Source organism: Paenibacillus wulumuqiensis, assembly GCF_000971965.1.
Taxonomy (GTDB): Bacteria; Bacillota; Bacilli; order Paenibacillales; family Paenibacillaceae; genus Saccharibacillus; species Saccharibacillus wulumuqiensis.
Genome location: NZ_KQ040793.1, coordinates 105634 through 336319, shown reverse-complemented (window position 1 = coordinate 336319; position 230686 = coordinate 105634). Strand labels below are relative to the sequence as shown.

The 230686-nt window shown below is 49.5% G+C and carries 192 protein-coding genes, 6 tRNA genes, 1 pseudogene and 1 riboswitch; of the genes and pseudogenes, 145 read left to right on the top strand and 54 right to left on the bottom strand.

The features are described from left to right. The first annotated feature begins 2 nt into the window (after nucleotides 1–2). From WH45_RS04455 to bioB, 10 genes are all read left to right on the top strand, one after another. Nucleotides 3–1028 (top strand): substrate-binding domain-containing protein, encoded by a 1026-nt coding sequence (locus WH45_RS04455; RefSeq protein ID WP_046213191.1) that lies wholly within the window; start codon nucleotides 3–5, stop codon nucleotides 1026–1028. Further along, nucleotides 1018–2988, top strand: coding sequence for a cache domain-containing sensor histidine kinase (locus tag WH45_RS04450; RefSeq protein ID WP_052723612.1), 1971 nt, complete (start codon nucleotides 1018–1020; stop codon nucleotides 2986–2988). The genes WH45_RS04455 and WH45_RS04450 overlap by 11 nt, the downstream gene beginning before the upstream one ends. Continuing rightward, the gene (locus WH45_RS04445; RefSeq protein ID WP_046213190.1) at nucleotides 2988–4220 is read left to right on the top strand and encodes a response regulator; all 1233 of its coding nucleotides are present in this window, start codon (nucleotides 2988–2990) and stop codon (nucleotides 4218–4220) included. Before WH45_RS04450 ends, WH45_RS04445 begins: the two co-directional genes overlap by 1 nt. A gap of 370 nt (nucleotides 4221–4590) precedes the next feature. Next, nucleotides 4591–7521, top strand: coding sequence for a Na+/H+ antiporter subunit A (locus tag WH45_RS04440; RefSeq protein WP_046213189.1), 2931 nt, complete (start codon nucleotides 4591–4593; stop codon nucleotides 7519–7521). Between the two features lies 1 nt (nucleotide 7522). Further along, the gene (locus tag WH45_RS04435; RefSeq protein ID WP_046213188.1) at nucleotides 7523–7861 is read left to right on the top strand and encodes a Na(+)/H(+) antiporter subunit C; all 339 of its coding nucleotides are present in this window, start codon (nucleotides 7523–7525) and stop codon (nucleotides 7859–7861) included. Next, nucleotides 7851–9440, top strand: a complete 1590-nt coding sequence (locus WH45_RS04430; RefSeq protein WP_046213187.1) for a Na+/H+ antiporter subunit D — start codon at nucleotides 7851–7853, stop codon at nucleotides 9438–9440. Before WH45_RS04435 ends, WH45_RS04430 begins: the two co-directional genes overlap by 11 nt. Further along, nucleotides 9441–9917, top strand: coding sequence for a Na+/H+ antiporter subunit E (locus tag WH45_RS04425; protein ID WP_046213186.1), 477 nt, complete (start codon nucleotides 9441–9443; stop codon nucleotides 9915–9917). After that, nucleotides 9917–10231 (top strand): Na(+)/H(+) antiporter subunit F1, encoded by a 315-nt coding sequence (locus WH45_RS04420; protein WP_046213185.1) that lies wholly within the window; start codon nucleotides 9917–9919, stop codon nucleotides 10229–10231. The genes WH45_RS04425 and WH45_RS04420 overlap by 1 nt, the downstream gene beginning before the upstream one ends. Beyond that, the gene (mnhG, locus tag WH45_RS04415; RefSeq protein ID WP_046213184.1) at nucleotides 10203–10598 is read left to right on the top strand and encodes a monovalent cation/H(+) antiporter subunit G; all 396 of its coding nucleotides are present in this window, start codon (nucleotides 10203–10205) and stop codon (nucleotides 10596–10598) included. Before WH45_RS04420 ends, mnhG begins: the two co-directional genes overlap by 29 nt. 332 nt (nucleotides 10599–10930) lie before the next feature. After that, a complete protein-coding gene (gene bioB, locus WH45_RS04410) occupies nucleotides 10931–11932 on the top strand; it encodes a biotin synthase BioB (RefSeq protein WP_200897657.1) in 1002 nt (333 codons plus the stop codon). Nucleotides 11933–12094: 162 nt separating this feature from the next. Here the strand turns inward: bioB and WH45_RS04405 are convergent, their stop codons facing one another. Beyond that, nucleotides 12095–12490: a carboxymuconolactone decarboxylase family protein gene (locus WH45_RS04405; protein WP_046213183.1), complete on the bottom strand. Its 396-nt coding sequence runs from the start codon at nucleotides 12488–12490 to the stop codon at nucleotides 12095–12097. 195 nt (nucleotides 12491–12685) lie between these two features. Between WH45_RS04405 and WH45_RS04400 the strand changes: the two genes are divergently transcribed. From WH45_RS04400 to WH45_RS04355, 10 genes are all read left to right on the top strand, one after another. After that, complete coding sequence (locus WH45_RS04400; protein ID WP_046213182.1) at nucleotides 12686–13078, top strand: MerR family transcriptional regulator; 393 nt, start codon at nucleotides 12686–12688, stop codon at nucleotides 13076–13078. A 105-nt stretch (nucleotides 13079–13183) separates the two neighbouring features. Beyond that, nucleotides 13184–14104, top strand: coding sequence for a cysteine synthase A (cysK, locus tag WH45_RS04395; protein WP_046213181.1), 921 nt, complete (start codon nucleotides 13184–13186; stop codon nucleotides 14102–14104). Between the two features lie 152 nt (nucleotides 14105–14256). Beyond that, entirely contained in the window at nucleotides 14257–15240 is a 984-nt protein-coding gene (locus WH45_RS04390) for an aldo/keto reductase (protein ID WP_046213180.1), read from the top strand. 368 nt (nucleotides 15241–15608) lie between these two features. Then, nucleotides 15609–16709 carry a multiple monosaccharide ABC transporter substrate-binding protein gene (chvE, locus tag WH45_RS04385; protein WP_046213179.1) on the top strand — a complete coding sequence of 367 codons (1101 nt, stop codon included), beginning with the start codon at nucleotides 15609–15611 and terminating at the stop codon, nucleotides 16707–16709. Nucleotides 16710–17093: 384 nt separating this feature from the next. Then, entirely contained in the window at nucleotides 17094–18629 is a 1536-nt protein-coding gene (mmsA, locus tag WH45_RS04380) for a multiple monosaccharide ABC transporter ATP-binding protein (RefSeq protein WP_046213178.1), read from the top strand. Between the two features lie 117 nt (nucleotides 18630–18746). After that, nucleotides 18747–19961, top strand: coding sequence for a multiple monosaccharide ABC transporter permease (gene mmsB / locus WH45_RS04375; RefSeq protein ID WP_200897656.1), 1215 nt, complete (start codon nucleotides 18747–18749; stop codon nucleotides 19959–19961). Between the two features lie 402 nt (nucleotides 19962–20363). Further along, the gene (locus WH45_RS04370) at nucleotides 20364–20576 is read left to right on the top strand and encodes a hypothetical protein (protein WP_046213177.1); all 213 of its coding nucleotides are present in this window, start codon (nucleotides 20364–20366) and stop codon (nucleotides 20574–20576) included. A gap of 518 nt (nucleotides 20577–21094) precedes the next feature. Continuing rightward, nucleotides 21095–22003: an ABC transporter permease gene (locus tag WH45_RS04365; protein ID WP_235338290.1), complete on the top strand. Its 909-nt coding sequence runs from the start codon at nucleotides 21095–21097 to the stop codon at nucleotides 22001–22003. A gap of 682 nt (nucleotides 22004–22685) precedes the next feature. Then, entirely contained in the window at nucleotides 22686–23573 is an 888-nt protein-coding gene (locus tag WH45_RS04360) for a carbohydrate ABC transporter permease (protein ID WP_046213175.1), read from the top strand. Between the two features lie 37 nt (nucleotides 23574–23610). After that, nucleotides 23611–25275: an extracellular solute-binding protein gene (locus tag WH45_RS04355; RefSeq protein ID WP_046213174.1), complete on the top strand. Its 1665-nt coding sequence runs from the start codon at nucleotides 23611–23613 to the stop codon at nucleotides 25273–25275. 118 nt (nucleotides 25276–25393) lie between these two features. Here WH45_RS04355 and WH45_RS04350 read toward each other — a convergent pair whose 3' ends face one another. Together WH45_RS04350 and WH45_RS04345 are read right to left on the bottom strand one after the other, a co-directional pair. Beyond that, the gene (locus WH45_RS04350; protein ID WP_046213173.1) at nucleotides 25394–26434 is read right to left on the bottom strand and encodes a ketopantoate reductase family protein; all 1041 of its coding nucleotides are present in this window, start codon (nucleotides 26432–26434) and stop codon (nucleotides 25394–25396) included. Nucleotides 26435–26447: 13 nt separating this feature from the next. Then, the gene (locus tag WH45_RS04345; protein ID WP_082096538.1) at nucleotides 26448–27194 is read right to left on the bottom strand and encodes an acetoacetate decarboxylase; all 747 of its coding nucleotides are present in this window, start codon (nucleotides 27192–27194) and stop codon (nucleotides 26448–26450) included. Between the two features lie 152 nt (nucleotides 27195–27346). On the opposite strand from WH45_RS04345, the gene WH45_RS04340 reads away from it, so the two are divergent. From WH45_RS04340 to WH45_RS04320, 5 genes are all read left to right on the top strand, one after another. After that, on the top strand, nucleotides 27347–28246 hold the full coding sequence (locus WH45_RS04340) for a LysR family transcriptional regulator (protein ID WP_046213171.1): 900 nt from the start codon (nucleotides 27347–27349) through the stop codon (nucleotides 28244–28246). Nucleotides 28247–28329: 83 nt separating this feature from the next. Further along, a complete protein-coding gene (locus WH45_RS04335; RefSeq protein WP_046213170.1) occupies nucleotides 28330–30219 on the top strand; it encodes a cache domain-containing sensor histidine kinase in 1890 nt (629 codons plus the stop codon). A 1-nt stretch (nucleotide 30220) separates the two neighbouring features. Continuing rightward, nucleotides 30221–31789, top strand: coding sequence for a response regulator (locus WH45_RS04330; protein ID WP_046213169.1), 1569 nt, complete (start codon nucleotides 30221–30223; stop codon nucleotides 31787–31789). 176 nt (nucleotides 31790–31965) lie between these two features. Beyond that, entirely contained in the window at nucleotides 31966–34839 is a 2874-nt protein-coding gene (locus WH45_RS04325; protein ID WP_046213168.1) for a CHASE3 domain-containing protein, read from the top strand. A gap of 339 nt (nucleotides 34840–35178) precedes the next feature. Beyond that, complete coding sequence (locus WH45_RS04320; RefSeq protein WP_046213167.1) at nucleotides 35179–36189, top strand: hypothetical protein; 1011 nt, start codon at nucleotides 35179–35181, stop codon at nucleotides 36187–36189. A 128-nt stretch (nucleotides 36190–36317) separates the two neighbouring features. Here the strand turns inward: WH45_RS04320 and WH45_RS04315 are convergent, their stop codons facing one another. From WH45_RS04315 to pruA, 6 genes are all read right to left on the bottom strand, one after another. Beyond that, complete coding sequence (locus WH45_RS04315) at nucleotides 36318–38117, bottom strand: ABC transporter ATP-binding protein (RefSeq protein ID WP_046213166.1); 1800 nt, start codon at nucleotides 38115–38117, stop codon at nucleotides 36318–36320. Further along, entirely contained in the window at nucleotides 38114–39853 is a 1740-nt protein-coding gene (locus WH45_RS04310; protein WP_046213165.1) for an ABC transporter ATP-binding protein, read from the bottom strand. The genes WH45_RS04315 and WH45_RS04310 overlap by 4 nt, the downstream gene beginning before the upstream one ends. A gap of 314 nt (nucleotides 39854–40167) precedes the next feature. Continuing rightward, on the bottom strand, nucleotides 40168–41316 hold the full coding sequence (locus WH45_RS22740) for a GNAT family N-acetyltransferase (RefSeq protein ID WP_052723611.1): 1149 nt from the start codon (nucleotides 41314–41316) through the stop codon (nucleotides 40168–40170). Between the two features lie 280 nt (nucleotides 41317–41596). Next, nucleotides 41597–43753, bottom strand: coding sequence for a molybdopterin oxidoreductase family protein (locus WH45_RS04300; protein ID WP_046213164.1), 2157 nt, complete (start codon nucleotides 43751–43753; stop codon nucleotides 41597–41599). Continuing rightward, nucleotides 43707–45875 (bottom strand): FAD-dependent oxidoreductase, encoded by a 2169-nt coding sequence (locus WH45_RS04295; RefSeq protein ID WP_046213163.1) that lies wholly within the window; start codon nucleotides 45873–45875, stop codon nucleotides 43707–43709. The genes WH45_RS04300 and WH45_RS04295 overlap by 47 nt, the downstream gene beginning before the upstream one ends. A gap of 1131 nt (nucleotides 45876–47006) precedes the next feature. Then, entirely contained in the window at nucleotides 47007–48575 is a 1569-nt protein-coding gene (gene pruA, locus WH45_RS04290) for an L-glutamate gamma-semialdehyde dehydrogenase (protein WP_082096536.1), read from the bottom strand. A 408-nt stretch (nucleotides 48576–48983) separates the two neighbouring features. On the opposite strand from pruA, the gene WH45_RS04285 reads away from it, so the two are divergent. Next, a complete protein-coding gene (locus WH45_RS04285) occupies nucleotides 48984–50738 on the top strand; it encodes a sigma-54 interaction domain-containing protein (RefSeq protein ID WP_046213162.1) in 1755 nt (584 codons plus the stop codon). A gap of 109 nt (nucleotides 50739–50847) precedes the next feature. Here the strand turns inward: WH45_RS04285 and WH45_RS04280 are convergent, their stop codons facing one another. Further along, nucleotides 50848–51762: a proline dehydrogenase family protein gene (locus WH45_RS04280; protein ID WP_046213161.1), complete on the bottom strand. Its 915-nt coding sequence runs from the start codon at nucleotides 51760–51762 to the stop codon at nucleotides 50848–50850. A 636-nt stretch (nucleotides 51763–52398) separates the two neighbouring features. On the opposite strand from WH45_RS04280, the gene WH45_RS04275 reads away from it, so the two are divergent. After that, complete coding sequence (locus WH45_RS04275) at nucleotides 52399–53622, top strand: nitrate/nitrite transporter (protein WP_046213160.1); 1224 nt, start codon at nucleotides 52399–52401, stop codon at nucleotides 53620–53622. A gap of 216 nt (nucleotides 53623–53838) precedes the next feature. Here the strand turns inward: WH45_RS04275 and WH45_RS04270 are convergent, their stop codons facing one another. Then, nucleotides 53839–55386 carry a methyl-accepting chemotaxis protein gene (locus tag WH45_RS04270; RefSeq protein WP_046213159.1) on the bottom strand — a complete coding sequence of 516 codons (1548 nt, stop codon included), beginning with the start codon at nucleotides 55384–55386 and terminating at the stop codon, nucleotides 53839–53841. Nucleotides 55387–55714: 328 nt separating this feature from the next. Between WH45_RS04270 and WH45_RS04265 the strand changes: the two genes are divergently transcribed. From WH45_RS04265 to WH45_RS04240, 6 genes are all read left to right on the top strand, one after another. Further along, nucleotides 55715–56950, top strand: a complete 1236-nt coding sequence (locus WH45_RS04265) for an aminopeptidase (RefSeq protein WP_046213158.1) — start codon at nucleotides 55715–55717, stop codon at nucleotides 56948–56950. A 376-nt stretch (nucleotides 56951–57326) separates the two neighbouring features. Beyond that, the gene (locus WH45_RS04260) at nucleotides 57327–59636 is read left to right on the top strand and encodes a glycoside hydrolase family 3 N-terminal domain-containing protein (RefSeq protein ID WP_046213157.1); all 2310 of its coding nucleotides are present in this window, start codon (nucleotides 57327–57329) and stop codon (nucleotides 59634–59636) included. 201 nt (nucleotides 59637–59837) lie between these two features. Next, on the top strand, nucleotides 59838–63536 hold the full coding sequence (locus WH45_RS04255) for an alpha-mannosidase (protein WP_046213156.1): 3699 nt from the start codon (nucleotides 59838–59840) through the stop codon (nucleotides 63534–63536). Beyond that, nucleotides 63533–64897, top strand: coding sequence for a glycoside hydrolase family 125 protein (locus tag WH45_RS04250; RefSeq protein WP_046213155.1), 1365 nt, complete (start codon nucleotides 63533–63535; stop codon nucleotides 64895–64897). Before WH45_RS04255 ends, WH45_RS04250 begins: the two co-directional genes overlap by 4 nt. After that, nucleotides 64890–66308: an alpha-L-fucosidase gene (locus WH45_RS04245; protein ID WP_046213154.1), complete on the top strand. Its 1419-nt coding sequence runs from the start codon at nucleotides 64890–64892 to the stop codon at nucleotides 66306–66308. The genes WH45_RS04250 and WH45_RS04245 overlap by 8 nt, the downstream gene beginning before the upstream one ends. Before the next feature lie 99 nt (nucleotides 66309–66407). Continuing rightward, nucleotides 66408–66836 carry a DivIVA domain-containing protein gene (locus WH45_RS04240; protein ID WP_046213153.1) on the top strand — a complete coding sequence of 143 codons (429 nt, stop codon included), beginning with the start codon at nucleotides 66408–66410 and terminating at the stop codon, nucleotides 66834–66836. A gap of 287 nt (nucleotides 66837–67123) precedes the next feature. On the opposite strand, the gene WH45_RS04235 is transcribed toward WH45_RS04240, so the two are convergent. The 3 genes from WH45_RS04235 to WH45_RS04225 all read right to left on the bottom strand — a co-directional run bounded on the left by WH45_RS04235 (nucleotide 67124) and on the right by WH45_RS04225 (nucleotide 72763). Next, nucleotides 67124–68011, bottom strand: a complete 888-nt coding sequence (locus WH45_RS04235; RefSeq protein ID WP_046213152.1) for a TetR/AcrR family transcriptional regulator — start codon at nucleotides 68009–68011, stop codon at nucleotides 67124–67126. Nucleotides 68012–68157: 146 nt separating this feature from the next. Continuing rightward, nucleotides 68158–71280, bottom strand: coding sequence for an efflux RND transporter permease subunit (locus WH45_RS04230; RefSeq protein WP_046213151.1), 3123 nt, complete (start codon nucleotides 71278–71280; stop codon nucleotides 68158–68160). Continuing rightward, nucleotides 71273–72763: an efflux RND transporter periplasmic adaptor subunit gene (locus WH45_RS04225; RefSeq protein WP_046213150.1), complete on the bottom strand. Its 1491-nt coding sequence runs from the start codon at nucleotides 72761–72763 to the stop codon at nucleotides 71273–71275. Before WH45_RS04225 ends, WH45_RS04230 begins: the two co-directional genes overlap by 8 nt. Nucleotides 72764–73087: 324 nt before the next feature. Here WH45_RS04225 and WH45_RS23540 point away from each other — a divergent pair, with 324 nt between their 5' ends. Continuing rightward, on the top strand, nucleotides 73088–73246 hold the full coding sequence (locus WH45_RS23540; protein WP_156075147.1) for a hypothetical protein: 159 nt from the start codon (nucleotides 73088–73090) through the stop codon (nucleotides 73244–73246). A 317-nt stretch (nucleotides 73247–73563) separates the two neighbouring features. Then, nucleotides 73564–74841, top strand: coding sequence for a TolC family protein (locus tag WH45_RS04220; protein ID WP_046213149.1), 1278 nt, complete (start codon nucleotides 73564–73566; stop codon nucleotides 74839–74841). Nucleotides 74842–75032: 191 nt separating this feature from the next. On the opposite strand, the gene WH45_RS04215 is transcribed toward WH45_RS04220, so the two are convergent. Both WH45_RS04215 and WH45_RS04210 read right to left on the bottom strand, forming a co-directional pair. Further along, nucleotides 75033–76295, bottom strand: coding sequence for an MFS transporter (locus WH45_RS04215; protein ID WP_046213148.1), 1263 nt, complete (start codon nucleotides 76293–76295; stop codon nucleotides 75033–75035). 386 nt (nucleotides 76296–76681) lie between these two features. After that, nucleotides 76682–77647, bottom strand: a complete 966-nt coding sequence (locus tag WH45_RS04210; RefSeq protein ID WP_046213147.1) for a S8 family peptidase — start codon at nucleotides 77645–77647, stop codon at nucleotides 76682–76684. A gap of 721 nt (nucleotides 77648–78368) precedes the next feature. On the opposite strand from WH45_RS04210, the gene WH45_RS04205 reads away from it, so the two are divergent. From WH45_RS04205 to WH45_RS04185, 5 genes are all read left to right on the top strand, one after another. After that, a complete protein-coding gene (locus WH45_RS04205; RefSeq protein ID WP_046213146.1) occupies nucleotides 78369–79055 on the top strand; it encodes a GntR family transcriptional regulator in 687 nt (228 codons plus the stop codon). A gap of 76 nt (nucleotides 79056–79131) precedes the next feature. Further along, a complete protein-coding gene (locus WH45_RS04200; RefSeq protein ID WP_046213145.1) occupies nucleotides 79132–79875 on the top strand; it encodes an ABC transporter ATP-binding protein in 744 nt (247 codons plus the stop codon). Next, nucleotides 79872–80762 carry an ABC transporter permease gene (locus WH45_RS04195; protein WP_046213144.1) on the top strand — a complete coding sequence of 297 codons (891 nt, stop codon included), beginning with the start codon at nucleotides 79872–79874 and terminating at the stop codon, nucleotides 80760–80762. Before WH45_RS04200 ends, WH45_RS04195 begins: the two co-directional genes overlap by 4 nt. 101 nt (nucleotides 80763–80863) lie before the next feature. Further along, on the top strand, nucleotides 80864–81940 hold the full coding sequence (locus tag WH45_RS04190) for an ABC transporter substrate-binding protein (RefSeq protein WP_046213143.1): 1077 nt from the start codon (nucleotides 80864–80866) through the stop codon (nucleotides 81938–81940). A 23-nt stretch (nucleotides 81941–81963) separates the two neighbouring features. Then, nucleotides 81964–83364: an allantoinase gene (locus tag WH45_RS04185; RefSeq protein WP_046213142.1), complete on the top strand. Its 1401-nt coding sequence runs from the start codon at nucleotides 81964–81966 to the stop codon at nucleotides 83362–83364. 307 nt (nucleotides 83365–83671) lie between these two features. On the opposite strand, the gene queF is transcribed toward WH45_RS04185, so the two are convergent. From queF to WH45_RS24195, 5 genes are all read right to left on the bottom strand, one after another. Beyond that, complete coding sequence (gene queF / locus WH45_RS04180; protein WP_017812795.1) at nucleotides 83672–84169, bottom strand: preQ(1) synthase; 498 nt, start codon at nucleotides 84167–84169, stop codon at nucleotides 83672–83674. A gap of 353 nt (nucleotides 84170–84522) precedes the next feature. Next, nucleotides 84523–85452: a 7-carboxy-7-deazaguanine synthase QueE gene (gene queE / locus WH45_RS04175; RefSeq protein ID WP_152663477.1), complete on the bottom strand. Its 930-nt coding sequence runs from the start codon at nucleotides 85450–85452 to the stop codon at nucleotides 84523–84525. Then, nucleotides 85449–85937 carry a 6-carboxytetrahydropterin synthase QueD gene (queD, locus tag WH45_RS04170; RefSeq protein WP_046213141.1) on the bottom strand — a complete coding sequence of 163 codons (489 nt, stop codon included), beginning with the start codon at nucleotides 85935–85937 and terminating at the stop codon, nucleotides 85449–85451. The genes queE and queD overlap by 4 nt, the downstream gene beginning before the upstream one ends. Next, nucleotides 85934–86668, bottom strand: a complete 735-nt coding sequence (gene queC, locus WH45_RS04165; protein WP_046213140.1) for a 7-cyano-7-deazaguanine synthase QueC — start codon at nucleotides 86666–86668, stop codon at nucleotides 85934–85936. The genes queD and queC overlap by 4 nt, the downstream gene beginning before the upstream one ends. A gap of 400 nt (nucleotides 86669–87068) precedes the next feature. Further along, nucleotides 87069–87112, bottom strand: a riboswitch (PreQ1 riboswitch). Nucleotides 87113–87311: 199 nt separating this feature from the next. Further along, entirely contained in the window at nucleotides 87312–87425 is a 114-nt protein-coding gene (locus WH45_RS24195) for a DUF4253 domain-containing protein (RefSeq protein ID WP_407668012.1), read from the bottom strand. A gap of 270 nt (nucleotides 87426–87695) precedes the next feature. Between WH45_RS24195 and WH45_RS04160 the strand changes: the two genes are divergently transcribed. From WH45_RS04160 to budA, 5 genes are all read left to right on the top strand, one after another. After that, nucleotides 87696–88517, top strand: coding sequence for an imm11 family protein (locus WH45_RS04160; RefSeq protein ID WP_046213139.1), 822 nt, complete (start codon nucleotides 87696–87698; stop codon nucleotides 88515–88517). A 470-nt stretch (nucleotides 88518–88987) separates the two neighbouring features. Beyond that, on the top strand, nucleotides 88988–89311 hold the full coding sequence (locus tag WH45_RS04155) for a hypothetical protein (RefSeq protein ID WP_046213138.1): 324 nt from the start codon (nucleotides 88988–88990) through the stop codon (nucleotides 89309–89311). A 722-nt stretch (nucleotides 89312–90033) separates the two neighbouring features. Further along, nucleotides 90034–90624, top strand: a complete 591-nt coding sequence (locus WH45_RS04150; protein ID WP_046213137.1) for a hypothetical protein — start codon at nucleotides 90034–90036, stop codon at nucleotides 90622–90624. A gap of 571 nt (nucleotides 90625–91195) precedes the next feature. Beyond that, nucleotides 91196–92872 (top strand): acetolactate synthase AlsS, encoded by a 1677-nt coding sequence (gene alsS / locus WH45_RS04145; protein WP_046213309.1) that lies wholly within the window; start codon nucleotides 91196–91198, stop codon nucleotides 92870–92872. Between the two features lie 63 nt (nucleotides 92873–92935). Then, nucleotides 92936–93652 (top strand): acetolactate decarboxylase, encoded by a 717-nt coding sequence (gene budA / locus WH45_RS04140; protein WP_046213136.1) that lies wholly within the window; start codon nucleotides 92936–92938, stop codon nucleotides 93650–93652. A 258-nt stretch (nucleotides 93653–93910) separates the two neighbouring features. Here the strand turns inward: budA and WH45_RS04135 are convergent, their stop codons facing one another. Together WH45_RS04135 and WH45_RS04130 are read right to left on the bottom strand one after the other, a co-directional pair. Further along, a complete protein-coding gene (locus tag WH45_RS04135; protein ID WP_046213308.1) occupies nucleotides 93911–94612 on the bottom strand; it encodes an AIM24 family protein in 702 nt (233 codons plus the stop codon). 59 nt (nucleotides 94613–94671) lie between these two features. Then, nucleotides 94672–95085: an MreC domain-containing protein gene (locus WH45_RS04130; RefSeq protein WP_046213135.1), complete on the bottom strand. Its 414-nt coding sequence runs from the start codon at nucleotides 95083–95085 to the stop codon at nucleotides 94672–94674. 419 nt (nucleotides 95086–95504) lie between these two features. Between WH45_RS04130 and WH45_RS23715 the strand changes: the two genes are divergently transcribed. After that, nucleotides 95505–95666: a hypothetical protein gene (locus WH45_RS23715; protein WP_200897655.1), complete on the top strand. Its 162-nt coding sequence runs from the start codon at nucleotides 95505–95507 to the stop codon at nucleotides 95664–95666. A gap of 294 nt (nucleotides 95667–95960) precedes the next feature. Further along, nucleotides 95961–96800, top strand: a complete 840-nt coding sequence (locus WH45_RS04125) for an EcsC family protein (protein WP_046213134.1) — start codon at nucleotides 95961–95963, stop codon at nucleotides 96798–96800. 150 nt (nucleotides 96801–96950) lie between these two features. On the opposite strand, the gene WH45_RS04120 is transcribed toward WH45_RS04125, so the two are convergent. Next, the gene (locus WH45_RS04120; RefSeq protein ID WP_046213133.1) at nucleotides 96951–97460 is read right to left on the bottom strand and encodes a hypothetical protein; all 510 of its coding nucleotides are present in this window, start codon (nucleotides 97458–97460) and stop codon (nucleotides 96951–96953) included. A 265-nt stretch (nucleotides 97461–97725) separates the two neighbouring features. Here WH45_RS04120 and WH45_RS04115 point away from each other — a divergent pair, with 265 nt between their 5' ends. Beyond that, on the top strand, nucleotides 97726–98439 hold the full coding sequence (locus WH45_RS04115) for a metal-dependent hydrolase (protein WP_046213132.1): 714 nt from the start codon (nucleotides 97726–97728) through the stop codon (nucleotides 98437–98439). A gap of 164 nt (nucleotides 98440–98603) precedes the next feature. Here WH45_RS04115 and WH45_RS04110 read toward each other — a convergent pair whose 3' ends face one another. Next, nucleotides 98604–99017, bottom strand: a complete 414-nt coding sequence (locus WH45_RS04110) for an ImmA/IrrE family metallo-endopeptidase (RefSeq protein WP_046213131.1) — start codon at nucleotides 99015–99017, stop codon at nucleotides 98604–98606. Between the two features lie 107 nt (nucleotides 99018–99124). After that, nucleotides 99125–99565 (bottom strand): helix-turn-helix domain-containing protein, encoded by a 441-nt coding sequence (locus WH45_RS04105; protein WP_046213130.1) that lies wholly within the window; start codon nucleotides 99563–99565, stop codon nucleotides 99125–99127. 460 nt (nucleotides 99566–100025) lie between these two features. Here WH45_RS04105 and WH45_RS04100 point away from each other — a divergent pair, with 460 nt between their 5' ends. From WH45_RS04100 to WH45_RS03995, 23 genes and pseudogenes are all read left to right on the top strand, one after another. Then, nucleotides 100026–100532, top strand: a complete 507-nt coding sequence (locus tag WH45_RS04100) for an ArpU family phage packaging/lysis transcriptional regulator (protein ID WP_046213129.1) — start codon at nucleotides 100026–100028, stop codon at nucleotides 100530–100532. A 228-nt stretch (nucleotides 100533–100760) separates the two neighbouring features. Beyond that, nucleotides 100761–101237 carry a hypothetical protein gene (locus WH45_RS04095; protein WP_046213128.1) on the top strand — a complete coding sequence of 159 codons (477 nt, stop codon included), beginning with the start codon at nucleotides 100761–100763 and terminating at the stop codon, nucleotides 101235–101237. Nucleotides 101238–101277: 40 nt separating this feature from the next. Then, nucleotides 101278–101526 carry a hypothetical protein gene (locus WH45_RS04090; protein ID WP_046213127.1) on the top strand — a complete coding sequence of 83 codons (249 nt, stop codon included), beginning with the start codon at nucleotides 101278–101280 and terminating at the stop codon, nucleotides 101524–101526. 301 nt (nucleotides 101527–101827) lie between these two features. Next, nucleotides 101828–102304, top strand: coding sequence for a hypothetical protein (locus WH45_RS04085; protein WP_046213126.1), 477 nt, complete (start codon nucleotides 101828–101830; stop codon nucleotides 102302–102304). Nucleotides 102305–102791: 487 nt separating this feature from the next. Beyond that, nucleotides 102792–103214, top strand: coding sequence for a phage tail terminator family protein (locus WH45_RS04080; protein WP_046213125.1), 423 nt, complete (start codon nucleotides 102792–102794; stop codon nucleotides 103212–103214). A gap of 54 nt (nucleotides 103215–103268) precedes the next feature. Next, on the top strand, nucleotides 103269–103442 hold the full coding sequence (locus WH45_RS23710) for a YqzN/YkzM domain-containing protein (protein WP_200897654.1): 174 nt from the start codon (nucleotides 103269–103271) through the stop codon (nucleotides 103440–103442). Continuing rightward, nucleotides 103443–104759 (top strand): phage tail sheath family protein, encoded by a 1317-nt coding sequence (locus WH45_RS04075; protein WP_046213124.1) that lies wholly within the window; start codon nucleotides 103443–103445, stop codon nucleotides 104757–104759. 1 nt (nucleotide 104760) lies between these two features. Beyond that, the gene (locus WH45_RS04070) at nucleotides 104761–105222 is read left to right on the top strand and encodes a phage tail tube protein (RefSeq protein WP_046213123.1); all 462 of its coding nucleotides are present in this window, start codon (nucleotides 104761–104763) and stop codon (nucleotides 105220–105222) included. A 186-nt stretch (nucleotides 105223–105408) separates the two neighbouring features. Further along, on the top strand, nucleotides 105409–105831 hold the full coding sequence (locus tag WH45_RS04065; protein ID WP_046213122.1) for a phage tail assembly chaperone: 423 nt from the start codon (nucleotides 105409–105411) through the stop codon (nucleotides 105829–105831). Nucleotides 105832–106026: 195 nt separating this feature from the next. Continuing rightward, entirely contained in the window at nucleotides 106027–108261 is a 2235-nt protein-coding gene (locus WH45_RS04060; protein WP_046213121.1) for a phage tail tape measure protein, read from the top strand. A 1-nt stretch (nucleotide 108262) separates the two neighbouring features. Further along, nucleotides 108263–109018 (top strand): LysM peptidoglycan-binding domain-containing protein, encoded by a 756-nt coding sequence (locus tag WH45_RS04055; protein WP_046213120.1) that lies wholly within the window; start codon nucleotides 108263–108265, stop codon nucleotides 109016–109018. Then, a complete protein-coding gene (locus WH45_RS04050; protein WP_046213119.1) occupies nucleotides 109015–109980 on the top strand; it encodes an XkdQ/YqbQ family protein in 966 nt (321 codons plus the stop codon). The genes WH45_RS04055 and WH45_RS04050 overlap by 4 nt, the downstream gene beginning before the upstream one ends. A 2-nt stretch (nucleotides 109981–109982) precedes the next feature. Then, complete coding sequence (locus WH45_RS04045) at nucleotides 109983–110270, top strand: DUF2577 domain-containing protein (protein WP_046213118.1); 288 nt, start codon at nucleotides 109983–109985, stop codon at nucleotides 110268–110270. After that, the gene (locus WH45_RS04040; protein ID WP_046213117.1) at nucleotides 110267–110677 is read left to right on the top strand and encodes a DUF2634 domain-containing protein; all 411 of its coding nucleotides are present in this window, start codon (nucleotides 110267–110269) and stop codon (nucleotides 110675–110677) included. The genes WH45_RS04045 and WH45_RS04040 overlap by 4 nt, the downstream gene beginning before the upstream one ends. Before the next feature lie 4 nt (nucleotides 110678–110681). Further along, the gene (locus WH45_RS04035; protein ID WP_046213116.1) at nucleotides 110682–111761 is read left to right on the top strand and encodes a baseplate J/gp47 family protein; all 1080 of its coding nucleotides are present in this window, start codon (nucleotides 110682–110684) and stop codon (nucleotides 111759–111761) included. After that, nucleotides 111754–112341 carry a putative phage tail protein gene (locus WH45_RS04030; RefSeq protein WP_046213115.1) on the top strand — a complete coding sequence of 196 codons (588 nt, stop codon included), beginning with the start codon at nucleotides 111754–111756 and terminating at the stop codon, nucleotides 112339–112341. The genes WH45_RS04035 and WH45_RS04030 overlap by 8 nt, the downstream gene beginning before the upstream one ends. Beyond that, nucleotides 112338–112619: a hypothetical protein gene (locus WH45_RS04025; protein WP_046213114.1), complete on the top strand. Its 282-nt coding sequence runs from the start codon at nucleotides 112338–112340 to the stop codon at nucleotides 112617–112619. The genes WH45_RS04030 and WH45_RS04025 overlap by 4 nt, the downstream gene beginning before the upstream one ends. Before the next feature lie 2 nt (nucleotides 112620–112621). Continuing rightward, the gene (locus tag WH45_RS04020) at nucleotides 112622–114796 is read left to right on the top strand and encodes a hypothetical protein (protein ID WP_046213113.1); all 2175 of its coding nucleotides are present in this window, start codon (nucleotides 112622–112624) and stop codon (nucleotides 114794–114796) included. Nucleotides 114797–114810: 14 nt separating this feature from the next. Beyond that, complete coding sequence (locus tag WH45_RS04015; protein WP_046213112.1) at nucleotides 114811–115134, top strand: hypothetical protein; 324 nt, start codon at nucleotides 114811–114813, stop codon at nucleotides 115132–115134. Nucleotides 115135–115327: 193 nt separating this feature from the next. After that, nucleotides 115328–115480 carry a CD1375 family protein gene (locus WH45_RS23535; RefSeq protein ID WP_156075146.1) on the top strand — a complete coding sequence of 51 codons (153 nt, stop codon included), beginning with the start codon at nucleotides 115328–115330 and terminating at the stop codon, nucleotides 115478–115480. A 25-nt stretch (nucleotides 115481–115505) separates the two neighbouring features. Next, nucleotides 115506–115904, top strand: a pseudogene (locus WH45_RS04005) (phage holin family protein); the annotation flags it as partial. A gap of 118 nt (nucleotides 115905–116022) precedes the next feature. Beyond that, nucleotides 116023–116976, top strand: coding sequence for a glycoside hydrolase family 25 protein (locus WH45_RS04000; protein ID WP_046213109.1), 954 nt, complete (start codon nucleotides 116023–116025; stop codon nucleotides 116974–116976). A 22-nt stretch (nucleotides 116977–116998) separates the two neighbouring features. Next, nucleotides 116999–117277 (top strand): holin, encoded by a 279-nt coding sequence (locus WH45_RS03995; protein WP_046213108.1) that lies wholly within the window; start codon nucleotides 116999–117001, stop codon nucleotides 117275–117277. A 358-nt stretch (nucleotides 117278–117635) separates the two neighbouring features. Here WH45_RS03995 and WH45_RS03990 read toward each other — a convergent pair whose 3' ends face one another. Then, nucleotides 117636–119513 carry a 5'-nucleotidase C-terminal domain-containing protein gene (locus WH45_RS03990; protein ID WP_082096529.1) on the bottom strand — a complete coding sequence of 626 codons (1878 nt, stop codon included), beginning with the start codon at nucleotides 119511–119513 and terminating at the stop codon, nucleotides 117636–117638. A gap of 462 nt (nucleotides 119514–119975) precedes the next feature. Between WH45_RS03990 and WH45_RS03985 the strand changes: the two genes are divergently transcribed. From WH45_RS03985 to WH45_RS03965, 5 genes are all read left to right on the top strand, one after another. Then, on the top strand, nucleotides 119976–121616 hold the full coding sequence (locus WH45_RS03985; RefSeq protein WP_046213107.1) for an ABC transporter substrate-binding protein: 1641 nt from the start codon (nucleotides 119976–119978) through the stop codon (nucleotides 121614–121616). Nucleotides 121617–121721: 105 nt separating this feature from the next. Further along, a complete protein-coding gene (locus WH45_RS03980; RefSeq protein ID WP_046213106.1) occupies nucleotides 121722–122726 on the top strand; it encodes an ABC transporter permease in 1005 nt (334 codons plus the stop codon). Nucleotides 122727–122737: 11 nt separating this feature from the next. Next, nucleotides 122738–123634 carry a nickel transporter permease gene (gene nikC / locus WH45_RS03975; RefSeq protein ID WP_046213105.1) on the top strand — a complete coding sequence of 299 codons (897 nt, stop codon included), beginning with the start codon at nucleotides 122738–122740 and terminating at the stop codon, nucleotides 123632–123634. 236 nt (nucleotides 123635–123870) lie between these two features. Further along, complete coding sequence (locus tag WH45_RS03970) at nucleotides 123871–125289, top strand: deoxyguanosinetriphosphate triphosphohydrolase family protein (RefSeq protein ID WP_046213104.1); 1419 nt, start codon at nucleotides 123871–123873, stop codon at nucleotides 125287–125289. Between the two features lie 214 nt (nucleotides 125290–125503). Continuing rightward, the gene (locus tag WH45_RS03965; protein ID WP_046213103.1) at nucleotides 125504–126442 is read left to right on the top strand and encodes an MsnO8 family LLM class oxidoreductase; all 939 of its coding nucleotides are present in this window, start codon (nucleotides 125504–125506) and stop codon (nucleotides 126440–126442) included. 177 nt (nucleotides 126443–126619) lie between these two features. Here the strand turns inward: WH45_RS03965 and WH45_RS03960 are convergent, their stop codons facing one another. Then, nucleotides 126620–127573, bottom strand: coding sequence for a D-2-hydroxyacid dehydrogenase (locus WH45_RS03960; protein WP_046213102.1), 954 nt, complete (start codon nucleotides 127571–127573; stop codon nucleotides 126620–126622). Nucleotides 127574–127886: 313 nt separating this feature from the next. Between WH45_RS03960 and thpR the strand changes: the two genes are divergently transcribed. From thpR to tsaD, 11 genes are all read left to right on the top strand, one after another. Further along, nucleotides 127887–128459, top strand: coding sequence for an RNA 2',3'-cyclic phosphodiesterase (thpR, locus tag WH45_RS03955; protein WP_052723610.1), 573 nt, complete (start codon nucleotides 127887–127889; stop codon nucleotides 128457–128459). Between the two features lie 300 nt (nucleotides 128460–128759). Further along, nucleotides 128760–129575 (top strand): cell wall hydrolase, encoded by an 816-nt coding sequence (locus WH45_RS03950; protein ID WP_046213101.1) that lies wholly within the window; start codon nucleotides 128760–128762, stop codon nucleotides 129573–129575. Between the two features lie 112 nt (nucleotides 129576–129687). Continuing rightward, nucleotides 129688–130374, top strand: a complete 687-nt coding sequence (locus WH45_RS03945; protein ID WP_046213100.1) for a metal-dependent hydrolase — start codon at nucleotides 129688–129690, stop codon at nucleotides 130372–130374. Between the two features lie 655 nt (nucleotides 130375–131029). Continuing rightward, nucleotides 131030–135631 carry a glutamate synthase large subunit gene (gltB, locus tag WH45_RS03940; RefSeq protein ID WP_046213099.1) on the top strand — a complete coding sequence of 1534 codons (4602 nt, stop codon included), beginning with the start codon at nucleotides 131030–131032 and terminating at the stop codon, nucleotides 135629–135631. Between the two features lie 498 nt (nucleotides 135632–136129). Next, a complete protein-coding gene (locus tag WH45_RS03930; RefSeq protein WP_046213305.1) occupies nucleotides 136130–137101 on the top strand; it encodes an ABC transporter ATP-binding protein in 972 nt (323 codons plus the stop codon). After that, nucleotides 137094–137870: an ABC transporter permease gene (locus tag WH45_RS03925; RefSeq protein WP_046213097.1), complete on the top strand. Its 777-nt coding sequence runs from the start codon at nucleotides 137094–137096 to the stop codon at nucleotides 137868–137870. The genes WH45_RS03930 and WH45_RS03925 overlap by 8 nt, the downstream gene beginning before the upstream one ends. Nucleotides 137871–138191: 321 nt before the next feature. Continuing rightward, nucleotides 138192–139622 (top strand): cardiolipin synthase, encoded by a 1431-nt coding sequence (gene cls, locus WH45_RS03920; protein ID WP_046213096.1) that lies wholly within the window; start codon nucleotides 138192–138194, stop codon nucleotides 139620–139622. Between the two features lie 213 nt (nucleotides 139623–139835). Further along, nucleotides 139836–140330, top strand: coding sequence for a tRNA (adenosine(37)-N6)-threonylcarbamoyltransferase complex ATPase subunit type 1 TsaE (gene tsaE, locus WH45_RS03915; RefSeq protein ID WP_046213095.1), 495 nt, complete (start codon nucleotides 139836–139838; stop codon nucleotides 140328–140330). Continuing rightward, nucleotides 140330–141169, top strand: coding sequence for a tRNA (adenosine(37)-N6)-threonylcarbamoyltransferase complex dimerization subunit type 1 TsaB (tsaB, locus tag WH45_RS03910; RefSeq protein ID WP_046213094.1), 840 nt, complete (start codon nucleotides 140330–140332; stop codon nucleotides 141167–141169). The genes tsaE and tsaB overlap by 1 nt, the downstream gene beginning before the upstream one ends. Nucleotides 141170–141234: 65 nt before the next feature. Further along, the gene (gene rimI / locus WH45_RS03905; protein WP_046213093.1) at nucleotides 141235–141705 is read left to right on the top strand and encodes a ribosomal protein S18-alanine N-acetyltransferase; all 471 of its coding nucleotides are present in this window, start codon (nucleotides 141235–141237) and stop codon (nucleotides 141703–141705) included. Further along, the gene (gene tsaD, locus WH45_RS03900; protein WP_046213092.1) at nucleotides 141702–142763 is read left to right on the top strand and encodes a tRNA (adenosine(37)-N6)-threonylcarbamoyltransferase complex transferase subunit TsaD; all 1062 of its coding nucleotides are present in this window, start codon (nucleotides 141702–141704) and stop codon (nucleotides 142761–142763) included. Before rimI ends, tsaD begins: the two co-directional genes overlap by 4 nt. 497 nt (nucleotides 142764–143260) lie before the next feature. Here tsaD and WH45_RS03895 read toward each other — a convergent pair whose 3' ends face one another. Beyond that, a complete protein-coding gene (locus tag WH45_RS03895) occupies nucleotides 143261–145198 on the bottom strand; it encodes an ABC-F family ATP-binding cassette domain-containing protein (RefSeq protein WP_046213091.1) in 1938 nt (645 codons plus the stop codon). Between the two features lie 439 nt (nucleotides 145199–145637). Here WH45_RS03895 and WH45_RS03890 point away from each other — a divergent pair, with 439 nt between their 5' ends. The 8 genes from WH45_RS03890 to groL all read left to right on the top strand — a co-directional run bounded on the left by WH45_RS03890 (nucleotide 145638) and on the right by groL (nucleotide 152557). Beyond that, entirely contained in the window at nucleotides 145638–146267 is a 630-nt protein-coding gene (locus WH45_RS03890; protein ID WP_046213090.1) for a 5-formyltetrahydrofolate cyclo-ligase, read from the top strand. Between the two features lie 16 nt (nucleotides 146268–146283). Beyond that, entirely contained in the window at nucleotides 146284–146823 is a 540-nt protein-coding gene (moaC, locus tag WH45_RS03885) for a cyclic pyranopterin monophosphate synthase MoaC (protein WP_046213089.1), read from the top strand. Between the two features lie 45 nt (nucleotides 146824–146868). Next, nucleotides 146869–147366 carry a MogA/MoaB family molybdenum cofactor biosynthesis protein gene (locus WH45_RS03880; protein ID WP_046213088.1) on the top strand — a complete coding sequence of 166 codons (498 nt, stop codon included), beginning with the start codon at nucleotides 146869–146871 and terminating at the stop codon, nucleotides 147364–147366. 247 nt (nucleotides 147367–147613) lie between these two features. Continuing rightward, on the top strand, nucleotides 147614–147847 hold the full coding sequence (gene tatA, locus WH45_RS03875) for a twin-arginine translocase TatA/TatE family subunit (RefSeq protein WP_046213087.1): 234 nt from the start codon (nucleotides 147614–147616) through the stop codon (nucleotides 147845–147847). 213 nt (nucleotides 147848–148060) lie between these two features. Beyond that, nucleotides 148061–148816, top strand: a complete 756-nt coding sequence (gene tatC / locus WH45_RS03870) for a twin-arginine translocase subunit TatC (RefSeq protein ID WP_046213086.1) — start codon at nucleotides 148061–148063, stop codon at nucleotides 148814–148816. A 217-nt stretch (nucleotides 148817–149033) separates the two neighbouring features. Continuing rightward, on the top strand, nucleotides 149034–150233 hold the full coding sequence (locus WH45_RS03865) for a hypothetical protein (RefSeq protein ID WP_046213085.1): 1200 nt from the start codon (nucleotides 149034–149036) through the stop codon (nucleotides 150231–150233). A gap of 252 nt (nucleotides 150234–150485) precedes the next feature. Beyond that, entirely contained in the window at nucleotides 150486–150767 is a 282-nt protein-coding gene (gene groES / locus WH45_RS03860) for a co-chaperone GroES (protein WP_017812864.1), read from the top strand. A gap of 161 nt (nucleotides 150768–150928) precedes the next feature. Then, nucleotides 150929–152557, top strand: a complete 1629-nt coding sequence (gene groL / locus WH45_RS03855; protein ID WP_046213084.1) for a chaperonin GroEL — start codon at nucleotides 150929–150931, stop codon at nucleotides 152555–152557. Between the two features lie 134 nt (nucleotides 152558–152691). Here the strand turns inward: groL and WH45_RS03850 are convergent, their stop codons facing one another. Together WH45_RS03850 and WH45_RS03845 are read right to left on the bottom strand one after the other, a co-directional pair. Then, on the bottom strand, nucleotides 152692–153468 hold the full coding sequence (locus tag WH45_RS03850; RefSeq protein WP_046213083.1) for a sporulation protein: 777 nt from the start codon (nucleotides 153466–153468) through the stop codon (nucleotides 152692–152694). Nucleotides 153469–153676: 208 nt separating this feature from the next. Next, nucleotides 153677–155440 carry a S8 family peptidase gene (locus WH45_RS03845; RefSeq protein WP_082096526.1) on the bottom strand — a complete coding sequence of 588 codons (1764 nt, stop codon included), beginning with the start codon at nucleotides 155438–155440 and terminating at the stop codon, nucleotides 153677–153679. 157 nt (nucleotides 155441–155597) lie between these two features. Between WH45_RS03845 and WH45_RS03840 the strand changes: the two genes are divergently transcribed. Then, nucleotides 155598–156062 carry a NucA/NucB deoxyribonuclease domain-containing protein gene (locus tag WH45_RS03840; protein ID WP_046213082.1) on the top strand — a complete coding sequence of 155 codons (465 nt, stop codon included), beginning with the start codon at nucleotides 155598–155600 and terminating at the stop codon, nucleotides 156060–156062. 51 nt (nucleotides 156063–156113) lie between these two features. After that, nucleotides 156114–156278 carry a hypothetical protein gene (locus WH45_RS23530; RefSeq protein ID WP_156075145.1) on the top strand — a complete coding sequence of 55 codons (165 nt, stop codon included), beginning with the start codon at nucleotides 156114–156116 and terminating at the stop codon, nucleotides 156276–156278. Between the two features lie 194 nt (nucleotides 156279–156472). Here the strand turns inward: WH45_RS23530 and WH45_RS24190 are convergent, their stop codons facing one another. The 3 genes from WH45_RS24190 to WH45_RS03825 form a co-directional block, all read right to left on the bottom strand. Then, nucleotides 156473–157405, bottom strand: coding sequence for a glycine betaine ABC transporter substrate-binding protein (locus WH45_RS24190; RefSeq protein ID WP_046213081.1), 933 nt, complete (start codon nucleotides 157403–157405; stop codon nucleotides 156473–156475). A 71-nt stretch (nucleotides 157406–157476) separates the two neighbouring features. After that, nucleotides 157477–158313 (bottom strand): ABC transporter permease, encoded by an 837-nt coding sequence (locus tag WH45_RS24185; protein WP_046213080.1) that lies wholly within the window; start codon nucleotides 158311–158313, stop codon nucleotides 157477–157479. Further along, complete coding sequence (locus WH45_RS03825; RefSeq protein WP_046213079.1) at nucleotides 158306–159508, bottom strand: quaternary amine ABC transporter ATP-binding protein; 1203 nt, start codon at nucleotides 159506–159508, stop codon at nucleotides 158306–158308. The genes WH45_RS24185 and WH45_RS03825 overlap by 8 nt, the downstream gene beginning before the upstream one ends. 507 nt (nucleotides 159509–160015) lie before the next feature. Between WH45_RS03825 and WH45_RS03820 the strand changes: the two genes are divergently transcribed. From WH45_RS03820 to WH45_RS03810, 3 genes are all read left to right on the top strand, one after another. After that, nucleotides 160016–160567 carry a GbsR/MarR family transcriptional regulator gene (locus WH45_RS03820; protein WP_046213078.1) on the top strand — a complete coding sequence of 184 codons (552 nt, stop codon included), beginning with the start codon at nucleotides 160016–160018 and terminating at the stop codon, nucleotides 160565–160567. A 354-nt stretch (nucleotides 160568–160921) separates the two neighbouring features. Then, entirely contained in the window at nucleotides 160922–164146 is a 3225-nt protein-coding gene (locus WH45_RS03815) for a S8 family serine peptidase (protein WP_324292916.1), read from the top strand. 257 nt (nucleotides 164147–164403) lie between these two features. Next, the gene (locus tag WH45_RS03810) at nucleotides 164404–167670 is read left to right on the top strand and encodes a S8 family serine peptidase (protein WP_046213077.1); all 3267 of its coding nucleotides are present in this window, start codon (nucleotides 164404–164406) and stop codon (nucleotides 167668–167670) included. 234 nt (nucleotides 167671–167904) lie between these two features. Here the strand turns inward: WH45_RS03810 and WH45_RS03805 are convergent, their stop codons facing one another. From WH45_RS03805 to WH45_RS03795, 3 genes are all read right to left on the bottom strand, one after another. After that, nucleotides 167905–168429: a hypothetical protein gene (locus WH45_RS03805; RefSeq protein ID WP_046213076.1), complete on the bottom strand. Its 525-nt coding sequence runs from the start codon at nucleotides 168427–168429 to the stop codon at nucleotides 167905–167907. A gap of 268 nt (nucleotides 168430–168697) precedes the next feature. Continuing rightward, nucleotides 168698–169003 carry a hypothetical protein gene (locus WH45_RS03800; protein WP_235338275.1) on the bottom strand — a complete coding sequence of 102 codons (306 nt, stop codon included), beginning with the start codon at nucleotides 169001–169003 and terminating at the stop codon, nucleotides 168698–168700. 11 nt (nucleotides 169004–169014) lie between these two features. Then, nucleotides 169015–170502, bottom strand: a complete 1488-nt coding sequence (locus WH45_RS03795) for an alpha-N-arabinofuranosidase (RefSeq protein WP_046213074.1) — start codon at nucleotides 170500–170502, stop codon at nucleotides 169015–169017. 171 nt (nucleotides 170503–170673) lie between these two features. Between WH45_RS03795 and WH45_RS03790 the strand changes: the two genes are divergently transcribed. Next, nucleotides 170674–171624 carry an ArsR/SmtB family transcription factor gene (locus tag WH45_RS03790; protein ID WP_046213073.1) on the top strand — a complete coding sequence of 317 codons (951 nt, stop codon included), beginning with the start codon at nucleotides 170674–170676 and terminating at the stop codon, nucleotides 171622–171624. A gap of 78 nt (nucleotides 171625–171702) precedes the next feature. On the opposite strand, the gene WH45_RS03785 is transcribed toward WH45_RS03790, so the two are convergent. From WH45_RS03785 to arfA, 5 genes are all read right to left on the bottom strand, one after another. Beyond that, nucleotides 171703–173052 carry an arabinan endo-1,5-alpha-L-arabinosidase gene (locus WH45_RS03785; RefSeq protein ID WP_046213072.1) on the bottom strand — a complete coding sequence of 450 codons (1350 nt, stop codon included), beginning with the start codon at nucleotides 173050–173052 and terminating at the stop codon, nucleotides 171703–171705. Further along, nucleotides 173049–173891, bottom strand: coding sequence for a carbohydrate ABC transporter permease (locus WH45_RS03780; RefSeq protein ID WP_046213071.1), 843 nt, complete (start codon nucleotides 173889–173891; stop codon nucleotides 173049–173051). Before WH45_RS03780 ends, WH45_RS03785 begins: the two co-directional genes overlap by 4 nt. 28 nt (nucleotides 173892–173919) lie before the next feature. Further along, nucleotides 173920–174813 carry a carbohydrate ABC transporter permease gene (locus WH45_RS03775; RefSeq protein ID WP_046213302.1) on the bottom strand — a complete coding sequence of 298 codons (894 nt, stop codon included), beginning with the start codon at nucleotides 174811–174813 and terminating at the stop codon, nucleotides 173920–173922. Nucleotides 174814–175037: 224 nt separating this feature from the next. Then, nucleotides 175038–176393, bottom strand: a complete 1356-nt coding sequence (locus tag WH45_RS03770) for an ABC transporter substrate-binding protein (RefSeq protein WP_046213070.1) — start codon at nucleotides 176391–176393, stop codon at nucleotides 175038–175040. Nucleotides 176394–176496: 103 nt separating this feature from the next. Next, on the bottom strand, nucleotides 176497–177984 hold the full coding sequence (gene arfA, locus WH45_RS03765) for an arabinosylfuranosidase ArfA (RefSeq protein WP_046213301.1): 1488 nt from the start codon (nucleotides 177982–177984) through the stop codon (nucleotides 176497–176499). 815 nt (nucleotides 177985–178799) lie between these two features. On the opposite strand from arfA, the gene fur reads away from it, so the two are divergent. The 5 genes from fur to WH45_RS03740 all read left to right on the top strand — a co-directional run bounded on the left by fur (nucleotide 178800) and on the right by WH45_RS03740 (nucleotide 184290). Then, complete coding sequence (gene fur / locus WH45_RS03760; RefSeq protein ID WP_046213069.1) at nucleotides 178800–179291, top strand: ferric iron uptake transcriptional regulator; 492 nt, start codon at nucleotides 178800–178802, stop codon at nucleotides 179289–179291. Between the two features lie 566 nt (nucleotides 179292–179857). Next, nucleotides 179858–181042: an alanine racemase gene (alr, locus tag WH45_RS03755; protein WP_046213068.1), complete on the top strand. Its 1185-nt coding sequence runs from the start codon at nucleotides 179858–179860 to the stop codon at nucleotides 181040–181042. Between the two features lie 226 nt (nucleotides 181043–181268). Next, nucleotides 181269–181550, top strand: a complete 282-nt coding sequence (locus WH45_RS03750; RefSeq protein WP_026136141.1) for a CopG family ribbon-helix-helix protein — start codon at nucleotides 181269–181271, stop codon at nucleotides 181548–181550. Nucleotides 181551–181553: 3 nt separating this feature from the next. Then, on the top strand, nucleotides 181554–181904 hold the full coding sequence (locus WH45_RS03745) for a type II toxin-antitoxin system PemK/MazF family toxin (protein ID WP_017812889.1): 351 nt from the start codon (nucleotides 181554–181556) through the stop codon (nucleotides 181902–181904). 160 nt (nucleotides 181905–182064) lie between these two features. Then, nucleotides 182065–184290 (top strand): Tex family protein, encoded by a 2226-nt coding sequence (locus WH45_RS03740; protein WP_046213067.1) that lies wholly within the window; start codon nucleotides 182065–182067, stop codon nucleotides 184288–184290. A gap of 205 nt (nucleotides 184291–184495) precedes the next feature. On the opposite strand, the gene WH45_RS03735 is transcribed toward WH45_RS03740, so the two are convergent. Continuing rightward, nucleotides 184496–184861, bottom strand: coding sequence for a hypothetical protein (locus tag WH45_RS03735; protein ID WP_046213066.1), 366 nt, complete (start codon nucleotides 184859–184861; stop codon nucleotides 184496–184498). A gap of 219 nt (nucleotides 184862–185080) precedes the next feature. Between WH45_RS03735 and WH45_RS03730 the strand changes: the two genes are divergently transcribed. The 3 genes from WH45_RS03730 to WH45_RS03720 all read left to right on the top strand — a co-directional run bounded on the left by WH45_RS03730 (nucleotide 185081) and on the right by WH45_RS03720 (nucleotide 185764). Continuing rightward, nucleotides 185081–185566, top strand: a complete 486-nt coding sequence (locus WH45_RS03730) for a SprT family protein (protein WP_046213065.1) — start codon at nucleotides 185081–185083, stop codon at nucleotides 185564–185566. Between the two features lie 24 nt (nucleotides 185567–185590). Further along, a tRNA-Asn gene (locus WH45_RS03725) sits at nucleotides 185591–185666 on the top strand. Nucleotides 185667–185672: 6 nt separating this feature from the next. Then, a tRNA-Ser gene (locus WH45_RS03720) sits at nucleotides 185673–185764 on the top strand. 212 nt (nucleotides 185765–185976) lie between these two features. Here the strand turns inward: WH45_RS03720 and WH45_RS03715 are convergent. Both WH45_RS03715 and WH45_RS03710 read right to left on the bottom strand, forming a co-directional pair. Next, nucleotides 185977–186852, bottom strand: a complete 876-nt coding sequence (locus tag WH45_RS03715; protein ID WP_052723609.1) for a Cof-type HAD-IIB family hydrolase — start codon at nucleotides 186850–186852, stop codon at nucleotides 185977–185979. After that, on the bottom strand, nucleotides 186849–187634 hold the full coding sequence (locus tag WH45_RS03710; protein ID WP_046213064.1) for a DeoR/GlpR family DNA-binding transcription regulator: 786 nt from the start codon (nucleotides 187632–187634) through the stop codon (nucleotides 186849–186851). Before WH45_RS03710 ends, WH45_RS03715 begins: the two co-directional genes overlap by 4 nt. A 242-nt stretch (nucleotides 187635–187876) precedes the next feature. On the opposite strand from WH45_RS03710, the gene WH45_RS03705 reads away from it, so the two are divergent. The 3 genes from WH45_RS03705 (at nucleotide 187877) to WH45_RS03695 (ending at nucleotide 188140) form a co-directional block, all read left to right on the top strand. After that, nucleotides 187877–187948 (top strand) — tRNA-Glu (locus WH45_RS03705). Nucleotides 187949–187965: 17 nt separating this feature from the next. Continuing rightward, a tRNA-Lys gene (locus WH45_RS03700) sits at nucleotides 187966–188038 on the top strand. Nucleotides 188039–188057: 19 nt separating this feature from the next. Then, a tRNA-Leu gene (locus WH45_RS03695) sits at nucleotides 188058–188140 on the top strand. 413 nt (nucleotides 188141–188553) lie between these two features. Here the strand turns inward: WH45_RS03695 and WH45_RS03690 are convergent. Then, complete coding sequence (locus tag WH45_RS03690; RefSeq protein WP_046213063.1) at nucleotides 188554–188757, bottom strand: helix-turn-helix domain-containing protein; 204 nt, start codon at nucleotides 188755–188757, stop codon at nucleotides 188554–188556. 202 nt (nucleotides 188758–188959) lie between these two features. Here WH45_RS03690 and WH45_RS03685 point away from each other — a divergent pair, with 202 nt between their 5' ends. Next, on the top strand, nucleotides 188960–189328 hold the full coding sequence (locus tag WH45_RS03685; RefSeq protein WP_046213062.1) for a helix-turn-helix domain-containing protein: 369 nt from the start codon (nucleotides 188960–188962) through the stop codon (nucleotides 189326–189328). A 233-nt stretch (nucleotides 189329–189561) separates the two neighbouring features. On the opposite strand, the gene WH45_RS03680 is transcribed toward WH45_RS03685, so the two are convergent. Next, a complete protein-coding gene (locus WH45_RS03680; RefSeq protein WP_046213061.1) occupies nucleotides 189562–190212 on the bottom strand; it encodes an urease accessory protein UreF in 651 nt (216 codons plus the stop codon). Between the two features lie 330 nt (nucleotides 190213–190542). After that, complete coding sequence (locus WH45_RS24070) at nucleotides 190543–190665, bottom strand: hypothetical protein (protein ID WP_268748562.1); 123 nt, start codon at nucleotides 190663–190665, stop codon at nucleotides 190543–190545. Between the two features lie 226 nt (nucleotides 190666–190891). Here WH45_RS24070 and WH45_RS03675 point away from each other — a divergent pair. Next, nucleotides 190892–190974: transfer RNA gene (locus WH45_RS03675), tRNA-Leu, on the top strand. A 272-nt stretch (nucleotides 190975–191246) separates the two neighbouring features. Here WH45_RS03675 and WH45_RS03670 read toward each other — a convergent pair. Then, nucleotides 191247–191726: a glutathione peroxidase gene (locus tag WH45_RS03670; RefSeq protein WP_046213060.1), complete on the bottom strand. Its 480-nt coding sequence runs from the start codon at nucleotides 191724–191726 to the stop codon at nucleotides 191247–191249. Between the two features lie 169 nt (nucleotides 191727–191895). Between WH45_RS03670 and WH45_RS03665 the strand changes: the two genes are divergently transcribed. The 3 genes from WH45_RS03665 to WH45_RS03655 all read left to right on the top strand — a co-directional run bounded on the left by WH45_RS03665 (nucleotide 191896) and on the right by WH45_RS03655 (nucleotide 193653). Continuing rightward, nucleotides 191896–192315, top strand: a complete 420-nt coding sequence (locus WH45_RS03665; RefSeq protein ID WP_152663484.1) for an organic hydroperoxide resistance protein — start codon at nucleotides 191896–191898, stop codon at nucleotides 192313–192315. A 447-nt stretch (nucleotides 192316–192762) separates the two neighbouring features. Continuing rightward, nucleotides 192763–193041, top strand: coding sequence for a hypothetical protein (locus WH45_RS03660; protein WP_046213299.1), 279 nt, complete (start codon nucleotides 192763–192765; stop codon nucleotides 193039–193041). A gap of 132 nt (nucleotides 193042–193173) precedes the next feature. Continuing rightward, nucleotides 193174–193653 (top strand): thiol-disulfide oxidoreductase DCC family protein, encoded by a 480-nt coding sequence (locus WH45_RS03655; protein WP_235338274.1) that lies wholly within the window; start codon nucleotides 193174–193176, stop codon nucleotides 193651–193653. Nucleotides 193654–193868: 215 nt separating this feature from the next. Here the strand turns inward: WH45_RS03655 and WH45_RS03650 are convergent, their stop codons facing one another. Beyond that, on the bottom strand, nucleotides 193869–195113 hold the full coding sequence (locus WH45_RS03650; protein WP_046213058.1) for a hypothetical protein: 1245 nt from the start codon (nucleotides 195111–195113) through the stop codon (nucleotides 193869–193871). 320 nt (nucleotides 195114–195433) lie between these two features. On the opposite strand from WH45_RS03650, the gene WH45_RS03645 reads away from it, so the two are divergent. Genes WH45_RS03645 through WH45_RS03600 form a run of 10 tightly spaced genes read left to right on the top strand, consistent with a single transcriptional unit; the run spans nucleotide 195434 to nucleotide 206541 of the window. Then, nucleotides 195434–196579, top strand: a complete 1146-nt coding sequence (locus tag WH45_RS03645) for a CpaE/TadZ family protein (protein WP_046213057.1) — start codon at nucleotides 195434–195436, stop codon at nucleotides 196577–196579. After that, the gene (locus WH45_RS03640) at nucleotides 196576–197841 is read left to right on the top strand and encodes a CpaF family protein (RefSeq protein ID WP_046213056.1); all 1266 of its coding nucleotides are present in this window, start codon (nucleotides 196576–196578) and stop codon (nucleotides 197839–197841) included. Before WH45_RS03645 ends, WH45_RS03640 begins: the two co-directional genes overlap by 4 nt. Before the next feature lie 20 nt (nucleotides 197842–197861). After that, nucleotides 197862–198734, top strand: coding sequence for a type II secretion system F family protein (locus WH45_RS03635; RefSeq protein ID WP_082096523.1), 873 nt, complete (start codon nucleotides 197862–197864; stop codon nucleotides 198732–198734). 36 nt (nucleotides 198735–198770) lie between these two features. After that, a complete protein-coding gene (locus tag WH45_RS03630; protein ID WP_046213055.1) occupies nucleotides 198771–199661 on the top strand; it encodes a type II secretion system F family protein in 891 nt (296 codons plus the stop codon). Nucleotides 199662–199672: 11 nt separating this feature from the next. Next, entirely contained in the window at nucleotides 199673–199870 is a 198-nt protein-coding gene (locus tag WH45_RS03625; protein WP_052723608.1) for a Flp1 family type IVb pilin, read from the top strand. Further along, the gene (locus tag WH45_RS03620; RefSeq protein ID WP_235338273.1) at nucleotides 199851–200540 is read left to right on the top strand and encodes a TadE/TadG family type IV pilus assembly protein; all 690 of its coding nucleotides are present in this window, start codon (nucleotides 199851–199853) and stop codon (nucleotides 200538–200540) included. The genes WH45_RS03625 and WH45_RS03620 overlap by 20 nt, the downstream gene beginning before the upstream one ends. A 35-nt stretch (nucleotides 200541–200575) precedes the next feature. Continuing rightward, entirely contained in the window at nucleotides 200576–202885 is a 2310-nt protein-coding gene (locus WH45_RS03615) for a hypothetical protein (RefSeq protein WP_046213054.1), read from the top strand. Then, nucleotides 202854–203984: a TadE/TadG family type IV pilus assembly protein gene (locus tag WH45_RS03610; protein WP_052723607.1), complete on the top strand. Its 1131-nt coding sequence runs from the start codon at nucleotides 202854–202856 to the stop codon at nucleotides 203982–203984. The genes WH45_RS03615 and WH45_RS03610 overlap by 32 nt, the downstream gene beginning before the upstream one ends. A gap of 44 nt (nucleotides 203985–204028) precedes the next feature. Continuing rightward, a complete protein-coding gene (locus WH45_RS03605; protein WP_052723606.1) occupies nucleotides 204029–204538 on the top strand; it encodes an A24 family peptidase in 510 nt (169 codons plus the stop codon). A 35-nt stretch (nucleotides 204539–204573) separates the two neighbouring features. After that, the gene (locus WH45_RS03600; protein WP_046213053.1) at nucleotides 204574–206541 is read left to right on the top strand and encodes a DUF6382 domain-containing protein; all 1968 of its coding nucleotides are present in this window, start codon (nucleotides 204574–204576) and stop codon (nucleotides 206539–206541) included. 223 nt (nucleotides 206542–206764) lie between these two features. On the opposite strand, the gene WH45_RS03595 is transcribed toward WH45_RS03600, so the two are convergent. Beyond that, nucleotides 206765–207688 (bottom strand): TIGR01777 family oxidoreductase, encoded by a 924-nt coding sequence (locus WH45_RS03595; RefSeq protein WP_046213052.1) that lies wholly within the window; start codon nucleotides 207686–207688, stop codon nucleotides 206765–206767. Between the two features lie 366 nt (nucleotides 207689–208054). On the opposite strand from WH45_RS03595, the gene WH45_RS03590 reads away from it, so the two are divergent. Continuing rightward, nucleotides 208055–209173 (top strand): deoxyribonuclease IV, encoded by a 1119-nt coding sequence (locus WH45_RS03590; protein ID WP_046213051.1) that lies wholly within the window; start codon nucleotides 208055–208057, stop codon nucleotides 209171–209173. A gap of 661 nt (nucleotides 209174–209834) precedes the next feature. Further along, a complete protein-coding gene (gene purU / locus WH45_RS03585) occupies nucleotides 209835–210731 on the top strand; it encodes a formyltetrahydrofolate deformylase (protein ID WP_046213050.1) in 897 nt (298 codons plus the stop codon). Nucleotides 210732–210982: 251 nt separating this feature from the next. On the opposite strand, the gene WH45_RS03580 is transcribed toward purU, so the two are convergent. Beyond that, nucleotides 210983–211423 (bottom strand): hypothetical protein, encoded by a 441-nt coding sequence (locus WH45_RS03580; RefSeq protein WP_046213049.1) that lies wholly within the window; start codon nucleotides 211421–211423, stop codon nucleotides 210983–210985. Between the two features lie 231 nt (nucleotides 211424–211654). Here WH45_RS03580 and tkt point away from each other — a divergent pair, with 231 nt between their 5' ends. Continuing rightward, nucleotides 211655–213712 (top strand): transketolase, encoded by a 2058-nt coding sequence (tkt, locus tag WH45_RS03575; protein ID WP_046213048.1) that lies wholly within the window; start codon nucleotides 211655–211657, stop codon nucleotides 213710–213712. Nucleotides 213713–213850: 138 nt separating this feature from the next. Then, entirely contained in the window at nucleotides 213851–214162 is a 312-nt protein-coding gene (gene ppnP / locus WH45_RS03570) for a pyrimidine/purine nucleoside phosphorylase (protein WP_046213047.1), read from the top strand. A gap of 313 nt (nucleotides 214163–214475) precedes the next feature. Here the strand turns inward: ppnP and WH45_RS03565 are convergent, their stop codons facing one another. Further along, the gene (locus tag WH45_RS03565) at nucleotides 214476–215372 is read right to left on the bottom strand and encodes an NAD(P)-dependent oxidoreductase (RefSeq protein WP_046213046.1); all 897 of its coding nucleotides are present in this window, start codon (nucleotides 215370–215372) and stop codon (nucleotides 214476–214478) included. 337 nt (nucleotides 215373–215709) lie between these two features. Here WH45_RS03565 and WH45_RS03560 point away from each other — a divergent pair, with 337 nt between their 5' ends. The 3 genes from WH45_RS03560 (at nucleotide 215710) to WH45_RS03550 (ending at nucleotide 218690) form a co-directional block, all read left to right on the top strand. Further along, nucleotides 215710–217065, top strand: coding sequence for a glucose-6-phosphate isomerase (locus tag WH45_RS03560; RefSeq protein ID WP_046213045.1), 1356 nt, complete (start codon nucleotides 215710–215712; stop codon nucleotides 217063–217065). Between the two features lie 279 nt (nucleotides 217066–217344). Next, nucleotides 217345–217995, top strand: coding sequence for a YigZ family protein (locus tag WH45_RS03555; protein WP_046213044.1), 651 nt, complete (start codon nucleotides 217345–217347; stop codon nucleotides 217993–217995). A 113-nt stretch (nucleotides 217996–218108) separates the two neighbouring features. Next, nucleotides 218109–218690, top strand: a complete 582-nt coding sequence (locus tag WH45_RS03550) for a TetR/AcrR family transcriptional regulator (RefSeq protein ID WP_046213043.1) — start codon at nucleotides 218109–218111, stop codon at nucleotides 218688–218690. 243 nt (nucleotides 218691–218933) lie between these two features. Here WH45_RS03550 and WH45_RS03545 read toward each other — a convergent pair whose 3' ends face one another. Next, nucleotides 218934–219335 (bottom strand): secondary thiamine-phosphate synthase enzyme YjbQ, encoded by a 402-nt coding sequence (locus WH45_RS03545; RefSeq protein ID WP_046213042.1) that lies wholly within the window; start codon nucleotides 219333–219335, stop codon nucleotides 218934–218936. A 438-nt stretch (nucleotides 219336–219773) separates the two neighbouring features. On the opposite strand from WH45_RS03545, the gene cysT reads away from it, so the two are divergent. From cysT to WH45_RS03490, 11 genes are all read left to right on the top strand, one after another. Then, entirely contained in the window at nucleotides 219774–220592 is an 819-nt protein-coding gene (gene cysT / locus WH45_RS03540) for a sulfate ABC transporter permease subunit CysT (protein ID WP_046213041.1), read from the top strand. Beyond that, nucleotides 220589–221386 carry a sulfate ABC transporter permease subunit gene (locus tag WH45_RS03535; protein ID WP_046213040.1) on the top strand — a complete coding sequence of 266 codons (798 nt, stop codon included), beginning with the start codon at nucleotides 220589–220591 and terminating at the stop codon, nucleotides 221384–221386. Before cysT ends, WH45_RS03535 begins: the two co-directional genes overlap by 4 nt. A gap of 1 nt (nucleotide 221387) precedes the next feature. Beyond that, complete coding sequence (locus WH45_RS03530) at nucleotides 221388–222452, top strand: sulfate/molybdate ABC transporter ATP-binding protein (RefSeq protein ID WP_046213039.1); 1065 nt, start codon at nucleotides 221388–221390, stop codon at nucleotides 222450–222452. 93 nt (nucleotides 222453–222545) lie between these two features. Continuing rightward, nucleotides 222546–223613: a sulfate ABC transporter substrate-binding protein gene (locus tag WH45_RS03525; RefSeq protein ID WP_046213038.1), complete on the top strand. Its 1068-nt coding sequence runs from the start codon at nucleotides 222546–222548 to the stop codon at nucleotides 223611–223613. Nucleotides 223614–223940: 327 nt separating this feature from the next. Next, nucleotides 223941–224756: an MBL fold metallo-hydrolase gene (locus WH45_RS03520; RefSeq protein WP_046213037.1), complete on the top strand. Its 816-nt coding sequence runs from the start codon at nucleotides 223941–223943 to the stop codon at nucleotides 224754–224756. A 218-nt stretch (nucleotides 224757–224974) separates the two neighbouring features. After that, nucleotides 224975–225703: an amino acid ABC transporter ATP-binding protein gene (locus WH45_RS03515; RefSeq protein ID WP_046213036.1), complete on the top strand. Its 729-nt coding sequence runs from the start codon at nucleotides 224975–224977 to the stop codon at nucleotides 225701–225703. Nucleotides 225704–225763: 60 nt separating this feature from the next. Next, nucleotides 225764–226603 carry a glutamate ABC transporter substrate-binding protein gene (locus tag WH45_RS03510; RefSeq protein ID WP_407668011.1) on the top strand — a complete coding sequence of 280 codons (840 nt, stop codon included), beginning with the start codon at nucleotides 225764–225766 and terminating at the stop codon, nucleotides 226601–226603. A gap of 290 nt (nucleotides 226604–226893) precedes the next feature. Further along, the gene (locus WH45_RS03505) at nucleotides 226894–227547 is read left to right on the top strand and encodes an amino acid ABC transporter permease (protein WP_046213034.1); all 654 of its coding nucleotides are present in this window, start codon (nucleotides 226894–226896) and stop codon (nucleotides 227545–227547) included. A gap of 33 nt (nucleotides 227548–227580) precedes the next feature. Continuing rightward, nucleotides 227581–228246 (top strand): amino acid ABC transporter permease, encoded by a 666-nt coding sequence (locus WH45_RS03500; RefSeq protein WP_046213033.1) that lies wholly within the window; start codon nucleotides 227581–227583, stop codon nucleotides 228244–228246. Between the two features lie 123 nt (nucleotides 228247–228369). Then, a complete protein-coding gene (locus WH45_RS03495) occupies nucleotides 228370–229761 on the top strand; it encodes an ATP-binding protein (RefSeq protein ID WP_082096520.1) in 1392 nt (463 codons plus the stop codon). 1 nt (nucleotide 229762) lies between these two features. Continuing rightward, a complete protein-coding gene (locus WH45_RS03490) occupies nucleotides 229763–230680 on the top strand; it encodes a response regulator (protein ID WP_046213031.1) in 918 nt (305 codons plus the stop codon). Nucleotides 230681–230686: the final 6 nt, after the last annotated feature.

The window sequence follows — 230686 nt, the reverse complement described above, 5'->3', positions numbered from 1 at the left end:
TTATGCGCAAAATGTTAGGGGTATATGCTGTGCTGGTCGTGGCCCTGATCATCTACATTGTACAGTATCAGGTGCAGGAGACTTCATCGGCCTGGAATGAGCAGGGGATGAAGGGGGATATTAACGAGAAATATGTCATGATCACCTTCCAGTCCGGAATTGAATACTGGAAGAGCGGTCTTAAAGGATTCGAAGATGCTGCAGGCGCGCTGGATGTGTCGGTCGAATACCAGGGTTCCACCCGGTATGATGCACGCGAGCAGGCGATGATCGTGGAACAGGCGATTGCCAAAAAGCCTGCCGGTATCGCTATCTCTGCCATTGATTCCCCGCTGCTCGTACAGGCGGTAGGGAAAGCGGTGGATGCGGGCATCCCGGTTGTCATGTTCGATGCAGAGGCGCCGGGCAGCAAGTCGTATTCCTTTCTCGCGACAGATAACCATAATGCTGGCGTGATCGCCGCCGAGCAGATGGCCGAGCGTACCGGCGGCAGCGGACAGATTGCCATCATTACACTGGGCAACCAGCAGAATCACAAGGACCGCAGCGGTGGATTTGAACAGGCAATCCGCGAAAAGTATCCGCAGATGAGCGTGATTGCTGTGAAGAATGATAATGGTGATGCCGTGCTGGCCGAGCAGCTGACAGCCGATCTGCTGCGCAAATATCCGCAGTTAAAAGGCATTTTCATTACCGAAGCGACCGGTGCCTATGGCGTCGGCTCGGCTGTCGAGAAGCAGATGCAGTCCGCTGCCACTGGCGCCAAGAAACACAAACCGGTCATTATCAGTTTTGATACAAACAAGGAAACGCTGGATATGATCCGCTCCGGCACCATTGACGCGACCATTGCTCAGGGGACATGGAATATGGGCTACTGGTCGCTGCAGTATCTGTTCCATCTGCATCATGGACTGACCGTACCCTCTCCATCACTGAGTGGAATCGTCTCGCCGGTGCCGGTGCGTGTGGATACCGGCGTCTCTGTGGTGACCCGTGAGAATGTAGAGGATTATTATGCGAAATAAGGACAATCCGGGCCGGCTGCGCAGCTGGATGCAGCAGGACTGGCGCAGATGGCATCCGGAGAATCTGCCGCTGCGCGATCAGCTGATTGCCCTGTTCCTGCTCGTTGGTATTCTGCCGTCGATTCTGCTGGGCATTATGGTGAACTGGACATCGGACCGGATCATTGAGCGTCAGGTGACGGACAATACATTCCAGCTGATCAGCAAGGTGAATCAGACGATCGATACGTATATGGAGCATATGCAGAGCATTACCTACCTGATCAGCTTTGATTCCAAGGTGAATTCATTTATAAATGGCGGCATGGATGCTCGGCGTACAGAGGAGGCATCTCTACCGAAAAGCAAAACGGCAGCAGCTTCCTCCGATCTTGGAAGTGAGCTGGCTGCCGCTGATAATGGACCGCTATCCGGTACGTCGGTCTATCAGATCCGCCAGTTTCTGCAGGGCTTTACCACCGTATACCCGGAAATTGCCGGGATTCTGATCGTGAACAGCAGCGGCGATTATATCAGCAATGAAATGTATGCCCGTTATCCGCGGAACCTCACACAGGAACAGTGGTACAAGCAGGCGGTGGAGCATAAAGGTATTTTCACCATTATAGGTCATCCTTCCGGACGCAATGTCACGAGTCATACCAATTACCGGGACAACGATGTGGTGTCGGTTGTCCGTTCCCTGAATGATCCGGCCACTGGACAGGTCAAAGGCGTCGTCCTGATCGACCTCAAGCTGCGTGTTATCGCACAGGCGGCCAAGGACGTCACGCTGGGCAAGACAGGTTATCTGATGGTGACCGATTCCGGCGGACGGATGATTTATGCGCCGGAAGGACCTTTTCAGCAGGCTGTACCGGCCCGGCTGGCGACGTCGCTGGCAGCCGGACAGCAGAATGTATTTACCGAAGAGATTCAGGGACAGCAGCTGCAGTTCGTATACACCACATCCAGTTATACCGGCTGGAAAACGGTCGGTGTATTCCGCTTCAGCGAATCGGTCGCCGAATCAAGGGCGATCCGCTTTTACGTGGTCATCTTCCTGTTCTTTGTCTGTATACTGGGCGTTACCGCTTCGTATGGACTGTCACGCTCCATTTCACGGCCGATCTACCGGCTGTCTTCCCTGATGCAAAAGGCCGAAGCCGGAGACATGACTGCCCGCTATATGAGCCGTCGTCAGGATGAGGTGGGGATGCTCGGCCGCAGCTTCAACCGGATGATTAACGAAATCCGTAATCTGATTCGGCTGAACAAGCAGCAGGAGCAGCAGAAAAGGGAAGCCGAGCTGCGCAGTCTGCAGGCGCATATCCGGCCGCATTTTCTGTATAATACGCTGGATACGATCCAGTGGATGGCCCGCAAAAAAGGAGCGGAAGATATATCCGGTATGATCGATTCCCTGTCCAAGCTGTTCCGTATCGGACTGAGCCGGGGCAGTGACATTATTACCCTGTCCGAAGAAGAACAGCATATTCGCAGTTATCTGCTGATTCAGAAAACCCGCTACCGGGACCGGCTGAACTATGAGATGGATGTCGATGAGTCGATTCGTAATGTATATGTGATCAAGCTGCTGCTGCAGCCGATCGTCGAGAATGCCATCTATCACGGCATCAAGGCAAGGCGGGGTCCGGGCATGATCCGGATACGGGCGGAGCAGCGTGAGGACAAGCTGATCTACACGGTGGAAGACGATGGAGCCGGTATTACGGAAGAACGACTGCTCTGGCTGAGAGCGCAACTGGAACAGCCGCTGGAAGTACTCGGCACCCAGGGACCGGAGCCGGCAGGCAGCTATGGACTATTGAATATTCAGGCCCGCATCCATCTGGCCTATGGAACACGTTATGGACTGACGATGGATCACCGGGAAGGCGGGGGCATGATTGTACAGGTCACCCAGCCGCTGCTATGGCAGTTCCCGACATCCCTAATTCGCCAAGGAGATGAAGAATAATGAGTGCATTGCTGAATGTAATGATTGCCGATGATGAGCCGATTATCCGCGAAGGCATACGGGATGCGGTAGATTGGGACAGTCTGGGCATGATTGTGGCGGCGGAGGCGGAAGATGGCGAGGAAGCGCTGGAGATTGCACTGCAGCAGGATATTCACATTTTGCTGGTCGATATGAATATGCCGTTCATGAACGGCATTGCGCTGATGAAACGGCTGCGGGAGGAACGTCCGGGCTGCCGGTTTGTGATTATTACCGGTCATGATGAGTTCAGCTATGCCCAGGAAGCGATCCGGCTAGGGGTCAAGGATTATATTCTCAAGCCGGTTGATCCGGTGCATCTGCAGGAAGTGCTGAATCATATCCGGACCGAACTGAACGGTGATCAGCAGCAGGAGGAATATCTCAAGCTGGCGACCGACCAGATTCAGCGGAATATTCCGCTGCTGCGAGAGCAGTTCTGTCTGGAATGGCTGCATGGACGGCTGCGCGAGGAAGAGATCCGGCGTCAGCAGGAATTCCTCGGTCTGCCGTCTGTCCACCCGGCGGCGCTGACGCTGATTCGCTGGTCGGGACAGGCCGAAGGACGCCCGCTGCTCAAGGAACAGGATCGGCAGCTGCTGCTGTTTGCGATTGGCAATATTGCTGCAGAGCTGCTGTCCGATATTCCGCTGGTGATCTGCCGGGAAGATTCGGGCACGATTATACTCTGCCTCTGGGAGGTGCCGGCAGCCCATAGGGAAGAGCAGATTATCGCTGCAGTTCGTGACCATATCGGTCTGCATGTGCAGGTCTATATGCAGCCGGTCATCGATGAGGAATACAGGGAGGGTATGGAGTGGTCGCAGCAGCTGTATGCTACCTACCGCCAGCTAAGACAGGAACTCAAGGGACAGACCGGCTTGTCCCCGCTCGTACGGCGGGCACGGGGCTATATCCTGCAGCATTATGCCGATCCACAGCTGACCCTGGAGCAGTTGGCCGAAGCGCTGCAGGTATCACCGACCTATCTCAGCCGGGTCATGAAAAAGGAGCTGGGACAGTCCTTTATCCATGTGCTGGTGCAGGCGCGTATGCAGCGGGCCGCACAGCTGCTGCAGGAAAGTGATCGTCCGATTCTGGAGGTGGCGGAGGAAGTCGGATATGAATCCCAGCATTATTTCAGTACTGCGTTCAAAAAAGTGATGGGTGTCTCGCCGAACCGATACCGTCGTGACTCGTCTTCTGATTGAAAAGTGCTGTTTCACTTGCTGCCGGTCTGCAGGTATAGTATAATAGAACAGGTCTTGCAGCTGATGCTCGGCTGCATGCTGTTATATCGCAAGATGCATAACATTCCCTTTTATAATTTAATACTATGGAAATACCGGAGGAGCCTGTCATTGCAGGCTCCTCTTTGTCTTTTTTTGGACATTGAGGTTTAGATTACCGGTAATTCGCACAGGCCTGTTTATGGGTATTAGTATGAAGACGAAGGTCTGCAAGCTCTGCAAAGGGCGGCAGAGTCTGGCGCTCTATGGATAGGAGGAATGCTTGTCTCGCGGTAGTCGTACGGCGAAACAGGCTGATATATACATTATATAGTTGGGGGTGCTTACAAGAGTGTACTTACTGCATGCTGCTATTCTGGCTCCATTTGTGCTGGCTGCACTGGTGCCGGCGATTCGCAAAGGTACCAAACAAATACACACCGGCTGGATTGTGCTGATACTGCCGATACTGCTGTTTCTGAATTTTCTGCGTTATCTTCCGGTGGTGCGTACGGATGTGACACAGACGATCTCGCTGCCGTGGATTCCTTCGCTGGGAATTGACTTTACGGTCTATTTGGATGGGCTGGGCTTGTTATTTGCCCTGCTGATTACGGGCATTGGTGCGCTGGTCGTGCTGTATTCCATCTTTTATCTGGACCCGGAGCAGGAAGCGATTCACCGGTTCTATCTGTATCTGCTGCTGTTTATGGGAGCGATGCTGGGAATTGTACTGTCGGATAATATGATCGTGCTCTATACGTTCTGGGAATTGACGAGTATATCGTCGTTCCTGCTGATTGCGTTCTGGTATGAACGTGACCGTTCGCGCTATGGGGCACTCAAGTCGATGCTGATTACGGTATTTGGCGGCTTTGCGATGCTGGCCGGCTTTGTCGTGCTGCATGGCATGACCGGTACGTGGAGTATTCGTGAGACGATTGCGATGCTCGATCATGTACAGGGACAACCACTGTTTTTGCTAGCGATGATTTTGATTTTGCTGGGTGCTTTTACCAAGTCGGCCCAGTTTCCATTTCATATCTGGCTGCCGGATGCGATGGAGGCACCGACCCCGGTCAGTGCCTATCTGCACTCGGCAACCATGGTCAAAGCGGGTATCTATCTGGTGGCCCGCTTCAGTCCGGTATTTGCCGGTCAGGCGGAATGGTTCTGGATCATCTCGCTGGTCGGTATTATTACGATGTGTTATGGATCGATTCTGGCGGTCAAGCAGACCGATCTCAAGGCGCTGCTCGCGTATTCGACCATTTCACAGCTTGGTCTGATCATGTCGCTGTTTGGCGCAGGTTCGGCAGCAGTGTACTACGGGTATGGTGAAGAATCGCTGCTGTATACGGCGGCGACAACGGCGGCCATTTTCCATCTGATCAACCATGCGACCTTCAAGGGTGCACTGTTTATGGTAGCCGGGATCGTGGACCATGAGACAGGGACGCGGGATATCCGGCGTCTCGGCGGTCTGATCTCGCTGATGCCGATTACCTTTACCGTTGCATGTATCAGCGGATTCTCTATGGCGGGTGTACCGCCATTTAACGGTTATCTGAGTAAGGAAATGTTCCTGGAAGCGATGGTGGAACTGACCCATCTGCATATCTTTGATCTGGGTACATGGGGAGTACTGTTCCCGATACTGGCCTTTCTGGGAAGCGTGTTTACCTTTGTGTACAGCATGATTCTGATTTTCAAAACATTCCGCGGACCGCTGCAAAAGGAAAAGCTCGGTGTGACGCCGCATGAAGCGCCAACCGGTATGCTTATTGCCCCGGTCATTCTGGCGGTGTGCGTCGTACTGCTCGGGCTGTTCCCGAATGTATTGTCCTACAGCATTATCGAGCCGGCGATGCGTTCGGTACTGCCTTCGCTGGTGGCTCCGGGTGAGCACTTTGAAGTGCATATCGCGTTCTGGCACGGATTCACCCCGGCCCTGTTCATGACGCTCGGCGTCATTGGACTGGGGACGGTATTGTATCTGCTGCTGGGCCGCTGGAAAGGAATCTATGGGATGTATCCGGACAAGCTGACCTGGAATCATGTGTACGACAGCCTGCTGCGCTATGGGGAAAAAGTAGCCCATGCGCTGACAGATGCCTATATGAACCGGTCGGCCCGCAATTATCTGGTCTACATTTTCGGATTCATGGTTATCGTGCTTGGGGTGGCGCTATGGCGCGCGGATGTATTATCCCTGCTAACTACCGATACAGCGCCGATCAATATGTATGAGATTGTATTGATCGCCATGCTGGTGATTTCGGCAGTGGCTGTGCCTTTTGCCCGCCAGCGGCTGATCGCTGTCATTATGACCGGAGCGGTCGGTTATCTGGTAACGCTGTTCTTCGTCCTGTTCCGTGCGCCGGATCTGGCGCTGACCCAGATGATTATCGAGACGGTATCGGTCGTATTGTTCCTGCTGTGCTTCTACCATATGCCGGAGCTGCGGCGCGAAGTGAACACACGCAGGTACCGCTCGCTGAATATTGTCATCTCGGTCGGTGTCGGTGTGGTCGTGACCCTGATTGCACTCAGTGCGAGCGGAAGCAGCAGCTTTGAGAGCATTGCCGATTATTTTGTGAAAAACAGTCATGATCTGGGCGGCGGCGATAACGTGGTTAACGTCATTCTGGTGGACTTCCGCGGATTCGATACACTGCTGGAAATTACGGTGCTCGGCATTGCCTCGCTGGGGATCTACTCGATGATCCAGCTGCAGCTGCAGGGCAAGGATGCCGGCTCACGAATTCTTTATCTGCACCGGAAAGTGACCCTTGCGCCGAAAGTGCCGATTGGCCGTACGCGCAAGGAGACGCCAACCGTCGCCAAAAACATGAAGCAGTTCAAGAGCAATGATGTCATTCTGGAGACGAGCACCAAGGTGATCGTGTTTATTATTCTGACGTTTGCGTTGTATCTGTTCTTTGCCGGACATAACAATCCGGGCGGGGGGTTCGTCGGTGGTCTGATGGCGGCATCGGCGCTGGTGCTGCTGGCACTGGCCTTTAACGCCGAGACGGTGAGACGGGTACTGCCGCTCGATTACCGCGATATTATGGCAGCCGGGCTGTCCGTGGCTTATCTGACAGCGATGGGGTCCTTTGTATTTGGTGCACCTTTCCTCAGTCAAGCGTTTGGTTATTTCGAGATTCCGTTCCTCGGGAAGACGGAACTGGCAACGGCGCTGATCTTTGACCTGGGCGTGTTCCTGACGGTACTTGGAGTAACGATGACGATTATTTTACAGATAGGAGAGGATCGCTGATATGGAAATATGGATGTCTGTCGCTATCGGCATACTGTTCGCCGTAGCTGTGTATCTCATTCTGTCCCGCAGTCTGCTGCGCATTATTCTTGGTACATCGATTCTGACGCACGGGGTGCATCTGCTGCTGTTGACCATGTCGCGGCTGAAGACCGGTGCGCCGCCGCTGCTCGGCGAAGAGTCGGGTACCTATGTGGATCCGCTGCCGCAGGCGCTGATTCTGACCTCCATCGTAATCAACTTTGGAGTAACTGCTTTTTTCTTTGTACTGGCGTATCGTTCCTATATACGTCTGAAGACGGACGATATGGAGGAGGTGAAGCGCAAAGGTGGCCAATAACCTGTTAATTTTCCCACTGCTGATTCCACTGTTGGCAGCAGTGATACAAATATTTTGCCGGAACCACATGGCTGTGCAGCGTCTGGTCGGAGCCATTGCGGTGCTGGCCAATGTCGGTATCGCCGTCTGGCTGGTCGCAACCGTGCAGATGCACGGCATTCAGCTGCTGCCGATGGGCGGCTGGGCGGCACCTTACGGGATCGTATTTGTTGCCGATATGTTCGCTGCGCTGCTCATCCTGACGACTGCGATTCTCGGCGCGGTTTGTCTGTTTTATGCCTTTGCCAGTATAGGAGAGGAGCGGGAAAAGTATCACTTTTATCCGTTCTTTCAATTTCTGCTGGTCGGCGTGTATGGCTCGTTCCTGACAGGTGATCTGTTCAACCTGTTTGTCTGCTTTGAAGTCATGCTGATCTCCTCGTATGCGCTGATTGTATTGGGAGGAACGCGCATACAGCTGCGGGAGACACTTAAATACATTCTAATCAATATCATCTCATCTTCGTTTTTTGTCGCTTCGCTGGCGTATCTGTACGGAGCGACCGGGACGCTGAATATGGCGCATCTGTCGCAGCGGATTGCCGAAGTCGGGCAGACCGGCATTTTGAGCGTCATCGCCTTTTTATTCCTGATTGTGTTCAGCCTTAAGGCCGGCATGTTCCTGTTCTTCTGGCTGCCGGGTTCCTATGCGGCGCCACCCTCAGTCATTACGGCGATCTTTGCCGGACTGCTGACCAAGGTTGGACTGTACGCGATTCTGCGTACCTTTACGCTGATCTTCTATCATGATACCGGGTTCCTCTATACGCTGATTGGCTGGATGGGCATCGCGACGATGATCCTCGGCGTGATCGGAGCGGTAGCCTACCGGGATGTAAACAAAATTCTGGTCTACAATGTGGTCGCCGGTGTGGGACTGATCGGATTCGGACTGGCAGCTGCCAATACGGCGGGTATCGAAGGCGCGATCTTCTACATGCTGCATGATATGATCCTCAAGGCGCTGCTGTTCCTGCTCGCCGGCATCATGATCGGAGCAGCCGGTACGTCCAAACTGACCCAGATGAGCGGACTGATCAAGCGGATTCCGGCTACCGGCTGGATGCTGTTCGTCGCCGGACTTGCGCTGGCGGGTGTGCCGCCGCTGAGCGGATTCGCCGGCAAGCTGCTCATTGTGCAGGGCGGGCTGGAGCGTGGCTGGTACGTAATGACACTGATCAGTCTGGCAGCCAGTCTGCTGATGCTGTACTCGGTTATGCGCATTTTCATGCTGGGCTTCTGGGGTAAGGATCGCCCGCTGGCCGATGAACGCAAAGAGCTGTCGGATGATATTTACCATGAATGGGCGTCGGAGGAAGGCCATCCCGATTTCCTGCCGGATGACCGGTCTGAACTGCTTGATTACCGCTGGTCGGCATTCCGTCCGAAGCGTCTGGTCGGTGCAGCCTCGGTACTGTTTGTTCTGGTGATCCTGATCGGTCTGGGTTCCGGGTGGGTGCATACGTATGTAGCGGAAGCCGCTTATGTGCTGCAGAATCCGTCCGTGTATATTCAGGCTGTGTTGGGAGGCGGTGAATAGATGGCTTTTCAAATTATACTGAATCTGCTAATCGCCTTCGTCTGGATGTCGCTGAATACGACATGGGATGCGCTGAATTTTGTAATCGGGTATATTATCGGGCTGCTGCTCATCTTCGCCTTCAAGCGGTTTTTCCCGCATGACTTTTACGGTCATAAATTATGGGCGGTATTCAAGCTGATTCTGCTGTTCTTCTCGGAACTGATCAAGTCCAGCGTCGTCGTGCTGCGTCATATCGTCTCGCCGCGGCTGAATATTAATCCGGGCATTCTGACGCATCGTACCGATCTGACATCCGATTGGGAGCTGACGCTGCTGTCTACACTGGTCACACTTACCCCGGGAACGGTACTGATCGAGGTCTCCCGGGAGCAGCATTTGGTCTATATCCATGCGATCGATATCCAGGACGAGGACAAGATGTCCGAAGATATCCGTAACACATTTGAAAAAGCGATCAAGGAGGTGACGCGATAATGCTGCAAATCTCACTGTTTATCGCGCTGATCCTCCTGTCGATTGCAGTTGTAGGCTGCATGTACCGTGTGCTGCGCGGTCCGTCGATGGCAGACCGGATTACCGCACTGGATACGGTCGGCATCAATATTATTGCGATCATTATCGTGCTGTCGATGATGCTGGACACGCAGGCATATCTGGAAGTAATGCTGCTGGTCGGTATTCTGGCATTTATCGGTACGGTTGCTTTTGCCAAATATATTGAGAGAGGGGTGGTGATTGAGCATGAAGGAGAAGACAGAGATGATCTCGATGATTCAGACGATCGGTGAGCCGGTAATTGCGATACTGGTGCTGATCGGCGCGGTGTTGAGTGTATTGAGCGCTTTCGGCATTATCCGTTTCCCGGATGTATATCTGCGGGCGCATGCGGCTACGAAGAGTGCGACATTGGGCGTGCTGTGTGTGCTGCTTGGTGGATTCCTGTTCTTCTGGATCTTCGATGGGTATCCGAGTATGCGAATCCTGTTGGGTATCTTGTTCGTGTTCATCACCGCTCCGGTCGCCGGTCATCTGAATGCCCGTGCAGCTTACCGGACAGGTGTGCCGCTCTGGAAGCTGGCCAAGGATGAGCTGAAGCCGGCACTTAAGAAAAAGGGGATCGACCGGGAAAAGGCGGAGAAGGAACCGCTGAATTAGAAGCAGTGCTGCTTGTGGCTTTGTAGATAAGGAAAACGGAAAACAGGCTTTTGTAAGAATGGCAATATAAGCAGTATTAACAGCATCAACAAAGCATAGTGGCAAAGGGGAAATGAAGTTCTCCGGCTGCTATGCTTTTTTGTGTTGTTGTGCTTCTTACTATTTTGCTGTTTGAAGGGTAATCATTCGCTGGATGAGGGAGCTTTTGCAGCAGAACAGCTTTATTTTCCGGAAAATAAGCGGGATTGGAATAGGCGGAAAAGTTCTGCTATAATCCAATTGTTAACCAAAATAATGTTAATAGGTTAACAATAAAACAGCGAAGGTGACTCATGATCAATCAAATGTCTGCTCTACAATGGAATGAATTGGCAGCACAAGCCGTACATAGACAGCCCATCTCTCATGAACAGGCCATGCAGGTGCTGCTGGCAAAAGACAGTCAGCTGCTGCCGCTGCTGCATGCTGCCTATGAGGTACGCCATCATTTTTATGGGAACAAGGTCAAGCTCAATATGATCATCAATGCCAAAAGCGGACTATGCCCGGAAGACTGCGGATACTGTTCGCAATCGATCGTCTCCACCGCCCCTGTCAGCAAGTACAGCCTGCTGGACAAAGAGACGCTGCTGGCCGGTGCGCGGGAAGCGATGAACCGTCAGGCGGGAACCTACTGTATCGTCGCTTCCGGCAGAGGACCGTCCCGCCGCGAACTGGATCAGGTGGTTGAAGCTGTCCGGGAAATCCGGGAGACGATGCCGCTCAAGATCTGCGCCTGCCTCGGGCTGCTGAAGGAAGACCAGGCCCGCCGGTTGGCGGAAGCGGGTGTCCACCGGTATAATCACAATCTCAATACGAGCAGTGAACACTATGCCTCCATTACGACGACTCACACGTACGAACAGCGGATCAATACGATCGAGCAGGTCAAGAGCAGCGGCATGTCGCCCTGCTCCGGTGTCATTATCGGTATGGGCGAGACCGACGAGCAGATTGTGGAAATGGCCTATGCGCTGCATGAGCTGGACGCAGACTCTATTCCGGTCAATTTCCTCAATCCGATCCCTGGTACGCCGCTTGCCGGACAACAGCGGACAAGTGCACGCAAGGCGCTGAAAGTACTGGCGCTGCTGCGGTTCATTTGCCCGGACAAGGAGATCCGGGTGGCTGGCGGCCGTGAGCTGAATCTGCGCACGCTTCAGCCATTGGCGTTGTACGCTGCCAATTCGATCTTTGTCGGTGACTATCTGACGACGCCAGGACAGGAGGCTGCACTGGATTACCAGATGATAGAGGATCTTGGTTTTGAAATCGAGCATAATGCCCTGACCTAACGGACATTGGCGCAAGTGTCAGGGGATGTGGAAATAGCCTCCTGTCTACTTCGGAGCAGCTGGTATGTACAAGCTGCGCTGTGGTAGGCTAGGAGGCTGTTATTTGTATGTTGATCTTCCTGTATCCTTTTCCGATTGTTCTGGAGGTTCCTCTACGAGTTTTTACAACCCTTCCACCTGCAGACCTCTCTCCTCAAAAATTCGCTTGGCAACAAACACAGCATTCAGCACGCGGGGGAATCCGGTATACGGCACGCAGTGCATGATCGCTTCGACGATCTCCAGTGGAGTCAGTCCCACATTCAGCGAAGCGTTAATATGCACATTCAGTTGCGGCTCGCAGCCTCCCTGTGTCGTCAGGGAAGAAAGCGTGATTAGCTGCCGCTGCCGGGCGTCCAATCCGGGACGTGTATAGATATCCCCAAAAGCAAATTCAATAATATACCTGCCCAGATCCGGTGCAATCTGCTCCAGCGATTGTATTACCCGCTCACCCGCATGACCGTCTATCTCTCCAAGTCTAACCCAGCCTTTTTCATAACGTGTTGCAGTATCCATTCGTATTTCCTCCTCGATATAGGTATGAGCACTGTCCTGTGTGGCATACAGCTGATCCGATCTGCTGCGTCTATCAACGGCCAGGATCAGCTTAGCGCTTAGAGCGCGCTCAAAGGCAAGACTTATTTTGGACAGGCAGAGCGTTGAGGTGAATCCGGTGTATTCGGAGATAGATAGAATGATATAATAACCTCTATGGAAAATACGTATACCATTCAGCAAATTGCCGTTATGACAGGACTAAGCCCACATACTTTGAGATATTATGAACGGATCGGACTGCTGCATCCGATCAGCCGGGATTCGATCGGATACCGTTATTACACCGACAGGGATATTGCATGGATCGAATTCCTGATGCGCCTTCGCCAGACCGGGATGCCGATCAGCGAAATGAAGCAGTTCTCCGATCTGCGCAGCCAGGGCGACCATACCGCCGGACAGCGCCGTGAGCTGCTGGAGCAGCACCGCATCCATATCCGCGAGCAGATGAGCAGGCTGGAGCAGGATCTGCATCATATGGATGAGAAGATCGAATACTATGAGTCGTTGGAAGCGAAGCAAAAGCAATTACCAACGATTCCATAACAGAACAGTATATGTGAGATCACAGAAGATACATGGAAAATAACAGAACAATACAGGGGAAAATCATACTGCGAATACCATACAGCACACCGGGAGGACAGAATAATGAGTGGAAAAGTAGTCAATCATATCAGCGAACTGGTTGGAGATACACCGGTCGTCCGGCTGCATCGGCTGATAGAACCCGACAGCGCTGCAGTCTATGTGAAGCTGGAATATTTTAACCCCAGCGGCAGCGTCAAAGATCGTGCAGCACTGAACCTGATCGTGCAGGCCGAACAGGATGGTCACCTGCAGCCCGGCAGTACAATTATCGAGCCGACGAGCGGCAATACCGGCATCGGTCTGGCGATGAACGCCGCCGCAAGAGGATACAGTGCAATCATGGTCATGCCGGACAATATGTCACAGGAACGGATCAGCATTCTGCAGGCCTACGGCGCCCAGGTAGTACTCACGCCGGCTGCCGAGAAAATGCCGGGAGCTATCCGCAAAGCCGAACAGCTGCTGACGGAAATCCCGCGCAGCTACATGCCGCGTCAGTTCGACAACCCGGCGAATGCCGATGCGCACCGCCGGACGACGGCACTGGAGATTCTGGAACAGATGGAAGGAAAGTTGGATACGTTTGTCGCTTCATCCGGAACCGGTGGTACGATCACTGGCACGGGCGAGACGCTGAAGCAGCATCTGCCGGATCTGCGCATTCTGGTTGTCGAACCGAAGGGCTCCCCGGTACTGTCCGGCGGCCAGCCCGGCTCGCACAAGCTGGTCGGTACGAGTCCGGGATTCATTCCCTCCATCCTGAACACATCGATCTATGACGAGATTGTGCAGGTGGCCGATGAGGACGCCATTTCCACGATGCGCCAGCTCGCCGCAGTGGAAGGCATACTGGTCGGTCCTTCTTCCGCGGCCACGGTCTGGACAGCGATGCAGGAAGCGAAGCGGCTGGGTTCCGGTCACAAAGTACTCTGTATCGCACCGGATAACGGTGAACGTTATCTGAGCATGAACCTGCTGTAACCGGCTGCATGAATCACCAAATCCGCAGCTAACTGATTCATCAATCAACAGATAAATGAACAGCAATGGAATAAAGATAGCGCATACATGCTTTTGTCTGCTACAATATTGCCGCTGGAAAATAATACGGCATCACGAGGGAGGCAACATCTATGAACAAACGTCCGCTTGGCAAAACAGGACTGCAGGTCAGTGAAGTCAGCTTTGGTACATGGGCTATCGGGGGATCATGGGGACAGACCGATGAATCGGAATCTCTGCGTGCGCTGGACAAGGCAATGGATGAAGGTGTGAACTTTTTTGATACTGCCGATGTATACGGCGATGGCAAAAGTGAACGATTGCTGGCCCGCGCTACCAAAGGCAAAGAAGACCAGATCCATATCGCTACCAAGTTCTGCCGCCAGGGAGATATCTCCGATCCGCGTACCTATTCGGAGCAGCAGGTCCGCCAGTGGTGCGAAGACAGCCTTCGCCGGCTGGAACGCGATACGATCGATCTGTATCAGATCCACTGCGCGCCATTCGAGATTCTGAAGCAGGGCGCCGTCTTCGAGGTGCTGGACAAGCTGCAGCAGGAAGGCAAGATTCGTGCTTATGGAGTAAGTGTGGAGACGGTGGAAGAAGGATTGTTCTGTCTGGAACAGTCCGGCGTACAGGCGCTGCAGATTATTTTCAACATCTTCCGTCAAAAGCCGATCGCCGAGCTGCTGCCGCGTGCCGCCGAGCGCGGTGTCGGACTGCTCGTTCGTCTGCCTCTCGCCAGCGGTCTTCTGACCGGCAAATTCTCCGCAGATACCCAGTTCGAAGCGGAAGATCATCGCAACTTCAACCAGAACGGTGAAGCGTTCAACGTAGGCGAGACATTCGCCGGACTGCCTTTCCGTAAAGGAGTGGAGCTGGCCTCCCAGCTGGACTGGATCGCCGAAGGTCGCGGCAATATGACTCGTGCTGCCCTGCGCTGGCTGCTTGATTTCCCGGAGATCACCGCTGTTATTCCGGGTTTCAAAAATGTACGCCAGGTGGAAGACAATCTCGGCGTGCTGTCTGCCAAGCCATTCAGCCCGGAAGAACATGAGCGTCTGCGGAAGTTCTATGATGAGCAGATTCATGAGCATATTCGCGGGGCGTATTAATTTCATTGGTGATGATTGTCCTGTAATCATACCGTATAGATGATAAAGAAAAGCAGGCGGGCTCTCAGGAGTCCGTCTTTTTGCGGTACCGTACGATGCTGTTCTACACAGGAGATGGTTCTCAAATACATGTCATGTTTCTCAAGTACATGAGACTCTTCTTTAGTCCATACTTTTGCTACCGTCGGCTGCAAATTTATATTTTTCAGCATAACCATTTTCAAAACTAAGTCGGATTTTTATAAAAAAGGTCGCATAAGTGAAAAGACGACGACCTCCCGGCAGTGCTATTATGCTTAAAGAAAGCGTTATCAATACAATTTTAACCAAATCATATTCATCGTAATGGACAGAAAGGAGCGTCTGTAATGAAACGGGGAATTATGCTGATATTGGTCACCCTGATGGTATTTACCCTGAGTGCCTGCAACCTGGCAGAGAGCAGCAGCGGCAGCAGTGACAAAGGTTATGTCGGTATTGCGATGCCGACCAAATCCTCTGCACGCTGGGTCGCGGACGGACAAAATATGGTGAAGCTGTTCCAGGCCAAAGGATACAAGACGGATTTGCAATATGCGGAGGACGTCGTCGAGAACCAGATTTCACAGATTGAGAACATGATCACCAAGGGCGTCGATGTAATCGTTATTGCGGCGATTGACGGCAATACGCTGACCGACGTCATCGGCAAGGCACATGCTGAGGGTATAGAGGTCATCTCGTATGACCGACTGATCATGAACACGGCAAATTTAAGCTATTATGCGACCTTCGATAACTTTAAGGTCGGCGTACTGCAGGCTTCCTACATTGAGGAGAAGCTTGGCCTGAAAAAAGGTAAAGGCCCGTTCAACATTGAACTGTTCGGCGGCTCGCCGGATGATAACAACGCCTACTTCTTCTTCAACGGAGCAATGTCGGTGCTGCAGCCTTACATAGACTCCGGCAAACTGGTCGTCCAGAGCAAGCAGACCACCATGGCCCAGATCGCCACCCTGCGCTGGGACGGATCACTCGCCCAGGCCCGGATGGATAACTTGCTGAGCGCTTACTACGGCAGCGAGAAACTCGACGCCGTCCTGTCCCCATATGACGGCATCAGCATCGGGATTATCTCATCCCTCAAAGGCGTAGGCTACGGCTCTGCCGACAAACCGCTGCCCGTCATCACCGGACAGGATGCCGAACTCGCTTCGATCAAGTCCATCGTATCCGGCGAACAGACCCAGACCGTATTCAAGGACACCCGCAAACTGGCCGAGAAAACCGTCGGCATGGTCGACAGCATTCTCAAAGGCGAAAAAGCTGAAGTCAACGATACCAAGTCCTACAACAACAACGTCATGGTCGTTCCCGCTTACCTGCTGGACCCCGTATCTGTCGACAAAGCCAACGTCAAAAAAGAAATCATCGAGGGCGGCTACTACACCGAACAAGAAGTCTACGGCGACGAAGCCCCACCCCAGTAACTTGAAGACATGAGAACCGTCGCACACACTCACATGATTTTCAAACCATCATGAACCAATAAATCTTTATTTTACAAATACCAATCCTATAATCTTATAAATTTCCAATTCCTAATCCTGAGATCACTAAATCTCTAATCTCTAAATTTCAAAGGTTTTAAATCTTTAAAATTACCCAGCGCAGAACTCCAGGTGGATGCATTTGCACGGAGCGGAGGGAAGGGAATTGGGGAAAAGGACGACATTTAAGCCTGGATATCCACCGCTTTATCCCACTTGAGGATATCCAGGCTTAACCGGAGTCCGTTCCCCAATCCCTTCCCGCAGCGTTCCCTGCAACAGCACCCACCCCACAGTTCAAGCCACACAAGGGAGCTGTTCCAATTGTCCGATATCATTCTGGAGATGAAAGGCATTACCAAAACATTTCCCGGCGTCAAAGCCCTGGAAAACGTCAACCTCAAAGTACGCAAAGGCGAAATCCACGCCCTGTGCGGCGAAAACGGTGCAGGCAAATCCACGCTGATGAAAGTGCTCAGCGGCGTATACGGCCACGGTACCTACGAAGGCGATATTATTTTCGAAGGCAAGACCTGTGAGTTCAAAGACATCAAGGACAGCGAGGAGCTGGGGATCGTCATTATCCACCAGGAGCTCGCATTGATCCCGTACCTATCGATTGCCGAAAATATTTTCCTCGGCAATGAGCGGCAAAAGGGCGGCATTATCGACTGGAATGAGACCCTCCAGCGCACCCAGGGACTGCTCGACAAAGTGGGTCTCAGTGAATCCCCGAATACGCTCGTGACAAATATCGGGGTCGGCAAGCAGCAGCTGGTCGAGATCGCCAAAGCCTTTTCCAAACGGGTCAAGCTGCTCATCCTTGATGAGCCGACCGCAGCACTGAACGAAGATGACAGCGAGAATCTGCTGGAGCTGATGCTGGGCTTCAAGAGCCAGGGCATCTCCTGCATCATCATTTCTCACAAACTGAACGAAATTGCCAAAGTCGCCGATTCCGTCACCATCCTGCGGGACGGGCAGACGATCGAGACGCTCGACATGCACAAGGATGCAGTCACCGAAGACCGCATTATCAGCGGCATGGTTGGTCGCGATCTGACACACCGCTATCCGGAACGTCAGCCGAAGATCGGTGAAGTGACGCTGGAAGTCAAAGACTGGAACGTCTACCACGAACATCATGCCGACCGCAAAATGATCGACAACGTCAACCTGAATCTGCGGAGAGGCGAGATTGTCGGTATTGCCGGTCTGATGGGTTCCGGTCGTACGGAGCTGGCGATGAGTATCTTCGGCAAATCCTATGGCAAAAATATCAGTGGTACCCTGATCAAGGACGGCAAGGAAATCCGCAACAACGACGTCACCCAGGCGATCAAAAACGGCTTTGCCTATGTGACCGAGGATCGCAAAAACTACGGTCTAATCCTGCTGGACGATATCAAGCGCAATATCTCGCTCACCGGTCTGGAGAAGCTGACCAAATCCACTGTCGTGAATGAACATGAAGAGGTGCTGGTAGCGGAAGACATGCGCAATCAGATGAAGATCAAGACACCGAATATTCTGCAGAAAACGAGCAATCTGAGCGGCGGTAACCAGCAGAAGGTCGTACTGGGCAAATGGATCTTCTCCGGTCCGGATATTCTCATTCTGGATGAACCGACCCGAGGGATCGACGTGGGCGCCAAATACGAGATCTATACGATCATCAACCGACTCGCAGACGAAGGAAAAAGCATTCTGGTCATCTCTTCCGAACTGCCCGAGATCCTCGGCATCTGTGACCGCATCTACGTCATGAACGCCGGCCAGATCACCGGCGAAGTCGAACGCGCCGAAGCTACTCAGGAGAAACTGATGACTTACATGACCAAACACAAAGCCAAGGTATAACTGCTAATCATTAATTACCGTTACCAAATAAGGGTGCAATCTGCTTCATCCCGAACTCCCCGCACGCAGCACGGAGCAGATCCGCCCACCAATCCATTTGAAAGGGGCTAACCCAGCATGTCCAGCATAACCAAGCCGGTAAAAGGCAGCGATAAAGACAAAGGCAGCGTGTTCAGCAGGCTGTTCAAAGGAAACATCCGTCAGTACGGTATGATCATTGCACTCGTATTCATCATGCTGCTTTTCGAAATTTTAACAGGAGGTCTGCTGCTCAAGCCGATCAACATCACCAACCTGATCTTGCAAAACAGTTACATACTGGTGCTGGCCATCGGTATGGTGCTGGTCATCATCACCGGACATATTGATCTGTCGGTCGGTTCCATTGCCGCTTTTGTCGGCGCGATCTCCGCGATCTTTATGGTCAACTGGCAGATGAACCCGGTACTCGCCGTGATTCTGTCCATCGTGATCGGCGGACTAATCGGTGCATGGCAGGGCTTCTGGGTGGCGTATGTGCGGATTCCCGCCTTTATCGTTACGCTCGCCGGGATGCTGCTGTTCCGCGGTCTGACGATGGTCGTGCTGGAAGGGCAGTCCATCTCGCCATTCCCGAACGGCTTCCAGAAGATCAGCTCCGGCTTTGTGCCTGACTTTACTAATGCGGCTACCAATATCGTCGCAATTATCGCCGGTATTGCACTGTCCGTACTGTACATTGTGACCGAGCTGCGCAACCGTGCTTCCCAGCGCAAATACAACTTTGCAACAGGTTCACAAGGATTGTTCATTGCCAAATTGATCGCTGTTGTCGCGATCATCAACTTGTTTACATTCGTACTGGCAAGCTATGCAGGGATTCCGACGATTCTCGTCCTGCTGTTCCTGCTGATTATCATCTATTCCTTTGTCATGAATAAAACCGTGATGGGCCGCCATGTGTATGCGATCGGTGGTAACGAGAAAGCAGCCGGACTGTCCGGTGTCAAAACGAAAAAAGTGACGTTCTGGGTATTCGTCAACATGGGCGTACTCGCAGCCATCTCCGGTCTGATCTTCGCCGCGCGTCTGAATGCAGCAACGCCAAGAGCGGGTACCAACTTTGAGCTGGATGCCATCGCAGCCTGCTTTATCGGCGGCGCATCCGCTTCCGGCGGGATCGGAACCGTATTCGGAGCGATCATCGGCGGTCTCGTTATGGGCGTACTGAATAACGGTATGTCTCTGGTCGGTCTCGGTATTGACTGGCAGCAAGGTATCAAAGGTTTGGTACTGCTGCTCGCGGTAGCATTCGATATTTACAACAAAAACAAAGGCAACACTGCATCCTGATCAGGCATTACGGATGTACTGCCGAATGCAGAGTAGTGGAGAGAGTAACTGATTTGAACCGGAATTGAAAAGGAACCAGAGGAATAAATATAGAGCAGTACGGGTGAATATAAAGTAAACCTGCTCCTGTAAATCGAAAAAGAACTTCAGTCGCTGAATAAGCTTAGTATGATCCCCTCAGGTAGACAGTGAAAAAAGATCTCATAATACAATGAGATCAACACTGAAGACCGGAGGGGATTTTTTATGGCCAAAAAAGGACAGAGATTTAACTGATTTGCTAAATCTTATACGATTTTTAAAACTATAAGTCAAGCAATACGCGTTCATTTTATCTTTATTGCTTACTGTAGTACTGTATTATAAAATGAACTTTGCTTTACAATGAAAGGAGTATGAGGTATGTCTGAAAATATAGTATCTTCTGATTCCATGTACATTGGAACATCATTTTTATCCTATTTGCCCTTTATTCAATGGATTGTCTACTTTATTATGCTTGTTATAGGTTTTATTTTTTTATTGAAGATCAGTCATAGATTGGTTAAATATCTTGATTTGTTAATTGAAGAAAAGAAGGCCAATAAAAATGATCCTACTATACAAAGGCATTGACCTTCATAGGATATTTGATGAAAGAACCGTTATGTTCCTTAAAGAAATTTGTATGATCCCCTCAAGTAGCCAGTGAAAAAAGATCTCATAATACAATGAGATCAACACTGAAGACCGGAGGGGATTTTTTTATGGCCAAACTAAGCTCGTCACTGCCACGATTGAAAAGCCGGGCCAAAAGACAGGGTGCTGCATTCAGACCAAGGATTTCAATACACGACAAAAAGTTATGCTTATTTCCTGCAGGCCCAAGAACTGACAGGCAGTAACTTCAGATGAGGCAACTGTTTTCACAACGCCTATGTAGAGTCATTTTTTATATTATTTACATACCACCCGAAAAATGAGACACCCAATACGAAATATGGAACCTTATAACCTCTTCATCATCTCGGTATAATTAAACCCATAAATGTAATCGCTTACATAATTTTGGGAGGAGAGGATCTATTATGGAGACAGAGGTGAAGACCGGCTCGGATGCCAAGCGCAAGACAGGCACCTCCACATCCGGGAGAATGCGCAGATGGTTTCGCCGTCTCTACACCCAGCGGCATTTGCAGGTGATGGCACTGCTCGGCGTCGTCTGGATGCTCGTATTCAACTATATCCCGATGTACGGCATCATTATCGCGTTCAAGGAATTTAATATCGTCGAAAGTATCGCAGATGCGCCTTGGGTGGGGCTGGAACATTTCCGTGCCTTTATGGAAGATGAGAATCTGCCCGATGTCATTCGCAATACACTCGGCATCAGCCTGATCAAGCTGTTTATCGGATTCCCGCTGCCCATCCTGTTCGCGCTGTTCCTGAACGAACTGCGCTCGGTCCGGTTCAAAAAGTCCGTGCAGACGATCTCGTATCTGCCGCACTTTCTGTCCTGGGTCATCCTGGGCGGCATCCTGACCACCTGGCTGGCAGATGTCGGTGTGATCAACAATGTGCTGCTGGCACTGAATCTGATCGACCAGCCGATCTCCTATCTGGCCGAGCCGCAGTACTTCTGGGCGATCGTCATCATCTCGGACATCTGGAAAGAACTCGGCTGGTCCGCGATCATCTACCTGGCCGCAATGTCGAGCGTATCACCGGAAATGTACGAAGCCGCCACCATCGACGGCGCCGGACGTTTTCAGAAAATGTGGTACATCACCCTGCCGGGTATCCAGAGCACGATCGCCATCCTGTTCATCCTGGCTGTCAGCGGCGTGCTGAATTCCAACTTTGACCAGATTCTCGTCCTGCGTAACTCGCTGAACGAGAGCGCCAGCAACGTTATCGACATTTACGTCTACCAGACGGGTCTGCTGTCCGGACGTTTCTCCTATTCCACAGCGATCGGATTGATCAAGTCCATCATTGCGCTGATTCTGCTGGTGATTGCAAATCAGGTGACCAAGCGGCTCAATAATACTTCGTTGTTCTGAGTCGTATGTTGGGAATGAGCGGATCAGTTGTAAATGTTGGCTGTGGAGGTTGATGTTGTGCAGAGCAGTGGTGCTCCCGAGGGCAAGCGCTTCGAAATTGGATTTGTCTTCTGCCCTCCGTTAAGATCAGATATCCCTGAATTCCGCTTACGCGGAGGATATCCGATCTTAAATGAGACCGCTTCGCTGCTGAATACAAATTCCAATTCCTCTGCTCCCTGCGTGGAGAGAATGATTGGGTAGTCAGGCTCCAATTTAAAACCTGTTCAACCATGAATGGATGATATGTCTACTAAATGAAGTATTAATCAAGCTCCCAACTGCAATTAGAGCCAATTCAGCATAACCAATATTGTCATAAGAGCCACCCATCAATCCCTGTAACTCCACCTGTTTCCAAATGTACCACCCCCAAAAAAGCTTGCAGAAGCCTTTGCGGAGTGGATGCGGGAGAGGCGAGGGTGGGGTGAGGCACGGAGCGGAGGGAAGGGAATTGGGGAAAAGGGCGATATTTAAGCCTGGATATCCACCGCTTTATCCCAATTCAGGATATCCAGGCTTAACCGGAGCCCGTTCCCCAATCCCTTCCCGCAGCGCTCCCCCTCACTCCAGCCAACCGCCACTCCCCATCCACCCCGCAACAGCACCGAAAGCATCCCCTCAAAGAAAGGAGTAAGTGACGATGTTAAATGCAGCCCGCCGTACACGCGGCGAAGCGATATTCGATACCTGTAACATGATTTTGATGCTGGCGATCTGCTTTTTGACCCTGTATCCCATCTGGTATGTGCTGATCAATGCGCTCAATGAAGGCACCGATGCAATGCGGGGAGGGATTTACTGGTGGCCGCGCGTATTCAGCCTGGAGAGTTTCCGGGCGGTATTCCAGAGTGAGGGCATCATGCAGGCGATGTGGATCACGGTCGCCAAGACGCTGATCGGCACGCTTATCCATGTGTTCTTTACCGCCATGGTTGCCTATGCGCTGTCCCGGCGCGGATTGATTGGCGGCAAGGTGTATATCTGGATCGGTACGGTCACGCTGTTTTTCAGCGGCGGACTGATTCCGACGTTCCTGCTGATGAAGGATCTCAATCTGCTGGATAACTTTCTGGTCTATATTATTCCGGCGATGTTCAGCTTTTTTGACCTCATTATCTTTATGACGTTCTTCCGCGAGATTCCGGAAGGGCTGGAGGAGGCGGCCCGGATCGACGGGGCCAATGATTGGGCGATTTTCCTCAAGGTTGTCCTGCCTGTCTCGATGCCGGTAATCGCCACGATCGCGCTGTTCCATGGGGTATACCAGTGGAATGATTACTTCACCGGCATGATCTACATGAACGACACGACCCTGCAGCCGATCCAGACGTATCTGTACCGCGTCGTCGCAGAATCCAGCTCCAACCAGATGCTGGCGGCAGTCCCGGGCGGCATCAACCGGTCGGTGACTTCGCAGTCGATCAAACTGGCGACGATGGTCGTCACGACACTGCCGATCGTATTCGTCTATCCGTTCCTGCAGAAATATTTTGTCAAAGGCATGATGATCGGCTCGATCAAAGGCTGATTTACAAAAATTGCACGAAGAGAGAGGGGTAACAGATATGAATATCAAAGCACGCAGATGGTACAAACCGGCGCTGGCGATCGTAACAGCCAGCCTGCTCACACTGACAACGGCCTGCTCATATTTTGGCGGCAGCAAAGGGGCGAGCGACAATGCCAACCCGGTACCGGTGCAGCAGGCTTCAGCCAATGAACCGGGCTGGAAAGCCGATACGTCTCCGATTACCTTTGACTGGTATATGAACTTCTCCTGGTACACCGGCAGCGATTGGGGCAAAGACCCGACGAGCCAGTACATTACCAAAAAGACCGGCGTCAGCCTGAACTTTATCGTTCCGGCGGGCAATGAGAACGAGAAGCTCAATACGATGATCGCGTCCGGCAAGCTGCCCGATTTTATTACACTCGGCTGGAGTGAGGATGCAGTCAAAAAGATGATCGAGGGCAAACTCGTGCTGCCGCTGAATGAGCTCGCCAAAGAGTATGATCCTTATTTCTTCAAAGTAACCGATCCGGCCAAGCTGGCCTGGTATACCCAGCCGGACGGCAATGTATACGGTTATCCGAATGCGTCTTCTTCGCCGGCGGACTTTGCCAAGTATGGCGAGAACTATGTATCCAATCAGGTATTCGTCGTGCGCAAGGATATGTATGAAGCCCTGGGCAAGCCGGATATGCGCACTCCGGAAGGGTTCCTGAATGCACTGAAAATGGCCAGGGAGAAATTCCCGCAGGTGAACGGCCAGCCGCTGATTCCGCTCGGACTGCATGAATTTACCGAGAACGGCAACTACTCGCTGGAAAGTTATCTGCAAAACTTCCTGGCCCTCCCGATGGAAAAGGACGGCAAGCTGTATGACCGGACGACCGATCCGGAATATGTACGCTGGCTGAAGACGCTGCGCCAGGCCAACCAGGAGGGTCTGCTGGCCAAGGATATCTTTATCGATAAGCGGGCACAAATGGAAGAGAAAATCGCACAGGGACGCTACTTTGCGATGCTGTACCAGCGTAGCGACTTTAACACCCAGCAGAATGCGCTGTATGCGAGTGATCCGGACTCTGTCTATATTGCGGTCGATGGACCTTCCAATGCACAGCTGGATCAGCCGGTACTGAGCGGTCCGGTCATCTCCGGCTGGACGCTGACTCTGATCTCTAAGGACGTCAAGGACAAGGCACGTGCGATCCGTTTCCTCGAATATATGATCAGTGAAGAAGGACAAAAGGACATGTATATGGGTGAAGAAGGCGTAACGTACGATATGGTGGACGGCAAGCCGCAGTTCAAACCGGAAGCGCTCAAGACGCTCAATACTGACCGTTCCGCCTTTGATACCAAGTACGGTGCTTCCCACAAGTACTGGATGCAGATGAATACGAATATTACGGACCAGTGGAAGCCGGAAAGTGTCGAGCCGTTCAAGCAGATGGAAGACTGGACCAAAGGCAAAACGGTCAGCCGCTCCGAATTTGACCAGCTGAATCCGACAGGCAATTCACCGGAAGGCATTATCAACACCAAGATCACCCAGCTGTGGGGCAAAACACTGCCGCAGCTGCTGCTGGCATCCTCGGATGCCGAGTTCGACCAGATTTTTCAGGATTACCTGAGCAAGCGTGAAGAGTACGGCCTGGCCAAAGTACAGGCATACCAGCAGGCCGAATACGAGAAAAATCTGACCAAGCTCAAAGCACAGTAATACGATCTCAATCAAAAGACCGCCGAAGGAGCCAGAATCTCAGCTTCGGCGGTCTTTGTTATGGGTGCATCTATCGTGATCAAGCAGGTTCCCTGTATATCACCGGTTTACATTACAATTACATCAGGTGCCGGGTTTGCAGCAATTTTGCAAATGCCTTGATATTGGTATCAAAATCAGGCACGGTTTGCGCGGCTTCCGCAGACTCCACCAGATGCACGACCATATCATTAAATGGGGTAGCAATGCCTTTGTCAGCGGCCATGTTGGGAACAACGCCGTTGATGTACCGGATTTCGGTTTTGCGTTTCTTTTCCAGATCCTGCAGCATGCTTGCTTTGAGCAGTCGGGACGGTTCCATGACCATTCGCAGCGTACGGATGAGGTCCGGAATATCACTTTCCGAGTGCAGTTCCAGCGAGGCAATATCGAATTCGCTCATTTTGGAAAATTCGATGCCATTGGCATGACCGACCTTGATCGTCTCATCGGCGATATGAACAGCACTGGTAATGCCGATCTCGTTATCCAGAATATCTCCGTATTCTCCATTCAATGCGGCGGACAGACCGCTGAATGCGTTGTTGATCAGCAGTTTGGACCATTTGGTGCCAACCAGATTGTCAGAGACATGGGTTCCGCCGACCCATTCCAATACGGATTGGATCTGCCGGATTCTGTCTGTGATCTCCCCATTCAGTTCACCAATCTGAAAAGCATACTTTTTGAACTGGGTATATTCGGTGGTCAGTCGGGATACACCCGGTTCCATAAAAGTAGCTCCGAATTCAACCGAACCGGCAATAACACGATGCTCGCCAACAATCGCAGCGACATTTTGCTCGGGAATACCATTCTGCAGCGAACAGACGACGCTATCTTCTGTCAGAAACGGCAGCAGCTCCCGCAGTACCGAGTCGTTATACAATTGCTTGGTCAGCAGCAGTACCAGATCGTATTTTCCCGATTTGTTCTGCGGAAGGATCGCTTTGACGGTAGAGGAGAACTCCGTGGTGCCGACCACTCTGGCACCTTTTGCGTTCAGCGCATCCACATGAGCTTCATACGTATCGATTAATTCCACATCCATGCCGCCAGCGCTCAGATAAGCGCCGACGATCGTTCCGAGGGAGCCCGCTCCCAAAACAGCGATTCTCATTATAAAGACCTCCTTATTGTTCTTCCAGATAGTTATGGACAGGCTCTGCGGCATTCAGCGTCAGATCGGTAAGAATATGGGATGCCGAGACGACTTCCAATACAGGCAGATCGGCCAGAGGCGCGAGAGCATGTTCGAACAGCTGCAGTCGTGCCGGACCGCCCCAGGCTCCTTTGACGTTAATATCCGTAATCTGCGTGCGTACCAGATCACAGATTCGCAATTGACCGGAATAATCGGTTGCTATTTTCACCATAAAGGTAGGACGGCAAATTTCATTTTTGGCTGTTTCCTTGTCGATCTCCCAGTGCTTGAAGCCCATTGTCGCATTGGCTACACGCAGGCTGCCGTAGTCCAGTGTCCCAACGAGTGTATCCGAATCGATATACAGCTTGGGCGCGCCCAGCTTTTTGGGATAGGCAGTCAGTTCGCGTCCGCTGGCAATCGCCGGGAAGTTGTCTACATACATCGAATGTACATAATCGCCTTCTTCACCGTTAAACTGAACAGGGATGACCTGGCCTGCCTCTGTATAAGCGCCCAGACCCGACACATCCGGCATCCACATAATTTCGAATTTGACCAGCGGCTCACCGATTTCCAGCGGCTCCGGTACTGCAGCGCGCAGTGCTACAGCATCGGTACGGTAAATGATATTCAGATATTCACGATTAACAAATTGGTAAGGCGGAAGAGCATAAGCGGGTGCAGTTAATGGAGTACTCAGATTTTTGGCAATATTATTAATATCGATCTTCATAATAATGAACGCTTCCTTTCACCCATTTATTTTCAGCAGCAGTATGGCTGCTTGTTTTTCTTATATCCTTATTTTATATCTATATTTGCATATAATCTAATACATAATATAGTATAAATACATTTACTATGATAAATAAGGAGACTGCTTATATGGAGCTGCTTCAGCTCAAATACTTTCAGACCGTGGCCTATACCGAGCATATGACTCAGGCGGCCAGACAGCTCAATATTGCCCAGCCTTCTCTCAGCCTGACGATCAAAAGACTGGAAGATGAACTGGGCACGCAGCTATTTATACGCAAGGGTAGAAATATCCAACTGAGCCCTGCCGGACACATTCTCCTGAAGCATGTTAACCGGATTTTCACGGAGCTGGAAAATGCACAGCGGGAGATCCAGTCCGAGGAGCAGCTGGTTTCCCGGACGATCCGTATCTCCATTTCCAATCCGCGGTTTCTGTCCAGGCTGATCACCGAATATATCAACCAGTACCCCGACTCCAAAGTGCATCAGGGAATCAAAATGAAAAGCGAAGTCCTCTCCAGTCTGAAAAAAGGGGAGATCGATCTGGGTATCGCCGGTCATCCTGCCGAAGATGAGGAAATCGAGAGCTGTCTGCTCATTAATGAAGATATTGTGCTGGTACTGCCTTCCAACCATAAGTATGCGGGCAGATCCGAACTTTCTTTGACGGAAGTCGCCGATGAGCCTTTTATTTCGCTTGCGGACAACAGGGAATACAGCGAATTTATTCATCATATTTGTGAACAGGCCGGGTTTGTGCCAAACAGCATTTTTGAGGTCGATTCCTACCTGCTTACAGAGATTATCCAGGTCAATCAGGGGGTGAGTCTGCTGCCTGTATCTGTCTGCAGACAGCTGAATCTGGATTATATCAGGATCGCCGGATTTTCCCCTACGTATTCGGTCAGCCTGTTCTGGGTAAAAGGCAAGCTGCTGCCTGCTTCGGTGGGTAATTTCCGGGACTTCATTATCCAGTACTACCGGGATCACCATGACATGTTCAAACTTCATGGAGAATCTTCATAATTCCTTACTCTTTTTACAATATATTGAGTTACAATATAACTATAATGTAAGCGCTTATATTGCAAAGGAAGGAAGCTGCGGGCTTGAATCGATTGCAGAGTGGGATACGGGAGCTGTTCAGGCGTCTTAATGAAATATCGCTGCAGAGCAGGCTGATTATCGCCTATATCGTTGTTATTTTGCTGCCCACGGCAGGTATCTCCTATTATTCCTATCAGCAGATCAACACGACCTATATACAGGATACGCGGCTCAAAAGCATCGACATCCTGCAAAATGAAAAGCAGACCATTCAGACGCAGATCGAGACGATGGAACGGGCCGCACAGCTGGCGGTATCAGACAAGTCGGTCATTCAGTATCTGACCGAGGATGAAGACACACCTACAGCGGAACTGCTCGAATTTAATACCAATTCCTATGCCCGGCTCGCCCAGATCCAGATCAATAATCCATCGATCCTGCATCTGCGGCTGTACAGCAACAGTCCGAACACGTACGAGATCTGGCCGATTATCCTGCATGAGGAACGGACCGCCGATGCTCCATGGTATGGTATGGCCAGAGGCCTCGGTGACCGGGAAGCCTGGTATATGCAGCGCAGTGATCTGTCACAAAGTGGAACAGATAACAGTCGTGCATTGGAACCGGACCCGCCCAAGCTGTCTCTGCTGCGTGAGCTGGAACTGCCCAAAGGGCATCATGCCGGCATGATCCAGGTGGATATGCGGTTGTCCGATCTGGCGCCGCTGACCTTTGGCCAGAGTCAGGAGGACAGTTCGCGGATGCTGCTGCTGGATGCAGGCGGAGGGAATGTCTCTTCCTATACGGAACAGAATCTGCACACCCGGCTGGCGGATCGTCTGCTCACCAGCGCTGGCGATTCGGAGCGTCTCACTGCCGGTGAACTGTCCGCCCAGTACCGGGCAGATGGGCAGTCCTATCTGCTCACGAGCATCCCGGTAGAGCGGCTCGGTGCCCGGCTCGTGCATGTAACCTCGCTGGAGAAGATGCTGCAGGATACCGGACGGGCGCGAAATTTGATTATTCTGGCAACGGTAGGATTCATCGTACTCGTCTCGCTGATTACGTATGTGGCCAACTCGCTGATTCTCAAAAATCTGCGCAAGTTGACCCAGGCGATGAAGCAGATGCGCCGAGGAGAATTCCCACCGGTCGTCCAGGTGGATGGCGGCGGGGAGATCGGTGAGCTGGCCTATCATTTTAACCGGATGAACGGAACGATCAATGAATTGATCGCCCAGGCTGTCCGCAAGCAAGCATTGATGAAGGAAGCGGAACTGCGGACGCTGTACAGCCAGATTGATGCCCACTTTCTGTACAATACGCTGGAAAATATCAAAATGCTGGCCGAGATCGAGGATCAGCGGCAGATCTCGGATGCGCTCACTTCGCTCGGCGGCATGATGCGCTATAACTTCAAGTGGACCGGCGAATATGTGAAGCTGGAGGAAGAGCTGCGCCATATCCGCAATTATATAGATGTAATGAATATCCGCTACGAGGAACCGGTCGAGCTGGAAATGGATATTGCACCGCCTGATCTGGAGCTGATACTGCTCAAGATGTCCCTGCAGCCGCTAGTGGAGAATGCCTTCAAGCATGCCTGGGAGGAATCGGCACCGGTTCGTCATCTGCTGATCCGATCAGCCGAGCGGGAGGATGGGGTCATGACGATCACGGTACAGGACAATGGGGGAGGCATTCCGGAGCCGGCATTGGAGCAATTGCGCGCACGTATTCGCGAGGCCGGTATCCGGCAGGAAGAGCTTCATGATGAACCGGCAGGATATGCACCGGGCACGACAGGTATCGGTCTGCAAAATGTGGAGCGGCGGATACGATTATTTTATGGAGAACAATATGGAATACAGATCCACAGTAAAGTCGGACTGGGCACACAGGTGGAACTGATTATCCCCAAACGGATTCAGGCAGGAGGAGGTAGCTGACATGAGACAGTTGTTGATCGTGGATGACGAGAAGAATATCCGACAGGGGCTGCAGGTGATGATTGAACGCGAATTCCCCGGCCAGTATAAGATGCATGGTGTCCGTAACGGTCAGGAAGCGCTGGAGCGGCTGCAGGCACAGCCGGCGGATATCCTGATTACGGATATTCGTATGCCGGTACTGGATGGAATCGGCATGCTGGAAAAGCTGCGCGCCATGAGAACGCCCACCGTGCAGCCCTATGTGATTGTACTGAGCGGTTATGATGATTTTGAATATGCCAAGGCGGCGATCCGCTATCAGGTGCGCGAATATCTGCTCAAGCCGATCCGCCGGGAAGATCTGTTCGAAGCGCTGCAGCGGATTGGCGTGGAACTGCAGCAGCAGGATCTGGTCGGCCGCCAGCTGGAAGAGGCTGCCCGGTACCGACAGCGGCAGCAGGAAGAGCAGTTGTGTGCTCTGCTGTATGAGTATCCTGCCGGAAGCAGATCATCCGCTGAATCCGCTGCAGCTGCGCATATGCTGCCAGCGGATTATCATGTCTGCGTATTTCAGTACAGGGATATCCATGGACAGCCGGTCAGCCGTCAGGAGCTGCAGCTGCTGCTGGAGCGGCTGGCTGCACAGCCCTTTTGTGCTGTAGTGGAACTGCATGACCGGGAGGAACGGCTGGTCTGGATCGTGCCGGAGCAGGAGCAGATGCTGCTGCAGTCACTGGCTGAAGCGGCTGCCCGCAGAGAGGTGCCCGGATTGCAGTTTGGCGTGAGTACGGAGGGGCAGGGTATCGATCAGCTGGCACATTTTTACCGTGAAGCCTGTACAGCGCTGGAGCAGGGCTTTTTCCATCCCGGACTATACTTGCTGAACTACGAACCTGCCGAGACCGATGCGATTCGGCAGGAACTGCCGGAGGAGCAGATCCGTCTGCTGGGCAACATCCTCGGCACAGGGCGTACCCGGGAGATCAGCAGCAGGCTGCAGGAGATTTTCCATGGGGATGATCTGTCCGGACTGACCGTTCGCTATGTAGAGGAAGTCTCCCGGCTGATCAACGAGTCGATTATGGATGAGGTATTTCGTCATTACGGAGAACCTTCTATCGAAATTATACGGCTGTACCAGCGCACATGCAGTCTGCAGCATTATCGGTATTTCCGGGAATATTACCGGGATTTGGAGAGTCTGCTCATTTGCCTGGATGATTATATCGGCCAGCTTCGGCTCGTGCACAGTGAACATCGCCAGCTGCGGGAAGCGGTGGAGTTTATTCAGGCCCATTATGACCGGCCGCTGAATATGGCGATGGTCAGCAATCATGTGTCGCTGAATTATTCGTATTTCAGTGAAGCGTTCAAAGCGTATACCGGGGAAAACTTTGTACTGTATCTCAAAAAGGTACGCATCGGCAGAGCCAAAGAACTGCTGGCAAATAGCCCCTGGAAGCTGTCGGATATTAGCGAAATGGTCGGTTTTGAGAACAATCGACATTTTTCCCGCGTATTCCGTGAGCTGGAAGGGATCTCTCCGCAGGACTATAGGGCCAAAATGCAGCTGCGCTCTACAATATAACAAGGATTGGCCGACATAGTAATCACACCTTATTATGCAATATATGGAAAATAAAATACTTATCGATTATCCGTTTGCAATATAAATTATTTGAAGTAAAATAGTTGGGTAACCAACAAAATCACCTCTGTATATGGCAGAGTGAGAAATATTCAAAATATACTGGAGGCGTTCTTGTGCTTAGAAGCGCAAAGTGGAGTATACGCACCAAGATTGTAGCCGGTTATATTGTCATTATCCTGTGTCTCGGTCTTGTATTAACGATGATGTCCAGCCGGATGAGCCAGCTGGAAGCAGAGAATCGTTACATCAATGATCATGATCTGGAAGTGCATAATCTGACGAATGCGTTGGAAAAGCATGTACTGGATATGGAGACCGGACAGCGTGGATACGCACTGACCGGTGATGACAATTATCTGGTACCCTATAATGATGCTGCCATGCAGTGGGAATCGGATTATAACAAGCTATATTCACTGGTAGCGGACAACTCTCTGCAGCAGAGTAATCTGGATACCATCAAGGCAGGTATTCAGAAATGGATTAATGAAGCCGGTAACAAGGTCATTGATCTCAAACGTGAAGGAAACAATGCCGGAGTCAACGCCTTTTTTGCCAGTGATCCCGGTAAGCAGCAGATCGACCAGCTGCGAACGGAGTTGGATGCATTCCGTGCCAGCGAAAAAGCGCTAACCGCTGCACGGATTGAAGCGACGGCGGTGAGCAATGAACGACTGCTGAATATTATGCTGCTGCTGTGGGCTGCATTGGCTGCCATATCGATTGCGACGGCTGTTCTGATCTCCAACCGGATCGTGAGAACGATCAAGGATGTAACGGAGACGGTTCGTGATATTGCAGCAGGCGGCAATCTCAACAAGCGTGTCGAGATCAAGACGGCTGACGAGGTCGGTGACCTGGGAGAAGCAGCCAACGGTCTGCTGGATCATGTACAGCATGAGAACTGGGTCAAAGACCAGATTGCTACCGCAGCCACCAAGTTCCAGGAGTCGACCGATATTCATGTGCTGTCTTCGGTGCTGCTGACCAAAATGAACAAATGGTTTAACGCACCATACGGTGTAGTGTATGTCGATCAGGGCAAGGAAGACTGGAACAAAACCGCTTCCTTTGCAGCAGAGAGCCATGATGTGGAGATCGCACAGGAGCGTATCCGCAAAGGAGAAGGACTCGCCGGCCAGTGTATTACCGAGCGGCGTGTGCTGGAACTGCATCCTTTGCCTGCCGGTTATACCAAAATCGTCAGTTCCGGGCTCGGCAGTACCGAGCTGCAGGCGATGATTGCGGCTCCGATTATTTTTGAAGGTAAAGTGATCGCGGTAGCGGAATTTGCGCTGATGAAGCCGTTTACCCGTGAAGAACATTTGCTGCTGCAGCAGCTGATTGACATTTTTGCTGTCACTCTCAATTCGGTCAAAATGCGGATGGAAGTGGAACAGCTGTACAGAGAATCCCAATCGCTCAACCACGAACTGCAGGTACAGTCGGAGGAGCTCCAGGCGCAATCCGAAGAACTGCAGGCACAGACCGAAGAGCTGCAAATGCAGGCGGAAGAGCAGCAAATACTCAACGAACGTCTCGAACAGGGCAAGCTGGCTGCGGAAAGTACAGCGATCGAGCTGGACAAATACGCCCAGCAGCTCCAGGTCAGCTCGCGCTACAAATCAGAATTCCTGGCGAATATGTCGCATGAACTGCGTACTCCGCTGAACAGTATGCTGATCCTGTCCCAGATTCTGTCGGAGAACAGCAGCAATACGCTGACAGCCAAGGAGCAGGAATATGCTTCGATCATTCACTCATCCGGCAGGGATCTGCTGAATCTGATCAATGATATTCTCGACCTGTCCAAAGTGGAAGCCGGCAAAATGCAGATTGAGATCAATCCGATCAGCATCAGCTCCATGGCGGAACAGATGGAGCGCAGCTTCAAGGAGACGGCATCCCTGCGAGATCTGTATTTCAAAGTACAGGTAGAAGACAATGTGCCGGATATCATCTACTCGGACGAGCTGCGTATTCAGCAGGTGCTGCGTAATCTGCTGTCCAACGCATTCAAGTTCACCCAGACCGGCGGCGTGACCATGACGATTGAAAAGGTCGGACGGGTGCAGACTGCCGAATATCAGAGCAGTCAGCCAATGATTGCATTCAGCGTGAGTGATACCGGTATCGGTATTTCTCCCGAAAATCGGCAGGTCATTTTCGAAGCCTTCCGTCAGGCCGACGGCGCAACTGCCCGCAAGTATGGCGGTACAGGTCTCGGGCTGTCGATCTCTTCCCAGCTTGCTCATCTGCTCGGCGGGGAGATTAATGTGGAGAGCAAGCTGAATGAAGGCAGTACATTTACATTCTATATCCCATGTGCAGTAACAGATCCACATACGGAAAATGCCATGTTTGACCTGAATGAGCCGCTGCACCTGAACCGGACGGTATTTATGGAAGAAGGCAATGTGGTCTCGGCCGATTCCTATGAGAATTATACATTTACGTATGAATCGGATCGACTGGAAGCAGAGCTTGTTGAAGAGGAAATGGTGCTCGCCGAGCGTCCCACCACCTTGGAATCCGTACAGGATCTGCTGACACCTCAGCAGCCCGCGGTACCGGAAACACAGGAGATTCTGACCGGCAAAAAGATTCTGATCGTCGATGATGATATCCGCAATGTATATGCACTGACCAGCATGCTGGAGCGCTATAACATGAATATCGTCATTTCCCAGAACGGACGGGATGCACTGGAAATCCTGCATATGGATCAGCATATCGACTTGATCCTGATGGATATTATGATGCCGGAAATGGACGGTTACGAGACGATGAAGACGGTCCGCAATCTGTACGGGTATGCGGATGTACCTATTATCGTACTGACAGCCAAGGCAATGAAGGAAGACCGCGAGAAGAGCATTCAGGCGGGAGCGACCGATTATATGAGCAAGCCGCTGCAGATGCAGGAAGTACTCCAGCGGGTCCGCTACTGGCTTCACCAGACGAGTGTACGGTTCACTTCACGCTAAGAATACAAGACAGGCAACCTGTTATAACTGCTTTATTCCAAACGAAGTCTGCATGATCTTATGATCCGCAGACTTCGTTTTTTTGTAGACTTTTATTAAAAATTCGTGCTAAATATATAAAATGACTTAGTTAGTTATTAAAAAAATGAATTATCATCCGATAATAGCTTTATAGGTCTAAATACCCTATAAAATATAGATAGAGTAGTAATAATAGACTATTCTGTGGAAGCGGATAGTACGGACCGGGCTCTTCAGGATCGAAACAGGGGTTGCGTGACTGGAATGAGTAGAGAGGGGAACCGTTTCCGACCAATTATCACGAAAGGAAGAAGAGGTATGAATATTAGCTCAGCCGTTAATTATCCATCTTCCGGCACATCATCTTATTATCCCAAAAGCACGACCATTCCTGACCCGCAGACGGATGCTGCGAACGAAGCAGCATACGACCCGCAAGTGCAAGCCGAGAAGGCTAAAGAACAAAGAGCCAGGGATCGTAAGATTGAGGATCAGAAGAACCAGGATAGACAGGCCGAAGAGCAAAAGCTAGAAAAACAGGAACGCTACAAGAAAGAAGATCGGGCCAAAGAGATTAGAAAAGAAGATACCGACAAGTTCCTGCAGACTCAGCAAAAGCAAAACCTGGAAACCAGCGAGATTGCTGCCGATATGATCGCACAAAGCAGCTATCTGCAAATGAGTATTCAAACCAATCTGCCGATCACCAAAGACAACTATGAAGCTGCTGTCAAAAACCTGGTCTCCCGCGGATTTCAGGTGAGTGCAGATGAAGACAAGCTGATGATCTCTTCCAAAGTGCATCAGCTCAGAATGGAGATCAGCAAGGAGTCGTATGAGCAGTATGTGAAAACCATCTATGCTCAGGTAACAGAAGTACAGTCGGATAACAGACGTACTGCAGATGTCTCGTCATCCTCCGCTTCACCACAGCCTGCAGGTGGCAGCACACCAATGCCCGTACCGTCCGGAAGCTCGGCAGCCAATGGTACATCAACAGGTTCGGGCAGTCCTTCACCAGCAGCCCAGCCGGAATCCGGCAGTGCCGCAGCAGAGCCGGATTCCGTGACACCAGCTCCGCAGCAGCCGGTAAGTGATCCTGATCCACAGCCTGCAGATTACACAGCGGATCAGCAGGATACTGCTCCAGCTCCATCCGACTCATCAACCACTTCGACAACAGCACCATCTTCAACAGAGTCCACTTCGGGAACAGGTACAGCCAGCGATCCTGCCCCGGCGAGTACAGGCAATGAGGTGACCAATACAGGTTCTTCAACAGGGACAACCAGCACTGGTAATCCTGCATTGATACCGGGACTCATATAATCACAGTCAATATTCGCTACCCAGCCTCATGATGTCCCAGTCGGACAGCATGAGGCTTTTATCATCTGGAGTTGCTTTGATCTTCAGCACGGCACGGCAATTAAATCAATTATTCGTATCTATCTTTATCACGCTTCCGCAATATCATGTCCTGCCTGTCTGGCATGGCGGTAGAGTTCGGCATAGATGCCGCCATGGGCAAGGAGTTTGGCATGGGTACCCTGCTCAATAATCTCTCCATGCTCCATCACCAGGATGCGGTCAGCATGCATAATCGTCGACAAGCGGTGAGCGATTACTATCGTCGTACGTCCTTCGGATACAGTCTGCAGTGCCTGCTGGACGAGCTGCTCGGTATGGGAATCCAGATTGGCGGTCGCTTCATCCAGAATCAGCACTCTCGGCTTGAAGACGACGATCCGGGCAAAGGAGATCAGCTGCCGTTCCCCGGCCGATAATCCGCTGCCCCGCTCGGACAACCGGGTATCATACTGCTGCGGCAGCTTCATAATCATTTCGTGCGCACCGACAAAGCGGCAGGCTTCGATCACCTGCTCACGGCTGACATCATCCTGGAACAGCCGCACATTATCGATAATCGAGCCGGAGAACAGGAACGGTTCCTGCTGGATCAGTCCGACGATCCGGTGCAGCTGCTGCTGCGGGATATGGCGCAGATCCTGATCGTCGATCGTAATCGATCCACTCTGGACGTCGTAGAATCGGTTGAGCAGCGCGATCAGCGTACTTTTACCGGCACCGGTCGTACCGACGACACCAATCATTTCACCCGGACGAATATGCAGATCCAGATCCGGCAGAATGGTCTGTCCTTCGGTATAACCGAATGTAATATGGTTAAAGTCGACCTTGCCTTTGACCTGCTCAGGTACGATAACTGCTGTCTGTTCAGGCTGTGGATCACGGATCTCCGGCTGAATGCGCAGGATGCGCCAGATACGGTCCATCGATACCATGGTGGACTGGAATGTATTCCACTGCATGGTGATCTGGTTGATCGGCTGGAAGAACTGGCGGATATAACTGATAAAAGCGTACAGCACACCGACTTCAATCTGCTTGTTGAATACGGCGACACCACCGAGCCAGACCATCAGCACAAGCGCAATATTACCGAGTACGTCAAAGGTGCGGTTGAACAATACATTGGACTTGAGCTGCTGCACATTGGCCTGCCAGTAGTCGCTGTTGAACTCGGTGAACCGGCGGGTCTGTTCCTTTTCCTGATGGAAGATCTGGATCAGTCCCATACCTGACAGATTCTCGGCGGTAAAAGCGACCAGGCGGGACAAGCGGCTGCGGGCGTACTGATACACTTCGCGCAGCCGCTTGCGAAACAGGATCGCGAGCGTAGCGATCACCGGCAATGTCAGCATGGAGTACCAGGCCAGCGTCGTGTCGAGCCGGAACATGAAATAAATAATAAACACCAGCATCATGCCGTCACGGATCAGGCTGAGCAGCACCTGGGTGAAAAACTGGCTGATCGTCTCCGTATCACTGGATACATTGGTGACGAGCCCGCCGCTGCTCGAACGGTCGAAGAAGCTCATCGACAGTTTGGATATATGACCGAACAGGTCTTTACGAATACTGGCGACAATATGCTGTCCGGCATACTGAAGCAGATTGCTCTGAATGTAGGTGAAGATCAGGCTGATCACAGCCAGCCCCAGATAGATCAGGGCCATGCCGGTCAGAAAGGGCAGTCCGCTCTCACCGACAGCAATATGCTCATCGATCACGATGCTGACCAGATACGGCTGCACCAGATCGGCAGCAATAGCGAGTATGGTGGCAAAGAAAATGCCGACAAATGTCAGTCGGTGCGGCCGGGCATACCGCAGAATTGCCCGTAATGCTTCGTAGCGGGAGGAATCCGGCGAACCGGAAGGTAATTTGCTCATGAATGCAGACCTTCTTCCTGTAACTGATACATGGAGGCGTAGATGCCCTGTTCGTTCAGCAGCTGGCGGTGGGTGCCCTGCTGCACGATGCGGCCTTCATCCATCACGACGATCCAGTCGGCCTGCTTGACCGCACTGATCCGGTGCGCGATGATAATGGTCGTGCGGTTCTGCCGCTCCTGAACCAGATTCTCCAGAATACCGGCTTCAGTAACCGCATCGACAGCGCTCATGCTGTCATCCAGAATGAGGATCGGTCCGGTCTTGGCGAGTCCGCGTGCCAGACTCGTCCGCTGGCGCTGTCCGCCGGAGAGCGTAATGCCGCGCTCCCCCAGCCGGGTCTCGAACTGTTCCGGGAAGCGGGTAATCGGCTCGTAGATCATCGCCTGACGGGCGTGATTTTCCACCTTTTCCAGCGGGATATCCCGGTCGCTGAAGGCGATGTTGTCACGGATCGTTGTGCTGAACAGGAACCCGTCCTGCGGCACATAGGCGATCCGGGAGCGCAGGCTGTTGATGGAGATGCGGCGTACATCCGTGCCGCCGAGCAGAATCGTACCTGGCGGCGGATCATAGATGCGCAGCAGCAGCTTGACGAGTGTGGTCTTGCCGCTGCCGGTCTTGCCGACGATCCCGACCGTCTGTCCGCTGGCAATGTGCATATTCAGATCGGATAATGCAGGGCGTTCATTGCCCGGATAGGTGAAAGTCAGATTGTGCAGTTCCAGATCCGGTGAGGCCGCCAGAGGCAGCGCATGTTCATCGTCCTGAATATCCGGCTGCTGTCCGAGCAGATGATTGACCCGATCCAGAGAGGCGCTGGATCGCTGCATCATATTGATCACGTTACCAATCTGCTGCAGCGGCCCGGACATGATGCGCAGATAGAGCGTCAATGCGATAAAGTTACCGATTGTAATGCTGCCCTGAATCGCCAGATAACCACCATACATGAGCGAGATCACCAGCGATAATGCTCCGAGAAACGGCACAGCCGCCTGGAAAAGGGAAGACATGCGCACCAGGTGCAGCTGGTTGTCCCGAATCTGGTCGACCGTGCTGCCAAACCGCTGTCTTGCCGTCGGTTCAATTGCGAATGTCTTGGTCACGCGAATGCCGCGCAGCTGTTCCTCTGCCGACTCGGTCATAACGGCCAGCGATTCCTGTACGCTCATCGACCGTTTACGAATACGGGGTCCGAAATACACGACCAGAAACGGAATCGCGACCATCGGCACAATGCTGACCAGAATCAGATAAAGTGGAATATGACTGAGCAGCATCATAACGAGGCAGGAGAGGAACAGGAAGACCGCATTGGTCGTGGTGGTTACTCCGTTGGAGATCGATTCACGCACCGAGGTAACATCATTGGTCATCGAGCTGAGCAGCTTGCCGGTACCCTGACGGGAAAAGTAATGCTCACTCAGCGTGGCGAACTTGCGGAACAGACTCTGCCGCATCGCAAATTCGAATTTCCGGCCGAGCCGCATCACCGTGAACTGCCCTGCTCCGAACAGCAGATTGTAGGCAATCCCGATCCCTGCCAGAATAAGGCTGTAGCGGACAATCATCTCATACTGGATATTGCCGGCGAGCAGCGCATCCGTAAATTGCCCTAGCACCCGGGGTAGTGCAGCCTGTGAAATATTGGACAGGATGATCAGCACCACCGCCATCAAGTAATAGTGCCAGTGTTCACGTACATAATCCGTAAGTATACTTCGATCCTTCATAGGCTTCCTTCTTTCTGCGAGCTTATCCAGTTACCTTTCTCTATTCATTTAAACCAAAAAGGGCTTGGGGATTGCAGTTTTGCCCTATTGTGGGGATATGTAAAAAAGACAGAGAAGCTTGCTGGCGTCATCCACTGCGAAAAGGAATAGGGACGCTTCCTCCGGTTAAGCATAGAGATCCTGAATAACCGCTTGCAGTGGTCGATCTCCATGTTTAACAGTCGTTGACTGTCCCTATTCCCTTTTCTTCGCTCTGTGGATAATCATCCTGCGGTACATGGTGCATTCTTTTTTAATGAGGTGGGATGTTCGTGTTATATAAAATACAGTCCGTACATATAAGGCAGAGGGACGGCGGGGCTTGGGATGTTCTGGTTTTGCAATAATGATGAAGATGGATCGAACAGCAGGGAGCACAGTTCCGCATCTCCATTGACCGGGTAGGTGCCCTGCGGCGTATGGAAGGTGTACTGGTTATTGGATTCAACCGAGAATCGCACCGGCGCATCCGGAGCCAGATCATCGAGCAGTTCGGTCTGGGAGATCAGGGCGCTGCCGCTGGCGAGCATGACGGTTCCACCGTTCTGGATGATGGACAGGATTGCGCCGGATTCTTTTGCAGCCTGGATCAGGGATGTTTCCTGCCAGGGAATGGGGGCAGTCAGGGATGCAAGGGCATAGACTGATGCGGCATCCTGCCAGAGTGCCATGACCGCATCGTGTGGACCCGCCCATTCCAGTGCCTGTCCGCTGCGTTCTGGTATGGAATCACCCAGCTCCGTAGAATGAGATGGTTCCTCAGGAAGGGAGAAGATGCTGACAGCCTCGATGCCCCTCTGTCCGGGGACGGTGGCTACACGGATATGCAGATGCTGTCCGCGAATATGAGCCATCGGTGCAGCTTCGATCATCTGCTGCAGTTCGGCCAGACTCATCTGTACATACGCCGGTCTGGATTGCAGCAGCGCATGAACGGCAAAAATATCTTCTGCCCGCATATCACGCATTTCCCAGGAAGAGGGGCCCCAGGAAGAGAGAGTGTTCGAAGACATGGCCGCTTGATGGATCTGACCAAAAAACTGGCTGCCTGCACGCGTATACAGCGACCGGTCACCGGAAATAAACATCAGTGAAGCGCCCGATTCAGTCGCATGCTGACGGCAGCGCTCCAGCAGCTGCCCGGCCAACCGCTGACCACGATAATCGGGATGGGTGCATACCGCTCCGATCGAGAAAGCCGATAGAATCTGCTGTCCGCTCCGAATCTTCACCGGAACCAGTCCCATAAAGGATACGAGCCGATTCTGCTCGGTAAACGCGCCGTAGGAATGGCTGATGCCCGGATGGAACAGGGTAGGAAATGACGTCTCCATATGCCGATACTCCTGCTCGCAGAAAATATCATTGGCCAGCTCGGCAGCCTGCGCCAATTCATGGGTATGTACTCTTCTAATCTGTATCATCGTGTGACCTCCTGATTATCGGTAGTAAGGAATGACATGCCAGCTTATGACAGTTAAATATTAAAGCGCTATAATTCCAGCATACCTCAGATGAAGCAGGAATACGATGGAGTCAGTGAAGTTTGAACATAGAGTTTACAAAACACAACCTATACAAGATAAAATACAAGATAAAAAACACAAAAAAGATAGAACAAAACACAAAAAATCATCCTGTTCTCTTCATGCCGGAGAAGAACAGGATGATTTTGCCGTTCAAGTAATTAGGTGCGCTCGCAACTCAGCACTGCATAGACTGATACTGCCGCTGTGCAGCACCGACATGTACAGGCCGGATCGTCACGGCGGTTAATTTGAAACCGGGCATTTTGCAGTAAGGGTCCAGCTCGGGAGGGGTTGCTTCATTGACATTCTGGGTACCGCCCCAGTGCATCGGCACGAACAGTGTATCCGGGCGAATATTCTCGCTGATCCGGCAGCGTACGAAAAAGCGGCCATGTGCAGACTGTATCTCGGTCCATTCGCCATCCTGCAGATGATGTTGGCGGGCGGTCAGCGGGTGGACTTCGACGAAGTTCTCCAGCTCACGGGCAGCCAGTGCAGCGCTGCGCCGGGTCTGTACGCCGGTCAAATAATGAGCCAGCACCCGGCCGTTGGTCAGGATCAGCGGATATACCGGTGAAGGCTGTTCTCGTACCGCATGATGGGGAGTCGCGGTAAAGCTGGCTCTGCCGTCCGCATGGGCGAATTGCTCGGTGAACATCATGGGTACGCCCTGGTGCTCCGGCGAAGGACAGGGCCAGTAGATCCCTTCTTCCCGGCGCAGCCGCTCATAGGTGATCCCGTAATAATCCGCGAGTCCGCCGCGGCTCGCTATCCGCAGTTCCTCGAAGATCTCCTCGGCTGTCTGAAAAAGAAAGTGCCGCCCCCGTCCCAGCCTGTCAGCCAGATCGCACAAAATACGCCAGTCATCTCGTGCTTCGCCAGGTGCAGGGAGTGCCGCTTCACGCAGCAGTACCCGGCCTTCCAGATTGGTGAGTGTACCGGTGTTTTCCAGATACGAAGTTACCGGCAGTACCACATCGGCCATCCGGGCGGTTTCCGACAGGAACATGTCCGCTACGATCAGCATATTCAGTCCTTCCAGTGCAGACCGGACGAGTGGAATATTCGGGTTGGACACGACCGGATTGGAGCCCATGACGAATAGTGTGCGGATATCCCGGCAGGCAGCCAGTTCCATCATTTCGTAGGCAGATACGCCTTTGCCGGGGATATCGGCCGGATCTACCTGCCAGACCGAAGCGATATATTCACGATCCGCAGCATTCTCGATCGAACGGTAGCCAGGCAGCTGGTCGGCTTTTTGTCCGTGTTCCCGTCCGCCCTGACCGTTGCCCTGACCGGTGACTGCACCATAGCCGCAGCCGGGACGACCGATTTTGCCGGTAGCCAGCACCAGATTGATCAGATACCTCACCGCGAGATGACCATCGGTGTGCTGCTCTACCCCGCGGGCGGTAAAGATAATGCCGGTCTCGGCAAGTCCATACCAGCTGGCCGCCTGCCGGATCTGTTCGGCGGGGATACCGCATAACTGTGCGACATCTTCCGTCTCGATACCATCCAGCAGGGTGGTGAGATCTTCATATCCGCCGGTACGCTGCTGGATGAATTCCTCATCGATCCAGCCTTCCTGTACGAGGATCTTCAGCATCGCCAGCGCCAGCATCGCATCGGTTCCCGGACGAATCTGCAGATGAAGATCGGCGATCGCTGCTGTCGATGTTCGCCGGGGATCGATAACGATGATTTTGGCTCCATTTGCCCGGGCTTGGTTAAAATAAGGCAGCAGCGTCGGCTGGCACTCGGCAATATTCGTTCCCGCCAGAATAATGCAGCGGGCGAGCGGGATATCTTCGAGCCGGCAGGTCATTCCGCGATCCAGGCCGAACACTTTGCTGCCTGCCGAAGCGGCTGCCGACATGCAAAAGCGTCCATTATAGTCGATATACCGCGTTCCCAGCCCGATACGGGCGAATTTGCCGAGCAGATAGGCAGTTTCGTTCGTTAGCGAACCGCCGCCGTATACGCCGATAGAATCTGCACCCTGCTGCCTGATTGCGGTTTGGAAATGGCTGCCGATTCGCTCCATGGCTTCTTCCCAGGTTGCTCTGACGAGCGCACCATTACGGCGGACCAGCGGGAACATCAGCCGTTCCCGGTTCATCGCATGCTGATGGGCATTCATGCCTTTGACACAGATCCGGCCCTGAGAGGCAGCATTGGGCACACCTTCAGCCTGCCAGCTGCTGTAGCGGCTTGCGCTGTGCATCTCGGCAGATGGGGGAGCGGGCATTATACCGGATTCTGTGCGATGCAGCGAGATCTTACACTGTACGCTGCAAAATGGACACTGTGTCTGCATCATGTTCATGTCTGGTTTCCCCTTCCTGTACCGGTTCACCGGTCTGCTCGTAATAGCGGCTCAGCACCTGTTCACGGATGGTCAGCAGGCTTGTGCGCTCCAGCCACTGCCAGACCGGTTCGCCGTAATAGGCCTGTTCATGGTATTGGCTGATGCAGAGCGATAATAGCTGGATCGCATCCTGCAGGGAATCGGTCTGGGCGATGAGCTGTGCCCTGCGCAAAGAGCCGGTGGAGCTGCCGCCAGCATGGATCTCCCAGCCTGCCGGAGAGCCGCATACCACCAGATCGTGCAGCAGCAGACCGGCCGGGCTGTTCGCATCAACCGAAGCAGCGATATGCAAAGGAACGGCCGGGATCATCTTCTGCCATCTTCTGTACAGCTGCTCCAGCAGATAACCGGCATCCGGCTGCTGTTCCAGCAGTAGAGGATCGGCATGAATCAGCAGTGCAGCATAGGATGCTGGCAAAAAGATCGACCCGGCAGTCTGCAACGGATCATGAGTATTTAGATAATACTGAAGCGCCGGCTGGCACAATGGACAGCCATCCGAATTGACCCAATCCAGCTGCTGCATCACTTCGGCAGCTGTCTGCCAGCGATGCTCACGAATTAGATCACGCAGCAGGTCATGAGTGAGGGACGTGCAGCCGCAGATGGAAGGCATCTCTGCCGCTGCAGGTACATGTGAAGCAGTAGAGGGAGCCGCCGATGCTGTCATCCCCGCGGCATGACAGCGAACGAGCGCTTCTACAGTAGGACGACAGCCGCCGCAGGAACCGGAGGCACGGGTATGTTCCCTGACCTGATCTGCCGTCTCCAAATGCAGCGCGGTCATGGTGTCCAGAATGGTGCATTTGGTGACCGCATTGCAGGCACATACGACCGACTCCGGGGAGAGGGCGATCGCTGCGGCATCTGCCGGATTATCATTGGTCTGCGAATGGGCGCTGCTGTCTGCCAGCCACTGCTCAGCCGGCTGCCCGCGGCGTACCATCTCGACGAGAGCTGTTCCTTCGGCTGTCTCGCCGTACAGCACGGCGCCGCTGATTTTTCCTTGAGTAGCCAGGATTCTCCGGTACGTTTTTTGCACGCCATCGTACTGCTGTACGATATTTTCCGCTTCCGCAGCTTGAACATCGCCGACCGAGAAGACATGCACTCCGGAGATTTTTAGCTGGGAATAGGGAATGGAGCCACGGTAACCGGTTGTCGGTTGTTCACACAGATGTGCAGCCAGCACCTGAGCCTGTTCGTACAGAGGGGCGACCAGACCGTAGGAGATGCCGCGATGTTCCGCACATTCACCGACCGCATAGATCCCCGGCAGGCTGGTCTGCATATGGTCATCCACCTGAATGGCGCGGCCGGTGCGAATCCCCGCTTGTTCCGCCAGCCGGATATTGGGGCGAATCCCGACCGCCATCACGATCAGATCGGCAGCCAATCGTTCTCCATTATCAAAACGCAGTCCCTGCGCACGGACGGTCCCTGTAATTTTGAGTGTATTGCGGTTCAGATGGAAGATCATGCCCTGCTGCTCCAGTTCCTTTTGCAGCATGCCTGCCGACAGTGCATCCAGCTGGCGGTTCATCAGATAGGAGGCATTGTGCACCACATGTGCTTCCATACCGAGATGCAGCAGTCCACGCGCCGCTTCCAGCCCGAGCAGTCCGCCGCCGATGACCGCTGCCCGGCTGTACTGGCTGGCATACTCGGTCATCCGCTGACAATCCTCGATGCTGCGAAAGGAAATCACCCCCTTCTTTTCCGAACCGGGCAGCGGAGGGAGGTAAGGCACCGACCCGGTTGCCAGAATCAACACATCATATTGTGCCTGCATCCCGGAAGCCGTGTAGACCGTACGCCGATCCGGATCAATCCGTACCACCTGCTCCCCGGTATGCAGCCGAATTCCATTCTCCTCATACCAGTCCAGCGAATGCAGTACAATATCCTCAAACCGGCTCTCTCCCTGCAGTACTTTGGATAACAGAATCCGGTTATAATTCGGCCGCGGCTCATCTCCAAATACCGTAATCTGAAAATGTCCTGCCCGCCGCTTCACCATCTCCTCTACACAACGCATCCCCGCCATCCCATTCCCAATAACAACCAACCGTGAGGGCATACGATTTCCTCCTTTTATCCATCCTGATATCTGTCTCTGTTTTAAATGAATCCACCCAATATCCGATACATCGAAATTCACATCAAATCATTTTTACGCGCATGTAATTTCTTTACAGAGCAATAGTTTTTTATTATGAAGTATTTTTACGGAGCGTCACTTTACCTGACACTATATAAAGCAGTAACGTTTAATACAGCACAGTCGATCCAACAGGCATAAGAAGTAAAAGAGGATCACAAAGCAAAATCATTTTTCCATAACTAAACAGAAAAAGCCCTTTTCTGCTGACTTATCAACAGGAAAAGGGCATCATTGCCACCAATTCAGATCACACGTCTTTGTGTGAAAGTTATAAAGTAACAGTAAAGGATTCTGAAATGTATGTCAATATAATTGACGTATAATAAGAGAGGAGAATTATTTACTGATTATGAGTTAATTATTATAACATAAGATTGAGTTATATCACTGGTTAAATAGGATTGTTGCTAATTATTACGATTGATTTTAATTATCTTTATCCAAGCAAAACTATTTACCGGCAGCATATTGAAAACAAACGCTGCAAGATTTGTATTTATAAAAAAGTTATTCCAGTTGGAAGCATGAGCAATCGCATTACTAGGATAGGGTACATTGAAGTACACAAAGAAAACTGCATTTCATGGCAAGAGTACTTGAATTAAGGACTGAATAAACGACCATTTGGCACGAAGGCACGCATATAAAGCGAGTAGAGTACGCGAGCAGACTACAAAGATGCCCAAGCACAGAACGCAAGAAAGGAAATAAGAGCAAAGGACGACCTTTAAGCGTGGAGATCTTCATTTCCTCCTAATAATAAAAGATCTCCACGCTTAACCGGAGGACGTGCTCTTATTCCTTTCTGGAGTGGTTGATGCCAGCCGGACTCCAGACTCAGACTCTGCTATACTACGCTCTCCAAAGCGTTCTTACAAACGAAGCAGCATTATACACATACACGATTTAATATGCAGCGAAAAGCCCCCGTATCCATTCATACAGAGGCTTCCACCAGAAGCATATTCTCAATAACATCTCTCCAGCACTATAACGCTTACAATACGTACAACTTCAGTCCACTGTAACTCCAACACAGCTCAACCCTTACAGCTTGCGCGAAGTCAATTTCGCCTGAGTGAACAGCAGCAGATAATCATGTCCCCCAGCCTTGGAATCCGTCCCCGACATGTTAAATCCGCCAAACGGCTGTGCCCCCACAAGCGCCCCGGTACATTTGCGATTCACATATAGATTGCCGCAGTGCATCGTCTCCAGCGCTTCGCTGATTCGCTCTTCATTGGTGGAGAAGAACGCCCCGGTCAGTCCGAATTCCGTATCATTGTAGATCTCGATCGCTTCCTTGTAATCTTTGGCCGGACAGAGAGCGAGAACCGGACCGAAGATCTCTTCCTGCATAATGCGCGCTTTGCGGTCGACATCCGCGAACACGGTCGGCTGGATATAGTAGCCGTTGCCTTCGGCCTTACTGCCGCCTGCGACCAGACGACCTTCGGTTTTGCCGATTTCGATATAATCCAGAATCTTGTCATAGGAACCCTGGTCGATGACGGGTCCGGATGGATAGTTCTGCTCCGGCAGACCAATGGACAGGCGTCCGGTCAGCTCGGTCACTTTTTCTACGATCTGCGGATAGATGGATTCCACGATCACGGCACGGGAGCCGGCCGAACATTTCTGGCCCTGGAAGCCAAAGGCCGAAGCGACGATCGCCTGGGCAGCCGCGTCCACATCTGCCGTCTCATCGACTACGATGCCGTCCTTGCCGCCCATTTCAGCGACCAGACGCTTCATCCAGATCTGGCCTTCCGCTGTATCGGCAGCGAGGCGGCTGATGCGCAGTCCGACTTCCTTGGAACCGGTAAAGCTGATAAAACGGGTCTTTGGATGGCTGGTCAGATAATCGCCAATCTCGGACCCACTGCCCGGCACAAAGTTGATCACACCTGCTGGCAGTCCGATCTCTTCCATAAGAGCGACAAACTTGTGCGCGATTACCGGTGTGGTGGAGGCCGGCTTGAGTAATACCGTATTACCGGATACGACTGCAGCTGTGGTCATACCGACACAGATCGCAAGTGGAAAGTTCCACGGCGGGATCACGATGCCGACGCCGAGCGGAATATAGGTGAGACGGTTGTCTTCACCGGGAATCGGTGTCAGAGGCTGGGTCTCATTGATCTGATCGAGACGCAGCATCTCACGGGCGTAGAATTCCATAAAGTCGATCGCTTCCGCTGTATCAGCATCTGCCTCGGCATAATTTTTACCGGCTTCCAGCACCATCAGGGCTGAGAATTCATGCTTGCGTTCCCGCATCAGAGCAGCGGCTTTGAACAGATAATCGGCGCGGATACGGGCGGGAACCTTTTTCCATGTCTCAAAGGTCTGCAGGGCGACTTGCATCGCCTGTTCGGCCAGTTCCTGGTTGGCTTTGCTCATGTAGCCGATAACTTCATCCGTATTGGCAGGGTTGATGGAACAAATTTTGTCTTCAGTTACAATCTTCTGATCTCCAATATGCAGCGGAAGGGTCTGACCGAGTTCGGCTCTGACACGGGCAATCGCTTTCTCCATCGCTTCGCGGTTGTCCGGCTGGTTGAAATCAACAAAAGGCTCATTGGCAAAAGGGCGGATATTCGTCATTTTACTCATTAATAGATCTCCTCTCATAATGGAAACAGAAATGGAAGCATGAATGGTAAAGTTATACATTTATTTGAATTATACACTTTTAAATAATTTTGTGTACAATTTGAACAAAATTATTTATTTAAATGTTTAATAATGAACAAATCGACTATGAGAATAAGTCAATGATTATGAATTTAATAATTCTATTAAATCCAATAAATACTGTTTATCCCTGGTTATCTACTATGCGAGTACTGCAGAGATTACATCGATCTGCTGTCTGGAATGCCTCTTGTTTAAAATTCATTTTGGAGTGAATCAATTTGCTTGTTAATTTACTGGCAGGGAATAGGAAATCGGTAAGACGGTTGTCAGTAGAGGGGCGGACATGTTAAATTGTTACTAAATTACATGGAGTGAGAGATTATTATGTTCAATAATGAACAATTACAAATAAACGAAAATATAACTAAACTGCTGGCTCGGGAAGATGCCCAAAAGATCGCACAATTGCTGCATCAGGGTCAGGCAGTGTATATATCGCATCAACAGCAGGCTTATCTGTTTACCGATGAAGATCTGCCGTTCTGGCAGCAGGCAGCGGACGAGATTGAGCAGTCTCTGAATCGTTATGCCCCTTCACCTGTCGTCAAAAAGGAAGCTGTTGATCCAGCCGGAACATGGGTGGATCAATTGCCATCGTCGCTCAGCCGCCCGGTTGTGTTTGTTCAGCCGGATGGAACTCCTGCAGGGTTTCTCAGTCCAGGCGAGCTGCTGAGACAGCTGCACCGCCAGAAAAGCAAAGCCGAGATGTATCTGAACGGACTGCTCGATACCGTGACCGATGCGGTAACAGCCGTCGATCAGGATGGGACCGTTATTTGCTGGAATGAGACAGCCGCACAGATATACGGCATTCCGCATGAGCGCATTATGGGGCAGACGATCGGCGAGCATTTTGATCCGGAATCGATCATGCTGCTGCGCGTGCTGGATGAAGGACGCAAAGTCCGCAACATGTACCACAAATCCTCCGAAGGCACCCATGTGCTGATCAATGCTTCTCCGGTGCTTGATCCGGCAGGCCGTGTCGTAGGCGGGCTGGCTTCGGAGCAGGATATTACCCATCTGGTCAAATTGAACAAGGAGCTGTCCCATGCCCAGGCCAGCATCCTCGATACGATGCCCCGCCGCAGTGATCCATTCACTCTCATGGATGGACAGAGTCACAGCATCAGCAAAGTCGTCCGTATCGGCAAAAAGATCGCCGAGCTGAACACGCCGGCACTGTTGTACGGCGAAGCGGGTTCCGGTAAGGAGCAGCTCGCCCGGGCGATTCATCTGGCTGGCGCTCATGCGGAGTCGCCATTTCTGTCCCTCAACTGTGGCGCGGTGCCACCCGGTATGCTGGATAGTGAATTGTTCGGATTTATCGGCGGTACGTATTCCGGTCAGGATATTCAGGAAGCCGGCAAGCTGGAGCAGGTCGGAGACGGCACCCTGTTCCTCAACGAGATTGACAAGCTGCCGCCGGATATGCAGAACAAGCTGTACCGCGCGATCAAGATGCGTTCGTTCCGCCGGTATGGAGGGCAGGAGGATATCCCGCTGCATGCGCGCATAATCGCTGCCACGCGGACCGCACTGGATCAGCGGGTGGCGGATCAGCAGTTCAGCTCCGAGCTCTATTACGCGTTGGGTGTCGTGACGATTACGGTTCCTCCGCTGCGTGAGCGAAGAGAAGATCTGTCGATCCTGGTGCATATGTATCTGCGCGAATTTGCGGTGCATTACCAGAAGCCCGTGCCGCGTGTAGCACCGGAAGTGATGCTGGCCTTTGCCCGTTATGACTGGCCGGGCAATATTGCCGAGCTGCGAGCGGTCATCGAGCGCTGCGTCATTCTGAGTGAAGGCGATTCCCTGCTGCTGGAGCATCTGCCGGAGCATTTGCAGGGCGATCAGCCGCCGATATTCAGTCGGGAAAAGGAAGATACTATGATTGCTGCCACTGCTGCCGAACCTGCTGCTTCTCCGGGTCTCAAAGCCCGTGTCACCGAGGAAGAGGAAAAGCAGCGCATTGAAGAAGCAATGCGCAAAGCCGCAGGCAACAAAAGTATCGCCGCCCGGATGCTGGGCATCTCCAGAGGCACGTTGTACAACAAAATGACCAAGCACCAGCTGTAAAAGGCTGCCATCAACCGCAATGGGCTGCGCATGCGCAGTCAGCTGTGAACATGGCAAACATCAGGCTTGTCTGAAGGGCGTTATCGCTCACAGGCAAGCCTGTTTGGCGTTAGCGGAACAGATTTTTGAGCACAAACCATACATTGGCCGGGCGCTCGGCCAGGCGGCGCATATTGTAGCCAAACCAGTCCCGTCCATAAGGCACATATACCCGGACTTTGTAGCCGTCCTGTACGAGCCGCTTCTGCAGATCCTCGCAGATGCCGTACAGCATCTGGAACTCGAACTGACTGAGCGGAATATCCTGACGGACCACTTCTTCGCGTACATAACGGACGATTGCCTCATCATGGGTAGCGATGGCGGTATAGTTGCCGTTGGCCAGATGCTGGCTGATAATTTTGCGGTAATTGCTGTCGACATCTTCCTTGGCTGGAAATGCGACGGATGAAGGTTCCTTGTACGCGCCTTTGACCACCCGCAGGTTGGCACGGTATTCATTCAAATCCTCGATATCCTGGCTCGTGCGGTACAGATACGCCTGGAGCACAATGCCTACATTATCAAACTGCTTACGCAGTTCACGGTAGATATCAATCGACATCTGACAGTGGGCATAATCCTCCATATCGATGCGGACAAAGTTGCCGTAGCTGTGGGCGCGCTCCAGAATGGTCGTCATATTGTCGATACAGAGCTGGCGATCGATATCAAGTCCGAGTGAAGTCATTTTGAGAGACAGATTGGACTGCACCCCGCTGCGAGAGATGGCATCCAGCGTCTGCAGACACATCTCGGTCGACTCCATCGCTTCTTCGCGGGTAGAGATAAATTCGCCGAGATGATCCAGTGTTGCCAGCCGGCCATCCTGATTGAGTTTGCGCACCGCCTGCACCGCTTCCTCAATCGTGACCCCGGCGACAAAACGTCTCGCGCCAAAGCGCAAACCATACTTTTTAGCCATTTTATTGGCGGAAGGATTCTTGGCCAGTGACTGAAACAAATTGCGAAGCACGGTCTCCATGCTACCCCTCTTTTCATGAGAACTGGTTGAATATGTCATTATTCTAATCAATGCAGCATGGAATGTATATACAAAACGTATATTTTTGTACAAAGTATTTTTAAAATTAGTTAATATTCATGTAAAGTGTTCAATAATGAACAATTAAAGAACCGGAGAAGGGAATAAAGAGAATGATATAGAGAGGAAAAGAGCGATGGCGACAGGAGCAGCAGCGGGAACAACTGCGGTCTTTGGCAAAGTATGGTTTTTACTTGCAAAAGTGATCAATTTGGAGAGAGACATCCAACGATGAATAGTAGACCGTTTGCTGTTATTTAGTCCAGATATGCCTTTGTCGATCCGAATACTCACTATAATTAATGTTATATAAAATTACATATTGATTTATTTTGATCAAAATTTGTTAATTTAATTGACATACAGGAAATATATTCTTATAATTTGAAACAAATTCACTATCCGGTGATCCATAAGTTTACATACCCAAGCACAATGCTGTGCTGAATGCAGGCAATGAAGCCGCAATTTTGTTCTTTGATCCAAAGGACGAGTTGCGGCTTTTTGTATGGACTTATGAAAAAGAGAGTGATCCCGGGTATCACAACCATTACTGAATATAGAGGAGCGAGAGCTATGGAGAGCAAAAGTTTCTGGCAGAGCGGGCATAAGCCTACGTTATTTGGTTCTTTTTTGTACTTTGATATCAGCTTTATGATCTGGGGATTGATCGGGCCGCTCAGTGTGGTCATCGCCCAGGACTATCCGATGGACCCTGTGCAAAAGGCGCAGCTGGTCGCTCTGCCGGTATTGGGCGGATCGATTCTGCGGTTGCTGCTTGGTTTTCTGTCTGATTATATCGGTCCCAAGCTGACTGCTCAGCTGGGTATGATCGTTACACTGGTGCCGCTCTATCTGGGCTGGCAGTGGGTGCAGTCGCTGGATCAGCTGTATGTGGTCGCCCTGCTGCTTGGTATTGCCGGTGCGTCCTTTGCTGCAGCACTGCCGCTGGCGAGCCAGTGGTATCCCAAGGAACACCAGGGACTGGCAATGGGCATCGCTGGCGCCGGCAACAGTGGTACGGTGCTGGCGACATTGTTTGCCAACCGTCTGGCCCAGTCTTTTGGCAGCTGGGAAGTCGTGTTTGGTATCGCCATGATCCCGATTGTGATCGTATTTATCTACTTTAGTATTTTCGCCAAAAATAGTCCTGAGCGTCCGGCACCGAAAAAGCTGTCCCAGTACGCCTCGGTACTGAGCCAGCGGGATGCATGGGTGTTCTGTGCCTTTTATTGTGTGACCTTTGGCGGTTTTGTCGGTCTGGCCAACTATTTGACCATTTTCTTCAATACCCAGTATGGACTGTCAGCGGTACATGCGGCTGATATTACGACGATCTGTGTTATTGCCGGCAGCTTTTTCCGTCCGGTCGGCGGTTATCTGGCGGACAAGATCGGCGGCACCCGGATGCTGATGTATCTGTATACCGGTGCCGGAGCGATGCTGCTGTGTGTTTCTTTCCTGCCGCCACTGCCGGTCGTGGTCGTACTGCTGTTTGCCGGCATGATGTGCCTGGGAGCGGGCAATGGATCGGTATTCCAGCTTGTGCCGCAGCGTTTTGGCAATGAGATCGGTCTGGTAACGGGAATCGTCGGTGCTGCCGGTGGGCTGGGCGGTTATGCACTGCCGCTTATTCTCGGTAATCTGTACCAGTCGGCAGGATCGTATACACCGGGCTTTATTGTCCTGGGAATTATCGCATTCTGTTCACTCGTGCTGCTCGTGGTGATGCAGACCCGGTGGCGGGGCAGCTGGCTGCGCAGTGCAGCCCTTGGTGAATCGGCACGTCAGGCGGGATAATGATGCAATGATATGAATGATTTGCAGGATGGAGGCGGAGAACTATCGTATTTGTCACAGTCTGAATACAGGTCATGATTCTAATGCGAAAAAGGCTGATGTTTCTTCTCAAATGAAGAAACATCAGCCTTTTAGGTATTGTGGATAATCGAGATATCGCTGCTTCAGGTTGAGGCAAAGTTGTCTGATGGGGCAATTAAAGCTTTTATTATCCTGTTACTTTTTGGAAGAGCCTTTGTTGCTGAAATTCCGTACCAGTTCATTCAACTGATCACCCATCTGGTGAAGCTGTTGTGCGGCATCGTTAACCGAGTGGCTGTGCTGCAGCTGTTCTTCAATCGTCGCGCCTACCGATTGCTGGCTGATAACGGCCTCTTCGATCATCCGGGTAACATAGTGGGTCGCTTCGTTAACCGTCCGGGTATGCTGATTCAGTTCCGTAGTACGTGAAGTGATATTGCTGACATGTTGGCCGGTGATTTCGGCAGATTCCAAAATCTGATCAAATGTTACAGAAGTCTGGTGGGTATCAGCCAGGGTCTCCTGCATTTTTGACGTACCCCGTTCGGAGGTTTGCAGAGCAGCTCCGGTAGAGCGAGTGAATTGATGAATGATGGAAGACATCATTTTCAGGGCGTCGGCTGTTTCGATAGAGAGCTTTTTCACCTGCTGGGCGACGACACCAAAGCTCTGTCCATGTTCACCGGCACGTGCTGCTTCAATAGAGGCATTCAGGGCCAGCAGATTGGTCTCTTCAGCGAGATGGGCAATAATCTCGATAAAGCGCGAGATTTCATTGGCATGATCGTTAATATTGTGGATACCGGCAGCCATTTCGTTGACATCCTGCTGCAATGCTTCGATCCGGGCAGTGATTTGAGTGAGCGATTCGCGGCCGTTTTTGGCTTTGCCGATCGACATCAGGGAGGCGTCATGCAGCTGTTCCAGAGAACCGGTAATCTCATGAATAACGGCTGTAATCTGATCGAGCTTTTGTTCACTTCCTTTTTGGGAAGGCAGCAGTTCTGTAGTAGCTCGTTGACTGATCGTTTGAACAGAAGTGGCGATCTCTTCGGATAGTGCCACCAGAGACTGCGAGTTTCTTTGCAGGGAAGAAGAAGATTCTTCCATATATTGTCCGCTCTGCTGCAGCTGGATGACAGCAGTCTCGTTCAGGGCTTCCGACTGCTGTTTCTCGGCTTCCAGTGCTTGCGTGGAGCGCTGTTTGGCAATGATGAGCAGTATGGCTGCGCCGCTCGTAAGCAGCAGGAAGACCGCATGGATAAGCAGCAGGGAGAAAGAGTACTCATGCTGACCGCAGATCAGCACCGGGAATAGAAAGAATCCAGCCAGATGATGTACGGCAAAAATAACAGTTGTGAGCAGTACCAGTGCCAGTGAATCATAAAAAACGACAAATGCAACTACCATAAATACAGAGAAATGATATTCCACCAGCCCATCTCCAGCTGCGATCAGCGCGATACTGCCCAGAGTAAGAATCAGTGTATTCATTATAGGTAGATAGGAATGCTGGGAATTGCGACTAAATAAAAGAAGGGAGCTGATGAGCAGCAGCAGAGGAACAGCCAGCAGGATATAGCGGACAACATCCACTGAGGAGCTAGTGGCAGCTGACTGTGTATGAGCCGCTGTCATCAGGTCAGGAATAAGATGAGTATATTTATGAAGAGCAAATACAATAAATGATAAAGCGACAGTAACCAGGCATAACATATTCATAACTTTGTTTTTTTCATACATCGGCTAATAACTCCCCTTTACGTGGTGAAAATAAAATTCATTGCCAGATGGATTGCTCAGATGGTGTAGACTGTGGCATTAAGGAGTATAATGAGTAAGATTGGTATTATCCAGTGGTCAATTGTAAAGAATAAATGTTTGATTTTTTGGAACGCTTACAGCTTAGTTTCTTAAGTTTTTACTGTTAATGTATTTGTCGGAATTCGTCAGAGCTTAGTTTATAGCGTTTCAAGAAAATACAAACTTTATTTGTGCTAAATTTAATTTTATATAACAGAGTTAAAACTGCCACTGAATTACATACGTTATGACAAAGGAGCTGAGCATAATGAATTCATTTACAACCATGCTGCAAAAGTATGCTGAACTGGTCATTCAGGTAGGCGTGAACATCCAGCCGGGCCAGGTGCTGATTGTCAATGCACCTCTGGAGACGGCGGAACTGACAAGATTGATCGTAGCCAAAGCCTACGATGCCGGTGCCAAATATGTAATCGTCGACTGGGATGATGAGCAGGTGACCCGTATCCGTTATGAGCATGCGGCCGATGATACATTTGACTATTATCCACAGTGGCATGCCGAGATGATGGAAAAGTTTGCCGAAGAGGGTGGAGCGATTCTGCGCATCAAGGTGCCCAATCCGGAGCTGTTTAACGGCATTGATTCGTGGAAAGTATCCGCTTCTGTCAAAGCGACCGCTATCGCCAATGAGAAGTACAGCGTCTACACGCGCAACAGCCGCATCAGCTGGTCGCTGATCAAGGCGCCAACCGCTGCCTGGGCAAACAAAGTATATGCCGATCTGCCGGAAGAAGAGCGTATCCCGGCAATGTGGGAAGCGATCTTCATGATGAACCGGGTGACAGTGGATAATGATCCGGTCGCTGCATGGCGTGAGCATATTGAACATTTACGCCAGGGCAAAAATCTGCTCAATGGCAAAAAGTACAAAAGCCTGCATTACCGCGCGCCGGGAACCGATCTGCATGTGCAGCTGCCGGAAGGTCATATCTGGCGCAGCGGCGGCGGGGAGAACGAAGCGGGTACCTATTTTGTCGCCAATATGCCAACCGAGGAAGTATACTCGATGCCCCACCGTACCGGCGTCAATGGTACCGTGACGAGCACGATGCCGCTCAATCTGAACGGTCGTCTGGTTGATGGCATTACGCTGACTTTCCAGGATGGCAAAGTGGTGGAATATGATGCGGAATCCGGGCGTGAGTATCTGACCGACCTGCTGGCTACCGATGAAGGAGCTTCTTATCTCGGCGAGATTGCACTCGTTCCGCATGATTCACCAATTTCCAGACTGAACCGTATTTTCTACAACACCGGTATTGATGAGAATGCATCCTGTCACTTTGCATTGGGCAGCGCCTATCCGACCAATATCGAAAACGGTACCCAGCTGAGCAAGGAAGAGCTGGTACAACGCGGCGCCAATGTCAGCCTGACGCACGTGGACTTTATGGTTGGCTCGGCAGAGCTGGATATTGACGGCGAACTGCCGGACGGCACGATTGAGCCGGTGTTCCGTCAGGGCAACTGGGCGTTCTGAACATTTGCAGATGTTTGATCTATGGATTTCTTCATAAGGCTTCACGACAAGGCGGGATTATCGTATCCCGTCTTTTTTGCCGTGCACGGATTCATCTTTTCGTCAGATCGGTAAATGTGGCAACGATCAGCATCTAACAGGGGATCTGAGAGACTGCTGTTCGATTTGCAAAGAAAGGATGAGGATTGAAATAATTTTTATGGTATAAAGTAAAACTTTTAATCATTTTTAGACAGGTATCCCTTCATCAAAGCAGAAGTACTAACACAACACCATTGCCAAACCTCCGATAAATTAGACATTCTTTGCTAAAAGCCGACACGACCAGTTCACTTCAGTCATGATCTCAACCAACGAGTAAAGGGTGATTACCATCATGATCTACAAAGACGCTTCCTATCCGCTGCAGGAGAGGGTACAGGATTTGTTGTCACGAATGACCAGGGAAGAAAAGGTAGGGCAGCTGGTGCAGATATTCGGCTGGCAGACCTTCGACCGGAATGAAGACGGTACGATTACGCTGACCGAGCCATTCCGGCAGCAGATTGCCGAAGGCCGTGTAGGTGCGCTGTATGCGGCGCTGCGGGCAGACCCTTGGACCGAAGTCACACTGGAGACGGGATTGTCTCCGCGTGAAGGAGCAGCCGCGCTGAATGAGATTCAAAAATATGTCCTCGAACACTCCCGGCTCGGCATTCCTCTGATGTTTGGCGAGGAATGCTCGCATGGACATATGGCGATCGGCGCTACTGTTTATCCGGTGCCGCTGCTGGCGGCGAGTACGTGGAATACGGAGCTGTATGAAGCGATGTGCCATGCGGTCGCGATCGAGACGCGCAGCCAGGGCGGAGTGGCTACCTATTCGCCGGTGCTGGATATCGTACGCGATCCGCGCTGGGGACGGACCGAGGAGACATATGGCGAAGATCCGTATCTGGCGGGAGAGCTGGCGGCGGCTGCCGTGCGAGGCCTGCAGGGCCGGGGGCTGGATGCGCCGGACAGTGTGATCGCTACGCTCAAGCATTTTGCAGGCTATGGGGCTTCGGAGGGCGGACGCAATGCAGCGCCTGTACATATGGGAATGAAGGAACTGCACGAGATCGATCTGGTGCCGTTCCGCAAAGCGGTGGAGGCGGGAGCGGTATCCGTCATGACGGCTTATAACGAAATCGACGGTGTGCCCTGCACATCGAGTGAATATTTGCTGGAAGACGTGCTGCGCAAACAATGGGGCTTCAAAGGCTTCGTAATCACGGATGCCAGCGCGATGAATATGCTCGTGCACGGCTACAATATCGTCGAGAACGGCGAGCAGGCGACCGCTCTGGCACTCAGGGCAGGCATCGATCTGGAGATGTCCGGTGCCATGTTCAGCCGGTATCTGGATTCGGCACTGGAGCAGGGAATAGCCGATGAAGCTCATCTGGATCAGGCGGTTCGCCGTCTGCTGGAGATCAAGTTCCGGCTCGGACTGTTCGATCATCCGTATGTGGACCCGGACCGGGCTGCTCGTCTGATTCATTCGGAGGAGCATATCCAGTTGGCCCGTGAGGTTGCCCGTCAGGGCATTATTTTACTGAAAAATAAAGAGAATGCGCTTCCACTTCATCCTGCCTCATCCGGCAAAGTCGCCGTGATCGGTCCCAATGCCAATACGCCGTACAACCAGCTGGGAGATTATACTTCCCCGCAGCCGGACGGCAAAGTGATTACCGTGCTGAAAGGCATCCGTCAGCATCTGGCCGCCCGGGGAATGGAGGAGCAGCTGCTGTATGCACCCGGCTGCCGGGTCAGAGACGAATCGCGGGAAGGCTTTGACTATGCGCTGGAAGTGGCCGGGCAGGCAGAGACGGTCATCCTCGTACTCGGTGGATCAAGTGCACGGGACTTTGGCGAGGGAACGGTCGATCTGCGTACCGGTCAGTCGCTGGTTCATGATTCCGGCGGAGCGAGCGAGATGGAGAGCGGGGAAGGCATTGACCGGGTCGATCTGCATCTGACCGGTGTACAGCTGGAGCTGTGTCAGGCTATTCATGCACTCGGCAGGAAGCTGGTCGTTATTTACATCAATGGCCGTCCGGTCGCCGAGCCATGGATCGATGAACATGCGGATGCCATTATCGAAGCCTGGTATCCGGGTCAGGAGGGTGGCCATGCGCTGGCCGAGATTCTGTACGGCGACGTGAATCCTTCGGGACGTCTGACCATCTCCGTGCCCCGTCATGTCGGCCAGCTGCCGGTCTACTATAACGGCAAGCGGACACGGGGCAAGCGCTATCTGGAAATGGACCTGCAGCCCGCCTATCCGTTTGGTTACGGGCTGAGCTATACGACCTTTACCTATGGTGATCCGGTAGTGACGCCGCAGACGATCCGGGCAGATGAATCGGCACAGGTCACGGTGAGCATCACCAACACCGGCAGCCGGGCAGGCTGGGAAGTGGCTCAGCTGTATCTTACCGATCTGGTATCTTCGGTGACCCGCCCGGAAAAGGAACTCAAAGGCTTCCGCAAAATATGGCTGGAGCCGGGTGAGAGCGGCACGGTTACCTTTACCCTGACGCCGGAACATCTGGAACTTGTAACCGCCCGGCTGGATCGTGTGGTCGAACCCGGCGAATTCTCCCTGCAGCTCGGCAGCAGCTCGGTAGAGGGTCTTACCGCTGTACTGACAGTCACGCCGTGAACAAGGTAATCCGGCTCGGAAGATCACCAAGTCGGAAAGCCCAAAAATCGAATGCCGGAAAGGGCTGTCCGTTTTCCCGTCTGCTGCTCCTGTCACTGTATCCACTGTCTGCCAATATGGACGCATCCCCTTATATAAAAGTCTATCGCTCAAGGATATGCACACTACCCAAGCAGTTTTGCTCAAGGAGGCCTATTCACTATGCATCGAATGGAACGATTTGTGAAGCATCTTGCCGGACGACAATGGCTGGAACAGATAGACCTGATGGACTGGACGATCGAAGAAGTGCGCTACATTACCGCCGGACGCTATGAGACGCTGTCGCCCCGCCGTCAGAGCGACATGACGCTGCAGGGCAAGCATGGCATTACCTATCTGCTGGAAGCGAAGGCTGCTCTGCCGGCGTCCTGGTCGGAACACCCGGCCGGGCTGCTGTTCAGCGCTGGCGGAGGGGAAGGACTGCTTCGCATTAATGGAGAGTTCTACCACGGACTGGACCGGAACCATTCCTTTGTGCCGCTGCGTCCGGAGCATACCGGACAGACGATCCAGCTGGAGATTGAATTGTATGATCCAATTCCCGAACCTCATGATCCACTGAATGGACAGCCGGAAAAGGTACTGCCATTGACCGGATTTACCGCAAGTCTGGTCAGCGTCAATGCCGGTCTGCGCAGCCTGGGATACAGCCTGCGTCTGCTGCTGGATGCGGTTCGCCGCCTGCCGGAGGGAGAAATGCGCCGCATGCGCATTCAGGAAGCGCTGGAACAGTGCATGAACGCAGCCTACGAACTGCCGGAAGATTCCTGGCAAATGGAAGAGCCATGGCTGCAGCTGGAAGAGCTGCTGCGTGAACAGGTCGGTCCGTACGCTTCCACTGAGGAACAGAGTGGGCGCATGATCATGGTCGGCCAGTCGCATATCGATATCGCCTGGCTGTGGCCGATCCGCGAGACAGTGCGCAAGACGAGCCGTACGTTCTCGACGATGTGTACGCTGCTGGAGCAGTATCCGGAATTCATTTATACCCAGAGCCAGCCGCAGCTGTTTGCCTATGTGAGGGATCATTATCCCGACCTGTATGCCAAAGTAAAAGCCTATATCGCCGAAGGACGCTGGGAGCTGGTCGGCGGCATGTGGGTGGAGCCGGATCTGAACATCCCGAGCGGCGAATCGCTGGCCCGGCAGCTGCTGTATGGACAGCGCTTTTACCGGGAGGAGTTCGGGGTGACGTCGACGATCGAGTGGCTGCCGGATACGTTCGGCTACGCGGCATCCCTGCCCCAGCTGCTGCGGCAGGCGGGCATTGATTATTTTATGACGACCAAGCTGAACTGGAATGATACGAACATTTTCCCGTACGATCTGTTCCAGTGGGTCGGCATTGATGGGACACCCGTGCTGTCCTATCTCAATCATGGGGTCAATGAATCGACAAGTGTCAAAGATATCGACGAACACTGGCAATCCTACCGGCAAAAAGACATCCATCCCGAGCAGATGCTGCTGTACGGTCACGGAGATGGAGGCGGCGGCGTCACCCTCGATATGGTGGAGTACGTGCAGCACTCGGAGATGATGATCGGTCAGCCGCAGACTGCATTCGGAACAGCCAGGGAATTTTTTGAACATACTATGGAAAAAGCAGACGAGCTGCCGGTCTGGCACGGCGATCTGTATCTGGAGCTGCACCGCGGTACCTACACGACCCAGGCATGGAACAAACGTTATAACCGCAAGGCGGAAGCATTATACCGGGAAGCGGAAATCTGGGAGCGGCTCGCAGCGATACAGCTTAACCGTTCCAGCCTGCCTGCGCAGCAGAGCGATGCAGACAGGGAGAACAGGGAAGAAACAATCCCGGCTCCATCCCTGTCCCGGCCTATGGATTCTTTGTCCGGTCAGGATGCAGATCCATCCGGTACAGCCCATTCTCCGGCCGATTATTCGGTCAGTCCATTGATCTGGAACAACAGCCGTGAGTCGACAGGAGCGGTCATTACTACCGAACGGTTCAGGCAGGGCTGGATCGGCATTATGCTCAATCAGTTCCATGATATTGTGCCCGGTTCGGCAATTACCGAGGTATACGATACGTCGGATGTGGAATACGAGGAGATTCTGCGGATCGGTCAGGGTGCGCTGGATCAGGCGCTGGATGTATGGATGGATGCGCTGGATCTGTCCGGCGAAGGTACTGCGTGTGTGGTGTTCAACAGTCTGGGCTGGGAACGCGGCGAATGGCTGGAGATCGAGGGAGGCAGCGAGCTGCAGGGAATAGCCGTATATGATCAGGACAGCCAGCAGCTGCGCAGTGATATCGTACCGCTGGAAATGACAGAGCCGCCAGCAGAGACTGCTGCACCGCCGCTGCGGTTCACTGCTGCCCGTAAGCGCCTGCCCGGTCTCGTTCCGCTCACAGCTCCGTCTGGAGCGAATGGACAGTCGTCCGGGTCCAGCTATCCAGCAGATGGAGAGTCGGCAGAACGCCAACCATCCCGTAGGCCGGAAAAGGAACAAGGAACCGAAGCTGCCTATCTGCTTCGCGTATACGTTCCGTCCATTCCCGCCTTCGGCTGCCGGGTGCTCCAGCTTCGTCCGCAGCAGGGTGACATGGCGGAACCATCGGCAGCAAGCATGAATGTCGCAGGCGAATATGAGCATGAAGATGATGTGAGCCATCCGGCAGATATCGTGCTTGGCGGAGCCGTACCGCCGGTCTGGGAGACTCCGTTATACCGGATTGGCTTCAATGAGCGGGGCGAGATTCATTCCCTGTATGATCGGCGGCACCAGCGGGAGCTGATTCAAGCAGGGCATACCGGCAATGCTTTTGGCTATTATCATGATCGTCCGACGCTGTGGGATGCGTGGGATATTGATCCGCTGTTCGCCCGGCAGCCAGCCGGCAAGGCGCAGCTGTTATTTTCCAGAGTCATTATGCACGGCCATACCGGGGATATTCTGCGATTCGGCTGGCAGATCGGACAGTCGGAGATTACCCAGGATATATATCTGTATAATGATCACCCGCGCATTGACTTCAAGACCCGGGTACAGTGGCAGGAAAGTCATAAGCTGCTCAAAGTGAATTTCCCGGTCGATCTGGTAGCATCCTCCGCCACCTATGAGATTCCATTTGGCGCACTGGAGCGGACGATGAACAGCAATACATCGTGGGAACAGGCCCAGTTCGAAGTATGCGGGCACCGCTGGGCGGATATCTCCGAGGGCGACTATGGGGTCAGCCTGCTGAATGATTGCAAATACGGCTATGATATCAAAAATGGACATATGCGTCTCTCCCTGCTACGTGCACCCAAGTGGCCGGATGAGCAGGCGGATCAGGGCAATCATGAATTTACGTATTCCCTGCTGCCGCACGATGGCAATTGGCGGCAGGCCCATATCATGCGTGCGGCCATGGAGCTTAACCAGCCCGCACCTTACCGATTTGCCGATGATCATGCGGCAAAGGCAAAAGGTCTTGAGCCGGCAGGAGGTTCACTGCTGAATTATGAAGGTGGTCATATTATTCTGGAGACGATCAAGCTAGCCGAGGATGGAGACGGTACCATTATGCGGCTCTACGAATCCTCCGGCAGCCGCGGCACAGCGCAGATCAGTTGGCCTGTGTTAAATGGAAAAAGTGAAACAAACCAAGCCGTTAACGACGTTTATTCCCGGCCAGGCAGCAGTCCTGGAGCAGGTGAACATGGTAGTGCCGAACATCAAAATATCATCCCAGCGGAATTATCTTCCGGTGATCAGGTCGTGCTGACCAATCTGCTGGAAGATGAGCTGGAGAGCATCCCTGTCACCGATGGTCGTATCACATTGTCCTTCCGTCCCTACGAAATTAAAACGCTGAAATGGAAGCGAGGTACCCTGTTATGAAACATGAACTGGAAACTCTGAAAATGTCCGCGTTTGAACTGCCGCCTGCTGTCCGTGAAGTGCTGGCCGAGGCAGAGCAGCGGCTGCGTCATCGTCCACGGCTGGCCCGGCAGTTCCGTAACTGCTTTCCCAATACGCTGGAGACGACGACCAAGCTGCTGGATGATGGGACGACTTTTGTCATTACCGGTGATATTCCGGCGCTCTGGCTGCGCGATTCGGTGGAGCAGCTGATGCATTATGTGCCGCTCTGTGCCGAAGATGAGCAGCTGCAGCGCATCATCAGCGGATTGATCCGCCGTCATATGCTGTACCTGTCAATTGATCCGTATGCCAATGCTTTTAACGAGACGGCCAATGACTGGCACTGGGACCCGGCGGACGAGACGGATATGGGACCATGGGTATGGGAGCGCAAGTTTGAGCTGGATTCGCTTTGTTTTACCGTCCGGCTGGCTTATCATTACTGGAAAACGAGCGGCAGCACCGATATTTTTGATGCCGGATTCAAGCAGGGGCTGCGCAGCATCTATGAGCTGTGGCGGACCGAACAGCGGCATATGGAGGAGTCGCCGTACCGGTTCACCCGGCGGAACTGTCCACCGATTGATACGATCCGCAATCAGGGGCTCGGGATGCCGGTCAGCTATACCGGTATGATCTGGTCGGGATTCCGTCCGAGCGATGATGCCTGCGAGCTGCATTATAATATCCCGTCCAATATGTTTGCCGTTGTCTGTCTGCAGCAGATGCAGGAGATGGTGCGGGTAGTCTACCGCGATCTGGCTTTCTGTGAGGAACTGGCCCGAATGGAGGAAGAGGTGCAGCATGGGATTGAATTGTACGGAATTTATCGTCATCCGGTGTATGGACCGATCTATGCATATGAGACGGATGGCTATGGCAACCATTGTCTGATGGACGATGCGGGGACACCGAGCCTGCTATCGATGCCTTATCTCGGGTATTGTGCAGTGGATGATCCGATGTATTTGCGCACCCGGCGCTTTATTCTCAGTACAGAGAACCCGTTTTATTTCTCGGGGCAGGCAGCCAGCGGTATGGGCAGTCCGCATACCCCGCCGGATTATGTCTGGCCGATGGGATTATCCATGCAGGGCCTGACGGCGAGTACGGATGAGGAGATGCTGGCGATGATCGATATGCTGGAAGCGACTGATGCAGGGACCGGTTATATGCACGAGGGCTTCCATGCCGATGATCCGGCGATATTTACAAGACCATGGTTCGCCTGGTCCAACAGTCTGTTCTCCCGGCTCGTCTATACAGCGATGCAAAAAGGTCTGCTGGATGAGCCTGTCTCTTCATCGCCTCAGATAGGAGGTGCAGCCCATGAATGATCCATCCGTTAACCCACAGCAGCCTGAGGAAACGGCAGCAGAGATCGAGAGCGGTGTGCATAACTACAGCAGTGAAGACAGCTGGGTGCAGCCGGACAATCCGTATCTGCTGGAACGGTTGGAATGGTTCAGGGACCAGAAGCTGGGGCTGATGATGCACTGGGGACCATATTCCCAGCTGGGCATCGTCGAATCATGGGCACTCAGCGATGATGATGCAGACTGGTCCAGAGAAGGCATCGACTGGCAGCCGGATGTGGAGAAGCTGAAACGGGAATATTTTGACCTGAACAAGACATTCAATCCGCTCCGCTTCCAACCGGAGGAATGGGCCGATCTGGCACTGGAAGGCGGGTTCCGCTATCTGAACTTTACGACCAAGCATCATGACGGATTCTGCATGTGGAATACCGGTACAACCGACTACCGGATTACCGGGCCGGATACGCCGTTTCATCGTCATCGGTATGCGGATATTGTAGGGCATCTGTTTGAGGCTTTCCGGGAAAGGGGGCTTGCGATCTCGGCCTACTTTTCCAAAGCGGACTGGCATACTCCCTATTACTGGGCCAAAGGCATGGAGCGCGGCAGCACCTGGCGCGGTCCCAGCTACGATCCGCATGAGTATCCGGGACTGTGGGAACAATTTGTTCAATTCACCCATGAGCAGATGATGGAGCTGCTGACCCGGTATGGACGGATCGATGTGCTGTGGCTGGATGCCGGCTGGGTCCGACCGGGCAAAGGTGGACAGGATATCCGGCTGGAGGAAGTCGTCGAACGGGCCAGAAAAACGCAGCCCTGGCTGCTGGCGGCCGACCGTACTGTAGGAGGACCGTATGAGAATATCGTAACGCCCGAACAGACCGTCCCGGCCGAGCCGATGTCGATTCCATGGGAAAGCTGTGTGACGATGGGAACTTCCTTTTCATTCCGGTATGAAGATAAGTACAAATCTGTGCGCGAACTGGTGCATCTGCTGCTGGAGATTGTATCCAAGGGCGGCAATCTGGCACTCAATGTCGGCCCCCAGCCGGACGGACGCTTGCCGGAGGGCGCGATTGAGCGAATCCGGGGACTGGGTGCATGGCTGAATGTATACGGCGAAGCGATATACGAGACCCGCAGCATAGCGCCTGCTTTTACCGGGGAATGGGCATTCACTGCCAAGCTGGCAGAGGGAGTCATCTATGCAGCCTACCTGTACCCTGAGGAGACAGGGGAGGTCCCGGCGACTCTGCACATTCCCTATGACGGGGACATTGTCAGTCTGGATCTGCTCGGGGAGACGGTCGTGCAAGGGCTTTCCTTTACCGATTATCCGGACGGAATCAATGCGGTGCTGCCAGACGAAGCCCGGGCAGGCGGCATGACGCCGATTGCCCACGTGTTCCGGCTGGTGCTCCGCTGAGATTGTTTTGCGGACTTTATTTTCCCTAACCTGTTCTTTATGGTACATTTATAGACAGATAAAGTACTTGTGCGAACAGGGATGAGGGGAATGATAAACATGGCTGTAGATGAGAATTATCAGCGCAAGCTGGAGGATCAGAAGCGGTTATTCAAGCAGCTGGGGATCAAGTTTGATGCTTTGACGATTCATGAAAAGGATTTTACGACCAAGATGAGAGGATACTCACAGGAAGAAGTGGATTTCTTTCTGGACGATGTCATCCTCGACTATGAGCGCTTTTACAAGATCATTACGGATCTGCTCGATAAATACAATGAGCTTCAGCGCCGTCAAACGTATGAAAAAGAGCGTGTTATGGCAGAGAAGGAACGCATCCATGAAGAAAAGGAACGCGCCTTTGCCAGAGCCCAGGCCCTGGAGAATGGTGTGGATAAGAGCGTGGTAACCGAAGCGATCCTCAGTCTGGAACGCACGATTGCCCAGATGCGTGCCCGTCTGCAGGAAGATCGTTCGGATAAATACTGAATATCGGTGCAAGGCAGCAGTTCCACTGCGGATAGCGTGGAGCTGCACATAAGCTCCTGATCTGCAGGTGTCGATATTGCTGCTGTGCGCAGTATATCAGTATATTCCCAAAAAAAGCTGTATTCCTCTAAGGGAATACAGCTTTTTGGCGTATCACATCGGATTCCGTGTGATATAGAAAACGGACAGGTGAACGGTGTTTCAGTGCGGACGGCGGGCGGTCTATCGTACGATGAGGCGAGCCGCCGACAGAGTTTGCCTGTTTGCTTTGTGCCGATTACTGGCGATCAGACAGCCAGTATTTTTTTCAATCTTGCGCAGTCTTCTGCAAATACAGGCTGCTGCTCCAGAAACTGCAGCATTGCCTTGATCAGGCCGGAGCGGAGACGTTCAGCGGTAATCTCCTGTTCCAGAGTGGATAATACCTGCCAGGTTTCTTCCTTTTCCTCATCCGGCAGATGAAGATGATGCAGACTGCGCTTGAGGCTGAGCAGCAGTTCGTGAATCATGATTCCTTTGAAAACCGGGCTGTCCTGGATGTCCTGCTGTCCGATCTGCATTTCCTGGCAGTTCCAGATCGGCTTGTATCCATGATCGAACATACTCGCAGCCATCCAGTCGACCATTCTCGCCAGATAGCCGGAGAGTTCGGATTGATCGAGATTCGATTTGACACCGATAACCGGCAGAAACATATACTGCATAAGCAGTCCGCGAATCAGGAAAATAATATCGTACACATAAGGTTTGACCTTGTCGCCGTAAATATCCACGAGACAGTCGGTGCTCCATTGATTCAGCCGAAATTCCAATCTCAGGCATTCTTCGAGCAGCTTTTCATTTTGCAGGATGCTTTTATCATGCACGGACATCATGACCGAGTGGATTTTGCTTTCGAGGGTGCTTTCCATATGCACCTGAATAAAGCTGGCAATTTTCTGCAGCGGCTCGACCTCTGCAGAAGCATAAAAACGGAAAATATGTTCTTCCACAATCTGCGAATGTGCTTTTACCGTCGCGATCAGTACATCTTCCTTGCTTTGAAAAAACTTGTAAAAAGAAGCTTTGGCCATTCCGCTTTCTTTGGCGATTTCGTCAACAGATGTTGCCGTATATCCTTTTTCGGAAAAAAGTCGAACCGCTGCCTCGATAATATCTTCTTCTTTGCTTTTCAAGGGCGCTTCTCCTTCCACATATAATAAGCCAATAAAATACAGAAAACGGACCCTTGCTGTAGAGTCCGTTTTCGATCCGGAAGGAGCCGGCTTACACGTCCGGCTCCTTCCGTTTACTATGTTGGGATGATACCCGTCAATCGGAATTATACTTTGGGTGCAGCGTTAAGCTTTTCTCTCCGTCTTTGTTTGCGTTCCATTTTGCGTGCCTGGCGCTTGTCCTTGGAACGAGCGACAACCATATAGAGAGATGGAACAACGAACAGAGTCAGAATGGTCGAGAAGATCAGACCGAAAATAATGACAACTCCGAGCGGGCGGAACAGCAGCTCGCCAACTGTTGCGATTGGAATCATACCGACAATCGCTGTCAGGGAAGTCAGCAGGATCGGACGGAAACGGGCGGAGGCCGCCTGGATAATCGCTTCCTTCAGTTCCATGCCTTCATGTCTGGCATCCTCGATAAACTCGATCAGTACGATACCGTTCCGGACGACGATACCCGCGAGGGCAATAATCCCCATGACCGACATAAAGCCGATTGGTGTACGTGTCAGGAACAAGCCGAGAATACCACCGGCTGCTGCCAGATACACCGTCGTCATGATGATGAGCGGAATCGACAGGGAGTAGAACTGAATTACGATCAGAATAAAGATCAGGAAGACAGCAACAACGAACAGTTTACCCAGGTCACCAAATGTATCTGCCTGGTTGGACGTTTCACCGCCAATTTCCCATGTGTAACCTTCAGGGAAATTCAGCTGCTGCAGCTTCGGCTGGATCTCCTGCATAACTTCGGTAGCTGTACGTCCGTTGACGTCAGCTTCGATCGTGTTGACACGCTGTAGATCATAACGGTCGATCTGCTGGATGGAGAATGTTGGTTTCATGCTGACGATCTGGGACAGCGGAATCTGTACGCCTGCCGAGTTGGTAATGTTTACCTGCTGCAGCAGTGTGGTCGGGCTGACGGATTGCGAGCCCTTCATGTACACTTTCATATCCACCAGATCTTCGCCATTGTCAAAGTCCCCAACACTCATCCCGCTGCCCATCATCAGGAGGGTCTGGGTCAGATTGCCGTAGGTTACTTTGTAACGGTCCATCGCCTGTTTGTTTACGACAAAATCAAGCGCGTAGTTATCAATACCCATCGTATCGCTAATACCATAAGTACCTGGTGTGTTACCGATAATCTGTTTGATCTGATCCGTCAGACTACGGATCTCTTCCAGATCATCTCCGAGAATACGGATGGATACCGGCTTACCGACGGATACCCCGAGATCGGTTCCGCTTACGGAAGTCTGGATGCCCGGATAATCCTTTTTGAGCGTATCTGCCCACTCGTCGGTCGTCTGGCTGATGTTCATGCCATGCTTACCGGTAATGAGAATCTGCCCGGCATTGGCACTGCCGCCGCCAAGTCCGCTCAAGTTGGTGAACAGCTGGGGAGCGGCGCCGCCGGAAGCATACGCCATGTTTTCAACTTCAGGCTGCTTTTTGAGCCATGCAGCCATGCTCTGGACGATCCGGTCCGTTTCTTGCAGCGATGTACCGGAAGGCAGATTCACATTGATGGTAATCTGCGGATCTTCGGATGTCGGGAACAGCTCTACAGGAGTGAAAGCTGCAAGTCCATAAGCAAATGTACTGACGACCAGACCAATCAGACCGATCAGCAGTGGACGTTTTAATACTTTTGGCATCAGACGGTGTGCGTAGCCATTGCTGACCGCCTGAATCTGACGACCGAGCAGACCGGCAGGCTTGTCGATGTGACGCTTGCCGCGTTCGATCTGACGTTCTTCATACCACTGGCGGAAGATCGGGATGATCGTCAGGGACATGATCATTGACGCCAGCATACAGAGAGAGATGACGGTCGGAATCGGACGAATAAAGGCACCCATATCACCCTGCAGCACCATCAGCGGCAGGAAGGCCGAGATTGTTGCCAGTGTAGCGGTAATAATGGAAATGGCCACTTCCTTGGTTCCTTTGATCGAGGCATCCGTCGGATTCTCTCCGAGCGTAGACAGCCTTCGTTCAATATTGTCATTGACGACGACCGCGTCATCGACCAGAATCCCCAGTACGATGATCAGACCGACAATCGTAATCTGGTTCAGTGTAATGCCGAGCCCCGGCAGGAAGATCAGGCCGAGCGCAATCGAGACCGGAATGGCAAGGGCCACAAATCCGGCGGTGAGCAGGTTCATACCGAGCGTACAGATCAGGATAACCGCTGCGATAGCGATCAGCATTTCCTTGATCAATCCACCAAAGATCCGCTCCACTTCGTCATTCTGTGCAAACAGGGAGACGATTTTGACATTGGCCGGCAGTGTCTTTTTAAGAGAATTCATTTTCTCGGTCAGACGTTCGTTCATTGTTGGTACGTCAGAACCAGTCTGGCTGCTGATATCCAGTGAAATGGAAGGAACACCGTTGTAATAACTTAAGTAGGATTCCGTTTGCTTGAGCAGCTGTACATCGGCTACATCTTTGAGGTAGACCGGTATGCCTGCTTCAGTCTGGAAGACTACAATATCCTTTAATGTATTGTAGTCGGTTGCCTTATCAACCGTCAGCTGATAAGAGCGATTCTCATAAGTAATATTACCTGTAGGTACACGGTTGTTCTCGGACTGGATTGCCTGTCGTATCGTTTCCCAGGAGATATTGTACTGCTGCAGCTTGGCCATATCGAGATCGATACGTACCTGCTGATCCGGAATCCCCTGGATCTCAACGCTGGTGATACCAGGTACGGACCGGAGCTGGTCACGCCATGTATTCATCAGATCGCTAAGACCATAGATGTCTTCTTTGGTTTTGCCGTAAATAGCAAAGGACTGGACAAAAGTGGATGTCAGGTTATCATTAACGACCGGTGTATCGGCATCGGTCGGCAGTTCCGCCTGCGCATCTTCGACTTTGCGGCGCAGTTCATTCCATGTATCCTTGGCATTTGCATCATCCTCGGCCTGAACGGTAATCGTCGAGATTCCGTTTCCCGAGGTGGAGGAGATCGTTTTGAGATTGGTAACCTCTTTGATCTTCTGCTCCAATACCTCCGTAACGGTCTGTTCCATCAATTCCGGTGTTGCACCAGCGTATGTAGTGGTAACAAGAGCCGTTTTGACAACGATATCCGGCATGAGCTGCTTTGGCATCTGGGCCAGCTGCGTGACACCGAACAGGATCAGCATAACGAAGAAGAGAAGGGTGATTTTACGCTTGCGGACAAAGTAATTAATCATTAGCTTTGGCCCCGCTGTTCGCATTGTTGGCAGCAGGAGCAGCAGCCTGGTTGTCCTGTGCTTTGCCCACTGTCAGATCATCTCCATCAAAGAGACGGTCTGCACCGCGGGTAACGACTTTATCGCCTACTTTCAACCCGCCGACGATTTCGTAGCGGTTATTGTAGAGATTGCCGAGTTTGACGGTCGTTTTGACAGCTTTGCCGTTGACTTCCTTGAATACATACGGATCACTGCCGGAGCTGATTACCGCTTCCACCGGCAGCAGGAGTCCCTGTTTGGAGGAAGCCTGGCGGGAAGCACTTACGACCTGACCGGGTTTCCAGTCCGAATTCGGATTGCTGATCGCAACTTCCACATTGATGGAACCGGTACTTTCGTTGGTCTGCGGATACAGTTTGGACACCTTGCCGGTACGGACTTCATCGTACAGACTGATGCTTACTTCCTGTCCGACTTTCCACTGTGCAATCTCGCTATCCGGAATCGGCAGCAGCACTTTGAGACGATTCATTTCACCGATGGTGAATACTTCCGTACCTGCACTCACCGTCTGGCCTTCGGAAAGCTGCTTGGTTAGAATAACACCGGAAGCAGGAGCTTTCAGATTCGCACGGGACAGTTTGAGCTTGGCTGTATTGAGAGCAATCACAGCCTGATCATAGCTGGCTTGGGATTGTTCCACACCGGCCTGTGCCTGCTCGAAAGCAGCATTGGCCTGTGCGACGCTGGCCTGTGCATTTTCAATGCCAACCTGTGCCTGTTTGACAGCGGCAGCGGCAGAAGCGCGATCCGACTGGCTGGCGCCTTCGAGAATAAGGGACAGCTGTTCCTGTGCATCCTTGAGGCTTTCGCTTGCGTTAGCCAATGTGGTCTGCGCCTGCTCGTTCTCCTGCTGGGTTAACAGCCCGTTATCGAAAAGGGTCTGTGCGCGGGCAGCGGCCGTTTTGGCCTGATCATAAGCGGTTTGTGCTTTGGTTACTGCATTTTGAGCCTGTGCTTTTTCCTGTGGGCGTTTGCCGGACAGTACGCCTTGCTCGCTGGCACGGGCACTCTCGACCTGTGCCTGCGCAGAGGCCACGCCTGCAGCAGCAGCCTGCTGACCCGCTCTCGCATTGGTCATCGAAGCGCGCGCGCTGGACAATGCAGCCTGTGCAGCAGCGACGGATTGGTTGGCATTTTCGACTTCAAGCTGGATATCCGCCGTATCCAATTGCGCCATTACAGAGCCCTTATTGACACGATCCCCTACATCGCCATTTACAGCAGAGACGGTTCCATTAATTTGAAAGGAAACAGGCGTCTCATCATAAGCAGCGAGGGTACCGGACAGATCATAGACTGCATCCAGTGATTCCTGCTTCACAGTGGCAACCTGAACCGTGCTGGTTGCCGGTTCCACTGCAGCCTTCTCGGTCGAACAAGCAGTCAGACTGACTGCCAGCAGAAGTGCTGTAAAGGCCATAGGCCAGCTCTTCCTCATAATTTCAGTATCCTCCTCTAAACTCCCCAGTTTTTTTTGTACTCTCTAGTTCATGGGTGAATTATAGAATCAATCCACACTACTTGTCAATTGTATCAACAGCCGTTTTTTATGTACTCAATCCCGGGATGTAGATTGAAACTATCAAAAATACGTCCTCGAACCGATGTTAAAATAAAAGCACTTCCATATATAAAGAAAGAAACCGGGGCCATTGTGTCTTTTAATGAAAGAAACATGGCAAGAATATTGTGAATATTGTGTGACTGCAGGTGAGTTTATTGTATAATCGAGATACAAAATATGGAAGGAAGGGTGTTGCACATGAGACCTGATCAAGATCGGAACAGACAGCATGACGGCGAGGAGCAACCTCAGTACCTGGCTGTAAAGCCGCCCATATTACGTGAACGGATGCAATTACTGATCGCAGCAGCGCTGCTTGTAGCTGTTGTCATTATGATTATTGAGTGGCAGTGGTAAAACCGGAAGTGATCATCATTTTCATAACCGAGCAGGAATCTGGGGCTACAGCAGAATCCTGCTTTTTTTAGGATGCGCCGAAACGGCAAAATGGAGAGGAAGCCGTAAGAACGCTGCTTCGGGTGGTTGGAATCGTTAAATTGAGCTATACTAATAGGTGGGCCTTTTAAAAGTTTAACCCATTTATCACGATTATGGTTGATTTATTTCGTTAGGAATGCTAAATTAATTTTATTAGGAATACTAAGTGTTTTTGATTTGCTTACAAAGTCAGTTATATTAATTGGATGAAATATAGGAAAGAAGGTTATTGGTATATGAAAAAAGCAATGGTAGGTGCTTCTGTATTTGCAATGCTGCTTGCTGCAGCGCAGCCAGCAGTACTCGTACATGCAGCAGACAGCACAGCTGCAACAACCACAACAACGGACGGAACAACAGCTGCAGCAGATAGCGCTACAGCCCAGCAACCACAATCCCAGATCTCCGGTGTAAGAGAACCGAAAAAGGTAGACAGCCTGAATCTGGAGAAAGTGATTGATCTGGCGATCAATGACTCTTACAATCTGCAACTGCTGCAATTGAAATATAAAGTGCTGGATCAGCAAAATGCCAGCCTCGGTGTCGACTATATCGATTACATGAACGCTTCTCCGGGCCTGCACTATGAGACAACCAATAAGAGTAATGAAGTATCACTTTCACAGGGTTCCCAGACCGGTCAGACACTCGAAGACAATCTGCGCGATCTGGACACCCAGAAGCTGAACACTCAGCTGCAGGTGGATGAAGCCAAAGAAGGTACAAGACTGGCCATGACCGGTCAATACGTACAGCTGCTTTCCTACCAGAAACAAATTTCCCTGTCCCAGGAACACATTCAGGTACTGACTCGTGATCTGCAGCGTGCACAAACTCTGCAATCCCTTGGTTCCGGAACACAGGAAGATATCGACACAGCAGACCGTGCGCTCAAAACAGAGCAGGATAACCTGACAACCCTGAAAGACACATACCAAAAAACACTGGCAACCCTGTGCTATGATCTGGGTATTGTGTATGATCCGAATCTCAAGCTGGACCCTATCCAGGTAACACTGGAGCCGGCTCCTACAGTGGATGCAGATTCACTGCTGAGCAAATCTTATCAAATCCAGTCTTTGGGTAACAGCGTAGCCAAAGCCCGTACGGATGAAGACAAAAAAATTACCGGTAACAGCTTTGACGAGCAGGCGCTGAAAGCGACCACTCAAATTGCCGAACAGCAGCTGGAACAGGGTAAAGTGACTTATGCCAAAGCGATTCAAACCAATCTACAGGATATGGACACAGCCTTCAAGGATGTTCAGACTTCCCAGCGTCTGGCACAGGATGCCAATGTAGATGGCGTGAACATGCAGATCCGCTACAATGCCGGTGTAACGACCAAGTACGATATGGAAAAACACCAGTATCAGGTGAATGCAGCACAAGCCAAAGCCGAGTTGACACTGATGCAGTACTTTGTACAGCAGGCTAAAGTAAAAGCGATGAGCAATGGTTATATCGCCAACAGCAGCGCTTCTGCTGGTGCATCAGCTTCTGCGGGAAGCTAAGCATCATTCCTCTTGACCTGAGGAATATAGAGAGAACTATGAAATAGAAAACACCTGTCCGATGGACAGGTGTTTTTTTGCGTGCGTATCTTATTAATCCGGTAATCGTCCTTTTGCATGCATATGCCTCAATCCGTATAATGCCCATTCTAATCGACAGGCTGGCTCAGGAGCAAGGTAGAGCAGCCTGGTTATGCCGAGGCACCATTGGTCCATTCATTCAGCTTGCGATCCGATGGCAGCAGGAAAGTCAGTGCACCGAGCAGCGGCAGGAAGCTGCAGATCTGCATCACCGGCGAAATGCCGATCGAATCGATCCAGCTGCCGAGTACGAGTGCTCCGACACCGCCCAATCCAAAAGCAAGGCCGGTAATCAGGCCGGATACCGTACCGATCCGGCCGGGTACGAGCATCTGCGCATAGACCACGGTTACGGAAAAGCTGGACGTAATAATAAAGCCAATAATAGCGAGCAAAATGCCGGTCCAAAGCAGATTAGCATAAGGCAGCAGCAGCGCCAGTGGTACCGCTCCTGCCATCGACAGGAAAATCAGATTCCGTTTACCAAACCGGTCTGCCAGAGGACCGCCAAAAAAGGTACCTACTGCACCTGCAGCGAGAAACAGAAATACATACAGCTGGGCATCCCCAACGCCCAATCCAAATTGTTCGATCAGGTTAAAGCTGTAATAGCTGCCGATCGAAGAGACATACCAGGAACGGACGAATACGAGCAGAATCAGGATGACCATGGCAAAAGCGATTCGGCTTCGCAGCTCCGGACGAATCTTTTCGGGAGTCTGGCGCTTCTTGTGCAGATTCTCATTTTGCAGGGCGCCACCATACCAGCGGGCGATAAACAGCTGCACCAGAATACCGATCGCAGCCACACCGGTAAAGCCGATCGCTCCAAATTGACCATAAGGCACAAAAATCAGCGTCGTCAGCAGTGGAGCGAGAGACTGTCCGGCATTGCCCCCTACCTGAAAGATCGACTGGGCAAGGCCGCGGCGGTTACCGGAGGCCAGATGAGATACTTTGGAGCCTTCCGGGTGAAAGGTAGCCGATCCCAATCCGACAAATACGACAGCGATCAGCACAGCTGTATACGAGCCGGCGAGTGCCAGCAGCAGCATCCCGGTAAACGTAAAAGCCATACCGATCGGCAGCAGTGCCGGAGTGGGCCGTTTATCCGAGAAGAGACCGATAAACGGCTGCATGATCGAAGCGGTAAAATTAATCGTAAAGGCGATCCAGCCAATCTGGGTATAGTTGAGATTCATCGTCTCCTTGAGAATCGGGAAGATCGCCGGAATAACAGACTGCATCGAATCATTGAACAAATGAACAAGCGAAATGGCGAGCAGTACGCCAAATATCGTCTGATTGGCAGAAGGGGGGATATTCCGCTTTTTCGCTTTGGCGGCAGAAGAGGACGCCGTTGATAAGGACACGGGACAGGACTCCTTTTAAATAAAATAATATGTAGATGAAGATATAACTTTTCTTCAATGTACGTTAAATCTGTATTTTAGTATATCAGAATTTGATTAATCATTGAGTGGCGAACGAAAAATACTTTGTGTGACAAGTAAAATAATTGGTATAGTTTTCAAAGCTGTATTAAAGAGACATAATAGCGACTAAAATCGTCTGTTTATCGTCTATCACCTGCTGTTCATCATGGAAGTCCAAAAAGCACATCCGGATGCAGCAAGGCAACGGATGTGCTGGATAGATAAGGGAAGTCAGGTTTATGTTTAGTTCTATACATGCAAAGGAGGCATCAACCGGAATACAGATTCTGTGATATTGATAGCATCAATTAAGAAAGTACGAATCAAGAACGATGCAGCATCTTCACCATCGCTTCAGATTTGAGCACCCCGACCAGCTCATCCAGTGCGGTTAAATACAAAAATCCATTACCTTCCGCACGGGCTGAATAGCCAAGAGGAATTGTCCGGCGAACCAGCTGGGCATACAGCTCCGGCTCTGTCAGTTCCCGTTCAAAGCTGCGATTGGCAATGATTTTGATCAGCGCCATCGCTCCCGATACATGAGGGGTAGCCATGGAGGTACCGCTCAGCGTAGCATATTTGCCATCCGGGTAGGTAGACAGAATATCTTCGCCCGGTGCTACCAGATCAACCTCGGTATTGGTATTGGAGAAGTCGGAAGATTGTCTGGACAGATCGACCGAACCGACGCTGATCACTTCATTATAGTAACCCGGATAGCCATATTCATCGGTCGCTTCGTTATTATCTCCCTCATTGCCGGCAGCGCAGATAACCAGAATATTCTGTTCTACCGCTTTTTGAATCGCTTTATGCATAGCAGGTACATCTTCAGGACCGCCGAGCGACATGGAGATAATATCGACCTTTTGCTGAACGGCATAGTTGATGCCATCGATAATCCATTCATACTGTCCAGAACCCTGTCGATCCAGCACTTTGAGGATCAGCAGATTCGCCTCCGGTGCCACGCCGACTACGCCCGAGTCATTGGATATTCCGGCAATCGTGCCAGCCACATGGGTACCATGACCATTATAGTCCTCATAAATATCCGGATTCCCGTCATCATCTCCGGTAAAATTGCGTCCTCCCTGAATCCTGCCCTGCAGATCCGGATGATCGGTATCACAGCCGGTATCCAGAATAGCGATTGTAATGCCTTCTCCGCGGCTCTGTTCCCATACCTGGGGAGCCTGAATCAACGCAACTCCCTGCGGAGTCTCGTGTACCTGTTCTGCCTGAGCGACCACTTTGTAAGGAATGACTCTCATTTGACCTGCCATTTCGCTTCCTCCTGTCGATAATCGAGATGATGGAGCAATAGAGCACTGAGCAACCAAGTGTGCGGGCTTACAGACGGTAATGAGCCAAGAGCAGCACGGTAGTAATCATAAAGTTGATATGATTGCTAAGTCGTGTTTGGTATATTTTAACAGTCGTGGCTTTAGTAATCTATAAGCAGTTGTCGTTTTTGTGTTCATTTGGGTGGTTGCTGGTTGATTGCGGACAAGGTTGGTACCTCTTTGGACTCTAAGTTCTGAGGTTCCATGCGTATTTGTGGATAGGCATCTGCTTATTTGCTGGGAGTAGGAAAAGTTGAAAGATTGCCGGGTGGAGTTTGGCCGCTGCGAAAAGAGATTCTGCCGCTTCCTCCGGTTAAGAAGGAAAATCTGGATGTACGCTTACAGCGGCCGATTTTCCTGCTTAAATGTCGGGCGCTGGCAGAATTCTCTTTTCTCCGCGAATTACTGCATACAAAATGTTAGTTTACATTACACATAAGCGATTTCCAGCTAATTAAAATTCAATAAATCCGAATAATAAGTAAGTATACATAACGTAAAATGAATATTTAGCAGTATACACAAAGGTTTATACCAGTTTTAGTGCACGAAAATAGAAAATAATACGAATTATGTTATATATATTGACGTTAACTCTGAACCAGACTTATACTCCGTGTAAATAAAGTTGCGAAATCAGGCAGGGAGGAGCGCATGAATATTGGGCCAGGAACAGGAAATCTACTATGCGATCAAGCAGGCCATTATTGAACAGAAAATGCGTCCGAATATGCAGTTGGTTGAAGAAGTGCTGGCCGAGTCATTTGGGGTAAGCCGAACACCGGTACGCAATGTTGTCCGTCGGTTGGCTGCGGAGAAGCTGGTTACGATCGTTCCTTACAAAGGGGCATTTGTATCCTGTCCGACGATTCAGGAAGCCAGGCAGGTATTTGAGATGAGACGTGTGATTGAAGTGGCAGTGGTGCGGAAGGTGTGTCAGCAGTTCAGTCATGATCAGTATGAACGGCTCAGCCGATTGATTGAGGAAGAACATCAGGCACAGCATGATGGGCGGATTTTTGAAGCGATTCGGATAACGGGAGACTTTCACCTCCGGCTGGCGGAAGCGTCGGGCAATGCGTACTATCATCGCTATCTGGAAGAACTGATCTCCCTGTCGTATGTCATCATTGCGCTGTATGGGGAGCAGAAGACCAAATGCTGCCAGGATCATCAGCGCATTTTGGAAAATATCCATCAGGGTCATGCCGAGGCAGCTGAGCAGATGATGCTGGAACATCTGTGGGAGATTGAGAAGGAACTGAATTTTGACGAGCAGCATACACGGTCATTGTCGCTTGCGGATATTTTCCAGGAGCACCGGCAGGTAGGCAGTTCGACGTCCTGACTATTCATTTGCTCCGGATTGTATACAATCTTGGATGCGAAAATTAGACCGATTGTACCCAAAGGAGAGATGCCGTATGAAATTAACAGTTGAAAAGGTACGCAAGAACTTTGGTGAGCGGACGATTCTGCAGGATGTGGATCTGACGATACATGAGAATGAATTTATCTGTATTCTCGGACACAGCGGCTGCGGCAAGTCGACACTGCTGAATATGGTGGCCGGCTACATATTCCCGGATGAAGGCGAGATCAAGATCAACGGCGAGAAGATTCAGGGACCATCCCGGCAGCGCGGCATGGTGTTCCAGGATCATGCACTGTTCCCATGGTGCACGGTACTGGAGAATGTCGCCTTTGGCCCGGAAGTACAGGGAATGCCCAAGAAGCAGGCCCGCAAGACGGCTGCCGAATTTCTCAGCCTCGTCGGACTGGAAGCTTACGGCGCCCATTATCCGGCCGAGCTGTCCGGCGGCATGAAGCAGCGGGTAGGTATTGCCCGAGCGATGGCCAGCCACCCGGATATTCTGCTGATGGATGAGCCATTTGGCGCACTGGATATTCTGACCCGGGACATGATGCAGCGTGAACTGCGGAGATTGTACGAGAAGCTGCGCACTACTATTTTGTTTGTGACCCACAGCATCAGCGAAGCGGTCTATCTGGCCGATCGGGTTGTCGTGATGAAGCATGGTGTGATCGCAGAAGTGTTTGAAATTGGCATTCAGCATCCGCGTTCTTTTGATTCACCGGGATTCGCAGAGACGATGGCCCGGATTGAACGGCTGCTGATGGAAGACGAAGAGGAGGTTAGCGCATGAACGATATCCAGACCACGCTTTCCAAAACAGGCGAGGCAGCAGCACCGGCACTCAAGCTAAGCACGGCTCGCAAGCGTAAAGGAAAAGGCTTCCAGTCCACCGTGGACACGATCAAAAATATAATCCCGTATATTTTATTCTTTGCCATGTGGGAACTGTTTTCCCAGCTGAATGGCCGCCTGCAGATGTTCAATCCACTGTTTCTGCCGGCGCCTTCCCTGCTGATCCATGACGGCTGGGCACTGGCCAAGACGGGAATTATTCTCGATAGTCTGATCGCCAGCTCGATGCGCATTTTCTGCGGATTTGCCTGCGGAGCGACAGTGGCGGTACTGCTCGCGATACTGATGAGCAAATTCTCCATGCTGGAGCGCTGGATGTCTCCTTTTCTGACGCTGGTCAGTCCGATTCCTTCGCTGGCCCTGCTGCCACTATTCATTATCTGGTTCGGTATCGGCGAATTTCCCAAAGTACTGCTGATCGCTTGGACGACATTCGTCCCGGTGTTGGTCAATACGGTGGAAGGCTTCAAATCGGTTCCTTCCACACTGATCCGTTCGGCACTCAGCCTGGGCGCCTCGGAACGTCAGGTATTTACCCGTATCATGATTCCTTCAGCTATTCCCAATCTGCTCATAGGTGCACAGATCAGCTTGGGACTATCCTTTTCCGCATTGATCGTCTCGGAGATGATGGGCGCCGATTCGGGGCTGGGCTATCTGATCGTGGATGCCCGCAATTATTTTAAAGTAACCAATATGTTCGTGGCGATTATTCTGATCGGTATCGAATACAGCCTGTTCGCCCTGCTGCTCAAGCTGCTGGAACGCAAAGTGCTGGCCTGGCGCCGGGGCGGAATGGGCGAGGCGGTCGAAAAGATCAGATAACGACTCGCAGACACAGGATGATTACCCTACAGCCAGACCATCACAGCAGGAGGTATCCCTATACAAAGTACACCAATTCTATATTCAAGGGGGAAATAAAGATGAAGAAGAACTGGCTGCAAATGATTTCGGGTCTGGCAATGGTGACGGTACTGGCAACGGCATGTTCAAGCGGAGGTGGTGCAGACAAAGAAACGGCTGCAGCGAGCAGTGCAGCCGGATCAAGCACAGGGCTGGAGCAGACGGATATTACGTTGGTCGGTGTTCGGGATGCACAGATCTCCTCGCAGCAGATCATTGCCGACAAGCTGGGCTACTTTAAGGAAGAAGGATTGAATGTAGAGAGCAAACTGATCGAGAGCGGCCCGGATATCGGTCCAATGGTCTCCGGCGGCAGTGCGCCGATCAGCATCCAGACCAACTTTATGGATATCATCCTCAAGTCCAACAATATCGGTGTCAAAATCGTCGCTCCACTGGCCCAGATTGCCGGTACACAGGCAGTGGTCGGCTCTTCCCAACTGCAGCTCGGTTCGGCCAAGGATCTGGAAGGCAAAACGATCGGCATCCCGAATGGCGCCGATGTCAAAATCGCCATCGATAATATGGGCAAAGAGCTTGGCGTAGATGTGAGCAAGATCAAATTCGTCAATCTGGCGCCAAGTGACGCGGTGGTCGCGCTGCAAAATGGGGATATCGATGCGATGGCTGCCTGGGAACCCTTTATTACCAAAGCGGTGCAGGGCGGCGGCAAATTCCTGTTCAGTGGTACCAAGAGCGAACTGCCTGACAAAAAAGGCGACGTAAACTGGATGAGCGTGCATACGACGATGCAGGTCACCGATCAATATCTCCAGGAAAATCCAAACACGGTCAAAGCGGTACTGCGCGCACTGAACAAAGCCACCGCTTATATTAATGATCACCGCGAAGAAGCGATCAAGATTCTCGCTCCCGAGCTGCATCTGAGTGAAGCCGAACTCAAGGAAATCATGAACCGCAACGTCTACTCCATGACCGTGGACGATACGTATGTAAATGGAAGCAATGGTCCTGCTGTCGGTAACTACCTGCTGTCTGTCGGTAATATCACATCCATCCCGGCTCCGGCTTCCTATCATGACCTGAGTCTGCTCAAGGATGTGGATGCTTCACTGGTGAAGTCGGATATCAAATAACTGCAGACAGGAGCGTGCAGACTATGCATGTATATGATCTGGTCGTGATCGGCGGGAATGTTATATTTCCGGATGCCATAGAGCAGACCGATATCGCTGTACACAACGGTAAAATCGCGCATATCGGCAGACTGTCTGCCCCGGATATTGCAGGTGCGGTGCAGGTAATACATGCTGATGGCATGCAGGTAATGGCCGGCATGATCGATGCCCATGTGCATTTTAATGAACCGGGGTTTGGCGACTGGGAAGGGTTCAAGACCGGTTCGGCTGCACTGGCAGCAGGCGGATGCACCACCTATATGGATATGCCGCTGAACGGCGTACCGCCTACCGTTACGACGGCTGCGCTGGAGTGGAAAAGGGAATTGGCTGCCGGTCATTCCCATGTCGATTATGGCTGCTGGGGTGGCCTAGTGCCCGGCAATCTGGAAGAGATGGAAGCACTCAGCGAACAGGGAGTATGCGGGTTCAAGGCATTCATGTCCGCACCGGGAGATCCCGACGAAGAAGCCTTCCGTAATGTCGATGATACCACTCTGCTGGAAGGTATGCAGCGTATCGCCCGCATCGGCCGGGTACTGGCACTTCATGCCGAGAGCGAGCCTGTCGTCTCGAAGCTGACAGCATCTCTGCTGGCGGAAGGACGTACGACAGCTGCCGATTACTCTGCTTCCCGTCCGATCGAGGCCGAGCTGGAAGCGGTCATCCAGGCACTGGAATATGGCAAACAAACAGGCTGTCCGCTGCATTTTGTCCATATCAGCAGCGCAGCCGCTGTACAGATGATCCAGAATGCCCGCACCGAAGGGATGGACGTCACGCTGGAGACCTGTCCCCATTATCTGACCCTGACCGATCAGGATCTGGAGCAGATCGGGCCTGCTGCCAAGTGTGCGCCACCGCTGCGCAGTCTGGAGGAACAGGAACTGCTCTGGCAGTGCATCGCCGCCGGACAGATCGACATGATCACCTCCGATCACTCACCCTGTCCGACTGCACTCAAGACAGACGCGGCGCATATGTTCGAAGCATGGGGAGGTATCTCGGGAGCACAGCATTCCCTGGAACTGATGATCAGTGAAGGTTATGTAAAACGCGGATTACCTCTGCCGCTCATCAGCCGGATGGTTTCACTTGCACCGGCCCAGCGCTTCGGATTGTATCCACAAAAGGGCGAAATCGGCATCGGTGCAGACGCGGACCTGGTGATAGTGGATCTGGATACCTCTTATACGGTAGATCAGGAACAGCTATTGTACCGGCACAAACACAGCCCTTATGTAGGACGCGAGATCTTCTGTCAGGTGCAGCTGACAATGGTACGTGGACATATTGTATACACCCGTGAGCATGGGATGACAGATGAACCAATCGGCCAATCCCTCTGTATTCCCAATGAAAAGCCGCTGAGTCTATTTTGAACAATGCTGGCAGCATACGTGAGAAATAAGCAGAGGCATATTCTACAGATGTTACATTCGTACGATATATTGGAGATAATAATCGATAATGCACTGACAAGGATTCCTATCCAGCTCATCATCATGACAAAAAAGCTCACGATCCTCACCAAGCAGTGGGGATCGTGAGCTTTTATTTTAAAGGTGACCTTCAAGCGTTTGGCAGTTCGAACGCGGGGTTCAATACAAAATGATTTTGCAAAAAGCCAATATCCTACGGCTTCAAACCTGGAGAAAAGGTCCCTATTTCTTCCTGGAGGGATTGATATTAACGGTTATCGATCGTCTCCGGATACATATCATGGTTCATCATGCGATGCTCGGCCATTTGCTCATATTTGGTGCCCGGCTTGCCATAGTTGGTATACGGGTCAATGGAGATGCCGCCGCGCGGGGTGAATTTGCCCCATACTTCGATATAGCGCGGGTCCATCAGCTTCACCAGATCGTTGAGGATGATGTTCATGCAGTCCTCGTGGAAATCGCCATGATTGCGGAAGCTGAACAGGTACAGCTTGAGCGATTTGCTTTCCACCATTTTCACGTCGGGGATATAGCTGATATAGATGGTCGCAAAGTCCGGCTGGCCGGTAATCGGGCAGAGGCTGGTGAATTCCGGGCAGTTGAATTTGACAAAGTAATCACGGTACGGGTGTTTGTTGTCAAAGCTCTCCAGGATGCTCGGGTCGTACTCGAATGTGTATTTGGTGCCCTGGTTGCCGAGCAGGGTAAGGTCCTGCATTTCGTCTTGTTGTCTTCCTGACATATGGGAATCTCCTTTTTTACAGTGGGATTTTAGTGTGCATGGAGAGCAGCAGCGCTGCGAGGATGAGATTGCTCTGTCGGCCGCTGGTAAGCCCGGATATTTTTGAAATGACTGCTTGCAGCAGTAAATATCCGGGCTTAAAGGCGGCCTTTAGAGCAATTTCATCCTCTCCGCTGGAGCGTGCAGTTCATTTGCACACATTAAAATAAAGTACATTAACAAAAAAGATCTTCAAGCCTGCGGCTGGCATGAGGGTATTGGGATGACAGTAGATTCGGCTACTGGCCTTCTATTGAATACGGCTGCTTATCACAGCATGTTCATTTATTACTGAAATCAAAGGACAACTTCTCTTACACGCCGCGTTTGTTGCCCCATACGAGGGTGTGCAGCTGTGGCAGGATGCGGGCGTCGTTGAAGGCGGGGATGTCCATCGCCTGGTCGATCAGCCATTCGTAGCGGTGCAGCAGGGAAGAAGCGATGTTCTCGTCTGCGCTGGTGACGTCCGGGTTGCCGGTTTGCATGTAGAACGGTACGTTCGGGTAGCGTTTGTGTACCTGTTCGGCGTATTTTAGATCGGCTTCGTCGAAAATAACGACTTTGAGGCTGATCGACTGGTCGACCGGAGCCTGCTCATCCGAGTCGGCATAGATAATGTCCTGCATCATCTGGTTGATCTGGTTCTGGCGCAGTTTGCGGATGATGTTGTCGAGTATCTCGAAGTTGGTCTCCATACCCGAGCTTGGCGGCTTGGGGGAAATGGTGACGTCGTTGATATCGAGCAGCCAGTCCTGCCAGCGGGAGCCCTGTGTCTCGACAGCGGTACGGATGCCGTCCTGACGGAGCAGCTGTACGAGTTCGCCGATCGAACCCAGCAGTGCCGGATTGCCGCCGGAGATAGTGACATGGTTGAAACGGTCACCACCGATAGCTTTGAGCTCATCGTATACATCCTGTGCGCTCAACTTGCGGATCTGGTCTTTGGCACTGCCATCCCAGGTGAAAGCCGAGTCGCACCAGCTGCATCGGTAGTCGCAGCCTGCGGTGCGCACGAACATCGTTTTTTGCCCGATGACCATGCCTTCGCCCTGGACGGTCGGTCCGAAGATCTCCAGTACCGGTATAGTGGCTGTAGGGCGGACTGGCGTACCGGCAGATTCATTGCCGCGACGGAATTGCTCATTTTCGCGGCCAGCCGGGTCATTTGTATTATTTGACTCTTCCTTACTGTTTATCGGTTCGACCATCATATCGGCGGGGTTGTCGGTGAGCATTCGGCTCATGATTCCATCCACTCCCGTCTGGCTTCAGCGTAGCTCGTCGGTGTCTCGTACAGCTGGACGAATTCGGTGCGTCCGCCCTGAATCTGGTTACAGTAAGGGTCGCTTTGCAGCGCCTGTTCCATCTGTTCATACAGCCAGACGACCATATTCTCGGCAGTGGTATTCATTGGCGGCAGCGTCTCATTCAGGTAGCGATGATCCAGATACGGCTCGATACGCTCTTTCCAGATATTCTTGATATCGCCAAAGTCGATCACAATGCCATTGGTGGACGGGATGCCGCTAATGCCAAAAATAACTCTATACGTATGTCCATGCAGGTTCATGCATTTGCCTTCATAGGCATGCAGATGATGGGCTGCATCGAACGTGAATTCCTTGTTAACGAGCACCCGCTTGCGATGGTAGCGGAGCTGCTCATGCTGGATATCGGTGCCATACTGCTGCAGTTTCTCTACGATGCGAAATGGTCCGGGCTGGTTCATCGCTGGCCTCCTTGCGGAGCTGTCGCAGACGTATCCGTGTCATCCAGCTCGATCATGATGCGGCCTGCAGCCGGGGTGGCTGTGCGTTCTTGCATGTATTTATCCAGTCCTGCCTTGCGCAGTTTGCACGCCGGGCATTCTCCGCAGCCATCGCCGATGATGCCGTTGTAGCAGGTGAGTGTGTTCTCGCGAATATATTGAAAAGCGCCCAGTTCGTCTGCCATCTTCCACGTCTCCGACTTGTCCAGCCACATTAGCGGTGTATGAATGACAAAGTCATAGTCCATCGACAGATTGAGCGTGACATTCATGGATTTGACGAAAATATCACGGCAGTCCGGATAGCCGCTGAAGTCCGTCTCGCATACGCCCGTGATGATATGACGTGCGCCCTTTTGCTTGGCCATAACGGCCGCGAAGCTCAGGAACAGCAGATTCCGTCCATCGACGAACGTGCTTGGCAGCTGTCCTTCTTCCTCGGTAATCTCGATATCCGAACGGGTCAGGGCATTGGGAGCGAGCTGGTTCAGCAGGCTCATATCCAGAATCGTCTGCTGTACACCCTGTTCCTCCGCGATTTGCTTGGCGACTTCGATCTCGGCGCTATGGCGCTGCCCGTAGTTAAAAGTAACGACTTCCACCTCGGCAAAAGTCTGTTTGGCCCAGAACAGGCAGGTTGTACTATCCTGGCCGCCGCTGAATACGACAACCGCTTTTTCATTTTTAAGCATAAAAAATCTCTCCATTTCCATCAGGGGATATCAGAAAATATAGCCGGGCCTGAAATGGTATCTGCTGCACAACAAGACGATCCGGCAATAGCCGTTTATCATCAGGCAGGATACATATTCCTGGTCAAACGTGATTTCTGTTGTCCTTTGGGAAGAAGAGAGTTCCATGAACTTGATCTATAGTGGCATTTTGCAGCATCTTATGAGGGAAAATCAATTATGCATAAATAGACCCGGATGTATACAAAATGCTCAAGCAAAAACAAACCTGCGATTGCGGCATTTTAAATGATGTATCCACAGTAGACAGCTTCGCGATCTTACGGGAACAAAGCGTTCTCCGGCAGAGGCGGTGTCCAGCTCATGATGGATAATCTATTCAAAAGGCACCTGCAATGAGGCGGTTTTAGTTTTTTATAGAGGGAGTTCGCGAACCTCTCCCGCGTCGTACTGCACAGAACCTTCATTTATACCGATGATATAAATAGTAGTTCCAATCAGGACAACCACGGACTTTCTTCTGTTCAGGATGCGGCTGTAAAAACCGCTTCATCAGTATAGCATATTCAAGCATGATTGCTAGGGTAAATTATGCCAGTAGAGGATCGCTGCCGTACAGAGCTGCCGCTCTATTTAACAGAAATCAATCCCACCAGAAATACCAGATATCCTGTTGATTCAGGTAGCTGGCATATTCGCCAATCGTATCAAATAACTCCAATACATAGGGGCAGAACAGCATATGCTGCTTGACCAACTTCTTGATCAAAGATGAGTATTTCGAGTTTGTTGAACAAGAAGCCAATAAACTAGGAAAATGTTTTATTTTGGATTCAGGAGAAGGAAACGATTTTATAGATGAAAAACTGGCTGGGATGTAGAAAATTTAAGCATGAATTTTATAAAGATAGAGTACTGATTTTAAGCGAGATGGAATCTTTTTTATTCAAACAAAAATTTAACCTGATGAGTCGTAATCCCGGTATACTACTTTTGGAATTTATATTCTAAAGAAAGAAGGACAGGAATGAAAATTTGGAGCATTGCGATTATGGATGAAACATTAAGTATCGATGAATTAGAGACTGCTGAAAAAATAGAAGAATTAATAGATCTATTTTGTATAGGAGAGAAAGTCATTGACTGGCCAGGCATAGAATTAAAAACGTATTTAGAAGGTCTATATTCCGATTTTGCAAACTTCATATATGGACTACCTCTATTCAGTCAAAAAGTAGTAGAGATATTCCAACCTTTAATTGGAGAGCAGGTTGAATTTCTACCTGTGACTCATCCTGACCATAACTTTTTTATATGCAATATACTCAATATAGATGATTATATTGATCATAGTTTGGCTATACCAAAAAGAATTAGAATCTTAAAATTACTTCAAAGATATGATAATCATGTTTTCAAACATAAGCTTTTAAGGGGTTCTGCTAAAAGACATATTTTTCGGATTCCTGAGCTACCACTTAAAATTTTTGTTTCTGATGAATTTGTACAAACCTATCTGGAAAATGACTTGAATGGTTTACTTTTCAAACTGGTTTATGACTCTGAATCGAGAAATGCTGGCGATGAAAAACAAATTATTGCTTATCAAACATACATTACCGAGAGAATTGAAGTTGATGAAACCTATACCTGGGATCAGGCAATGAAGCTGATCGAACAAGGAGCAGCTTTTGCCAGTCAGCACTGGAAAATCCAACAAACTGAAGATGGAGATTTTATGATAGGTCAGTTAACGAGAAAATTGGATTATCAATTTTTCGTTCCTACAGTCACCCTAAAAGAGTTGCATAAGTTGAACTGGTACAAGACCAGTAAATCAGACATTTAAAATAATAGTAGCGTATCATTCAGATAAAGCCAGCTGCGAATATATACTTGAACATACAACTCATACAATCGCCGAAATAAAGAACCAAACAGGTGTATGCAATATTAGCGGAACGGAAGAAAGGAAATAAGGATAACGGATGATCTTTAAGCGTTTGGCAGTTCAAACGCGGAGTGCAATAAAAAGTGACTTTTGCGCAGCAAAATATCTTACTGCTTTAAGCTTGGAGAACCTCATTTCCCTCCCAATAATTAAAGGATCTCCAGGCTTAACCGGAGGACGTGTCCTTATTCCTTTCTGGAGTGAATGATGACTAACCTCCCTATATCCATTGGCAAGCACTCCCCATTCATGTTATTTTAAAGCAGACAGCGATAGCACCAACCTGACCGCAAGCAGCCATACATCAGGCACTATCGCCTTAACCACTCGCTTATATCAAACTAACTAACCATAAAGGAGATTCACCCATGAATATTACCATTCGCCGCGCTCAGCTGGAGAAGATGGAAGAACCGGAAAAAGGCTATATCGGCAAAGTCGAACTGGAAGTCGAAGGTCATGCAGAACCTTATGAAATCACCCTGTTCTCCAAACGGGGAACAGACTGGGATTACAGCCTGCATTTCCTCAATGAATCCGGCAAGGAAGAAGAGATCGAAGCCCTGGAGACCGTTATCGAGGAAAATGACGATGAATTCGATCGGATTATCGATGCAGCCTGGGATGCCTGCGCCAGCGAGGACATACCGCCTCATGTCCAGCGCGAACGCGAGGAAAATGCCAACAACTGATCCGATAACCGGAACATGATCTTGTGCTCAATCATCTGACAGGTTCTATTCTGTTTCTGTTTTTCACAGCTGTTTTCGGTATAAACACAGTCGGTCCAACAGCCCCCAAAAGTACGTTTCCCACAGCCATCCACTGTATCTAATACAGCGGGTGGCTATTTGTGCTGCAGTTGTTGATCGTTCATCTTGATAATGATATCCTTTTTATTTAGATCGGGACGCTATTTAATACTCAAGGCACAAAGTCATGCCTGTATAGATACAATTTACTGGTTATCCTCAGAAAAAGTCGAAAGTATTTAAAAAGTTAGTATTTAAGCATTTTACTCAAGGAAATTAGTTAAAAGATAGGTCGACACCCTTTTCAATTGTAAATATAATGGGTAGTAAAGACTATTAATTGCGCAATCACGTATGCCGATTATGACAAATATCTTCAAATTTTGAATAACGGAGTCTTTAGACTCAGGATTTTGCAGGTACGATCCTGTTACACTGAAATATGCTCTGTGATACGTAAAGTATCCGTATACACCATATTGGAAACAAGGCATCTAGCAGACGAGCAGAAATGGCAGTTACCTGATGTACCCTTATTACAGACCAAAAATAACTATGCAAAATAGATGTGAACGTAAATGCGAAAGAATGGTTGAAGCGCGACGAAAAAGGCCGTTAAACAATGCCAATCTGAGGAATGTATAACAGAGAGGAGATTAATAATGATCAGTTTTTTTCGCAATAAAACGATTCCGTTAGCAGAGCAGTGGAATAAGCTGCAAGAGGCAGGCATTGTACTGAATGCCGAGGTGGAGATGCAGCAGGTAATCGCTGGCAATTCACTGTCCTGGTATGAGGAGCGGCCATATACCAATCTGCTGATTTCACTCGGAGAACAGATATGTACGGATCATGAATGCGTCTATCCTTCGGATCAGCTCTGGTACGTCGATCTGCAGGCAATTGAGAACACGGATCTATATACTCAGCTGGCCGAACGTATGGTGGCGATGACCGGAGATCAGCTGGATATGAAGTTTATCCGCAGCTGCCTCGATCACGAGAAAGAGCAGGTGTTATTCTCTTTCCTGTATCATGGAGAGAAAGTCGAATGGGATATCCGGTATTACCATGAATGGGCAGACAAGACGTTTTTTGACCGGGTAATTCAGCTGGATATGCGGCGCGGCGGAGAGCGGCAGTTTGTCTATATGGCACTCGGTCAGCATCTGCTGATGGCCTACATTGACCAGAAGCAGTACAAAATGCTGAACAAGCTGGTCGAGCCTCGTTTTGAACTCTGGAAATCATAAGCCGTTTTTTCCCCAATGTGAATAAAATCAAAGCAAGCGCCTTACTTTTCGAATGATATGAAAAGTAGGGCGTTTTTTGTGTTTGGTATCCAGTTGGCTTATACTGCTGCTCCGCTGGAGTGTCGTTCATTGATTCTTTGTTATTGGGTAAGCGCTATAGTTTTTATAAACAATGTAGACTGGAACATGATGGTAATATGCTGTTTTATACATATTTTTAAATTCTAAAGATTGGAATATCGGCTTTATTCCGGCATGAACGGGCAAAATCATGCATGAAAACGCTACATGAATAGCGTAATAAGAAATTGATAGCTATTTCGGGACTATGGTCATTTTGTTATCGTTTTCAGTAGATATTTCAAATTTTAAGGGTTGATTTTACTTTTTATGGTAATAGAATAGATATGTACTCTTTTCCATATTTACATGTAATTACAGAAAAATAACATACGCACACCAAAAAAAGGAGATGGATAGAATGAGTACGACTACCCGAACAGAGAGAGAGAATATGATGATCCCAACTGCCCAATCTTCCGATGCACAGACTTCTGATTCCAGCAATGAAATGGCGGCTGCCGCCACACCGAAAGCAAAGACAGGGGCCGATATGGTCGTGGATACCCTGATTGCCCAGGATGTTAAATATGTATTCGGTATTCCCGGTGCCAAAATTGACCCGGTATTCGATGTACTGCAGGACCGTGGTCCACAGCTGATCGTGTGCCGACATGAACAAAATGCTGCTTTTATGGCGGCAGCGATCGGCAGACTGACCGGCAAACCCGGTGTATGTCTGGTAACATCCGGTCCTGGTGCATCCAACCTCGTAACCGGTCTGGTCACTGCCAATGCAGAGAGTGATCCTGTCGTGGCACTTGCCGGTGCCGTTCCGCGTACAGCCAGTCTGAAGCGGACCCACCAATCAATGGATAATGCCGGTCTGTTCCAGCCGGTAACCAAATACAGCGTCGAAGTCGGACATCCCGATAACGTCGCCGAAGCGATTACCAATGCGTTCCGTGAAGCTTCCGCTTCCCAGCCGGGTGCAGCCTTTGTCAGTCTACCTACCGATGTGCTGCTGCAGGAAGCAAGCGAGTTTCATTTCCATAATACACGGATGCCTCAGCTGGGAACGGCTCCCACCGAACTGATCTCATCCGTGGCTGAGCAGATTCGCCAGGCGAAAATGCCGGTTCTGCTGCTCGGTATGAAGGCGAGCTCTCCGGCGGTAACCGCTGCGGTACGTGAGCTGATTCGTGATACCGATCTGCCGGTCGTAGAGACGTTCCAGGCTGCCGGAGCGATCTCGCGTGATCTGGAAGATCATTTCTATGGCCGCGTTGGTCTGTTCAGCAACCAGCCGGGTGATATTCTGCTGCAGCAGTCTGATCTGGTGCTCACCATCGGCTATGATCCGATCGAATATGATCCGTACTTGTGGAACAAGGGCGATAATCGCCTTGTCTTCCATCTGGACAACCGCAAAGCCGATATTGACCAGGATTACCAGCCAGCCGGCGAGCTGATCGGGGATATTGCGATGAACGTTAATGCACTGACTCCGCTGCTGAAAGGGCTGCGCTTCTCCACTGAAGCCCGCAATGCCATGCGCCGCCAGCAGAACCGATTGACCCAGGACGATATTGCGATCACGTCTGCGGAAGAAGGGCGCGTGCATCCGCTGTACTTTATCCGTACCCTGCGCAAGCTGATCAATGATCAGGTGACCGTTACCTGTGATGTGGGTTCCCACTATATCTGGATGGCCCGTTACTTCCGTTCGTATGAACCGCGCCGTCTGCTGTTCAGTAATGGTATGCAGACACTGGGCGTCGCACTGCCATGGGCGATTGCCGCTGCACTGGTCAATCCACATGAGAAAGTCGTATCCATCTCTGGTGATGGAGGCTTCCTGTTCTCCTCGATGGAACTGGAAACCGCGGTACGCCTACAGTCTCCGCTCGTCCACATCGTATGGAATGACGGTACCTATGATATGGTCGCTTTCCAGCAGGAAATGAAATACGGCCGCACCTCGGGTGTTCATTTCGGAGATGTGGATATTGTGAAATATGCGGAGAGCTTCGGTGCGGTCGGTCTGCGTGTTCATCATCCAGGCGAGCTTGAAGAGGTGCTGCGTCAGGCGCTTGCCCAGCAGGGACCTGTCGTTGTGGATATTCCTATCGATTACAAAGACAACATCAAGCTCGGCGCCAAACTGCTGCCGGATGCCATGAACTGATCGGACGAGAAAAATACCTGACAGTACACCTATGGAACGGACCTATAAAAGGAGAGAAATATCATGAAAAACCCTGTAGTCTATCAAGCTTCGACGATGGTTGCCCTATTGAGCGGACTGTATGACGGTGCAATCACATTCGGAGAACTCAAGCAGTACGGCGATTTCGGGATCGGTACTTTTCACCAGCTGGATGGAGAGATGATCGCTTTTGACGGATCGTTCTACCATCTGTATCCGAACGGCACAGCCAAACGGGTGCTGCTGGAAGAGAGCACACCGTTCTCTACCGTGACTTTTTTCGAAGCCCAGCAGACGCATGAGTTCAACCGGACCATGACCCGGGAAGAGCTGGAAAAGGTACTGGACGGACTGATCTCCAGCCCGAACGTGTTCCATGCGATCCGGATCGAAGGACAGTTCCGCGAAGTGCATACCCGTACGGTTCCGCATCAGGAGAAACCGTACAAACCATTCGTGGAAGTCACCAAGTCCCAGCCGTCTTTCCATTTCAAAAATGTGAAAGGGATTATCGCCGGGTTCTGGACACCGGCATTTGCCCAGGGAATTGGTGTCGCAGGTTATCATCTGCACTTTATTAATGATGCCCGCAACGGTGGCGGACATGTGCTCGACTTTGCCGTGGAGAACTGCAAAATCACGCTGTGCAGCAGCGAGCAGTTCAACCTGCTGCTGCCGACCGATGAGACCTATCTGAAAGCGGATCTGGCTGCTCCGAATCTGGAGCAGGATATCCTGACAGCAGAAGGTTCACGCTGACCGATTGCACAGACGGTAAGAGGAATGGATTATCCGGCAGTCGTACGCAAAGGAAAGCTATTTAAAATGCCGTTCTGAACGAACAAATCGGCCGGTAAGTGGTTAGAAAGAAGCCGGTTATTGAACCTTTCTCAACACAAAACCCTCCTTATCCGATTGAGTGATAAGGAGGGTTTTTTAGTACAAAGATTTTGTGATGTGAATTAGGTATGGATCAGTATAAATAGGGGTCTGTTAAAAATGCTACCGAATCGATCCTTATTTGATAAAAATGCCGCCGAACGGAATCACTTCGCGCAGGATGCGCCGGAACAGACTGTCATCGTTCAGATGCTCTGCCAGTTCACCGTTATCATGGCCGCTCTGGATCAGAATGGAGCCGCTGCCGGTTATGGCCCACTGGTAGTGCATATGCTGGCTGGCCAGATGATTGCCGTAGACGCTCAGCTTGAGGGTGGCATTTTCCGGATAGGCGAGCAGGCTGCGCGCATCCACATAGATCGGAGTGGATGGATGCAGCTTCATCTCCATGACAGTTCCCTGGGTGAGCAGTCCAATCTCTCCCTGACCGCCAAATTTCACTTTGACCACATCCCGGGTGATAAGGATGTTTTTGAGTTTGAGCAGCCGTGTCTGCATAGTGATGCCTTCCGTATAATAGAACAAATGGCGAAAATCATACAGCAGATCGCTGCCTGGCTCGATCGTAATTGGGATCATGTTAAATCCGGGCGGCAGGGAGGCGACAAACCGGCACGGACCGGTAAAGTCAGCCCGGATCAGATTGCGTTTGCGGTACATGCCTTTGACATCCATCAGTCGGTCATGCCGTCCGCCGGAAGGGCCGTCATACGCGATAATTTGTCCAGGGTGAAGCATATGGAGCTTCTCCTGATCGGATAATGCTACAGTAACCGCCTGTCCGGAGACAGGGGGATGCGTGGATTGCTGCCATTCCAGTTGCAAGAGAGAACCTCCTTTATCCCATAATAAGCATATAAATAAAGAGCCGCCGTAGCTTAACGGCGGCGCAGTCCAAACCGGACGAGACGGGTGAAAACAAACCACAGGACTACAAGCCCGATCGCCGAGAAGACGATCGTTTTCCAGAAGCGGGCGCTTGCCGCACGTTCGGCTTCGGACTGCTGCAGCTGCTGGATCGTCTGCGCGAGCAGCTGGTTCTGCTCGGCCAGCCGGGCATTTTCCTCCCGGTAGGCTTCGATGCTGGTCTGCGCCTGATCCAGCTGGTTCATCGCATTGCTGTAACCCTGTTTGAGTTCATTGACTTCCTCGGGCAGGCTGGTGAAGCTTTTGACACCATTTTTATAGTCTTCCCACCAGCCGGCGTGAACAGAAGGCTGGGCGGCTGTTAGTCCGGACAGAACGAGTACCGCGATCAGACCGGTCTGCAGGTAGCGGGACTTGAATTTCACATAAATTCCTCCTTACTGTGGAGCGGTTGCTTGGAGACAGGTATCCTAACTGTATATTAACCACAACACTGAATTTTGCATGGACGCTGATTCAGTACAGTCTACAAGGTTTACGTATGAAAGGGCAGCGATGATGCACTTTCTTAATAAAATGGATGAATCAAAAGGGCAGCAGCCAGGCAGGTAAACAGCCTGTGCTCACTTGATGAATCTGGATTTTTGGCAGACAACTGTTTAACAGGTCATTGCACAGGGTAATAAATACATGTCCTGGAGGACCAGCGGCGAATTTTCACCTGCCATCTGAACGGCATCTGATTTTCTGTAACCTGCTATACACCGGATTAACGCCTTTTTATCCATTGTAAATGGAATCCATATACGACTATTTCTATTATAACATTCGAGGAGTGAACAATATGTACGATACTAACTTTGATCCCAATTTCAAAAAAATCACCATTACAGTAAACGGAGAGCCCGTTGGCAATGGATTGCTGATTGATCGGGTCACTTATGTGCCTGTACGTGACAACCGTGAGACTCAGGATACAACCAAAGATTCTGCACAGATGATCTGACAGCCGGTACGTGCTCTGCACGCGGCTGTACTCCCTGTGTGAGCAGGGATATCCAACATAACCTTATACCTATAGACGCGGGCAGATGCTCCGCGGCTTTTTCATTTTAGAAGAAGATGATGCCAAGATAGTCACTTCCGGCATAGGCCGGTCTTGGCCTGATTCGGCGGTCGCCGCACAAACATAGACCGTGTTGTCATGAAACCGATTGAATCGGGTATAATACATATACACAGAGACAGAAGCACCAGCGTATGGAATACACATACATATCAACAGTGAGGAGTCGATGGGATGCATACACAGGAGAGCCGTACAGAACTGGAACAGGAACTGCAGCAGATCGCCAAATGGGAGAATGATCAGAGAGGAAGCTCGATTCTGGATAAAATCGGCCGGATTCCATTTATGCTGCTGGATCGTCTGACCCCCAAATTTATCCGGGACAAGATCGGAACAGCGCTCAATGAGCTGGGACGCTTTATTCAAAATGGCGGCAAATATCTCGTCTCCCCCAAAGGAATTATGCAGCGTCTGGCCAAAGCAAATGGCCAGGAAGAAGCGGAATTGACTCCGCGCGATGTGGCCCAGCTGCCGCTCAAGGTGATGGATAATACGGCTCTGGAAATCTCCAGAAGCCGTTCCAATCTGGCAGCGCTGGAGGGAGCCGCGTCGGGAGTAGGCGGTATCTTTACGATTGCAGCGGATATTCCGGCGATGATCGGCATCTCGCTCAAGGCACTGCAAGAGATTGCCCTGTGCTACGGGTATTATCCTTCCGATCCCAAAGAGCGGCTGTTTATCCTGAAATGTCTGCAGTTCGCTTCCTCGGATGTGGTCGGCAAAAAGGCGGTACTGGAAGAACTGGCGGATTTTGAAAAAGGGGATACAGGCAAAGAGGTCTTCTCCCAGATTCAGGGCTGGCGTGAAGTAATTATGACGTACCGTGATAACTTTGGCTGGCGCAAGTTGTTCCAGGCCGTACCGATTGCCGGGATCGTCTTCGGCTCTTTTGTTAATAAAAACTCACTGGAAAGTCTGACCGAAGTCGGTCGTACACTGTACCGCAAGCGCCGGATTATGGAGCGTCTGCAGCAGATGGAGCAGGCCGGATCGGATGCAGCGGAAGCCTGATACTGCCTGCAGCGGCAGTTGGCAGGGAAGACAGGCAAAAACAAAGAAGGCGGATATGGCATCTACATGTCATCATCCGCCTTCTTTGTTTTTATTTACACGAACATATGTGCTATAATAGTTCAGTTCCATATAATGCTGTATGTCTGTCTAATGGATGTGCAGCTGCTGCATCTGCATACCGAGAATGGTGTAGTCAGGGTAATCCGCATGATTTTCGGCGAAGAGGGCGCTAATCTGGCGGCTGTTATGACTGTCGACCCATACTTTGCGCAGGGAATCTTCATAATGCTGCTCCGTGACCGGTACATAACGCTCGACTCTGCTGTTCAGGGACTGCACGGTATCGACAAATGCCTGCCAAGAGACTTCGCGCTTGAATTCCGGCGAGGTCTGGGAATAGACCAGTTCATAATTGCCCTGCAGCAGCACATCGGCCAGCTGTTCCGGCAAAATCGGATCATGGGCTTCCGGAGAAGGCGTCACCCTCACCGAAGTGCGCTGCGGCTGGATGACCTGCACCGATTTGACGGACGCACTGTAGCCTTTGGTATGATCTGCTCTGCTGCCGGCCAGCATGTCAGAGCTGCACCCGGTCAGCAAAGAACCGGACAACAGACTGCAGAGCAGGACCGGAAGCCATTTATTGGATCGTCTCATATCAATCATTCTCCTTAGTAAGGAGCCGAACAGGGCTCTTGAAAGTCATGGATCAGACGGGCGGATAATAAGCTGTTTCTATCATTACCATACTATAATTCAGCGAGCCACAGCACATGATATCCAAAATTTAACATTGAGTTGATAATAAAAACAGTTCATTTACAAATCGTTCTGCCGAACGGATATCACCTGTGCCGCATGAGGCATAGTCACTCCTACAACACGATCAACGCGCAAGCAATCTGAAAGGAAGAACACGCTTATGATGGGCAAATCCCACTTTATTATCAGTACAGGTCTGACGGTATCGCTCATGACGATGGCCGGCGTTCCTGTGACTTCGGCTGCTGTAGTGGCCGCTGCCGTCAGTTCATTATTACCCGATATTGACGAGCCTAATTCAATCCTCGTATCCAAGACACTGTCCGAGCCGATTCTGCGCATTTTGCAGACGATTATGCTTGCCTCTGTCGTCTGGATTCTGTGGAAAGGGATATTCGGCATGCCATGGGATATCGGCATAGCGGTAGCGATAGTGTTTGTCGCCTTTTTGCCGACCCGGTCGCTGCGCAAAGTGGTCATGTTCCTGATCGGTGTCGGCATTATTATCTATGGACGCGAGATTGCTCCATGGAACTATATGGGCGGTAGTCTGCTGATTATCTGTACTTTCCTGCCGCACCGCGGGCTGACGCATACGATCTATGGCACCGCCGCCTGGACAGCGCTGCTCTATGGCACCACAGCTCATCTGGGCTCCAGCATCTGGGTTGCCGGGGGCGTCTCCTATCTGCTGCATCTGCTGGCCGATTCACTGACCAACCGCGGCGTCCGCCTGCTGCCGCCGCTGAAATGGAAGCTGCGCTTCAACCTGATGAGCACAGGAACCAAAAAAGGTTCTGCTGTCGAGAATGTATGCATTATTCTGACACTGATCATCGCCGGAATTGTCTTCCTGCCCAAACTGTCGGGCTAGTCTGCAATTACTCTGCTGTGTCCAGCCGCGTTAGAGCATCATTTGCACACTTTATGAACATGCCAAAAAGGAACGGCTTTACCAGGCCGTTCCTTTTTGCTGTGCAGCAGAAGTATGTGAACCAAACAAATCGAAGTGCAGGAATGAAACAAACATATGTTCGGTCAGAGGTTAAAAAAATATAGCATTTCCCGGGGGATGCCTGTGCGCATCGCAAAAGCTTCCAGCGTCTCACCTGCACGCTGTTCCTGTCCAGCCGTCAGCAGGGTAATGGCAAACGAATTCGCCTGCCTTTCCAGCTTGCCCGGCCAGAAGTAAGAATGTTCCTCCAGGAAAAAGCGGCTCAATCCTTTGTGAAGCCGATCGTGACCTAATTCGTGCGCACACACAAATCGCTGCCACTGATCGGATAAGCCCTGATTAATTACAATGAAGCGCCGCCGGAGTTTTTTGTAGTACAGTCCTTTGGTGGACTTGCCGAGATCCATGTAGCGAATATGTATGCCGAGCGCTTCAGCAATTTCAAAAGGGCAGTTTGTCTTATACTTGTGGACCAGATGAGCTGCAGTATCATCCATCGGTACAATCACCTCGTAAGCGTTTGGCGTTATAGGTGCAGCTGTAATCTCCAACTGCCGGTAGAGCAGAGACTGCAGGTACAGTCGTCTGCATGGGCGACGATGTCTCAGGAACGTTTGCGGCGATCATCCGGGGCAACCGGCTTGCGTTTGTTCATCTGCTTGGCTTCCCAGAATAACCCGGTCAACACATCCTTGATCCGCTGCTTGTCTTCATCATCCAGCGGAACACCGTCAAACATCAATTCACCATCTTCCTCTAACATTTTTTTGAAATCACGTCTGTCCCGTGCATTCGCCCACTCCGGAGTCTGCTGATTCTCCTCGGGTCGCAGGTATCCGGCCCGGTCCATCATTTCCGCATACGGGACACCGAGCGCCCTGGCGATTTTCTCAATCGTCTGCGGCTTGGGTACACCGCGTTTGCCATTTTCGATTCGTGAGATTTGTGAAGTGCTGATGCCGGCGAGGTCTGCCAGTTGGTTAATACTCCAGTTCTTCTGCTCACGTATTTGCTTCAAATAACTGCCAAATGAAGAATTATCCACCGACAAAACACCCTTTCTATAGGCACTGTGAACACCAATCGTTCATAACATGACACAAGAAGTCAAAACGTATATATGTACTATACCCCAATATTGCCATTAGGTAAACAATGGAAATCCTTTCTTTGCCAAAAGGCACATGGTGAAGAGAATAATGGAGATAATGAACGATTAAGAGGTGAAAATGACCTTAAACCGGATTTTACGAAGAGCCTGTCAGCATGGTATCTTAGGAATACGAAATGCGAACAAAATACGAACATTAACAAAAATATGGAATTTTTAGTGGTTAAATCAGGAATGAACAGGTTATATATCCAATATCGTTGCCAAAAGGCAAAATTAGAAATGCCAGATGGAGACGAGCGGCGGCTGAAGCTGCCACGACTGTTGTATCGCTGTATTACGTATACCGTTGATTTTCTTTACCTAATATATTACATCCGAGGAGTGTTGTACAATGAACCCGATGATTTCCCTGCCCGAGCTGGACCGCCGACAGACACGCGCTGCTGTAGAAGCTGTTTTTGAGAAATACCGTATTTACAAGACGATTACGTTTGAGATGAGAGAGACTTCGCTTACAGCTTCATATGAAGCAAGAATGCACGGACCGACCAATGTGTCCGGAGATCCGACGGCAGGTGCAGCCATTTATAATGTAGATACTCCTGCTGCACGCCGCGCTTACTGCGAGCGTGTGGAGGCGATCGTGGAACGGCTGAATGAGCGGGAGCAGCTGCTCGTACGCGAGCGCTATCTCAAGCATGATGATATTTTCGATTATAAAGTATACAGCTATCTGTTCGATCCACCGATCAGCAAAGACACCTACGTCAAGATCCGTGCCCGTGCCTTTTACAAAATGGCTCTCGCCCTGGCCGATACCGGCATGATCCGATTGGATGAGCTGATGCCGCAGAAGAAGCGTACCCGCCGGGCAGAAGCTTCCTGCAGCACTTCCTGATAGGTTATGGTGAAAGGAATAATTCAATTATTCTTTGTAAGCTGTCTGTTCACACAGGCAGCTTTTCCCTTGTTAATTCGCTGGTGAGTTTTTATAGAGGAATGATAGTAATCGTTTTTATAGGTCTTTTTGATCAAAAAAATAAACAACAAAATAAGCCTTACTTCGACATCCCAGAGCATGTATATTGTTAAAGTAATAAAAATTACATATTTGGGAGGAAATGACTTGAATTCGAATTTGATCAAAAAAGTGACGGTTAGTGTGGCAGCAACAGCTTTACTATTTTCTATAGTTTCTCCTTATTCCGCTTCAGCAAATGCTACTTCGGTGAGTTCTGCCACATATAATAACTCACCTGCACCGGTTGTACCACCTCTTGGAGGTCAAGGACATGTCGGAGGAAATGCTGAGCAAGGAAAAGTCGGCTGGACTATCAAAGGAATCAAAGCTGCTCTAAAAGCAGGAAAGACAAAGATTGACAATGCTATATCAAAAGCTGTAGGATATCTACCTGTAAGTCAATCAATGAAAAATAAAATTATTGCCGTAGTAAAAGTCGAAGCACTCATTAAAGCTCTAGATGTAGTTACTGATTTTAGTGGCAGTATTGAAGACGCATTGTCGCAAGCAATCGTGCACTTGGGCATACCAGGTTGGATCGCAGATATTATTGCTCGTGCAATAAGTGCTGTATTGTTATAAAACACAAATTTAAGACAGGTATGGAACTAGCGGAGGGAAAATGAAAAAAAAATGGTATCTACGTCCAATGGTCATTATAATTCTATCGATTGTTACCCCTCCAATAGGATATATAAATTTATTTTTAAATAAAAAAAATATAGATTCCAAGGAGTGGCTTGGTTATTTGGCCATTTCCACTATTTTTACTGCGTTATGGGTAACTAAGTTCTTGCCTCATGATTTGCGTATTCCGGCTATTATATGCGTAGCGTTACTGGGTACGTTTTTATTGACCAAAAAGGAATAGTAAAACAGGATTGATTTATGACTGCCGAGCTGCCCGCTGATCCGGGCAGCTTTTTTTGTCTGCTGATTCGGTTAGAACTTTCACAGGTAATTCATAATGATGTGGTATGATCGCATAACAGGAAGAAATAAGGGTAGAAGAAGATAATTTATGGTATCGACCGCTATTTTATGTTATTTTATGGTAAAATAGTAGGCGTTTATACTCATGCGGATTATCGCTGTACATAGAATATCGGATAGCCATCAGACAACTGCAGGCGATCATCCAATATAAGCCAAGGAACAGGAGCTCTGATTTTGTGAAAAGGGAATTAAATACCGCGAGGAGATCTGCCGTCCCAGCGGCAGCCGACCGGTTCAGATTACAGCATGTATACAAAGCCTGGCTGTTTGACAGTACGGTCGTCTCTCTGCTCGTCAGCGGTCTAAGCTCGATCTATCTTAACTTTGCTTTGCAAAACACCGTGCTCGTCTCGGAAATGGGAATACGTTCGCAGCTGGTGGTATTGCTGCTGCTCTTTGTACCGCTGTTCGGTTATTCGCTGGTCGTTCTCGCGCCGCTGAACCGCTGGCTACGCTTGAATATTCAGCGAATGCCGCTGCAGTTTCTTCTATTTAATGGAATAGGCATTATCGTCAGCTGGGCAATTATGCTGTGGATGCCGCTGCCGGCATGGTTCAGCTCGCCGTTGCTGCTATGGAGCATTCCGGTATTTGCGATGATTTCCTATCTGTTCTCTAGTGTGTTTCTCAATTCGTCTCCGACGGAGCAGTAGTGGTAGTTGTCGACAATGGGAAATAGGGGATATACATCAAAGTCTGCCTGCGGGCAGGCTTTTTTTTGTACGGTTTGCGGATATAGGGGTGGAAGCATATACTGCTTCTGTACTGGCGCAGGAACAGATGGTAAAGGATTGATCTATACAAAGGCTGCTGAATAGGTATGTTATGGCGGGACATACAGGCTGGAAATGTCTGAAATGGCGCTGCTGCAGGACTGATCCAATTCCGGCGTCTTTTTACCGCTTTTCTACCTCCAAACTCAACCGATAACCGTCCTTTTTTCGTCCATAGCACCGTCTCCGTTAGGAGAAATCCGGTGTAAGATTGTATTATCGGAAATGAAGAAACAAGGAACACCACAGGGATAAAAATATTCCACATAATGAGTCTTTACATTGGTGGTGCAAAGTTTCCTTATCTTGATTCCGTAAGTAATAACCGAAGGAGGTGAGCGTCCTTCTCGGTAAAGGAGGAAGAAACATGAATGCACAGGAGGTTGTCACCTATGTGCAATTATCACTGCATGAGAAGTTTCCAGACATTCCGTTTGAACGGGCAGAAAAGCCAGAGCCAAAGCAGCCGAGGTTGGAGTATCGCTTGGTTTCAGTAGACTTTACGCGTGAGCGTAGTGATCGATTTGTACGTGTGTACACGTTAGAGATTCGGTACGTTCCAGCAGCTGAACATTATGCGGATGAGCAGGTTGAACAACTATTTGAAGCGCTTGAGACTATCGGGACTGGCGAAGATTTGTGCCGGGCCAGTGAATTACGGTGGGATACGGATGACGGTATTCCCCGAATCCGGGTCAACTATCCGGTACGCACTGTTCGCCCGCCGGCTTCAGGTGTACTGATGAGTACAATGGACCAACATGTATCCCCTGCTTCCCATGTAAAGTAGCAGATGGAGACAATTTAAAGGTAGAGCAAACGTATATCAAAGGAGAGAGAAACAATGGCTGAACAAGCTGCTGTCGGTTCATACCGAAAAGAGCAATTTATGCAATCAACAAAATTCACTCAGCTTGAAAAGGATGTACTATCCGGGCTGCTGGAAGAAGACAAACCGTACACGATTGAACAAGCAACATCTCTGCTACATCAATTTATGAATAAGGAGGCCAATTAAATGGCTGGAGGAACTTATACAACACAAAATAAAATTCGCCCTGGTGTATATATTAACTTTGTATCTGAGGGTAAACTCCCTGGGACACTGGGTGAGCGTGGCACGGCAAGTTTGGCATTGAACCTTGATTGGGGAGCACCCAAGAAGATGTTTACCATTGTTGCTGGAGACAATACGCTGCAGACTCTTGGTTATGACTATACTTCTCCACAAATGCTACTGATTCGTGAAGCGCTCAAGCGTGCACAAAAGCTCATTGTATACCGTCTAAATGATGGTACACCTGCTTCTGTAAAAGTAGAGCCGCTGACAGCAACAGCCAAATATAGTGGTACAAGAGGCAATCAGTTGACAATCGTAGTAGAAACGAATATTAACAATGAAACACAGTTTGATGTAACAACGCTGCTGGAAGGTGCTGTGGTCGATAAGCAGACAGTAAGTACAGTAGAAGAGCTGGCGAGCAATACCTATGTTGTCTTCAGTGGTAAGGGGACACCTGTACCGACTGCGGGTGCTCCACTGGCTGGAGGTACAAGTGCGCTGGCAACCAATGCGGATCATACCGCATATCTGGAAAAGCTTGAAGCACTGGAATTCCAGACAGTCGGTTTGATCTCGGATGATGCTTCCCTGAAATCGGTATATGCTGCATACATCAAACGTCTGCGCAGCAATGAGGGCAAAAAGGTACAGGCTGTGCTTGCCAACTACCCTAATGCTGATCATGAAGGTGTAATCAGCGTGAAAAACGGTGTGGTGTTGAGTGATGGTACAGTACTGGATGCAAAACAGAGTGTAGCCTGGGTAACAGGTGCAACTGCCGGTGCTGCTGTTAACGCATCCCTGACCTATAGCGCTTATGACGATGCTGTAGATGTTAATGGGAAGCTCACTCATACCGAGACAGAGGCAGCTTTGCAAAAAGGGGAGTTTGTATTTACAGCTAGCAGCGACCGCGCTGTAGTGGAACAGGATATCAATACATTCGTGTCCTATACGCCGGAAAAAGCACGCCATTTTGCCAAAAACCGTGTGGTGCGTGTACTCGATAGTATTGCCAATGACCTTAAGCGTATTTTTGAATCGTATTTTATTGGTAAAGTGAATAACAATACAGATGGACGCAGCTTGTTCCGTTCACAGTGTGTAGCGTATCTGACAGATCTGCAAAACATTGGAGCAGTACAGAACTTTGATGCTCAGTCGGATATTAGTGTAACTGCAGGTAATGAAGTGGATAGCATTGTAGTAGAAGTAAATGTACAACCTGTAGATTCCGTTGAAAAAGTATACATGAAAGTGAAGGTGGTTTAAGATGACATTTCTAAAAGCGAAAGATACCATTTCCGGCCAGGAAGGCCGTGCGTTTGCAACAATCAATAACCAGGTAGAGGAAATGTTTTATATCAAAACGCTCGAAGCTACCGTAGAAAAGCAAAAAGCCGAAGTGAAAACGCTGGGACGCCGCGGAGTGCAGCATAAAGCAACAGGTTGGTCAGGATCCGGTACCATGACCATCTTTTATATGACTTCCCGCTTCCGTCAGATGATGCTGGATTACATGAAGACGGGTGTAGACACGTACTTTGATATCGAAGTGACAAACGAAGATCCAACATCGAGTATTGGTTACCAGACTATTATCCTGCGCGATGTGAATCTGGACAGTGTCATTATGGCATCGCTGGATACTGAATCGGATGCACTGGAAGAAGAAGTAAGCTTTACTTTTGATGGAGTAGATATTAACCAGGCATTTAGCGCACCGGCTCAGTAATTCAATTAATTCATGTAACAACGTGTTTATAATATTTAAATAAGGTGGCTATGTACCGGATGAGCACATATATTTTGAGGTTTCTTCCGGTACATCTGTCATCAGTTCAGCGGAATATTAGATATGATGCCAAAGCGGATATTGTTGAATATTAAAATATTGCACAACTATTAGGAGGAATTATCCATGAGTGAATTAAGCCTGTTTTTTGCACAAAACGTATCTTCTGACGTAGTAGAAGAATTTGTAGTATCTGCACGATTCAAAGATGCAGATGGTAACCCTGTAAGCTGGAAACTTCGTAGCATGAATGAGGACGAAAATCAGGAATGCCGTAAAGCAGCTACTCGTAAAGTGAAAGGGAAAAATGGCATGTATACGCCAGAGATCGATCCTAATGAATATATGGCTAAGTTGATGAGTGCCAGTGTTATCTATCCTGATTTGAAAAATGCAGACTTACAAAAATCCTATGGGGTAATAGGTGCAGAATCCTTGCTGCGCAAAATGCTTCTTCCAGGTGAGTTTGCTGCATTGGGTGAACGTGTACAGGAATTGAACGGTTTCAACCGGGATATGAATGATTTGGTTAATGACGTAAAAAACTAATTAATGGAGGCGACAGCGAAGCGAATCTAGCTTACTATGCCCTCCATGAGTTGCACATCTTACCACATGATTTAATGAAAATGTCTATCCATGAACGTGCTGCGATCTACGCAATGATTGCAATACGTGTGGAGGCAGAGAAACAGGCACAACGTAAGCAAAAAAGGAAATAATTGATGTATAGGGGGTGAAGCAATGGCGAATATAGGAGCACAGTTGGTTGGGAATATTAGTCAAAGTCTGTCTGTTAGTATCTCAAGGCAGCTTAGTATAGCTTTGAGTAATATTTCAATTAATGTACCTGTTTACAACATTACCAATTCGTTTAATCAGGTAAATCAGACTGTGCAAAATGTCAATAACCATTTAACCCAGCTAAATGTTACTCAAAATAATTTTAATAATACATTGCAATTGACACAGGCAGCTCAACAACGAGTTACTGATACTATTAATGACACAGCAGATGCTCAAAATAATCTGAATGATTCTTCTCAAAAAGCAGAAGATTTGGCTGATAAGCAGGCTAGTAAATGGGAGAATATTAAAAATCACATTGCCAAGGTAGCAGCATTTGGAAATAAGTTGGCTTCTGGGGCATATGGATTAGGTAAAGATTCGCTTGCTGGAGCAGCTGAAGATGATACGATGAGACGTAAATTTGTTGTTACTACAGGAAGCGGCCAAGAAGGAACAGAGTTATTTGAAAAGTACAAAAAGGGAGCATTATCATCAGGTATGAATCCAAAAGATGTACTTTCAGGCTCTCTTTCTTTTCTTAAACAATCAGCTAATGACATGCAAACAGAAAAATTAAATAATATGGCATCTAAACTTAGTGTGTTATCTGGTCAAAGTTATAATGACACTGTTAATGCTTTAATTAGTGGAATGCAAGGTGATACTAAATCTTTAAATAACTCATTTGGTATTTCTGCAAAAGGCATGGAGAATGCAGGCGTTGCTGATAAAGGAAAATCGGGAGATGTGGATGGTTATATCCAATCCTTGGATGCGTTAATGGAAAAGCAAGGTTTTACTCAAAAAGCTTTCGATACAATGATGGATTCTCCTAGTGCAAAATGGACGCAATTGACGAATAATTATAGTAATACGTTAGCTTCAGTTGGTTCACAAGCTTTAACTGCCTTAGTTCCTGCCTTAGATGCATTAAATAATGCATTTGAATCAGACCAGTTCCAAGTGCTTATAGATGCTCTGACTGCAGGCTTTGTAGTTGTTGCTAATGTTGTAGCAATGCTGGTTAATGGGTTGCTGTTTTTGACGGGTGTCATTCAGCAGCATTGGGACATTGTCTCACCTATACTCAGTGCAATTGCTTTTGTGTTATTGGCAGCTATGATTATACAACTTGGAATTATTGCAGCAGAATGGCTCATGATAAATTGGCCTATTTTGCTCGTAGTGGCTGCTATTGCTCTTGTTATATCTATTTTGCAGATGATGGGTATAAGTGGTTCTGAGATGATGGGAATGATCGTAGGTGCGATATACGCAATAGGAGAAGTATTTAGGATCGTCTTTATGGCAGCGTGGGCATTTGTAGCCATTGTTGTTAATGGAGTTGTAAAACTTTGGTATGACGCAGTGTTTACCGTACAAACTATTTTCTACTCATTAAAAATGTACTTTTTGCAAGTGATGTATGATCTTGTATATGGAGCAGAATCGTTCGCTAATGGATTTACTTCGTTGATTGCTGATGCGATGAACAGTGTTATTACAGGTATTAATACAATACTTCCCTATTTTAATAAATTGTTCGGTACAAATTGGGGCAGCATAGATTTGTTAAAAGGGACAGATTTTCATGGTGCAAGCGACAGTGTAAAAAAAATGATGGGAGCTTTAGAGAGCCAGGCTCCTCAAAAAACTAAAAATATGTTTCAAATGGATCAACCAGAAATCAATGCTAATGTGGGTGGAGCCAATCAAAACGGTGTTAAAGCTTGGCAAGGATTGAGTGATAAATTAACTAATGGTACAAGTAAAGTAAAAGATTCTTTAAGTAACTATCAAGGTACTCCATTAAAAGGTGCGGATGTTGTTAAAACACCACCACCTGCTGTACATTCAGCAATGAATCATGGAGGAGCAACAGGAGTTGGAGTAGGTATGCCAGGAGGCTATCCTCCAGCTGGAAATACTGAAAACAACATTAATAATGTAAAGAGTGTTGATAGCATCCGTAATATTGAAGGTACAGTTGATATCTCCAGTGAAGATTTAAAATTGCTGCGCAATTTGGCTGAGATACAAGCCATTCAGCATTTTGTAAATCTAACCCCGACTGTACAAGTGACTACCGGTGATATTAATAGTGGTGCAGACCTGGACACAATTGTCGGTCATATTGGTCGCAAATTGGAAGAAGAATTTGTCTCGACCGCGCAGGGGGTGTATACCTGATATGGAGGAGTATGGGTTTTTCCTGGCGTTTAATAATCAAAGCGAAGCGATCCGACTGCCAGTAAATCCTGAAAAAATTGAGATTAATAGCAGTGGGGATGGAAAAAGTTACACTATCATCGATCTTGGAGAGATTAATTCAATCCAACCAAACAAGCTGCGCGAAATTACGTTGGAAAGCTTTTTCCCAGGTCAACGTTATCCATTTGTTGTTGGCAAGGAGTTACAAACCCCTTACTACTATGTAGAAATGATCCAGAAATGGATGGAGACAAAGCGTCCTATCCGTTTTGTGTTTTCTGGTCTACAATTGCCCGAGTCTGCATTATCTGGAGATACAGCAGTAAAGAATGCAAAGGGCGAAATAGAACGTTTTATTTCCAATGAAACATTCATGGCAATCAACATGGCAGTCAGTATTGAAAAATTCGACTGGACACTGGCTGCGGGAGACTCGGGAGACATTCAGTTTAAGCTGTCCTTGAAAGAGTATGTCTTCTACCGTGCACTCAAAGTTAAAATCAAAAAAGACAAAGACAAATCTACCTTAGCCAAAAAGCGTACCGACACCAAAGTAAATCCCAAAACTTACAAATTGGTTGCTGGAGATTCGCTATGGAAGATTGCCAAGAAACAATTGGGAGATGGAAGTCGGTACAAAGAAATACAGAAGCTGAACAATATCAAGGATAGTGAGCTGCGTAAATTGCCGATTGGAATGGTGATCAAGCTGCCACAGAAAGAGGCTGCCCAATGATACAGCTTCATATCGATAACAAACAAGGCAGTCTCTGGGACATATCTGGTATTGCTTCGGATATCACCTGGAAAACCAGTCGAATAGGCAAACCAGCTTCACTGGAATTTACATTGATTAGTGATGGTTTCTACCAGAAAAAAGATTTTGACGTACAAAATGGCTATGTGGTTCGCTTCATCTACAATGAAGCGAACCTTTTTTATGGCTATATTTTTACAGTAAGTACGGGCACAGATAAGCAGATAAAAGTGACTGCCTATGACCAGGTGCGTTATTTGCTTGGTAATGACACATTTGTGTTTACCAATGTAACCGCAGATGAAGTTATCCGGCAAATCGCAACCAAAAATAATTTAAAACTTGGAAAGCTGGATAAAGGCAAATATACAATTCCGTCACTGATCGAGGATAACAAGAAGCTGCTGGATATTATTATGGGTGCCTTGGATCATACGCTAGCGTACAAATCACAGTTGATGGTCTTTTACGATGACTTTGGCAAGCTGCGGTTGCAGGATATCCGGAGTATGAAGCCTTCTGTCATTCTCGGAAAAGGCCATTATTTGTATGATTATTCGATCAAGAAAAGTATTGATTCGGATACGTACAATCAGATCAAATTCTATCGTGATAATAAAGATACCGGACACCGGGATATTTTTATCAAAAGAGATCTTAATCATATCGGTGCATGGGGATTACTCCAAAAGTATGAAAAGGCAGAAGATAGTTGGAATATCGCTCAGATTGAGGAAGCACTCTCACTTAACCTGAAGCTATATAATCGCGAGCAGGTCACCCTGTCTGTAGATGCAATCGGTGATGTCAATGTACGTGCAGGGCAGTTTGCTTATATTCTGCTTGATGAATTTGAAGTACAGGTTTATCTGGTGGAAGAATGCAGTCACAAATTTTCCGGGACAGATCATACAATGTCTCTCGATGTGAAGGTGGTGTAAATATGCTTGATATTATTCGCAAAGCCAGTCTGGGAGCTGTATCCAATGCAAATCCAATGGCTGTAATGTATGGAACTGTGCTTAATAATCAACCGCTGGAAATTAATATTGATCAACGGTTTACTCTGCCGGCCTCGGTGCTCGTTATACCGGAGACGATCAGCAAGCTGACCGCTGAGGAAAATGGAACGACAGTAACCGGTTTACGGATCGGCGATAGAGTACTGCTGCTGCGTGTTCAGGGCGGTCAGAGTTATGTGGTACTGGATCGGTTGGTGAATAGCGTATGATTCCTACAGGATTACAGCTGCAGCCGGATCAAAGCCTGGATACTGCAGATCTGGTTATGCCGGGTTTGACTTATAAAGTAGATTGGGAACGCGGAATTATTGCTGGTAAAGTAGATGGCCTGGATTCTTTGCGACAGGCGGTATTAAAAATTCTTACTACAGAGCGTTATCAACATCTGATCTATAGTAACGATTACGGTACAGAATATAGAGAAATTCTTGGTAAGGATCATCTATATGTGCGGGCAGAAATTCGAAGAATGATTACGGAAGCTCTACTGCAGGATGATCGTATCGAACAAATTGCCGATTTTCGTACAACATGGACATCAGGTGATGATATTCGGGTTAGCTTCACTGTACAGACTGTATATGGAGCATTTCAGATTGACGAGGAGGTGAGCTAAATTCATGTATGAGACGCAAACGTACGAAGCACTACTGGAGCGTATGCTGGATCGTGTAACGGATCAAATGGATAAACGAGAGGGCAGTATCATCTATGATGCTCTGGCACCAGCAGCATTGGAATTGGCTCAAATGTACGCTGAACTGGATATTCAGCTGAATCTTTCTTTTGCAGATACGGCGACAGGTGAATATCTGGAACGTCGTACAGCTGAATATGGTATCCAGCGAGAGCCAGCTACTCATGCCGTTCGTAAAGGGATTTTTTATAAAGGTGATGGTACACGAGCAGAAGTACCCATTGGCAGTCGATTGGCCAGTGGAGATCTAGTCTATGAGATAACTGCGCGTCTCGGTGCAGGTGAATACGCACTCACCTGTGAGACCGCAGGCGAGACTGGTAATACTGCAACCGGGGCTCTGCTGCCACTTGATTATATTGCCGGACTCGCAGCAGCTGAACTGAATATTGTACTGGTGCCCGGAGAAAATGCTGAAGATGATGAGACATTGCGGTCCAGGTATTTGCAGGCCATTAATGAACAGCCATTTGGCGGTAATATTTCGGATTATAAGCAGACCATCAATGAGATGGAAGGAGTCGGAGGCGTCAAAGTATTCCCGGTTTGGAAAGGAGGAGGAACGGTCAAATGTACTATTATTGCCAGCAATGGACGTCGTCCTTCAACTGAGCTAATTAGCCGTGTGCAAACAGCTATCGATCCGGTTGTGAATAGTGGAGAAGGCATTGGACTTGCCCCCATTGGACACCGGGTCACAATTGCAGGAGTAGAAGAAGTAGTCATCACTGTAAGTACAAAATTAACACTGGAACCTGGTGCCACTGTAGGGCAGGTGAAGTTGGATGTGAATGATATACTCGCAGCCTATGTCAAAGAGCTGACAGCTGGCTGGAAAGATCAGGAGCAGATCATTATCCGTATTAGCCAGCTGGATGCCCGCATTGTAGGTGTAAAGGGAATTGCAGATGTAACGGATACTACAGTTAACGGCAAACCGGCCAATCTGGTATTGGGAGCTGAACAGATTGCCGTATGGGGAGGAGTGGGCACCCTTGAGTAACCGATTAATGCAGTATGAGCCGGAATATTATCATTCTGTAAGAGAGTTTATTGCCTTGCTGGATACAGAAGAAATGGAGATGGATCAGCTTGAAGCAAGCCGTTTGAGACTGCTTGGAGATCAGTTTGTCATGACATCCAGTGAAGCGGCATTACGTCGCAGAGAACAACAGCTGAAGATTCAGGCTGATCCAACGATCGAAACGCTGGATTTCCGCCGCCGCCGGATTGTTAACCGCTATACAACCAAGCCACCATTTACAATTCGTTATTTGCAACAAAAACTGGATCAGCTATTAGGGGCAGGTAAAGCGAGTGCGACAGTAGATATTCAAAACTTTGTGCTGACAATTATGGCCAATCTGACAGATGCGGCGGTATTCAAGGAAGTTAACTATACGGTGCAAACGATTAAACCGGCTAATCTGGCTTATATGCAGCAAACATCGCTTAGAGAGTCCATTATATTGCACGAAACGGCTTATCGTTATACTGCTGAACGCAATACGAGACTGTCTACCCGGTGGAAGCTGGGCAGCACGCCATTTACGATGCTTGGAGAGGAGGTTCGGGTGTTATGATCCAGAATAGTTATCTTCAGGAAATCGCAAGCTATACCAACCAACGGATTGCCAAAGTGACATTGAATGGAGAATATCAAATAACCCAATTCAGAATCAAGCAGGTAACAGATGATCTGGTAGAACTGGAATATTTGATTCCAGCTGTTGATCTCTCATCGGTCACCCGGCTGGAATTACGTTCTGTCAGTGATGAAATCATCAGCAGCAGCGAAGTGTTTATTCCTGTTGCGGCAGATACGGTTGTTAAACAATATGTAGAAGTGAAAGGGGCGTAAGCATGGACTATCAGGCAAAGACCGATTGGAACTATAATGACACCGTAACCGAGCAGGATATGAACCGGATTGAGGCTGGACTCGGTGATTTGCATAATCGATTGGATACAGAAGTGCGACAAGAAATTGTGCTGCAACCAGGGACACAGACAATAACGGCTAAACGGGATACACCATTTCAGCTTACCGGAATTACAGGACGTATGCTTCTCAATCTGGAGGCTCGAACATGGGGACCGAACAAAAGCATGGCCGGTTTGGCTGGCTTTCAATCGACCATTACGCTGGATAGCAGCAAAAGTGTAGTTGGTGGCGGTTCGGTGAAAATTACAGCCACTACTGCCAATACCATTGCAGATGCAGTTTCGACCAAACCCTATCAGTTAAAAGCAGGAAAAAAGTACGTTGCTGTAGGGCATATTTATAATGAGTCTGCTAAAAGCGTTTTACTGGCTTTGCAGGGTACTTCGGTCAGTACGCCTGTATTTACTGATAAAGGTAAATGGATTACTGCCTATATGAAGTATAGCCCGAGTGTAGACGTGAACAATACACAGATCGTCGCCAGACTTAATGCGGCAGCTGCAGGCAATATAGCTTATGCAGATGGACTCAGAATTTATGAAATTTCGGATGCCGAATATACAGCTCTTGATAAAATGACCGTGGATCAGATCGCTGTGAAGTATCCATATACGGAGGGGCTCGCTGGAGTACGAAATCCTTATGCAATTCGCTGGACCAACAAGGATAAGACGGATGTTGCAGCCATGCTGGCTTTTGATACTGAATTGTTGGCTTCGCCAGTGATCACTAATGATACAGATCGTGATACATTATTTTTAGGAGTGGAAGGTCAGTATTATAAAAACGCAATCTGGCGTAAGCGCGCATTACCTGGCGATTTGAACTGGGTAATAAGTGCCAGCCTATCCGGTTTTAAAGAAATCAAAATTGTCGGATATGAATCTTACTCACCTTCTACAGTCATCCCAATAAAATTTGATGGAACAGTTATGCTAAATACTGTCTCCAATAAAGCAGACGTGGCTTCCTTTGATGGTGCAGGTAATTTTTATTTAACAATTTCAGCAACTGATAGCGGCTGGGCAGACGGATATTCTCCGACTATAGATGAATTCAAGGCTTATATGTATGGTTGGAAGATGTATGATGGATCTACAAATGCTAATGATGGACTAGGTGTATATTCTCGTACGGACGGACTTAATAAACGATGGACCCCACTTACCAGTTTCAATGGTATAGATTATAGCGGTAATGTGTCTACGGTCCCTTCCGCCAGACCTGAAAATTTAATTCCCGGTGGCTATCGTGTATCCCGTCCAGTAAGTGACTATATGATTATGTATCGTCGGCCTGCAGCTATTCCTGAACCAATTACAATTGAAGGAGCTCTAAATCTTGATCAAGGAGATAACTTTGTTGAGACGGGTACTGGCCTAATCGTTAGAGATCAAGTGAAACCTCAATTCGCTAATGGCTCTTACTATTATATCAATGGCGCAACCATGCCAAGCTCCTCCCCTACTGAGCGTGTAAGATCCTTTTTACAAATATACAAGAATGGTAAAATAGATAAATGGGATTTTTTATCGACAGCCTCCTTTTTCGAGGTTTTAGGATTTCAACAAGCACGTATAGCAGCAGATAGATTTGATCCTCTTGCTAGCTATTCTGTATCATATTTTCCTGTTTCTTTTAATCCAACGGTAAATTTTGTAGGAGTATATCCTGAGAATGAACGAGCCATTTTTAATGACTTGATTCAAAATGTTCAACGAGTAGGTAGGCGCGTATCAGTAGTAGAAAATAAAAAAAGCGATAAAGATGGAAAATCATGGAATTATTTAACTCCTTTAAATGGTTGGTCTGCACGATTAGGATTTGGTTTTCGAATTGAGGGCAATCGAGTATGGTTCCGAGGAATTTTAAGTAATGGTACTGGTTCACCTTTAACAGAACTTTTTAGAATGCCCTCAGTCTATGCAACAAAAAGAGCATTTACTGTAGCGCTTGGAACTTACCCTAACACCTCAACAAATGGAATTGTCGGAATAGATTTTTTTACGGACGGAAGAGTACAGATCATAAATGCAGGTACTGGGGCGCTTACGAATATATCATTTGAAGGGTTCAGTTATTCAATTGATTAAAGGAGGATTTCACTATGGCAGTCTTACCAATAGTCGACTCAAAAACTGGAATGTGGATTAGACAAATCGAAACTAATTCTGAAACGTTACGAGATGGAGAAACTATAGTGTATATTCCTAGTTCAGGAGGGTTTTACGAAAATAAGTGGGATTTTGAAAGCAAGCAATGGGTCGAAGGGTTATCTGCTGAAGAGATTGAAAAGATTAAAAATTCTATGCCAGCTACGGAAGCAACGGAAACGGTAGAGAAAAAGCTTGCTCGTTTGGAACAAGCAGACCTGGACAATAAGGAGTTAATTGCATCGCTGTATGAAATGCTCCTGTCCAGAGAAAAATGATTTCGCACTATAATAAGTGAGAAATGAATACTTTTTTATGCCAGTGTAGAGAGACTGCCGAATAGAAGTGTCTATTTCAGAAAACTTATAAAATACAGCAAGCTGAAAGAGGTATCCGCCGGTGGAGAACTGGTGCAAGGATCACCTCTTTTATTTTGCCTTATGGACTTTGGAGAAGGGAGGTGAATATGTCATGAATGAAATGACATTAAAGCTGCTTGCATCTACTTACACAGCACTGATTCTCGCAGGGCGTCGTCACATCGATGATGTACCAGCGAACCTGTTAGCCTATGTGCAGACCGACCTAGATATAGTAAATGGTAGTGTCCTTCATAAGGATTAAACGACAGAGAAAGGAGAAGAAGGGGATGGGGGAGCCGTGGCCGCAAATCATCAAGGTAGTCTCGACAGCGTATGGTGCTGCTGTGGGCTACCTGTTTGGGGGTTGGGATGTGTTGATTAACTTATTGTTGGTACTTGTCATTGTGGATTGGTTCTCTGGGTGGGCGGCTGCCTGGATGAGGGGCGAATTAAAAAGCAGGGTTGGATTCAAAGGAATTATCCGCAAAGTCGCGATTTTCGTCGTCGTGTCCATTGCACACTTCATCGATCAGGCACTTGGGAGTCTGCATTACTTCCAGGATGCCGTGATCTTTTTTTATCTGGCGAATGAATTGCTCTCGGTGATCGAGAACGCCGGCAAAATGGGACTGCCAATGCCGAATATTTTGCGAAACGCCGTGCATATTTTTGAATCGAAAAATACGCCGCCGGAGAATCCGATGCTGATCGATGAAGCCCAGCCGGAAGCCGTCAAGGAAATCAAAGAAAACAAGGAAAACAAAGAAAGCCAGATCGACCATAATCAGGAGGAGGACATCCGGGATGCAGGCGAGAAACAAGCGTAATGCCCAGGGCATAGACGTCTCCCACTGGCAGGGCAGCATTAACTGGAATCAGGTCCGGGCAGATGGCCGGCAGTTTGTGTTTGTCAAAGCCAGTGAAGGGACGAGCTACCGGGATAACCGGTTTATCACCAATATTCAGGGCGCCCGCACAGCAGGAATGCTGGTGGGCGCTTATCATTTTCTGAATGCACAAAGTACTGCAGCCGCGCAGCGGGAAGCTGTTCATTTTATCGATTGCCTGAACATGGTAGGTGGAGCCAAAAGTCTGGACCTGCCGCCGGTGCTGGATTATGAGGATAATCCGGGCAAGCTGAACTCCAGCCAGATCACTGCGATCGCACTTGCTTTTCTGCAGGAAGTGGAACGCCTGGGTGGCCGCCGTCCGATATTGTATACCGGCAATGCTTTTGCGGCCCAATTCGGCCGTGGTCTGAGCGATTATGATCTGTGGATCGCCCGCTACAGCAATACCCGGGTGCCGGATGACTGTACCGCCTGGCAGCGCTGGGATTTCTGGCAGTATACCGATTCGGGCCAGGTTCAAGGAATTCGGGGCGGCGTCGATCTGAATGAATACCATAGCACGCTCGGTGAGCTGCAGGCGAGATATGCAAATAACAGTAACCAGGGAGATGAAGAACCAATGACTGCAGAAGAAAAGAAAGCTTTTGCCGCGCTGGAAGCCCTCGTCAAAACACAGGCTGACCGGATCGCGTCCCTGACCGACAGCCGGGATATGCTCAAGTCCAGCATTAGCAAAATGGACGGCCGGGTCCAGCGGGTCGAGCAGAGTCGCAGCATGACCATTCCGGACTGGGCGCAGGAAGCCGTCAACCGGGCAGTGGCTGCAGGGATTGTGGATGATCCGGAAGGCGGCAGCTATGACTTTTACCGCCTGATTACCGTAATGTACCGCAAAGGACTCATCTAACCAAACGAAAGGAGAATGCGACATGGAACTGTTCAATGATGTACTGACTTTTGCTTCGACACTCGCTGTAATTATTCTGGCGCTCGTCCAGATGGTCAAAACAGCGCTGACTATTCCCAAAAGTCTGGTACCCGTTATCGGCATGGTGATTGGGCTGCTGATTGGTGCAGCGGCATATCCATTTACCGAGCTGGATCTGGTTGCCCGCTTGTGGGCAGGTGGGCTCGCCGGTTTGTCGGCGACCGGGCTGTTTGAACTGGCGTTCAATCCGAAAAATGGAACTACCCGAGAGAGCCGCTAAACGGCAGGTGGATTGGTTGGTTAACATGGGTCATGGAAATTGATGTGTGGATCATCAGCTGGAGATGTCATTTGATCTTTGTTGTCTGAAGTGTCTATGTATAGGAAAGATGCATAAAGTTTTATATCCAGTGATTGTAAAAATCGTTTTATTAGAAACAGCAAAAAAAGGACCTGGCGCTTATAGCCAGGTCCTTTTTTGTGTTAACGATTAACTTCAACATACATAGTATTTAGCGTGTTGATTCCACTCCTGTACTGCACAGTTGAATGGTGTGATTCAAATACGGGTGGTTAAATCGCATAATATCGCATCATGCCTGTACTGCCAACTCGAACGTTACTTGCAGTAGAGCTGCTTATGAAGCATCCGGCAGTTCAAGCTTCTGGCCCGGATAGATCCAGTGCGCGTTAGTCAGGTCATTGGCATCGCGCAGTTGCTGCCAGGTTGTGCCGTGTTTTTTGGCGATGGAGTACAGGGTATCGCCATTTTTCACTACATATACATCAGTATCGGCACTTGCTGCGGGAGCAGCAGGCTTGGCAGCCGGTGCCGGTTTGGATGCTGGTTTGGCAGGAGTCGCAGGCTTGGCTGGAGCAGCCGGTTTGGCAGTGGCTGGTTTGTCAGCTGGAGCAGATACAGGCTTGACGCTGCTGCCTGGCGCTGCTGCTGCCGTAATACGATTCTCTGAAGCTGGCATATTCACACTGCCCAGAGACTGCATATGTTGGATCAGTGCTTCATCCAGTGTGCCGTACGTTCCGGTCTGCTGCTTGCCGAGGAACATTTTGTATTCGTCGCCGCCGGCTACGAGGAAGTCATTCGTAGCGACATTGTACGTTTTGTTCAGATCCAGCGGTGCGCCGGCTACCGTTACGGAGTGAACACGGCTGCCTGCCGGTTTGGCAGGGTCGATTTTGTACGTAATTCCCGATACATGGGCAAAGGCGCCTTTGGCGGTTGGATAATCGGTTGCCCCATTTTCCAGTGCAGCCAGAATGTCAGCGCCGGTCACATCAATGGAAATGACCAGGTTACCAAATGGCAGAACGGTAACCACATCCCCTTTGGTGACTGATCCGGCATCGATCGATGCGCGGATACCGCCGCCGTTGGTGATCGCTGCGTCTGCACCCGATACGGTACGCATCGCGTCAGTGATCAGATCGCCCAGATTCGTCTCGCCTGTGCGGACTTTCTCACGGGAACCGTCCAGCAGTACGGAAGACTTGGCGACTTCTTCATTCAGGATCGGCTCCTGGGAAGACTGGATCGACGTGATCAGGCTGGCTACTTCCGGGTCGGGAGTTACACTCGCAGCCGCTTTCTCATCCAGGGTGTAGGCTTCTTTTTTGGTTACATCGCCTTTGTCGACCCACAGATCGATCACGCCCAGATGCTCACCATATTCACCGGTGCTGGCGATCAGCGTATTATTTTCCATCTGACCGTTTTCCAGCAGGGTGTGGCTGTGACCATCGATGAATACATCAATGCCAGGTACCGCTTTGACAATATCGATACTTGTCTGCTCGGTGGACTGGTCCATACCGATATGACCCATCGCTACGATCACATCAACTTTACCCTGCAGCTCGGCGACCATTTTGCGGGCAGCTTCGGTAGGATCAGTAAAGTTAACATTAGTTACGTTATTCGGATTCGTTTTGTAGGCGGTTTCCGGTGTGGTCAGACCGAAGAAACCGATTTTTACGCCATTAACTTCACGAATAATATAAGGCTCGAAAGGCGCTGTTCCGGTGTCCTTTTGGGTGAGGTTGGCGGAGATGAACGGGAAGTTGGCCATTTTAGACAGTTCCAACAGACGCTCATACCCGTAATCGAATTCATGGTTACCCGGTGTCAGGGCAGCAAAGCCCATCTCGTTCATGACTTTGATAATACTCTCGCCGCGCACAAGTGTAGCGAATGAAGTACCGTGTACTGCATCCCCATCATCAAGCAGCAGAGTATTCGGATTCGCTTGACGATACAGATCGGCGAGTCCGGCAATTTTGGCGAGACCCATCGAAGGTGTCTCTTCCAAGGCATGGGCATGAACGTCGTTCGTATGTAAAAGAGTGATATGCGTACCTGTTCCCGCATCCTGCTCCGCTTGCTGTCTGATGCCTTCCACTGTGAGAGCGGATGGAGCAGCAGCATTGACCAGACTGGACATGTTCAGAGTGAACATTGCTGACACAGCCAGGCTGAAAATCATTTTTTTCGTTACCATAAGTATAATATGCCTCCCCTTTTGCTTAGTACCACTTTATTCTAGCAGTATTTTATTAAAAGTGTTACTACCTTTGGTAAGTTTATTTGTTAAAAACATAATAAATTATCATAATTATGAAGATAAATACATAATTAATAATGAATTATTATCTAACTATAAAAATCCTATAGATCAAAATGTTCGACTCTGGAAATGGAAGCGGATACTAAATAACATATATCCTCATAAATGCATCAAAAAGACGAATATGTATCGAAAACTGTCGTTTGATGTTAGTTATTAAAATAAAAAAGAGGATTATTGTAAAAATTCATTGCCAAACACGACATCATAATGTAAATTAAATTCATCCTGTGGTCAATTCCAATTCCTTCTATCTATAACAATATACATATAGATAAAAAAGATATTAGGGTATAAATTGGGTTGAACACGATTTCGCCATTCAGAAGGGAGCCAATGCTTGTGAGAAAAAGTTGGACAATGATGGTTACACTGGTTTTATCGTTTGTACTGATCCTGTCCGGGTGCAGCGGCAATAATGATTCTGCAGCACCGGCTGCTTCCGAGTCAGGTGGAGAAGCAGCTGGCGGTGGCACTCTCATCGTAGGCCGCGGCGGCGATTCGGCTGCACTGGATCCATCGATCGTAACGGATGGGGAGTCTCTCAAGATTGCCCAGCAGGTTTTTGATCCTTTGCTTGCTTACAAATCAGGCACGACTGAAGTGGAGCCTGCCCTCGCAGAGAGCTGGACCATTTCCGATGACGGCCTGACTTACACATTCAAGCTGCGCCAGGGTGTAAAATTCCATGATGGCACTGATTTCAATGCCGATGCGGTTGTATTCAATTTTAATCGCTGGAACGATCCGAACAGCGAATTCAAGTTCGAAGGTGATTCTTTCGACTATTATGATTCCATGTTCGGTCCCGAAGAAGCCCGCGTCATCAAAAGTGTAAAAGCGGTAGATGCTTCTACTGTGGAATTCCAACTGAACCAACCTCAAGCTCCTTTCCTGCAAAATCTGGCTATGCCTCCATTCTCCATTGCCAGTCCTGCCGCTGTTGAAAAAGAAAAAGAAAACTTCAAATCGAATCCTGTAGGCACCGGCCCGTTCGTATTCAAGGAATGGAAGCGCAGCGACTCGATCACACTCGATAAAAACCCGAACTACTGGCAGAAGGGTCTGCCGAAGGTTGATCAGGTGATTGTCCGTTCCATTCCGGATAACACTGCCCGCTTCAATGCACTGCAAAACGGTGAGATCGACCTGATGGAAGATCTGAGCCCTGACAATCTGGCGACGCTGGAAAGCAACCCGGATCTGCAGAAGTTCAACCGCCCACCTTTCAACGTAGCCTATCTGGGCTTCAATACAACCAAAAAACCATTTGACGATCCAAAAGTGCGTGTGGCATTAAACCATGCCGTTGATAAAAAAGGTATTATTGACGCATTCTTTGCCGGCCAGGCAGAACCAGCCGTTAACCCGATCCCGCCAACCCTGTGGGGCTATAACAAAGAGATCGAAGATTATCCATTTGACCTTGCCAAAGCGAAGCAGCTGCTGGCAGATGCCGGTTATCCAAATGGAATCGATCAGGAACTGACTTTCTACGCGATGCCGGTGTCTCGTCCGTATATGCCGGATGGACGCAAAGTGGCTGAAGTCATTCAAGCCAGTTTTGCCCAAATCGGTGTGAAAGTATCGATCCAGTCTCCGGAGTGGGCGACCTATCTGGATGATCTGAGCAAAGGGGAAAAAGACGATCTGTTCATCATCGGCTGGACCGGTGATAATGGTGACCCGGATAACTTCTTCTACCCGCTGCTCGACAAAGACTCCATCGGTGGCAATAACTACAGCCAGTATGTCAGCGAGCCGTTGCACAAATTACTGGTACAGGCACAGCAGGAGACCGATCAGGATGCACGTGCCAAGTTGTACGAACAGGCTCAGGTCATTATTAAGGAAGATGCACCATGGGTACCGCTTGTCCATTCCACGCCGCTGCTGGCCGCAACTTCCAAACTGAAAGGCTATACGCCTTCACCAACAGGTTCGGAGCCGTATGCGGACATTTATATGGAACAGTAATGCGTAAATAAGCAGACAGAATCAATACAGTTGAAATGGCATGCTGCCGATTTTGCAGTCATGTCATTTCACTGTACAAATGAACGTATGGCAGGTGATGAACGCATGGGTTCCTATATTACAAAACGTCTGCTCGTACTGATCCCGGTACTGTTGGGCATGACGCTGATTGTATTTTCGATTATACATGCCATTCCCGGTGACCCGGCGGATACCATCCTCGGAGACAAGGCGACCGAGCAATCCAAGCAGGCACTGCGTGAACAGCTGGGACTGGACCGGCCATGGCTGGAACAGTACTTTGCCTATCTCGGTGATCTGCTGACGGGGGATCTGGGCAATTCCATCCGCACCCGTGAGCCGATTGCAGAGGAGATTGGCCCTTATCTGGCGGCTACCATGGAACTGACGGTGGCGAGTATGCTGTTTGCTATCGTTATTGGAGTAAATGCAGGGATTGTGAGTGCATGGAAGCGTAATTCCTGGTTTGACTACATTTGTATGCTGATCGCACTGGTCGGGGTATCGATGCCGATTTTCTGGCTGGGATTAATGGAGCAGTGGATTTTTGCAAACGAACTGCGCTGGCTGCCTTCGATCGGAAGGATGAATCAGCGTGATCCGATGGAGTCGATTACCGGATTCTATGTATTTGATGCCATGATCTCGGGGCAGTGGTCCCAGCTGTGGACAGTAATGAAGCATCTGATTCTTCCATCGATTGCGCTCGGTACGATTCCGATGGCCGTTATTGCACGGATGACCCGCTCTAGTATGCTGGAAGTGATGCAGTCCGATTATATCCGCACAGCCAAAGCCAAAGGCATCTCCAAATTCCTGGTCATTTACAAGCATGGGCTCAAAAATGCCTTTATCCCCGTGCTGACCGTTATCGGTATTCAGACAGGAGCGCTGCTCGGCGGTGCAGTGTTGACCGAGACGATCTTCGCCTGGCCAGGCGTAGGACGATACATTTATGAAGCGATCAGCAACCGCGATTATCCGGTTATCCAATCGGGAATCCTGATTATTGCGGTCATGTTCGTGATTATCAATCTGCTGGTGGATCTGCTTTATGCATTATTTGATCCGCGCATCCAGTACAAGTAAGAGGTGAGAATATGACACAGGCATCACTGGATACGGGATCGGGAGCGCAGCTCAAGGAAATCAAATCAGGACCATGGCGGGATGGCATTCGCCTGTTTATGCGCAACAAGACAGCGGTAGTCGGACTGGTCATTGTACTTTTTTTCGTCCTGCTGGCGTTGCTGGCACCGCTGATTACGCCGTATGATTATACCGCTCAGGTACTGTCGGAGCGGCTGCAGTCGCCATCGGCTGAGCATTGGTTCGGGACGGATGATCTGGGACGGGATATTTTCACAAGAACGATCTACGGAGCACGCATTTCGCTCTGGGTCGGTCTGCTGTCTGTCGTCGGTTCGATTATTATCGGTACATTGCTGGGGCTGCTGGCCGGATTTTACGGCAAATGGATTGACATGATCATTTCCCGGTTCTTCGATATTCTACTCGCTTTCCCGGGAATTCTGTTGGCGATTGCGATCGTCGCTATTCTGGGGCCATCGCTGCAGAATGCGCTGTATGCGATTGCGATTGTGAACATACCGACCTATGGACGGCTGGTTCGTGCACGTGTTCTATCGCTTCGCCAGGAAGAATTCGTCACAGCAGCGCGGGCAATTGGAGTCGGCGATTCACGGATTCTGCTGAAGCATATTTTGCCAAACAGCCTGACGCCGATCATTGTACAGGGAACCCTCGGTGTGGCCACGGCGATTATCGAAGCTGCCGGACTTGGATTCCTCGGACTGGGTGCTCAACCGCCTGATCCGGAGTGGGGGAAAATGCTGTCGGATTCCCGTCAATTTATCCAAACCGCGCCATGGACCGTTATCTTCCCGGGTCTTTGCATTTTGCTGACATCGCTCGGGTTTAACCTGATGGGGGATGGGCTGCGCGATACCTTCGATCCGAAGCTCAAAAATCAGTAATCGTAACCTTATAGGAAAGAATACACCAATCCGGATCATCAGGTCCGGATTTTTTCTTCTATATATAGGGCTATAAAATGAAGTGCAGCACAGCAGCCGAAAAAGGTTAAATAAAAGCGTAAGAGAATACGTACCATAATCGCACAAATAGGATATCCTTCCCTATAAGCTGAAAAATGTGTATAATCACTCCAATCCGCACGTTACAGGATGCAGAAAATATAGGAGAACATGATATGGATAAATTTGCAGAACTAAAATCATTGCGTGAACATCGTCAATACGAGGAAGACAAACATGAAGCTTCCCGTGAAGCATACGAGCGGGACTATTCCCGGCTGATTCATTCCCCGACATTCCGTCGGCTGCAGGGCAAATCCCAGGTATTCGGAGCAGGCACCGGCGATTATTATCGCACACGGCTGACCCATTCCCTGGAAGTGGCCCAGATTGCCAGACAGGCAGCCAAAAGTCTGCTTAGTCGTTACCCGGAGATTGATGAACAGCGGGCAGACAATCCCGGTCTGATTATCCATCCCGAAGTGGTGGAGTGCGCTTCAATTGCCCATGATTTCGGACACCCGCCATTTGGACACAAAGGCGAAGAAGTACTCGCTCATATTCTGGAAGACTGGATCGAGCAGAAGACCGCCGAAGCACTGCAGGGCAAAGTGGTCACCGAAGAAGAGCGGGAACAGATCCATCTGCAGATCCGTGAGAAATACGAGCATTTCGAAGGCAATGCGCATAATTTCCGGTTGATCATGTTCCTGGAGAAAAGGGAAAATCTGGACGGGTTGAATCTGTGTGATGCCGTACTGCTCGGTATTAACAAATATCCATATTCCGGTATGGTCAACAAAAAAGGATTGTATCAGCGCGAATGGCAGTATATTCGCCAGATTCGCCAGGCATGGGGAATTCCTGACGGCAAGACCACGCTGGAAGCGCAGCTGATGGATCTGTGCGATGATATCGCCTATTCGGCGCATGATCTGGAAGATGGCATCAAGGCAGGCAAGATAGAGGTGCATGAACACTTCATGCATGATCCTCATATTCGCCACCTGATTATGGAGAAGATTACGACTCTGGAAGATCGTTTCTGGAGAGGGTGGAACAATCAGCAGATCGAAGCCAAAGTCGATGAGGTGCTGAATACGTATCTGCGGGTATGGCGGGAGAAGCTGCCGACATGCGGACTGGATTACTCGCGTACCCGTCGCGAGGTCAAAGCGTACTGGGTGAACCATTTTGTCAGCCAGCTGGGCGTGATCGAAGATAAGGATTGGAAAAAGGTCACCTTCGTCTATGATAACAGGGAAGACGAGGATATGCTGCGTACGGTGAGTGTACTCAAAAGTTTTGCCTGGGTGACCATGATTCGTGATCTGCGGGTACAGCGTCTGCAAAAGCGCAGCGAATGGATTATCCGCCGTCTGTGGAAAGCCTTTGTCGACCAGGAGACGTCCATGGCAATCATGCCGCCGGATTGGCTGCAGCGGTTTGAACATGATCAGGCCAGTCCCGAGCCGGTATGGACATGGGAACGCATGATTATTGATTATATCGCCGGCATGACCGACGCATTTGCCGAGAAAATCTATAATGAATTGTACGGACTCAAAGTCGGCTCCATCTACGATGTAGACTGATCACTATACATTGTCGGAAATACGACTTGATGATCCCCGACCGTGTATAACTGTAAAAGGGCCTGAACCTGCGGCTGTAACAGGGAAATTCGCTGGGGATTCAGCAGATTCCAAACGACTTTCTACTATTATAATGTATGCATACAAATGAACATTCTACACCCGAAACATACAGCTGCAATCTATCGCAAAATGAATAGAGGAGGGTGCATCCATGACTTACGAGAAGATACCTCTTGGCATACTGGATATGTCACCTGTACTGGAAGGCGCCTCGGTAGAAGCAGCGCTGGAACGTTCGGTGCAGCTGGCGATCATGGCGGAGAATTCCGGTTACCACCGCTTTTGGCTATCCGAGCATCATGATATGGCACAGCTGGCCTGTACGGCTCCCGAAATTCTGCTGGCTCATATCGGTTCACGCACTTCATCGATTCGTCTCGGAGCCGGAGCCGTGCTGCTGCCTCATTACCGCCCGATGAAAGTAGCCGAGACGTTTCGCATGCTGGGAGCCTTGTATCCCGGGCGTATTGATCTGGGAATCGGACGCGCTCCGGGCGGTTCTGCTCATGCGGCGATTGCACTCAGTGGCAACTATTTATCCCATGTGGCACAGATGCCCGAGCTGGTGAAGGACCTGCGTAGTCTTCTGCAGGACGAATACAGGGTAGAAGATACACAGGTGCTGGCACGTCCCCAGCCTGTCTATCCTCTGGAATGCTGGATGCTCGGTACCAACCGTAAAAGTGCCGCTCTGGCAGCGAAAAATGGAACAGGATATGTATTCGGCTATTTTATGAGTGGAAGCGATGGGCTGGCTGCAATTCAGCAGTACCGGGACAATTTTCAACCTTCACGTCTGCATCCGCAGCCCAGAGTCATTCTGGCTGTGCGTGTCATTGCCGGCCATACCGACCGGGAAGCCGAACGGTTATATGAGCGTTGGAAAAGTTCACCGGCAGGAATTGCTTCCATTGGTGAAGAGATTCCTCCGCCGCTCGTAGGTGGCAAAGAGTCCATCTGGCAGCAATTTCAAGAAGTGTGCCTAAAATATAGGGCAGACGAACTATTGTTGATTTGCCCGCTGAATCGTTACCAGGAGCGCATTAACGTCTATGAATCGATTGTCTCATGGACACCGTCATCCGGCTGATTTTCGATGTCGAAAAATTGAAAAAAACATATTTATTACATGTAATGATTGAATATACAGTTCAATTTAACTATAAAATCGGGAATTATCCTGATTTACAAACGAAAAAGAGGCGATTCGTGAAGGAAGAGTCGCCTCTTTTTTCTATACATCAATCTCTACATATGCACACTAGAATTAGTATTGTCTGCTATAATCCACCAGATTAACCGGCAGCGTCTGACCGCCTTGATAGGCCTTGAGATTTTCGACGAAAATATCGATAACACGGTCGGTATAATGCTCATTGCTGCCTGCAATATGCGGCGTAATGATCACCTGTTCCATGTCCCAGAGCGGATGATCTTCCGGCAGCGGCTCAGGGTCAAAAACGTCCAGTCCCGCTCCGGCAATCCGGCTGGATTGAAGAGCATCGACGAGCGCATCCGTGTCCACAGTCGGCCCTCGGCCTACATTAATAAATATGCTGTTATCCTTCATTACTGCAAAGCGGCCCTTATTGAACAGCTTTTCGGTCTCGCCGGTAAGCGGAAGAATATTAACGATATAATCTCCTTCACCCAGCGCTTCATCCAGCTCATCCATCTTATACATCCGGTCGATGCCTTCCTGTTCCTTGCCTGACCGTCTTACACCGATTGTCCGCATGCCAAATGCTTTGGCCAGCTGGGCGGTTCCTGCTCCGATATTGCCGACACCAACGATAACGATCGTCTTACCATGCAATTCGGTAAAGTTACCGCTCTCGTCCCAGGAATGTTTTTCCTGATTGCGAACAGCCCGGTGCAGATTGCGTGAAAATGCAAGCATGTAGGCAAAAATCTGCTCCGAGATCGGGATCGTATGCACGCCGTTCGCGCTGGTGAGCAGTACGTGCTTTTGTTCCAGCTGCTTCATCGGCATTTTATCCACACCTGCCGACCAGGTCTGTATCCATTTTACCGGACACTGATCCGACAAAATAAAATCCTGAAGTTTGCGCGACCATCCGAGAATGACTTCGGCATCCGCCAATACGGAGTGATCCGCTTCACGAACCGGAACAGTCACGATTTCATAAGAGGATGCAGCTTGCTGTATTTTCTGTTGCTGTGACTCGCTGAGATGCTGAAGAACCACGATCTTGGACATAAATGTACCTCCCCGGTTAATGAATAATGATAATGAATAATAATGTACGTATCTTCCAAATGATAACAAATTAACGCTTGCAGACCAAATGACTTCCATCAGGACAAACCTTACTTTACGATATTACCTGCCCTGAGCAGCATCGAATCCGCAGTGTAATTTCCGCCAATAGTTTTGCACTGTTTTGAAGATTAGTGTATACTGGTTGAGATCGTTCGGAACAGGTGTTCGTAAATAATCATACTTTGATTTATGATGAATGTACTTCAAGCATATGATCCAAATAGAATGACAGGTGAAAGGGAGTGTAAGGATGGGGACTCAGACAGGACAGGAACGTGTATTTGCCGCTTTGCAGATTAAAGGTGAAGCAGCCCCTACATTGGCGGCATGGAGCCGGCAAGCGCAGGAACGGTATTCTTTTCGCCGCTGGACCTACGCTGATGATCTGCATATTACACTTCAGTTTTTTGGTGATGTGGATGTGGACCGACTGCCGCAGCTGAGTGCTGCGTTGCAGCAGGCTGCAGCTGTTGTACCGCCATTTCAACTTCAGCTGGGCGGAGCCGGAGTGTTCGGCAATCCATCAGCGCCGCGTGTATTGTGGATTGAACCGCAGGGAGAGACGGACAGCCTGCATCATCTGCAGGCTGAAGTGCAGCAGATGTGCATACCGCTGGGGTTTACACCCGAGCAGCGTCCCTATCATCCGCATCTGACAGTAGCCCGCAAATATAACGGCAGCGCCCCGTTTGCCGAACTGACGCCGGAAGACTACCCATCGCCGGATAGCTGGCTCGTCGATGAAATGGTACTGTACCGGACATGTCTCGGGCAGCAGCCGATGTATGAGATTGCAGGCACATTTCCACTATCCGGCAGATGACCAAGCCTAAAATGGCGATTTTGTCAATTTGACAAAAGTAAACAAGTTATAATAATATACTTGCTGCTGCAATCCGGCGGCATTTTATAGGGGAACAGCATGATCATCATGCTCAAATAAGTATTGAATTCCGGAAAATCCGGAGATTCAAATTCAAGTTGGCATTGCTCCGCATCACCGGAGAGAAAATAACGCTGTGAAACTGAATGTGATTCAAAATTTGAATGTTGGTGTATTCAAATGGAAGGTCAAAAAGGTTACATAGGGTTAGGAGTATGCTAACAGTACTGGAGGAAGAAAATGGATTTTATTAGACGCAATCAGTGGATTACGCCTTTACTCGGCGTGCTTTTTATATTCGTTATGTCCCTCCCTTTCTGGATGGATTCCAAAATGACGAGCCAACAATCCTTTACTGAGCTGCCTGCATGGGGTGCGCAGCCGGCAGGTTCAGTTTCTCATGCCCAGAATGTCAGGACCGACACGGCATTTATGACATGGAACCATAATCATACCCAAAAGCTGATTTATCAGGTCAAGGCAGAAGAAGCTGCAGCACTCAAAGCGGAACAGCACAAGAAAAAAGCTGCACAACTCAAGGCGAACACCGCTACAGCCAAGGCAAAAGCAATGCCGGCGGCAGTGACGGCAAGTTCGTCCATTAGTGATTCCACCCCAACCCACTTATACTTTACTCGGACAAAGCTGCTTAGCCAGAGCAACAAATCTCAGGCTACCTGGACCTACGCATTGTCTGATAAAGAGCAGCTCCTGCTTGAACGTATCGTTATGGCAGAAGCTGAAGGCGAACCGTACGAAGGCAAAGTGGCAGTTGCCAATGTTGTCTTAAACCGGCTGCGGTCCGCTAATTTCCCCGACACGATTAAAGATGTAATCTATCAGAGATATCAATTTTCCCCGGTAACCAACGGCAGATTCGAGCGTGTGACACCTAACGCCGATTCGGTAAAAGCAGTGCATGAAGCGCTGGAAGGCCGCAAGGAAGTTCCGGATAATACGTATTATTTTGTGTCGCTTTCCCTGGCGACTGATTTTGATATTCCCAATACCCGAACCAAAGTGGAGCAAATTGGTCACCATACGTTTTATAAATAAGCTGCCGATTCCTGGAGCTTGTTCCGTTCTGCCCTGCAGAGTTACACATCTGCGATCGATGGTGGTACAATAAACGGTGGAAAATCAATTCAATCCCGGAGGTGCTTCATCCATGAAAATCACATATTACGGTCAATCCTGTCTGCTGGTCGAAGAAGGCGGCAAAAAGGTTATTATCGACCCATTCCTGTCCGGCAATCCGCAAGTCAATATTGATCTCAAAGACATCCAGGTGGATGCGGTTATTTTGACACATGGTCACGCTGATCATTATGGTGACACGGTGGAGATTGCCCAGAATAATAATTGTCCGGTGATTGCAATCGTTGAACTGGCGCAGTATGCAGCCGGCAAGGGAGCGCCTGAAGTGGTAGGTATGAACCTTGGTGGTGCCAAACAGTTTGACGGCTTCAAAGTCAAATTCACACTCGCATTCCATACGTCCTCTATCCAGGATGGCGATCAGGTCGTCTATCTCGGCGAACCAGCGGGGATCCTGCTGACGATGGGTGGCAAGACGCTGTACCATGCAGGCGATACAGCACTGTTCGGAGATATGAAGCTGATCGGGGAATTGAACAAAATTGACGCAGCTGCCCTGCCTATCGGTGACTTTTATACGATGGGTCCGGAAGATGCACTGCTGGCTGCAGAGTGGGTCAAAGCAGGCCATGTCATTCCTGTGCATTACAATACCTTCCCGGCGATTGAGCAGGATGGAGATGCTTTTGTCGCTGCACTGCAAAAGAAAGGGCTGCAAGGCTCTGTTCTTCAGGTCGGCGAGAGTGTAGACATTTGATGAATCCGTCGGTGAACGGATTTTGGAATTCATAGAGCAGCAGCAAGGAACAGATTAACTGGATCAATCCATATGCAGCATCAGGCAATACAAAAACGCACAGCCCTATCCAACGGGGCTGTGCGTTTTTGTCTGTTGACGGATCAACTAGCCAGTTCCCTCTGTCTCTGCATCATAAATCTGACGGGGAACCGCAAAAGAACTGCTGTAAAAGACGGACTTTCAATACTCTCTGCTAAACTGAATATAATATTAACTATAATGTATGATTATACAGCAGAATTTATTGTACTGCGTTATCACACTAATGCTTTGACGCAAAATAATAATTTATCGGATATATAAAAAGTTTGAATTGCTATGATGTGAGCTCAGTGTTAAAATGTATAAAACCCATTAGGTTACAACAATATCACATACGCTGAGTAAGTCGCTTGCATCCATAAGTGGATAATTATTCTTCCGCTGTTTCTTCTGAACCTTATATTCAAATAGGCTGCTTCCATTACATTCGAATCTGCAGAGATGTATATCCCAATGAATGGAGAGAGCAGTCTGTTTTGTATACCCTATCCTTTAGCAGCATTCTTCTTCGTATGGCCGTCCTCTGGCTCGTCTTCTGACATTTCACTTCATAATAGAAAGGTTGCGTATTATGAACATTACAGGTTTACCTCCGAAGCAGGGTCTATATGATCCGCAGTTTGAAAAAGATGCCTGCGGTATGGGATTTACCGCGCATATCAAAGGAATACCTAGTCACCAGATTGTTAGTCAGGCACTCACGATGCTCGAAAATATGGAGCACCGCGGCGGTCAGGGCAGTGAACCGAATTCCGGTGACGGAGCCGGTATTATGGTACAGATCCCGCATCGTTTTTTTGTTAGGGAAGCACAGACCAATGGTTTTGAACTGCCCGCAAAAGGTCAGTACGGTGTAGCGATTGTGTTCCTGTCCCGTGATGAAGAGCTGCGCAGCTGTCATGAAGCTGTGCTGAAAAGCATTATCGAGCAGGAAGGCCAGGTGTATCTTGGAGCACGTACCGTTCCGACAGATGACAGCACGCTCGGCAAATCGGCCAAGGATGCCAAGCCGGTCGTACGCCAGTTCTTTATCGGACGCAGTGAAGCATTGCAAAGTCAGGATGAACTGGCATTTGAACGCAAACTGTATGTCATTCGCCGTCTGGCCGAGCGTCATATCCGTTATGCGGAAGAAGCAGGCGGAGAGACATTCTACATTCCGAGTCTGTCCTGCCGCAAGGTGGTCTACAAGGGAATGCTGACGACGGCGCAGGTAGGAGATTTCTATCTGGATCTGCGTGATGAAGAGTTCGAATCGGCCATGGCGCTTGTTCACTCCCGTTTCAGTACCAACACATTCCCGAGCTGGGATCGTGCCCATCCGTATCGCTTTATGATCCACAATGGTGAGATCAATACGATGCGCGGTAATGTGAACTGGATGCATGCCCGTCAATCGCTGTTTGAGAGCGAAGTGTTCGGTGAGGATATCGACAAGATCCGTCCGGTCATTAACCCGGATGGTTCGGATACGGCGATGTTTGATAACACGCTGGAGTTCCTGTATCTGAACGGTCGTTCCCTGCCACATGTAGCGATGATGATGGTACCGGAGCCATGGAGCAACCATGACACCATGGATGAGAAGAAGAAGGCGTTTTACCAGTATCATAGCTGTCTGATGGAGCCGTGGGACGGACCTGCCGCTATGGCATTTACCGATGGCATTCAGATTGGTGCGATGCTTGACCGTAACGGTCTGCGCCCGGCACGTTATTATGTAACCAAGGATGACCGGATTATTCTGTCTTCTGAAGTTGGTGTACTGGATATACCGGCAGAGGACATTTTATACAAAGACCGTCTGCGTCCAGGACGGATGCTGCTGATCGACACGCAGGAAGGCCGTATTATTTCCGACGAGGAAATCAAGGAAAAGATCGCTTCCGAGCAGCCGTATGCAGAGTGGCTGGAAGAGCATCTCATGAATCTGGATGAAGTTCCGGAAGCACCGGAAGCGATTCAGCCGGATCATGACAATGTACAGCAGCTGCAATTGGCATTTGGTTATACATTTGAAGAGCTGCGCAAAGTTATTGAACCGATGGCAACGACTGGAGCGGAAGCGATTGGCTCGATGGGCTATGATGCACCGCTGGCCGTACTGTCGGATCAGCCGCAGCGATTGTATAACTATTTCAAACAAATGTTTGCCCAGGTTACGAATCCGCCGATCGATGCGATTCGTGAAGAGATCGTGACCTCGACAGCCACCGCGATTGGACCGGAGCGCAACCTGCTCGATCCGCAGCCGGAGAGCTGTCGTCAGATTATTTTGAATACGCCGATTTTGTCCAATGAGGACTTTGCCAAGGTACGTCATGTACGCCGTCCGGGCTTCAAGGCGATGACGATTCCAATCTTCTTTGAGGCGTCCAAAGGCGCCGAAGGACTGCGTGCTGCACTGGTGAACCTGTGCGAAGCGGCAGACCGCGTTATTGCCAAAGGACATAATTTCCTGATTCTGTCCGACCGTGGTACGGACAAGGATAATGCAGCGATTCCGGCTCTGCTGGCAGTGGCCTGTTTGCATCACCATCTGATCCGTCAGGGCACACGTACACGGGTCAGCCTGCTGCTGGAATCCGGCGAGCCGCGTGATGTGCATCATTTTGCACTGCTGCTCGGCTACGGAATCAGTGCGGTCAATCCGTATCTGGCATTCGAAACGATGCAGGATATGATCAAGCAGGGGCTGCTGCGTGGTATTTCCCACGAGAAAGCAGTTAAAAACTATATCAAAGCTGTGACCAAGGGTGTCGTAAAAATCCTGTCCAAAATGGGCATCTCGACGATTCAATCCTATCGCGGCGCACAGATCTTCGAAGCGGTTGGTTTGAAGCAGGACTTTGTGGATCAATACTTCACCTGGACGCCTTCCCGGATTGGCGGGATCGGTCTGGAAGAAGTAGCTCAGGAAGCTCTGTCACAGCATACCCGTGCCTTTACGGACAAAGACGGCAATGACCGTGTGCTGGATTCCGGCGGCGATTATCAGTGGCGCAATGACGGGGAACAGCATCTGTTCAACCCGCAGACGATTCACCTGCTGCAGCATTCCGTACGTACCGGCGATTACAAGCTGTACAAAAAGTATGCTGCCCTGGTGGAAGGCGAGAACGAACAGCGCCTGACCCTGCGCTCCATGCTGCAGTTCAAGCCAAACGGCGCACCGATTCCACTCGAAGAGGTAGAGCCGATCGAATCGATCATGCGGCGCTTCAAGACTGGCGCCATGTCCTTTGGTTCGATCAGCAAGGAAGCGCATGAGAGTCTGGCGATTGCGATGAACCGGATCGGCGGCAAGAGCAATACCGGTGAGGGCGGCGAAGATCCTGCCCGCTTCGTACCGGATGCCAACGGCGATTCCCGCCGCAGTGCGATCAAGCAGGTCGCTTCCGGACGGTTTGGCGTTACGTCCAACTATCTGGTCAATGCCGATGAAATTCAAATCAAAATGGCCCAGGGTGCCAAGCCGGGCGAAGGCGGACAGCTGCCGGGCCGTAAAGTATATCCATGGGTAGCGGAAGTGCGTGGTTCCACGCCGGGCGTAGGTCTGATCTCACCGCCGCCGCACCATGACATTTATTCCATCGAGGATCTGGCCGAACTGATCTATGATCTCAAAAATGCCAATCCTCGTGCAGCCATCAACGTGAAGCTTGTATCCGAAGTCGGTGTCGGCACAATCGCTGCCGGTGTTGCCAAAGGACGTGCAGATATTATCCTTGTCAGCGGTTATGACGGCGGTACAGGTGCTTCTCCGCAGGGTTCGATCCGTCATGCGGGTCTGCCGTGGGAGCTTGGATTGGCCGAGACCCAGCAGACGCTGATTATGAACAATCTGCGCGACCGTGTCGTACTGGAGACCGATGGCAAAATGCTGAGCGGACGCGATCTCGCTGTTGCAGCATTGCTCGGTGCCGAGGAGTATGGATTCTCCACTGCGCCGCTCGTTACGCTCGGCTGTATCATGATGCGTGTCTGTCAGATGGACACCTGTCCGGTCGGCGTAGCGACGCAAAATCCGGAACTGCGCAAGAACTTTACCGGCGATCCGGAGCATGTGGTTAACTTTATGAAGTTTGTCGCAGAGGATCTGCGCGAGATTATGGCTGAGCTGGGTTTCCGTACCGTACAGGAGATGGTAGGCCGTCTGGATTGTCTCGATGCAGCGAACGCGGCAGATCACTGGAAGAAAAAAGGACTGGATCTGTCTGTCCTGCTGCATGAGCCGAAGCTTCCGGAAGGCAGCGAACGCTTCAACGTACAGCAGCAGAATCACCAGCTGGAAGAGACGCTCGATATGCAGCAGCTGCTTCCACTGGCAGCGCCTGCGCTGGAAAATGGCAGCCGTGTACAAGCGGAACTGGCGATTTGTAACGTCAACCGGGCGACCGGAACCATTCTCGGCAGCGAAGTGACCCGTAAATACGGTGCAGCCGGTCTGCCGGAAGATACGATTACCTTTAGCTTCAAAGGCTCAGCAGGTCAGAGCTTTGGTGCATTTGTGCCGAAAGGTATGACGCTCAAGGTTGAAGGAGATTGTAATGACTATGTCGGTAAAGGACTATCGGGGGGTAAGATCATCGTGAAGCCGGATGCCCGGGCTACCTTTGCCGCCGAAGAAAATATCATTATCGGTAATACCGCGCTGTATGGAGCCACAAGCGGTGAAGCATATATTAACGGAATTGCAGGCGAACGGTTTGCCGTTCGGAACTCCGGTGCCAATATCGTTGTTGAAGGCACAGGCGATCATGGCTGTGAATATATGACCGGGGGACGTGTCGTTGTACTCGGTACAACCGGCCGTAACTTTGCCGCAGGTATGTCCGGCGGTGTCGCCTATGTACTCGATCCGAGTCACGACTTTGTCGGCCGCTGCAATCTGGAGATGGTCCTGCTGGAGTCGCTGGAGGAACCGGAAGAACTCGAAGAAGTGCGTGCACTGATCGAGCGTCATGTTCAATATACCGGCAGCCAGGCAGGACAACGGGTACTGGAAGATTGGGAACATCAATCCCAGGATTTCGTTCGCGTCATTCCAAAAGACTACAAACGGATGACCGAACAAATCCGCAAAGTTCACGAAAGTGGTCTGACCGGCGAAGCGGCACTGCTCGCTGCCTTTGAAGCCAATATGCGTGAACTGGCCCGTTCCGGTGCGTAGTCTGCTTGCAGGTCTCATGATGCTGCTGGCTATCTTTGATATTATGGAATAGTGCATGTGGAACAGCAGCGTTTAATATAACCTTTATCATTAACAAGTAACCCGTATAATCTACCGGGAGTGTCCGGATGGTCCGTCTTTGTAAGCCGCAGGTTTACGATTGGACCGTCCCATGCTTCCGGCAGGTTGGCGGGTTCTTTTTTTATTGTCAGGGCAGTGTTACAATGATAACGCCTGACGCCGGAGTCCTCAGGAACAGTGCATCAGGTGCAACCATACATAGGAACCAGAATAGCAGAGGCCAACGAGCATCACACAACAAACAGAAAAACGAAAACGACAAGCAGCAAGCAGGCAGAAATAGCTAGCCTACTATCAACCAATCTACCGAAAGAAAGGAGCTTCATAATTATGGATAAGCTCTCAACAAATGATCCATCCGGTACACCGACATCTCCGGGATCAGCGACGCCTTCGCAATCGCCTTCGTCCCCGGCAATGCCAGCCAGCGATAATACCCGGCTGGATGCCGTACTGCCGGCAGGCAGCGATCTGCCGGTCGTGCAGTTCCGCGGAGTGACCAAGAAAATCGGCTCCAAGACCATTATTGATAATCTGACGCTGGATGTGCCAAGAGGACGGGTATTCGGTTTTCTCGGCCCCAACGGTTCAGGCAAGACGACCACGATCCGCATGCTGGTCGGTCTGATGTCGATCACCTCGGGCGATATTCTGATCGAAGGCCAGAATATTCGTACCCATTTTGAGGAAGCGATCGCCAAGGTTGGTGCCATTGTAGAAAATCCGGAAATGTACAAATACATGAGCGGCTATCAGAATCTGATGCAGTATGCCCGTATGTCACCGGGCGTCGACAAGCAGCGGATCAGCGAAGTGGTTCAGTTTGTCGGTCTCGGTAATAGGATCTATGACAAGGTCAGCACCTATTCTCTCGGAATGCGTCAGCGTCTTGGTGTTGCACAGGCGCTGCTGCATCGTCCGCGTCTGCTCGTACTCGATGAACCGACCAACGGACTGGATCCGCAGGGAATCCGTGAGTTGCGCGATTACTTACGCGCACTCAGCCGGGAGGAAGGCACGACCGTCTTTGTCTCCAGTCATCTGCTGTCCGAAATGGAGCTGATGTGCGATACCGTCGCTGTCATTAATGGCGGCCGTCTCGTGGATGTGCGTCATCTGGATCATGCTTCTCATCCATCCGCCGCTTCGGCTTCAGCCAAGATGATGGTTCGGTTTGAGACCGATCAGCCGGAGCTGGCTGCACGGATCGGCGGAGGCGGACAGGTGAGCGGCAGCAGCTGGAGTATTGCTGCAGACCGTCAAGAGATCGCCCGGTTGAATGCGCTGCTGGTACAAAACGGCATTGCTGTCTACAGCATTACGCCGATCCGGGAGACGCTGGAAGACCAGTTCCTTGCGATGACGAGAGAGGGGGAGCGTCATGACTGATTTTATGCAATTGATCTGGAATGAGACGCTGAAGATCTATCTGCGGGTATCCACATGGATTTTGCTTATTTTCCTGGTAGTCTTCTCGCCGCTAATGTTGGTGCTGATGAATCTGGGTGACTTCCCGTTTGGCGCTCAGCAGGCAATTGAGCAATCGTTTGCGATGTATTTTCTGGTTATTCTGTTTTCGCTCATTATCGCTTCGGACTCGGTTGCCGGTGAGTTTGCGACCGGAACGATCAAGCTGCTGCTGATTCGTCCATGGCAGCGCTGGAAGATTCTCGCTTCCAAGTTCCTGTCGGTGGCTTTGTTTACACTGGTGCTGACGCTGCTGTTTCTGCTCGTGGTAACAGTGATGGGGTATATTCTGTTCCCGTCGTCTTCATCCAGTCTGTTTGGAGAAGGGGAAAGCAATCTGTTTCTGCTTGTGCTGTACAATTATATCCGCGCGCTGATGCTGGCTGCTTTTGCATTTATGCTGTCTGCGCTGTTCCGTTCGACGGCACTGGCGATTACGTTGGCGATTCTGCTGTATTTTGCAGGGAACATTATTACGCCGCTGCTTCAGGCTTTTCTGCAGCCCAAGGATTACTGGTTTGTCAAAGTATTCCTGCCAGCCAATCTGGATCTGACCCAGTATATGAAAGATCCAAATGGAATGTTTGGAGTTACTTCACTTGGCTGGTCGCTGCTGGTGCTGGCTGTCTACTTTGTGGTCTTTGTGTTGATCGCCTGGTGGTCATTTACGAAGCGTGATGTGCGGGCATAATGGCGGCCGTCTAGACTCAAACTAAATTCTATAATGATAGCGATAAGCATACATCCTTGTACAAGGCGTCCTTTCGGCAGGAAGGGCGTTTTTCCTGTGATTGCAAGAGGTTATGCGCTGTACTTCTGCGAATATATCCTTTCCTGCCCTGCTCCAAATCATCGGACATACCATATGGAATATTTTACAAGGGTACGGATTGAATCAGTTCGGTTATGCTGTGGTTATATGAATAACAGTACAATTGTCGCTAAATAAGTACAGCATTTGATATGATACGATTTGTATACTATTTTTATTTAGCCGGAAAGGAAGCACAGCATGGTCTGGTTGTTTATTTTGTGCATTATTTTTATTTCCCAGATCGGTACGATTCTGGTATTGGAATTCCGTTCGCCGACCAAAGCGGTCGCCTGGATGTTTATTTCTTTTTGTGTTCCCTTTATCGGGTTTGTGGTGTATTACTTTGTGGCACGCAATTACCGCAGCCGCAGAACGATTCGCAAAAAAGGAACGATTATTTTCCGCGAGGTGCGCAGCAGGCTTTGGAAGCAGGCCGCGGTGATTCGCTCAGTCAAAGATATGGGCAATGAGGAATTTCTGGCCCAGGGCCGTCTGTTCTCGCTGCTGTCCCATCTGACCGAGAACCCGATTACCTCGTGCAGCCAGATTGACGTGCTGACCGATGGGAAGGCGACCTTTACAGCGATGCTGCAGGCACTGGAGCAGGCTCAGCATCATATCCACATTCAGTTTTACATTTTCCGGGATGATATGATTGGCCGGGAGTTCACCGAAATCCTTATTCGCAAAGCGCAGTCCGGTGTCAAAGTACGCATGATGTGCGACGGACTGGGCAGCTATCACCTCAAACATACCTTTGTGAAAAAGCTCAAGGCTGCAGGTGTGGAATTCTACTTTTTCCTGCCGCCATTCACCTCTTTTATCCAGCGTGAAGTCAATTACCGCAATCACCGCAAAATTCTGGTGATCGACGGGGAAGTCGGTTTTATCGGCGGGCTGAATATCGGGGATGATTATCTGGGACTGGACCCGAATCTGGGGTACTGGCGGGATACGCATCTGGAAGTCCGCGGAGATACGGTATACTTTTTGCAGATTGTATTTCTGGAGGACTGGGAATTTGCTTCCGGTCAGCGAATCACCGATCCGGTTTATTTCCCGGAGCATCAGTGTGTCGGGCGTGAACGGGCGCTGATCGTGGCGAGTGGACCGGATCGCAACTGGAATGCGATTCAGGAAATGTGCTTCAGTGCACTGGCTGTTGCCAAGCGGCGAATCTGCATTACTACGCCATATTTTATCCCCGATCAGAGTATTTATGCCGCGATCAAGACGGCAGCGGTGAGCGGGGTGCAGGTGGATATTATTATTCCCAAAATATCCGACTCCCAGATTGTGCAGTATGCATCGCTTTCTTATATCGAGGAACTGATGAGGGTTGGCGTACGGATTCACCAGTATGAAAAAGGGTTCGTTCATGCCAAAGTGATGATCATTGATGATCTGCTGGCGTCGGTCGGTACTGCCAATATGGATATGCGCAGCTTTTACAGCAATTTTGAGCTGTCTGCCATTTTGTTTGAACAGGAGACGATTGAGCGTCTGATGCAGGACTTTACCCGCGATCTGCAGGAGAGCAGTCGGATCAATTATCATGAATTTATCCGCCGTTCCCGGGTGCAGAAAACGATGGAGACACTGTCCCGGATGCTGTCACCGCTGCTCTAGGCAGATCTGACTGATACAGGATCAAACAACCTCACAAAAAACAACAGAGCGGCCTAAGCGGCAGCGGAATATGATATAATCTCTGTAACAGCCTGCCTGCCGCAGGAGAATATCCGGCGGCCGGACAGGATTGCTGGCTGTGTCGGCACAAGATTATGGATAGAAAGCGAAATTGGCGTGGACACATTCCCGTCCTTCGCAATGGAGGCAATTATGGCGAATCAGAAGCCACAACAGAATTATGAATACCGGAGCCATAACCTGGAAGAGACGGAGCAGCTGGCAGCCTTTTTGGCGCAGCGCGCGATGCCGGGTACGATGATTACGCTCGATGGGGATCTTGGCGCCGGCAAGACGCATTTTTCCAAGGCGTTTGCCCGTCATCTCGGTGTCCCGGGCATGGTGAACAGCCCTACCTTTACGATTATCAAAGAGTATCAAGGACGCATGCCTTTTTACCATATGGATGTATACCGGATCAGTGAAGCGGAAGCGGCTGACCTGGGGTTGGATGAATACTTTTTCGGTGAAGGCGCGACACTGGTCGAGTGGTCGAGCCGGATTGAGGATCTGCTGCCCGAGGATCGGCTGGCTCTACAGATTACCGTAAATGAAGATGACAGCCGTACGATCGCCTGTACCGGTTACGGGGAACCCTATGCCGGATGGTGCCGGGAGCTAATACAGAATGGAGTCAGTGACAATTGATGAATGAAATGAACAGACAACCGCGCAAGCGGTTTTTGGTTTTGGATACAGCGACTGCGGCGCAGGCCGTAGCCGTGATGGAGGAAGATCGGGTGCTCGCGGCACACAGCAGCGATGCAGACCGTAATCATTCGGTAGGATTGATGAGCAGCATTACGACCCTGCTGGAGCAGACCGGCACTGCGCGTCAGCAGCTGGACGGGATTGCAGTAGGGATTGGACCGGGTTCCTACACAGGTATCCGGATTGCCGTTACCACCGCCAAGACACTGGCCTGGGCACTCAAACTGCCGGTTGCCGGATTCTCCAGCCTGGCAGCACTCGCGCTGAGCGGTTACCATGCAGGTTCTGCAGCTGCAGGCAGTGATACTGTGCAGACGCTGGACGATACGAAGCAGCAGGATACATTTGCAATGACGGCTACCACGCTGGACTGGATCATTCCACTGATCGATGCACGTCGTGCGCAGGTCTATACCGGACTGTTCCGGATGAGTGCATCCGAGCAGCTGCCGCAGCAGATGCAGGATGACCGGATTATTCTGATGGAAGAGTGGATGCAGCGGATTGGTGAATATTATGAATCCCTGCCGGACGATCAACGCCCACAGCGCATTCTGATCGTTGGAGAGACCACCAACCACATTGAACGCGCAGAGCAGCTGCGTACCATTGTGGGAGAACGCCTGTATGTCCGCTGCTGTGTACTCGAAGCGCAGCAGGCCGGACAGGTAGGCGCAGCACGTCTGCTGGCCGGACAGCATGATCCGGTGCATACCCTGTTACCCAATTACACGCAGCTGTCGGAGGCGGAAGCCAATCTGCTGCGTCATTCCTAAAGAAAGGAAGTGCAGCTGTGGAATCACTATTCAGCCCTGGTGAGGAGCAAACGGCTCTTCGCAGGATGACGATTGAGGATCTTACGGAAATTATGGAAATTGAGCATGAGGCATTCACCCTTCCCTGGACCGAGGAAGCATTCCGCAATGAGCTGACGATGAATCATTTTGCCCGGTATCTGGTCATTGAGCTGGATGATCATATCGTAGGCTATGCAGGCATGTGGACGATTATGGATGAAGCCCATGTTACCAATATAGCGATCCGGGAAACGTATCGCGGGCGCAAACTGGGGCAGACGCTGCTGCTCCGGCTGATGGACTGGGCTGTCGAGTTGGGCATGGTGCGGATGACCCTGGAGGTGCGGGTAACCAATGATCCGGCACAGCGTCTGTACCGCAAGCTGGGCTTCACCGATGCAGGCGTACGCAAAGGTTATTACTCGGACAACAACGAAGATGCACTTATTATGTGGTGTGAGCTTCCCAAGCAGAGAGAGTACGGAAATATGGAAGGAAGCGTGGATAATTCATGATAGAGCAGGAACACCAGCAGCAGGTGTGCAACATTCTGGCGGTCGAGACGAGCTGTGATGAGACCTCGGTCGCTATTGTACAGAACGGTAAAAAAGTACTGTCCAATCTGGTATCCAGCCAGATCGAGACACATAAAGCATTTGGCGGTGTCGTACCGGAAGTCGCTTCCCGCAAGCATGTGGAAAGCATTACCCTGATGATTGAAGAGGCGATCGACGAATCCGGATTGTCACTGGAAGATATCTCGGCAGTCGCCGTTACCGAGGGTCCGGGGCTTGTCGGTGCACTGCTTGTCGGCATTATGGCAGCCAAAAGTCTGGCTTTTGCACTGGACAAACCGCTGATCGGTACCCATCATATTGCCGGTCATATTTATGCGAATAATCTGGTGGCGGATATACAGTATCCGTCTTTGGCCCTGGTCGTATCCGGCGGACATACCGAGCTGGTACTGCTGGAGCGTGAAGGCCAGTTCAAGCTGATTGGCAGCACCCGCGATGATGCGGTCGGTGAAGCGTATGACAAGGTCGCACGCGCCCTTGGATTTCCTTATCCGGGCGGTCCTTATGTGGACAATCTGGCGATGGAAGCATCATCTGCAATCGACCTGCCGCGTGCCTGGCTGGAGCCGGGATCGTATGATTTCAGTCTTAGCGGCCTGAAATCAGCGGTGCTGAATGTCGTCAACCAGAAGAAGATGCGCGGCGATGAACCGATGACTGCCGAGATTGCACGCGGATTCCAGGAGTCGGTCGTTGAAGTGCTGGTGGAAAAGGCGATTCGTGCCGTGCGAGCGTACGGCGTACGTCAGCTGCTGCTGTGCGGCGGTGTAGCCGTCAACAAAGGGCTGCGCAAAACACTGACAGAGCGGTGTGCACGTGAGCAAATTGAACTGCTTATCCCGCCGTTTGAATATTGTACCGATAATGCAGCGATGATCGGAGCCGCGGCCTATCTCAAGTGGAAGACCGGGGAATTCTCGGGACTGGACATCAAGGGCGATCCGTCCCTGTCACTGGAAAAATGGTCGGTAGCCGGTTCGCCGCAGATGGGCTGACGATCCAGAGCCTGTCTACATTTACATGATAACTCAAAAAGGCTGTTCCCCGAAGTGGATACACTTGGTGGAAACAGCCTTTTTTACAGGCATAAAGATGGAATATTACTGTCTTATAGCAAATAATGGGTTTTACAATGTACAGCATGAGCTAATCATTCTGTCAAGATGTTAACAAGTTTATCCACATATCCCCTGAAAATTGTGTATAAGATTGGAATATGGCTCTGCATTAACCTTTTCACTAAATTTGAAGCAGGGGATAGAAGATAACCATAATTATCACCAAATCTGTGGACAATGTGCATAACTCGGTGGATAAATATGGATAAAAGTGAAAAGAGCCGATTTATCAGCGAAAACGAATCGAAATCATCCATATTTTTCCGTTGATAACCTCGTCCAACTGTGGATAAACCTGTTTACAAAGTCGGATGGCTCTTTTTACAAAAAAGATAAAGAGTTTTACAAATTCATGGACAGGTATTGACAGCTGCTTATTCAGCCGCGAGGGTTTCCCATTCCTCATAAGCTTCTTCCAGTGCCTGCTGATGCCGGGCGATCTCTTCCTGACGGGACTGCACAGCCTCATAATCCTGATAAACCTCAGGCAGGGTCAACTGCTCTTCCAGCTCGGAGATCCGTTCTTCCCAGCCAGCGATATCGACTTCCAGCTGTTCCAGCCGGCGTTTGCGGTTGCGTTCTTCACGCTTGGCCTGTTTGCCTTCTTCGTAAGAATTGGCAGGTATACCGGCAGCGGCGGCAGTCGACGCATTCTTGGCCTGTACAGCGGCAGCTGCTTCTTCGGCGAGTTCCTTGAGTTCCTGCTTTTTGGCGGTGTAATCATCAAAGTTACCGAGATAAGTCGTCAGTCCATCCGGACGCAGCTCCAGAATACGTTCCGCCATTTTATTGAGGAAATAACGGTCATGGGAAATGAACAGCAGCGTGCCTTCATAATCCATCAGCGCCGACTCCAGTACTTCCTTGCTCATCAGATCGAGATGGTTGGTCGGCTCATCGAGTATAAGTACATTGGCTTCGAGCAGCATCAGTTTGGTGAGAGAGACACGGGCTTTCTCGCCGCCGCTGAGCGCGGATACCTTTTTCAGCACATCCTCACCGCTGAACAGGAAGTTACCGAGTACCGTACGGATTCGCACTTCCTCCAGATGAGGGAAGCTGCCCCATACTTCTTCCAGTACGGTATTGTTCGGATTCAGATGTCCCTGCTCCTGATCGTAGTAACCGATCTTGGTCTTGGCACCCCATTCGATCTTGCCGGCATCCGGAGGGTGATCGCCAATCAGGGATTTGAGCAGTGTCGTCTTGCCGGTACCGTTGGGACCGATCAGTGCGACCATATCGCCCCGCCACAGTTCAAATGAAATCGGCTCGAACAGCCGCTGCTTGTCTTCATAAGACAGTGTCAGATTGTGTACGCGCAGCACGTCCTTGCCGGAGACGACGGAAGCGGTAAAGGAGAAGTTGGCTTTTTTGAGATCACCTTGCGGGCGATCCATCCGGTCCATTTTCTCCAGTGCCCGGCGACGGCTCTGGGCACGTTTGGTCGTGGAGGCGCGAACGATATTTTTCTGGATAAATTCTTCCATCTTGGCAATCTCGTCCTGCTGTTTGTCAAACTGTTTGACTGCCGTCTCGTACTCGGCGGCCTTGATATCGATATAGCGGCTGTAGTTACCGGTGTAGCGCTTGGAACGGTGGCGTTCGATCTCTACGATGCCGGTTACGAGACGGTCGAGGAAGTAACGGTCATGAGAGACGACCAGCAGAGCGCCGGAGTAGGCACGCAGGTAATCTTCCAGCCAGGCGAGCGTGTCCAGATCAAGATGGTTGGTCGGCTCATCCAGCATCAGCAGATCAGGAGCCTGCAGCAGAATGCGGGCAAGTGCGAGCCGGGTCTTCTGTCCGCCGCTGAGAGTGGATACCGGTGTATCCTGCGAGAATTCGGCAAAGCCCATTCCGTGCAGGATGCTGCGGATACGCGTCTCCATCTCATAACCGCCGCGCTCACGGAACCAGTCGGACCGCTGGGCATAACGTTCCAGCAGATCAGCATAGGCTTTCTCGTCGGTCATGCGTTCCGGATCGGCAATCTGCTGTTCCATGGTGCGCAGTTCCTGCTCCGTCTCGATCAGATCGGCATACACCGAACGCATTTCTTCTCCAATCGTGCTGCCGTGATGCAGTCCGCTGTTCTGTGCCAGATAGCCCAGTGTCAGTTCCTTGCTGCGAAATACCTGGCCGCTGTCATAAGACATTTCACCAGCCAGTATTTTGAGCAGAGTGGACTTGCCGGCGCCGTTGACGCCGACCAGACCGATTCGTTCCCTTTCCTCAATTTGCAGGTTAATTCCGTCGAGGATTGGGGTAATGCCGTATAGTTTGGTAATACCGCTTGCCTGTAATAACATCTATGATCATCCTTCCAAGCGTCTGAATTCCAGACGCGAACGTAATATAATTGTAGTCATCAGCTGTACGGCCACAAGCAGGAATATGGTCATTGATTGACCGGGATTGCTGTCTGCCGTCACATGCCGTTTATCATTGTCGTTTATTACTGTAAAGTAAACCTATTTGACCTTCTTAGAGAGGGTAGATCTTCTTCAGGCAGTTTATCATGCCATTTATTGTGCGGGAAAGGTCTGTCTATGTCCGAGACCATCCTATTCAGTGTACATGAAACCGCGTTATTTTGCATGGCTTATTCCTTTTGCGGCGGACGGTTACGATACTGTAAATGATGGAAAGGGAAATTGGTTTTTTGACAGGAAAGTGTTACACTGTCAATATGAGTGACTCAGGCCTACTATCCGGTCAAGCAGCCTGATCTGCAGAAGGAGGTAGTTGATGGATTTTGCTTCTGGGAAATCTCTTTTGCGCAAGCAGCTCAAACAGCGGCGTCTGAATATGGACCCCGCACAGAGAATCAAAGAATCGGCAGAGATTTGCACTGCCGCTGAGTCATATATAGAACGATTACGTACGACAAGCGGCAAGTCCGCTATTACTCTATTCAGCTATCTGGCCTATCGGGATGAGCCGGATACGCTGCCGCTGCTCGATTACTGCTGGCAGCAGGGCGACACGGTACTGGTCCCACGTATTGATCCTCGGCACCAGGGTATTTTTCATTTGCATCGTATCGATTCGATTATGGATGTGGAACCTGGCGCTTACGGGATTCCCGAGCCGGCTGATGGACTGCCGGCCTTTCCGCCGGAGCAGTGGCAGGAGATTGATCTGGTCATTGTGCCAGGACTCGGATATGACCGATATGGCAATCGGATCGGCTATGGTGGCGGGTACTATGACCGATTTATGCACAAGTTAACAGTATCATCCAAACGGCGTCCATTATTGGGGGCTTTTGCTTTTGAAACGCAGATGATGCCTTCCATTCCAATGGAGCCGCATGATTTTCGGATTGATATTTTATTTACAGCTTCGGGCTACCGGCATACGGAGCAGCAGGTCTAGGGAGAGTTGGGATCGAATGAGCAATCAGGAAAATGAACAATACGAAGGGCTGCCGGTATCTGCGGGCAAGCTGACTCATTTTAATGAGCAGGGACGTGCACGTATGGTGGATATCTCCGGCAAGCAGAGCACGGTCAGAAAAGCAGTTGCTGCAACCCGTGTCATCATGAAGCCGGATACACTGGCTGCGATCAAAGCAGGCCAGGTCGGCAAGGGAGATGTACTGGCTGTCGCCCAGGTGGCAGGTATTCAGGCGGCCAAGCGTACGTCGGACTGGATTCCGATGTGTCATCCACTGCCACTGACCGGCATTAATATTACCTTTGAAGATAATGACCAGGATGAGCTGTATATCGAGGTCGAGGTCAAGACCGAGGGCAAAACCGGTGTGGAGATGGAAGCATTGACAGCAGCATCGGCTGTTGCACTTACCGTCTACGATATGTGCAAGGCGCTGCAAAAAGATATGATTATCGGTCCGACGCGTCTGCTGTCCAAAAGCGGAGGCAAAAGCGGTGACTATACGATAGATTCAGAGGCAGCACAAAGAGAGTAGAGTACACAGAACAGGGATTGGCATAGAGATAGGGAGGGTGAGCGTATGGTTTGGAGAACGGCTATTCTCACAGCCAGCGATAAAGGAGCACGCGGAGAGCGTGAAGATACAAGCGCACAGGTCATCCGTGAACTGGTCGAAGAAGAACTGGGCGGCAAGATTGTAGAGTATCGTGTTGTACCGGATGAGCCGGATGAGATTATTGCTGCACTGATTGAAATGACGGAATATTTTAATGCCGACCTGATCCTGACGACTGGTGGAACCGAGCTGGCCCAGCGTGATGTGACACCGGAAGCGACGCGACGTGTGATCCAGCGCGAAGTGCCGGGAATGGCAGAAGCCATGCGGGCTACCGTCATGCAGAAGAATCGTTCAGCCATGCTGTTCCGCGGCATCTGTGGCATTCGCGAACGCAGTCTGATCGTCAATTTGCCGGGCTCGCCCAAAGGCGTGCATGAGCATCTGGCTGCCATTATGGATCAGCTGCCGGAAGCGCTGTTGATGATTACCGGACAATTTAGTCCCAATGATGAACGCTGATCGGTTGCCTATGCTCACTATAGATCAATGCTTTTTCATGATCGCTGCTGGCATGAAATGACAGCACTGCAGCATCGATGCGGAAGCTGCCAGGCTGCCGGGACAGGACCATCGCAATTTTTCGTCAAGAAAAATTGTGCTTTTTGTCGTGGTAATGTAATCCAATAATGAATTCAAACGCGTAGCTATGCTATGATAGGAGAACAACAGGACCTGTTCCGGTTGGAGAATGAAGGAGGAGTTCCACATGTTTAATTCAATTGGTCCTACCGGTTTTATTTTGCTGATCATTCTTGCGCTGATTTTATTTGGTCCCAATAAGCTGCCGGAGCTGGGACGTGCCGTAGGCCGGACGTTCCGTGAGTTCAAGGAAGGCACACGCGATATGATGAAGGATGAAGACAAGACGGCCAAGGTTCATACCGATTCTATTCAGAGTGCCCAAGTGGTGCCGGAAGTTCGTCCGGAAGAGAAGCGTTAATTACATGTACTTAGTGCCTTAACCCTCCTTGCCGCGCGGCAGTCGGTATAGGCTGAACATAGACGGATCTGCATGCCGCTCACCTCTGGATGGAGGATGAGAATCACTGTATCGGCCATGTTCCGAATCCCTTCCCCGGCGGAAGGGATTTTCTTTTCCCACGGTACAGGCTGCGGATCAGAACGGAAATACAGAATTGAATGGAGGAGAACGATGTCTGATTCCGAAAAAGATATGTCTCTGATAGATCATCTGACCGAACTGAGGCGGCGGCTGATTATTGTGATTGCGGTGCTGCTCCTTGGCTTGATTGCCGGTCTGCTGGTGGCGCAGCCGGTCTACCAGTACCTGGTCGCCGCAGAGACGGCCCGTCAGCTGGTATTTCATGTATTCTCGTTCTGGGATGGCATCGGGCTGTATATGAAAATCGCCATGGTCGTGGCGATTGCATTGACGCTGCCGTGCGCCGTCTATCAGCTGTGGGCTTTTGTGAGTCCGGGGCTGCTGCCGCATGAACGCAGGGCGGCAAGGCGGTATATTCCGTTTGTATTTGTGATGTTTCTGCTGGGTGTGATGTTTGCTTATTACATTATCTTCCCGATGGCCCTTGCTTTTACGTCCAAGGTCACCCGCAGTATGGGATTGGAAGAGACGTATGGGGTCGTGCAGTATTTTACCTTTATGTCGAATATCGTATTCCCGGTAGCCGGTCTGTTCGAACTGCCGATCATCGTTATGTTCCTGACCACGATCCGGATTGTAACCCCGGCGCTGCTCGCCAAAATACGCAAACCGGCTTATTTTGTACTCGTTTTTGTAGCGGTAGTTATTACGCCGCCGGACTTTATCTCCGATATACTGGTTGCCGTTCCGCTCTTGGCATTGTATGAGCTGAGTGTGATCTTGTCCAAAGTCGTCTATCGCAGACAGCAGCGCAGGGATGCCGCACGGCTATTAGAAGAAATCTAATAATAATGACAGGTATTCTGCAGATAAAGGGGCCTTTGGATCAGGCATCCGGGCTTCTGCAGAATACTTTTTTATTTCCATAAAAACACTATCTTTTTTGGCGACAGGAGATTATAAATAGTAAATACGGGTCAGATGCAACTGTCGGAAAAACGGTAATATTGTTGAAAACAGTACAGAAAACACCGTTTATTACATAGAAAAAGGGGTTAGACGTTTGAAGAAAATTGTATTTCTGATCATTACGTTTTTATCGATTTTTATCCTGCCTTTGATAGGGAGTATTATAAAGTGGGATGGGCTGCCACCAGGTTACGGGTTATTTCCATCACAAAAAGTGTTGGAGCCGCCTGGTTTCAGTCTATCCTTCTTTGTGGTTGGTTGTACAATCGCGCTTTTCTTGGCAGTATTTTTGATATTCCCGAGACTATTCGGATTTAGCAAAGTAAAAATTCATGCTCAGCATCCATCTTCAGCAAATACCAAATTTCCGCTGTGGTTCTGGATAGCAATTCCGGTTCTTCTTTTTTGCTGGTTGGTGATGTGGTCTCAGCTGCCTGTGTTTAAATTTTTCGAAGCCTATACATTTGTACCGTTATGGTGGTCATTTATATTTCTGCTGGATGGCATTGTATATAAGCGTAATAGTGGGGTCTCGCTGATTTCCAGCAAGCCCAGGCTGCTTCAACTGCTTGCGATCGTATCCTGCTTCAGCTGGTTTGCATTTGAGTATCTCAACTATTTTGTCGTTAGCAACTGGTATTATCCCAATAAGGATGTATTCTCAAATTTCGGCAATATATTCTGGTTTTCACTCTCGTATACGACGGTATTGCCTGCAATAGTGGAATGGTATCTGCTGCTCAAAACATTTCCCAAACTAAACGAACGGTATAGCAGCGGCCCCCGGATTTCCCTGAACAAGCCGGTTATGATTACTCTGTACGTGCTCGGTCTGGTGCTGGCTGTGGCGATGGGTTATTTTCCGCATCAGCTGTTCTTTGTGCTTTGGCTGGCGCTGGTTCCACTGTTGTCGGCAGCAATGGGGCTTTCAGGCTTATGGAATCCGTTTACGTCCATTAGGGAAGGAAACTGGTCACCGATTCTTTTGATTGCTATTGCTACAGTATTAAACGGATTTTTCTGGGAATTGTGGAATTATGGCATAGAGTATTTCAATGGAGGCGCACCAACCAATCCAAACTACTGGAAATATTCTGTTCCCTATCTCGACAAACTGCATGTATTCTCGGAAATGCCCTTTCTCGGTTATTACGGCTATTTGTTTTTCGGAGTGAATTGTTGGATCATCTGGCTGACAGCAGCATATATTTTTAAATTTGATGCGAACTTTGAGCTGCCTGCCCGTGAAAAACAATCCGTGAGAAGCGATCGGCATGATTACTTTTTGAGATAAAAGATTTGGAACAAGAGGCCATCTGTCGGCGGAATCGAATGTGAAATTTCGAATTCTGCTCCATGGATGGTCTTTTCTTTTGAGATGATTTTAAGCGTTTCTACAGGATTTTATACAAAGGGACTTGAAATCATCGCTCAAGTTGAGTATCATAAAGTTGGCTGTTAGCACTAGACGTGGTCGAGTGCTAACACATGGGTAGACTGCTACCTGCAAGATGATTCCATTCAAACTTTAAGGAGGCTATTTTTCATGATCAAACCTTTAGGTGAACGTGTATTGGTAGAAGCGAGCCAACAGGAGGAGACGACTTCATTCGGAATCGTGCTTCCAGACTCTGCCAAAGAAAAGCCGCAGGAAGGCACTATCATTGCGGTAGGCAGCGGACTGTTGAAAGATGGAGTTCGTGTTCCTTTGGAAGTAAAAGAAGGCGACCGTGTTCTCTTCTCGAAATATGCCGGTACAGAAATCAAATATGAAGGCAAAGAATATTTGATTATGAAAGAAAGCGACATTCACGCGATTCTGGGTTAATCTCCGGTTTGCTGAATGCATTTACTTAGCTACATCCAAAGAGGGTGCTTCATCGGCGCCAGGCGCTGGATGGGCACTGCATTCCAATACATTTATGATTTTTGCCAAGCAAAATCTTAACCTTATATGAATTTCTATAATACTGAGGAGGTACTTTTCAAATGGCTAAAGATATCAAATTCAGTGAAGACGCTCGCCGCGCAATGCTTCGTGGTGTAGACGCTCTGGCAGACGCAGTAAAAGTAACACTTGGACCAAAAGGACGTAACGTCGTTCTGGAGAAAAAATTCGGCAGCCCGCTGATCACCAACGATGGTGTGACCATCGCCAAGGAAATCGAGCTGGAAGATGCATTCGAGAACATGGGTGCACAGCTGGTTAAAGAAGTAGCAACCAAAACCAACGATGTTGCCGGTGACGGTACAACGACTGCAACCGTTCTGGCTCAAGCGATGATTCGCGAAGGTCTGAAAAACGTAACTGCAGGCGCTAACCCTATGGTAATCCGTAAAGGTATCGACAAAGCGGTTCGTGCAGCTGTTGAAGAACTCAAAAGCATCTCCCGTCACGTTGAAGACAAACAATCTATCGCACAGGTAGCGGCTATCTCCGCAGCTGACGATGAAGTCGGTCAACTGATCGCAGAAGCAATGGAAAAAGTGGGTAACGACGGTGTTATCACTGTTGAAGAATCCCGTGGATTCGCAACCGAGCTGGAAGTTGTAGAAGGTATGCAATTCGACCGCGGTTACATCTCTCCATACATGATCACAGATACAGATAAAATGGAAGCTGTCCTGGACAACCCATTCATTCTGATCACTGACAAAAAAATCAGCAACACTCAGGAAATCCTGCCGCTGCTGGAGAAAGTTGTACAACAAAGCAAACCACTGGTACTCATTGCTGAAGATATCGAAGGCGAAGCACTGGCGATGCTGGTTGTCAACAAACTGCGTGGTACATTCAATGCAGTAGCTGTTAAAGCTCCTGGATTCGGTGACCGTCGCAAAGCGATGCTGCAAGATATCGCTGCACTGACTGGTGGACAGGTGATCACAGAAGAACTCGGTCTGGATCTGAAATCCGCTACCATCGACCAACTGGGTACTGCACGTCAAGTACGCGTAACCAAAGAAAACACAATCGTGGTTGACGGTGCCGGCGACAAAGCGGACATCGATGCACGTATCAGCCAAATCCGTGCGCAGCTGGAAGAAACAACTTCCGAGTTCGACAAAGAAAAACTGCAAGAGCGTCTGGCAAAACTGTCCGGCGGCGTAGCAGTAATCAAAGTCGGTGCTGCAACCGAAACCGAACTGAAAGAGCGCAAACTGCGCATCGAAGACGCCCTGAACGCAACCCGCGCTGCGGTTGAAGAAGGTATCGTATCCGGTGGTGGTACTGCACTCGTGAACGTATACAACGCTGTAGCTGCAGTAAGTGCAGAAGGCGACGAGAAAACAGGCGTAAACATCGTTCTGCGTGCTCTGGAAGAGCCAATCCGTACGATCGCAGCTAACGCTGGTCAAGAAGGATCCGTTATTGTTGAGCGTCTGAAAAAAGAAGAAGTAGGCATTGGTTACAACGCCGCTTCCGGTGAATGGGTGAACATGTTCGAAGCAGGTATCGTTGACCCTGCCAAAGTAACACGTTCCGCACTGCAGCACGCAGCATCCGTAGCAGCAATGTTCCTGACTACTGAAGCGGTTATCGCTGACAAACCAGAACCAGCATCCGCTGCAGGTCCAGACATGGGCGGCATGGGTGGAATGGGCGGCATGATGTAATAACAGATTCTCTGAATCTGTAGTACATCAATATTATCTACTTCAATTCAAAGAGCCTTACACCTAATTGGGTGTAAGGCTCTTTTTTTAGAAATAATATCAAGCTCACAGTAAGTGGATTAAAATAAGTTTATTTACCGGCTCTGCTGATCAATCAACCGCTCCAGCTGCTGTGCCACATAATCCGCTCCACGATTCAGATCCGACGGCGTCAGATCCAGCCACGCGCGGCGCTCATCCATATCAAATGCATTAGCGAAGAATCCGCCCAGTCCGCGGCCGCGACGATCCACTTCGACGAGGATCTGCAGTCCGTTGCTGGTCAGTGACATCATCAGCTCCAGCTCGGTGATCCGTCCGTGGAACCGGGCGCCCGGATAGAATTCAATCTCCTGTACATAAGGGACGCCAAACGGCGAACGGGAAGCATATTCCACCGTAGAAGCTTTGAAGCGGAAGCCCAGGCGCTCGGTCGCTTCGAAAACCGTATCCATATACGGATGCGGCCGTACGACGATATAATCCTGATCTGTCGGGTCCACGCTCATCTCGATATCCAGGCCGGTATGCAGCCATATTTTCTGATTGCTGAGCGTTAGCGGCGTCTGGGAAGGAAGGGTGAATCCGAATGGAATCTCCAGCTTCTGGCCATTTTTAACCTGGGTTTTTTCCGATACACGGTATTTGGCGATCGTGTAATTGACATAGTGCTTTTTGTCATCCTGTTCGCGGATGTACTGGGTCATCACCTCGATATAGATATTGCCAACGTCCTGATCGACGTTACCACCCTGTACATGGACAATGCCGCGGACTTCACTGTTCGGATAATATTCGCTTTGATCGAGCACGGTATCGATTTTGGCAGCACCAACACCGACACGAGCGAGCATTTTGTTAAAGAATGACATAGACATTTCTCCTTTGAAAGTAAAATAGAGCCACATACCTGCGAGTATACGGACGAAGTGGATGGAATGCCTGAAGCTATGATCGTTGCACTTCTATGTAGCTTATGACATTATACGCAGACCGGGTCGGTCCGGTTTCTTATGGATCAAAAATATTAAAAAAGTGAAAGCACTCTCAATCAAGCCAAGAGTGTTTTCACTTTTTAAATTATCTTAAACTAAATGAAGTCGACGCTGTACTGCTTGCATAACCATTAAGAGAGGTTTCGGCTTTTACCTGATAACTTCCTTTAACGCTATTTTTGACAGTAGTCAGATTAAATGAAACAGTACCACTGGAATTGGTTACAGCCTGTAATGCAGTTTTAGCTCCGCGAGGATTTGTAATTGTCAAAGATACTGCTGCACTAGATAGTAATTTATCTGCGGAATCTTTTACTTTTACGGTAATGGTTATTGATTCTCCTGCTTTGTAAGAAGACTTATTTGTAGTCACCAGTGTCTGGGTTGCCAGAGGTGAAGACTCTGTGGGTGCAGGTTCATTTACATTACTATAAGGTGCTTGAATTAAACCATATCCAAACCACGAATCTTTTCCAGCTGAACCAAGATCAACAACGGTAGCAACGAGTTTTGCACGCAGTTCTGAATGGCTCAGTGTTGGATATGCCTGCTGCAGCAATGCAAGATCTCCTGCCACATAAGGTGCAGCCATAGAGGTACCACTCATTTTCACATAACGATTCCCCGGATAGGTGCTCAGTACACTAACTCCTGGTGCTGCTACTTCAACAGTATTGCCGGTTGCGGAGAAGCTCGCTCTTTGATCCGTCGAGTCGGTTGCTGCTACTGCTATAGCGGAATCATAACGTGCCGGATAATTAACCGTATCGCCAGAACCATCGCTTGCACCATTATTGCCAGCGGCTGCCACAACAAGAAGACCTGAGGAGTAGGCTTTATCTACAACCTGTTTTAATGCGAAAGAATCACTGGTTGTACCAAGACTAAGATTCACAATATCCATATTGTTACTTATAGACCAATCGATACCTGCTACTACATCTGACAAATAACCACTACCGTTTTGATCCAAAGCTTTGACTGCATACAAACTAGAGTCTGGTGCAATGCCAACCATACCTATACTATTGTTGAGTGCTCCAATAATACCGGCAACATGTGTACCGTGTCCATTATCGTCTGTATAGGATGAAGTATAGGAGATCACTGAAGTACCACCTGTAATTACAAGATCTTCATGCGATTCGATTCCCGTATCTACAACTGCCACTTTGATACCTTTACCTGTATAACCGGTTTTCCAAGCTGCTGGAGCATTTGTTTTAGCTATACCCCAGTCCTGAGTTTGTTCCGTTTGAACTACCTGATCAGACTCAATTGATTCAATATTCGGATTATTTTGTAATCCTTTAATAGCTGTTACTGGTATACTAATAGCGAGAGCTGGAATGTTTTTGAATTCCTGATTCACTCGGCCGCTTGCTTTTTCAACCGCACCTCTATCTGGTTTAGTTTTAAAAGTAACAATAACACGTTTTTCGGCTGCTGGCTCTTCTGGAAGTAATTCTAATGACTGAGCAAGTGGATCTTCTGCAGAGCGTGCGGCCGCGGGTTGCTTTTCCGAGCCACGAGATGTTGATGAGCTTGATGAAGATTTCTCCGAACCCCGAGAAGCAGAGGCACCTGACGAAGACTGCTCGGAACCTCGAGAGGCAGAGGCACCTGACGAAGACTGCTCGGAACCTCGAGAGGCAGAGGCACCTGATGAAGACTGCTCGGAACCTCGAGAAGCGGAGGCACCTGATGAAGACTGCTCGGAACCTCGAGAAGCAGAGGCACCTGACGAAGACTGCTCGGAATTACGTGAGTTAGGTTCTGCTGAAGTTATCCCAGGCAATGCTGTAGCAGCGAGTGATAGAGACAGGACAACTGTACATATTTTTTTCATGGTGTCCCCCCTTGATATATATAGATACCTTTTTATATAATAGTCAACCTAGTCTATTTATCGACAAAATCACTTAGTTAGTTAAGTATTAACGCTGCATTAATATTAAAAAAAATATTTTAATAAAAGAAAGAAACAACAGGAGGAATATACATCTATGTCACCCAAGCGAATAGGGGCCGTCGTCAGCGCATTGGTCGTTGTTGTGGCCATCTATCTATTTACCGGCAAAGTCGATCTGGGTTCGCTTACCGGCGCGCTGAATCCGTCATCCAGCTCAATGGACCAGAATGAGCAGGCAGACTATACGCTCGTTTTCCCAAAAAATCGTTATCCGAAGACAGGCGACCATATCAAGGATGCCATTGCTGCCGGAGAATCGGCGATCTGCACGATTGATCGCAAAGGCGCCAAGGAAAACCGCCGTGAGTCGCTCAAAGGAATCGAGACCCGCAAAGGATATGACCGGGATGAATGGCCGATGGCGATGTGCAAGGAAGGCGGCGCCGGTGCGGATATACGATATGTCACACCTTCCGATAATCGGGGAGCCGGTTCATGGATTAGTAACCAATTAGACAATTATCCGGATGGCACAAGGGTATTAATTGAGGTAAAATGACTAATAGTGGGTAAAAATTAATTATTGCAAATTTGCGGAGGAGGAATGGATATGGAAACTGCAATGACGGCGCTGCTGCCTTTATTTATGGAATTCAACGCACATACACCTTATATTTTGCTGTACGGAGTTATGATCCTCGGAGCATGTCTTTTGTTTGGACTCTGGATCAGAAAGCTGACCAAGCATCAGGACGATTCAGACAGCGGGCTATAAGCAGCCTGCCCTTATGGGGGAATAGTACACTGGCGGCATGTCTGCATGGTGTACCGGCTTGAATAGTACTATACATGATAAAAGGCACATTTCCTGAATAACAGGAAATGTGCCTTTTATTGTATTGCCTGAATGGTATGGAATTTATTCATCCGATCTGTAAATGGAACACAGTAAGCGAAGTGAAGCCGATATTATTGCGGCTGATCCACCAGGTCTTCAATCGAACTTACATTCATATATTTTGGAACGACCAGACCGACTTTGACACCTTCCATATTCGGGCCCAGATCATCCAGTTTGGCTTTGTATTTCTCCCAGTAATCGGCATGTGTGAGTGGCAGCCATGCCGCTACGGTAGCATCTGCATCTCCGTTGGCTACACCGGTGAACATAGGGCCGGCTTCAACCTGCAGGGCAGTTACTTTATAACCCAGTTTGTTTTCCAGGATATATTTCATCAGATTCGTGCTGGCAATCTCGGAATCCCAGGCTACATAGCTGAGTGTCAGTGATTTGCCGTTTGTTTTGTTCAGACCTTTGGTCCATTCGTTCACACGATCCGGATGAGCTTCCGCCCAGGTTTTGGCTGCCTGTGCAGGGTCTGTACCATCCTGGATAGCGACCATGATTTCACCCATTTCGTCAGATGTCCAGGAGAAACGGTCCAGGAACTGATATGCGGTAGGATCATCTTTTTGCAGGCCTTTACGGGCGAGGGTGTGAATGCCTTCGGCTTCCCCGAATGATTTTTTCGGATCTTCGAGGTATTTCAGATCATATTTGCTGAACATCCAGTGCGGCGTCCAGCCGGTTACGATGATTGGTTCTTCATTGCGTATCGCTTTGGCGAGTGTGGCGGTCATGGCGGCACTGGAACCTTCAACCAGTGTCCAGTCGCTCAAACCGTAGTCTTCGATCGCTTTGCGGGTACCTTTCATAATACCTGCCCCGGCATCAATACCGATAATCTGGTGATTGACCTGCGTACCGACCGGATCGGAACTCGTAGCCGCTTCACCGCTGCCCGGGAAACTCGGGAATGGCTGGCGCTCCGGGTTACAGGCGGAGATGATCATAATGAGTACGATACAGCCGGATAACAGCCAGTTTCTATACTTTTTCATATTGCATTATCGCTCCTTTGTATAGGAATGTTATGGACAGTTGAATAATGGGCAAAAGAGAAGCGGCTGTATTAAGCCGCTTTTCTACGTTTACCGTTGAACAGACTCTGGGACAGACGATCCAGTACAATCGCGAGAACAACGACTGCCAGACCGGCTTCGAATCCTTCACCAATCTTGAGCTGGCCGACCGCACGGTATACGACCGCACCAATACCCTGTGCACCGATCATGGACGCAATAACGACCATGGACAGAGAGAGCATAATCGTCTGGTTAATACCTGCCATAACGGATGGCAGAGCGAGTGGCAGCTGTACTTTGAACAGCTTCTGTGCACCGGTGGAACCAAAAGCATCGGCGGCCTCGACCAATTCGCCGGATACCTGTGTAATCCCCAGGTGGGTCATACGGATGGTTGGCGGAATCGCGAAAATGACAGAAGCGACAACACCGGGAACCACACCGAGACTGAAGAAAGTAACAGCCGGCAGCAGATAGACGAATGCAGGCATCGTCTGCATAAAGTCGAGCACCGGTGTAATGATGCGTGCAGCAATTTTGCTGGAAGCACACCAGATGCCGAGCGGTACCCCGATGATAATGGAAATCAGGGCAGACGTAACGACGAGACCGAGTGTGTTCATCGTCTCTGTCCAGTACCCCAGATTATAGATGAGCAGGAATCCGACAGCCGAGAAGAAGGCCATCGTCCACCGTCCGGCCATATAACCGAGCAGTGCGATAATGATAACGAACAAAAATGGATGCGGCAGCATAAACAACCAGGTGAAGATGTCGACCACATACGTAATAACATTGGATACTCCCTTGAAGAAGGAAGCCCAGTGGATACTGAGCCACTCTACAATTACATCAACCCAGTGGGCAATAGGAATCTTAGGCATTCAAAGCAACCTCCCCGTTCTCAACTTCTCCAGCCAGTGCACCCAGCAGGGCACCCCGTACGATAACGCCTGTCAGACGTTCACGATCATCGACGACAGCAACAGGCAGTTTGGCGGTACTTACCATTTCAAACAAGTCATTTAGCACACGCTCTGGAGCTACATAAGGAACATCCTTGATCAGAATATCGTCCAGCTTCTGCTGCTGGCGTACTGCGGTGGCAGCGTCTTCGGCGGTGATGATGCCGAGCAGCTTTTTGGAACGGTCAATGACGAACAGATTGGAGATACCCCGTTCACGCATCAGTTCCAGTGCAACACGAGGACCACGATCCAGAGTAATTGTCTCCGGTCTGCGCATAACATGTGCGGCTGTCAGTACTTTGGACAGATCCACGTCTTCGACGAAGCGTTCCACATAGGAGTTGGCCGGCTGGATCATAATTTCTTCCGGTGTGCCAATCTGTACGACCACGCCGTCTTTCATCAGGGCGATCCGGTCACCGATGCGAAGAGCTTCGTCCAAATCGTGTGTGATGAAAATAATGGTTTTTTTCATTTTGTCCTGCAGCTCGATCAGCTCATCCTGCATATCGCGGCGGATCAGCGGATCCAGTGCACTGAACGCTTCATCCATCAGCAGTACTTCCGGATCGTTGGCGAGTGCACGGGCCAGACCGACACGCTGCTGCATACCACCACTGAGCTCATCCGGCATCTTATCGCCCCAGCCTTTGAGGCCGACGAGTTCGAGTGAAATCAGCGCTTTTTCTCTGCGCTCGGCTTTGGCTACTTTTTGAATCTCGAGACCATATTCCACATTCTCGAGTACCGTACGATGAGGGAAAAGGGCAAACTTCTGGAACACCATACTGATTGTTTTGCGTCGTGCATTACGCAGCTGTTCCTTGTTCATTTTGCGAAGATCTTTGCCGTGTAACAGAATCTCACCGGAAGTCGGCTCGATCAGGCGGTTAAACATACGTACGAGTGTGGACTTACCACTGCCGGATAATCCCATAATGACGAAAATCTCGCCCTGATTGATTTCCATATTTACGCGGTTCACACCGACCGTGATTTGTTTTTCCTTTGCCATCTTCTCTTTGGTCCATCCCTGCTCCAGCAGTTTCACGCCCTGCTCTGCATTTGGGCCAAACAGTTTGCTTACATTTTTGATTTCCAAAATAGACATGCATTGTCACCCCTTATATATAGTAGAAACACATACGATATTCCTGCGGTGGTGCTGACGGACAATCATTAAATTCACGATTTTCAACACGGGCTGCTTATCGGTTATTCTTTGTCATTCAGGTAGGTGAGGGAAGCTTGAATGAAACGAAGAAATGGATACGAAGAGAGTTAGCCGGAATACATCACCGAATTTATTACCCAAATTTCAAATAATGAATACTTGAAAGTATTATCATTATTTCTGTAACAAAGAATATTTTCACGATTTGCAACGCAACGTGATTAAGTGTAACAAATACTATTTTGCAAATCAACCGTAAAATCCGTATAATAAGTTTGTACAGAAAAAACTGTACGATATTTATAGAAGAAATACGTCGATATACTGGGTAATACTCGCAAATGCTCTTCTTTACTTTTTTTGATTATTTTTTTAAAATGGGGAAAGTCAATTATTACCGATCGTATAGTATAAACTGTATGTATAGAATGGGAGTGTGCAAGCATGGGCTTGGACCAATTGGATGAATCGCAGCAGGAGACGGTGCAAAAAGTCAGAAAGCGCGTTATTGAAGTGATTGGACGCAATATGGATCTTTATGGAGTAACATTGTCTACAGGCCATCTGTATGGCTTGCTTTTTTTTGCAGATCGACCGATGACACTGGATGATATGGGACGTGAGATGGCGATGAGCAAGACGAGCATGAGTACCGGGGTACGCAATCTGCTTGATCTGCATATGGTCAATAAAGTATGGGAAAAAGGCTCACGTAAAGACCTGTACGAAGTGGAATATGACTGGTACCAGACGTTTACCGATTTTTTTGCTATCAAATGGCGTAAAGCTGTAGAGAGCAATATTCTTGTTTTTCGCAAATCGGTCAAGGAAATTGATAAGCTGATTGCGGATATGCCGGATATTCCGGCGCGGAGTGTACTGGTAAAGGACAAGGAAAAGATGCAGGAAGCGATCCGTTATTATCTGTGGCTGGATCGTTTGATCGATACAATGGAGGATGGAACCATTTTTGATCTGGTTCCGAAGGAAGAATAGCTGACAATTATATTATCTCCATATAATGGTATATTTATACGAGCATTTCAGTTCCTGAATAGTGAACAGAAATGCTCTTTTTTGTATGTGAATATGTAAAATGTCCTTATATATTGTGCAGTTTGATAAAAAAGAACTATTTCATTATAAGTAGCGCAAAATTTATCTATACATGGATAAAATATCTAGCCAGTGGTTAATTCAGGTGGTAATATAATGCTATGTAATAAAATATTCCTATAATATAGAAAAGGGGGTTAATAAAGCTTACATAAATAAATGATGGTGGAAATAGGGGTACTGCCGGGATTTTTGACAATTGAATAACCAAATTGATGAAATGAGGGACGAAATTTGACTAAATCACATGTTCTTCGCAAGTTATCTGTGGTATCCATGGCTGCTCTGCTCGCAGCAGGAACAGCATGGTCTCCGAGTGCAGCCTATGCAGCAGAAGAAGGTACAGCCGTATCTCCGTATCTGCTGAATCAAAAGCAGCTGCCCGATAAGTTAATCAGCCTGACTTCAGGCGAGACGAACGTCATTTCACCCAAAATCAACACAAAGTCCAGCCAAACGATTCGTGTCATCGTGCAGCTGACCAACCAGCCGGTAGCAGTTGGTGAATATGCGGCTCAGATGGGCATTCGTTCCATGGCTGCCGAGTCTACCGAGAGCGCTATCAATTCACAGCAGAACTCCATTGTGAAGCAGGCGCTGGACAAAGGTATCAATCTGCACGTCAATTACCGTTACAATACGGTATTGAATGGTATGGAAATCTCCATTCCGGCCAACCAGATTCCCAAGCTGGCTGAACTGCCAGGTGTCAAATCCATCTATGAAAACAGCACATACTACACAATTCCTGTTCAGGAGCCGCCAACCCTGACAGCGACAGCCAAACAAGCTACATATGACCCTGCACCATTGAACCTGATCGGTGCACAGCAGGCTTGGAACAAAGGCATTACCGGTAAAGGCGTCAAAGTCGGCGTTATCGATACCGGTGTCGATTACGAACATCCGGATCTTAAAAGCGCCTACAAAGGTGGCTATGACTCTGTAGACAAAGACTTCGATCCTTATGAAGACCGGCCGTTGTCTGTAGATGAAGATCCTTATGGTACCGGTTTTGAAGGAACTTCCCATGGTACACACGTATCCGGTACCATCGTGGGACGTGCCGAGAACAAGACGAGTGATATCGTGCAAAAAGGGGTAGCCTACGATGCGAATCTGTATGCCTACCGTGTACTGTCCCGTAACCCGGTGACCAACCGTGCTTCCGGCTCATCCGCACAGGTCATTGATGGCATCGAGCATGCGGTCAAAGACGGCATGGATGTGATCAACCTGTCCCTGGGCTCCGATACGGAAAAGGATGTTAACTCCCCGGATTCCGTAGCGATCAACAACGCCGTACTGGGCGGCGTAACGGCAGTCGTAGCGAACGGTAATGCAGCAGATTCCGGATACTACTACTATTCCATGGGTTCACCGGCAAGCTCCCAGCTGGCCATTTCCGTAGGGGCATCATCGATTCCTTTTGCCACCTATACAGCGACCGTATCTGCGTCCGTATATGGAAATAAAGGTGCAGCCGTAAGCGAAGATGTATACGGCGATCCATCCGCAAAGTCCTATGGACTGAATGTAATGAGCTGGTACGTATCCAGCAGCAACTTTGCCGAAATCCTCGGTACGGATGCCCTTGAAGGTGTATATGTAGGACTGGGCGCCGAAGCGGATTATGCAGGCAAGGATGTCAAAGGCAAAGTGGTACTGATTTCCCGTGGTAATCTGCCATTTGTCGATAAAATGAAAAATGCCAAGGATCATGGTGCCAAAGCGGCGATTATCTTCAATGGTAACTCCAAGGCAAGCAATCCGAATGAAGCGGATCTGTCCGAAAGTATCCCAGGACGCGACAGTCATGTAGGCGCGACCGGATTTATCGGCGAAGGATTCGACTATGTACCAACCTTCGATATGGCGGGTGCAGAAGGCCGTGCACTGGCAAGAGAAGCACTGGCTTCCGAAGGATCACTTGAATTCACATTTGGCGATCAATATCCAAAAGACGAAGTACGCGGCGATACGATGGCTTCCTTTAGCTCCCGTGGACCGAACCAGGATGGACTGCTCGGCATCAAGCCGGACGTATCTGCACCGGGTGTAAATATCCGCTCATCCGTACCTGCCTATGGCAAGTACATCAAGGATGCTTCCTACAGCAGAGCCTATGAGCGTCAAAATGGTACAAGTATGGCTTCACCACACGTAGCCGGTATGGCTGCACTGCTCAAGCAGGAGCATCCAAACTGGACACCGTTCGATATCCGTGCCGCTCTGGCGAATACAGCGGATACGCTCTACGATCTGTCCAATACACAGTATGATGTCTATTCCCAGGGTGCCGGACGCGCGAATGTAGGGACTGCAGTCTATACACCGGCTGTTCTGCAGACGGTGGAAGACATCACGATTCTCGACAAAGACTGGAACCGCAAGACCATTACCAACTACAATCCATCAGCTGCTTTTGGTACGGTAGCGGCAGGAAGTGAAGCCCAGTTCAAAGAGCTGCAGGTGAAAAATACTTCCTTCTCGACAATTACGTACCAGGCGAGCGTGAAAATGCATAATAACGTCACTTCCGATCCGTATGAGCCGATTGCTACACCGGATGTGAGCAATATCGAAGCGACTCTGCAAGGTCTGAATGCAGGCAATTCCATTACGGTCGGTGCGAACTCGGCTTCCGAGTTTAAACTGGCAGTGAAACCTTCTGCAGCTGCAGCGACAGGTGTATATGAAGGGGAAGTCGTCCTGACAGCGAACGGATATCCATCACTGCATCTGCCTTTCGTTATCCATGTAGGTAACAGCGTGCCGGATGCCGGATTGGGTGTACAGGAAGTGGCAGTCAGCAACACCGTGATTCGTATGGATGGCAAGCAGGATTCCACAGATATCGGATTCCGCCTGACGGCTACTGATTCCAATGTGCTAGAGCTGAATGTCTACAATATCGAAGATGAATATGTCGGCACACTGGTTCAGGTCATCCAGGCTCCGGGCGAAAATGGTTATCCGGTATTTGCACCAGGATACTACCGGTTCAATGATGTCGATAACATCTACATCAGCCAGAAATCTTCCGGTGGATATGAGTACAAAGCGCTGGATAAAGGCGTATACAAACTGGAGATTACAGCATACAACCTTGATCAGTACGGCAAGATCAATCAAGACTCCATCAAACGTGCTTCTTCGTCCTACCGTATTGCCGGTACGGAAAAAGACCGCGTAGCTGCAGCTACCAAGCAGTTCAATTATATTCTCCAGGGCAACAATACCCTTGGCAAAGCAGTACTGGACCTGCCGGCAGACAAGCGTCTGGAATACAAAATCCTGTCCAGCAGCGATGACAAGTATGTAAACGACAGCGGCGTACTGATCAAATACCCGTACACCGACTATCGCATTGCCAGACTGCAAATCCAGATCAGCTCCAAAACAGATCCGTCCGCAACCAAGACGGTCAACGCACTCATCAAAATCACAAAACCCTAGCGTTTGGCAGTATAAACGCGACCTGATTTCAATGGAAAAGTAATTTTTGAGCACTCTTCCCGCAGACATGAACGCACCATCAGGTGCACATGTACGCCGGAAGAGTGCTTTTTTTATATTTATATCTAAAGGTTGATGACAAGACCGTCTCCAGTGAATACAATTTATGGAGAAAATAGCTATTCACCAGTCACCTGTAATGATACGATATGGCTGCGGGAAATGGGCAAGTATAACTAGGAAACGAGGGAACGTATTTGAAAAAGTTACATGTTCTGCGCAAGTTGTCTTATGGTTCACTGGCTGTACTGATCACAGCCGGACTGGCCGCATCTCCGGGAGCAGCCTATGCAGCATCCGGAAGTCTCTCTTCTCCATATGTACTGGAGCAGAAGAGTCTGCCGGATAAACTGCTGAGTCTCACTTCGGGTGAGACCAATGTGATCTCGCCGGAGATCAACACGAATTCCAGCCAGCGTACCAATGTCATTGTCCAGCTGACTACACAGCCGGCGGCTGTCGGGGAGTATGCTGCGACGATTGGACTGGAATCGGTAGCTGCCGAGTCGACAGAAAGCACGGTCAATTCGCAGCAGACGTCCATGATCAATCAGGCACTCGCCAAAGGCATTCAGCTAAAGGTCAATTATCGTTACAATACCGTACTGAACGGACTGGAGATCTCGATTCCGGCCAACCAGATTCCCGTTCTGGCCCAGCTACCGGGCATCAAGTCCATTTATGACAATAGTGCAGTGTACCATATTCCGGTAGAAGAGAAGCTGCAGACTGCAGGCCAGGCCACCTATGATCCATCCGCACTGTCACTGATCGGAGCGCAGACCGCCTGGGCCAAGGGACTGACCGGTAAAGGGGTAAAAGTCGGCGTTATTGATACAGGGCTGGACTATCTGCATCCGGATCTGCGCAAGGCCTACAAAGGCGGCTATGATTCGGTCGACAAAGATCGTGATCCGTATGAGACACCGCCTATCAGTATCGCTCAGGATACATACCGACTGGGATATCCGGGAAGTCTGCATGGGACTCATGCCGCAGGCATCATTGCCGGCCGCGCCGAGAATACGACCAGTGAAGTGGTACAGAAAGGGGTAGCCTACGATGTGGACCTCTACGCGTATCGGGTAGCTTCACGCAATCCCGCAACGAACAAGGAAAGCGTCAATTCGGCTACACTGATCGATGGTATTGAGCATGCCGTCAAGGATGGCATGGATATTATCAATCTGTCCCTCGGCATCAGCACCAACAAAGATGTGAATTCGCCGATCTCTACGGCAGTCAACAATGCGGTGCTGAGCGGTGCGACAGTCGTGGTTGCCAATGGCAATGATGCTGCCGCAGGCCCTTATTATTACTCGGTCAACTCTCCGGCCACTTCCCAGCTGGCGATCTCGGTTGGCGCTTCATCCATTTCATACCGTCTGTACCAGGCAACGGCAACTGCCTCGGTCTATGGAGATAGTGGATTGCGTACATTGACGTCTTCCACAGAGAAAGGCCAAACGGTCGGCGATGACGTGTATGCCAACTCATCCGCTGCGCAGACCTATACGCTCAATGCAATGGCATGGAAGCTGAACCGCGAAAATTTTGCCGATATTATCGGTACAGGAGCAGTGCAGGGAGTCTATGTGGGACTCGGCGGCGAAGCGGATTACCGGAACAAAGATGTGACGGGTAAAATTGTGCTCGTTTCCCGCGGTAATATGCAGTTCGACGACAAGATCAAAATGGCTGCCAAACATGGCGCACGTGCCGTTATTATATTTAATGGCAATGCACAGGCAGCTCATCCGGATCAAGCTGATCTATCGACAAGTATCAATGGGCGTGATGGCTATCTGGGTGCAACTGCCTATATTGGAGAGGGATTTGAATATATCCCTGCTTTTGATATGAGTGGAAAAGAAGGACGTGCTCTGGCACGTGCTGCAGTGGCGCATCCGGAGCAGCCGCTTCAATTCCGTTTCAGCGGAGATTATCCAAAAACGGAAGTCGCCGGTGACCGGATGGCTGACTTTAGCTCACGCGGCCCGAATCAGGATGGACTGCTCGGCATCAAGCCGGATATGGCTGCACCAGGCGTGAATATCCGTTCGACCGTACCAGCTTATGGCAAATATATTCAGGACGCCTCTTACAGCCAGGCGTACAAGCGTGAGAGCGGTACGAGCATGGCAGCACCAATGGTAGCAGGCATGGCTGCACTGCTGAAGCAGGAGCATCCGGATTGGACGCCTTTTGATATCCGGGCAGCGCTTGCCAATACTTCGGATCGTCTGTCCGATGAAACGGGCAAAGCCTATGATGTGTATTCCCAGGGTGCCGGACGCGCCAATGTTAGTGCAGCTGTCTACACACCGGCTGTGCTGCAGACGGTAGAGCCGGTGACCATACTGGATAAGAACTGGAAACGCCAGACCATTACCAATTACAATCCATCCGCCGGATTCGGTACAGTGCCGGCAGGCGGCAGTGAACAGCTGAAAAAGCTCCAGCTCAAAAACACGTCAGGTACAGCCGTAACCTACCAGGCGAGTGTGAAGATGCATAGCAGCGTAACTTCCGATCCATCCCGTCCGGTAGCGACACCGGACACGAGCCAGATCAACGCCCGTCTGCAGGGTCTGGCAGCAGGAGACATGATTACGGCAAATGCACATTCCTCGTCCGAATTCACACTTGCGGTACAGCCTTCTGCCGGGGCAGCAGACGGTGTATATGAAGGAGAAGTTGTATTGACCGCTGCAGGATATCCATCGCTGCATCTGCCATTTGTGATTCATGTCGGCCAGAATGCTCCTGATATTGGCCAGGGCATTCAGGATATATCGATCAGCAATACGGTTATTCGCATGAACGGCAAAGAAAATTACGCAGACATCGCATTCCGTCTGACTTCTACAGATGCCAATGTACTGGAACTGAATGCGTATGGTCTGGATGGCAAATATGCCGGTACCCTGGTGCAGCAGGTAAAAGAACCTGTGAATGGAGCTTACCCGATCTATGCGCCGGGATATTATCATTTCAATCATATCGATAATGTAGCAATGGCACTGAACGCTTCCGGTCAGACAGTGTTCCAGGCACTGCCAAAAGGGGTATACCAGCTGGAAATCGCAGCCTACAACATCGATGAGACAGGCAACGTCAAGCGCAGCTCCACCAAACGTGCCAATCTATCCTACCGGATCGCCGGCACGGAAGCCGATCGTGTAGCGGATGCTGTGCGGCCTTTTAACAAGATTCAGAATGGTAACCATACGCTGGGCCAGCCTGTACTGACACTGCCCCAGAATGAGCGGCTGGTATACAAGATTGTCTCCAGCAGCGATGATAAATATGTGGACGATAACGGTGTGCTGATCAAGTACCCGACAGGCAGTTACAGCATCGTCCGTCTGCAGATCCAGATTAGCTCTGTGGTCGATCCGAGCGTATCCAAGACTGTTAATGCGCTGGTGAAAGTAGAGGGAGTAAAAGCCAAAACGAAGTAAATAATTAATAGAAGTGAATCATATGTAATGTGAAAAAAAGATAATTGAAAAAAGATATGCGAAATAAGAAAAAGCACGTTTGCTCTATCGGTCAGTTTCCAGCTCATATTTAATGAATTGGAAGCATTTCCTGAAGCAAGCGTGCTTTTTTGGTTTATCTAATTTTAACGATTGAACGATTGAACGAAGCGGTGCAGCAATCAGAGTGCTGACTGCCTGATTTATACCGGATAATTAATCGCTCACTCCGAGCTGGTGATACAGCAGCTTTTGCTGTTTCACAGCCTCATCATATTTGGGATTCTCCGGCTGTTCCAAAATATACATCAGATCATCGTGGAAGTCCTGCATCATGTATCCTTCCGGCAGGTCTTCGAACAGGCTGTGGAAATCGGCAGTAGGAAGTTCAGTCTCTCCCGCGGCAGTGCGCTCCAGCCAGTCGATCCAGTCGGATACCGACAGCACGCCTGTCATGCACAGATCTTCCTGCAGGCTAATACAATCCTGCAGCCGTTCGTAGCTCTCCGGTTCGGCAAAGCGGCGGAAAGCCTGTACTACGGTTGTATACAGCGCCTGAGCGGCCTCGGCAGCTTCGCCTTCCAGCGGATTCTCCAGACGACTTGAGAAATCATCGGCCGTAATCTGGCTGCCTTCGTCATACAGCAGCGGTACGACAGAACATTGATGCAGAATGTCTACTAATGTATCTTCACTGATCTTGCCTTCGGCAAATAATTTTGCCAGTTGATGTGGGGACATAGAAACCTCCATAATATTTATAATCCATAAGCCCCGCCCTGTCAGAGACAAAGGGGAGCACGGTTTTATTATCAAATAACCAGTATGGATTATACACTAACCGTAAGCAAATAGCATAGGTTTATTGCACATGTACCTGTATACCGTCTCCAATGTCTTCACAATAGCTTGGAAACGAGCAGAAGCGGAGAAGCCTGGAAACCTTAAAACAATCTCATCCGTTTCAGAGAAGTACACATCACACCCCAAGCCATAAGCTAGTTGTCTCTTATACCTCTTTGCATGCCTCACTCTGCCATTGTGAACCATAAGGCGAAGGACAGCTGGATGCAGCCAGGCGGGTGCGGATATGAACGAGACAGCCGCAGTGCTTGCAGGTTGTACCGTACTGCAGGGAAGGGCAGGACATACATGTCTCAAATCGCTGCTGCTGAATCTCTTCGGCAGCCAGCTCCTCCGGCGCCTTGCCCTGCAGCGCGATGGTAATCAGTCGCTGAATCTTTTCCTCTGACAGCTGCGGACTGCGGTTGCAGCCTTTGCAGCCATGCTCGGCTGCTGTACGCTGATACATCATGACTGTTCCAATCAGGACAGTGTGATCGCAGCGACCGAAGCTGGTGGCAGCTGGAAGGTGAGTGTACCATCTGCAGACAGGGACACTTCAAGGGGCGCAGGCGTGACTTTTTCCGGCTGTTCGAACGTGTTATGGGCATTCAGTTCATCAGCACTCAGCAGCTGGCCGACAGCGGTACAGGATGCTGGATCGACACCTTCGATCTTGCAGGAGAAGGATTCGCTATCCGCATGACTCAGATTACAGATCGTGAGGTGGATTTTACCATCCTGGTCCCTGGAAGCGGCGGCGCTGATTTTGGCAATAGACTGTGCGCCGAGTTTGTATTCAGGGCTCTCGTACTGCAGATCCAGTCGTTCGCTGTCCTGATGGACCTGATACATATCAAATACATGATACGTAGGCGTCAGCAGCATCCGGTCGCCTTCGGTCAGAACCATCGCCTGCAGCACATTGACCATCTGGGCGATATTGGCCATTTTGACCCGGTCCGAGAACTTGTAGAACAGATTGAGGTTGACCCCGGCGACGAGGGCATCACGCATTGTATTTTGCTGGTACAGGAAACCCGGGTTGGTGCCTGGCTCTACGTCGGTCCAGATTCCCCATTCGTCGATGATCAGGCCAACCTTTTTGTCCGGGTCGTATTTGTCCATGATCTTGGAATGCTTGGTGATCAGTTCTTCCATATGAAGAGTCAGCCGGAGCGTCTGGAACCACTCTTCCACCGTAAAGTCAGTGGCAGAGCCTTTGACCGGGAAAAACTCGCCGGATGGAAGCGTATAGTAGTGGAGGCTGAGTCCATCCATCAGATGAGCGGCTTCGCGCATCAGCACTTCGGTCCAGTGGTAATCATCCACGTTCGCACCGCAGGCGATTTTGTAAATTTTATTCTCATCATAATTGCGCACATAGGTGGAATAATGTCTGTACAGATCTGCGTAATATTCCGGACGCATGTTGCCGCCGCAGCCCCAGTTCTCATTCCCTACGCCAAAGTACGTCACTTTCCATGGCTGATCCTGCCCGTTCTGACGACGCCAGTCTGCCATCGGCGATGTACCGCCCTGAGTCATATACTCGACCCATTGCTGCATCTCATGTACTGTGCCGCTGCCCACATTGCCGCTGATATAAGGTTCTGTATCGAGCAGCTCACAGAGTCTTAGGAACTCATGAGTACCAAAGTGGTTGTTCTCCTCGACACCGCCCCAGTGATTGTTGACCATGCGCGCGCGCTGCTCACGCGGACCTACACCGTCTTTCCAGTGGTATTCATCGGCAAAGCAGCCTCCTGGCCAGCGCAGTACAGGAATATGTAATTTTCGAAGCGCTTCCAAAACATCGTTGCGAATACCTTCCGTATTCGGGATGGGAGAATCTTCACCCACCCACAGACCTTCATAGATACATCTGCCGAGATGTTCGGCGAACTGTCCATGCAGATGGCGGCTGATAATACCTTTGGTTTCTTTTGCATTCATATTCATATTAATCATAAATAAATTCCTCCTTAATATGGTTAAATTGCCTTGAAATGCACCTTGATATTAACAGGTAATATAAAATTTGAGAATTACTAGCGATAACGTTTGTATTTTTGTTAACATAAGGATATAGTGGAAAGGTATATATGAATGTTACACACTCGCTAATGGAGGAGCCTGAATATGAATCTGGACATTTCGGATAAATCACTGCCGGTATACGAAGCCCTGGCCAGCAGTGTACGGCACAAGATCATCCAATTACTCGCTGAACGACCGATGAATATTCGCGAGTTGGCGGAGGCAGTTGGCCTGACAAGCGCCATCGTCTCCATGCACGTCAAGAAACTCGAAAAAGCAGCGATCATCTCTACCAATATGCAGCCCGGCAAAGGCGGCGTACAGAAAGTGTGTTCACTTCAGGTTGAAGAAGCGAATATCATTTTCCCGAATAAAATCGAACATCTTCGCCAGTATCATGAGAGTGAAATCTCGATCGGTCACTATACCGATCTTCAGGTGGAACCGACATGCGGACTGGCTTCACCGGAGAAATTTATCGGTCAGGTGGATGATACGCGGTATTTCTTTGATGCCGAGCGTTTTCAGGCCAAGATACTGTGGTTTAGTGAAGGTTTTATCGAGTATAAAATTCCCAACTTTCTGTTATCGACCGAGAATCCGCTGGAGCTGCTGGTCTCCCTGGAAATCGCTTCCGAGGCGCCGCTCACGGACAATCGTTTTCCTTCGGATATCACCTTCTATCTGAATGATGTCAAACTGGGTACATGGACCAGTCCCGGAGACTTTGGGGACAAGCGCGGCAAGTATAATCCGCAGTGGTGGCCTGATATCGTCAATCAGTACGGCCTGCTGAAGCATCTGCAGGTCTCGAGAGACGGTACGTACATGGATGGCATCAAAATATCGGACATCAACCTGGATCATGTCAATGTACGTGATCGCCAGTGGACGCTGCGCATCGCCGTAGAGCCTTCTTCCGAGCATGTTGGAGGTCTGACCCTGTTCGGCCGCGGATTCGGTAACTACAACCAGGATATCGTGTTCCGTCTGTATTACGACAAGCTGGTACATTCCGGTTCACCGTCCAACGAACTGGAGAAGCAGGTCTAATTGTAAACGCTTTAGATAACAGGCTATAAAAAAAGGGGAGAACCTTGGATTCTCCCCTTTTTTATATTCATGCTATCATTATACGGTTATCGATGCAATTTGTTTGCCCCAGATCGACCAGCCCCGCTCGGTCATTCCTGTAAATACGATCGTAGGGCAATGTCTCTCCCAATCCCATGAAGGCAGCAGTTTCACTACACTGCGCTGTGATTCACCGGATGTGCTCAGCCACTCCAGGACCAGCGTACGGGCATCCTGCAGCTGCCAGCTGCCTGGCTGTCCATGATGCTGCAGACTGCCATCCTCGCGAAGCTCCAACGGCTGCGAAGGAATCTGACCGTTCTCACCCGGATTCAGCAAAATGGTCTCCCATTGTCCGGGGATTTGAGACGCTTCCAGATCCTGTTCCTGCTCTCCGGCATAACGTTCCGGTGAAACGACCGGCCAGCCGTCTGCCGTCCAGAGAATTTTGCGGATATGCAGATAGGACCAATGCTTGTCCTTTTCTCCACGTGCATGATGGACAATGTAAAAGTCGCCGTCATCGTTCAGCACCGAATTATGCCCCGGAGCGACCCAGCCTTCACCTTCCTGAAAACGGTAACCGCCAACAATCTTGTTGCCAATCTCGTGCTGCGGGCGATAATCCGTATCGGTCAGTACATGACCGTGAATATCCGTGTACGGACCGGTAATATGGTCTGCACGGGCCACACGCACATTATAATCGCTAAACAGCGAGTCATACGATACAAACAAATAATATTTCCGGAATTCCGGATGATAGACAATATAAGGTCCTTCAATCGCACCATCTACCGTAGCCTTGTCCCGAATTGCCAGCAGCGTACCAAATCCCTCAACGGTAGGTTTGCCTGTCTGCTGATCCAGGGGAAGGATATGAATACCGCCAAAAAACGAACCATATACCATCCACTGCTGTCCTTCGGTATCGTTAACTACATGGGGATCAATTGCATTCGGTCCGTCACCCTCCTGGGTGCGAACCACGGAGCCGCAATCGACCCATGGACCTTCCGGAGAGTCGCTCTCCATCAGCCCAATCATCGAACGTGTACTGCCAAAGGTCGAAGCGGAATAATACATACGATATTTGTCGCCTACTTTAACTACATCCGGCGCCCACAGATTGATCGCCTGCGACCATTCTGCGGCAATCTCCGGAATGCCCGGAAGGGCGTAGCCGACCCATTCCCAGTGAATCAGATCCTGGGAACGGCGTACCATCACGCCTGGAGTCAGCTCGCCGCCCATACGGACGTCCGTAGAGTAAATGTAGTACCCTTGATCCGTTTTCAGAATGCCCGGATCATGTGCGTTGTTAATCGTCCATTTGGATTCATCATCCAGAATGGTTGTATCGTAGAGCTTGTGATCCGGAGGAGAGGAAGGAAACAATATACTCATCCTTTCACCCCGGAGATCGCTACAGATTCAATAATTTGACGCTGGAAGATCAGGAAGATAATCAGGATCGGCAGCAGCGATACAACGGATGCAGCCATGATCAGCGGATAATCACTCTGAATCGCATAGCTTGCGTTAAAGTTGGCGATAACCAGCTGCAGCGTCTGAATCTCCGGTGAGTTCAGATACAGGATCGGAGGCAGGTAGTCATTCCAGATTCCCATGAACCACAGGATCAGCTGTGCAGCGATTGCCGGTTTGATCAGCGGTACGATAATGCGTGCATAGATGCCAAAGTAGGAAGTACCATCAATTTTGGCAGCTTCGATAATCGCGTTTGGAATACTGTACAGATACTGGCGCAGGAAGAAGATCATAACCACGTTACCGAACAGACCCGGTACGATCAGCGGCAGCAGGGTATCTACCCATGACCAGCCGGAGAACATAATGAACTGCGAGATCATAACTGCCGGATACGGAATCATCATCGATGACAGCAGCAGCAGGAAGATCTGGTTTTTCCAAGGGAAACGCATTTTGGCAAAAGCAAAAGCAGCGAGACTGGAAGTCAGCGTACCGATTACCGTTACGGTAATCGCGACGATCAGACTGTTGATAATACCACTCATCAGCGGTCCGGCTGTCCAGATCTCTGCATATTTGGTGAATTGGAAATCTTTTGGAATCCATTCCGGTGGAAGGGCGAAGACGGCCTCACGGTTTTTGAATGATGTAGAAATCATCCAGAGCAGCGGCAGAATCATAAATACCGCACCCAGACACAGAATAATGAAAATAATCGCATTGGTCATTTTTTGCTGTTTGCTGTATACCATCTCTTAACTCACTCCTTCTCTATCGTGATCAATCCATATCGAATGAGGAACGCTCATTCATCTTGAACTGAATCAGGGTAACAATGAAAATGAACAATCCCAGAATAACGGCCATCGCAGAGGCATAACCCATTTGCAGGTTTTCAAATGCTTTTTGCCAGATGTAGAACACGACCGTTGCGGAAGAGTATTCCGGTCCGCCGGTAGGTGTCATGATGTTGATTTCCGTAAAGATCTGGGAACCACCAATGATGTTGGTAACGACGAGGAAGAAGGTTACCGGTTTTACCATCGGCCAGGTAATATGGCGGAACATGCTGAAACCGCTGGCGCCATCGAGTTCTGCCGCTTCGTAGTACGTACGGGAGACGCTTTGCAGAGCAGCCAGATAGAGCAGCATGGAGAAGCCAAGACCTTTCCAGATGGTCATCAGAATGATCGCTGGTTTGACGGTAGCGGTGTTGGCCAGCCAGTTGGGACCTTTGATACCGAACAGTCCGAGGAACTGGTTGACGAGACCGTAGTCACCGTTATAAGCCCATTGCCACAGGATAGAGATCGCAGCGAGTGAAGAGATAACCGGAACATAGTAGATAACACGGAACGTAGTAGTGCCCGGAATCTTACGATTCAGTCCAAGTGCGAGAAGCAGGGACAGTAAAAGTCCAATCGGGATACCGATCATCAGGAAAAATGTATTATACATGGATGTGTAGAAGAAATTATCAGTAAACAATGTCTTATAGTTGTCCAGCCCGATAAAGTTCATCTGGCCAAGTCCGTTCCAATCCGTAAAGGAACCGTAAATGGAGTAAAGTGCCGGATAAAGCGTAAACAGCAAGAAACCAATGACTGGCGGTAAAATGAACAAGAAACCAAAAATTTTCTCTTTACGATACAGATTGGATCTCTTTTTAACCATGCTCGCATTTCCTTCTTGGTAAATATCAGAAGTCGCTTTCATAAGTTCACCCCTATGTTTCTAAATAGGCATTTCAGCATTGCTACAGTACGGGAATGAAAATGATGTTAGCCTCCCGGGAAGAGCCTGAGAACACTAACATCATTTCCGTTGTTGGTGCAGTATCTTCATTACTTGTTCTATAGTGCAATTACTTGTTTTGTACTAAAGTAGTATGGATCGTGTTATTTGCTTTGTTTGCTTTCTTTTGCCTTGTTCTCGGCAGCTACAGCCTGATCAAGCATAGCCTGCATCTTCGGCTGTTCCTGTTTTACAAAATCAGCGACTGCGATTTTACCATCGAGTACCGGCTGCAGATCGGTGAAGAATAGTGCATACCATTCTGCATTGTACGTGAATTGTCCAGGAAGCGGTCTGCCGTATTCATTAACGATTTGCAGATATTCTTCTTTGTTGGCAGGAGGAGCGGAAGTATCAGCTGCCCATTCTTTGGCCATATCCTGCAGGTTAGGAATCTGTACGCCTGCATCTACCAGGGATTTTTGTCCACTTGGTGAAGCGGAGAGATAAGTTACCAATTTGGCTGCCAGTTCAGGGTTAGCCGTTTTGTTGGATACGCCAATACCCAGGCTGCCTATCCATGATGAAGCTTTGCCAGTCGAACCGGCAGGGAATGGAATCACATCATAATCGAATTTCAGTTCACGTTTGAATGTGCTCAGATCCCATGGAGCCACAGGGAAGAAGGCCAATTCGCCTCTCATCCAGCGCTGGTAGGTATCCAGAGTCTGGGCCTGTTCAATCGCAGGAGTGATTTTGTATTTGTTCTGCATGTCTACAAAGAACTGCAGTGCTTCGATGAATTTAGGATCGTCGATTGTTACTTTGGTGTGTGTTTTATCCAGCCAGTCAGCACCGTTGCTCCATACGAACGGCTGCAGTGTCCACTCGGCGTTCAGGCCTGTACCGAATTGGTCCAGTTTGCCGTCACCGTCTGTATCTTTGGTGAGCTGTTGATTGACTTTAATGAACTCATCCCATGTGTAAGGCTTGTCTTTGTCCGGCAGCGCAATGCCTGCTTTTTCGAACATGGTTTTGTTGTATCCGAGTGCGAATGGACCCAGATCTTTTGGCAGACCGTACAGGGCGCCTTGGCCTACTTCGTTACCATCATAACGGTACATATCTACACCTTGCGGCCACATGTTTTTCAGATCCACATCAGGTTTATTCTCGATGTACTTGGTGATATCGAGCAGGATGTTATTGTTGGTATAGGCTTTCAGATCGGCAGGGTTGTAGAAAAATACATCCGGTACACTGTTACCTGTGATTGCTGCCTGCAATTTGGCGGCATATTGATCCGGGTTGGTCTGAATTGCTTTTACTTTGACTCCTGGATTATCCTGTTCAAACTGCTTGACGACAGCCGTGTAGGCTTTCAATTCATCCGGACCGCCGCGGAACATAAATGTCAGTTGGTTCGGATCAGAAGCGCCTTTACCGCCGCAACCGGCGAGGACAAGAGATAACATCATTACAGAAGCTAATACGATTAACCAGCTTTTTTTACCAAACATGGAATGACCCCCTCATAAAATTAAAACCTGTAAATCATGAAGCTTTTGACCATCGAGCAGATTTTGGATGATAACGTATTCATAAAAGGAAAGGATGAGCAGTTCAGGCCTTGCAAAGTCGAATCACATTCCAAGATGTCTTGGACAGACGTGCAGTCAGGATACCATTGTCCAGCTGGGATTGTCCGCGATTATGTGGAGCGACTTTTTCTTCGTCTGCAGTGTTCACGGCTTTGAGGTCATCATTTTCCAGAACAATATGTTCCACGATGCGATATCCTTCAAATGAGCGTACATCACAGTTCAGATCCAGCGACTCGGTCAGGTGGCGGTTAAGTGCGAAGATCGTCAGGTGATCATTTTCTTCGTCATGAACCACTGCGCTGTCCAGATAAGGAACATCCGTATAATCTTTTGCATCATACACCGGAGAGTCGACAACCGGCTTCAGAGAGATGCCGCGTCCATATGTGGAAGCATGCATGTAAGGATAGAAGATTGTCTGCTTCCATACTCGTCCGCCGTCTTCGGTCATGATCGGTGCAATAACGTTGACCAGCTGGGCGAGACAGGCCATTTTCACACGGTCTGCACGACGCAGGAATGTCAGCAGCATACTGCCGACCAGCAGTGCATCTTCAAAATTGTACACATCTTCCAGCTGAGGAGGCGCGATGCTCCAAGGGTCCATTTTGCTGTCCGCTTCGTTGGAGTGATACCATACATTCCATTCATCAAAGCTCAGGTACATCGTTTTCTTGCTGCGCTTTTTGGCTTTGACAAAGTCACAAGTAGAGATAATGGTGTGAATGAAGTGATCCATGTCCATTGATCTCGCCAGATAGTTGGCTGGATCGTTATCCTGGTTGCCATAATATTGATGAAGGGAAATGTAATCGACAGCTTCATACGTATGTTCAAGAGTCGTTGCTTCCCACTGCGGGAAAGTAGGCATTGCCGTATTGGAACTGCCACAGGCTACGAGCTCGATGGAGGAATCCACCTGACGCATCGCTTTGGCTGTCTCCAGCGCCAGCTTGCCGTATTCTTCAGCAGTCTTGTGACCGATCTGCCATGGACCATCCATTTCGTTGCCCAGACACCAGGTTTTGATACCATACGGATCTGCGTAGCCATGCTGTTTGCGAAGATCACTATAGTAGGAACCACCAGGATGATTGCAATATTCGATCAGGTTGCGTGCAGCATCGATGCCGCGTGTTCCCAGGTTAACCGCCATCATGACTTCGGAGCCAGCCTGCTTGGCCCACTGCATGAACTCGTTGGTACCGACCTCGTTTGGTTCGACTGTACGCCAGGCCAGTTCCAGACGCTTTGGACGGGATTCTACCGGACCAACTCCATCTTCCCAGTTGTAACCGGATACAAAATTGCCTCCGGGATAACGGATGATGGGAACCTGCAGCTCTTGGATCAATTGTTTTACATCATTACGGAAACCGTTTTCATCAGCGGACGGATGAGAAGGATCATAAATACCGCCATATACCGCTCTGCCCAGATGCTCAATAAAAGAGCCGTAAATTCTTTTATCTACTTCCGCAATTCGGAAGGCCTTATCGACGATCATTTTGGCTTTGAGATTAGATTGTGACAACGTGCTTCATCCTTTCCTGACATGCTTATGCCTACAATTTAATAGCGCTTTTTTGGGCTTTTATTGCATAAATTTACAAACCGAATGTAGCATAGATTTCTTAATCAGTCAATATTAATATTAATAATTAATGTTTTTATTAACATTAATAAAATAGAAAATCACTTCCTTATTATTATATATACTTTTAAAAAATAAAAGCCTGCAAGGGTTTTGGGAGAGAATATGTAACCGCATTCATTATTTTTCCTATATACATGTCTGCAAAAGAATATAGAACAAAGATTAGCTATATTATCATTTATTATCCGAAAGGTTTACAAGAAATACAGCAGCGTTCGCCATGGCTGATATTTGAGGTGGACTGCTATGGAATTCATCCTATTTCCGGTTGCAGGGTATGATCATCTGATAACACAAAGCAATAAAAATAATAATATCTGAACGCCAATTTATTGAAATATGGAAGTCAGCAGACAAGCAAATTGTATATCATTACATAGATCTGGTAACGGAAATAGCCGGTTTTGATGACTCCAGGTTTTTTGCTGCTTCTATTTACAAGCTGTCCTCATTTTAGGTATTATGGAATTATAATTATTCTAAGTATAAATACGATGTGATATAATAAGTGTATCGTGAAAATAGTAAAGGCAGTGTGCGTGAAGATATAGATGAAGCGGCAGATCCATACTATGCTTGGAACGAATAATCAAATGAATGGCCTGATAATCAATCGAATGCGTTAATGAAAAATGCAAAATAAACCGGAAGGTGTGAATGACATTATGATGCTGACGGAACAGGTGGACAGAATCAAAGAGCGTCTGAAGTCTAAAGGCTACAAGCTGACGCCTCAGCGTGAGACGACAATCCGGGTACTGCTGGAACATGAAAAAGATCATCTGAGTGCAGAGGAAGTATTTTTGCTGGTAAAGGAACGATTCCCGGAGATCGGCATGGCTACCGTCTACCGGGTGCTTGATCTGCTGAACGAACTGCAGATTGTGCAGAAAGTCAATTTTGGCGATGGAGCGGCGCGATTTGACCTGCGGGCAGCGAACAGTCCCCATTTGCATCATCATCTCATCTGTACCCAGTGCGGTAATGTAGAAGAGATTATGGAAGACTGGCTCGTTTCGCTGGAAAAACGGGTGGAGCGCGAGTTTGGATTTACCGTCACAGACCATCGGCTGGATTTTCAGGGAGTTTGTTCTTCCTGCCAGATGAAGGAGCGGGAGAAAAATAAAGGCGGCAAAAAGTGCCAGGCCGTATCCTGACCGGCTTTGCCAGAATTATTACACCGGAAAGATCTTCCCTGATCTTTCCGGTTTTTGTTTTTGAGTTTTCATCGGCATGGGTATCAGCATATGAATCGTACCTGCCGATATATAATGGATATGCTGTAAAATAGAACAGGGAATTACAGGCAAGTACAGCAGCAGCTTGCAGATTCTTTCTGTATATGGGTGAGGTATGTTCATAAATTTTCAATTCTGCCAAAATCGCGCTTCTATTTTTAAATAAGCGGGTAAGTATTAAAACATAGATGGACCCGTAAGTGCAGCAGCAACAGCGCGATCAGGTTCATTTTTGTATAGTTTCGTAAAGGATGTCCTGCAGGTATTCACTGCTGGGCAGGATGTATGCATGGCCTCATTAAAGGGGATTTCCAATCACCGGAATTTCCATTAATGAGTGTACCTTTCTTTTATCTTATAAATAATGTAAGAGTAGGGAATCATCCGCCATTTTTTCACTCAGGTACAATTGACAGCTATCCGGCTTCCGCATTAACATAGGTGTATTGCCCATGCGGGCAAAAACGGATAGAAGGTGACTGTAATTGCAACAGCAATATCGACCAACAAGAGCTGAAATTAACCTAGATGCGCTGCGTGCCAATTATGAGGCTTTCCGTCAGACTTTGCCGGATACGACGAAGCTGTTATTATGTGTAAAAGCGAATGCTTATGGACATGGGGCAGTGGAGGTATCCCGGGAACTGGAAAGACTTGGCGCGGATTACCTGAGTGTTGCGTTTTTGGATGAGGCGATTGAGCTGCGTCAGCATGGTGTGCGTCTGCCGATACTTGTACTGGGTTACACCGGTCCCGAGGCGGTAGCAGCCGCTTATGAATACGACGTTACTTTAAATGTATTTACGGAAGAAGTGCTCGAGGCCATTGCCCGGCTGACAGTTGATTCTTCCGGACGCAAACTCAAAGCTCATATCAAAATTGATAGCGGGATGGGGAGACTGGGCCTTTTCCCGGAAGAAGCGCCTGATTTTATCGTCAAGGCATTTCAGGTGCCTGTTCTGGAGATAGAGGGAATGTTTACTCATTTTGCCAAGGCGGATGAGCAGGACAAAAGTTATACACTGATGCAATACGAGAGGTTCCAACAAGTGGACCGGGAACTGCGGAGACTGGGTTATACTATCCCTATTATACATACGGGGAACAGTGCCGCTGCTATTGATACTCCCGAGCTGTCGCCACAGATGATTCGGGTTGGTATTGCACTGTATGGGCTGTATCCTTCGACTGAAGTGAACAAGCAGGTGATAGACCTGACACCGGTTATGACCGTCAAGACCGCTGTATCCTATCTGAAGACCCTTCCTGCCGGTTCCGGAGTGAGCTATGGCACCCGTTATTTCACAGGTGCAGATGAACAGATAGCCACTCTTCCGATCGGCTATGCAGATGGTTATTCGCGTATGTTAAGCGGCAAGGCACAGGTGCTGATCCGCGGTCACCGCGTCCCTGTGATTGGAACAATCTGTATGGATCAGTGTATGGTATCACTCAAATCTTTTGCGGAGAGCGCAGAAGAAATCCAAATCGGCGAAGAGGTTGTCCTAATCGGTCGCCAGCAGGACCAAACGATTACTGCTGACGATCTTGCTTCCGAGCTGGGAACCATCAATTACGAGATCATTTGCATGCTTGCAGCCAGAGTGCCGCGCGTCTATTACCAAAATGGTAATATCCTGAGCCGCTGGAATCCTTTACTTAATAGGTAAAATATTTCTATTGGGATTGAAGGAAACCGGATTTTTGAGGCGAATCTTACATATTGTGATGAAAAGTCTGTACTCGCGCCCATAATGTGGTTTATAATGATGGCAGCAAAGTTGCCTCACGCACTGTGCGTGTGGCGCAGACCAGAAACTTGGATTCGCGTATGTAAAAATGCCGTTAAATCAGCTAAGGGGTATGGCTGGAAAAGGTTTTGGGGGTGCTGGACAGTTGGACAACATGCAAAATGTGCAAGGGATTATGGTCCATTTACCGGATCAGCTTTTGCAGGAGATGGATGGGATCGCAGCTTTGGAGAATTCCGACCGCAACGAGTTAATCAGAAAGGCTATGAAAGGGTATCTCACGGAGCGTAAGAAGCGGCATGTCCGCGAGGCAATGCAGCGTGGATACATGGAAATGGCCAAGATCAATCTGAGAATCGCGTGCGAAGCTTTTTATGCGGAGGAAGAGGCGGATATCACTCTGGACCGCTTAGTTAGCGGGGTGTAGACATTGATCGTAAAGCGCGGCGATGTATTTTTTGCAGATTTATCGCCCGTCGTCGGTTCCGAACAGGGTGGCGTAAGACCAGTTTTGGTAATCCAGAACGACATTGGTAATCGCTTCAGTCCGACGGTCATTGTGGCGGCAATTACGGCACAGATCCAGAAGGCCAAATTGCCGACGCACGTGGAAATTGACGCCAAGTCCCACGGGTTTGACAGGGATTCCGTCATTTTATTAGAGCAGATTCGTACCATTGATAAGCAGCGTTTAACTGACAAAATCACACATCTGGATGAAGAGACCATGCGTCGTGTGCATGACTCGCTCCAGATCAGCCTGGGCCTGGTAGATTTCTAGGCCTGCGGTGAGCAAGCGGACCCGGTGAATGCACCGGGTTTTTTGCGTCTTTACAGCCCTTTACTTCGTGATACCGGGTGGAAATCAGGCTTATTGTCTGAGATAATATATGTATGATGACAGGGTTCTTCCTGCGGGAAGAGCGGAAAGAGGGATAAGATTGTCTGAACAAAAACCGATTACCGAAGAACAGGCGAAAGCCAGTGAGCAGCAGGTCCGCGAACGGATCGTCAAGCAAATTGCCGGAGAGCTGCAAATTTCACTAAAACAAATTCGTACAACGATTGATTTACTAGCAGAAGGCAATACCATTCCATTTATCGCCCGGTACCGTAAGGAAATGACCGGTGAACTGGATGAGAACCAGCTGCGCGATATTGAAGAACGTCACCAGTACCTGCGCAATCTGCAGGATCGCAAGGATGAAGTGCTCCGCATCATCAGCGAGCAGGATAAGCTGACCAGTGAACTGGCCGCTTCGATCCAGAATGCCTCCAAGCTGCAGGAAGTGGAAGATCTGTATCGTCCATACCGCCAAAAGCGCAAAACACGCGCAAGTGTAGCCAAGGAAAAAGGACTGGAGCCACTCGCCCAGTGGATCATGAGCCAGCCCAAGCAGCCTGAAGCGCTGGTAGAGGCAGCACGTTATATCGACGCGGAGAAAGGCGTAGAGGACGCTTCTCACGCGCTGCAGGGAGCGATGGATATTCTTGCCGAGAACATCTCGGATGATGCAGCGCTGCGTACCTGGATCAGACGGTATACGCTCGATCACGGTATGCTCGTGACCGAAGCCAAAAAAGCGGACGAAGAATCCGTATACGAAATGTACTACAGCTACCGTGAACTGGCGAAGAAGATGCCTCCGCACCGTATCCTCGCGATTAACCGGGGAGAACGGGAAAATATCCTCAAGGTGCAGCTGGAAGTGGCTCCTGAGCCGGTATACCGTTATATGGACAAGCAGATAATCAAGGGACCTTCTGCCGTACGCGATATTCTGAATAATGTGATTGAAGATGCCTACAAGCGTCTGATCGCGCCTTCCATTGAGCGTGAAGTACGTACGGAACTGACCGAAAAAGGGGATAACCAGGCGATTTCCATCTTTGCGGGTAATCTGCGCAATCTGCTGCTGCAGGCACCGATCAAGGAGACACGGGTACTCGGCGTGGACCCTGCTTACCGGACAGGTTGTAAGCTGGCTGCCGTAGACGAGACAGGCAAGCTGCTGGAAGTGGCAGTTACCTATCCGACACCACCGGTGAACAAGAAAAGGGAGGCTGCGGACACAATCCGCCGTATGATCGATGAGCACCATATCGAATTGATCGTTATTGGTAACGGTACAGCGTCCCGTGAGACCGAACAGTTCATTGCTGAACTGATCCAGGAGATTGAGGATCGCAAGCTGGCTTATCTGATCGTAAGTGAAGCGGGAGCAAGTGTATACTCTGCTTCCAAGCTCGCCCAGGAAGAATTCCCGGATCTGGATGTAGCACAGCGCAGTGCAGCTTCCATCGCACGCCGTGTACAGGACCCGTTGGCCGAACTGGTCAAGATTGACCCAAAAGCCATCGGAGTAGGCCAGTACCAGCACGACGTATCCCAGAAACACCTGGAAAGCAGCCTGAAAGGCGTCGTCGAATCGGCGGTTAACCATGTTGGTGTCGATGTGAATACAGCGTCGCCTTCCCTGCTGTCCTATGTAGCGGGCGTAAATGCCACGATTGCCAAAAATATCGTGAAGTATCGGGAAGAGAACGGCCGATTCTCCAGCCGCAAGCAGCTGCAAAAAGTACCTCGCCTCGGTGCGAAGACACTTCAGCAGTGTGTAGGTTTCCTGCGGATCAAGGGTGGGGACAATCCACTGGATTACACCGGTATTCACCCGGAATCCTATGATGCCACCAACAAGCTGCTCCAATCCCTGAACATCAAGCCGGAACAGCTGGGCAGCCCGGAAGCTGTCGAAGCACTGGCTGCTGTAAATGTGGAAGAAGCAGCACAATCGCTGGAAATCGGTGTACCGACACTGCGCGATATTCTGGACAGTCTTCAGCGTCCGGGCCGTGACCCGCGTGATGAGCTGCCGCTGCCGATTTTCCGTACGGACGTGCTCAAGATCGAAGATCTGACACCAGGTATGGAGCTGCAGGGAACGGTTCGTAACGTGATAGACTTTGGTGCCTTTGTCGATATTGGTATCAAAAATGATGGATTGGTACACATTTCCCAGCTGAGCGAGCAGTTTGTTAAGCATCCGATGGATGTCGTCTCGGTTGGTGACAATGTAACTGTCTGGGTTATGAACGTTGATGTCAAAAAAGGCAGAGTCGGTCTGACCATGCGTCCATCGTCTGCCAATCAAGCGACAGCCCAGTAAGCAGAGGACATTTATCTGCATCTATCCGGATCGCTGATATCAGATTGGCCTGTAAAGGATATATATATAAACCATCTTCGGATCTACAAGGTGGATGATCACTAAAAAGGCAGTATGCATTTTATCGCATACTGCCTTTTTTTGCGTTATCTCCGAGAGTGAATGGATTCAGCCCCTCTAAGCCGCCTGGTGACGGATAGGACGCTTAGAGCCGGGCTTCCTCGTATTCCTCATACCACTGCTCCAGCTGAGCCTGCAAAGCGCGAATCTCGGTCAGCAGGGAGATGAGCGGATATTGTTCTTCCTGGAGGGCTGCAAAAGACTGCTCCAGCTCGTTAATGTAATGCAGGCCGTTTAACAGGACTGCCTCCGGATTCAGCAGTTCCAGGTTATCACATTCAGCGATAGCGCGTGGAAGGGAAGGGATATGATCAGCAGTGAGCTTGCTGATTTCCTTATGTAGTCGCAGATTCAGTGCGCTGAGCTGGTAGGCATACTCAGCAGGCATTTCCACATAGTGCAGCTGGTCCTCATGCTGCAGAATTACATAGCGCATAACAGTTGTTGTCATCGGTATTCTCCCTTAAGTAACATATCCGCAGGCTGCTCGGATGAGTCATCCGGTTTGCGGTATGTAAAATTGGTAAAAAATTAGAGTAAGTACTTGAAGTGTATCGCATAACAAAGTTAAAATTCAAGAGAAGGCTGTGGCAATGATCCATCCGCCATCATCCGGAAGCATAACAGCAATCAGGAAGAACCACAACATTAAAGGAGTATGCCGGGATTCATGACGAACGACGAACTACAAGTCTGGGTGGAACAGTTGTCACTGCAGCATTTTGAACGTCCGTTTCTGCACCGTGCCGTCTTCAATGCGAGACTGCGTACGACCGGAGGACGCTACTTTTTGAAAAGTCATCATATTGAGATTAATCCGCATCAGCTCCAGGCATTCGGTAGGGAAGAAGTAGAGAAAATTATCAAGCATGAGCTGTGCCATTATCATCTGCACATTCAGGGACTTGGCTACCAGCATCGCGATCCCGAGTTCAAGTACTGGCTGAAGCGGGTAGGAGGCGGACGCTACTGCCAGATTCCACCGGAAATGATGGGCATTAAGCGCAAGGAGCTATACCGCTATCGGCTCGTCTGCCGAGAATGTGCAACCCAGTATTTGCGCAAAAGACGCATGAACCCCGATAAATACCGCTGCGGCAAATGCAGTGGAAAATTGAAACTTGAAGTGCTTGACTTACCTCAGGAATCATGGTAAATTAATTTTTGTATTCAATATTGTTCCCTGATAGCTCAGTTGGTAGAGCACTCGACTGTTAATCGAGTTGTCACAGGTTCGAGTCCTGTTCGGGGAGCCATTTCTTGGAGAGATACCCAAGTGGCTATAAGGGGACCCTCTGCTAAGGGGTTAGACTGCGTAAGCGGTGCGAGGGTTCGAATCCCTCTCTCTCCGCCATATGATTTTTAATGTGGTATACATAATAGCTATTAAGAGAGTCAGCATATGCTGGCTCTTTTTTTATTGATCTGCCGCTATGGTATTGGATAGACCGATGTAAAAATAACCTTCTATTTTAAGAGCAGCTGCAAGTACAGCCTGTTCTCAAATAGAAGGTTATTAGAGTTATAAGGGGTCTCAAAAAGCAAGTAATCCAATACCTGAGCAGCTCAAGATAAAGGAATATTCATGCCCAGCGCCCGATAAATGGCATGGGCTACGCCATCTTCCTCGTTTGTGCGTGTCACCTCATCTGCAATGGCCTGCACTTCAGGTTCGGCATTACCCATGGCTATGCCTTTGCCAGCCATAGTGATCATGGAGACGTCGTTAAAATTATCGCCAATCGCCATGGTATCCTCCATTGCAATACCGTAATGCGCAGCCAGATGCTTGAGCGCGTTTCCTTTGGAAGCTTCTTTGTGTTCCATTTCAAAGTTATGACTGCCGGAGACGACCATGGTCATATCATCACGTTCTGCAAAATGCAGTCGGCCGGCTTCCAGCTTATCCGGGTCAAGGGAGAGGGCGAGGATATTATAGAAATCTGCCTCATCCGGAATATCATAATGAGACGATACGCGAATCAGCTGTACCTGGGCACCATGCGACTGCATGGCTTCCAGCATTTTGATTAGTGTCGGATCAGGGTTGGTACTGAGCAGACGGTCCACTTCCACAGCGAGACGCTGATGGCCATTGCTGATTGTATAGATTCCTTTGCTCGTATGAGCCTGGTAATAATAGTTCCCCTTTTCCAGCCAGTCCAGCACTTCCATCGCCTGCTGGCGTTCCAGCGGCAGAGAGAAGAGATGCTGCGATTCATCATCATGAATGACAGAGCCGTTGGAAGAGATGACCGGTGTCACGAGGCCTGTTGGCTTAAGGATATCTCTGACATTGTGGTGGGCACGCCCGGTGGCAATGCTGACGATGATGCCTTCCTGCTGGGCGGCACGAATAGCAGAGGCGTTAACCTCATTGACATAGCTGTGCCCGCTTAGCAAAGTTCCATCCAGATCGATTGCAATTAATTTGATACTCATACACTCAGCTCCTTGGGTTGGGGTTGATCGGCAATCCATAATTCAACTTCATGCTGCTGCAGCAGTTCCGTCATCTCTGCACTGGGGGCACGGTCCGTAATAATGAGATCGATTTCCGACAGGTCAGCAAATTTATAAAATAATTCCCGTCCAAACTTGGAATGGTCAGCCAGAATAATCACCATTTCAGCCTGCTGCATCATTTTATGCTTGATGCGGCCTTCTTCTACGGTCAGGGAGGTTAGTCCTTTGGCGGAAATGCTGCCAATGCCGATAAAGGCGCGTTCAGCAAAATAATGGGATAGTGCCTCGATCGCTTCGGAGCCATATACATAGCGGTGCTGGGACTGCAGCTGACCGCCGAGCAGATGAATCGTCATATCTTCCTTGTCCGAGAGAATATCCGCTTGATTGATCGAATTGGTGATGACTGTGCAGCCTGCCGCTTCAATAAATTCGGCACAGGCCTGCACCGTAGTGGAAGAGTCCAGAATCACACGTTCGCCATCCCGAATTAGGGTAGCTGCAAGCTGCCCGATTTTTTTCTTTTCCGAAGAGACGGTATTCAGCCGATCCTTATAACTGGGGATGGTCATCGTGGCCGTAGACAGCATGGCACCGCCGCGTGTGCGGATGATGGAATTCTGCTCTTCCAGCCGAACAAGATCTCTCCTGGCCGTATCGCGCGAGACATGGAAAAGACTGCAGATTTCCTCGATATTGATCCGCTGATGACTTTCAAGATATTTAAGAATGTGAAGCATTCGCTCTTCCTGATACATCCGGAAAATCTCCTTTTTGTAGGTTATCCATTCGAAAACAGTACTCGGCTGCAGCTCTTATCTATTTAATGAGTGATCTGCGTGAAAGTAAGTTATATAAGTAATTATAAGTATTATTAATTTATTTTACAAGTAAAATACTTATTATGATAAGTGAAATTTAAGTCAAAAATTTATTTTATAAAAATGCTTGCAATCTAACTCTAGAGTTGGTATACTCGTTTTTGTTGTTAAGAAATTGTGGCCCGTTGGTCAAGGGGTTAAGACACCTCCCTTTCACGGAGGTAACAGGGGTTCGAATCCCCTACGGGTCATCCTCATTTTATAGTAAGAGCCATTAGCTCAGTTGGTAGAGCACCTGACTTTTAATCAGGGTGTCGAAGGTTCGAGTCCTTCATGGCTCACATTTATATTTTTGTCTGCGCGGTCGTGGTGGAATGGCAGACACGCTATCTTGAGGGGGTAGTGGGTGTATACCCGTGGAGGTTCGAGTCCTCTCGACCGCATACTAGTAAGATAATAAAGAGTCCCTGTTATGATAAGATAACAGGGACTCTTTATTTGTGTTAGAATATACGCTGACAGCATAGAAATGAGCGCGATTAGGATAAGCCGTTGGGCAGGTCTATTTTCCATAATTACTGGCAATAGAAGAAGCTGCAGACAGGCAGTTCAGCCGGGGGGGAAAGGGCTGAACAGGGATAAAATGGATTTTGGATGAATATGGTTATTGAATTCGCAGCCAAACCATACTATATTATAATTCATAATTGTATTTATCGTGCCGGTATAGAATTGTCGCTAATGGGTTCACTGAACGGCGGAACAAGGTTATGGCAATACATAAATGAACATCTGGTCTCCTGCTATCCGTTATTCCGGTTCCATCGATATGGCTTGTATGTATGTTACGCGCCGATCAGTGATTATATTCGGCAATGTCGAGCAGTTCGGCGACTTGTTTACGATAGCGTGTAGCTTTGCGTGTACCGTTAATCAGATTGGATAAACGTGATGGTGGAATCCCATAACACTCGCAAAACGTCTTTTGATCCATCTGCATTTCTGCCAGCCGCTGCTTGATTGCCCAGCCAAAAGAGGTAACGGGCTGCTTGCGGTTCAACAATATCACCCCTTGCTTAAAAGTAACATCATACCATGCAGAATATGCATCCAGGCTCCCGTCGCAGGGCCTGTGGTATAATGATTCAGGAAAAGAAGTAAAAAAATGTCGCTAAAGTTAGTATATACTTAAATGCGTTTTTAATCAACAATTAATTACTTATATAAGTGTTGTTAGATGACAAGGTCGGGAGTGGAAATATATGCAGCCGCAATCTATTTATGATCGTATCGAATTGCTGATCAAAAACAAAGGAATTACCAAAAAGTCATTTTGTGAACAACTCAAAATCAGTACAGGTAACTTTGGCGACTGGAAAAGGGGAAAATCTACACTGGGTACTCATAAGCTGATTGAGATTGCTGCCTATTTTGATGTCAGTCTGGATTGGCTTCTTATTGGCAAGGAGCGTCAAGCTGAACTGATCAAAGAACAGAGCAGTCCTTATTTTTTTGAACTTATGGGGCAATTGAATTGCCAGGAAGAAATCTTGAGTGATAACGAGAAAGAGTTTATCAAGGAATACATCGAATTTACGGCGTATCGCAAATCAAGACTGCAGGAAGACTAGGCTCGCAGCAGTCTGGTTCTGGCTGGACGGCGGGATATACCGGTTTTATTCACAGCAAAAAGAGTCCGGAGAGATGATGGACTCTTTTTGTCGTGTTTACTTTTGCCGTGTTGATGGAGTTTAGTGTATTTTGGTGTATTTTAAAAAGATGATTGTTGCTGAAGGGGGATTGTTGGCAGATTATCTTGCGGCATAGAGTAGACTGGCGGTATACAGACGGAGGACCAGAGATACTACTTGATGATACTGCTGACCGGACTTGCACCAGGACTGTTCTGACGCTGATTGGATTGTTCTTGCCACTGCTGTTCCATTTGCAGAGATAGACGATCTGTCAGTATGCCGGCCTGCGGGATGCTCAGCTGCAGCGGACGAGCAGCCCGGCTGATGCAGCAGGAGAGAAGGGTATACAGGTAGCAGTTGACAGCTTGATCTCGTTCAGTCCCCAAATGGTAGTTAATCCAGGCATGCAGGGTGGTGAGTGATAGAATCGCCTGATACTCATAAACCGCTCTCTCCAATACCGTGAAGCTCATCCATGGATACAGGCTATGTGCCAATTTTAGTAAGCGCTTTCCGGTCTTGCGGGCTTCATCCCTTGATTCGGCAGGGATAATCTGCTGGATGATCATCTTGTCAATGAGAGCAAGTGTCCATGCATCCTGTTCGCTGCTGGCCATATAGACACTGTGGATGGCCGGTGCTTCCCACTGAAATAAATGGGGCTGCAGATGATCTACAAGATGCTGCTCCAATTGGGCGACATTACTGATTATGCCTTCCTGTACACGTTGTTCCACATGATGAGCATGGGTAAAGCTGGCAGTTGGCAGTTTGGCATCCAGTAATTGCACATAAGCGAGCAGCTTTTGGCTACTGTTCATTGTTCCATCAGCCTCCGTTTGTTGTTTTTCTTTATTTTAATGTGTGAAAGTATACGGGATAGAGGGATGAAGTCAGCAGAATGTAAATTAATATAACTTACTGTCGATTAATAATTTAATTTCTTTCAATTTGTAAATAATACTTACATATATTAGGTTAATGTGTCAATATAATTGACTGATAAAACAAATTTTTAGCGATAAATAATTAATTATTATGATGTTTGTATCTATATTCAATAAAAGAATGTATTTTATGTCATTTTAATTAACATATAAATAAACTGAATATAATCTACATATTCGAGGAACATTAAATTCTTTATATAACTAGTCCCATATTTGACCCAATATTCGATCCAATTGATTGGAATAAAAGCGGATCGCTCTGTTATAACCGGCAATACCCTGATCCGATGATGTATCGGCCAGCTGGATTAACAGACGTCTCATCGCTTCCACATGTTCATCCAGATTTTAAAACACCATCGCATAAAAAAATTCCAGTTCCCGGTGTTCAGGAAACTCGCGCAGCCCATTTTCAAAGCATTGCTGGGCCTGCTACAAACGAGTCCTATATACTTCTCTTTTTCTTTGTATATATAATGAAATTAATAGTTTACAATATCAAATAATAATGATAAACTGATACAGTTGTTATGATTTCTGCTATTATTATGCGGTCGTGGTGGAATGGCAGACACGCTATCTTGAGGGGGTAGTGGGTGTATACCCGTGGAGGTTCGAGTCCTCTCGACCGCATTACCAAGATTGTAATCAGGAAATTATAACTGTCGGATTATCAAGTGACCTTCACTTGACCTCAATCATCCGCAAAAGTTGTACAAGTAGGATATAATACATAAAACGCTGTCAGTGATAAGCTGGCAGCGTTTTTTTTGTGAGTTTAAGCCATTGTAAGCTTATGTCATTGTCTCAACAGGCTTGTTTTCCCCAATAAATTTTTATAAAATTTTTTGGAGTGAATTTTCTGCAGACGACTTGCTGTAAGAATTCAGTTGATGCCTGTTTGTCTACCGAAGCTGCTTCTGGATATCGGCTTCAATTTTGTCCGGGGTCGTCTTGGGAGCGTAACGTTTGATCGGGTGGCCTTTGGCATCGATCAGGAATTTGGTAAAGTTCCATTTAATCGCTTTGGAACCGAGTATGCCTGGTGCCTGTTCGCTAAGATACTGGAACAGCGGGTGGGCGGAAGCTCCGTTCACGTTGATTTTTTGAAACATGGGGAAGCTGACACCGTAATTGAGCTGACAAAACTCTGAAATTTCTTCATCACTACCAGGGTCCTGGTTGGCGAACTGGTTGCTGGGGAATCCAAGTACCTCAAAGTTCTGGTCTTTGAATTTATCATATAATTCCTGCAGACCGGTGAACTGTGGAGTGAGTCCACACTTACTGGCGGTATTCACGATCAGCAGGGTTTTGCCTTTATATTGTTCCAGAGAGACTTCTTCACCACGCATAGAGACGGCTTTGTATGAATAAATACTCATGGATCTCACGCTCCTCTCAGAATGGGTAACAATTTAATTTTAGAAAATTAATTAAGTATAGTCAATTTTAGCTATAAAAACAATTTGTCGAAATTAAGTTTCATTTCTGGTCCGGTGCTTTACAAATATAGTGTTGGTCTGAAACAAATTAGACAAAGGAGCTGAAATGATAATGGCACTTTATACAGCAACTGCAAAAGTTCATGGTGGACGTCAAGGTAAGGTTGAATCAAGCACAGGTGCGCTGGATGTAAGTCTGGTTATGCCCAAAGAGCTTGGTGGCGGCGGTGGAAACGGGACGAATCCGGAAGAAATGTTTGCAGCCGGTTATGGAGCCTGTTACCAGAGCGCCCTTGCTAATGTAGCCCGCAAAGAGAAGGTCAACGTGACGGATACAGTCGTTACAAGTAACGTTATGATCGACAAAGATCCTTCGGATGATGGCTTCAAGCTGTCTGTTCGTCTGGATGTCAGTATCCCGGGTCTTTCCAAAGAAGAAGCGATGGATATTGCCAAAAAAGCACATGATTTTTGCCCGTATTCCAAAGCAACCCGCGGCAATATTGATGTGGAACTGAATATTGTCTAACACATAAATGCTGCTAACAGGAATGCTGCAATGAAGGCAGATATTCATCCTGAAGTAAGCATAGCATAATCGTAACAAAAGGCAGATTCCGCTGGGGGATCTGCCTTTTATCGCATATTCATTCGGCTCATGCAGCTGCCTTTTGAAAAAGAAGCGAATTTGCAGGATAACGATTGAAAATACAGGGGACGGGTAAAATGTACATAAGCAGGACGTTGGAAGATGTTCTCAGGGCGCAGTACACTTGGGATACAGCCGAAAGTTCTGGAATTGCAGACACCTGGAGATGGCACAGTCAAGACCTTATCCTGGCGAAATAAAGGCTGTTCAGCTCCTATTTATGCCAACCCGCAGGCGATTGGAGTTGACACACACCTGAAAATTCTTTAAGATGTCATAGGTGATTTGTAATTCGCTACGAAATTTAAAGGATAACGGGTGATGATAATGGCATATAGACCAACGATTACGACATTGAAAAAAGCCGGTATTAACGAAAAAGAAGGCTTGTATGAATTTACAGCAACACTGGCGGATGGAACAGAATGTCGTATGTTCTACAATCGTTTTCCAGAATGGAAAATGACCAATATTAACCGCTTGTTAACCAAGCCATGTCCTGTATGCCGTAAGGATTTCATTTGCAACTGCTTTAACGCATTTGCCGGTGAGATTGACCAGCAGATCAAAGATCGTCAGCTGATTGACGAAGCTTTGGCCAACTAAGAACAGAGTACAATTTCATATTGCAGAGCGCGGGGATTAACTTCTCGCGCTTTTTTGCTATCTTTGCGGCAGTATGGGGTAAATATAAGGATAAAGAGAACTGAACGATCAACGAAAAGGAGAGTGAATCATATGGTAACCGCACATGCTCCGGTATCCCGTCCGGGAGAACCGACCGAATTAACCGATGCTCAGATTGAGGAATTGCTTCAGGGAGAACATCCGATTGTACTGGTGGATGGGGTATGTCATTTCTGCCAGGGGGCTACCAAGTTCATTATCAAACGTGATCCGAAAGGAATCTTTCATTTCGCTTCGATCCAGTCGGAAGTCGGCCAGAAGCTGATGCAAAAAGGCGGACTGCGTACGGATACGATGGATACGTTTGTATTGATCGAGAAGGGGCATTTCTATACCCGCTCTACCGCTGCACTGCGTATTGCCCGTCGTCTACGTTATGCATGGCCGCTGCTGTATGCATTTATCGTCGTACCGAAAGTGCTGCGCAACAGTGTATATAATCTGGTCGCCCGCAATCGTTACCGCTGGTTTGGCAAATCGGATCAGTGTATGTTACCGACACCGGAGATCCGGGAACGGTTTATCGAGTAATCGACCGTATACCAGATTGCAGCAATGTAGATGAAGAGAAGTATCTTTCATTTAAAAAATAAATCATCAGCAAAATAAAAACCTGCAGGACCGGATAATACCGGCCTTGCAGGTTTTTATTTTGCTGTTGTGCTTATTATTTAACGATTATGTTCATTGTTCAGTCCTGGTACGTATGAATAGCAGTCATATAGAGTACCCACATGGACAGCCTGTTATTTCAGCGGGTACCGGGTCAGTACTTTTTCATTTACGGAATAAACGGTATGGTCATTGTAATCGACAGGTGAACCCAGCTTGGTTGTATTAAACACATGTACAACCGCCAGATTGGATGGATAAAGGATGTACATGCGATCATCCATATTAACCATCAGATTGCCGTCCGTTGTCCGTTTCACCCATGTGTAATCTGCTGCGTCGCCTTCAAGGCTGACGGAAGCTACGGATTTGCTGGAAGCTACATTATACAATTTTAGATTGCCGTTCTCATAGGTGGTATAACCGGTGCCCGTAGATTGGGTGATGGAACCGCCGGGAATCATGCGTCCCCAGAGCAGTTTGCCTTTTGGATCAAAGGCGAACAGTTTGTTGCCGACCTGATCGATATTGGTACGGATCAGTACAGTGCCGTTTTTCAGTACAAACATCGAATCGCTGCCATCTCCATATACATTGGCATTAGCCGGGAACTGGTAATGGTACAGCTTTTTCAGATTCAGACCGTATACGTCAATCCTTGGATTCGGTACAGCCTGCCAGCCATTCTCGTTTTTGGTCAATTTGCTGGCGGCTACGATGATGCGGTTACCTTCGGCATGAAGAACAGAACCCTGGATAGCCTGCTGGTTCAGCAGCTTGCCATTATTGTCGTAACGGCTGAGCGACGAGCGAATGATACCCTGGTTATTCACTTTGCCGCGTGAAGCAACGAGCAGGGAGCCATCCTTGAGCAGGGTAATATCGCTCGTATCCGGAAGTGCCTTGACCCAGTTGGCTTTGCCTGAAGTATTGATCGAATGGAGCTTGTGGGTTCCATCGGAATAATCGGCATATACATAGACGGTTCCATAAGGGGTATACGCCATCTGTGTAGTTAGCGTGTAAGGACCGTCAGATTCATGCAGTACATAACTCCACTGCGGCTTGCCGGTAACTGTACTGTACGCTTGCAGGGTATCGAGGTACCAGCTGTTGTCCGTATTGCCCGTGGTGTTGGGCATATCCTGCTGGGTATGTACATAAGCGATTTTTTTGGCAGGTACTGCGTGTACGTCTGTGGCACGTATAGCGAGAGCATTCTCCATTTTGTCGTTGAACAGGGAAGGGGACGTCCAGGATGGGTTGCTGAGCGGCTGCACTTTGTCTGCCGCCGATACAGGCGCAGCCAAAGAAAAGCTGACCATCCCTGCCAACAGGAGTGCCGCCCATTTGTGCTGCGGTTTCCGATTCGATTCCATTACAATTCCACCTTTTCTTTTGTAAAGTATATTCCTTGAATTTTTAACCCATTTTACTGAAGAAGCAACAGATGTGACGCTAATGTAATAAATGGATGCTGAAGATAATAGGGCGTATAGGCTAATGGATGCAGAAATAAGAGAGAGTGATTCTTTATGCACGGTAATTATTTTCGGATATAGTATTGCAGACCTATAAAATCTATGGTATCCTATCGTTAAATATAGTTCTTGCAACGGAAGCACCGTTTAAGTACCGCACTCTCTGTGCGTTATTTAAACGGTGCTTTTTTTGTTGCCTGGGAAAAGGGGGAAAGACAATGGCTCCGGTACAGATCGTACTATGTGTGGAGGACAGCCAGTACATTGAGCTGTTGCTGAGGTACATCCGGGAAAGTGAATATGCAGCCAAAGTACGAATCAGGGCGTTTTCTGATGTGGATATGTTCATGACCTATATGGACAAGGAAGAGCATCGCGGACTGGTAGCGGCAGAAGAGGTTTTTCTGAAACGATGGCTGCACAGTGAAAATATCAAGACCGCACGCTGGGTAAGACTGAGTGAAGAAGCAGAGGATTATACGGAGGGCGTCACACTTGCCAAGTACCAGCCGCTCCACAACCTGCTGGATCAGTTGTCTGGTATGACCGGACGTACTACTGCTCCGGATATCACCCTAAAAGAAGGCCAGCATGCGATGATCACTTCGGTATACTCTGCAGCACCCGGCAGCGGCAAGTCAGTGACGGCGATGAATATGGCCAAACAGCTGGGTTTAAGAGGACAATCGGTCTTTTATCTGAATCTGGAGGCGGCCAGCAGTACACATCTGTTGAGGCTGGAGCGCAGGCAGCCGGCGGAGAACGGATTGTCCCGGCTGCTGTATGATCTGCAGGCTGCAGCAGAGCAAAAGGAACTGCCTGTACATCCGCCTTCACATTATGCGGTATATGCGGAAGAGATCAAGGCGGATACATTTGAGCCGCCGGAGAACTTTAATGAGCTGCTGCACATGACGGAACAGGATGCATTATCCCTGATCGCCTATATTGCGGGCAGCCGGGAGTATGACCATATCATTATCGATGGCGAGTCCGGAGGTCAGGAGCGCATGAGAGCTGCGCTGCAGGTCAGTGACCGTATTATCTGGCTGCTGACTGATGATCTGCCGTGCATGCACAAGACAGGGCTATGGATGTCATACTGGCAGTCTCATGATCCCCGGTGGTATGAACAGATATGCTCCAGGATTTCCTTTGTAATGAACCGGTTCACCGGAAGCGTGATGAATCCGCTGCCGATGTCAGGGATGGAGCTGGAAGGTACGCTTCCGTATGTGCCTTCGTGGAAGCAGGTGACCAGCAGTGAGCTGCTCTGGTGCTCGCCGATTTTCCAGCGTGATATTTTAAAATTATGCCGGATGCCTCATGATCAGGCTTATGCTGCAGGCGGGGTGGGAATGTGAACGAAGATTTATTTATCAGTTTGCGGGATGAAGTCCGGTCCGCTCTGGATGTGACATTTACGGTCGATGACAACGAACTGATGCGCCGGATCGAGCAGAAGGTACTGGACAACAGCCGCTATCCGGGCCTGACAGCAGGGGAGCGCCGCAGACTGGTCCGGCAGGTATTTGATTCGTTTCGCGGCTTGGATATTTTGCAGCCTTTGGTCGACGACAAAAGTGTAACCGAGATTATGATTAACAGTCACAAGGATATTTTTATCGAGCGCAATGGTCAAGTGATTCAGAGTGAAACGGTATTTGAATCCCGGGAGCGGCTGGAAGATATTATCCAGACGATTGTCTCGGGAGTGAACCGGGTCGTCAATGAATCATCGCCAATTGTGGATGCCAGGCTCAAGGATGGATCGCGTGTCAATGTCGTGCTGCCGCCGGTAGCGCTCAAGGGACCGACGATGACGATCCGTAAATTCCCTGAGAATCCGATGACGATGGATGATCTGGTGCAGATGGGAGCACTGGCGCCTGTAGCTTCTCATTTGCTGCAGACGCTGGTGCGCAGTAAATTTAATATTTTCATCAGCGGGGGAACGGGCTCGGGCAAGACTACTTTCCTGAATGCATTATCCCAGTACATACCGTCGGAAGAACGCGTTATCACCATCGAGGATTCGGCGGAGCTGCAAATACGTACCGTTCCGAATCTGGTATCGATGGAGACGCGAAATGCCAATACCGAAGGCAAAGGGGAAATCAGCATCCGCGATCTGATCCGTTCCTCACTGCGTATGCGTCCCAACCGGGTTATCGTCGGTGAGGTACGTGGGGCGGAAGCGCTGGATATGCTGCAGGCCATGAATACAGGCCATGATGGATCACTTTCTACCGGTCACGCCAACAGTGCAAGGGATATGCTCAGCCGGCTGGAGACGATGGTGCTGAGCGGTGCCGAGCTGCCGATTCAGGTAGTACGTCAGCAGATTAGCTCTGCGATCGATATTTTCGTGCATCTTTCCCGGCTGCGGGATCGTTCGCGTCGAATCACAGAGATCTCGGAAGTGCGCGGTATGATCGATGGCGAGGTAGTGCTTAATCCGCTGTTTGTTTTCGAAGAACATGGGGAAAAGGAAGGCAAAATCATTGGCAATCTGGCGCCTACTGGCAATTTGCTGATCCATACGGACAAGCTGCGGGCGGCCGGTATTGAGGAATGGCGCAGACTGGCAGCGATCAGCAATCCGGAATATAGCGCCAGAGCCTGAAGAGGAGGTTAAGGAGAGGGATGCTTCATTTTAAAAACCGGTCAGGCAGCAGGCAGACCGATAATGGCACACTCGCTGTCGGGACAGGCAGCAGTAAACGCGCAGCCGTGCCAGATGCAGCTAGCATACCGGCTGATCCAGGCAGTGTACTAACGGATTATACCGTGTATGAGCTGTCGGCTGTACAGCGGTTCGGCTGCATGCTGATATGCGGCGTTATATTTCTGCTGGTCGGTTATTTGTTTTATCATAACTGGCTGATTGGAGCGGTGCTGGCTGCTGCCGGATGGTTTACTCCAAAGCTGCTGCGCAGACATCTGCTCGAGCGGCGGCGCAGTGCTCTTAGTTCTCATTTCAAACAGGCATTGTATTCGTTGTCCTCTTCGCTGGCTGCCGGCCGATCGGTCGAAAATGGATTCCGGGAAGCGGCGCAGGATCTACGAATGTTATATCCGGATGGTGATAACGATATGATTCGTGAGCTCAATATTATTACGACCCGGCTGGATTATGGTCAGCCGATTGAAGAAGCGCTTCAGGATTTTAGCAATCGCACAGCCAATGAAGATATTGGTAATTTTGCGGATGTGTTTATTACATGTAAACGTACAGGTGGAGATCTGATTGAAGTGGTGCGCAAGACATCTTCTGTTATCGGGGAGAAGCTGGATATCCAGCAGGATATCGCAGTTATGGTATCGCAGAAAAAATTCGAATCCAATGCACTTATAGCTACGCCATTTATCTTCCTGATCTTTTTGAATGTTGCAGCGGGGGACTTTATGAAGCCGATGTATGGTAATCCGCTGGGCATCGTCGTATCGACGCTGTGTCTGGGAGCACTGGGATTTTGCTTTTGGCTGATTCGGAAATTTATGAATATCCGGGTGTAATAAATAGCCCGGTGAATATTTGCTGAGAGGAGGTGAATGAAACTGATCTGGGTATGGCTGGAAGGGCTGATGGCAGCTCTGCTGGCGGTAGGGTGGGTTGTGCTGCATCAAAGTGCAGAGGAGCGTCACAAGCAGCTAGCCGGGCTTTCATTTGAAGTGATTAAGCTGCGGCCGCTGCTGCCGGCAATGCTGGTATGTATAGAGAAAGTTAGATTTGTATCGCGTTTCTCAGGGGTCTTTTATCGTATTCAAAGCTCTGTTCAAAAAGGATTTGGGGTCCACATGAGCGGAGAGCGGTCACTGCTGTATATTGCAGAAATGGCCGGTTATGTCTGGCTGCTGCTGACGGTAGGTTTTGTCCTGGCTGCTGTCAATGGAGGCAGTGCCACCTGGCTGGGGCTTGGAGCCATGCTGGCAGTGGTACTTCCTGTTGCATTATTCCGTGATCTGCAGAAAAAAGTGCAGGAACGGGAGCAGGATATTTTGCTGGAACTGCCGGAGCTGCTGAACAAAATCATACTGCTCGTTGGAGCGGGTGAGACGGTGCAGCGTGCTATTGTACGCTGTGTGCAGCGCAAGCAGGAAAGTGCAGCAGGGCATCCGTTGTACAAAGAACTGGTCCAGATGCTGAACGAGCTGGAGAACGGGTATTCCTTTCAGCAGGCACTGGAGACATTCAGCAAGCGCTGCGGTGTGCAGGAAGTATCGGTGTTTACAACGACGGTACTGCTGAACTTCCGTCGCGGTGGCGGAGAGTTCGGACTCGCGCTGCGCGATCTGTCGCGTACGCTCTGGGATAAGCGTAAGGCAGTCAGCCGCATGCGCGGGGAGCAGGCATCGTCCAAGATGGTATTTCCGATGGTCATGATTTTTGTAATTGTAATGATATTGGTCGGTACGCCGGCATTTATGATGATGAATATGTAGGAGGAAATGAAATGACAAACATACTTAAGCAATCCTGGAATGGAATCCAAAGTTTCTGGAAGGAAGAAGACGGGATCGGTACGCTGGAAATGGTACTGATCATTGCAGTCATTCTGATCATTGCACTGGCTTTTAAAAGCAAGATTACTGCAGTTGTTACCGGCATGCTGGATTACATGGGACAAAAAAGTGAAGAATTCAAGAAATAATCTGTCTATCCAACGTCTCTGGCAAAACACAAAAGGAAGCTTCACGATTGAAGCTTCCCTCGTGTTTCCCATTATCCTGTTCACTACGCTGCTGATCTTGTTTTTCTGTATGTATCAGTACCAGAACACCATGCTGAAGCAGGCGGCTTCCAAAACGTCCGAACGTGCAGCATACTCCTGGGATAACAGCCATAAAGATGCGGTTACCGGAGCATATGCAGAAGGTGAGAATGATGGATTGTACTGGCGTCTGACCCAGGATGATATGTTGAGTAAACTATTTGGTTGGGCAGGAGCATCCAGTTCAGCAGAGGTTTCCATTCCAGGAGGCAGCGGCGGATCACTGCCTACGGATAAATTATCTGCCGCTGCCTCCTGGGTTCCTGGTGAAATGAGTGGAGATATAGCTTATAACAACGAACTGATGATCAGAAAAATCAAGACTACACTTTCCCGTCCTGTATCCTTTGGCGCATTGGAACGGGAGCTTGGCCAGCCTCTTCAATCAGAGGTCAGCGCAGGAGCAGTTGTTGTGGAGCCTGTCGAATTTATCCGTAATGTGGAATTGCTTCGTTATTATGGTGCCAAAGTATCCGGCAAATACGGACAAGCTCTCAATCTGGGGCAGGCAGGAAGCATATTGAAAATGTTTGGCGGACAGGCTCCATAGTGGTCTGCCTGAATGAATCAGGAGTGTGAATCCCATTGAGAAAACGATTAACCAAGCAGCATAGGCGCAGCTGGTTTGGACCCATATGGAACAAAGTAACCGACACGCGTGGTGCGGTTACGATTTTTATGATTGTGGTGCTGGCAGGGGTATTCATGTTCACTGCCGTATTTATCGATTATTCCAGAATTGCGGCAATGGAAGTGCAATCCGAGCGGCTGACCCATGCGGTGGTTCGCTCGGTCATGTCCGCGTATGAACCTGAGTTTCAAAAGGAATATGGCTTATTCGCTTTTGGTGAGTCGGATGCCACCCAGCTGCTGGATACGGCGCTGACGGAAAATTTTAACTATACTGATCAGGAGGATGGGTTCCATCTCATCCCGCTGCAGGCCGATGAGACTTCTATCCAGCTCAGCCGTCCGCTCGGCAAGTACGATACATTCAATCAGCAGATTCAGGAGGAGATGAAATACAAGGCTCCGATTGACTTTACGATTGAAATTGTAGAGAAGATGCGTACGATGTCCGGAGTGATGAAGGAGACTACGCAGACAGTATCTGTACTGAACAGAGTACGCAAACCTTATGAAGCCAGGGAAAAGGCGATAGATGAGCTAATTGCGCTGCAAAAGAAAACGGCAGGCGAAGTGCAGGAACTGGCCAAAATGATTATGCATCCGGCGGGAAGCTCCATTGCAGACAAAAATGTAGGTTCGATCTCTTCGATAGCCCAGATTGCGGCGCAATTTAAAAATTACACCGATCTGATCGATGAAGACAAACGACGCAAGAAAAAGGACAAACCGCGGATCAATACAGCCAAAATCGCTGCATACAAAAGCCGATCTTCTTCATTGCTGCAGAAAATAAATCCCAAGGTGGAAAACCTGCTGGAGACTCATGCACATACATACAGTGAAGGTATAGAGCTGATGGCCAAAATCAGACACTATAACCAGGAAATTGCGAATATTATCGAGGAAGAGAAGAATCGATCGGCTAATGCTTCCTATGACAAGGTAAGCGGCGCACGCATACCCGGCAGTACGGCCAAAGGAGATGCGGGTGCAGAGCAGCAGCTGGCAGAACTTCGTAAAAATCTGGATCAGCTGGTACTTTCCCAGGAGCTATTAAACCAGATGGAAGCTTCCGTGAAATCGCAAGGAGATGATTATACAAGTGTCTCCCATGCTGTAAAAAGTCTGGTTACCGCAGCGAACCAGCAGATCACCCAGACTTCCGGCAGCGCATCGGCTCTGAAAAACAGCACGATCCGTACGGCTCGTCTGCTGCAGGATTATCTGGACAACTATTTGGGTAGCGCACCGGAAGGAACGATCGGCAAGATTGAAAAGCAATTGGCTGCTGCACGTGCCGGCACGGATAGTATTGCCAAAGATGAAGACAAGGCCAAGCAGGATATGAAAAAAGCTACGATGATGTTGAGCGGTATTGCCGGTATGGGAGCGGCGGCTACTGCACTGGATGCCGATTTCAGCGAAGTGAACGGCTACTATGAGGATAGTCTGAAGTTCAACAGCAGTGCCGGAGGCGAACAATCCCAAGTGGAGGTGGATAAAGATCCATACGAAGAAAGCCAGAAATCGATGGATGCAATGGATGTTATTTTCGGTGGGGTATCCGAATCGCTGATGAACGGACGCAATGAATTTTTCCAAAATGAATATGCGATCCATTACTTTGAGCCGTTTGATGTCACCTTTTTCCGCAATATGGCAGAGAGTCTGCAAAAGGGTGATGGTGCTCAGGCAGCCGACGCTCTGGCAAATGTGGATCTTGAGGGAATGATTCAGAACTTCGCGGTGGAACATCAGCAGGTTGAATATATTATTTACGGATTCAATGGTCCGACGGCCAACCTTACAGCAGCTTACAGTGAAATATTCGGTGTCCGGCTGGCGATCCGTACTGCTGAAGGCCTCGTAAAAAGTGCGAAGCTGGGACATCCGCTGGCTGTATTGGCAGCCGGAATTGCCTACGGAGTCGAGATGGCGATCAAGGATATGATCGATCTGTTTACCAAGGGTCATACGGATCTGTCTGCTTATATGAAAGTTCCATTTGAATATCGAGATTATTTGAGATTATTTTTGCTTCAGACCAATGATAAGAAAAAAATGTCGCGAATGCTTGCATTGATTCGTCACAGTACCAAAATCAATCCGGCAGAACGCAATACGTATGCATCGGCACATGTGCGAACAGGAATGAGAATCTGGTTTTTGCCTGGAGTCATGAAGATGCTGAAAACAGGACAGGCGGGTAGCTCCGTGGAACAGGGTGTGTATTATGCAGATAAACAGGCAGACTACGGATACTAGCAAGAAAGGGATAGACCTGCAGCCGATCGGTGTATTGGACCATGGGTCCAGATTTGTGGCTCGGTATTCCAGGCAGCAAACGTCATCCCATGCGAGCAGTTATTATGTTCACGAAAAAAATCATGCATCCAGGAACCAATCGCGGCTGTGCATTATCCCGTTTCCTTCGGCTCTGAAAAGGGAGGAGCGCGGCAGTATCGTACTGGAAGCAGCCATGGTGCTGCCGATCTTCCTGTTCGTCGCGATCTTCCTCGTGTACCTCGTTCAGATGACGCTCGTCTCTACTGCGCTGAATAATGTGACTTCCGATACGGCCAGATATGTGGCGACCCATATCTATCCGGTACAGAAAGCTTCGGAAGCTATCGACGCCAATCCGATTATGCCCAAGTTGAGCCTTAGCGAGTTGGCTTCACAGTATGAAGGCGCCTTTCCATCACCGATCAATGAATGGATGATGGAGGCTGCCAGCGGCGGCGATGCAAAGATTGAGCAGTTGAAAAATCAGGCGGCCGCTGCTGTACTGGATGCAGCGATCAAGCCGCTGATTCAGCAGATTGCTTCTGATAACCGCATTGACTACAGCCGTATCCATGTTACGGAAGTAACCGTGCCTGATCTGTCCAATAAGACCAATCCGTATTTTGGTATCGAGATCGAATATGAGCTTCCTTTTCGGGTACCGCTTATTTTCAAGCCAATTGTACTGCAATCCCGGTCGACAGAGCGGCTCTGGATTGGAGATACCGGCGAATTTGGTGCAACCGCTCAGGAAGCAACCGAGACAGAAACAGGAGTCAAAGTCGTGTCGGTACCGCAGCCAGCACATCCCGAATCGATGATTTCCATCAAGGCGACAGCGCCGCCCAGCTCGGTGGTGAGCCTGGAGATCCGTTACAAAAGCGGGGAAAGTACGGCCAAAGGCTTGGGACAGGCTGTTGCCGATGCAGAAGGCAATATTGACTGGACATGGAAAATTCCATCGACCGCGACTGCCGGCTGGGCGACCTATGTGTTGACGACAGCTGATGGGCAAAAGATCCGGGGAACTTTCCAGATTGCCCAGTATGATGGCAGACCTGTTATTTCGGATTCGTGAGACAGTAAGGTAGAGGCAAGAATGGAAAGGAGCATTTCAGGCGAATGGAGAGCATGTTTATCGGTGGGGGCATTTTTATAATATGGGCATTTTGGACGGATATCCGTGCACGTAAGATCCCTAATTTTCTCAATATATTATTTATTATCAGTGGACTGGCTTATCATCTGGCTACCAACCGGTGGGAAGGGCTGCTGTTCGCTGGCAAGGGATTTGCGCTCGGATTCGGCATTATGCTGCTGTTGTATGCATTTCGTGCAGTGGGTGCCGGTGATGTGAAGCTGTTTGGCGGTATTGGCGCCTGGTTCGGGATTGGTATGACGGCGCAGATGCTGATGTATTCGATTATTTTTGCAGGTGTGATTGGTCTGGTGATTATGCTGTGGCGGCGCGAGACAATTGTGCGCATGCGCAGAGTATTGTGGAAGGTAACAGGAGCCCTGCTATGGAAGCAACCGCTCCGCGCCAGTCAGGCAGAGCAGCAGCAGTATCTGACATTTCCATTTATGGCGGCCGTGCTGCCAAGTGTTATTTTTTGTTACTGGTATATCTGAGTCTGGATGTCTAAGGAGTAGAGGTGAGAGCGATCATGGAGATATTAACACAGGATTTTATTCAGGATGGCAAGACGTATATGACGATTGACCGTGAGGCGGGATTTCAGCAAAATGATCTGAGCAAAACACAAACCGGCATGATGCTGTCTTCACGGATTCGCGGCATACTGCAGCTTCATCTGCATGAAGTTAATATGAAGGCGGTACTGCGCTATGATATCAGCGGCAAAAAGATGCTGCGGCATTGTCTGCAAAGTGAACCGATGGGCATCGCCGAATATCTGGGATTGCTGCTGCAGATCGTATCCACGCTGGAGGAGAGCAGCCAGTATATGCTGTCACTGCCCAACTATGTGCTGGATGAGCAGTATATGTTTGTTGATGGAACGCTTCAGGCAGGAGGATTGTATCTGACCTATGTACCATCTCTGGAAATGCTTACGGATGAGCCGGTGCAGTCGATTCTCAGCAGACTGGCTTCCCGCTGGATGGCTTATGTGGCAGAGTTAACCGGAAATAAAGTGCAGCGTATTCTCAAGTATTGCCAGAACGATAACTTTAATCTGCAGGAACTGAAACTGCTGCTGCTGGAACTTCTGGCAGATTACCAGCAGCCGGGTAATGAACAATATGCCGATTATAGCAGTGCAAATACTGGCTATCGACCATCCAGTAGTAGTGCCCAGGCAGCCGCGCCGATTCAGTCAGGAACAGGGTTTCGGGCAGGAAGTCCTGTACCGGATACTCATCCGCATGGAGGGATGAGCAGTCATTCACAAGCCGGCAATTCAATATATGTAAAAGATTCGACTGCTCCGGGAGCAGCTCACCCTGTGCTTCAGCAACTGCGAGAGCGGCAGAATGCCCCGGCTCCTTTGACGGCGCATTCAGATGCAAGAGCTGGTAATCCGTCTTTGGCTTCACCCATGCCTGCTGGGAAAAGTGGAAATCCGCCGCTGTATTCAGCAGATCCTTCAGCATTGTTTTCATCCGGCAAAGTAAATCCATTTCGTCCACAAACAGCAGGGATGGCATCCGTATCTGAAGCGGATAATGAGGACAATGAAGAATCGGAATCCAGACCTCTTTCTTCTGCCCACCGTACCTACCTGCTGGCAGGAGGAGCACTGCTGGTCGCCATGATCTGGAGGTTCGGTTATCTGGAGCATGGTAATGATATGATGCTGTATGGATGTACAGTTCTTACGATAGCTATCGGTATTATAATTTACATGATAATTAAAGGAAAATGGTCTGCAGCCAGCAAGCTCAAGCTGCCTGTGCTTCATAAGTCAAAGCAGGAAGACCAAGAATACGGAAGTGAAAGCTGGCGCTGGAAGCCTGAGCCGGCTGTTGCAAGCGGATTGGCTATGGCTGCAGCAGGAGCTTCTGCTTACGGAGCAGATTCGATGAGTCAGCGTGATCAGAGTATTGCAGCTATTTTTGGTGGAGACTCTGCCAGACAGACCGGGCAGCATTCGAATAATAACGTCATGCAGCCTGGTCATCTCGGAGCCAACAACGGCAGCAGGCAAATGGCAAATAACCAGCGCTCATTTGCTTCTGGCCACTCTAATCAGGCGATGGAGCCATCGGGGGAACCTCTGCCGGATACAGGACTGCTGTCTTCCCATATGGCAACGGTGCTGCTGGATGAATCTGCTGCTGCACATTCACAGGGAAGTTCCAAACCATTCCAGGGTTATCTGGAGCGCAGAGAGCTGGATGGTATTCATACGGAGCCGATTCGTTTGACTGCGGGCACTTTCTTGATTGGACGGGCAGAAGAAGGCGTACATTATTATGAGAAATCGATCGGTACTTCGCGCAACCATGTGGAACTGGAAATCAGCGAACAGCAGGTAATGATCAAGGATCTCAGTTCGCGCAACGGCACATTACTCGGCAGCGAGCCGCTCGTGCCTTATAAGTCATATCCTATGCAGGATGGAGACTCTTTTACCATCGCAAGAGCAGTGTATACACTCCGACTTAGTTAAATTGGGGTATATGAAGATGCAAAATCTAAAGAAGCAGACTATCCAAAGACAGATTGAAAGGACGAAATATCCAGGATATGAACTAGCTGAAAATCAAGAAATACATCAAAAAATGAAATCGATATAAGCAATCCCAAAAAGCCGCCTCTCCAGCATCTTTGTGCTGATCGGGCGGCTTTTGTCAAATTATCTGCCTATACAATAAAATCAATCAGACAACCGGTCAGGCATGTGAAGGCTGTGAGCTTTTTTTGCCTTCCAGATCGGCGATGGCGGATTCGATATCCGGGAATTTGTATGTGAATCCAAGGTCCAGCGCTTTCTGCGGAATGACTCGCTGCCCTTGCAGCAGCACAACCGACAACTCACCCAGCACCGGCTTGATCAGCAGGGACGGAACATGGAACCAATGCGGACGGTGCAGTACTTTACTCAGAGCAGCACCCAGTTCCTCATAACGGACCGGTCCGGGACAGGAAGCATTGACCGGTCCGCTGACTTCTTTGTTCATGACACAAAAGTCAATCAGTCTGACCATATCATCGATATGAATCCAGGATACCCACTGCTTTCCGGAACCGATCTTGCCGCCAGCATACATGCGATACGGCAGGGTCATCAGAGGGTAGACGCCGGCATCTTTGCCAAAGACCAGACTGACACGCAGCTTGATCAGGCGCACATCTTTGATGCTGTCGGCTACAGCTTCCCACTGTTCGGCCAGACTGGACGGAAAATTCATCGTTCTCCGTTCACTGCTTTCATCAAATGTCTCGTCCTGAGAAGTGCCATACACTGCCATGGCACTCGCTTGAACAACGACTTCCGGTTTGCGCTCTAGCTGTTCCAGCGTTTTGGATACGATATTCACCGTACGCATACGCGATTCCACCAGTTCCAGCTTAGTTTTGGTGCTCCAGCGCTGATTGAGCGATTCGCCTGCCAGATTTACAATGGCATCGACGCCTTCCAGCTGCTTGGGGTTCTGCTCCATATCTTCCCAGGTGATGTACTTAATGGTGGGATCCGTCTTTTTGTCTTTGGTAATTTTGCGTGTGACAATGGTAATCGTATGTCCCTGCTGCTGCCAAAAAGGCACAAGATGACTTCCTACAAATCCGGTACCGCCGCATACTACAATGTTCATAAATTGGCCTCCTCGGTAAAGTAATGTACTATTTATGCGGATCAACGTATACGGATCAAAGTTATCCGAATATGCAGCTAACTTCTTTGGTTAATCCGTTGTTGTCATACGCGCTGCTTCTCTATTATTCCTGAACAGATATTCATCAGGAAACGTATATTCCAACGTTCCAAAACTACATTCTAGTTATTATTAACCATTATCCGCTACTCTGCTCCGGTAAAATGTATTTGTGCTGTCTTGCCGGTAAACAAAGCTGTGCGTCTTAATCAATTATTCATGCGTCCGTCCTAGATTTATTTACCTATTCACGTTAAAATAGGTTGGATTCGCGAAGACCAGGCATATCTAAGGGGGAAATTTACCGTGTTAAAAATAGGTTCCCATGTATCATTTTCCAGCAAGGGACTGCTGAGCGCAGCCAATGAAGCGGCTGAATATGGATCAAGCTCATTTATGATATATACCGGGGCGCCGCAGAATACGCGCCGCAAGCCGATGGACACGATGTTTATTGAAGAAGGCAAAGCCAAAATGACAGCTACCGGGGTAGAGGAAATTGTCGTGCATGCTCCGTACATCGTCAATCTCGGCTCGTATAAGGAACATACGTATGAACTTGCAGTAAGCTTTTTGCAGGAAGAGATTCGTCGTACTCATGAAATTGGTGTACGCAATATTGTGCTGCATCCGGGCGCATTTACAGATATGGATGCCGAATACGGAATTAAACGCATTGCTGCCGGACTGGAAGAAGTGCTAGCCGGAGTCAAGGAAACGGATGTCAATATTGCGCTCGAGACCATGGCGGGTAAAGGCACCGAGATGGGTCGGAGCTTTGAGGAAATCGCTCAAATTATGGAGCTGGTACCGCATAATGAAAGGCTCACCGTCTGCTTTGATACCTGTCACACCCATGATGCCGGATATGATCTGATCAACAATCTGGATGGCGTGCTGGAAGATTTTGACCGTATTGTTGGTCTGGATCGCATTACTGTTGTCCATGTCAACGACAGCAAAAATCCGGTAGGCGCAGGCAAGGACCGCCACACGCCAATCGGCTCCGGCTGGATTGGCTTTGAAGCGCTCAACCGTCTGGTACATCATGAGAAGCTGCAGGGACGACCGTTTATTCTGGAGACGCCTTGGATCGGTAAAGACGCCAAAAAGCAGCGTCCGATGTACGAAGTCGAAATCGCACTGCTGCGCGGTGATCTGTCCGGACGATTCGGCAGCGGATTTGTGGAAGATGTAGAGAAGCTGCACCATTTCTTCGAAGGTCAGGGTCTTGAAGCGCGTTCATTCGTACTCGATACCTGGACAGTACTCAAAAATGATGCCAAAGCTCGCAAAGCCGATCCGCGTGAGCCGCTCGAGCGCCTGTACGATCTGATCACCGCAGACGGATTATTGGGCGAAATGAGCGAAGAGCAGATCAACCTGCGTCTGATCGCTTTCCTCGCCGGTAAGCAGGTTCTGTAGTCATTTATCATCCAGAAGAAAAAAAGCCTAGTCAGCTAAGCAATCGCAGACACACTTAAGCAGCTGAACTGGCGCGAAAGGTTCAGCCAATCAAGCAGCCTTGTATGCAGAGCTCATATCTGTGTTATAGGGCTGTTTGGTTTGTATATCAGAAGAGAGATAGACCGTATTAACAAAGCGGTGTACTGCATTAACGAAACTATGTATCGCATTAACAAAGCTATTATCACATTTATAAAGCTCTGTGTTGCATTAATGAACTTGATATGGTTAGCATCTAAAAGTAGAAATGGGAGAAGAGTGTGCATACTAATGGCGGTTGTATGCAGGCTTATCCAAGCAGACTCTGCACATCATATTCCATTTCCCGTCCGTACATCTAACCATAAAGTTCATATTCCCATTCAGCGAATCGTCATAATGGCTCATGAGTCATCTCTGCTCTGAAACGTTACAACCGATTCATTAAATAAATTTGTTTACTTTCCGGCCGGGATCACATAGATTGTAATATAAGATATTTTGGGATTACCCGAAAGTTCAAAAAGAAGCTGTTCTTCATCAAGATCCTTTATCGTGGGGAAGCTGTAAAGTCAGGACGTATATTTTGGATAGCGCATTACGTTCCTGTACTGTCATCAAAGGAGGAAATCAATTACTTATGGAAGTACATGTAAAGCAAAACCAATCTGCACGCGAGCAGCAGGATAACCGGGCGCGTATGCTGATTTCCTGTCCGGACGGACCGGGCATCGTCTCTGCGGTATCCCGTTTCCTATTTGAACATGGAGCCAACATTGTGCAGTCCGACCAGTACACGATGGACCCGGATGGCGGCATGTTTTTTATGCGCATCGAGTTTGACCTGCCGGAGCTGGCTGAGAGTCTGAGCGGACTGAAGCAGGATTTTGAAGAGATTGCCGGACGTTTCCAGATGAAATGGGTTATTAATGAAGTCAGCCGCAAGAAAAAGCTGGCGATCTTTGTATCCAAGGAAGATCATTGTCTGGTCGAGCTGCTCTGGCACTGGCAGGCCGGTGATCTGGATGCGGATATCGCGATGGTGATCAGCAATCATAATGATATGCGTGCCTACGTGGAGTCTTTTGGCATTCCATTCCATCATATTCCGGTCACTGCGGATACCAAGCAGGAAGCCGAGCGCCGTCAGCTGGAAGTGATCGGAGCGGATATTGATCTGATCGTGCTGGCCCGCTATATGCAGATTATTTCGCCAACCTTTATCGAGCATTATCGCAACCGGATTATTAATATTCATCATTCATTCCTGCCTGCATTTGTGGGTGGCAAGCCGTATGCGCAGGCCTATAATCGCGGTGTGAAAATTATCGGCGCAACCGCTCACTATGTAACCGAAGAACTCGATGGTGGCCCGATCATCGAACAGGACGTGCAGCGTGTCAGCCACCGTGACAATGTCAATGAACTGAAACGAATCGGACGCACAATCGAGCGCGTGGTGCTGGCCCGTGCTGTGCAATGGCACACCGAGGACCGCATTCTGGTACATCAGAACAAGACGGTTGTATTTAACTAAAGCGCTTGTTTTGTATAAAGAAATGAGAAATGCAAATAGGTATATACCCGGCCACTTTGTAATCAAAGTGGCTTTTTGGTGTTTGTGCTTCATCCATCTCCACATGAAGTCAGAAGAAATGTCAGAGTAGCTGCTGTAACTAAACGATTACGTGGGAAATGTATTTTTTCAATAAGCTGTACATGTCTAAATAAGCCGTCTATGTTCGTAAAACCCTTGTGTCTGTAGTTACTCTTAACGCTCCGTTAATATTAATATGTTACGGTAGCAGAAGTACGCCGCAGTTCCAGATAACCAAGCAGCCCCAGTACCAGTCCATACAGCATATGCCCGGCCAGCCAGTACATATAAGCCGTCATATCATCCACTCGCGGTACCCGCTCGGACAGTAGCGCCAACGGGAAAAACAGCAGGGAGGAAGCGGCTCCGATCAGCAGACCGCAGATCCATGGATGCGGCCAGCGAATCAGCCAGAGCCGATAAAGGAAACCGAGTACAACCGACACGGCCAGATGCAGGCTGAATTCCAGCCATTCGGGCAACCGGTCAGGCAGCATGGGGACAAAATCAATATTCAGCAGCAGCGTGTATACGCCTGATCCGGTCAGCAGCTGAATCCATTTCAGGAAAAATCCGAGCAGTATTCCACTGAGCAGACCGGCGATGATTACTTGCAGGACATATCTTTTCAAAATATAATCCTCCTCTTTTAGCGGATGGGATATTGGGTATAAATACAAAGTAGTGAAATAACGATATGGTAAACTGCCGGGACAAGTGTTACAATGGACAAAGGGCTAATAAGTCAAATTGAAAGACTCAAGAAGAATCATTTCATTTGAGACCACTGCATAGATGAATTTATCTCAGATGAAGTAGGGTCTGAGCACCTCGCTTTACCAAGAAGAATGAGGAGGATTAACATGACTGATAAGAAACAAGAGCAAGAACAAAGCATCAGCAAGTCCGAAAACTCCAACGTGGATAATCTTGCAATCTCCACGATCCGTACACTTTCGATCGATGCGATTGAAAAAGCAAATTCCGGACATCCGGGTATGCCAATGGGCTCCGCGCCAATGGGTTACCAGCTGTTCGCTAAAACTATGACACATAACCCGGCTAACCCTACATGGGTAAACCGTGACCGTTTCGTATTGTCTGCAGGTCATGGCTCCATGCTATTGTACAGCCTGCTGCACCTTTCCGGCTACGGTCTGGAAATGGATGAAATCAAACAATTCCGTCAATGGGGAAGTAAAACTCCGGGTCACCCTGAGTATGGTCACACTGCTGGTGTTGACGCAACAACAGGTCCTCTGGGTCAAGGTGTGGCAATGGCTGTAGGTATGGCTCTTGCTGAATCCCATCTGGCGGCAACTTACAATAAAGACAACGCCAACGTGATCGACCACTTCACTTATGCAATCTGTGGCGATGGCGACATGATGGAAGGCGTAGCCAGTGAAGCTGCTTCCATGGCAGGTCATATGAAACTGGGCAAACTGATCATGCTGTACGATTCCAACGACATCACGCTGGATGGTAAAGCAGGTCTGTCCTTCTCCGAAAACGTAGAAGATCGTTTCAAAGCTTACGGCTGGCAAGTACTGCGCGTAGAAGACGGTAACGATCTGCCTGCAATCGCAGCAGCTCTGGAAGAAGCAAAAGCGGACACTTCCCGTCCAACACTGATCGAAGTGAAAACAGTAATCGGTTACGGTAGCCCGAACAAACAGGGTATTGGCGGCCACGGCGGTACGCACGGATCTCCGCTGGGTTCTGCTGAAGCCAAACTGACCAAAGGATTCTACGAGTGGACATACGAAGAAGATTTCTATGTACCGGACGAAGTTCGTGAATACTTTGCAAAAGTAAAAGAGCGCGGCGTAGAAGCCAACAAAGCATGGGACGAAATGTTTGCCGAGTACAAAAAAGCAAACCCTGAGCTGGCTGCACAATTTGAATCGGCATTCTCCGGTAACCTGGCAGATGGCTGGGACAAAGAACTGCCATTCTACAGCACAGAAGACAAAGCGGTATCTACACGTGTTGCTTCCGGTAACGCTCTGAACGGTCTGATCAATGGTGTACCTCAACTGGCTGGCGGTTCCGCTGACCTGGAGAGCTCCACTATGACTCACCTGAAAGGTCTGGAAACTTTCACACCTGAAACACGCGATGGCCGTAACATCTACTTCGGCGTACGTGAATTCGCAATGGCAGGCGCAATGAACGGTATTGCTCTGCACGGCGGTATTAAAGTATTCGGCGGTACGTTCTTCGTATTTACTGATTACCTGCGTCCGGCAGTACGTCTGGCAGCGCTGATGGGTCTGCCTGTGACTTATGTTCTGACTCACGACAGTATCGCTGTTGGTGAAGACGGTCCTACACACGAACCAATCGAACAATTGGCTTCCCTGCGTATTATTCCAGGTCTGACTACTATTCGTCCTGCGGATGGTAACGAGACTTCTGCTGCATGGGCTCATGCCATGGAAAATAAAGGCGGTCCAATCGCTCTCGTACTGACTCGTCAAAACCTGCCAATCCTGGCCGGTACGGTAGAAGGCGTACGCGAAAACATCAAAAAAGGTGCTTACGTTGTATCCGACGCCAAAGGCGGACAACCAGCAGTACAAATCATCGCAACAGGTTCCGAAGTGCAGCTGGCTGTTAAAGCTCAGGAAGCACTGGCAGCTGAAGGCATCGAAGTACGCGTTATCAGCATGCCAAGCTGGGAACTGTTCGAAAAACAGGATCAGGCTTACCGCGATTCCGTTATCCTGCCAGATGTCAAAGCTCGTCTTGCTATCGAGATGGCTCAAACATTCGGTTGGGAACGTTATGTTGGCGACAAGGGCGCAATCCTGGGTATCACTACCTTCGGTGCTTCCGCTCCTGGCGACCGCGTAATGGCCGAATACGGATTCACAGTAGACAATGTGGTACAAAAAGTTAAAGGACTGCTGTCCTAATATCGTTTGACCTTAAAAGGTGCAGAAGTGGCCCAGCGCCACTCTGCGCTTTTTTCTAATCCAGGGTTCGGTATCGTGTTGATATCACGGGGATACCCGATGTTTTCCATTTGATAAACAGGGGAGCGGTATAAGCGGATGAGTCAATTTGAACAGGTTACAGTGGTCAAGGAAGCCAATATTTACTATGAAGGCAAAGTGACGAGCAGAACGGTTCTGCTGCCGGACGGCAGTAAAGTCACGCTTGGAATCATGATGCCGGGCAGTTATGAATTCGGAACAGATCAGCATGAGACGATGGAGATTCTTTCCGGTCAGCTGTCTGTTCAACTGCCGGGAGCAGAGGAATGGATGGAGATCGATGGACAGGCGACCTTTGAAGTGCCTGCCAATTCCAGATTCAAGCTGGAGATCAAGACCGTTACCGACTACTGCTGCTCGTATTCCTGATTGACTGTACAGCATGGCAAGAGGAGCTGGGAGTTCAGCCTGCACGGAAGATGGCAGTCAGCGGAATATATCTTTATGAGGAACAGCTGCAGCAGTTCTAAAATAGTGCAGTACGATAATGCGCTACACTGAAAAAAGCAGTATCTTCTGATCGGCCGCATCTTATGGATGAGCTATCAAAAGAATACTGCCTGATCATTCTGCATTATTAAAGCTCACAGCCTGCAGCAGCGGCACACGGATGCTTATAGCGTCTGTGCTATATCTCATTGGCGCCGCTGAGCTCAGGTTTTATAGTAAAGCAGGTTGCTAATTACAGCGATTTGCCGCTGATCGTCTGGCCGATCCATTCTTCATAGCAGCGGGCGATAACGGACAGATCATCGTCACCATAGCCTTTGGACTGACCGGCCTGGAACAGGCTTTTGGCCAGATTCAGCATCGGTGACGGCACACCGTTCTTGTCATTAAGGGAAGAAGCCAGCTTGAGATCCTTGAGCATCAGCGCCAGGGAAAACTGGTTGCTGTAATCGCCATCGATGATTTTCTGGCCTTTCAGCTCGATGGTACGGCTGTTGGCAGCGCCATTGCTGATCAGCTGCAGGAAGGCGGATGGATCAATGCCTCCTTTGGAAGCTATCGCAAAGCCTTCTGCCAGTGCAACAGTGTGAATGCCGACCATTGTATTATGGGCCAGTTTGGCGGTAGCTCCGCTGCCGTTATCTCCCATAGGAATCACGAGTCGTCCCATCGCCTGGAATACGTCCTGATGAGCGTCAATTGCCTCACGGCTGCCGCCGACCATAAATACAAGCGTGCCGTCAATGGCTGCCGGCTTGCTGCCGGTAACCGGCGCATCCAGATAGATACCACCGCGCTCGGCAACTGCAGCAGCGATTACCTGAGCCAGCGGCGGGGAGACCGTGCTGCAGTCCATCACTGTTAATCCCTGCTGCACAGCGGCGATAATTCCGTCTTCACCCTGATAGACCTCATGAATGGAAGCATCATCGCTGACGATGGTAATCACCATATCCTGTCCTGCAGCGGCTTCGCGCGGAGTATGTACCTGCCGTGCTCCCTGCTGGACCAGCGATTCGGCCTTGGATGCAGTGCGATTATATACCGTAAGCTCAAAGCCTTTGTGAAGCAGGTTTTCTGCCATCGGCAGACCCATTGTACCCAGACCGATAAATCCTATTTTTTTCATAGCGTTGTTCCTCCATCTCTGTCTGTAATCCAAAGCGTGCCTGTTCTGCCAGCAGCCGGGATGCTTGCAATACGGGAATCATCCGGTCATACTAAAAGCAGAAATGGCCTGACCCGTTAAGTGTAGCATGACCGGCATTCGGTTGGGTATAGGCAGGCGATGGATCACCGGCAGGAGCGCAGAACATGCTCATTTGCTATAAAAAGGTGTCATCCGGCATCCGGTCAGGGTACATACTCAGGTAGGCCATATAGGGTAGAATACCGCATCAGGCAGTAGACCGATCAGCAACTGGTCGGAGTGTGCAAATAATTTATTTTGGGAGGGTAACAATATTATGTCTAAAAAAGTGAAATTTGATTACAGCAAAGCTCTTTCTTTTGTCGCTCAACATGAAGTGGATTATTTTGCAGAGCCGATTCGTCTGGCTCACGAACAACTGCACAATGGTACTGGCGCAGGCTCCGACTATCTGGGCTGGATTGACCTGCCTAACAACTATGACAAAGAAGAATTCGCACGCATCCAAAAAGCGGCTGCCAAAATCCAGAGTGATTCCGAAGTGCTGATCGTTATCGGTATTGGTGGTTCTTACCTGGGTGCACGCGCAGCGATCGAGATGCTGACGCATTCCTTCTATAATGTACTGCCAAAAGACAAACGCAAAACGCCGGAAATTTACTTTGCCGGTAACAACATTAGCTCCACCTATGTAAATCATCTGCTGCAGGCAATCGAAGGTAAAGATTTCTCCGTGAATGTAATCTCCAAATCCGGTACAACGACAGAGCCGGCGATTGCTTTCCGTATTTTCCGTGCAGAACTGGAGAAAAAATACGGTAAAGAAGAAGCACGCAAACGCATCTACGCTACAACAGACCGTGCCAAAGGCGCACTGAAAACACTGGCGGATGCAGAAGGCTACGAAAGCTTTGTTATTCCTGATGATGTAGGCGGACGTTACTCCGTGCTGACACCGGTAGGTCTGCTGCCAATCGCAGCTGCTGGCGTTAACATCGAAGAAATGATGCAGGGTGCTGCCGATGCTGCCAAAGAATACAGCAACCCGAACGTTGCCGAGAACGAGAGCTACCAGTACGCAGCCGTTCGTAACGCGCTGCATCGTAAAGGTAAAGCGATCGAGATTCTGGTTAACTACGAGCCATCCTTACACTTCGTATCCGAATGGTGGAAACAGCTGTACGGCGAAAGTGAAGGTAAAGACTTTAAAGGTATCTTCCCGGCAGCGGTTGATTTCTCGACTGATCTGCACTCCATGGGTCAATTTATCCAGGATGGCAGCCGTAACATTTTCGAAACCGTCATTCAGGTGGAAGAAGTGGCCAGCCATATTACGATCGAAGAAGATCCGGAAGATCTGGATGGTCTGAACTTCCTGGCAGGCAAAACACTGGACTTTGTTAACAAAAAAGCATTCCAGGGTACACTGCTGGCGCACACAGACGGCCAGGTGCCTAACCTGATCGTCAACATTCCGGACCAGACTCCGTATTCCTTCGGTTACCTGGTGTACTTCTTTGAGAAAGCCTGCGGTATCAGCGGCTACCTGTCCGGCGTGAATCCGTTCGACCAGGAAGGCGTAGAAGCTTACAAAAAGAACATGTTCGCGCTGCTGGGTAAACCAGGCTTTGAAAAGCAAAAAGCGGAACTGGAAGCCAGACTTTCCGAGTAATCATGGAGAGTTTTGCATAAAACCTGCAAGAAGCTGATTTAAAAGTCTTTTCCAATAAGCTACTTTTGAGGTAAAATAGGATAAACTTCATGAAGAAAGCAGTTCTCGGGCAGCAATGCCAGGGAGCTGCTTTCTTGATACCTAAATATATTGTATGATATCTTTAGTAACCTGGAAGGTATTGGTACATAGAGTGCGAGTTATACAGTACTCTGACCTATAGGGGAATACATGAATACTGCTTGCATAACAGGCAGGAACGGTAAGGAAAGGATCATCATGACAACAGATAAACCTGAACGCTACAAGACGATACAACAAGCTGGAGCCAAGGAAATCGTGATCAAAAAATCCCGGTTTATCGGTCACTCCAGACCGGTCGCTACCGAAGAGGAAGCCTTGGAATTTATAGAAAGCATCAAAAAGCAGCACTGGAATGCCACGCATAACTGCTCTGCCTACCTGATCGGCTCGCGAGGCGAAATCCAGCGCCAGTCGGATGATGGCGAACCGAGCGGAACAGCAGGCAAGCCTATTCTGGAGGTGATCAAAAACCAGGGATTACAGGATATCGCGATTGTCGTAACCCGGTATTTTGGCGGAATCATGCTGGGCGCCGGTGGATTGATCCGGGCTTACACCGACGGAGCCGTGGCTGCGATTGAAGCGGGAGAAGCCATTACCCGTGTACTGCATCAGGAAGTAAAGGTTGAACTGGATTATACCTGGCTCGGCAAAGTGGAGAATGAACTGCGCAGCCGGGGCATCCGTATGGGAGAGACCGCTTTTACCGATAAAGTTATTCTAAACTGTCTGCCGGTCGTCAGCGAAGCTGAAGCATTTCAGGAATGGATGACTGATCTTACGCAGGGACAGTCACTGATCACGACAGGCGAACAGCTGTATTTTACGGAAGAACAAGAGAAATAGAGCAGAATCGGGCACTGCGTGGAGATATATCTGTGCAGAGATCTATCATTTACAGATACCACAGCAGGCGCTTCTAATCTGACTATGCAAAATGCTTGAAGGGGAATCACACTATGGCACGTAGAGCGGTAGAGCAGGAGTTATCCAGGGAGAGAATTTTAGAGGCTGCCAGACATCTGTTTGTAACGAAGGGGTACCGTGCAATCTCGATGCGAAGTATCGGCCAGCATCTGGGCTACAGCCATGGTTCACTGTATTATCATTTCAAGGAAAAAGCGGAACTGTTCTATGCGATTGTCATGGAGGACTTTGACCATCTCTGCTATCTGTTGCAGGAAGTCAAGGAATCGCCGGAGCAGGGCGAATGGAACAAGGTAGAGCGTCTGCTGATTGAATTTATCCGTTTTGGGCTGGATAATGCTCATCAGTACGAGATTATGTTCATGATCCGGGATGAGGAACTGCTAAGCTATTGTCGTGCCGAACAGGCACGCTGCTTTGAATTGTTCTCTTCGATTGTCAGGCAGCATATGAATATGACGGAGCATACGCTTGAAGCGATGCATACTGTGCCGCTCAGTCTATTTCTGTCCATTCACGGATTCATCTCTTATTATATCCAGGACAGGGTCACCTATGACGAGATCAGGCCTGCAGCAATTGCCCATGTCAAGACGATCTGCCGGGTATTATAAGAGGACACCGATGATGAATTGTATAATCGGATACCCGGACAGGATGGTGAAAGGGGCATTCGTCTGCACCTGCACTTTAAGGCTTTGCTCTGTCAAAACGTTGAATCCCTATAGTGAAATGAACGGTGAGGCATATGCTGGCTATCCGGCAAAAGAATATGTTCAAAACAAAAGGCGACTGTCCGCACAATTGATGCAGACCAGTCGCCTTTTATATTTGCTAACCCGGTGAGCTAATTCGGATCAGCCCTGCATAATCTTGATCATATATTCCCGCTGGCGTGGACCATCGAATTCACAGAAATAAATGCCCTGCCAGCGTCCGAGCAGCAATCGGCCGTCCTGAATAATAATCGTCTGCGACGGGCCGGTTGTAATGGACTTGAGGTGTGAAGCGGTATTGCCTTCCATATGGCGGTATTTGGGATGTTCCCACGGATAGACCTCGTCCAGGCGCATCAGCACATCATGTTTGACATCCGGATCGGCATTCTCGTTGATCGCAATGCCTGCTGTCGTATGCGGACAATAGACGATCGCAATACCTTCCTGTATGCCGCTCTGGCTGACTTTGGAAGAAACCTCTCTTGTAATATCCCTCATTTCATCACGTTTGCCGGTAGAAATCTGCATCGTATACAGCATGGATATCCCTCTTTTCCTACTTTTTTTCAAGATGAGTCTTAGGATGGGCGTTCAGGTGCTTCTGATATCATTTTATCCCTTATTCAAGCTCATTTCTATTCTGATATTACCTCATCTGGCAGTGATTAATCGGATCAGTAAGTGAAAAGACAGAATCGGCAAAGGAACCAAAACAGCAAAACATAATTCCAGCAGCTATCGGCAAAGCGAAGTTTTACCGCATAAAATGGTGGTTTTAAGCCCATAATGCTGCTGAATCACCTCTAAAAACGAACATTGCAGATGACTATAAATCATTTTGGCAAAAAGTAAACTTCTCATTGACGCTGGAAGTCAGCCTTTGCTAAAGTATGGCTAAGATTTAATTCCAAGTATACTAATAGGAAATAAAGGTTAAAATAAAATGAATTGTTGAGTTTCAAGTAAAGGAGTCTTCCAGTGAATAGTACATTACTGCGCCACAAAGGTTGGACATGGGGATTTCGCACGACTGTATTGCTGTATTTTCTCATCTTAATTGTACTGCCGATTGCCGGAGTGTATGTGAATTCACTATCGGACGGATGGACAGCCTTTGTCCAGAATATTGGCGACCCGATCGCCTGGAAAGCGGTGCTGCTGACGCTCAAGCTGGCACTGACGGCTACGATTATCAATGCGCTCGTCGGTACGATGGCTGCCTGGGTACTGGTGCGATATGAATTCCCGGGTAAATCACTGCTGAACAGCATTGTGGATCTGCCGTTTGCACTGCCTACGGCTGTCGGGGGACTGATGATTCTCGTATTGCTGGGACCCAATAGTATCGTAGGCAAGGCAGCGGCTTCAGTCGGGCTGGATCTGGTATTTCATCAGCCGGCGATTATCGTGGCGATGGTGTTTGTGACTTTTCCTTTTGTGATCCGGGCGATCCAGCCGCTGCTTGAGGAACTGGACCGCTCGGCGGAAGAGGCATCCTATACCCTGGGAGCTTCCCGTACACGAACCTTTTTCCACGTGATTTTGCCGGCGATGGTGCCGGGTATTCTGAGTGGAGCGATGCTGGCCTTTTCCCGTGCACTGGCGGAGTTTGGCGCGGTGGTGCTGGTGGCAGGCAATATTCCCGGACGTACGCTGACGGCTTCGGTTTATATTTTCGGTGAGGTGGAGAGTGATAATGAAGCGGGCGCGGCAGCTGTATCGATTCTGCTGCTGACCTTGTCCTTTATCATTCTGTGGCTGATCAATCTGGTACAGACGAGGAGGATGAGCCGATGAGAAGATTATGGATTACGCTCACCTGGCTCGTATTCAGCATTCTGATCCTGATCCCGCTCGTTGTACTGACAACGGGAGCCTTTGATGAAGGCGGCGCAGGCTTCGTGCAGGCACTCAGCCGACCCGAAGCGCTGCATGCGCTGATGATGACCGGGCTGATCGTCCTGGTGGTTACTGCACTCAATGGCATATTCGGCATTATGATGGGCATCTATCTGGTCCGGGGAACCTGGCTCAGCCGCAAGCTGCGTCAGCTGTTCAACAGTATCGTCGATCTGCCGTATGCGGTATCGCCGGTAATCGGCGGGCTGATGATTGTGCTGCTGCTCGGACCGGATACGGTGATCGGGACTTTTTTTGAACAAATCGGCTTTAAAGTTGTCTATGCATTCCCCGGTATGGTTATTGCGACGCTGTTCGTGACATTCCCGCTAATGGTGCGGGAAGTGATGCCGGTGCTGCAGGAGATCGGTACGGATCAGGAGGAGGCTGCTTCGACGCTTGGCGCTTACAGTTGGCGAACGTTCTGGCAGGTCACCTGGCCGTCGATCCGCTGGGCGGTCATCTACGGTACGATCCTGACGGTCGCCCGCTCACTCGGGGAGTTCGGTGCGGTGCTGGTCGTGTCGGGCAATATTATCAACAAGACGCAGACGGCGACGACGCTGGTCTATCAGGATATGGAGAATTTTAATGTTACCGCGGCCAATGGAGTCGCGCTTGTACTCGCCGTATTCTCGATTGGACTGCTGCTGCTGATGGAACGTGCCAAGAAAAGAAAGGAAGTGCTCTGATATGCATGTGGAAGTCCGTCATTTGGATAAGCATTTTGGTCAATTTCATGCCGTGCAGGATGTCAGCTTCTCCATTGCCAAAGGACATCTGATCGGACTGCTCGGTCCGAGCGGCGGCGGCAAAACGTCCATTCTGCGGATGCTTGCCGGATTGGAGTCGCCGGACAGCGGGGAGATCATTTTCCATGGCAAGGCTGTGAACCATCTGCCGCCGCAGGAACGGGAGATCGGGTTTGTGTTTCAGAACTATGCGCTGTTCAAGCATATGACCGTGTTCGATAATATTGCGTTTGGTCTGAAAGTGAAGAAAACCCGCAAGGAGGCGATCCGGGATCGGGTAAGCGAACTGGTGGAGTTGACCGGCCTGTCTGGATTCGAGCATCGGTATCCGCATCAGCTATCCGGCGGACAGCGGCAGCGGGTTGCTTTTGCCCGGGCACTGGCACCAGAGCCGCAGCTGCTGCTGCTGGATGAGCCGTTCGCAGCGATCGATGCCAAGATCCGGCAGGAGCTGCGTACCTGGCTGCGCGAACTGATCGAGCGGGTCGGCATTACGTCGATCTTCGTTACTCATGATCAGGATGAAGCGATCGAGGTGGCTGACGAGATCATGATCATCAACGGCGGCCGTCTGGAGCAGAAGGGCACGCCATGGGATATTTACAAGCAGCCATCCACGCCGTTTGTCGCTTCCTTCATCGGGGAGTCTACGATTGTGGATGAGATTGGCCAGCTCAAAGGATTCGAGCAGCCGGGAGCAGCCGATTATGCCCGTGCACTGATCCGGCCGGAATATATCGAGATTGGCCTAGCGCATGAATTCCGACTGCTGTCAGCGACAGAAAAAGGCACGGTAAAACATATGCACTTCCGGGGCAGCCAGTGGATGGTCGAGGTTGAGGTGGGCGCGAACCGCCTGATCACGTACCGTTCTCTGGAAAAGGATACGCTGGAAGTCGGACAGGAAGTTCATGTGCTCGTTCACCGGGCGTATCTGTTCAACGATCAGGAGAGCTGGATTGCCGAAAATGCACTCAAAGCCGATCCGTTATCGGTATTTATCTAGATGAAGAGCCGGCTGCGAAAAGCTGGACACTCCAGTACGAAAGCAGGACAATTTCTGTTCACAAGCAGCACAGATCGGAGAGGAGAGAGCAGAGTGAAACGAGGAATCCCATTATCTGCAGGATTACTGATATGGATTATCCTGCTGAGTGTGCTGCTCTCCGGATGCAGCGGCAAGGAAGAACCCGGAGCACAGCCTGCATCCGCTGCTCCGGCGGCAGCAGGGGATGTGACACTGGTAATCGGCGCCTACAGTGTAGCCAAGGATGCAGTTGGTGAGATCCTGCCGCAATTTCAGCAGTACTGGAAAGACAAAACCGGCCAGAAGGTAAGCTTCCAGGAGTCGTATGAAGCTTCCGGTACACAGGCACGGGCGATTGCCGGAGGCTTTGAAGCGGATGTGACGATTCTGTCGCTCGAAGGCGATGTCGACAAGCTGGTCAAAGCGGGATTGGTCGATAAAAACTGGAAAGACGCTCCGTATCAGGGCATGGTCACACGCTCGATCGTCGTACTCGGGACACGAAAGGGCAATCCGCTCGGCATTCATCAATTTCAGGATCTGGCACGTCCGGGTGTAAAAGTGCTGTATCCCAACCCTAAGACTTCCGGCGGCGCACAGTGGGATATCAACGCGATCTACGGTGCAGGACTCAAGCAGTCGGAACGTGAACAAGGCAAAAAAGATCCGGCCGCAGCCAAAGCTTTCCTGGAGGCGGTTCATCAGAATATCGAATCGCTCGATAAAAGCGGACGGGCATCGATGGCTGCTTTTGAATACGGGGTAGGCGATGTCATTGTGACGTACGAAAATGAACTGCTGGCACGAATGGCCAAGGGAGCACAGTATGATCTGGTCGTGCCTGACGATACGATCCTGATCGAGAATCCCGCTGCCGTCGTGGATTCGTATGTAGACAAGCACGGCACCCGTAAAGTTGCGGAAGCCTTTCTGGATTATCTGCGTACACCCGAGGCCCAGGAGATCTTTGCCAAGCATGGATTCCGTCCGGTGGAAGAGCAGGCGATGAACGCTCACCGCAGCGAGTATCCTGATCCGCCAGGGCTATTCGATATACAGTACCTGGGAGGATGGAGTGAAGTACGAAGTTCGCTGTATTCCAAACGAGGGATCTGGTATCAGATATTGGCAGGGATTTGATACTATTTACGTTTACTGCCAGCCAATTATGAATAAAAGATCTGCAGGTACAATTATCTATCCAAGAAAATAAAGAACAGGGAGAAGCAGACAATAGGCTTTTCCCTTTTTTGTATTTCATTTCTTGGAATGGTGCAGATTATCGATTTCAAAAGGCATCTTCATTACGATTAATATCGAAAATGGCGGGAAGATGGTATACTTTATGGTATATCATCTAGATACAATAGACTACGATTTTATATGTGAACAACCAACAGACTGCATTTATGAAATATGACATTAGCGACCAAGCAATAGACCTCAGGCTCAAGGAGAGAATACAGTATGAACGGACGTGTAGTGGATCGATTAACATTTTTGGGGACAGGAGATGCAATGGGTGTTCCCCGGGTATATTGCGACTGTGAAGTATGCGACGAGGCGAGGAATAGCGGTACCAACCGGCGCTTGCGCTCATCCGTGCTGATCGAGAGTACGGAAGGTGACTTTCTGATCGACTGTGGTCCTGACTGGCGGCTGCAGATGGAGATGATTAACCGGCGTGCGGATATTACGGATATCGTGATCACCCATGCGCACTTCGACCATATTGCCGGACTGCCGGAATGGGCGGATGCATGCCGATGGCAGGGAGTCACGGGACGAGTATACGCACCGCAGGAAGTGCTGAATATCATTGAGCGTCAATATCCATGGATTAGCAAGCATCTGGACATGATCGCCAATGATGAAGGCATGATGCTGAGCGGATGGAAAATGACGCCATGGAAAGTGCATCATGGATTTAACGGGTATTCCTATGCTTACCGGATGGAAAAGCATGATTTTGGCTGGGTGTACTGCCCGGATGCCATCGGTCTTACCGACGAACAAAAGGTATTGATGGATCGTCTGGATCTGCTGATTCTCGGTACCAGCTTTGTCCACGAAGAAGCAGAATACAGCACTCGCTCGGTATACGATATGCGTGAAGCGGCCGAACTGGTCGATGAGCTGGCACCGATCCAGACGATTTATACGCATATGTCCCACGATGTGGATCTGCGGCAGGAGCTGGAGCTGCCGGTCGGAGCCAGTACGGCGCGTACAGGCATGACAATTGATTTGGGTAATTACACAGCGCTGCTGCCCGAGGAATAAAATAGGAATGCAAATTGTAAAAGTGGACCGGTATCAGAAGATACCGGTTTATTTGTATTTTTTTGATGATTTTTTATAAGAATTCAGGAATTTACAACACTAAAGCGTAGGTTTACGTAGTTTTCTGTAGGTGTAGATTAATATTATTAAAAATGTAAGTATACCTGACAGTACAAGCATGAAAAAGATAAAATTTTTACATAAAAAGGAGGAAAATGATGATTACCTTCCATGAAGTTGACAAATTTTTCGGAGACTTTCAGGTGTTAACTGGAATTAACCTGCATGTCGAGTCAGGAGAGGTTGTGGTGGTACTCGGTCCCTCCGGCTCCGGCAAAAGTACGATGCTGCGCTGTATCAACCGTCTGGAAGAAACCAGTAGCGGCCAGCTGACCGTAAATGGAGTGCGTGTGGATGAACGCAAAACGGATCTGAATAAGCTTCGCCGCAATATCGGCATGGTGTTCCAGCATTTCAATCTGTATCCGCACAAGAAAGTCATCGACAATATTACCCTCGCGCCGATCAAGGCACTGGGCGTCTCCAAAGCCGAAGCGCATCAGACGGCTATGCATTATCTTGAAAAAGTCGGCATTGCCGACAAGGCACAGGCGTATCCTTCCCAGTTATCCGGTGGTCAGCAGCAGCGTGTGGCGATTGCCCGGGGATTGGCGATGAAGCCGCAGATTATGCTGTTCGATGAACCGACCTCGGCGCTTGATCCCGAGATGGTCGGAGAAGTACTGGACGTAATGAAGGCGCTTGCTCTGGAAGGTATGACGATGGTGGTGGTTACCCACGAAATGGGCTTTGCCCGTGAAGTGGCTGACCGGGTCGTCTTTATGGATCAGGGCAAGATTGTGGAGGAAGCTCCTCCGGAGCAATTTTTCTCCGATCCAAAGGAAGAACGGGCCAAGCTGTTCCTCAGCCGTCTGTTGAATCACTAATCATACTGCCGGATATTTGCCTGTTTTGACACTTATACTAATGAAAAGGGGAAATGAATGATGTCTAACAAAAAAAGATTTTCGCTCCTCCTTGTATGTATGATGGCTTTGGTAGCTGTACTGGGAGCATGCAGTACGACCACAACGAATACCAGCGGCGGATCTGCCGAAAGTAATGCAAGTGCGCAAATCGATCAGATCAAGCAGCGCGGCAAATTGATCGTCGGTGTTAAATATGATACCAAACTGTTCGGTCTCAAAGATCCGGGCAGCGGCAAAGTAGAAGGTTTTGATGTAGACATGGCTCATGCCCTCGCCAAAAGCATTCTTGGGGACGAGAGCAAGGTGGAATTGAAAGAAGTAACGTCCAAGACCCGTATTCCTATGCTGAACAATGGTGATGTGGATATGGTTATCGCCACGATGACAATTACGGATGAGCGCAAAAAAGAAGTCGACTTCTCCGATGTGTATTTCCAGGCAGGTCAATCCCTGCTCGTGAAAAAAGGCAGCCCGATCAAAGGGATTGAGGATGTAACTGCCGATACGACAATTCTGGCAGCCAAAGGCGCGACATCGATCGATAATATCGAAGAAAAAGTGCCTGATGTGAAAGTACTGGAATTTGATAACTACCAGGATGCTTTTAACGCTCTCAAAGCCGGACAGGGTGAGGCATTGACGACAGATGATGCGATTCTGTACGGTATGGCTGCGCAGGACCCGAACTATGAAGTGGTGGGCAAGCCATTTACCGATGAGCCATATGGTATCGCGGTGAAAAAAGGCCAGACCGGTCTGGTGGAAGCAATCAACAAAGGGCTGGCTGATATGAAAGCAGACGGTTCTTATGATGAGATGTACAAAAAATGGATCGGTAAAGCACCGGAAAACAAATAAGCTGGATCGCCATGACAATGAACGACCCAGCATAAATTAAATAAGACCGAGGATGGGCAATCACGCCCATCCTTTTCGTTAGAACAGCTGAGATTGTAACCGTACAAAAAAATAGGATTAGGTAAAAGCTGGTTTGGAAACAAAGAACAAACCGTACAATAATGTGAACAAAAAAAGTAAGCGGGAAACAGGAAGTACAAAGCAAAGAGGGCAGACGCAAAGCTGCCTGGTAAAGGTACAGCCTGCTTCGTTAACCCGCTTGGCTGCAGAGAATTAAAGGAGGTAAATATATGCCGGATTTTTCGATTCTAACAGAGTATTTCCCAGTCTATCTGGAAGGGTTTTTAAATACCATTTTAGTCAGCGTAATAGCGCTAATCGGCAGCTTTGTTCTCGGTACAATAATAGCCGTTTTCCGAATTACAACAATCAAGCCGCTGCAGTGGTTTGGTACAGCCTATGTAGAATTTATCCGTAATATCCCACTTCTTATAATTGTATGGTTTTTCTTCTATGGATTGCATACGTTTGGAGCACGAATGGATGGATTTCAGGCAGGTACACTTGGACTTACAGTATATACATCTGCTTTTATTGCGGAAGCGATTCGTGCCGGGATCTTGTCCGTACCTAAAGGACAGATGGAAGCAGCACGTTCCTCAGGAATGACTTACATACAATCGATGCTGCATGTTATTTTGCCGCAGGCGATCAAACTCGTCATTCCACCACTGAGCAACCAGTTTATCAACCTGATCAAAAACTCTTCGGTGCTTACTGTCATTTCAGGTCTGGATTTAATGTACTTCTCAGATAAGGTCAACGGTGATAGTTATGCTACCGTCGATACGTATATTTTCACAGGTATGTTCTATCTCATTCTGACTATACCGATGAGCTATGGTTCTCATGTACTGGAACGCCGACTGGCCAAAAGTTCATAACAGATCAGCAATAAGGGTTAAAGGAGGAGTACTATGGATTTTGCAGGTGCGTATTCACCCGAGAATTTGAAGTTTCTGATGGAAGGTCTGGGCATGACACTGTATGTGGCCTTCTTTGCTATTATATTCAGCTTTGTAATTGGATGTTTTGTAGGGGTTATCCGTTATATGCAGATACCTGTATTGTCTCAGGTATTGACTGTGATCGTGGAAGTGCTGCGTAATCTGCCGCTGCTGCTGATCATTTTCTTTGTTCAGTTTGCGGTACCGCAGATTTCATTTTTCGGTGTTCAGTTCAAGTTTACCATACCGGTAGGCGCCATTATTGCCCTGACTCTGTTCGAGGCGGCAATGATCTCGGAGATTGTCCGTGCCGGTCTCAAGTCGATTCCCAAAGGACAGGTCGAAGCGGCGCGTTCTTCAGGGCTTGGCGCGGTACAAACACTATGGCATATCGTACTGCCGCAGGGGCTGCGTCGGATGGTGCCACCGCTGGTCAGCCAGTTTATCTCCCTGCTCAAGGACACCTCGCTCGCGGTTATCGTGGCGCTGGCGGAGCTGATGCATAATGCGCAGATTATTATGGGACAGAATCATAATTATCCGATCCCGATTTTGCTGCTTGTCGCGATGATCTATTTTATTGTAAATTATACATTATCCCTGATCTCCAGACGGTTGGAGACCAGAACGGCTTAAAGTACACACAGGCGGCCGGTTTCCGGAAGGAGACCGGTTTTTGTTATCTCTGGAGGATGAAACATGTTGTATAACCGTTATGGAGAGCGTTTTATAATGAAAACAGCATGAAAGGGAATTTTTATGATACCATATAAACAATTTCACAAAACGACAGGAACTCCATTGCCAGCTGCGATTGCACGCCAGTCCGATTCGCGTCGAAAAGGAGCTGAAGGACGTATGCCTGCTCTTTTCAGAAAGGAGAAAGTACAGATTCTGGCGGTAGCGCTCGGAACAGCGATTGCCGGAGAATTCAAGATCAATCCGGTGCCGGGTGATTTGTTCCGGATCGGTCTGGGCGGCAGTGCATTTCTGCTGTTTCTGCTGCTGATGAATCGGCTGCCGTTTATCCGGGCAGGAATATGGACGGCAGTGGCGGTTATTGTATTTCGGATTGTGCTGGATCTGGTTTTGAGACCGGCCGAGTTTGAATGGATGGACCGGCTGCAGGTGCATACGTCCGGCGGGTTGTACTATCTGACATTTTCCATCGGCATGTATTTGATTCAGGGGCAGATCGAACGGATGAATCTGCTGCTGCTTGGGGTACTTGCGACATGCATTGACTTTAGTTCCAATACGATCGAGATGATCTGCAGATGGCTGCTAACCGGATCGGAAATAGGCAATCCGGCGATATGGGGATATATTGTTCTCGTGGCGGCGATCCGGGGATTTTTCATGACAGGGCTGTACAGCAGCATCGCGGTCAGCCAGATCCGCGCACTATCGCTGGAGCAGAATAAGCGGATGGAACAGATGCTGTCGGTCAGTTCCGGTCTGTATGGGGAAGTCTTTTACCTGCGCAAATCGATGGATACGATTGAGCGGGTTACCAGCAGCAGCTATAGGCTATATACGGATCTCAAGCGGGAAGGGCTGAGCGAGTTCAGTCAGCGGCAGCTCAGTATTACCCAGGAAATACATGAAGTAAAAAAAGATTCCCAGCGCATCGCTGCTGGATTGCTCAAGCTGTTTGAGCAGGATGCACAGTCGCTGCTGTCCCTGTCGGAGATTATGGATTATGCTATTCGCGGCAACCGTAAATATGCGATCATGCTGAACAAGCAGGTTGTGTTCAGCGCCCATCTGGAGCAGGATTATCTCACATCGGATTATATCCCGCTGCTGACGCTGCTGAACAATCTGCTGGCCAATGCGATTGAGGCACTGGACAAGTCCGGTTCAATTGAACTGCGTATCGAGCAGCAGGGTGATCGCACTGTATTAACGGTCGCTGATTCAGGCAAAGGAATTCCCGAGCGTGACCGGGAGATGATCTTCGAACCGGGATTCACGACCAAGTTTGCGCAGGGAGGCAGTGCGGCGACCGGAATCGGGCTGTCGCATGTGCATGATATTATCGCCTCGCTGGGCGGCAGTGTCCGGCTCTGTCAGCAGGAAGAATATGCACCATGGACAACGGCGTTTCGAGTAGAACTACCAACCGATTCACTAAAGAGAGGAGGATAATATGGGATTATCTTTTTGTATTGTGGATGACGATCCGGCAACACGCGCCATGCTGGAGAATATTATCAGGGAAAGCAATCTGGGCGAAGTAACCGGTACGGCCAGAGGTGGCGAGGAAGGCATGCGTGTCATTATGGAAAGTCAGCCGGATGTCGTGCTGATCGATTGGCTGATGCCCGATCAGGATGGACTGGAGACGATTGTACAGCTGCAGCGGCAAGGATTCCGCGGCAAATACGTTATGATCTCGCAGATCGAGAATCAGGAGATGGTCGGAGAAGCGTATCAGTCGGGAATCGAATTTTTTATCCGCAAGCCGATTAACCGGATTGAAGTGGAGTCGGTATTGTCCCGGGTCAGTGAGCATTCGGAGATTCAGCAATATCTGCATGAACTCAAGTCTTCGCTGTCCCGTCTGGACACGCTGAATCTGCTGTCTGCCGAACGTCAGACTGCGGTACCGGTCAAGCCGCGCAGCATCAGCGAAGTCATACGCCCCATTTATATGAATCTGGGCATTGTCGGCGAAGCCGGCTGCAACGACATTACCGCCATTATGGAAATGCTGCTGCAGCGTGGTCAGGCAGGTCCATTCCCGCCGCTCAAGCAGCTGTACGAAGGAGTGGCTGCCAGCTACAAAACGACGCCGCGCGAAATCGACAAAGAAGCCAAAGCGATCGAACAGCGTATCCGCCGTACCGTTACGACAGCACTCACCCACCTGGCATCGATCGGACTGACAGATTACGGCAATCCCAAGTTCGAACACTATGCTCCGCTTTATTTCGACTTTGAAGATATCCGGGCCAAAATGAAAGAGATCGACGAAGAACGCGATGACAGCAAAAGCAAAGTCAGCATCAAAAAGTTCCTGCAGGTACTTTACCTTGAAGCACTGGACCAGATGCAAAATGTATAATTAGTC

Bases quoted from the DNA above. Each gene is read 5' to 3' on its own strand.
- WH45_RS04455 (WP_046213191.1), top strand. From the start codon at position 3: ATGCGCAAAATGTTAGGGGTATATGCTGTGCTGGTCGTGGCCCTGATC.
- WH45_RS04450 (WP_052723612.1), top strand. From the start codon at position 1,018: ATGCGAAATAAGGACAATCCGGGCCGGCTGCGCAGCTGGATGCAGCAG.
- WH45_RS04445 (WP_046213190.1), top strand. From the start codon at position 2,988: ATGAGTGCATTGCTGAATGTAATGATTGCCGATGATGAGCCGATTATC.
- WH45_RS04435 (WP_046213188.1), top strand. From the start codon at position 7,523: ATGGAAATATGGATGTCTGTCGCTATCGGCATACTGTTCGCCGTAGCT.
- WH45_RS04425 (WP_046213186.1), top strand. From the start codon at position 9,441: ATGGCTTTTCAAATTATACTGAATCTGCTAATCGCCTTCGTCTGGATG.
- WH45_RS04420 (WP_046213185.1), top strand. From the start codon at position 9,917: ATGCTGCAAATCTCACTGTTTATCGCGCTGATCCTCCTGTCGATTGCA.
- mnhG (WP_046213184.1), top strand. From the start codon at position 10,203: ATGATCTCGATGATTCAGACGATCGGTGAGCCGGTAATTGCGATACTG.
- bioB (WP_200897657.1), top strand. From the start codon at position 10,931: ATGATCAATCAAATGTCTGCTCTACAATGGAATGAATTGGCAGCACAA.
- WH45_RS04405 (WP_046213183.1), bottom strand. From the start codon at position 12,490: ATGGATACTGCAACACGTTATGAAAAAGGCTGGGTTAGACTTGGAGAG.
- WH45_RS04400 (WP_046213182.1), top strand. From the start codon at position 12,686: ATGGAAAATACGTATACCATTCAGCAAATTGCCGTTATGACAGGACTA.
- cysK (WP_046213181.1), top strand. From the start codon at position 13,184: ATGAGTGGAAAAGTAGTCAATCATATCAGCGAACTGGTTGGAGATACA.
- WH45_RS04390 (WP_046213180.1), top strand. From the start codon at position 14,257: ATGAACAAACGTCCGCTTGGCAAAACAGGACTGCAGGTCAGTGAAGTC.
- chvE (WP_046213179.1), top strand. From the start codon at position 15,609: ATGAAACGGGGAATTATGCTGATATTGGTCACCCTGATGGTATTTACC.
- mmsB (WP_200897656.1), top strand. From the start codon at position 18,747: ATGTCCAGCATAACCAAGCCGGTAAAAGGCAGCGATAAAGACAAAGGC.
- WH45_RS04370 (WP_046213177.1), top strand. From the start codon at position 20,364: ATGTCTGAAAATATAGTATCTTCTGATTCCATGTACATTGGAACATCA.
- WH45_RS04365 (WP_235338290.1), top strand. From the start codon at position 21,095: ATGCGCAGATGGTTTCGCCGTCTCTACACCCAGCGGCATTTGCAGGTG.
- WH45_RS04360 (WP_046213175.1), top strand. From the start codon at position 22,686: ATGTTAAATGCAGCCCGCCGTACACGCGGCGAAGCGATATTCGATACC.
- WH45_RS04355 (WP_046213174.1), top strand. From the start codon at position 23,611: ATGAATATCAAAGCACGCAGATGGTACAAACCGGCGCTGGCGATCGTA.
- WH45_RS04350 (WP_046213173.1), bottom strand. From the start codon at position 26,434: ATGAGAATCGCTGTTTTGGGAGCGGGCTCCCTCGGAACGATCGTCGGC.
- WH45_RS04345 (WP_082096538.1), bottom strand. From the start codon at position 27,194: ATGAAGATCGATATTAATAATATTGCCAAAAATCTGAGTACTCCATTA.
- WH45_RS04340 (WP_046213171.1), top strand. From the start codon at position 27,347: ATGGAGCTGCTTCAGCTCAAATACTTTCAGACCGTGGCCTATACCGAG.
- WH45_RS04330 (WP_046213169.1), top strand. From the start codon at position 30,221: ATGAGACAGTTGTTGATCGTGGATGACGAGAAGAATATCCGACAGGGG.
- WH45_RS04320 (WP_046213167.1), top strand. From the start codon at position 35,179: ATGAATATTAGCTCAGCCGTTAATTATCCATCTTCCGGCACATCATCT.
- WH45_RS04315 (WP_046213166.1), bottom strand. From the start codon at position 38,117: ATGAGCAAATTACCTTCCGGTTCGCCGGATTCCTCCCGCTACGAAGCA.
- WH45_RS04310 (WP_046213165.1), bottom strand. From the start codon at position 39,853: ATGAAGGATCGAAGTATACTTACGGATTATGTACGTGAACACTGGCAC.
- WH45_RS22740 (WP_052723611.1), bottom strand. From the start codon at position 41,316: ATGATACAGATTAGAAGAGTACATACCCATGAATTGGCGCAGGCTGCC.
- WH45_RS04300 (WP_046213164.1), bottom strand. From the start codon at position 43,753: ATGAACATGATGCAGACACAGTGTCCATTTTGCAGCGTACAGTGTAAG.
- WH45_RS04295 (WP_046213163.1), bottom strand. From the start codon at position 45,875: ATGCCCTCACGGTTGGTTGTTATTGGGAATGGGATGGCGGGGATGCGT.
- pruA (WP_082096536.1), bottom strand. From the start codon at position 48,575: ATGAGTAAAATGACGAATATCCGCCCTTTTGCCAATGAGCCTTTTGTT.
- WH45_RS04285 (WP_046213162.1), top strand. From the start codon at position 48,984: ATGTTCAATAATGAACAATTACAAATAAACGAAAATATAACTAAACTG.
- WH45_RS04280 (WP_046213161.1), bottom strand. From the start codon at position 51,762: ATGGAGACCGTGCTTCGCAATTTGTTTCAGTCACTGGCCAAGAATCCT.
- WH45_RS04275 (WP_046213160.1), top strand. From the start codon at position 52,399: ATGGAGAGCAAAAGTTTCTGGCAGAGCGGGCATAAGCCTACGTTATTT.
- WH45_RS04270 (WP_046213159.1), bottom strand. From the start codon at position 55,386: ATGTATGAAAAAAACAAAGTTATGAATATGTTATGCCTGGTTACTGTC.
- WH45_RS04265 (WP_046213158.1), top strand. From the start codon at position 55,715: ATGAATTCATTTACAACCATGCTGCAAAAGTATGCTGAACTGGTCATT.
- WH45_RS04260 (WP_046213157.1), top strand. From the start codon at position 57,327: ATGATCTACAAAGACGCTTCCTATCCGCTGCAGGAGAGGGTACAGGAT.
- WH45_RS04255 (WP_046213156.1), top strand. From the start codon at position 59,838: ATGCATCGAATGGAACGATTTGTGAAGCATCTTGCCGGACGACAATGG.
- WH45_RS04250 (WP_046213155.1), top strand. From the start codon at position 63,533: ATGAAACATGAACTGGAAACTCTGAAAATGTCCGCGTTTGAACTGCCG.
- WH45_RS04245 (WP_046213154.1), top strand. From the start codon at position 64,890: ATGAATGATCCATCCGTTAACCCACAGCAGCCTGAGGAAACGGCAGCA.
- WH45_RS04240 (WP_046213153.1), top strand. From the start codon at position 66,408: ATGGCTGTAGATGAGAATTATCAGCGCAAGCTGGAGGATCAGAAGCGG.
- WH45_RS04230 (WP_046213151.1), bottom strand. From the start codon at position 71,280: ATGATTAATTACTTTGTCCGCAAGCGTAAAATCACCCTTCTCTTCTTC.
- WH45_RS04225 (WP_046213150.1), bottom strand. From the start codon at position 72,763: ATGAGGAAGAGCTGGCCTATGGCCTTTACAGCACTTCTGCTGGCAGTC.
- WH45_RS23540 (WP_156075147.1), top strand. From the start codon at position 73,088: ATGAGACCTGATCAAGATCGGAACAGACAGCATGACGGCGAGGAGCAA.
- WH45_RS04220 (WP_046213149.1), top strand. From the start codon at position 73,564: ATGAAAAAAGCAATGGTAGGTGCTTCTGTATTTGCAATGCTGCTTGCT.
- WH45_RS04210 (WP_046213147.1), bottom strand. From the start codon at position 77,647: ATGGCAGGTCAAATGAGAGTCATTCCTTACAAAGTGGTCGCTCAGGCA.
- WH45_RS04200 (WP_046213145.1), top strand. From the start codon at position 79,132: ATGAAATTAACAGTTGAAAAGGTACGCAAGAACTTTGGTGAGCGGACG.
- WH45_RS04195 (WP_046213144.1), top strand. From the start codon at position 79,872: ATGAACGATATCCAGACCACGCTTTCCAAAACAGGCGAGGCAGCAGCA.
- WH45_RS04190 (WP_046213143.1), top strand. From the start codon at position 80,864: ATGAAGAAGAACTGGCTGCAAATGATTTCGGGTCTGGCAATGGTGACG.
- WH45_RS04185 (WP_046213142.1), top strand. From the start codon at position 81,964: ATGCATGTATATGATCTGGTCGTGATCGGCGGGAATGTTATATTTCCG.
- queF (WP_017812795.1), bottom strand. From the start codon at position 84,169: ATGTCAGGAAGACAACAAGACGAAATGCAGGACCTTACCCTGCTCGGC.
- queE (WP_152663477.1), bottom strand. From the start codon at position 85,452: ATGAGCCGAATGCTCACCGACAACCCCGCCGATATGATGGTCGAACCG.
- queD (WP_046213141.1), bottom strand. From the start codon at position 85,937: ATGAACCAGCCCGGACCATTTCGCATCGTAGAGAAACTGCAGCAGTAT.
- queC (WP_046213140.1), bottom strand. From the start codon at position 86,668: ATGCTTAAAAATGAAAAAGCGGTTGTCGTATTCAGCGGCGGCCAGGAT.
- WH45_RS04160 (WP_046213139.1), top strand. From the start codon at position 87,696: ATGAAAATTTGGAGCATTGCGATTATGGATGAAACATTAAGTATCGAT.
- WH45_RS04155 (WP_046213138.1), top strand. From the start codon at position 88,988: ATGAATATTACCATTCGCCGCGCTCAGCTGGAGAAGATGGAAGAACCG.
- WH45_RS04150 (WP_046213137.1), top strand. From the start codon at position 90,034: ATGATCAGTTTTTTTCGCAATAAAACGATTCCGTTAGCAGAGCAGTGG.
- alsS (WP_046213309.1), top strand. From the start codon at position 91,196: ATGGCGGCTGCCGCCACACCGAAAGCAAAGACAGGGGCCGATATGGTC.
- budA (WP_046213136.1), top strand. From the start codon at position 92,936: ATGAAAAACCCTGTAGTCTATCAAGCTTCGACGATGGTTGCCCTATTG.
- WH45_RS23715 (WP_200897655.1), top strand. From the start codon at position 95,505: ATGTACGATACTAACTTTGATCCCAATTTCAAAAAAATCACCATTACA.
- WH45_RS04125 (WP_046213134.1), top strand. From the start codon at position 95,961: ATGCATACACAGGAGAGCCGTACAGAACTGGAACAGGAACTGCAGCAG.
- WH45_RS04120 (WP_046213133.1), bottom strand. From the start codon at position 97,460: ATGAGACGATCCAATAAATGGCTTCCGGTCCTGCTCTGCAGTCTGTTG.
- WH45_RS04115 (WP_046213132.1), top strand. From the start codon at position 97,726: ATGATGGGCAAATCCCACTTTATTATCAGTACAGGTCTGACGGTATCG.
- WH45_RS04110 (WP_046213131.1), bottom strand. From the start codon at position 99,017: ATGGATGATACTGCAGCTCATCTGGTCCACAAGTATAAGACAAACTGC.
- WH45_RS04100 (WP_046213129.1), top strand. From the start codon at position 100,026: ATGAACCCGATGATTTCCCTGCCCGAGCTGGACCGCCGACAGACACGC.
- WH45_RS04090 (WP_046213127.1), top strand. From the start codon at position 101,278: ATGAAAAAAAAATGGTATCTACGTCCAATGGTCATTATAATTCTATCG.
- WH45_RS04080 (WP_046213125.1), top strand. From the start codon at position 102,792: ATGAATGCACAGGAGGTTGTCACCTATGTGCAATTATCACTGCATGAG.
- WH45_RS23710 (WP_200897654.1), top strand. From the start codon at position 103,269: ATGGCTGAACAAGCTGCTGTCGGTTCATACCGAAAAGAGCAATTTATG.
- WH45_RS04075 (WP_046213124.1), top strand. From the start codon at position 103,443: ATGGCTGGAGGAACTTATACAACACAAAATAAAATTCGCCCTGGTGTA.
- WH45_RS04070 (WP_046213123.1), top strand. From the start codon at position 104,761: ATGACATTTCTAAAAGCGAAAGATACCATTTCCGGCCAGGAAGGCCGT.
- WH45_RS04065 (WP_046213122.1), top strand. From the start codon at position 105,409: ATGAGTGAATTAAGCCTGTTTTTTGCACAAAACGTATCTTCTGACGTA.
- WH45_RS04060 (WP_046213121.1), top strand. From the start codon at position 106,027: ATGGCGAATATAGGAGCACAGTTGGTTGGGAATATTAGTCAAAGTCTG.
- WH45_RS04055 (WP_046213120.1), top strand. From the start codon at position 108,263: ATGGAGGAGTATGGGTTTTTCCTGGCGTTTAATAATCAAAGCGAAGCG.
- WH45_RS04050 (WP_046213119.1), top strand. From the start codon at position 109,015: ATGATACAGCTTCATATCGATAACAAACAAGGCAGTCTCTGGGACATA.
- WH45_RS04045 (WP_046213118.1), top strand. From the start codon at position 109,983: ATGCTTGATATTATTCGCAAAGCCAGTCTGGGAGCTGTATCCAATGCA.
- WH45_RS04040 (WP_046213117.1), top strand. From the start codon at position 110,267: ATGATTCCTACAGGATTACAGCTGCAGCCGGATCAAAGCCTGGATACT.
- WH45_RS04035 (WP_046213116.1), top strand. From the start codon at position 110,682: ATGTATGAGACGCAAACGTACGAAGCACTACTGGAGCGTATGCTGGAT.
- WH45_RS04025 (WP_046213114.1), top strand. From the start codon at position 112,338: ATGATCCAGAATAGTTATCTTCAGGAAATCGCAAGCTATACCAACCAA.
- WH45_RS04020 (WP_046213113.1), top strand. From the start codon at position 112,622: ATGGACTATCAGGCAAAGACCGATTGGAACTATAATGACACCGTAACC.
- WH45_RS04015 (WP_046213112.1), top strand. From the start codon at position 114,811: ATGGCAGTCTTACCAATAGTCGACTCAAAAACTGGAATGTGGATTAGA.
- WH45_RS23535 (WP_156075146.1), top strand. From the start codon at position 115,328: ATGAATGAAATGACATTAAAGCTGCTTGCATCTACTTACACAGCACTG.
- WH45_RS04000 (WP_046213109.1), top strand. From the start codon at position 116,023: ATGCAGGCGAGAAACAAGCGTAATGCCCAGGGCATAGACGTCTCCCAC.
- WH45_RS03995 (WP_046213108.1), top strand. From the start codon at position 116,999: ATGGAACTGTTCAATGATGTACTGACTTTTGCTTCGACACTCGCTGTA.
- WH45_RS03990 (WP_082096529.1), bottom strand. From the start codon at position 119,513: ATGGTAACGAAAAAAATGATTTTCAGCCTGGCTGTGTCAGCAATGTTC.
- WH45_RS03985 (WP_046213107.1), top strand. From the start codon at position 119,976: ATGCTTGTGAGAAAAAGTTGGACAATGATGGTTACACTGGTTTTATCG.
- WH45_RS03980 (WP_046213106.1), top strand. From the start codon at position 121,722: ATGGGTTCCTATATTACAAAACGTCTGCTCGTACTGATCCCGGTACTG.
- nikC (WP_046213105.1), top strand. From the start codon at position 122,738: ATGACACAGGCATCACTGGATACGGGATCGGGAGCGCAGCTCAAGGAA.
- WH45_RS03970 (WP_046213104.1), top strand. From the start codon at position 123,871: ATGGATAAATTTGCAGAACTAAAATCATTGCGTGAACATCGTCAATAC.
- WH45_RS03965 (WP_046213103.1), top strand. From the start codon at position 125,504: ATGACTTACGAGAAGATACCTCTTGGCATACTGGATATGTCACCTGTA.
- WH45_RS03960 (WP_046213102.1), bottom strand. From the start codon at position 127,573: ATGTCCAAGATCGTGGTTCTTCAGCATCTCAGCGAGTCACAGCAACAG.
- thpR (WP_052723610.1), top strand. From the start codon at position 127,887: ATGGGGACTCAGACAGGACAGGAACGTGTATTTGCCGCTTTGCAGATT.
- WH45_RS03950 (WP_046213101.1), top strand. From the start codon at position 128,760: ATGGATTTTATTAGACGCAATCAGTGGATTACGCCTTTACTCGGCGTG.
- WH45_RS03945 (WP_046213100.1), top strand. From the start codon at position 129,688: ATGAAAATCACATATTACGGTCAATCCTGTCTGCTGGTCGAAGAAGGC.
- gltB (WP_046213099.1), top strand. From the start codon at position 131,030: ATGAACATTACAGGTTTACCTCCGAAGCAGGGTCTATATGATCCGCAG.
- WH45_RS03930 (WP_046213305.1), top strand. From the start codon at position 136,130: ATGCCAGCCAGCGATAATACCCGGCTGGATGCCGTACTGCCGGCAGGC.
- WH45_RS03925 (WP_046213097.1), top strand. From the start codon at position 137,094: ATGACTGATTTTATGCAATTGATCTGGAATGAGACGCTGAAGATCTAT.
- cls (WP_046213096.1), top strand. From the start codon at position 138,192: ATGGTCTGGTTGTTTATTTTGTGCATTATTTTTATTTCCCAGATCGGT.
- tsaE (WP_046213095.1), top strand. From the start codon at position 139,836: ATGGCGAATCAGAAGCCACAACAGAATTATGAATACCGGAGCCATAAC.
- tsaB (WP_046213094.1), top strand. From the start codon at position 140,330: ATGAATGAAATGAACAGACAACCGCGCAAGCGGTTTTTGGTTTTGGAT.
- rimI (WP_046213093.1), top strand. From the start codon at position 141,235: ATGACGATTGAGGATCTTACGGAAATTATGGAAATTGAGCATGAGGCA.
- tsaD (WP_046213092.1), top strand. From the start codon at position 141,702: ATGATAGAGCAGGAACACCAGCAGCAGGTGTGCAACATTCTGGCGGTC.
- WH45_RS03895 (WP_046213091.1), bottom strand. From the start codon at position 145,198: ATGTTATTACAGGCAAGCGGTATTACCAAACTATACGGCATTACCCCA.
- WH45_RS03890 (WP_046213090.1), top strand. From the start codon at position 145,638: ATGGATTTTGCTTCTGGGAAATCTCTTTTGCGCAAGCAGCTCAAACAG.
- moaC (WP_046213089.1), top strand. From the start codon at position 146,284: ATGAGCAATCAGGAAAATGAACAATACGAAGGGCTGCCGGTATCTGCG.
- WH45_RS03880 (WP_046213088.1), top strand. From the start codon at position 146,869: ATGGTTTGGAGAACGGCTATTCTCACAGCCAGCGATAAAGGAGCACGC.
- tatA (WP_046213087.1), top strand. From the start codon at position 147,614: ATGTTTAATTCAATTGGTCCTACCGGTTTTATTTTGCTGATCATTCTT.
- tatC (WP_046213086.1), top strand. From the start codon at position 148,061: ATGTCTGATTCCGAAAAAGATATGTCTCTGATAGATCATCTGACCGAA.
- groES (WP_017812864.1), top strand. From the start codon at position 150,486: ATGATCAAACCTTTAGGTGAACGTGTATTGGTAGAAGCGAGCCAACAG.
- groL (WP_046213084.1), top strand. From the start codon at position 150,929: ATGGCTAAAGATATCAAATTCAGTGAAGACGCTCGCCGCGCAATGCTT.
- WH45_RS03850 (WP_046213083.1), bottom strand. From the start codon at position 153,468: ATGTCATTCTTTAACAAAATGCTCGCTCGTGTCGGTGTTGGTGCTGCC.
- WH45_RS03845 (WP_082096526.1), bottom strand. From the start codon at position 155,440: ATGAAAAAAATATGTACAGTTGTCCTGTCTCTATCACTCGCTGCTACA.
- WH45_RS03840 (WP_046213082.1), top strand. From the start codon at position 155,598: ATGTCACCCAAGCGAATAGGGGCCGTCGTCAGCGCATTGGTCGTTGTT.
- WH45_RS23530 (WP_156075145.1), top strand. From the start codon at position 156,114: ATGGAAACTGCAATGACGGCGCTGCTGCCTTTATTTATGGAATTCAAC.
- WH45_RS24190 (WP_046213081.1), bottom strand. From the start codon at position 157,405: ATGAAAAAGTATAGAAACTGGCTGTTATCCGGCTGTATCGTACTCATT.
- WH45_RS24185 (WP_046213080.1), bottom strand. From the start codon at position 158,313: ATGCCTAAGATTCCTATTGCCCACTGGGTTGATGTAATTGTAGAGTGG.
- WH45_RS03825 (WP_046213079.1), bottom strand. From the start codon at position 159,508: ATGTCTATTTTGGAAATCAAAAATGTAAGCAAACTGTTTGGCCCAAAT.
- WH45_RS03820 (WP_046213078.1), top strand. From the start codon at position 160,016: ATGGGCTTGGACCAATTGGATGAATCGCAGCAGGAGACGGTGCAAAAA.
- WH45_RS03805 (WP_046213076.1), bottom strand. From the start codon at position 168,429: ATGTCCCCACATCAACTGGCAAAATTATTTGCCGAAGGCAAGATCAGT.
- WH45_RS03800 (WP_235338275.1), bottom strand. From the start codon at position 169,003: ATGATGTATCAGCGTACAGCAGCCGAGCATGGCTGCAAAGGCTGCAAC.
- WH45_RS03795 (WP_046213074.1), bottom strand. From the start codon at position 170,502: ATGATTAATATGAATATGAATGCAAAAGAAACCAAAGGTATTATCAGC.
- WH45_RS03790 (WP_046213073.1), top strand. From the start codon at position 170,674: ATGAATCTGGACATTTCGGATAAATCACTGCCGGTATACGAAGCCCTG.
- WH45_RS03785 (WP_046213072.1), bottom strand. From the start codon at position 173,052: ATGAGTATATTGTTTCCTTCCTCTCCTCCGGATCACAAGCTCTACGAT.
- WH45_RS03780 (WP_046213071.1), bottom strand. From the start codon at position 173,891: ATGGTATACAGCAAACAGCAAAAAATGACCAATGCGATTATTTTCATT.
- WH45_RS03775 (WP_046213302.1), bottom strand. From the start codon at position 174,813: ATGGTTAAAAAGAGATCCAATCTGTATCGTAAAGAGAAAATTTTTGGT.
- WH45_RS03770 (WP_046213070.1), bottom strand. From the start codon at position 176,393: ATGTTTGGTAAAAAAAGCTGGTTAATCGTATTAGCTTCTGTAATGATG.
- arfA (WP_046213301.1), bottom strand. From the start codon at position 177,984: ATGATCGTCGATAAGGCCTTCCGAATTGCGGAAGTAGATAAAAGAATT.
- fur (WP_046213069.1), top strand. From the start codon at position 178,800: ATGATGCTGACGGAACAGGTGGACAGAATCAAAGAGCGTCTGAAGTCT.
- WH45_RS03735 (WP_046213066.1), bottom strand. From the start codon at position 184,861: ATGACAACAACTGTTATGCGCTATGTAATTCTGCAGCATGAGGACCAG.
- WH45_RS03730 (WP_046213065.1), top strand. From the start codon at position 185,081: ATGACGAACGACGAACTACAAGTCTGGGTGGAACAGTTGTCACTGCAG.
- WH45_RS03715 (WP_052723609.1), bottom strand. From the start codon at position 186,852: ATGAGTATCAAATTAATTGCAATCGATCTGGATGGAACTTTGCTAAGC.
- WH45_RS03710 (WP_046213064.1), bottom strand. From the start codon at position 187,634: ATGTATCAGGAAGAGCGAATGCTTCACATTCTTAAATATCTTGAAAGT.
- WH45_RS03685 (WP_046213062.1), top strand. From the start codon at position 188,960: ATGCAGCCGCAATCTATTTATGATCGTATCGAATTGCTGATCAAAAAC.
- WH45_RS03680 (WP_046213061.1), bottom strand. From the start codon at position 190,212: ATGAACAGTAGCCAAAAGCTGCTCGCTTATGTGCAATTACTGGATGCC.
- WH45_RS24070 (WP_268748562.1), bottom strand. From the start codon at position 190,665: ATGAGACGTCTGTTAATCCAGCTGGCCGATACATCATCGGATCAGGGT.
- WH45_RS03670 (WP_046213060.1), bottom strand. From the start codon at position 191,726: ATGAGTATTTATTCATACAAAGCCGTCTCTATGCGTGGTGAAGAAGTC.
- WH45_RS03660 (WP_046213299.1), top strand. From the start codon at position 192,763: ATGGCATATAGACCAACGATTACGACATTGAAAAAAGCCGGTATTAAC.
- WH45_RS03655 (WP_235338274.1), top strand. From the start codon at position 193,174: ATGGTAACCGCACATGCTCCGGTATCCCGTCCGGGAGAACCGACCGAA.
- WH45_RS03650 (WP_046213058.1), bottom strand. From the start codon at position 195,113: ATGGAATCGAATCGGAAACCGCAGCACAAATGGGCGGCACTCCTGTTG.
- WH45_RS03645 (WP_046213057.1), top strand. From the start codon at position 195,434: ATGGCTCCGGTACAGATCGTACTATGTGTGGAGGACAGCCAGTACATT.
- WH45_RS03635 (WP_082096523.1), top strand. From the start codon at position 197,862: ATGCTTCATTTTAAAAACCGGTCAGGCAGCAGGCAGACCGATAATGGC.
- WH45_RS03630 (WP_046213055.1), top strand. From the start codon at position 198,771: ATGAAACTGATCTGGGTATGGCTGGAAGGGCTGATGGCAGCTCTGCTG.
- WH45_RS03625 (WP_052723608.1), top strand. From the start codon at position 199,673: ATGACAAACATACTTAAGCAATCCTGGAATGGAATCCAAAGTTTCTGG.
- WH45_RS03610 (WP_052723607.1), top strand. From the start codon at position 202,854: ATGCAGATAAACAGGCAGACTACGGATACTAGCAAGAAAGGGATAGAC.
- WH45_RS03605 (WP_052723606.1), top strand. From the start codon at position 204,029: ATGGAGAGCATGTTTATCGGTGGGGGCATTTTTATAATATGGGCATTT.
- WH45_RS03600 (WP_046213053.1), top strand. From the start codon at position 204,574: ATGGAGATATTAACACAGGATTTTATTCAGGATGGCAAGACGTATATG.
- WH45_RS03595 (WP_046213052.1), bottom strand. From the start codon at position 207,688: ATGAACATTGTAGTATGCGGCGGTACCGGATTTGTAGGAAGTCATCTT.
- purU (WP_046213050.1), top strand. From the start codon at position 209,835: ATGGAAGTACATGTAAAGCAAAACCAATCTGCACGCGAGCAGCAGGAT.
- tkt (WP_046213048.1), top strand. From the start codon at position 211,655: ATGACTGATAAGAAACAAGAGCAAGAACAAAGCATCAGCAAGTCCGAA.
- ppnP (WP_046213047.1), top strand. From the start codon at position 213,851: ATGAGTCAATTTGAACAGGTTACAGTGGTCAAGGAAGCCAATATTTAC.
- WH45_RS03565 (WP_046213046.1), bottom strand. From the start codon at position 215,372: ATGAAAAAAATAGGATTTATCGGTCTGGGTACAATGGGTCTGCCGATG.
- WH45_RS03560 (WP_046213045.1), top strand. From the start codon at position 215,710: ATGTCTAAAAAAGTGAAATTTGATTACAGCAAAGCTCTTTCTTTTGTC.
- WH45_RS03555 (WP_046213044.1), top strand. From the start codon at position 217,345: ATGACAACAGATAAACCTGAACGCTACAAGACGATACAACAAGCTGGA.
- WH45_RS03550 (WP_046213043.1), top strand. From the start codon at position 218,109: ATGGCACGTAGAGCGGTAGAGCAGGAGTTATCCAGGGAGAGAATTTTA.
- WH45_RS03545 (WP_046213042.1), bottom strand. From the start codon at position 219,335: ATGCTGTATACGATGCAGATTTCTACCGGCAAACGTGATGAAATGAGG.
- WH45_RS03535 (WP_046213040.1), top strand. From the start codon at position 220,589: ATGAGAAGATTATGGATTACGCTCACCTGGCTCGTATTCAGCATTCTG.
- WH45_RS03530 (WP_046213039.1), top strand. From the start codon at position 221,388: ATGCATGTGGAAGTCCGTCATTTGGATAAGCATTTTGGTCAATTTCAT.
- WH45_RS03520 (WP_046213037.1), top strand. From the start codon at position 223,941: ATGAACGGACGTGTAGTGGATCGATTAACATTTTTGGGGACAGGAGAT.
- WH45_RS03515 (WP_046213036.1), top strand. From the start codon at position 224,975: ATGATTACCTTCCATGAAGTTGACAAATTTTTCGGAGACTTTCAGGTG.
- WH45_RS03510 (WP_407668011.1), top strand. From the start codon at position 225,764: ATGTCTAACAAAAAAAGATTTTCGCTCCTCCTTGTATGTATGATGGCT.
- WH45_RS03505 (WP_046213034.1), top strand. From the start codon at position 226,894: ATGCCGGATTTTTCGATTCTAACAGAGTATTTCCCAGTCTATCTGGAA.
- WH45_RS03500 (WP_046213033.1), top strand. From the start codon at position 227,581: ATGGATTTTGCAGGTGCGTATTCACCCGAGAATTTGAAGTTTCTGATG.
- WH45_RS03495 (WP_082096520.1), top strand. From the start codon at position 228,370: ATGATACCATATAAACAATTTCACAAAACGACAGGAACTCCATTGCCA.
- WH45_RS03490 (WP_046213031.1), top strand. From the start codon at position 229,763: ATGGGATTATCTTTTTGTATTGTGGATGACGATCCGGCAACACGCGCC.